Origin of the sequence: Sphingopyxis macrogoltabida (assembly GCF_001307295.1) — a bacterium.
GTDB classification, from domain to species: Bacteria; Pseudomonadota; Alphaproteobacteria; order Sphingomonadales; family Sphingomonadaceae; genus Sphingopyxis; species Sphingopyxis macrogoltabida_B.
This window is the reverse complement of record NZ_CP012700.1, coordinates 1,588,301-1,814,022: the sequence shown is the minus strand read 5'-3', so window position 1 is coordinate 1,814,022 and position 225,722 is coordinate 1,588,301. Positions and strand designations below refer to the sequence as shown.

218 protein-coding genes and 1 tRNA gene (2 of these 219 running past the window's edge) are annotated in these 225,722 nt (G+C 65.1%); 93 read left to right on the top strand and 126 right to left on the bottom strand.

Features of this window, described 5'->3' with window-relative positions; genetic code table 11:
- Both AN936_RS08530 and AN936_RS08525 read left to right on the top strand, forming a co-directional pair.
- Positions 1-205, top strand: partial view of a hypothetical protein gene (locus AN936_RS08530; protein WP_054587790.1) — the 3' portion only. The gene continues 152 nt to the left of window position 1, outside the view; 205 of the gene's 357 nt are visible here — the last part of the coding sequence; its start codon lies beyond the left edge, outside the window; the stop codon is at positions 203-205.
- Positions 202-480 carry a hypothetical protein gene (locus AN936_RS08525; protein WP_054587789.1) on the top strand — a complete coding sequence of 93 codons (279 nt, stop codon included), beginning with the start codon at positions 202-204 and terminating at the stop codon, positions 478-480. The genes AN936_RS08530 and AN936_RS08525 overlap by 4 nt, the downstream gene beginning before the upstream one ends.
- Before the next feature lie 91 nt (positions 481-571).
- Here AN936_RS08525 and AN936_RS08520 read toward each other — a convergent pair whose 3' ends face one another.
- Complete coding sequence (locus tag AN936_RS08520; RefSeq protein WP_054587788.1) at positions 572-2,656, bottom strand: M13 family metallopeptidase; 2,085 nt, start codon at positions 2,654-2,656, stop codon at positions 572-574.
- Positions 2,657-2,802: 146 nt separating this feature from the next.
- Between AN936_RS08520 and AN936_RS08515 the strand changes: the two genes are divergently transcribed.
- From AN936_RS08515 to AN936_RS08495, 6 genes are read left to right on the top strand one after another with little or no spacing between them, the layout of a single operon-like run.
- Positions 2,803-4,401 carry a carboxyl transferase domain-containing protein gene (locus AN936_RS08515; RefSeq protein WP_054587787.1) on the top strand — a complete coding sequence of 533 codons (1,599 nt, stop codon included), beginning with the start codon at positions 2,803-2,805 and terminating at the stop codon, positions 4,399-4,401.
- Between the two features lie 2 nt (positions 4,402-4,403).
- The gene (locus tag AN936_RS24665) at positions 4,404-4,787 is read left to right on the top strand and encodes a hypothetical protein (RefSeq protein ID WP_149037631.1); all 384 of its coding nucleotides are present in this window, start codon (positions 4,404-4,406) and stop codon (positions 4,785-4,787) included.
- 10 nt (positions 4,788-4,797) lie between these two features.
- A complete protein-coding gene (locus AN936_RS08510) occupies positions 4,798-6,672 on the top strand; it encodes an acetyl/propionyl/methylcrotonyl-CoA carboxylase subunit alpha (RefSeq protein WP_054587786.1) in 1,875 nt (624 codons plus the stop codon).
- Positions 6,669-7,127, top strand: a complete 459-nt coding sequence (locus AN936_RS08505) for a GNAT family N-acetyltransferase (RefSeq protein ID WP_054587785.1) — start codon at positions 6,669-6,671, stop codon at positions 7,125-7,127. The genes AN936_RS08510 and AN936_RS08505 overlap by 4 nt, the downstream gene beginning before the upstream one ends.
- 4 nt (positions 7,128-7,131) lie before the next feature.
- The gene (locus AN936_RS08500) at positions 7,132-7,584 is read left to right on the top strand and encodes a MaoC family dehydratase (RefSeq protein WP_054587784.1); all 453 of its coding nucleotides are present in this window, start codon (positions 7,132-7,134) and stop codon (positions 7,582-7,584) included.
- On the top strand, positions 7,584-8,435 hold the full coding sequence (locus AN936_RS08495; protein ID WP_054587783.1) for an HpcH/HpaI aldolase/citrate lyase family protein: 852 nt from the start codon (positions 7,584-7,586) through the stop codon (positions 8,433-8,435). The genes AN936_RS08500 and AN936_RS08495 overlap by 1 nt, the downstream gene beginning before the upstream one ends.
- A gap of 12 nt (positions 8,436-8,447) precedes the next feature.
- Here the strand turns inward: AN936_RS08495 and AN936_RS08490 are convergent, their stop codons facing one another.
- From AN936_RS08490 to hisI, 5 genes are all read right to left on the bottom strand, one after another.
- Positions 8,448-9,944: a phospholipase D-like domain-containing protein gene (locus AN936_RS08490; protein WP_054587782.1), complete on the bottom strand. Its 1,497-nt coding sequence runs from the start codon at positions 9,942-9,944 to the stop codon at positions 8,448-8,450.
- 54 nt (positions 9,945-9,998) lie between these two features.
- Positions 9,999-11,801: an acyl-CoA dehydrogenase C-terminal domain-containing protein gene (locus AN936_RS08485; RefSeq protein ID WP_054587781.1), complete on the bottom strand. Its 1,803-nt coding sequence runs from the start codon at positions 11,799-11,801 to the stop codon at positions 9,999-10,001.
- 63 nt (positions 11,802-11,864) lie between these two features.
- Entirely contained in the window at positions 11,865-12,296 is a 432-nt protein-coding gene (locus AN936_RS08480) for a MerR family transcriptional regulator (protein WP_054587780.1), read from the bottom strand.
- A 66-nt stretch (positions 12,297-12,362) separates the two neighbouring features.
- Entirely contained in the window at positions 12,363-12,902 is a 540-nt protein-coding gene (locus AN936_RS08475; protein ID WP_054587779.1) for a hypothetical protein, read from the bottom strand.
- Positions 12,889-13,269, bottom strand: a complete 381-nt coding sequence (hisI, locus tag AN936_RS08470) for a phosphoribosyl-AMP cyclohydrolase (protein ID WP_054587778.1) — start codon at positions 13,267-13,269, stop codon at positions 12,889-12,891. The genes AN936_RS08475 and hisI overlap by 14 nt, the downstream gene beginning before the upstream one ends.
- A 143-nt stretch (positions 13,270-13,412) precedes the next feature.
- On the opposite strand from hisI, the gene purF reads away from it, so the two are divergent.
- Genes purF through AN936_RS08455 form a run of 3 tightly spaced genes read left to right on the top strand, consistent with a single transcriptional unit; the run spans position 13,413 to position 16,052 of the window.
- Complete coding sequence (gene purF / locus AN936_RS08465; protein WP_054587777.1) at positions 13,413-14,870, top strand: amidophosphoribosyltransferase; 1,458 nt, start codon at positions 13,413-13,415, stop codon at positions 14,868-14,870.
- 10 nt (positions 14,871-14,880) lie between these two features.
- Positions 14,881-15,609: an SDR family NAD(P)-dependent oxidoreductase gene (locus tag AN936_RS08460; RefSeq protein WP_054590166.1), complete on the top strand. Its 729-nt coding sequence runs from the start codon at positions 14,881-14,883 to the stop codon at positions 15,607-15,609.
- A 56-nt stretch (positions 15,610-15,665) separates the two neighbouring features.
- Positions 15,666-16,052 carry a hypothetical protein gene (locus AN936_RS08455; RefSeq protein ID WP_054587776.1) on the top strand — a complete coding sequence of 129 codons (387 nt, stop codon included), beginning with the start codon at positions 15,666-15,668 and terminating at the stop codon, positions 16,050-16,052.
- A 24-nt stretch (positions 16,053-16,076) separates the two neighbouring features.
- Here AN936_RS08455 and AN936_RS08450 read toward each other — a convergent pair whose 3' ends face one another.
- From AN936_RS08450 to AN936_RS08430, 5 genes are all read right to left on the bottom strand, one after another.
- Complete coding sequence (locus AN936_RS08450; protein ID WP_054587775.1) at positions 16,077-17,252, bottom strand: serine hydrolase domain-containing protein; 1,176 nt, start codon at positions 17,250-17,252, stop codon at positions 16,077-16,079.
- 19 nt (positions 17,253-17,271) lie between these two features.
- A complete protein-coding gene (locus tag AN936_RS08445) occupies positions 17,272-18,552 on the bottom strand; it encodes an SAM-dependent methyltransferase (RefSeq protein ID WP_054587774.1) in 1,281 nt (426 codons plus the stop codon).
- A gap of 90 nt (positions 18,553-18,642) precedes the next feature.
- Positions 18,643-19,593 carry a metal-dependent hydrolase gene (locus AN936_RS08440; protein WP_054587773.1) on the bottom strand — a complete coding sequence of 317 codons (951 nt, stop codon included), beginning with the start codon at positions 19,591-19,593 and terminating at the stop codon, positions 18,643-18,645.
- Between the two features lie 39 nt (positions 19,594-19,632).
- Positions 19,633-20,670: a 2-oxoacid:ferredoxin oxidoreductase subunit beta gene (locus tag AN936_RS08435; RefSeq protein WP_054587772.1), complete on the bottom strand. Its 1,038-nt coding sequence runs from the start codon at positions 20,668-20,670 to the stop codon at positions 19,633-19,635.
- On the bottom strand, positions 20,670-22,529 hold the full coding sequence (locus AN936_RS08430) for a 2-oxoacid:acceptor oxidoreductase subunit alpha (protein ID WP_054587771.1): 1,860 nt from the start codon (positions 22,527-22,529) through the stop codon (positions 20,670-20,672). Before AN936_RS08430 ends, AN936_RS08435 begins: the two co-directional genes overlap by 1 nt.
- A 199-nt stretch (positions 22,530-22,728) precedes the next feature.
- Here AN936_RS08430 and AN936_RS08425 point away from each other — a divergent pair, with 199 nt between their 5' ends.
- Together AN936_RS08425 and AN936_RS08420 are read left to right on the top strand one after the other, a co-directional pair.
- Positions 22,729-23,676 (top strand): alpha/beta hydrolase, encoded by a 948-nt coding sequence (locus tag AN936_RS08425; RefSeq protein WP_054587770.1) that lies wholly within the window; start codon positions 22,729-22,731, stop codon positions 23,674-23,676.
- Positions 23,673-24,149 (top strand): RNA pyrophosphohydrolase, encoded by a 477-nt coding sequence (locus AN936_RS08420; protein WP_054587769.1) that lies wholly within the window; start codon positions 23,673-23,675, stop codon positions 24,147-24,149. Before AN936_RS08425 ends, AN936_RS08420 begins: the two co-directional genes overlap by 4 nt.
- Here the strand turns inward: AN936_RS08420 and AN936_RS08415 are convergent.
- Positions 24,110-24,799, bottom strand: coding sequence for a uracil-DNA glycosylase (locus AN936_RS08415; protein WP_054587768.1), 690 nt, complete (start codon positions 24,797-24,799; stop codon positions 24,110-24,112). The genes AN936_RS08420 and AN936_RS08415 overlap by 40 nt on opposite strands.
- Positions 24,800-24,822: 23 nt before the next feature.
- On the opposite strand from AN936_RS08415, the gene folK reads away from it, so the two are divergent.
- From folK to AN936_RS25045, 3 genes are all read left to right on the top strand, one after another.
- The gene (gene folK, locus AN936_RS08410) at positions 24,823-25,344 is read left to right on the top strand and encodes a 2-amino-4-hydroxy-6-hydroxymethyldihydropteridine diphosphokinase (protein WP_054587767.1); all 522 of its coding nucleotides are present in this window, start codon (positions 24,823-24,825) and stop codon (positions 25,342-25,344) included.
- A 43-nt stretch (positions 25,345-25,387) separates the two neighbouring features.
- Positions 25,388-25,463 (top strand) — tRNA-Lys (locus AN936_RS08405).
- Positions 25,464-25,523: 60 nt separating this feature from the next.
- Entirely contained in the window at positions 25,524-25,682 is a 159-nt protein-coding gene (locus AN936_RS25045; RefSeq protein ID WP_158500067.1) for a hypothetical protein, read from the top strand.
- Positions 25,683-25,978: 296 nt separating this feature from the next.
- Here the strand turns inward: AN936_RS25045 and istB are convergent, their stop codons facing one another.
- The 8 genes from istB to AN936_RS08370 form a co-directional block, all read right to left on the bottom strand.
- A complete protein-coding gene (istB, locus tag AN936_RS08400) occupies positions 25,979-26,707 on the bottom strand; it encodes an IS21-like element helper ATPase IstB (RefSeq protein WP_031304487.1) in 729 nt (242 codons plus the stop codon).
- Positions 26,694-28,208, bottom strand: coding sequence for an IS21 family transposase (gene istA, locus AN936_RS08395; protein WP_021238707.1), 1,515 nt, complete (start codon positions 28,206-28,208; stop codon positions 26,694-26,696). Before istA ends, istB begins: the two co-directional genes overlap by 14 nt.
- Before the next feature lie 112 nt (positions 28,209-28,320).
- A complete protein-coding gene (locus AN936_RS08390; RefSeq protein WP_054587766.1) occupies positions 28,321-28,794 on the bottom strand; it encodes a VapE domain-containing protein in 474 nt (157 codons plus the stop codon).
- On the bottom strand, positions 28,791-29,018 hold the full coding sequence (locus tag AN936_RS08385) for a hypothetical protein (RefSeq protein WP_054587765.1): 228 nt from the start codon (positions 29,016-29,018) through the stop codon (positions 28,791-28,793). The genes AN936_RS08390 and AN936_RS08385 overlap by 4 nt, the downstream gene beginning before the upstream one ends.
- Complete coding sequence (locus tag AN936_RS25745; RefSeq protein WP_257719799.1) at positions 29,011-29,142, bottom strand: hypothetical protein; 132 nt, start codon at positions 29,140-29,142, stop codon at positions 29,011-29,013. Before AN936_RS25745 ends, AN936_RS08385 begins: the two co-directional genes overlap by 8 nt.
- A 184-nt stretch (positions 29,143-29,326) precedes the next feature.
- Positions 29,327-29,524, bottom strand: a complete 198-nt coding sequence (locus AN936_RS08380) for a helix-turn-helix transcriptional regulator (RefSeq protein ID WP_054587764.1) — start codon at positions 29,522-29,524, stop codon at positions 29,327-29,329.
- Positions 29,525-29,708: 184 nt separating this feature from the next.
- Positions 29,709-30,158 (bottom strand): hypothetical protein, encoded by a 450-nt coding sequence (locus AN936_RS08375; protein WP_054587763.1) that lies wholly within the window; start codon positions 30,156-30,158, stop codon positions 29,709-29,711.
- On the bottom strand, positions 30,155-30,367 hold the full coding sequence (locus AN936_RS08370; RefSeq protein WP_054587762.1) for a helix-turn-helix domain-containing protein: 213 nt from the start codon (positions 30,365-30,367) through the stop codon (positions 30,155-30,157). The genes AN936_RS08375 and AN936_RS08370 overlap by 4 nt, the downstream gene beginning before the upstream one ends.
- 237 nt (positions 30,368-30,604) lie before the next feature.
- On the opposite strand from AN936_RS08370, the gene AN936_RS08365 reads away from it, so the two are divergent.
- The 4 genes from AN936_RS08365 to AN936_RS08350 all read left to right on the top strand — a co-directional run bounded on the left by AN936_RS08365 (position 30,605) and on the right by AN936_RS08350 (position 32,127).
- The gene (locus tag AN936_RS08365; protein ID WP_054587761.1) at positions 30,605-30,919 is read left to right on the top strand and encodes a hypothetical protein; all 315 of its coding nucleotides are present in this window, start codon (positions 30,605-30,607) and stop codon (positions 30,917-30,919) included.
- A complete protein-coding gene (locus tag AN936_RS24655; RefSeq protein ID WP_149037630.1) occupies positions 30,916-31,281 on the top strand; it encodes a hypothetical protein in 366 nt (121 codons plus the stop codon). The genes AN936_RS08365 and AN936_RS24655 overlap by 4 nt, the downstream gene beginning before the upstream one ends.
- A gap of 109 nt (positions 31,282-31,390) precedes the next feature.
- Positions 31,391-31,756, top strand: coding sequence for a hypothetical protein (locus tag AN936_RS08355; RefSeq protein ID WP_054587759.1), 366 nt, complete (start codon positions 31,391-31,393; stop codon positions 31,754-31,756).
- Positions 31,753-32,127, top strand: a complete 375-nt coding sequence (locus tag AN936_RS08350; RefSeq protein WP_054587758.1) for a hypothetical protein — start codon at positions 31,753-31,755, stop codon at positions 32,125-32,127. The genes AN936_RS08355 and AN936_RS08350 overlap by 4 nt, the downstream gene beginning before the upstream one ends.
- A 770-nt stretch (positions 32,128-32,897) precedes the next feature.
- Here AN936_RS08350 and AN936_RS25455 read toward each other — a convergent pair.
- Positions 32,898-33,038 (bottom strand): hypothetical protein, encoded by a 141-nt coding sequence (locus tag AN936_RS25455; RefSeq protein ID WP_234715860.1) that lies wholly within the window; start codon positions 33,036-33,038, stop codon positions 32,898-32,900.
- On the opposite strand from AN936_RS25455, the gene AN936_RS08345 reads away from it, so the two are divergent.
- On the top strand, positions 32,979-33,593 hold the full coding sequence (locus tag AN936_RS08345) for a PilZ domain-containing protein (protein ID WP_234715827.1): 615 nt from the start codon (positions 32,979-32,981) through the stop codon (positions 33,591-33,593). The genes AN936_RS25455 and AN936_RS08345 overlap by 60 nt on opposite strands.
- Positions 33,594-33,957: 364 nt before the next feature.
- Here AN936_RS08345 and AN936_RS08340 read toward each other — a convergent pair whose 3' ends face one another.
- The 4 genes from AN936_RS08340 to AN936_RS08325 form a co-directional block, all read right to left on the bottom strand.
- Positions 33,958-34,320 (bottom strand): hypothetical protein, encoded by a 363-nt coding sequence (locus tag AN936_RS08340; protein WP_149037629.1) that lies wholly within the window; start codon positions 34,318-34,320, stop codon positions 33,958-33,960.
- Between the two features lie 482 nt (positions 34,321-34,802).
- On the bottom strand, positions 34,803-36,086 hold the full coding sequence (locus AN936_RS08335) for a tyrosine-type recombinase/integrase (RefSeq protein WP_084758246.1): 1,284 nt from the start codon (positions 36,084-36,086) through the stop codon (positions 34,803-34,805).
- A gap of 232 nt (positions 36,087-36,318) precedes the next feature.
- Positions 36,319-36,600: a hypothetical protein gene (locus AN936_RS08330; protein WP_054587754.1), complete on the bottom strand. Its 282-nt coding sequence runs from the start codon at positions 36,598-36,600 to the stop codon at positions 36,319-36,321.
- A 106-nt stretch (positions 36,601-36,706) separates the two neighbouring features.
- Positions 36,707-37,723 (bottom strand): dipeptidase, encoded by a 1,017-nt coding sequence (locus AN936_RS08325; protein WP_054587753.1) that lies wholly within the window; start codon positions 37,721-37,723, stop codon positions 36,707-36,709.
- A 287-nt stretch (positions 37,724-38,010) separates the two neighbouring features.
- Between AN936_RS08325 and AN936_RS08320 the strand changes: the two genes are divergently transcribed.
- Positions 38,011-39,288, top strand: a complete 1,278-nt coding sequence (locus AN936_RS08320; RefSeq protein ID WP_054587752.1) for a spinster family MFS transporter — start codon at positions 38,011-38,013, stop codon at positions 39,286-39,288.
- Positions 39,289-39,303: 15 nt separating this feature from the next.
- Here AN936_RS08320 and AN936_RS08315 read toward each other — a convergent pair whose 3' ends face one another.
- Positions 39,304-40,845 carry an acyl-CoA synthetase gene (locus AN936_RS08315; RefSeq protein WP_054587751.1) on the bottom strand — a complete coding sequence of 514 codons (1,542 nt, stop codon included), beginning with the start codon at positions 40,843-40,845 and terminating at the stop codon, positions 39,304-39,306.
- 124 nt (positions 40,846-40,969) lie between these two features.
- Here AN936_RS08315 and AN936_RS08310 point away from each other — a divergent pair, with 124 nt between their 5' ends.
- The 7 genes from AN936_RS08310 to AN936_RS08280 all read left to right on the top strand — a co-directional run bounded on the left by AN936_RS08310 (position 40,970) and on the right by AN936_RS08280 (position 47,518).
- Positions 40,970-41,278 (top strand): hypothetical protein, encoded by a 309-nt coding sequence (locus tag AN936_RS08310; RefSeq protein ID WP_054587750.1) that lies wholly within the window; start codon positions 40,970-40,972, stop codon positions 41,276-41,278.
- A gap of 6 nt (positions 41,279-41,284) precedes the next feature.
- The gene (locus tag AN936_RS08305; protein WP_054587749.1) at positions 41,285-42,790 is read left to right on the top strand and encodes a class I adenylate-forming enzyme family protein; all 1,506 of its coding nucleotides are present in this window, start codon (positions 41,285-41,287) and stop codon (positions 42,788-42,790) included.
- Between the two features lie 9 nt (positions 42,791-42,799).
- Positions 42,800-43,792 carry an enoyl-CoA hydratase/isomerase family protein gene (locus AN936_RS08300; protein ID WP_054587748.1) on the top strand — a complete coding sequence of 331 codons (993 nt, stop codon included), beginning with the start codon at positions 42,800-42,802 and terminating at the stop codon, positions 43,790-43,792.
- Positions 43,789-44,754: a CoA transferase gene (locus tag AN936_RS08295; protein WP_054587747.1), complete on the top strand. Its 966-nt coding sequence runs from the start codon at positions 43,789-43,791 to the stop codon at positions 44,752-44,754. Before AN936_RS08300 ends, AN936_RS08295 begins: the two co-directional genes overlap by 4 nt.
- Positions 44,751-45,632: an amidohydrolase family protein gene (locus AN936_RS08290; protein WP_054587746.1), complete on the top strand. Its 882-nt coding sequence runs from the start codon at positions 44,751-44,753 to the stop codon at positions 45,630-45,632. Before AN936_RS08295 ends, AN936_RS08290 begins: the two co-directional genes overlap by 4 nt.
- Positions 45,633-45,648: 16 nt before the next feature.
- Entirely contained in the window at positions 45,649-46,863 is a 1,215-nt protein-coding gene (locus AN936_RS08285) for an IS256-like element ISSpma2 family transposase (RefSeq protein WP_006954973.1), read from the top strand.
- A 79-nt stretch (positions 46,864-46,942) separates the two neighbouring features.
- Complete coding sequence (locus AN936_RS08280; RefSeq protein WP_054587745.1) at positions 46,943-47,518, top strand: amidohydrolase family protein; 576 nt, start codon at positions 46,943-46,945, stop codon at positions 47,516-47,518.
- Here AN936_RS08280 and AN936_RS08275 read toward each other — a convergent pair.
- Together AN936_RS08275 and AN936_RS08270 are read right to left on the bottom strand one after the other, a co-directional pair.
- Entirely contained in the window at positions 47,515-48,699 is a 1,185-nt protein-coding gene (locus AN936_RS08275) for a thiolase family protein (RefSeq protein ID WP_054587744.1), read from the bottom strand. The two genes, AN936_RS08280 and AN936_RS08275, sit on opposite strands and share 4 nt — an antisense overlap.
- The gene (locus tag AN936_RS08270; RefSeq protein WP_054587743.1) at positions 48,696-49,100 is read right to left on the bottom strand and encodes a Zn-ribbon domain-containing OB-fold protein; all 405 of its coding nucleotides are present in this window, start codon (positions 49,098-49,100) and stop codon (positions 48,696-48,698) included. The genes AN936_RS08275 and AN936_RS08270 overlap by 4 nt, the downstream gene beginning before the upstream one ends.
- A gap of 104 nt (positions 49,101-49,204) precedes the next feature.
- On the opposite strand from AN936_RS08270, the gene AN936_RS08265 reads away from it, so the two are divergent.
- Genes AN936_RS08265 through AN936_RS08245 form a run of 5 tightly spaced genes read left to right on the top strand, consistent with a single transcriptional unit; the run spans position 49,205 to position 55,668 of the window.
- Entirely contained in the window at positions 49,205-50,518 is a 1,314-nt protein-coding gene (locus AN936_RS08265; RefSeq protein WP_054587742.1) for an amidohydrolase family protein, read from the top strand.
- Between the two features lie 14 nt (positions 50,519-50,532).
- Positions 50,533-51,813, top strand: a complete 1,281-nt coding sequence (locus AN936_RS08260; RefSeq protein ID WP_054587741.1) for a cytochrome P450 — start codon at positions 50,533-50,535, stop codon at positions 51,811-51,813.
- 10 nt (positions 51,814-51,823) lie between these two features.
- Positions 51,824-53,299 carry an aldehyde dehydrogenase family protein gene (locus AN936_RS08255; protein ID WP_054587740.1) on the top strand — a complete coding sequence of 492 codons (1,476 nt, stop codon included), beginning with the start codon at positions 51,824-51,826 and terminating at the stop codon, positions 53,297-53,299.
- A gap of 12 nt (positions 53,300-53,311) precedes the next feature.
- Entirely contained in the window at positions 53,312-54,544 is a 1,233-nt protein-coding gene (locus AN936_RS08250) for a CaiB/BaiF CoA transferase family protein (RefSeq protein ID WP_201782975.1), read from the top strand.
- Between the two features lie 14 nt (positions 54,545-54,558).
- Entirely contained in the window at positions 54,559-55,668 is a 1,110-nt protein-coding gene (locus tag AN936_RS08245) for a Gfo/Idh/MocA family protein (protein WP_054587738.1), read from the top strand.
- Here the strand turns inward: AN936_RS08245 and AN936_RS08240 are convergent.
- From AN936_RS08240 to AN936_RS08225, 4 genes are read right to left on the bottom strand one after another with little or no spacing between them, the layout of a single operon-like run.
- On the bottom strand, positions 55,665-56,834 hold the full coding sequence (locus tag AN936_RS08240) for a thiolase family protein (protein WP_054587737.1): 1,170 nt from the start codon (positions 56,832-56,834) through the stop codon (positions 55,665-55,667). The genes AN936_RS08245 and AN936_RS08240 overlap by 4 nt on opposite strands.
- Entirely contained in the window at positions 56,831-57,226 is a 396-nt protein-coding gene (locus AN936_RS08235) for a Zn-ribbon domain-containing OB-fold protein (RefSeq protein WP_054587736.1), read from the bottom strand. The genes AN936_RS08240 and AN936_RS08235 overlap by 4 nt, the downstream gene beginning before the upstream one ends.
- Complete coding sequence (locus AN936_RS08230; protein ID WP_054587735.1) at positions 57,223-58,623, bottom strand: MFS transporter; 1,401 nt, start codon at positions 58,621-58,623, stop codon at positions 57,223-57,225. Before AN936_RS08230 ends, AN936_RS08235 begins: the two co-directional genes overlap by 4 nt.
- Before the next feature lies 1 nt (position 58,624).
- Positions 58,625-59,407, bottom strand: a complete 783-nt coding sequence (locus AN936_RS08225) for an SDR family oxidoreductase (RefSeq protein ID WP_054587734.1) — start codon at positions 59,405-59,407, stop codon at positions 58,625-58,627.
- A gap of 107 nt (positions 59,408-59,514) precedes the next feature.
- Here AN936_RS08225 and AN936_RS08220 point away from each other — a divergent pair, with 107 nt between their 5' ends.
- Entirely contained in the window at positions 59,515-60,174 is a 660-nt protein-coding gene (locus tag AN936_RS08220; protein ID WP_054587733.1) for a TetR/AcrR family transcriptional regulator, read from the top strand.
- Between the two features lie 183 nt (positions 60,175-60,357).
- Here the strand turns inward: AN936_RS08220 and AN936_RS08215 are convergent, their stop codons facing one another.
- From AN936_RS08215 to AN936_RS08185, 7 genes are all read right to left on the bottom strand, one after another.
- Positions 60,358-61,185 (bottom strand): coniferyl-alcohol dehydrogenase, encoded by an 828-nt coding sequence (locus AN936_RS08215; RefSeq protein WP_054587732.1) that lies wholly within the window; start codon positions 61,183-61,185, stop codon positions 60,358-60,360.
- Between the two features lie 20 nt (positions 61,186-61,205).
- Positions 61,206-62,579 carry a phosphotransferase family protein gene (locus tag AN936_RS08210; protein ID WP_054587731.1) on the bottom strand — a complete coding sequence of 458 codons (1,374 nt, stop codon included), beginning with the start codon at positions 62,577-62,579 and terminating at the stop codon, positions 61,206-61,208.
- Positions 62,576-64,771 carry a CaiB/BaiF CoA-transferase family protein gene (locus AN936_RS08205; RefSeq protein WP_054587730.1) on the bottom strand — a complete coding sequence of 732 codons (2,196 nt, stop codon included), beginning with the start codon at positions 64,769-64,771 and terminating at the stop codon, positions 62,576-62,578. Before AN936_RS08205 ends, AN936_RS08210 begins: the two co-directional genes overlap by 4 nt.
- 4 nt (positions 64,772-64,775) lie before the next feature.
- On the bottom strand, positions 64,776-65,201 hold the full coding sequence (locus AN936_RS08200; RefSeq protein WP_054587729.1) for a Zn-ribbon domain-containing OB-fold protein: 426 nt from the start codon (positions 65,199-65,201) through the stop codon (positions 64,776-64,778).
- Between the two features lie 5 nt (positions 65,202-65,206).
- Positions 65,207-66,424, bottom strand: coding sequence for a thiolase C-terminal domain-containing protein (locus tag AN936_RS08195; RefSeq protein ID WP_054587728.1), 1,218 nt, complete (start codon positions 66,422-66,424; stop codon positions 65,207-65,209).
- 68 nt (positions 66,425-66,492) lie between these two features.
- Complete coding sequence (locus tag AN936_RS08190; protein WP_054587727.1) at positions 66,493-67,719, bottom strand: alpha/beta fold hydrolase; 1,227 nt, start codon at positions 67,717-67,719, stop codon at positions 66,493-66,495.
- Entirely contained in the window at positions 67,716-68,438 is a 723-nt protein-coding gene (locus AN936_RS08185; RefSeq protein WP_054587726.1) for a FadR/GntR family transcriptional regulator, read from the bottom strand. Before AN936_RS08185 ends, AN936_RS08190 begins: the two co-directional genes overlap by 4 nt.
- A 120-nt stretch (positions 68,439-68,558) precedes the next feature.
- Between AN936_RS08185 and AN936_RS08180 the strand changes: the two genes are divergently transcribed.
- Entirely contained in the window at positions 68,559-69,674 is a 1,116-nt protein-coding gene (locus tag AN936_RS08180; RefSeq protein WP_054587725.1) for an amidohydrolase family protein, read from the top strand.
- A 37-nt stretch (positions 69,675-69,711) separates the two neighbouring features.
- On the opposite strand, the gene AN936_RS08175 is transcribed toward AN936_RS08180, so the two are convergent.
- From AN936_RS08175 to AN936_RS08135, 9 genes are all read right to left on the bottom strand, one after another.
- Positions 69,712-70,950, bottom strand: a complete 1,239-nt coding sequence (locus AN936_RS08175; protein WP_054587724.1) for an MFS transporter — start codon at positions 70,948-70,950, stop codon at positions 69,712-69,714.
- 92 nt (positions 70,951-71,042) lie between these two features.
- Positions 71,043-73,448, bottom strand: a complete 2,406-nt coding sequence (locus AN936_RS08170) for a TonB-dependent receptor (RefSeq protein ID WP_158500066.1) — start codon at positions 73,446-73,448, stop codon at positions 71,043-71,045.
- Between the two features lie 119 nt (positions 73,449-73,567).
- Positions 73,568-74,587 carry a DUF2889 domain-containing protein gene (locus tag AN936_RS08165; protein WP_054587722.1) on the bottom strand — a complete coding sequence of 340 codons (1,020 nt, stop codon included), beginning with the start codon at positions 74,585-74,587 and terminating at the stop codon, positions 73,568-73,570.
- 19 nt (positions 74,588-74,606) lie between these two features.
- A complete protein-coding gene (locus AN936_RS08160; RefSeq protein WP_054587721.1) occupies positions 74,607-75,401 on the bottom strand; it encodes an SDR family oxidoreductase in 795 nt (264 codons plus the stop codon).
- Positions 75,402-75,424: 23 nt separating this feature from the next.
- Entirely contained in the window at positions 75,425-76,219 is a 795-nt protein-coding gene (locus tag AN936_RS08155) for an SDR family oxidoreductase (protein WP_054587720.1), read from the bottom strand.
- Position 76,220: 1 nt separating this feature from the next.
- Complete coding sequence (locus AN936_RS08150) at positions 76,221-77,039, bottom strand: SDR family NAD(P)-dependent oxidoreductase (RefSeq protein ID WP_054587719.1); 819 nt, start codon at positions 77,037-77,039, stop codon at positions 76,221-76,223.
- The gene (locus AN936_RS08145; RefSeq protein WP_201782974.1) at positions 77,039-78,538 is read right to left on the bottom strand and encodes a class I adenylate-forming enzyme family protein; all 1,500 of its coding nucleotides are present in this window, start codon (positions 78,536-78,538) and stop codon (positions 77,039-77,041) included. Before AN936_RS08145 ends, AN936_RS08150 begins: the two co-directional genes overlap by 1 nt.
- Positions 78,538-79,302: an SDR family NAD(P)-dependent oxidoreductase gene (locus AN936_RS08140; RefSeq protein WP_054587718.1), complete on the bottom strand. Its 765-nt coding sequence runs from the start codon at positions 79,300-79,302 to the stop codon at positions 78,538-78,540. The genes AN936_RS08145 and AN936_RS08140 overlap by 1 nt, the downstream gene beginning before the upstream one ends.
- Positions 79,299-80,063, bottom strand: coding sequence for an SDR family NAD(P)-dependent oxidoreductase (locus AN936_RS08135; protein WP_054587717.1), 765 nt, complete (start codon positions 80,061-80,063; stop codon positions 79,299-79,301). Before AN936_RS08135 ends, AN936_RS08140 begins: the two co-directional genes overlap by 4 nt.
- A gap of 84 nt (positions 80,064-80,147) precedes the next feature.
- Between AN936_RS08135 and AN936_RS08130 the strand changes: the two genes are divergently transcribed.
- The 5 genes from AN936_RS08130 to AN936_RS08110 are packed head-to-tail and all read left to right on the top strand — an operon-like array spanning position 80,148 to position 84,689.
- Entirely contained in the window at positions 80,148-80,927 is a 780-nt protein-coding gene (locus tag AN936_RS08130) for an enoyl-CoA hydratase/isomerase family protein (protein WP_054587716.1), read from the top strand.
- A gap of 1 nt (position 80,928) precedes the next feature.
- Positions 80,929-81,840, top strand: a complete 912-nt coding sequence (locus tag AN936_RS08125) for an SDR family oxidoreductase (protein ID WP_054587715.1) — start codon at positions 80,929-80,931, stop codon at positions 81,838-81,840.
- On the top strand, positions 81,837-82,592 hold the full coding sequence (locus AN936_RS08120; RefSeq protein ID WP_054587714.1) for an enoyl-CoA hydratase/isomerase family protein: 756 nt from the start codon (positions 81,837-81,839) through the stop codon (positions 82,590-82,592). The genes AN936_RS08125 and AN936_RS08120 overlap by 4 nt, the downstream gene beginning before the upstream one ends.
- Positions 82,592-83,743: an acyl-CoA dehydrogenase family protein gene (locus AN936_RS08115; RefSeq protein ID WP_054587713.1), complete on the top strand. Its 1,152-nt coding sequence runs from the start codon at positions 82,592-82,594 to the stop codon at positions 83,741-83,743. The genes AN936_RS08120 and AN936_RS08115 overlap by 1 nt, the downstream gene beginning before the upstream one ends.
- 58 nt (positions 83,744-83,801) lie before the next feature.
- Complete coding sequence (locus tag AN936_RS08110; protein WP_054587712.1) at positions 83,802-84,689, top strand: acyl-CoA dehydrogenase family protein; 888 nt, start codon at positions 83,802-83,804, stop codon at positions 84,687-84,689.
- A 6-nt stretch (positions 84,690-84,695) separates the two neighbouring features.
- Here the strand turns inward: AN936_RS08110 and AN936_RS08105 are convergent, their stop codons facing one another.
- Complete coding sequence (locus AN936_RS08105) at positions 84,696-85,259, bottom strand: TetR/AcrR family transcriptional regulator (protein ID WP_054587711.1); 564 nt, start codon at positions 85,257-85,259, stop codon at positions 84,696-84,698.
- A 63-nt stretch (positions 85,260-85,322) separates the two neighbouring features.
- Here AN936_RS08105 and AN936_RS08100 point away from each other — a divergent pair, with 63 nt between their 5' ends.
- From AN936_RS08100 to AN936_RS08090, 3 genes are read left to right on the top strand one after another with little or no spacing between them, the layout of a single operon-like run.
- A complete protein-coding gene (locus AN936_RS08100) occupies positions 85,323-86,516 on the top strand; it encodes a cytochrome P450 (protein WP_054587710.1) in 1,194 nt (397 codons plus the stop codon).
- Between the two features lie 24 nt (positions 86,517-86,540).
- Positions 86,541-88,022, top strand: coding sequence for an aldehyde dehydrogenase family protein (locus tag AN936_RS08095; protein ID WP_054587709.1), 1,482 nt, complete (start codon positions 86,541-86,543; stop codon positions 88,020-88,022).
- Between the two features lie 2 nt (positions 88,023-88,024).
- Positions 88,025-88,813, top strand: coding sequence for an SDR family oxidoreductase (locus AN936_RS08090; RefSeq protein ID WP_054587708.1), 789 nt, complete (start codon positions 88,025-88,027; stop codon positions 88,811-88,813).
- Between the two features lie 103 nt (positions 88,814-88,916).
- Here AN936_RS08090 and AN936_RS08085 read toward each other — a convergent pair whose 3' ends face one another.
- The 5 genes from AN936_RS08085 to AN936_RS08065 all read right to left on the bottom strand — a co-directional run bounded on the left by AN936_RS08085 (position 88,917) and on the right by AN936_RS08065 (position 93,527).
- Positions 88,917-90,419, bottom strand: coding sequence for an AMP-binding protein (locus tag AN936_RS08085; protein WP_054587707.1), 1,503 nt, complete (start codon positions 90,417-90,419; stop codon positions 88,917-88,919).
- Entirely contained in the window at positions 90,416-91,186 is a 771-nt protein-coding gene (locus tag AN936_RS08080) for a FadR/GntR family transcriptional regulator (RefSeq protein ID WP_054587706.1), read from the bottom strand. The genes AN936_RS08085 and AN936_RS08080 overlap by 4 nt, the downstream gene beginning before the upstream one ends.
- Before the next feature lie 106 nt (positions 91,187-91,292).
- A complete protein-coding gene (locus AN936_RS08075) occupies positions 91,293-92,153 on the bottom strand; it encodes an SDR family NAD(P)-dependent oxidoreductase (RefSeq protein ID WP_054587705.1) in 861 nt (286 codons plus the stop codon).
- Complete coding sequence (locus AN936_RS08070; RefSeq protein ID WP_054587704.1) at positions 92,146-92,649, bottom strand: SDR family oxidoreductase; 504 nt, start codon at positions 92,647-92,649, stop codon at positions 92,146-92,148. Before AN936_RS08070 ends, AN936_RS08075 begins: the two co-directional genes overlap by 8 nt.
- On the bottom strand, positions 92,646-93,527 hold the full coding sequence (locus AN936_RS08065; RefSeq protein ID WP_084758237.1) for an SDR family oxidoreductase: 882 nt from the start codon (positions 93,525-93,527) through the stop codon (positions 92,646-92,648). The genes AN936_RS08070 and AN936_RS08065 overlap by 4 nt, the downstream gene beginning before the upstream one ends.
- A gap of 81 nt (positions 93,528-93,608) precedes the next feature.
- On the opposite strand from AN936_RS08065, the gene AN936_RS08060 reads away from it, so the two are divergent.
- The 7 genes from AN936_RS08060 (at position 93,609) to AN936_RS08030 (ending at position 99,545) form a co-directional block, all read left to right on the top strand.
- Complete coding sequence (locus AN936_RS08060; RefSeq protein ID WP_054587703.1) at positions 93,609-94,469, top strand: SMP-30/gluconolactonase/LRE family protein; 861 nt, start codon at positions 93,609-93,611, stop codon at positions 94,467-94,469.
- Complete coding sequence (locus AN936_RS08055; RefSeq protein WP_054587702.1) at positions 94,462-94,884, top strand: nuclear transport factor 2 family protein; 423 nt, start codon at positions 94,462-94,464, stop codon at positions 94,882-94,884. The genes AN936_RS08060 and AN936_RS08055 overlap by 8 nt, the downstream gene beginning before the upstream one ends.
- Positions 94,885-94,925: 41 nt before the next feature.
- A complete protein-coding gene (locus tag AN936_RS08050; RefSeq protein ID WP_054587701.1) occupies positions 94,926-95,384 on the top strand; it encodes a MarR family winged helix-turn-helix transcriptional regulator in 459 nt (152 codons plus the stop codon).
- Entirely contained in the window at positions 95,381-96,448 is a 1,068-nt protein-coding gene (locus AN936_RS08045; protein WP_054587700.1) for a phosphotransferase family protein, read from the top strand. Before AN936_RS08050 ends, AN936_RS08045 begins: the two co-directional genes overlap by 4 nt.
- A 100-nt stretch (positions 96,449-96,548) precedes the next feature.
- On the top strand, positions 96,549-97,823 hold the full coding sequence (locus AN936_RS08040) for an acyl-CoA dehydrogenase family protein (RefSeq protein WP_054587699.1): 1,275 nt from the start codon (positions 96,549-96,551) through the stop codon (positions 97,821-97,823).
- Between the two features lie 14 nt (positions 97,824-97,837).
- A complete protein-coding gene (locus tag AN936_RS08035; protein WP_054587698.1) occupies positions 97,838-98,797 on the top strand; it encodes an alpha/beta hydrolase in 960 nt (319 codons plus the stop codon).
- Position 98,798: 1 nt separating this feature from the next.
- Positions 98,799-99,545, top strand: a complete 747-nt coding sequence (locus AN936_RS08030) for an SDR family NAD(P)-dependent oxidoreductase (protein WP_054587697.1) — start codon at positions 98,799-98,801, stop codon at positions 99,543-99,545.
- Positions 99,546-99,549: 4 nt separating this feature from the next.
- Here the strand turns inward: AN936_RS08030 and AN936_RS08025 are convergent, their stop codons facing one another.
- Positions 99,550-100,530, bottom strand: a complete 981-nt coding sequence (locus AN936_RS08025) for an NAD(P)H-dependent flavin oxidoreductase (RefSeq protein ID WP_054587696.1) — start codon at positions 100,528-100,530, stop codon at positions 99,550-99,552.
- 110 nt (positions 100,531-100,640) lie between these two features.
- Between AN936_RS08025 and AN936_RS08020 the strand changes: the two genes are divergently transcribed.
- Positions 100,641-101,603 carry an NADPH:quinone oxidoreductase family protein gene (locus tag AN936_RS08020; protein ID WP_234715776.1) on the top strand — a complete coding sequence of 321 codons (963 nt, stop codon included), beginning with the start codon at positions 100,641-100,643 and terminating at the stop codon, positions 101,601-101,603.
- On the opposite strand, the gene AN936_RS08015 is transcribed toward AN936_RS08020, so the two are convergent.
- Genes AN936_RS08015 through AN936_RS07995 form a run of 5 tightly spaced genes read right to left on the bottom strand, consistent with a single transcriptional unit; the run spans position 101,600 to position 107,154 of the window.
- On the bottom strand, positions 101,600-102,490 hold the full coding sequence (locus tag AN936_RS08015) for an NAD(P)H-dependent flavin oxidoreductase (protein ID WP_149037625.1): 891 nt from the start codon (positions 102,488-102,490) through the stop codon (positions 101,600-101,602). The genes AN936_RS08020 and AN936_RS08015 overlap by 4 nt on opposite strands.
- Positions 102,491-102,534: 44 nt before the next feature.
- On the bottom strand, positions 102,535-103,593 hold the full coding sequence (locus tag AN936_RS08010) for a DUF7065 domain-containing protein (RefSeq protein ID WP_054587693.1): 1,059 nt from the start codon (positions 103,591-103,593) through the stop codon (positions 102,535-102,537).
- Positions 103,590-104,954 carry a wax ester/triacylglycerol synthase domain-containing protein gene (locus tag AN936_RS08005; protein ID WP_054587692.1) on the bottom strand — a complete coding sequence of 455 codons (1,365 nt, stop codon included), beginning with the start codon at positions 104,952-104,954 and terminating at the stop codon, positions 103,590-103,592. Before AN936_RS08005 ends, AN936_RS08010 begins: the two co-directional genes overlap by 4 nt.
- 3 nt (positions 104,955-104,957) lie before the next feature.
- Positions 104,958-105,941, bottom strand: a complete 984-nt coding sequence (locus AN936_RS08000; RefSeq protein ID WP_054587691.1) for an acyl-CoA dehydrogenase family protein — start codon at positions 105,939-105,941, stop codon at positions 104,958-104,960.
- Position 105,942: 1 nt separating this feature from the next.
- Complete coding sequence (locus AN936_RS07995) at positions 105,943-107,154, bottom strand: acyl-CoA dehydrogenase family protein (RefSeq protein WP_054587690.1); 1,212 nt, start codon at positions 107,152-107,154, stop codon at positions 105,943-105,945.
- A gap of 95 nt (positions 107,155-107,249) precedes the next feature.
- On the opposite strand from AN936_RS07995, the gene AN936_RS07990 reads away from it, so the two are divergent.
- The gene (locus tag AN936_RS07990; RefSeq protein ID WP_054587689.1) at positions 107,250-108,047 is read left to right on the top strand and encodes a thioesterase family protein; all 798 of its coding nucleotides are present in this window, start codon (positions 107,250-107,252) and stop codon (positions 108,045-108,047) included.
- Here the strand turns inward: AN936_RS07990 and AN936_RS07985 are convergent.
- The 3 genes from AN936_RS07985 to AN936_RS07975 are packed head-to-tail and all read right to left on the bottom strand — an operon-like array spanning position 108,044 to position 110,961.
- Positions 108,044-108,841: an enoyl-CoA hydratase/isomerase family protein gene (locus AN936_RS07985; protein ID WP_054587688.1), complete on the bottom strand. Its 798-nt coding sequence runs from the start codon at positions 108,839-108,841 to the stop codon at positions 108,044-108,046. The genes AN936_RS07990 and AN936_RS07985 overlap by 4 nt on opposite strands.
- Positions 108,834-109,628 (bottom strand): enoyl-CoA hydratase-related protein, encoded by a 795-nt coding sequence (locus AN936_RS07980; protein ID WP_054587687.1) that lies wholly within the window; start codon positions 109,626-109,628, stop codon positions 108,834-108,836. Before AN936_RS07980 ends, AN936_RS07985 begins: the two co-directional genes overlap by 8 nt.
- 46 nt (positions 109,629-109,674) lie before the next feature.
- Positions 109,675-110,961, bottom strand: a complete 1,287-nt coding sequence (locus tag AN936_RS07975; protein WP_054587686.1) for an FAS1-like dehydratase domain-containing protein — start codon at positions 110,959-110,961, stop codon at positions 109,675-109,677.
- 76 nt (positions 110,962-111,037) lie between these two features.
- On the opposite strand from AN936_RS07975, the gene AN936_RS07970 reads away from it, so the two are divergent.
- A complete protein-coding gene (locus AN936_RS07970; protein WP_054587685.1) occupies positions 111,038-112,528 on the top strand; it encodes a class I adenylate-forming enzyme family protein in 1,491 nt (496 codons plus the stop codon).
- Between the two features lie 94 nt (positions 112,529-112,622).
- On the opposite strand, the gene AN936_RS07965 is transcribed toward AN936_RS07970, so the two are convergent.
- Positions 112,623-113,846, bottom strand: coding sequence for an acyl-CoA dehydrogenase family protein (locus AN936_RS07965; RefSeq protein ID WP_054587684.1), 1,224 nt, complete (start codon positions 113,844-113,846; stop codon positions 112,623-112,625).
- 1 nt (position 113,847) lies between these two features.
- Complete coding sequence (locus AN936_RS07960) at positions 113,848-114,939, bottom strand: acyl-CoA dehydrogenase family protein (RefSeq protein ID WP_054587683.1); 1,092 nt, start codon at positions 114,937-114,939, stop codon at positions 113,848-113,850.
- A 91-nt stretch (positions 114,940-115,030) separates the two neighbouring features.
- On the opposite strand from AN936_RS07960, the gene AN936_RS07955 reads away from it, so the two are divergent.
- From AN936_RS07955 to AN936_RS07935, 5 genes are all read left to right on the top strand, one after another.
- A complete protein-coding gene (locus AN936_RS07955) occupies positions 115,031-115,831 on the top strand; it encodes an enoyl-CoA hydratase/isomerase family protein (protein ID WP_054587682.1) in 801 nt (266 codons plus the stop codon).
- Positions 115,832-115,914: 83 nt separating this feature from the next.
- On the top strand, positions 115,915-117,009 hold the full coding sequence (locus AN936_RS07950; protein WP_054587681.1) for an acyl-CoA dehydrogenase family protein: 1,095 nt from the start codon (positions 115,915-115,917) through the stop codon (positions 117,007-117,009).
- Entirely contained in the window at positions 117,006-118,211 is a 1,206-nt protein-coding gene (locus AN936_RS07945; RefSeq protein ID WP_054587680.1) for an acyl-CoA dehydrogenase family protein, read from the top strand. Before AN936_RS07950 ends, AN936_RS07945 begins: the two co-directional genes overlap by 4 nt.
- A gap of 12 nt (positions 118,212-118,223) precedes the next feature.
- A complete protein-coding gene (locus AN936_RS07940) occupies positions 118,224-119,006 on the top strand; it encodes an SDR family oxidoreductase (protein ID WP_054587679.1) in 783 nt (260 codons plus the stop codon).
- A 35-nt stretch (positions 119,007-119,041) separates the two neighbouring features.
- Complete coding sequence (locus tag AN936_RS07935; RefSeq protein ID WP_054587678.1) at positions 119,042-120,292, top strand: acetyl-CoA C-acetyltransferase; 1,251 nt, start codon at positions 119,042-119,044, stop codon at positions 120,290-120,292.
- A gap of 128 nt (positions 120,293-120,420) precedes the next feature.
- On the opposite strand, the gene AN936_RS07930 is transcribed toward AN936_RS07935, so the two are convergent.
- Positions 120,421-121,791 carry an alkaline phosphatase PhoX gene (locus AN936_RS07930; RefSeq protein WP_054587677.1) on the bottom strand — a complete coding sequence of 457 codons (1,371 nt, stop codon included), beginning with the start codon at positions 121,789-121,791 and terminating at the stop codon, positions 120,421-120,423.
- A gap of 228 nt (positions 121,792-122,019) precedes the next feature.
- Between AN936_RS07930 and AN936_RS07925 the strand changes: the two genes are divergently transcribed.
- Positions 122,020-123,150 carry a CaiB/BaiF CoA transferase family protein gene (locus AN936_RS07925; RefSeq protein WP_054587676.1) on the top strand — a complete coding sequence of 377 codons (1,131 nt, stop codon included), beginning with the start codon at positions 122,020-122,022 and terminating at the stop codon, positions 123,148-123,150.
- Between the two features lie 4 nt (positions 123,151-123,154).
- Here AN936_RS07925 and AN936_RS07920 read toward each other — a convergent pair whose 3' ends face one another.
- Together AN936_RS07920 and AN936_RS07915 are read right to left on the bottom strand one after the other, a co-directional pair.
- The gene (locus tag AN936_RS07920) at positions 123,155-123,874 is read right to left on the bottom strand and encodes an acyl-CoA dehydrogenase family protein (protein ID WP_054587675.1); all 720 of its coding nucleotides are present in this window, start codon (positions 123,872-123,874) and stop codon (positions 123,155-123,157) included.
- Entirely contained in the window at positions 123,871-125,010 is a 1,140-nt protein-coding gene (locus AN936_RS07915; RefSeq protein ID WP_054587674.1) for an acyl-CoA dehydrogenase family protein, read from the bottom strand. The genes AN936_RS07920 and AN936_RS07915 overlap by 4 nt, the downstream gene beginning before the upstream one ends.
- Before the next feature lie 50 nt (positions 125,011-125,060).
- Here AN936_RS07915 and AN936_RS07910 point away from each other — a divergent pair, with 50 nt between their 5' ends.
- Positions 125,061-125,864: a crotonase/enoyl-CoA hydratase family protein gene (locus tag AN936_RS07910; RefSeq protein ID WP_054587673.1), complete on the top strand. Its 804-nt coding sequence runs from the start codon at positions 125,061-125,063 to the stop codon at positions 125,862-125,864.
- Positions 125,861-126,649: a tyrosine-protein phosphatase gene (locus AN936_RS07905; protein WP_082395496.1), complete on the top strand. Its 789-nt coding sequence runs from the start codon at positions 125,861-125,863 to the stop codon at positions 126,647-126,649. Before AN936_RS07910 ends, AN936_RS07905 begins: the two co-directional genes overlap by 4 nt.
- A 10-nt stretch (positions 126,650-126,659) precedes the next feature.
- Here the strand turns inward: AN936_RS07905 and AN936_RS07900 are convergent, their stop codons facing one another.
- The 5 genes from AN936_RS07900 to lpdA form a co-directional block, all read right to left on the bottom strand.
- The gene (locus AN936_RS07900; RefSeq protein ID WP_054587671.1) at positions 126,660-127,994 is read right to left on the bottom strand and encodes a metal-dependent hydrolase family protein; all 1,335 of its coding nucleotides are present in this window, start codon (positions 127,992-127,994) and stop codon (positions 126,660-126,662) included.
- A gap of 78 nt (positions 127,995-128,072) precedes the next feature.
- On the bottom strand, positions 128,073-128,489 hold the full coding sequence (locus AN936_RS07895; protein ID WP_054587670.1) for a hypothetical protein: 417 nt from the start codon (positions 128,487-128,489) through the stop codon (positions 128,073-128,075).
- Positions 128,490-128,533: 44 nt separating this feature from the next.
- Positions 128,534-129,187 (bottom strand): phosphatase PAP2 family protein, encoded by a 654-nt coding sequence (locus tag AN936_RS07890; RefSeq protein WP_054587669.1) that lies wholly within the window; start codon positions 129,185-129,187, stop codon positions 128,534-128,536.
- Complete coding sequence (locus AN936_RS07885; protein ID WP_054587668.1) at positions 129,184-129,816, bottom strand: hypothetical protein; 633 nt, start codon at positions 129,814-129,816, stop codon at positions 129,184-129,186. The genes AN936_RS07890 and AN936_RS07885 overlap by 4 nt, the downstream gene beginning before the upstream one ends.
- Positions 129,817-129,837: 21 nt before the next feature.
- Positions 129,838-131,232: a dihydrolipoyl dehydrogenase gene (lpdA, locus tag AN936_RS07880; protein WP_054587667.1), complete on the bottom strand. Its 1,395-nt coding sequence runs from the start codon at positions 131,230-131,232 to the stop codon at positions 129,838-129,840.
- A gap of 169 nt (positions 131,233-131,401) precedes the next feature.
- On the opposite strand from lpdA, the gene AN936_RS07875 reads away from it, so the two are divergent.
- Entirely contained in the window at positions 131,402-132,253 is an 852-nt protein-coding gene (locus tag AN936_RS07875) for a class I SAM-dependent methyltransferase (RefSeq protein WP_054587666.1), read from the top strand.
- Between the two features lie 9 nt (positions 132,254-132,262).
- On the opposite strand, the gene AN936_RS07870 is transcribed toward AN936_RS07875, so the two are convergent.
- The gene (locus AN936_RS07870; RefSeq protein WP_054587665.1) at positions 132,263-133,594 is read right to left on the bottom strand and encodes a pyruvate dehydrogenase complex dihydrolipoamide acetyltransferase; all 1,332 of its coding nucleotides are present in this window, start codon (positions 133,592-133,594) and stop codon (positions 132,263-132,265) included.
- A gap of 170 nt (positions 133,595-133,764) precedes the next feature.
- Here AN936_RS07870 and AN936_RS07865 point away from each other — a divergent pair, with 170 nt between their 5' ends.
- Entirely contained in the window at positions 133,765-134,220 is a 456-nt protein-coding gene (locus AN936_RS07865; protein ID WP_054587664.1) for a universal stress protein, read from the top strand.
- 4 nt (positions 134,221-134,224) lie between these two features.
- On the opposite strand, the gene AN936_RS07860 is transcribed toward AN936_RS07865, so the two are convergent.
- Entirely contained in the window at positions 134,225-134,617 is a 393-nt protein-coding gene (locus AN936_RS07860; protein WP_054587663.1) for a hypothetical protein, read from the bottom strand.
- Between the two features lie 120 nt (positions 134,618-134,737).
- On the opposite strand from AN936_RS07860, the gene AN936_RS07855 reads away from it, so the two are divergent.
- Complete coding sequence (locus AN936_RS07855) at positions 134,738-135,520, top strand: helix-turn-helix domain-containing protein (RefSeq protein ID WP_054587662.1); 783 nt, start codon at positions 134,738-134,740, stop codon at positions 135,518-135,520.
- A gap of 27 nt (positions 135,521-135,547) precedes the next feature.
- On the opposite strand, the gene AN936_RS07850 is transcribed toward AN936_RS07855, so the two are convergent.
- The 4 genes from AN936_RS07850 to phaR all read right to left on the bottom strand — a co-directional run bounded on the left by AN936_RS07850 (position 135,548) and on the right by phaR (position 140,897).
- The gene (locus AN936_RS07850; protein WP_054587661.1) at positions 135,548-137,845 is read right to left on the bottom strand and encodes a ribonuclease R family protein; all 2,298 of its coding nucleotides are present in this window, start codon (positions 137,843-137,845) and stop codon (positions 135,548-135,550) included.
- A 49-nt stretch (positions 137,846-137,894) separates the two neighbouring features.
- Entirely contained in the window at positions 137,895-138,623 is a 729-nt protein-coding gene (locus AN936_RS07845; RefSeq protein ID WP_054590163.1) for a hypothetical protein, read from the bottom strand.
- A 160-nt stretch (positions 138,624-138,783) separates the two neighbouring features.
- Complete coding sequence (locus tag AN936_RS07840) at positions 138,784-140,310, bottom strand: aminoacyl--tRNA ligase-related protein (protein ID WP_054587660.1); 1,527 nt, start codon at positions 140,308-140,310, stop codon at positions 138,784-138,786.
- A 47-nt stretch (positions 140,311-140,357) separates the two neighbouring features.
- Positions 140,358-140,897 (bottom strand): polyhydroxyalkanoate synthesis repressor PhaR, encoded by a 540-nt coding sequence (gene phaR, locus AN936_RS07835; RefSeq protein WP_054587659.1) that lies wholly within the window; start codon positions 140,895-140,897, stop codon positions 140,358-140,360.
- Between the two features lie 99 nt (positions 140,898-140,996).
- On the opposite strand from phaR, the gene AN936_RS07830 reads away from it, so the two are divergent.
- Both AN936_RS07830 and AN936_RS07825 read left to right on the top strand, forming a co-directional pair.
- Positions 140,997-141,188, top strand: a complete 192-nt coding sequence (locus AN936_RS07830; RefSeq protein WP_054587658.1) for a hypothetical protein — start codon at positions 140,997-140,999, stop codon at positions 141,186-141,188.
- Between the two features lie 207 nt (positions 141,189-141,395).
- A complete protein-coding gene (locus tag AN936_RS07825) occupies positions 141,396-144,557 on the top strand; it encodes a TonB-dependent receptor plug domain-containing protein (protein WP_054587657.1) in 3,162 nt (1,053 codons plus the stop codon).
- Between the two features lie 60 nt (positions 144,558-144,617).
- On the opposite strand, the gene alr is transcribed toward AN936_RS07825, so the two are convergent.
- Both alr and AN936_RS07815 read right to left on the bottom strand, forming a co-directional pair.
- Positions 144,618-145,667, bottom strand: coding sequence for an alanine racemase (alr, locus tag AN936_RS07820; RefSeq protein WP_054587656.1), 1,050 nt, complete (start codon positions 145,665-145,667; stop codon positions 144,618-144,620).
- 57 nt (positions 145,668-145,724) lie between these two features.
- Positions 145,725-147,356, bottom strand: coding sequence for an MFS transporter (locus AN936_RS07815; RefSeq protein ID WP_054587655.1), 1,632 nt, complete (start codon positions 147,354-147,356; stop codon positions 145,725-145,727).
- 116 nt (positions 147,357-147,472) lie between these two features.
- On the opposite strand from AN936_RS07815, the gene AN936_RS07810 reads away from it, so the two are divergent.
- On the top strand, positions 147,473-148,240 hold the full coding sequence (locus AN936_RS07810; protein WP_054587654.1) for a cyclase family protein: 768 nt from the start codon (positions 147,473-147,475) through the stop codon (positions 148,238-148,240).
- Between the two features lie 3 nt (positions 148,241-148,243).
- Here AN936_RS07810 and AN936_RS07805 read toward each other — a convergent pair whose 3' ends face one another.
- Positions 148,244-148,651: an MAPEG family protein gene (locus AN936_RS07805; RefSeq protein WP_054587653.1), complete on the bottom strand. Its 408-nt coding sequence runs from the start codon at positions 148,649-148,651 to the stop codon at positions 148,244-148,246.
- A 122-nt stretch (positions 148,652-148,773) separates the two neighbouring features.
- Here AN936_RS07805 and AN936_RS07800 point away from each other — a divergent pair, with 122 nt between their 5' ends.
- The gene (locus tag AN936_RS07800; protein ID WP_054587652.1) at positions 148,774-150,156 is read left to right on the top strand and encodes a peptide MFS transporter; all 1,383 of its coding nucleotides are present in this window, start codon (positions 148,774-148,776) and stop codon (positions 150,154-150,156) included.
- Here the strand turns inward: AN936_RS07800 and AN936_RS07795 are convergent, their stop codons facing one another.
- The 11 genes from AN936_RS07795 to AN936_RS07745 form a co-directional block, all read right to left on the bottom strand.
- On the bottom strand, positions 150,157-150,528 hold the full coding sequence (locus tag AN936_RS07795) for a tRNA-binding protein (RefSeq protein WP_054587651.1): 372 nt from the start codon (positions 150,526-150,528) through the stop codon (positions 150,157-150,159).
- Positions 150,529-150,652: 124 nt separating this feature from the next.
- The gene (locus tag AN936_RS07790; protein WP_054587650.1) at positions 150,653-152,659 is read right to left on the bottom strand and encodes an acetyl-CoA carboxylase biotin carboxylase subunit; all 2,007 of its coding nucleotides are present in this window, start codon (positions 152,657-152,659) and stop codon (positions 150,653-150,655) included.
- Between the two features lie 5 nt (positions 152,660-152,664).
- A complete protein-coding gene (locus AN936_RS07785) occupies positions 152,665-153,057 on the bottom strand; it encodes a lysozyme inhibitor LprI family protein (protein ID WP_234715775.1) in 393 nt (130 codons plus the stop codon).
- Positions 153,054-154,091, bottom strand: a complete 1,038-nt coding sequence (bioB, locus tag AN936_RS07780; protein ID WP_054587649.1) for a biotin synthase BioB — start codon at positions 154,089-154,091, stop codon at positions 153,054-153,056. Before bioB ends, AN936_RS07785 begins: the two co-directional genes overlap by 4 nt.
- A 22-nt stretch (positions 154,092-154,113) precedes the next feature.
- Positions 154,114-154,554 carry a hypothetical protein gene (locus AN936_RS07775; protein WP_054587648.1) on the bottom strand — a complete coding sequence of 147 codons (441 nt, stop codon included), beginning with the start codon at positions 154,552-154,554 and terminating at the stop codon, positions 154,114-154,116.
- Entirely contained in the window at positions 154,551-155,831 is a 1,281-nt protein-coding gene (locus AN936_RS07770; RefSeq protein ID WP_054587647.1) for an O-acetylhomoserine aminocarboxypropyltransferase, read from the bottom strand. Before AN936_RS07770 ends, AN936_RS07775 begins: the two co-directional genes overlap by 4 nt.
- 21 nt (positions 155,832-155,852) lie before the next feature.
- Complete coding sequence (locus AN936_RS07765) at positions 155,853-156,347, bottom strand: hypothetical protein (protein ID WP_149037624.1); 495 nt, start codon at positions 156,345-156,347, stop codon at positions 155,853-155,855.
- Entirely contained in the window at positions 156,344-158,497 is a 2,154-nt protein-coding gene (scpA, locus tag AN936_RS07760; protein WP_054587645.1) for a methylmalonyl-CoA mutase, read from the bottom strand. Before scpA ends, AN936_RS07765 begins: the two co-directional genes overlap by 4 nt.
- A gap of 110 nt (positions 158,498-158,607) precedes the next feature.
- Positions 158,608-159,045 carry a methylmalonyl-CoA epimerase gene (gene mce, locus AN936_RS07755; protein WP_054587644.1) on the bottom strand — a complete coding sequence of 146 codons (438 nt, stop codon included), beginning with the start codon at positions 159,043-159,045 and terminating at the stop codon, positions 158,608-158,610.
- Between the two features lie 10 nt (positions 159,046-159,055).
- Entirely contained in the window at positions 159,056-159,805 is a 750-nt protein-coding gene (locus AN936_RS07750; protein ID WP_054587643.1) for a hypothetical protein, read from the bottom strand.
- Between the two features lie 94 nt (positions 159,806-159,899).
- A complete protein-coding gene (locus tag AN936_RS07745) occupies positions 159,900-161,432 on the bottom strand; it encodes an acyl-CoA carboxylase subunit beta (protein WP_054587642.1) in 1,533 nt (510 codons plus the stop codon).
- A 109-nt stretch (positions 161,433-161,541) separates the two neighbouring features.
- Between AN936_RS07745 and AN936_RS07740 the strand changes: the two genes are divergently transcribed.
- A complete protein-coding gene (locus tag AN936_RS07740; RefSeq protein ID WP_054587641.1) occupies positions 161,542-162,951 on the top strand; it encodes a helix-turn-helix domain-containing protein in 1,410 nt (469 codons plus the stop codon).
- On the opposite strand, the gene AN936_RS07735 is transcribed toward AN936_RS07740, so the two are convergent.
- The 3 genes from AN936_RS07735 to pgi form a co-directional block, all read right to left on the bottom strand.
- Positions 162,948-163,964, bottom strand: coding sequence for an NAD-dependent epimerase/dehydratase family protein (locus tag AN936_RS07735; RefSeq protein ID WP_054587640.1), 1,017 nt, complete (start codon positions 163,962-163,964; stop codon positions 162,948-162,950). The two genes, AN936_RS07740 and AN936_RS07735, sit on opposite strands and share 4 nt — an antisense overlap.
- 109 nt (positions 163,965-164,073) lie before the next feature.
- Entirely contained in the window at positions 164,074-165,420 is a 1,347-nt protein-coding gene (gene gor / locus AN936_RS07730; protein WP_054587639.1) for a glutathione-disulfide reductase, read from the bottom strand.
- Positions 165,421-165,528: 108 nt separating this feature from the next.
- On the bottom strand, positions 165,529-167,034 hold the full coding sequence (pgi, locus tag AN936_RS07725; RefSeq protein WP_054587638.1) for a glucose-6-phosphate isomerase: 1,506 nt from the start codon (positions 167,032-167,034) through the stop codon (positions 165,529-165,531).
- Positions 167,035-167,230: 196 nt separating this feature from the next.
- Here pgi and lepB point away from each other — a divergent pair, with 196 nt between their 5' ends.
- The 4 genes from lepB to AN936_RS07705 are packed head-to-tail and all read left to right on the top strand — an operon-like array spanning position 167,231 to position 170,100.
- Positions 167,231-168,049: a signal peptidase I gene (lepB, locus tag AN936_RS07720; protein ID WP_054590161.1), complete on the top strand. Its 819-nt coding sequence runs from the start codon at positions 167,231-167,233 to the stop codon at positions 168,047-168,049.
- The gene (rnc, locus tag AN936_RS07715) at positions 168,046-168,726 is read left to right on the top strand and encodes a ribonuclease III (RefSeq protein ID WP_054587637.1); all 681 of its coding nucleotides are present in this window, start codon (positions 168,046-168,048) and stop codon (positions 168,724-168,726) included. Before lepB ends, rnc begins: the two co-directional genes overlap by 4 nt.
- Complete coding sequence (era, locus tag AN936_RS07710) at positions 168,723-169,616, top strand: GTPase Era (protein ID WP_054587636.1); 894 nt, start codon at positions 168,723-168,725, stop codon at positions 169,614-169,616. Before rnc ends, era begins: the two co-directional genes overlap by 4 nt.
- A 22-nt stretch (positions 169,617-169,638) precedes the next feature.
- The gene (locus AN936_RS07705) at positions 169,639-170,100 is read left to right on the top strand and encodes a hypothetical protein (protein ID WP_054587635.1); all 462 of its coding nucleotides are present in this window, start codon (positions 169,639-169,641) and stop codon (positions 170,098-170,100) included.
- Position 170,101: 1 nt separating this feature from the next.
- On the opposite strand, the gene AN936_RS07700 is transcribed toward AN936_RS07705, so the two are convergent.
- The 6 genes from AN936_RS07700 to plsY all read right to left on the bottom strand — a co-directional run bounded on the left by AN936_RS07700 (position 170,102) and on the right by plsY (position 178,525).
- The gene (locus tag AN936_RS07700) at positions 170,102-171,223 is read right to left on the bottom strand and encodes a lipase family protein (protein ID WP_054587634.1); all 1,122 of its coding nucleotides are present in this window, start codon (positions 171,221-171,223) and stop codon (positions 170,102-170,104) included.
- Between the two features lie 65 nt (positions 171,224-171,288).
- Positions 171,289-173,841 carry a type I DNA topoisomerase gene (gene topA, locus AN936_RS07695; RefSeq protein ID WP_054587633.1) on the bottom strand — a complete coding sequence of 851 codons (2,553 nt, stop codon included), beginning with the start codon at positions 173,839-173,841 and terminating at the stop codon, positions 171,289-171,291.
- Between the two features lie 147 nt (positions 173,842-173,988).
- Positions 173,989-174,981, bottom strand: coding sequence for a hypothetical protein (locus tag AN936_RS07690; protein WP_054587632.1), 993 nt, complete (start codon positions 174,979-174,981; stop codon positions 173,989-173,991).
- Positions 174,982-175,088: 107 nt separating this feature from the next.
- Positions 175,089-176,705, bottom strand: coding sequence for a VWA domain-containing protein (locus AN936_RS07685; protein ID WP_234715774.1), 1,617 nt, complete (start codon positions 176,703-176,705; stop codon positions 175,089-175,091).
- A 114-nt stretch (positions 176,706-176,819) separates the two neighbouring features.
- On the bottom strand, positions 176,820-177,920 hold the full coding sequence (gene dprA / locus AN936_RS07680; RefSeq protein ID WP_054587631.1) for a DNA-processing protein DprA: 1,101 nt from the start codon (positions 177,918-177,920) through the stop codon (positions 176,820-176,822).
- Positions 177,917-178,525 (bottom strand): glycerol-3-phosphate 1-O-acyltransferase PlsY, encoded by a 609-nt coding sequence (plsY, locus tag AN936_RS07675; RefSeq protein ID WP_054587630.1) that lies wholly within the window; start codon positions 178,523-178,525, stop codon positions 177,917-177,919. The genes dprA and plsY overlap by 4 nt, the downstream gene beginning before the upstream one ends.
- Before the next feature lie 136 nt (positions 178,526-178,661).
- Here plsY and murI point away from each other — a divergent pair, with 136 nt between their 5' ends.
- Positions 178,662-179,468 (top strand): glutamate racemase, encoded by an 807-nt coding sequence (gene murI / locus AN936_RS07670; protein ID WP_054587629.1) that lies wholly within the window; start codon positions 178,662-178,664, stop codon positions 179,466-179,468.
- Here murI and AN936_RS07665 read toward each other — a convergent pair.
- Entirely contained in the window at positions 179,465-179,989 is a 525-nt protein-coding gene (locus tag AN936_RS07665; protein ID WP_149037623.1) for a hypothetical protein, read from the bottom strand. The two genes, murI and AN936_RS07665, sit on opposite strands and share 4 nt — an antisense overlap.
- 200 nt (positions 179,990-180,189) lie before the next feature.
- Here AN936_RS07665 and hemA point away from each other — a divergent pair, with 200 nt between their 5' ends.
- Together hemA and AN936_RS07655 are read left to right on the top strand one after the other, a co-directional pair.
- On the top strand, positions 180,190-181,404 hold the full coding sequence (gene hemA / locus AN936_RS07660) for a 5-aminolevulinate synthase (RefSeq protein WP_054587627.1): 1,215 nt from the start codon (positions 180,190-180,192) through the stop codon (positions 181,402-181,404).
- A complete protein-coding gene (locus tag AN936_RS07655) occupies positions 181,401-182,090 on the top strand; it encodes a nitroreductase (protein WP_054587626.1) in 690 nt (229 codons plus the stop codon). The genes hemA and AN936_RS07655 overlap by 4 nt, the downstream gene beginning before the upstream one ends.
- On the opposite strand, the gene AN936_RS07650 is transcribed toward AN936_RS07655, so the two are convergent.
- The 5 genes from AN936_RS07650 to AN936_RS07630 form a co-directional block, all read right to left on the bottom strand.
- Positions 182,087-182,680, bottom strand: coding sequence for a GNAT family N-acetyltransferase (locus tag AN936_RS07650; protein ID WP_054587625.1), 594 nt, complete (start codon positions 182,678-182,680; stop codon positions 182,087-182,089). The two genes, AN936_RS07655 and AN936_RS07650, sit on opposite strands and share 4 nt — an antisense overlap.
- 36 nt (positions 182,681-182,716) lie before the next feature.
- Positions 182,717-183,364, bottom strand: coding sequence for a class I SAM-dependent methyltransferase (locus AN936_RS07645; protein ID WP_054587624.1), 648 nt, complete (start codon positions 183,362-183,364; stop codon positions 182,717-182,719).
- Positions 183,365-183,366: 2 nt separating this feature from the next.
- Positions 183,367-184,587: a DUF3419 family protein gene (locus tag AN936_RS07640; protein ID WP_054587623.1), complete on the bottom strand. Its 1,221-nt coding sequence runs from the start codon at positions 184,585-184,587 to the stop codon at positions 183,367-183,369.
- A gap of 125 nt (positions 184,588-184,712) precedes the next feature.
- The gene (locus AN936_RS07635; protein ID WP_054587622.1) at positions 184,713-185,168 is read right to left on the bottom strand and encodes a hypothetical protein; all 456 of its coding nucleotides are present in this window, start codon (positions 185,166-185,168) and stop codon (positions 184,713-184,715) included.
- A 49-nt stretch (positions 185,169-185,217) separates the two neighbouring features.
- Positions 185,218-186,207 carry a threonine ammonia-lyase gene (locus AN936_RS07630; RefSeq protein ID WP_054587621.1) on the bottom strand — a complete coding sequence of 330 codons (990 nt, stop codon included), beginning with the start codon at positions 186,205-186,207 and terminating at the stop codon, positions 185,218-185,220.
- Between the two features lie 65 nt (positions 186,208-186,272).
- On the opposite strand from AN936_RS07630, the gene AN936_RS07625 reads away from it, so the two are divergent.
- The 6 genes from AN936_RS07625 to AN936_RS07600 all read left to right on the top strand — a co-directional run bounded on the left by AN936_RS07625 (position 186,273) and on the right by AN936_RS07600 (position 191,642).
- Positions 186,273-187,481, top strand: a complete 1,209-nt coding sequence (locus tag AN936_RS07625) for a saccharopine dehydrogenase family protein (protein WP_054587620.1) — start codon at positions 186,273-186,275, stop codon at positions 187,479-187,481.
- A 2-nt stretch (positions 187,482-187,483) separates the two neighbouring features.
- Positions 187,484-188,575 (top strand): alpha/beta fold hydrolase, encoded by a 1,092-nt coding sequence (locus tag AN936_RS07620; RefSeq protein WP_054587619.1) that lies wholly within the window; start codon positions 187,484-187,486, stop codon positions 188,573-188,575.
- On the top strand, positions 188,572-188,922 hold the full coding sequence (locus tag AN936_RS07615) for a DMT family protein (RefSeq protein WP_054587618.1): 351 nt from the start codon (positions 188,572-188,574) through the stop codon (positions 188,920-188,922). Before AN936_RS07620 ends, AN936_RS07615 begins: the two co-directional genes overlap by 4 nt.
- 40 nt (positions 188,923-188,962) lie before the next feature.
- Positions 188,963-189,964, top strand: a complete 1,002-nt coding sequence (locus AN936_RS07610; protein ID WP_054587617.1) for a N(4)-(beta-N-acetylglucosaminyl)-L-asparaginase — start codon at positions 188,963-188,965, stop codon at positions 189,962-189,964.
- Positions 189,965-190,045: 81 nt separating this feature from the next.
- On the top strand, positions 190,046-191,233 hold the full coding sequence (locus AN936_RS07605) for a carboxynorspermidine decarboxylase (protein WP_054587616.1): 1,188 nt from the start codon (positions 190,046-190,048) through the stop codon (positions 191,231-191,233).
- A 76-nt stretch (positions 191,234-191,309) separates the two neighbouring features.
- Positions 191,310-191,642, top strand: coding sequence for a hypothetical protein (locus AN936_RS07600; protein ID WP_149037622.1), 333 nt, complete (start codon positions 191,310-191,312; stop codon positions 191,640-191,642).
- Here AN936_RS07600 and AN936_RS07595 read toward each other — a convergent pair.
- The gene (locus AN936_RS07595; RefSeq protein WP_054587614.1) at positions 191,635-193,296 is read right to left on the bottom strand and encodes an FAD-dependent oxidoreductase; all 1,662 of its coding nucleotides are present in this window, start codon (positions 193,294-193,296) and stop codon (positions 191,635-191,637) included. The genes AN936_RS07600 and AN936_RS07595 overlap by 8 nt on opposite strands.
- A 267-nt stretch (positions 193,297-193,563) precedes the next feature.
- Between AN936_RS07595 and AN936_RS07590 the strand changes: the two genes are divergently transcribed.
- From AN936_RS07590 to AN936_RS07570, 5 genes are all read left to right on the top strand, one after another.
- Positions 193,564-194,757 (top strand): type III PLP-dependent enzyme, encoded by a 1,194-nt coding sequence (locus AN936_RS07590; RefSeq protein WP_054587613.1) that lies wholly within the window; start codon positions 193,564-193,566, stop codon positions 194,755-194,757.
- A gap of 302 nt (positions 194,758-195,059) precedes the next feature.
- Entirely contained in the window at positions 195,060-196,385 is a 1,326-nt protein-coding gene (locus tag AN936_RS07585; RefSeq protein ID WP_054587612.1) for an MFS transporter, read from the top strand.
- 70 nt (positions 196,386-196,455) lie between these two features.
- The gene (locus AN936_RS07580) at positions 196,456-197,616 is read left to right on the top strand and encodes a CaiB/BaiF CoA transferase family protein (protein ID WP_054587611.1); all 1,161 of its coding nucleotides are present in this window, start codon (positions 196,456-196,458) and stop codon (positions 197,614-197,616) included.
- 66 nt (positions 197,617-197,682) lie between these two features.
- Positions 197,683-198,114: an MAPEG family protein gene (locus AN936_RS07575; protein ID WP_054587610.1), complete on the top strand. Its 432-nt coding sequence runs from the start codon at positions 197,683-197,685 to the stop codon at positions 198,112-198,114.
- 11 nt (positions 198,115-198,125) lie between these two features.
- Positions 198,126-198,560, top strand: a complete 435-nt coding sequence (locus AN936_RS07570; RefSeq protein WP_054587609.1) for an MAPEG family protein — start codon at positions 198,126-198,128, stop codon at positions 198,558-198,560.
- Here the strand turns inward: AN936_RS07570 and AN936_RS07565 are convergent.
- Genes AN936_RS07565 through AN936_RS07530 form a run of 8 tightly spaced genes read right to left on the bottom strand, consistent with a single transcriptional unit; the run spans position 198,557 to position 208,362 of the window.
- Positions 198,557-199,762 (bottom strand): class I SAM-dependent RNA methyltransferase, encoded by a 1,206-nt coding sequence (locus AN936_RS07565; protein WP_054587608.1) that lies wholly within the window; start codon positions 199,760-199,762, stop codon positions 198,557-198,559. The two genes, AN936_RS07570 and AN936_RS07565, sit on opposite strands and share 4 nt — an antisense overlap.
- Positions 199,759-201,111 (bottom strand): bifunctional ADP-dependent NAD(P)H-hydrate dehydratase/NAD(P)H-hydrate epimerase, encoded by a 1,353-nt coding sequence (locus AN936_RS07560; protein ID WP_054587607.1) that lies wholly within the window; start codon positions 201,109-201,111, stop codon positions 199,759-199,761. Before AN936_RS07560 ends, AN936_RS07565 begins: the two co-directional genes overlap by 4 nt.
- A 30-nt stretch (positions 201,112-201,141) precedes the next feature.
- Entirely contained in the window at positions 201,142-201,531 is a 390-nt protein-coding gene (locus tag AN936_RS07555) for a hypothetical protein (RefSeq protein WP_054587606.1), read from the bottom strand.
- The gene (ilvD, locus tag AN936_RS07550) at positions 201,528-203,390 is read right to left on the bottom strand and encodes a dihydroxy-acid dehydratase (RefSeq protein ID WP_054587605.1); all 1,863 of its coding nucleotides are present in this window, start codon (positions 203,388-203,390) and stop codon (positions 201,528-201,530) included. Before ilvD ends, AN936_RS07555 begins: the two co-directional genes overlap by 4 nt.
- Before the next feature lie 59 nt (positions 203,391-203,449).
- Positions 203,450-204,181, bottom strand: a complete 732-nt coding sequence (locus AN936_RS07545) for an N-formylglutamate amidohydrolase (protein WP_054587604.1) — start codon at positions 204,179-204,181, stop codon at positions 203,450-203,452.
- Positions 204,178-205,026, bottom strand: a complete 849-nt coding sequence (locus AN936_RS07540) for a 4-(cytidine 5'-diphospho)-2-C-methyl-D-erythritol kinase (protein ID WP_054587603.1) — start codon at positions 205,024-205,026, stop codon at positions 204,178-204,180. Before AN936_RS07540 ends, AN936_RS07545 begins: the two co-directional genes overlap by 4 nt.
- Positions 205,023-206,687 carry a hypothetical protein gene (locus AN936_RS07535; RefSeq protein WP_234715773.1) on the bottom strand — a complete coding sequence of 555 codons (1,665 nt, stop codon included), beginning with the start codon at positions 206,685-206,687 and terminating at the stop codon, positions 205,023-205,025. Before AN936_RS07535 ends, AN936_RS07540 begins: the two co-directional genes overlap by 4 nt.
- 19 nt (positions 206,688-206,706) lie before the next feature.
- Positions 206,707-208,362 carry an electron transfer flavoprotein-ubiquinone oxidoreductase gene (locus tag AN936_RS07530; protein WP_054590158.1) on the bottom strand — a complete coding sequence of 552 codons (1,656 nt, stop codon included), beginning with the start codon at positions 208,360-208,362 and terminating at the stop codon, positions 206,707-206,709.
- Between the two features lie 119 nt (positions 208,363-208,481).
- On the opposite strand from AN936_RS07530, the gene AN936_RS07525 reads away from it, so the two are divergent.
- From AN936_RS07525 to AN936_RS07510, 4 genes are read left to right on the top strand one after another with little or no spacing between them, the layout of a single operon-like run.
- On the top strand, positions 208,482-209,267 hold the full coding sequence (locus AN936_RS07525) for a uracil-DNA glycosylase family protein (RefSeq protein WP_054587602.1): 786 nt from the start codon (positions 208,482-208,484) through the stop codon (positions 209,265-209,267).
- 3 nt (positions 209,268-209,270) lie between these two features.
- Positions 209,271-211,040 carry a lytic transglycosylase domain-containing protein gene (locus AN936_RS07520; RefSeq protein ID WP_054587601.1) on the top strand — a complete coding sequence of 590 codons (1,770 nt, stop codon included), beginning with the start codon at positions 209,271-209,273 and terminating at the stop codon, positions 211,038-211,040.
- Positions 211,030-211,554 carry a molybdenum cofactor biosynthesis protein B gene (gene moaB / locus AN936_RS07515; RefSeq protein ID WP_054590157.1) on the top strand — a complete coding sequence of 175 codons (525 nt, stop codon included), beginning with the start codon at positions 211,030-211,032 and terminating at the stop codon, positions 211,552-211,554. The genes AN936_RS07520 and moaB overlap by 11 nt, the downstream gene beginning before the upstream one ends.
- 46 nt (positions 211,555-211,600) lie before the next feature.
- Entirely contained in the window at positions 211,601-212,695 is a 1,095-nt protein-coding gene (locus AN936_RS07510) for a PA0069 family radical SAM protein (protein WP_054587600.1), read from the top strand.
- On the opposite strand, the gene AN936_RS07505 is transcribed toward AN936_RS07510, so the two are convergent.
- On the bottom strand, positions 212,692-214,296 hold the full coding sequence (locus tag AN936_RS07505; RefSeq protein ID WP_054587599.1) for a long-chain fatty acid--CoA ligase: 1,605 nt from the start codon (positions 214,294-214,296) through the stop codon (positions 212,692-212,694). The genes AN936_RS07510 and AN936_RS07505 overlap by 4 nt on opposite strands.
- A gap of 119 nt (positions 214,297-214,415) precedes the next feature.
- Positions 214,416-217,904 (bottom strand): DNA polymerase III subunit alpha, encoded by a 3,489-nt coding sequence (dnaE, locus tag AN936_RS07500; RefSeq protein WP_054587598.1) that lies wholly within the window; start codon positions 217,902-217,904, stop codon positions 214,416-214,418.
- Between the two features lie 117 nt (positions 217,905-218,021).
- Between dnaE and AN936_RS07495 the strand changes: the two genes are divergently transcribed.
- Positions 218,022-219,722 carry a sulfatase-like hydrolase/transferase gene (locus tag AN936_RS07495; protein WP_054587597.1) on the top strand — a complete coding sequence of 567 codons (1,701 nt, stop codon included), beginning with the start codon at positions 218,022-218,024 and terminating at the stop codon, positions 219,720-219,722.
- A gap of 3 nt (positions 219,723-219,725) precedes the next feature.
- Here the strand turns inward: AN936_RS07495 and AN936_RS07490 are convergent, their stop codons facing one another.
- From AN936_RS07490 to tpiA, 7 genes are all read right to left on the bottom strand, one after another.
- Positions 219,726-220,202, bottom strand: a complete 477-nt coding sequence (locus tag AN936_RS07490) for a glutathione peroxidase (RefSeq protein WP_054587596.1) — start codon at positions 220,200-220,202, stop codon at positions 219,726-219,728.
- A 26-nt stretch (positions 220,203-220,228) separates the two neighbouring features.
- Positions 220,229-220,906 (bottom strand): ABC transporter ATP-binding protein, encoded by a 678-nt coding sequence (locus AN936_RS07485; RefSeq protein ID WP_054587595.1) that lies wholly within the window; start codon positions 220,904-220,906, stop codon positions 220,229-220,231.
- A complete protein-coding gene (locus AN936_RS07480; protein WP_054587594.1) occupies positions 220,899-222,149 on the bottom strand; it encodes a lipoprotein-releasing ABC transporter permease subunit in 1,251 nt (416 codons plus the stop codon). The genes AN936_RS07485 and AN936_RS07480 overlap by 8 nt, the downstream gene beginning before the upstream one ends.
- Positions 222,150-222,653: 504 nt before the next feature.
- Positions 222,654-223,337 (bottom strand): Crp/Fnr family transcriptional regulator, encoded by a 684-nt coding sequence (locus AN936_RS07475; protein ID WP_054587593.1) that lies wholly within the window; start codon positions 223,335-223,337, stop codon positions 222,654-222,656.
- 26 nt (positions 223,338-223,363) lie between these two features.
- Positions 223,364-224,995 (bottom strand): CTP synthase, encoded by a 1,632-nt coding sequence (locus AN936_RS07470; RefSeq protein ID WP_054587592.1) that lies wholly within the window; start codon positions 224,993-224,995, stop codon positions 223,364-223,366.
- A gap of 118 nt (positions 224,996-225,113) precedes the next feature.
- A complete protein-coding gene (secG, locus tag AN936_RS07465; protein ID WP_054590156.1) occupies positions 225,114-225,548 on the bottom strand; it encodes a preprotein translocase subunit SecG in 435 nt (144 codons plus the stop codon).
- A gap of 96 nt (positions 225,549-225,644) precedes the next feature.
- Positions 225,645-225,722, bottom strand: the end of a protein-coding gene (gene tpiA / locus AN936_RS07460) for a triose-phosphate isomerase (protein ID WP_054587591.1). Its footprint extends 672 nt past the window's final position; only the last 78 of its 750 coding nucleotides appear in the window; its start codon lies off the right edge, out of view — the gene reads right to left on this strand; the stop codon is at positions 225,645-225,647.

The window sequence follows — 225,722 nt, the reverse complement described above, 5'->3', positions numbered from 1 at the left end:
GCATGCGACGTCCGTCCTGATGCTGATTTCGGCGGCCGCCGTGGCCTGGCCGGGCACGTCGCCGAGCCTGCTGACCGTGGTCGGTGCGGCCTGGCTGGCGACGGGGTTGGTCAATGCCGCCTATACACGCGGCCGCCATATCGCTTGGCCGGCTCTCAGCGGGGCGGGCATCTTCGCGCTGATCGGGGCGTTGGCTAATCCATGAACCAGACACTGCTCGACGCCCTCCAATATTATGGCGCTGCCGCTGCTACGCTCGCGGCGCTCCTCGTCTCGCTCAATTTGGGGGAGCGCTGGACCGGCGGCGCCTTCGTGATCTTCGTGACGAGCAGCCTTGCGCTGATCGCGTGGGGTTTCCTGCAGCCCGACAGTGAGGGCATAGGGTGGCAGAATGTCGCGCTGCTCGGCATCAACCTCGTCGGCGTCTACAGCCACCTGATCCGCAAGAAACCAGCTGGAAAGCAGGCTTCCGATGATTAACGTCATTGCGAGCAAAGCGAAGCAATCCAGAGCCGTTTACGCACGCTCTGGATTGCAGCGCGGCTTCGCCGCTCGCAATGACGGGATGAGCTTACCCCCAGACGCGGACGCGCTTGTCGGGCGCGAGGTAGAGCTTGTCGCCTTCGCGAACGTCGAACGCCTTGTACCACGCATCGAGGTTCCGCACCGTCAGCGCGCGATACATGCCGGGCGCATGACCGTCGGTCGCCACCCGCTGGCGCAGCGCCTCGTCGCGCATCTTGGTCGCCCAGGTCTGTGCAAAAGCAATGAAGAAACGCTGGTCGCCGGTGAAGCCGTCGATCACCGGCGCCTCCTTGCCCTTCAGCGAGGCATGATAGGCGTCGTAGGCGGCCTGAAGTCCGGCAACGTCGGCGATATTTTCGCCGAGCGTCAGCTTGCCGTTGAGCGCGAGGTCGGGGAACGGTTTGTACCCGTCATACTGCGCCGCGAGCGCCGCGCCCGCGGCGTTGAACTTCGCAAGGTCCGCCGCGGTCCACCAGTTGCGCAGCGCCCCGGTCGAATCGAACGCCGCGCCATTGTTGTCGAAGCTGTGGCTTATCTCGTGGCCGATGACCGCACCGATCGCGCCATAATTATACGCCGGGTCGGCGGAGGCGTTGAAGAAGGGCGGTTGCAGGATCGCGGCGGGGAAGTTCAGCGCGTTCTGGACCGGCAGGTTCACGGCGTTGACCGTCTGCGGGACCATCCACCATTCACCCTTGTCCATCGGCTTGCCGACCTTCGCGAGCTGGTGTGCATATTCGGCTTTCTGCCCCGCGACCTCGTTCGCATAGGCGTCGGCAGCGCTGACCGTGTAGCTGCCGTAATCGCGCCAGCTTTCGGGATAGCCCACCCCGACCGCGATCGTTTCGACCTTCTTGATCGCCTCCTTCTTGGTTTCGGGTGCCATCCAGTCGATCGTCTCGACGCGCTTGGCAAAGGCGGACTTGATGTTCGTCACCATGTCGCCGACTTCGGCCTTGGCGGAGGCCGGGAAATATTTGTCGGCATAGGCTTTGCCGACCGCATCGCCCAGATAGGTGTCGAGCGCCGCGAGCGCGCGCTTGTCGCGGCTGCGCTGTTGCGGCGTGCCCGACAGCGTCGTGCCGTAAAAGGCGAAATGCGCATTGTCGATCGCGCTCGGCAGCACGTCGGCGTGGCTGTTGATCTGATGGAACGCCAGCCAGTCCTTCCACGCATCGAGCGGCTGCGACGCCACCAGCGCCGACAGGTTGGTGATCGCCGCGGCGTGATAGGCGCCGAACTTGCCCGCGCCGTCGAGCTTCGCGGCGGCGAAGAAGGCCGGCCAGTCGATGCCCGGCGCCTTCTTCGCAAAATCGTCCTTGGTCCACACGCCGGCGGATTTGGTGAAATCCTCGCTCTGTTCGCGCGTGACATGCGCCTTGGCGATCTTGACTTCGAGGTCGTAGATGCGCTTGGCCTTTGCCTCCGCATCGACCTGACCCGCTGCGGTCAGCAGCTTGGCGATATAGGCCTGATAGGCGGTGCGGATGCCCGCCATCTTGGGATCGGACGACAGATAATATTCGCGTTCGGGCAGGCCGAGACCGCCCTGCAGCATATAGGGAATGGTGTCGCCGGGCGTCGCGAGCCCCTGCGTCACGAAAATGCCGAACAGGTTTTCGGTGAAGAAATTGGTCGCGTTGAGCGGATCGACGTCGGCGCGAACCTGTTCGCCGAGTATCTTCGACAGGGTAGCCTTGTCGGCGATCGCATCGAAGCGCGCGAGGTCCGCAGCGACGGGCTTCATCCCCGCAGCGTCGATCGCTTTCGTATCGGTGTAGGCCTTGTAGAAGGCGGCGATGCGCCCTTCGTCGGTGTCGGCGCCGGCGTTGCCCTTGACGATCGCATCGATGAGTTCGCGGGCCCGCTTTTCGGTTTCGAGCTGCGCGACGAGGAACGCTCCGATCGACGAACGGTCGGCGGGGATTTCGGTTGTCGTCTGCCAGTTGCCGTTCGCATAGGCGTAGAAATCGTCGCCGGGTTTGGTGGCGGTGTCCATCGCGGCCTTGTTGATGCCGATCCCGGTGCCGATGGTATAGCTCGCTTCCTGCTTGTCGCCCTTCGAACAGGCGACGGGGCCCGCGACGATCGCGGCGGTGGACAGGAGGATGGCCAAGACGGTCTTTTTCATAACGAAAACCTTGCTTTCATGGGGACAGGCGAAGGGTCTAGGTCTGCGGCAACCCGGTTTCGATACCAACCAATTTCGGCCTGCGGTCCTTTGCAATCGACGAGTGGCGGATTAGTCCGGCGGGCAGTGACAGGAGAATTTTCGACGTGAGCGCACCAGTACTCGGAACCATGGTCGATCGTGACAGCGAGACCTATCGCGCCAACGACGCGCACAACCGCGCGCTGCGCGACGAGTTGGGGGCGCGCGTCGGCGCAGCGGCGCTCGGCGGCAATGAAAAGGCGCGCGAGCGGCACACGAGCCGCGGCAAGCTGCTCCCCCGCCAGCGCGTCGAGCGGGTGCTCGACCAAGGATCGCCCTTCCTCGAAATCGGCCAGCTCGCGGCGGGCGACATGTATGAGGGCGAGGTTCCGGGCGCCGGCATGATCGCGGGCATCGGCCGCGTGTCGGGCCGCCAGTGCATGATCGTCTGCAACGATGCGACGGTGAAGGGCGGCACCTATTACCCGATGACGGTCAAGAAGCACCTCCGCGCGCAGGAGATCGCCGAGGCGAACCGCCTGCCGTGCATCTATCTGGTCGACTCGGGCGGCGCCAACCTGCCGCATCAGGATCAGGTTTTCCCCGACCGCGACCATTTCGGGCGTATCTTTTTCAATCAGGCGAACATGTCGGCGAAGCGCATCCCGCAGATCGCCTGCGTGATGGGAAGCTGCACCGCCGGCGGCGCCTATGTTCCCGCCATGAGCGACGAGACGGTGATCGTCCGCAATCAGGGCACGATCTTCCTCGCCGGGCCGCCGCTGGTGAAGGCGGCGACGGGCGAGGAAATCAGCGCCGAGGATTTGGGCGGCGGCGACCTGCACGCCAAGAAGTCAGGGGTCGTCGACCATCTTGCCGAGAATGACGAACATGCGCTGACCATCGTCCGCGACATCGTCAGCCACCTCGGCGAGGAAAGCGGGTTCGAGGTCGCGATCAAGGAACCACGGCCGCCGAAATACGACGCGGAAGAACTCTACGGCATCGTGCCGAGCGACGTGCGTGCGCCCTACGACGTCCACGAGGTGATTGCGCGCATCGTCGACGGCAGCGAATTTCACGAGTTTAAGGCGAATTACGGGTCGAGCCTCGTGTGCGGTTTCGCGCATATCTGGGGCATCCCGGTCGCGATCCTCGCCAATAACGGCGTGCTGTTCAGCGAGAGCGCGGTCAAGGGCGCGCATTTCATCGAACTGGCGCAGCAGCGGCGCATTCCCCTGCTCTTCCTCCAGAATATCAGCGGCTTCATGGTCGGCGGCAAATATGAGGCCGAGGGGATCGCCAAGCATGGCGCGAAGCTGGTGACCGCGGTAGCAACCGCGACGGTGCCCAAGATCACCGTGCTGATCGGCGGCAGCTTCGGCGCCGGCAATTACGGCATGTGCGGCCGCGCCTATAGCCCGCGCTTCCTCTTTAGTTGGCCGAATGCGCGGATCAGCGTGATGGGCGGCGAACAGGCGGCAAGCGTGCTCGCGACGGTGCACCGCGACGCCGACAAATGGACGCCCGAAGAGGCCGAAGCCTTCAAGGCGCCGATCCGCCAGAAATATGAAGACGAAGGCAATCCCTATCACGCCACCGCGCGCCTGTGGGACGATGGCATCATCGACCCGGCGCAGACGCGCGACGTGCTCGGCCTCGCCTTCGCCGCAACGCTGAACGCCCCGGTCGAAGACCGCGGGTTCGGCGTGTTCAGGATGTGATAATGGGACCGTTTGGCATTCCCCCAATCGAGACACTTTGGCCATTAGAAGAGCTGACGAAACACGTTCAGCCCTCTCTGGAAAGAATGGCTTCGTTTGATGCGGTTATATGCGGCACCCCTCCGGCGTTGCAACAGATTGCCCACTATGCTTCGATTTGGGGCGTAAGTGATGATGTATTCAGAGCTGGCGTGATAGCAGGGGCAACCGAGCCAGCGCGATGGAACCTTAAATGGGTGGTACATCAATTCGAAGAGGCCTTGGAGGCTTGGCTAGCTGGGCCTGAGGCTGAAAGCGAAAATTTTTCCGATGCTTACGTAGCCTTCACTAGCTTGGTGATGGCGTCCGACGAGATTTCCCCCGGCGATAGAGCCACAGCGCATTGAAAGAAATTCAATGATCAAATCCCTCCTCATCGCCAATCGCGGCGAAATCGCCTGCCGTATCATCCGCACCGCGCGGGCGATGGGCGTCCGTACCGTTGCCGTCTATTCGGACGCCGATGCCAATGCGCTGCATGTCCGCATGGCGGATGAGGCCGTGCACATCGGGCCTTCGCCAGCACGCGAAAGCTATTTGATCGGCGAAAAGATCATCGCCGCGGCGAAGGCGACCGGGGCCGAAGCGATCCATCCGGGTTACGGCTTCCTCTCCGAAAATGCCGAGTTTGCGCAGGCGGTGCTAGACGCCGGGCTCGTCTGGGTCGGGCCCAAGCCATCGTCGATCACCGCGATGGGCCTCAAGGACGCCGCGAAAAAGCTGATGGCCGATGCCGGGGTGCCGGTGACGCCGGGCTATATGGGCGAGAATCAGGATCCGGCCTTCCTGGCGGAACAAGCTGCCAGCATCGGCTATCCCGTGCTCATCAAGGCGGTCGCCGGCGGCGGCGGCAAGGGGATGCGCAAGGTCGACGCGGCGGCCGACTTCGCCGATGCGCTCGCCTCGTGCCAGCGCGAGGCGGCGGCCTCATTCGGCAACGACCATGTGCTGATCGAGAAATATATCCTGAGCCCGCGCCATATCGAGGTGCAGATCTTCGGCGATACGCACGGCAACATCGTCCACCTGTTCGAACGCGACTGCTCGTTGCAACGGCGCCACCAGAAGGTGATCGAGGAAGCCCCCGCCCCCGGCATGGACGAGGAAACGCGCGAGGCGCTGTGCGCCGCCGCGGTCCGCGCGGGCCAAGCAGTCGATTATGTCGGCGCCGGGACGATCGAGTTCATCGCCGACGGCAGCGAGGGCCTGCGCGCCGACCGCATCTGGTTCATGGAGATGAACACGCGCCTGCAGGTCGAACATCCGGTGACCGAGGCGATCACCGGCGTCGACCTGGTCGAATGGCAGCTCCGCGTTGCCAGCGGCGAGCCGCTGCCGCTGCGGCAGGAGGATCTGACCATCAACGGTTGGGCGATGGAGGCGCGCCTCTATGCCGAGGACCCCGCAACGGGCTTCCTTCCGAGCACCGGCAAGCTCGACGTGCTGCTGCTGCCGATGTCGTCGCGCGTCGACACGGGGATCGAGGAAGGCAGCGAGGTTTCGCCCTTCTATGACCCGATGATCGCCAAGGTGATCGTCCACGCCGGGCAGCGCGAGGAGGCGATCGACGACCTGCGTTACGAGCTGTCGAAGCTGGGCGTGTGGCCGGTCAAGACCAACGCCGGCTTCCTGCACCGCCTGCTCGGCGATACGGATTTCGAGCGCGGCGACGTCGACACCGGGCTGATCGAACGCCGCGGGGAGGCGCTGATGGCCAATCCCCTGCCTCCGGCGACCGAATTGACGGCGGCCGCGGCGCAGCTCGAAGACGAGCCCGCCGTACCGCACGCGCTGGCAGGCTTTCGCCTCAACCGCGCACCGGACACCCGCCGCGCACTACGGGTCAACGGCCAGCGTGTCGAATATGAGGCGGACGCCCGCGCCGACGGTTATTTCGCCAGCCATTTCGAACCCTTCGATGGCGGTGCGGCGCTGCTGATGGTGCACGAAGGCACGACGATGATCGTCGCCCCCGACCGCACCGATGGCGCGGCGGGCGGCGCGGCGGGCGACGGCGACATCCTATCACCGATGCCGGGCAAGGTCATCGCGGTCGAGGTCGCGGCGGGCGACACCGTCGCGAAGGGCCAGAAGCTGCTGACCCTCGAAGCGATGAAGATGGAGCATAGCCTGACCGCGCCCTTCGACGGCGTCGTTGCCGAACTCAATGCCGAAGCGGGCGCGCAGGTGCAGGTCGAGGCCTTGCTCGTCCGGATCGAGGCGGCCGAGTGAGCGCGTTGATCCTGCGCGACGCGACCGCGGAGGATCTGCCCGCCATCCTTGCGATGCTTGCGGAGGACACCATCCCGCCGCAGCGCGAGGCGGCGCCGGACGACCCGCGCTATCGCGCGGCGTTCGAGGCGATCGATGCCGACCCCAACCAGCGGCTGATAGCCGCGGAATTGGGCGGCCGCGTTGTCGGGACGATGCAATTGAGCTTCCTCCCCGGGCTTTCCTTTTGCGGCAGCTGGCGCGGCCTGATCGAGGCGGTGCGCATCGCCGCCGATCTGCGCGGACAAAGGCTTGGCGAGCAGATGATCCTGTGGGCGGTAGACCAATGCCGCGCGCGCGATTGCAAGTTGGTTCAGCTCACATCGTCGGCGAGCCGCACCGCAGCGCACCGCTTTTACGCCCGGCTCGGTTTTGTCCAGAGCCATGTCGGCATGAAACTTCATTTGAGGGATTGAGAATATGGCAGGCAGGTTTTTCGACGAATGGCAGGTGGGCGATACGCTGGAGCATGATATCCGGCGCACGGTGACCGAGACAGACAATCTGCTGTTCACGACGATGACCCACAATCCGCAGCCGCTGCACCTCGACATCGAGGCGGCGAAGGCGTCGGAATTCGGGCAGATTCTCGTCAACGGCACCTTCACCTTCAGCCTGATGGTCGGGCTGTCGGTCGGCGACACGACGCTGGGAACACTCGTCGCGAATCTCGGCTACGACAAGCTCGTGATGCCCAAACCCGTGTTCATCGGCGACACGCTTTATGCAACGAGCGAGGTCGTCGGTCTCAACGAGTCCAAATCGCGGCCGAATGCGGGTATCGTCACCTTCCTGCACCGCGCGATCAACCAGCGCGGCGAAACCGTGTGTCAGTGCGAACGCTCCGCGCTGCTGAAAAAGAAGGAAAATTGATGCGCCTGCGCTCGCTCCTGTTCGTCCCCGGCGACCGTCCCGAACGCTTTGCCAAGGCGGCGGCGTCGGGCGCCGACGCGATCATCCTCGACCTCGAGGATTCGGTATCGCCTGCGAACAAGGACGCGGCGCGCGCCGCGATCGCCGATTATCTGGCGGGCGAACGCGAAGTCATCACGCTCGTCCGCGTCAATCCGCTCGACGGCCATATGACCGCCGCCGATGTCGCCGCGATCGTCGGCGCGCGCCCCGACGCGATCGTGCTGCCCAAGGCCGAGGGCGCGCCGGCCATCCAGCAACTCGACACGATCCTGCGCAGCGAGTCGGCACGCGATGCCTCGCTGCCCGCGATCCTGCCGATCGCCACCGAAACCCCGGCGGCGATCTTTACGCTCGGCAGCTATCGTGAAGTCAAGGAACGGCTGCTCGGATTGACCTGGGGCGCCGAGGACCTGCCCGCCGCAATCGGCGCGACGACGAGCCGCCACGACGACGGCAGCTATACCGCGCCCTATGAGGTCGCCCGCTCGCTGACCCTGTTCGCGGCGCACGGCGCGGGCGTTGCGGCGATCGACACGGTATTTCCCGCGATCAAGGACGAGGCAGGACTTGCCGCCTATGCCGCGCGCGCGCGGCGCGACGGCTTTACCGGGATGATGGCGATCCACCCGTCACAGGTGGGGCCGATCAATGCCGCCTTCACCCCGTCGAACGACGAAGTATCGCGCGCGCAGGGGATCGTCGATGCCTTTGCAGCCAATCCCGGCGTCGGGGTATTGCAGGTCGACGGCAAGATGGTCGATGCGCCGCACCTCAAGCAGGCGCAGCATATCCTGTCGCTGGCGGATTGATCGGCGGCGGGATCAGGCAGAGCGCCCGAAAGGCCGATGCCGCTTCATCCAGTCGCGACCGCGATGCCAGCTCTTTCGGAGCCCGCGTTCGGTGAGGCTCTCGAACATCGCATCGGGGCTGTCGGGGTCTAGCAGTTCGTTCTCGGCGATATAATCGTCCAGCGGACCGGGCTTGGTCAGGTCGAGCAGTTCGAGCGACCGCCCCTCGCCGCGCAGCCCCTCGATCGTCTCGATAAGCGACCCCGTTCCTTCGAAACGTCGCCCGACATCGACGGGATCGACCCCCAGATGTTCGGCGATCAGGGATTCGCGCAACCGCCGGATCGTCGGCTCGACCCCGGTGTTCGCCGACAGCGCCGCGTCGATCGTCACGTCGCATTCGCTGTCGAGTCCCATCGAGCGGTTGTTCATATTCGCCGATCCGACGCGGATCATCCGGTCGTCGACGATCGCGGTCTTGGCGTGAACATAGATCGCCTCGCCGCCTTCCGTTCGCGGGAAATAGACCTTCAGCCGTTCGCCATGTTTCGCCTTCGCAATTTCGCGGACCAGTTTCACCCGCGCCGCGTCCATCGCCATTTGTTCGAGCCAGCCGTCGGCGGTCTCGGGCATCACCATGACGAATTCGGGCGGATCGTCCTCGTTCAGCCGTTCGGCAATTGCGGCGGCGATTTTTCCGCACGTAAAATACTGGTTCTCGAAATAGATGAAGCGCTTCGCGGCGGCGATCATGTCGAGATAAAGCTGCTCGATCTCGCGGATTTCCTCGCAATCCTCATATTCGGCACGGGTGCGCGAAATGGCGACCTCGACGCCGTGGAAATCGGTCTCGAGGTCGTCGGGCCAATTCTCGCCGTCGCCGGCGATATCGCGGAGCGGCTTTTTCGTCGCCCGCTGCCAGCGCTCGTTGCCGAGATCGGCGAGCGCGTTGCCGACCGCGCCCGCGAGGATCATCGTCGAATCGTGCCAAGGCATATAGGGTTTGCCGCCCGGGTCGGTGCGGTGCGGGTCGCCATCCTTGTGCTCGCGCGTGTCCCAGCGGCGCGAACCGACATCGATCCCGCCGCAGACCGCGAGGTGATCGTCGAACACCGCCACCTTCTGGTGATGGCTGCAACCGACGGGATGCGCACTGTCGAGACGGAAACTGATCGAACGCGTCAGTTTCCAGCGCGCCACCATCGACAGGATGCGCGGCATAGCAAATTGCTTCAAACCGCCGAAATTCCACCGCAAGATATCGATGTCGCGCTCCGGCTTTTCATGCGCCAGACGGAGCAGATAGTCGCCAAGCGGTTCGCCCTGTCCCTGTTCATCGGGTTTCAGCGCGATGCGGGGATCGAAATCCCAGCCGATGAGCAGGATGCGTTCCTTCGCCCCCGCCATCAGCCGTTCGAGCAGCGCATAATAGTCGGCGGCATCGACGATCATCCGCGCCTTGTCGGCGCGTTCGATCCGCCAGCAGTTGCGGCCTTCGACAACGATCGGGGAAAGCGCGCCCTCGCTCATGCCCGCTGAGACGCGCCGCAGCGATTTTGGTTGCAGCGGGGCGTCACTGTGGCGTCAGGCGGCCAGGAACTGGTCGGGGGTCAACGCCATCATCGCTTCGCTGCCTGCCTCGATCTTGCGGCGCAGCGACCCCGCGTCGGGCAGGAAGCGTTCGCCGAAATAGCGCGCGGTGACCAGCTTGGCTTCGAGGAATGGCTTGTTGCCGCGCCCTTCGTCGAGCGCCTTCTGCGCCGCTTCGGCCATCATCAGCCACATCGATCCGAGCGCGACGATGCCGAGGATGTGCATATAATGATGCGCGCCGGCACCGACATTGTTGGGGTTCGCCATGCCGTTCTGCATGAACCACATCGTCGCGGCCTTGAGCTCGCCATTCGCCTTTTCGAGCCGCACCGCGAGATCGGCGAACGCGGGCTTTTCCTTCGCGGCGGCGCATTCGCCGTCGACGATGGCGAAAAAGGCCTGGATCGCGCGGCCGCCGTTCTGGGCAAGCTTGCGGCCGACAAGGTCCATCGCCTGCACGCCGTTCGCGCCTTCATAAATCATCGTGATGCGGGCATCGCGGACATATTGGCTCATGCCCTGTTCCTCGATGTAGCCGTGGCCGCCGAAGACCTGCTGCGCATTGGTCGCGACCTCATAGCCCTTGTCGGTGCCATAGCCCTTGATCACCGGGGTGAGCAGGCTGACCAGATCGTCGGCGTGCTGGCGCTCTTCCTCGCTCGCCGCGACATGCGACAGGTCGACCTGCAGCGCGCCCCACAGGCATAGCGCGCGCAAGCCCTCGACGGTCGCCTTGCCGTCCATCAGCATGCGGCGCACGTCGGGGTGGACGAACAGCGGATCGGCTTTTTCCTGCGGGTCCTGCGGCCCGGTGAGCGCCCGGCCCTGCCGGCGATCCTGCGCATAATGCACGGCGTTCTGCAGCGCGACATCGGCCTGTCCCAGCCCTTGGATACCGACGCCGAGGCGCGCGGCGTTCATCATGATGAACATCGCGGCGAGGCCCTTGTTCTCCTCGCCCACCATCCAGCCTTTTGCGCCGTCGTAATTCATGACGCAGGTCGAATTGGCGTGGATACCCATCTTGTGCTCGATCGACCCGCACGAAAGCGTGTTGCGGTCGCCGAGCGAGCCGTCTTCGTTGACGAGGAATTTGGGGACGATGAACAGCGAGATACCCTTGACGCTGTCGGGCGCGTCGGGTGTCTTCGCAAGGACGAGGTGGATGATGTTGTCGGCGAGGTCATGCTCGCCCGACGAAATGAAGATCTTGGTCCCGGTCACCGCATAACTGCCGTCGCCGTTCGGCACGGCGCGCGTGCGGATAAGGCCGAGGTCGGTGCCGCAATGCGGTTCGGTCAGGTTCATCGTGCCGGTCCATTCGCCCGACACCATCTTGGGGACATAGGTCGCCTTCTGCCCCTCCGATCCCTTGACGAGGATCGCCGCGGTCGCGCCCTGCGAGAGGCCGGGATACATGGCAAAGGCCTGGTTCGCGGCGTTGCGATATTCCTCGACCGGGAAACCGATGACGTGCGGCAGCCCCTGCCCGCCGAACTCCTCAGGTGCGGTCAGCAGGCCCCAACCGGCGTCGCAATAGGCCTTGTACGCTTCCTTGAAGCCCTTCGGCGTGGTCACCGACCCGTCGTCGTGGCGCGTGCAGCCTTCGAGGTCGCCCGACTGGTTGATCGGAAACAGCACTTCCTCGCAGAATTTCCCTGCTTCGGTCAGCACCGCCTCGACCATGTCGGGCGTCGCATTGGCGAAACCCGGCAGGTTGGCATGGCGCTCGATCCCGAGCACATCGTTGATGAGGAAAAGCGTATCTTGGACGGGAGCGCGATAAGCGGGCATGCGAAATCTTTCTGCAAAACAGCTTTGTTGGTGTCAGCTCACCCGGGGAGGGATCGGTCTGGTTCAGCCCGCCGTTTCGCGGGCATCGACCTTTTGCACCGTTTCGATGAAACGTGACAGCTCATCTACAGCGCTGTCAATATCCTCGCGCTGGCGACGCAGCAACGCGATGCGTTCCTGGCATTTCTCGATCGTCACCTGACGCTGCAGCTTGCGCCCGTCGCCGACGTCGTAGAGGTCGATCATCTCGCGAATGTCGGCGAGGCTGAAACCGGTCCGCTTGGCGCGCAAGATCCACGCGAGCCGGGCCCGGTCGCGCTTCGAATAGATGCGCGACAGCCCCTTGCGCGACGGGCTGATCAGCCCCTCGTCCTCATAGAAGCGGAGCGCCCGGGCCGTTACGCCGAATTCGGACGACAGATCGGTGATGCTGAATTGTTCGCGCCCGAGGTGATCGGGCGTATCGATATGGGCGTGGCCGTATTCGTCGGTCATGCCGGCGAGACTAGTTTCCGTTGACGTGAACGTCAAGGCTGGCAGATTTCGGGAAAACAGCGCGGCTCAGCCACCGCAGGGCCGGATCATATTGCCCTGCCTGTCGCGGATCTGCAAGCGTTTCGCATCCGCTTCCGACCAGCTCGCGCGCGGCAGGCGGAGGCCCGAAAGCGAGGCGCGCTCGGGGCACAGGCTGTCGCATTGCGACGGCAGGTTTCCCGGCAGCCGGAGTTCGTCCTCTTCCTCGTGAACCAGCGCTTCGCAACCATCGGCGGCAGGGAAGCGCATGCGCCAGCTATCATGCTCGCGAACCATCTGTCCCGATGCGGTACAGGCTAGGCCCGGTCCGAAGGACGCGGTGACGACGAACCGCCAACGCCCCGACCCGTCGGGAACGACGCACATCGCGTCGCGGCCAAGATCGTGCGTGCGCTCGAACACCCCGGTGGGCGCCTGCGATTCCGGACGAACGATGCCGCGTTCGCGCGCCGCGATTTCGAGCGGATTGTCGACGTCGACCCGCTGTTTGCCCTCGTCCGGCGGCGGGCGTCCGCATCCCGCGACGAGCAACCCCGCAACGAGGATCAGCGCGTCAGCCGTGCGCATCGTCGTCGAGGAAAGTCAGGTGTCCATCGGCCTCGACGCGGCGATAGAAGCACGAACGGCGCCCGGTGTGGCACGCGGGGCCGGCAGGGTCGACGCTCAACAACAGCGCGTCCTGATCGCAATCGACGCGCATCTCGACCAGCGTCAGCCCGTTGCCCGACGTCTCGCCCTTGCGCCACAATTGTCCGCGCGAGCGCGACCAGAAATGAGCCTGCCCCGTCGCCTGCGTGCGCTCGATCGCCTCGGCATTCATGTGCGCGACCATCAACAGCGTGCCGGTTGCCGCGTCGGTGACGATTGCCGTCACCAGGCCGGAGGCGTCGAAACGGGGCAGAAACTGGTCGGTGGCGTCGCGCTGGCTGTCCATATTGCGCGCTTTAGAGCAGGAGAGAAGGCCATGTCACCCCATCGTTGAAACGCCATGTGACAGAGCGGTGAATATGGGGGGCGACATTTGCGCCAAGCGTCCCTATATGCGCCCCAGTCACGGCCCCCTGCACCTGGATCGACATGCTGACGACCCATCCTTTCGATGACGACAAACTCCGCGAGGAGTGCGGCGTCTTTGGCATATATGGCGCCGAGAGCGCCGCCGCGGTTGTCGCGCTGGGGCTCCATGCCCTGCAGCACCGCGGACAGGAAGCCGCGGGTATTACCGCCTTCGACGGCAAGGAATTCCACACCCATCGCGCGATGGGCCATGTCGCGGGCAATTTCGACCGCGACGACATCATGCGCCAGCTCGCAGGGGCCTCGTCGATCGGCCATGTCCGCTATGCGACGACAGGCGAAACCTCGCTGCGCAACGTCCAGCCGCTGTTCGCTGACCTGTCGACGGGCGGCTTCGCCGTCTCGCACAACGGCAATATTTCCAACGCGACCGCGCTGAAGCGCATCCTCGTCCGCCGCGGTTCGATCTTTCAGTCGACCAGCGATACCGAGGTGATCATCCACCTCGTCGCGACCTCGAATTATCGCACGCTGCTCGATCGCTTCATCGATGCGCTGAAACAGGTCGAGGGCGCCTATTCGCTGATCTGCCTGACCGCCGAGGGCATGATCGGCTGCCGCGACCCCCTCGGCATCCGCCCGCTCGTCATCGGCAAGCTCGGCGACGCGCATATTCTCGCGTCTGAAACGGTCGCGCTCGACGTCGTCGGCGCCGAATTTGTCCGCTCGGTCGAACCGGGCGAACTCGTGATCATCCGCGACGGCGAACTGACCTCGCATCGCCCGTTCGCCGAACGCGCGGCGCGCCCGTGCATCTTCGAATATGTCTATTTCTCGCGCCCCGATTCGATTGTCGACGGCACGAGCGTCTATTCGGTGCGCAAGGCAATCGGCGCCGAACTGGCGCGAGAAGATCCGGTCGACGCCGACCTGGTCATTCCGGTGCCCGACTCGGGTACGCCCGCGGCGCTCGGCTACGCACAGGAATCGGGCATCCCTTTCGAGCTCGGCATTATCCGCTCGCACTATGTCGGGCGCACCTTCATCCAGCCGGGCGACAAGGTCCGGCACCTGGGCGTCAAGCTGAAGCACAACGCCAACCGCGCGTTGATCGCGGGCAAGCGCATCGTCCTCATCGACGATTCGATCGTCCGCGGCACAACCAGCCTGAAGATCGTCCAGATGATGCGCGATGCCGGCGCTGCCGAGGTGCATATGCGCATCGCGAGCCCGCCGACGCAGCATAGCTGCTTCTACGGCGTCGATACCCCCGAACGGGCAAAGCTGCTCGCCGCGCAGATGACCGTCGGCCAGATGGCGAACTTCATCAATGCCGACAGCCTGTCGTTCCTGACGATCGACGGCCTCTATCGCGCGCTGGGCGAAGCGAAGCGCAGCGACGACAGCCCGCAATATTGCGACGCCTGCTTCACCGGCGACTATCCAACGACGTTGACCGATTTCGACGAGCATGCGCTGGAAGATCAATTTTCGCTACTTGCCGAACGGGTTGTCTGAAACAATGGCCATGAAGACTGAAGAACTGGCGGGGCAGGTCGCGCTTGTCACCGGCGCGAGCCGAGGCATCGGCGAAGCCATCGCGGAATCGCTGGCCGCACGCGGCGCGCATGTCGTGATCACCGCCCGCACGGTCGGCGGGCTCGAAGAGCTGGAAGACCGCATCCATAGCGCCGGCGGCAGCGCGACGATCGCGCCGCTCGACCTGACCGACGGTGACAGTATCGCGCGCCTTGCGGCCGCGATGGCCGAGCGCTGGCAGCAACTCGACATGCTGATCCTCAACGCCGCCATGCTCGGCACGCTGACCCCGGTGGCCGCCATCGACGGCAAGGAATTCAACAGGCTGCTGACGCTGAATCTCATTGCGCAGCAGGCGCTGATTGCCAATTTCGACCCGCTGCTGCGCCGCTCTGCCAATGGCCGCCTGCTGGCCTTGTCCAGCAGCGTCGCGCGCGAACCGCGCGCCTATTGGGGCGCCTATGCTGCATCGAAGGCCGCGCTGGAAACTTTGGTCACGAGTTATGGCGCCGAAATGCGCAATATCTCGACCATACGCACCGCGATCCTCGACCCCGGCGGCACGCGCACCCAGATGCGCGCTCGCGCCTATCCCGGCGAAGATCCGCAAAGCATCAAGGACCCGGATGCGGTCGGCGAATTTGTCGCGAATCTGATGGCCCAAGGCTTCGACAGCACCGCATTCCATGCGCTGCCGAAGGTGATGGCGGACGCTTAACGCGAAATTTGCTTTCCCGCGCTATTGGCCGCATCAATAAGCTTTGGGGGATCGCAATGACCAAAAATGTTTTTCGCTCCATAATCGCGGCCGTAATTGGCATCGTGGTCGCGTTCGGCCTGATCTGGCTGGCGCAATATGCCGGGAGCGAAATTTCCCCAGACGCCTATGATCCCGACACCGGCGAGGTGCTGATCCCCGTCGGTTCGACGATCGCGCTGCTCGTCGGCTGGTTCGTCGGCACCTTCGCCGGCGGCTGGATCGCGATGCGTGCATCGGCGGGAAGCGGTGCCGGCTGGGTCGTTGCCGGCGCCGTGATCGGTGCCGCGCTCTATCGCGCGGCGACGCTCGACGATGCCTGGTGGATCATGGCGCTCGGTGCTCTCGTCCCGCTGGCGGCCGTGTGGCTCGCGCAGCGAGTGGCCGGTGCCGCCGCCGACTAGGACAGAGAGCGACCGGAACGCGGCCTATTTGGCAGATTCCTTGTCGATCGCCGCCTGCACCGACTTATAGAAAGCCTCGCGCGCGGCTCCGACACCCTCGGGGTCGGTCGCGGTGGGCCAGTTGCCGTTCGATGCGATCACCAGCTTGCGTTTCGGGTCGATGAAAATCCCCTGCCCGAAGATGCCCTGCGCGGCGAAGCTGCCGTCGTCGTTGGTCCACCATTGATAGCCATAGCCGCGGCCGGGCAGGTCGATCGAAGCCTGTTTGGTCGTTGCCGAAGCGAGCCAGCCGTCGGGCAGCACCTGCTTGCCGCCCGCGACACCCCCGTTCAGGATGAACTGGCCGAAGCGGGCATAATCCTTGAGGCTCGCCGACATGCAACAGCCGCTGATTTCGTGTCCCGTCGCGCCGAGCATCCACACCGCGTCCTGCTCCATGCCGAACGGTTTCCAGATCTTCTCGGACAGATAGGCCGACAGCGTCTTGCCCGTCGCGCTCGATACCAGCACGCCGATCAAATTGGTCTCGCCGGTCTTGTATACCCATTTCGACCCGGCGGGCGCTTCGCGCGGCAAGGTCTTCATATAGCTGACAGTTATGTCCTCTCCCGCGACCGGCTTTTGCAGGTTGAACAGCGCGACATCGGATTTTGGATCGGTGTAATCCTCGTTCCACTTCACGCCCGACGTCATCGTCAGCAGCTGCTGCACCGAGACATCGTCATAGGCCGAACCCTTGAGCGCCGGGATATAGGTCGTCACCTTGTCGTCGAGGCTCTTGATATAACCGTCCTTGACCGCCGCACCGACAAGGGTCGAGGTAAAGCTTTTCGCGACCGAAAAACTCGTCCAGCGCCCCCCGGCGCCATAGCCGAGCGCATATTTCTCGAGCCGGATTTTCCCGTCCTGCACGATGATCAGCCCGGCATTGCGCTGTTTTGCCATATAGGCATCGACGTCGGCCCCAAGATCGAGCGGCTTGCCTTCCGGCAGCGGATAGACGGGGCCGCCGGCCTTGACGGTGTTCACGACAACCTTCGGCACCGTTTCCATCGTGCGGAAAGCAGCGTCGCGTTGATCCTGGGTCCAGAACAGCACATTCAGATCCTTTGGCAGTTGGTCGGTCGTGTCGGAGGTTGCGGGCGCGCTGCACCCCGCCGCCGCAGTGCACACCAGCACCGCCGCCAAAAATCTTCGCATGTCGATTCCTCCCCTGTTTTCAGGCCTTCTTTTCGAGCGTGACTTGCGCGACGTCGATTCCGCCGCCGCGGAAGCCGCCCTCGCAATATTGCAGATAATAGCGCCAGAGCCGCACGAAACGGCCGTCGAAGCCGGCAGGGAGCTGCCCTGCCTCGACCGCCGCGTCGAAGCGTTTGCGCCACTGGCAAAGCGTCTCGGCATAATCGCTGCCAAAGCGCCGTACGTCGCCCCAGGCCAGCCCGCGGGCTTCGGCCAGCGCACGAAAACGGCTTTCCGAAATCAGGCAGCCGCCCGGGAAGATATAGGCCTGAATGAAGTCGCTGCTCGCCGTATATCGCTCGAACAGCGCATCGTTGATCAGGATATACTGAATGGCCGCCTTGCCGCCGGGACGCAGCAGCCGTGCGATCGCATCGAGGTAGGCCGGCCAATAGGCCTCGCCCACCGCCTCGACCATCTCGACACTGGCAATGGCGTCATACGGCCCCCTTGCGTCGCGATAATCGCAAATCTCGACCCGCGAGCGTTGCGAGAGGTCGATCGCATGCAGCCGTGCGTCGGCGATTTCGGCCTGCGATGGCGACAGGGTGATACCGGTGTAGAGCACGTCGTGCCGCTCGACCGCGCGTTCGCCGAGTGCCCCCCAACCGCAGCCGATCTCGAGCAGCCGGCTTCCCGACCGCAGGTCGAGCTGGTCGAGGATTGCATCGACTTTTGCGATCTGCGCCTCTTCCAGCGTCTGATCGGGTTTCAGAAATAACGCGCTGGAATAGTTCATCCCCGTGTCGAGCCACAAACGATAGAAATCATTGCCCAAATCATAATGGGCATGAATGTTCCGCCGCGCCCCGCGACGGTCGTTGCGACGGAGGGCATGGACAATCTTGTTGAGCCAGCGCCACGGCCCGTGCGCGCGACCGACGTCGCCGAGGGCTTCGCCGTTGCGCATGAACAGGTCGAACAGCGGCACCGGGTCGGGTGAAGACCATTCGCCGCGTTCCCACGCGCGGTACCAGCCGACCGAACCCGACAGCGCGAGGCGGACAAGCGACGCCCAGTGATGGAGATGGACCACCGCAGCGGGCCCTTTCCCCCGCCCGCCGAGCAGCCGGACGCTCCCGTCGGGCAAATGGCCTTCGATGGTTCCATAATCGAGGCCGCTGTCGATGCGGTCGAGCATGCGGTGAAACAGTCCCGCCGGCGCCCCGGCGATCAGCCGCGCCGTCAATCCGCCCGAGCGATAAGCCCGATCCGCCCGCAGCAACTCCTTGCCGCGTCTGGGACTGACATGCGTGTTCATAACGCCATCCTGCCGCAAACTTTCCGGCGTGACAATCCGCTGTTGCGCGCCGCCATGACGTCACAGGCCAGGAATGTCCGGTTGACCGGGTCAGGGACGGCTCGCGGTGTCCGGCGCCGTGACGCGAACGGTAAACCGGTCGCGCGCCAGCGGCTGCATATAGCGCTGGTCGCGAAGCAGGATTGCGTCGCCGTCGGCCTCGGCAACCGGCATGCGCGCCCAGAACAGGAAGGCACGTGCCGCGGGATCGGCCTTCACCCAGGTAGCGAGGCGCGGATCGCTCAACCCCGTCGGCGTACCGCTGATGTCGACATGGCCGCCGACGCCGGGAATGAAGCTTGCGCTGCCATAACGATCGGCGGTGCGCCAGAAGATGTCACGTTTCCAGAAGGTCAGCGGCGGCGGACTCGCGACGACGAGCGCATCGCCCTTCCCGCTCGCGCGCAACGCATCGGCCGCCATGTTTTCGGCAGCCCCCGTGATCAGGCCGTTGGCAAAGATATAGATGGCAACGGCGGCAAGACCGATCCCCGCCGGCCGCTGCCAGTTCGCCGCGCCGCGCCGTTCGCGGCGCAACGAAAGCCAGACCGACACGCCCAGCGCCGCCCATATCCACAGGTCGATAATGAACAGCGTATCGCCATAAAACCAGCGATGACTGAACGGCTCGAGCAGGCGGATGCCGTAATTGTTGAGCCAGTCGAGCGCCGGATGGCTGAAGCAGCCGATATAGGCGAGCGCGAGCAGCCAGCCCTTGTGAACGGGCAGCCGCGTTGCCGGCCGCTTGCCGCGCCTTTCCTGCCAGCGGTCGAACGCGATCATCAGCCCCCACAGCAGGAGAGGCAGCAGGAGCAATGCGATCGGCCCGTGCGTGACGCCGCGCCGCATCGCGAGCGATTCGATGCCATATACGGCGCAGGCGGCGTCGATATCGGGCAGGTTCGCCGCGATGATCAGCGTCGGCATCGCAAGGCCAGTCTTCTTCTTGAGACCGGCCTGCGCCAGGACGGCGCCGACGAGGCTGTGGGTCAGATTATCCATGACGGCCTATAGAGCCGACCCGGCGACCGGCAGCAAGGCTCAGAGTGCCGGGCCGCCCTCGGCCACCGTCCACGTCTGCCCTTTCTTGAGCAGGCTTTGCAGGTCGGCCTTCTTGCCCTCGGCCGCCGCCTTGTTCTGGCGGACGACATCGGCCTCGAAGGTCGGGCGCGGGTCGTCGTAGAGGACGCCCAATGCCATCGGAAACTCGCCGAACCGCATTTCGACGAGCATGTGCGCGACGCTGCGGTTGGTGACGTCGTGGACGATCACGCCCGCGGCCTTCCAGTCGCCGTCGACGACATCGACGGTCTTGAGGTGCAGCGCTTCGCTGTCGAGCGCGATGCCCTTGGTGCCCTTGGCATAGAGCATCGGTTCGCCATCCTTGAGCCAGAGCTGGCGGTCCTCGGCGCCCTTCGGCGCCGCGAAATCCTCGAACACGTCTTTATTATAGACGATACAGTTCTGGAAAATCTCGATAAACGCCGCGCCCTTGTGCGCATGCGCGGCCTTCAGGACGTTCGGCAGTTCCTTCGATACGTCGAAGCCGCGAGCGACGAAGCGCGCGCCGGCCCCAAGCGCAAAGGCGGCGGGCTGAGCCGGGCGGTCGACCGAACCGTAAGGCGTCGACGGGCTCGTCGTGCCGACCCGGCTGGTCGGCGAATATTGCCCCTTGGTCAGCCCGTAAATCTCGTTGTTGAACAGCATGATCTGGCAATCGAGATTGCGCCGGATCAGGTGCATCGTGTGGTTGCCGCCGATCGACAGCCCGTCGCCGTCGCCGGTGACGATCCAGATGTCGAGGTCCGGATTGGCGAGCTTCAACCCCGTCGCGAAGGCCGGCGCGCGGCCGTGGATCGTATGGAAGCCATAGGTTTCCATATAATAGGGAAAGCGCGACGAGCAGCCGATGCCGCTGATGAACACGGTATTTTCGGGCGCCGTGCCGATTTCGGGCATCGTGCGCTGCACGGCCTTCAGGATCGCATAGTCGCCGCAGCCGGGGCACCAGCGGACTTCCTGATCGGTTTCCCAATCCTTGAGCGTTGTCGGGCGCGCGATGGTGGTCATCTCGTTCATTAGAGGGCTCCCTCGATCGCGGCTTCGACTTCGGCGATGGTGAATGGCTGGCCCGACACCTTGTTCACCGGCCTGGCGTCGACCAGATACTGGTCGCGCAGCACCGTCTTGAGCTGGCCAGTGTTCATTTCGGGCACGATCACCTTTTCATAGCTTTTGAGCAGCTCGCCGAGATTGGCGGGCAGCGGCCAGATGTGGCGGAGATGGATGTGGCTGACGTCCTTGCCCTCGGCGCGCTTGCGACGCACAGCCTGATGGATCGGGCCGAAGGTCGAGCCCCAGCCGACCACCGCCAGCTTGCCGCCTTCGGCACCCAGTTCGACGACCTGATCGGGAACCTTGATGCCGTCGATCTTCGCCTTGCGGATATCGGTCATCGCCTGATGGTTACCCGGCGCATAGTTGATGTGGCCGGTGCCCACTTCCTTCTCGATCCCGCCGATGCGGTGGAGCAGGCCGGGCGTGCCGGGCTTGACCCACGGCCGCTTGAGCTTCTCGTCGCGGCCATAGGGTTTGAAGCCCCCTTCGGGGACGTCGGTCAGGAACTCGACCGGGAAATCCTCATACGCCGTCAGGTCGGGCACCGCCCACGGTTCGGCGGCGTTGGCGATATAGCCGTCGGTCAGCAGCATCACCGGGGTCATATATTGCACCGCGATGCGGCACGCCTCGATCGCGCATTCGAACGCATCGCCGGGCGAGCGCGCGGCGATCACCGGCATCGGCGCGTCGCCGTTGCGGCCATAGACCGCCTGATAAAGGTCCGACTGCTCGGTTTTCGTAGGCAGGCCGGTCGACGGACCGCCACGCTGTGAATTGACGATGACCAGCGGCAATTCGGTCATGATCGCGAGGCCCATCGCCTCGCCCTTCAGCGCGATTCCCGGGCCCGACGACGAGGTCACGCCAAGCGAGCCGCCGTAGCTGGCGCCGATCGCCGAACAGATGGCTGCGATTTCGTCTTCGGCCTGGAAGGTCGTGACGTCATATTCCTTGAGCCGCGACAGATGATGCAGGATCGCCGACGCCGGAGTGATCGGATAGCCGCCAAAGAACATCGGCAGTTTGGCAAGCTGGGCGCCCGCGACGAGACCGAGCGCGATCCCTTCCGCGCCCGTCAGCGTGCGATAGAGCCCCGGCGCGACGGGTGCCGGATCGACATGATGCTGCTTGAGCGGGCCTGCGAGCTCCGCGGTTTCGCCATAGGCATGGCCGGCATTCAGCGCCGCGACGTTGGCCGCCGCAACGTTGGGATCTTTCGCGAACTTGCCGTTCAGCCAATCGATCAGCGGCTGGCGGTCGCGGTCGAACATCCAGAGCGCGAGCCCCAGCGTCCACATGTTCTTGCAGCGCAGCGCTTCCTTGTTGCCGAGCCCGAAGGGCTTGACCGCATCCATCGTGAGCTGGCTGATGTTGAGCTTCAGCAGTTGCCATTTCGCGAGGCTGCCATCCTCGAGCGGGTTCGCGTCATATTTGGCCTTGGCGAGATTGCGGTCGTTGAACTCGCCTTCGTCGGCGATGATCAGGCCGCCCTGCTTGAGCGCGGGAACATTGGTCTTGAGCGCCGCGGGGTTCATCGCGACAAGGACGTCGGGCGCGTCGCCTGCGGTGTCGATCGCCGACGAGCCGAAATTGATCTGGAACGCCGACACGCCAAACAGCGTGCCCTGCGGCGCGCGAATCTCTGCCGGGAAGTCCGGGAAGGTCGCAAAGTCGTTGCCTGCGAGCGCGGACGACAGCGTAAACTGGCCGCCGGTCAGCTGCATCCCGTCGCCGGAGTCGCCGGCAAACCGCACCACCACTGCATCCGAAAGGGGGGACTGCCTTTTGTCGGCCCGGTCCTCTACCGCTGTCGCCATTCTTGTTCCGCCTCAAAAAAATGCTGCAAAGCTATAGCTGGCCTAGGCCTGTCCGCGGCAAGCCGCAATTCAGAAAAAATTGTGCGCCGCAAAGCGGGAGGCGGGAGTCGGTTTCGATTTGCCATTGATTATGGGAAGGCGATGCCGAATAGCTGAGCGAAACCAGAGCAGCGTTGCAGAACCCGGGAGAGGATAGAGAATGACCGACAGCACGACCCATTACACCCGCCCCGACGTCGCGGCATTTCTGGCCTTCCTGAATGCGCAAGAAGGGCCGAAGATGGAGGAAATGCCTCCCGCGGGCGCGCGCGAGATGATGCGGGCGATGGGCCAGCTCGCCGACGTACCGCGCGGCGAGATCGCCAAGGTCGAGGACCGCATGATCCCGGGCCCGGACGGCGACATTCCCATCCGCCTCTACGACAATCGCCCCGATCGCGAAGCCGGTCCGGTGATGGTTTTCTATCATGGCGGCGGCTGGGTGATCGGCGACCTCGAAACGCACGATCCCTATTGCGCCGAAGCCGCGCGCATCCTCGACATGCCGGTCATCGCGGTCGATTATCGCCTCGCCCCCGAACACCCCTTCCCCGCTGCCCCGATCGATTGCGAGGCCGCAACGCGCTGGGTCGCCGACAATATTGCCTGCACCGGTCTAGTCCTGTCGGGCGACAGCGCAGGCGGCAACCTAACCATCGTAACGGCATTGGCGCTGCGCGACGAACCGGCAGCGAAGCCGGTGATCGCGATCCATCCCATCTATCCCGCGGTTACGACGCACAACGACTGGCAAAGCTATCGCGATTTCGGCGAGGGCCACTTGCTGACCGAGGGCAGCATGACCTGGTTCGGCAATCATTATGCCGCCGATCCCGCCGACCGCCGCGCCGCGCCGATCGACTTTCCCGCCGACGGCCTGCCGCCGACGCTGCTGATCACCGCCAGCCTCGACCCGCTGCGCGATCAGGGCCGCGCCTATGCCGCCAAGCTGATCGAAGCGGGCGTGCCGACCACCTACCGCGAGGCGAAAGGTACGATCCACGGCTATATCTGCCTTGCGCAGGGCATCCCGAGCGCCAAGGACGACATTCGCGGCGCATTGACGGTCTTGAAGGCGATCGTCGCCGAGGCTACCGGAGCGGCATGATCGACCACAACGCCCTGCCCTATCGTCCCTGCGCCGGAGTCATGCTCGCGAACCGCGACGGGCGCATCTTTGTCGGGCAACGCCTCGATACGACCAGCGAGGCCTGGCAGATGCCGCAGGGCGGGATCGACGACGGCGAGAGTCCCGAAGAAGCGGCGATCCGCGAACTCGGCGAGGAAACCGGCGTGCACGGCGGGCTGGTCGAGATCATCGCGCGCAGCCGCGAGGAATATTTTTACGACCTGCCCGACCATCTGATCGGCAAGATGTGGGGCGGAAAATATCGCGGCCAGCGCCAGCACTGGTTCCTCATGCGCTTCATGGGCGCGGACAGCGACGTCGATATTCACACGAAACATCAGGAATTCCGTGCCTGGAAATGGGCCGAACTGAATGAGATCGAAAAACTGATCGTGCCGTTCAAGCGCGTGCTTTATCGCGGGCTGGTCGAGGAGTTCGGCCCGCTCGTCTGATCGCGCAGCGCCAGCGCGGTCCGGAATACATCGGCGAACATGCCCGGCGTAAGGCGGCCGGTATTCGTGTTGTAGCGCGAACAATGATAGCTATCGACCAGATGCCGCCCGTCGGGCAGCGCATGCACGGCGCCATGCGCAAAGGGAAATGCGGCAGGCCTCCCGCCGACCGCCCGCAATGCGGCATCATGGGCAATCCGGCCCAGCGCGACGATCACCCGCACATTCGGCAATGCTGCAAGCTGGGTTTCGAAAAAGGGCCGGCAATTGGCGATTTCGGCCGGGGTCGGCTTGTTCTGCGGCGGCAGGCATTTGACGCTGTTGACGATGATCGCGCCGTCGAGCGTCATGCCGTCGTCTATCCGGCTGTCATAGCGCCCCCTGCTGAGGCCGAATAAGGCGAGCGTGGCGAACAGAAGGTCGCCTGCATAGTCCCCGGTGAACGGCCGCCCGGTGCGATTGGCGCCGTGCTTGCCGGGCGCCAGCCCTGCGAGCGCCAACCATGCACCGGGGTCGCCGAACGCATAAACGGGCGCGTTCCACCAATCGGGATGCTCGGCCCGGCATTCGCGGCGCAGTTCCACCAGCCGCGGACAGCGCGGGCAATCGCGCGGCGGCTCGGTGCCCGGCAAGGGACTATCAATCGTCACCGGGCTGCGATAGGCGCTGGCGCATGCGCGATGCAACGCCCCTGCAACTCTACGCGATCGGTCTCGGCTCGAATCGCCGCCACGCCCGCTTCGGCGATCCGCGCCACGTCCTCATGGCGGCGCTGGCCGCGCTCGAGAGCGACGATATCGAGCCGGTCGACGCCAGCCCGATCATCGCGAGCGCACCGCTCGGACCATCGCGCCGCCGCTACGCCAATGCCGTCGCCCTGGTCGCATCGCCGCTCGACCCGCCCGAAATGCTCGAGCGACTGAAGGCGATCGAAGCCGGATTCGGACGGCGGACGGGACAGCGCTGGAGCGCGCGAACGCTCGATCTCGACATATTGCTCTGGTCGGGCGGCGCGTGGAGCGACACCGTGCTGACGGTCCCGCATCCGGAAATGACCCGGCGCGGCTTTGTCCTGAACCCGCTGATGACGATCGCCCCCGAATGGCGCCATCCGGTTGCCGGGCGCAGCGTCAGGCAGCTTGCGGCGCGATTGAACCGGGCGAAGCCGGTTGACCCGAACGCATCAGCGCACTAGGGCGACGGCTCACTTCGCGTCGGGCCTGTCCCGCACCGCGATGGGGCCCTTAGCTCAGTCGGTAGAGCAACTGACTTTTAATCAGTAGGTCGCTGGTTCGAACCCAGCAGGGCTCACCATCTCGTATCAAGGACTTAGGCAGAATTGCCGCACATCATCCGACCGCTCGTGTCCGGCAGGTGTCCGGATTCTCAACGAGAAGTTTAGAGCGCGATCACCGAGCAGCTTGGTCCAACAAGGTAGAAGTCGTCGCCTGTCTCGACGACATCCTGATCACCGGGTTGGAAGGCACGCCGGAAGCCGATCAGCCGGGCGGTGCCGCCCTCAATCCGCACTGACTCGATGCCTCTTTCGACGATCGCCGAGCTTGGGAACACTTTTCGGTGTACCCGTTCGACGCTTACGAGCAATTGGCTATCATTAACACAATCTAAGCCTGATTTGTCTCCGACCGAATGTCAAACGGCGTTCAAAAGGGACCCCCGATCGGCGTCGAAGAGGGACCCCCTTTTCGGATAATATGATGCTGGTTTGTTGAAGATGGCCTTGCGCTGCGTGCGGCGGAGGGCGGGCGTAGCCCGACCGGAGGCGCGCGCAGCGCAAGATAGATTTTTGAAGGCGCCGAAGGTGGCTGTCAGCTGCGGTTTTTGAAGCGCCAGCTGTCGTTGCCCGTCTCGACGATATCGCAGTGGTGGGTGACGCGGTCGAGCAGCGCCGTGGTCATCTTGGGATCGCCGAACACGGTCGGCCATTCGCCGAAGGCGAGGTTCGTGGTGATGATGACGCTGGTCCGCTCATAAAGCTTGCTGATGAGGTGGAACAGCAACTGCCCTCCCGAGCGGGCGAACGGCAGATAACCGAGCTCGTCGAGCACGATCAGGTCGAGCCGCGACAGCTGCGCCGCCAGGGTCCCGCCTTTGCCGATCCGGGTCTCCTCTTCGAGGCGTGTCACCAGATCGACGGTGTTGAAGTAGCGGGCGCGAGCGCCCCTTCGCACGACATTGGCGGTGATCGCGATGGCGAGGTGGGTCTTGCCTGTCCCCGTGCCGCCGACCAGCACGATATTGCGGCGAGGCGGGAGGAAGGAGCCATCGTGAAGGGAGCGGATCATCTCCTCATTGATCGGTGTGCCCTCGAAGCTGAACCGCTCCAGGTCCTTCACCACGGGCAGCCTCGCAGCCGTCATCCGATAGCGGATGGAGGCTGCATCCCGGTGGGTCGCCTCAGCACGGAGCAGGTCGGTCAGTATCTCCATGGTGGTGCGCTTGCGCTGGAGGCCGGTGGTGACCGCCTCGTCGAACGCCGCCGCCATGCCCTTGAGTCCGAGGCCGCGCATCGTGTCGATCATATCATGCCGCTGCATCATAGCCTCGCAGCAGATCATAGCGGGCACAGTCGGCGAGCGGAGGATGCTGCAGCATCCGGTCTTCCGAAGTGACGATGCTGTGGGGTGTCGCCGGCTCGCGGCGCCGGGAGAGGATGTTGAGGATCAGCTCGTCGCTGGCCGTTCCGTTCGCCAACGCTTCGCGCACGGCAGCCTCTACCGGCTCCAGGCCATCGGTGAGCACCGCCGAGAGGACCCGCACGAACCTGCGATCGGCCTCGTCCCCGGTGCCGAGCCTTCGCCGTAATCGGTGCAGGGCGGGCGGCAGATCCCAGTCCTGGAACGGTGCGCCGTTACGCAGCGCGCCGGGCTTGTGCGCGAGGACCGGCAGATAATGCCAGGGATCGTATATCGTGCGGTTCCGACCGAAGTGGCGCTCATGCTCCCCGACGATCGCATCGCCGCAGCGTATGACGATGCGATCGGCATAGGAGCGCACCTGAACGGTCCGGCGTGCGGCCGTCGACATGACCGAGTAGCGGTTGCGATCGAAGCTGATGAGGCAGGTGCCGGTGACGGCATGCTCGCTCTCATGGAAGCCGTCGAACGGTGCCAGGATCGGCTGCAGGGCCGGTCGCTCCATATCCAGCGCCTCGGCGACGGTAATATCCCCGCGTTCGGGATGGGCATGATGCTCGGCCCAGCGCCGGCACTCGGCCTCCAGCCACCCGTTGAGCTCGGCCAGGCTGGCGAACCGGAGTCGCGGCTGGAAGAAGCGGCCTCGGATCGTCTGGACCTGCTGCTCGACCTGGCCCTTCTCCCATCCCGCCGCCGGCGAGCAGGCGGTCGGCTCGACCATGTAATGATCGGTCATGATCAGGAAGCGGCGGTTGAACACACGCTCCTTGCCGGTGAACACGGCCGTCACCGCCGTCTTCATATTATCGTAGATACCGCGTCGCGGCACACCGCCGAAGAACGCGAACGCCCGGGCATGGGCATCGAACAGCATCTCCTGGCCCTCGCGCGGATAGGCCCGGACATAGGGTGCGCGCGAGTCGCAGAGACGCATATGCGCCACCTTCACCCGCATCGGCTTGCCGGCGATCTCCACATCCTCGTGGCTCCAGTCGAACTGGTAGGCCTCACCCGGCTGGAAGGTCATCGGGATGAACGCCGGTGCGCCTTCGCCAGCATCCTTCCGCCGCGCAGCACGCCAGCGCGCCGCATAGCGGCGCACCGCATCATAGGATCCATCGAACCCCTCGCGCACCAGCAGGTCATGGATACGCGTCATCCGTAGCCGATCGCGGCGGCCGCGACCTTCGTTCTCCTCAAGCAGCGCATCGAGACGATCCTGATAAGGACCGATCCGCGGCAGCGGCTGGACTTTGCGCTGATAGTTGAACGCCGCCTCCGGCGACCGGATCGCTTTGCGGACGACCTTCCGCGACAAACGAAGGTCACGAGCGATCGCCTTGATCGCCTTACCCGCTGCATGCTCACGCCGAATCCGAACCACTGTCTCCACGATCAACATCCCGTTCTCGCCAACTGATCAAAACCAGTCGGCCGACTAAATCCCCGGGATGAAGGGGTCCTTTTTGCACGCCGATCACCCCACGAAGGGGGTGCCTATTGCACGCTGATCCTCAGACAAGCATGTTGTCCATTTTGCAACCGGGCTCATAAACACGCGCGACCGCGCCGATCATCCATTTTGACCCCACAGTGCGCTCGTATTCTCTCGAGGGCGTCCCAAACAGGCTTGGCAGCATGGCGTCGAGACGTGCCGTGCCGTCCCACTTCAATCCGTCAAGATAGTCGCGGATCGGGTGGTAGGTATTATTGAGCGCCAGACGTGCTACGGCCTTCCGGAGATCACCGTCGCGCGGCTGAAAATTCGCACCCTCGACGATCATCTGAATATCGACGAGCTGGGCGTCTTCGATCTGCACGCCGCGCCAATCGGCCACGCCCGTCAGTTCATTGAAGCGAATATTCGGACCAAGCTCCGGTAGCCAGCGCAGATGGACCATGAGATTGCTGAGGGTTCGCTTTGGCCCCTTCTCGCCCATGTCGAGGTGATGACGCCAAGCGCCGAGTTCGTGCACCGTCGCGCTCATGCCGCACCGCTCTTCCGGCATATGTCGACGATCGCCAAGCCTTCGGCGCGGGCCCAAGTGTCTGCCGTCTCGAAGGCGTCGGCATAGCTGTCATAGCTCCAACCTGCGACAAGCTTGCCGCAACTGTCGATGCGATTGACGAAATAGGATGACCAGCCGATGTCGAACGATATCCGAATGTGGTCTCGGCGGCGCTCAATCGGGAAACGAAGGATCTCACCCATCGGCCCGCTCCCGCTTGCCGCGTCCTTGCATCGCCTCGACAATATCAGGATTCACGACGGCCCAGCCGGTCGGCTTGACCTTGCCCCCGGCGGCGTCGATCGCCCGGACGCCGGCGTCTGCCATGACCGCGGGGCTAAAATGAGCCGCGCTCATGGGCGCCACCTCCGCCCGGCCTCGGGTGGGTTGGGATAGGCTGCCTTTCTTGCGCCCTTGGGCAGGTTGAGGTATTGAGGTTTCCGATTAGGAGCCGCCACAGCCCAGATCGACGCCCCGGTTCGCCCGGGGCGTTTTTGTTCAGGCGGGCGCATCATGCAGCAGCCTGACTGGTCGACAGGCGCTGATCACTGCGAGCCCACTCTTCGAGCTGATTGCGATCATAGCGAACGTGCTTCCCGCCCAGCTTGAAATAGGGCGGGCCATTGCCGGCAATGCGGTAGGCGTTCAGGGTGTGAGTGCTCAGGCCAACATGCGCAGCAGCCTCTTTCACCGTCAGAAAATCTTGCATTGGGGTGTCTCCGTTTATTTCGACGGAGAACCAGATATTACGATTTATGACGTGATGCGAACATATAGGGGTCCGATAAGGGCGCCCGAAAAGCCAAGCCTATTCCTATGCTCGCGACGGACAGGCCCGATCATCGGTGCACCATATCTAAGTCCGAGCATCAATGCTCATTGCTCGGACTAAGCTATTTGCGAACGCCGTGCGCGCGAGTAAATTTCAGGAAGGCTTTGCGGTTCGACCAAGCCTTCTGGACGGTGGATCGAGCTATCCCGAACTTGTCCGCGCAATGCCGCACCGCAGATTCATGCCCGCCCCTGTCGAACGCGCCAGCGGCCTCCATCTCCAATGCGATGGCCAGTTCCGAAACGAATGCTTTGTGCCGCGCCGCCCTGCCTTGGCCCGCCTTCAGATCGGGGTGACGCACAAACTTAAGGCGATGATCCGTCTCGCGCGCTTCGCCATTTATCGCCCGGATCAAGCCTCGCACGACATTAACGTCGAGTGGGATCGGGTCGGCCAAGGTTTTGCTCTCGGTCAGCAGTTCTCCAAGCAGGTCGGCGAGAGGCTCGAGCACGCCTTCTTGCATTCCCTGAATGGCGAGAAGCTCCGCTTCGGTGAGTCTGCCGTCTTTCATTTCGCGGCCGCCTCATCGGGCACCGCGACTGCAATCTTGCCCGCCTTCCGCGTGAAGTCGGCACCGGCAGCATTTAGGGCCGCGTGGATCGCCTCGATCGATGCCGCGGCGACCGCCAGTCCGGATTCGAAGCGCGCGATGGTGATGCGAGATATCCCGCATTTTTCGGAGAGATGATCGGCGCTCCAACTTAAGCCCGCGCGCGCCATCTTGCATTGTGCCGGTGTCATGCCCTTACGAATAGTATCAGTTATCGCTTGACGCAAGCATTAACCGTATTTACAAACGATATCACCAAGGCCAGAAGCCAAGGCGCGTCGAGGCAGGACGGCAATCCCAACCCCGACGCTGATCGAAACCTTCACGGGAAGGAAACGACTATGACTGTCGATAGCACCGGTGCGCCTGCGAGTGCCACAGCATTTACCACGAAGCCGACTCCCAGCATGACCCGGTTCGCAATGTGCCGCGCGGCTTTCCTAGCGGCAAAGGCGGCATTTCATCGCCACCGCGACGAGTGCAGGCCCGAACGCGCAGATGATCATGAAGGCAACAGAGCCTATGAAGCATCCTACCAGCCGCTCGTCGACGCATGGAACGGCGCTGGCATGGCCGCCGTGCGTTGCCCCGTCTCTTCGGCACATGACCTGGCCGAAAAGCTCAAAATTTTTCGCGAGGAGGATATGTTCAACAACGAGGCGGCTGCCGAGCTGGTTGGCATTCTCATCGCAGACGCCGCGCGGATCGGGGGTGCAGCGTGACGACCGCTCTTCTGGACATGTTCACTGCAACGCCCCAGCTCAGCGCGGCTGATCGGCGTGACGCCCGCAAAGTGGGCCTGCGAATGGCGTCGAGCCGGTCGTCGTCACCTGCGCAAAGAGCGCTAACAGCGACCGCGGCAGAGCGTGCCTTTGCGAACCGTAGCCACGATCATATGGGCGTCGCGATCTTCATGCGCGGATCCACGCGAGAAGAGATAAAGGAACTTCACGCGGCGATGCGAGCCGGCACCAATGGGCAGCTAGACCGACCGCTGGCCTATGTCGCCACCACTTTGAGAAAGTTGAATTGGAACGAGCGTCGGGAAGCGTGGCGGCTGTTCGGTCAGGGGCTAATCCTATGACCCCGCCCCGCAACCCCGCCCGGGCGTGGGAAGTCGCCATCGCTTTCACGTGCATTGCACTGGTCGCGTTCGGCTTCGCATTGGCCGACCTCGCCGAACGGGTGCTGAAATGAGCGCCGCAGCTATCCGCCAGTGCGGCACCGTCTGCGGGTTGGAGTTTTTCAACCCGCGGCATCGCGCAACGGTCCAGCAGGGCGATCTCCGGATCGATGAAACCGACGACGACGACCGCTCGCCCTATACACGCGAGCAAGCTGAATTCGCGAAGCGAAGCCATGCTCATATGTCGCTGGCGATCTTCATGAAGCCGTTGTCTGTGTCAAAGCTGGTGCCGATAGCCGTCACGCTAAGCATGGGTCGGGAATGCGATCACCTTCCCTATCCGCGCGACTTCGTGGCTCGAACCCTGCGAGATCTCAGCGATGACGAGCAGGCAGAGGCTTGGGACCTTTTCGGCAAAGGGGTCGAGCCGTGAGCGCGCTGCGGCCCATCATGGCCAAAGGGTTGGCGTCGAGCCTTCCCCTCGACCTCGCACTAGAAATCATTCCGTCGCTGCCCCGCCCGGTTCTCGAGCGCATGGTGGCGAGGATGATAGACAGGCTTGATGAGCTGGACGGTGATCCAGATATCGAGCCCAACGGGGACGAGCAGGATCACAGCGGCGGCGAAGATGATTGCGATCCGTCGTGCGACCGGATTCGAGGCCTCGGTGCTGGCTGCCCTCTCGGCGATCCTGACGAGATCGAAAGAGACGGTGGGCAACCTATCTACGACGGAGAAGATCAGTCCGTGATCATATTGCCCGGCCCGAAAGGCTACGTGCCTACCCGATGGCAAGTGACCTGATTAACGGGCCGGTCAAAATCGGGGCGTCGGGTTTCGGCTCCCCGCCCTCACCCGGCGGGGTTACGACTCGACTCCCGCCCGAATAGGCCTAGGGTCTCTCCACAAAGGCTTTCCTGCGACCCGGAAAGCCGATGGGGCTTCCTTTGGTCAAGAGCACAGAGGATGGAAGAGGCCCTGTCGGACAGCAGGGCCTTTTCTGCGTCCGGCACCTAAACTTGATTTCGCTAACGCTGCGGCAACTATGCCGATCGCGCCGCGTTAACCGACCGCGCCTGTCCTCCTGTCTTCTGATGGGCGCTGGGCTAAACTAATCCCCGCCGGGCAAACGTCTCTCCGGCGGGGATTTTTGCAGCAACCGAACGCGACATCACGCGTTCCCCCACCGCTCCTCCAAAGCACCGAGCCGGATCGCTGTTAGCCGTCTTCTCAACGATCCGCTCCCGATCCCGCCAGGCCTCGTGTCTGGCGGGGTTTTTGGTGTGGGGGCGCCCGCTGCATTTGCTGAGGCCGAAGACCTGGCAATTGTCAGTAAGGTTGACGCATTTACGATAACTCGATAAAATTATTGCTTCTTCTGTCCTTCTAATTTCCCGAGGGCGGAGGGGTCAGCATGAAAATGCCGGAAGGTCCTGTGTCCACTGCAGGGCCTTCTTGATTCCCACCTTGTTTACTTTTCAGTAACCAAGATCATCATAAATTCTGTGTCAGGACCTCCGGATCGAGAGCGTGCGGGCTGTCGATCTTTCTCAAACCGGGTTTGCGCCCGGCTTTCACAGCGGGCCAAAGGCGTCGTACGCCGCGCCCGGAGAGGAGGCGAGATGCTGCGATGCAGCCACCCTTGCGCCGACGAGCTGGGCGCGCCCCATCCCCAAAAACCAGCTACCACGGAGCGGCGTTCGTCTGAACGTCATCTCACGATCTGTCGCATCGCCAGAGTCCGGGGTCCGAATGACATTGGCCTTTGGCGGATACGTAATATCTCGGACGATGGGATAATGTTTGCTGCCGAGGCAGCGACATCGGTAGGCGACGAGCTGGAGATCTGGTTGTCCGACAGCATATCGCTCAGAGGCGAGGTCGTTTGGATCAAGAACGGCCTCTGCGGCGTGGCTTTCTACGACAAGATTGACGCAGCAGGCACCTTGCAAGCGCTGGCGTCAGAGCAGGTTGCCGAACGGCATCGAGCACTTCGCCTCCCAATCGAGGCCGACGCGATCATAACGCTTCGTGATAATTCATATCCGATAGACCTTGTCGACATATCCCATCGAGGCGCCGGCTTCCGCTTTGCCGTTATGCTCGAACCCGGGACCGAATTGAACCTGCTCCTGCCAGGCGGAGAATTGACGCGGCGCGCGGTCGTTCGCTGGTCAGAAGGCAACCGGGGCGGACTTTGGTTCGTTCAGCCTCTTGGATCATCCGATCTTGAGAGCATGGCGCGCTTCCGGGAGAATATGACCCAGTGACACAGCGTGGCGAGGCGACGATGAGACTACGTCGAACTTCGTCTCCGGATAAGCGAGAACAATTTGTGCCAGAACGTCGGAGCACTCTTCTGAACGGCTGGTACGGCCTTATCCAAATCGGTGACGGCTGGAGGCCGCTTACGATCCCAGAAAACTGGCGGTCGCTGATGGTGTCCGAGGGCCGCAAAGCGGGGGCCACGCATGTCGGCTACTGGGATGGTCGCGACTGGATCCATATCGAGGCCGTGGACTAGGTGTGACTCATTACTGCGGGGCATTATTCCGCAGGCGTCCGTTCTCGTTCCGGGGAATATCCGTGCGCAAGTCCGTCCCGGCGCTGGTCGCCGCACAAGCTCAGCACGGATCAGTCCGACAGCGCTGCGTCGATCATAGCCGCGAAGCAGGCTTCGATGATCTCGATCTCGCTGGCACCGCCTCGTTGCAGGCGCCGGAACGTCGACAAGGCTTCGGGAGCCAGTTCCGGACCGCTCGCTCGCAACGTCTCAATGGCGGCCCGAGCCTGCTTTCCATACCAATCGGCGCGGCGGCCAAAGAGCATTTCTCCCCTCTCCGAGCCGTCGATTTCGATATCGTCACAAGCGCCGACGGCGCGCGCCGCGCGCTCGATCGGAGTGCAGGGCTCAACCGCGCTGATCATTGCCTCGATCCGAATGCGGATATCGTTATCGGGAATGCTGACGCCCAGCACGCTATCCATAGTCGGCATTGGTATCCCCTTATATCGAACGAGCGCTGTCCGGGCGATGCAACGAATGCTCGCCGCGCCAGTTCCAACCGATCTTTAAAAAAGGATTGTTGCGCTTTGCGAACCATCCGATTCCGTCGGACAGTTGCGTCGACTGGTCGCCAATCGTCGTGAGGCGCAGCCTCAGGGTATGGCGTTGCTACTCATTAGAGGGTCGCGCTCGCCAGCCAAGTCCCTTAGCGATTTATCGCAACGAGGTTGACGAAGTGCGACAAGGCGCGCAGCCGACGATCAGAGGCGGGGGCTTCTGATTCGAGTGCGACCCACCATGACCGACGACGAACCCGAAACCTACGACTGGCAAGAGGTCGCGGTTTCCTTCCCCCGCTTAGGCCGACTGATGACCCGTGATGGTGCCCGTCTACGCATTCTGTGGCCGGGCTATTATTTAGCTCGCCGATCGCGGACGATGGGGAAGACGATCTATCGGAGGCGATAGGAAGCTAGGCCGTCTCTGCCTCTACGGCCTTCGGCGCGATCAATCCCGCGACATGCCCCGCCCACGCATCCAGCGCCTCGCGCTTCTCGTCGAGGAAATCATAGAGCCCATAAACGCGATCCATTGGATCTAGACTCGATATGTGGTTGAGCACGCGCTGCGATATTTCCGACGAGATTTTGAGCGCCTGCATCCCGGTCTTGGCCGTACGGCGAAGGTCGTGAAGGCGCCAACCCTCGATCGCGACGCCCTCACCCTTGGCAGCGTCCGCGACAGCGCTGTCGAGACGCGCCTTGGCCTTCGAAACCCCGCTAGCCGGCGTCTTGTTGTTAGTCGTGAAGATGAGCCCCGACCTCGGCCACTTCTCCTGTGGCGATAAACCTGGCTTAGGGACGAGCGCGGTAATCTCCTGCATCACCATGCCCGTCAGAGGCACGGCATGCGGTTCCTTATTCTTGGTGCGATCGCCGGGGATGGTCCACACGGCCTTTGCCTTGTCCAACTCCTCCCAGCGCATCCCAAAAACCTCGCTGCGCCTCTGCCCGGTCAGTAGCAGGATCCGAAACGCAGGACCGAACGGATAATCGACTTTGCGGGTCGCGCGCCAAACGATCGGCAATTCGGCATCATCAAGCACGCGGCGGCGGCTGGCAGGCTTCGCGGGCGCGCGGAGGTGGGCAAAGGGGGTGTCGTCTACCAATTCGCCTTCAAAGGCCCATTTCCAGAGAATGCGACCATAGGAGAAGACGCTGGACCGCATGGCAACCTTTGCAGGCGCGATGGCGTCGATCGCAGCCTTGAAATCGCCGCGGCCGATCTTGTCGATGCGCTTGCCTTCGAATTGGCCCTTGAGATGCCGGACGACGGTCGCCGCGATGCGCTGGCTCGAATCTCGTCGCGGCTTCCCCTTGGCATCGACCTTGTAGCTTTTCAGCCATGCATCCGCGACGCGCGAAAAGTCGCGATCAAGATTGGCCCGCCGCTCCTGCTCCTTCGCTTCATCGCGCGCTGCGTCATGGTCGAACGGGTCAACGCCGGTATCGACGAGGCGTCGCAGCTCGGATGCGCGTTCTCGGGCCTGATCGGGGGTCCATGGACCGTGTCTGCCAATGGTGTAGCGCCGATCGGTCTTTGCGCCGGCCATCCGATACTGCAGGACGTAGGCCTTTGCCCCGCCGGGACTGACCCGCAGGCCGAACCCGGCAATGGCGCCCTTCCCTTCATCCCAGAGAAACCAAGCCGCCGAGCGGAGTTCGGCCGCATCCACCGTGCGCTTCGTTATTGCCATTGCTCACCCTTGAGTAAGTGTCTCGGTAAGTATGCGAGCGACAACCAGAAATGACAAGATACGAAAATCTATGATGACGAATGACGAAAATCTGCCGATTTTACGAACCTCAACCGCACAATATCATCATCTGCGACGCAATATGATACGGCTTCGTTGACTTTTAATCAGTAGGTCGCTGGTTCGAACCCAGCAGGGCTCACCACCACCAATCCTTGCCGATTGCCTCAGATCAGTGGAATGAAACGGTGCCGCTCCGTGCGATCAGCACATAGGCGGCGGTACCGGCCAGCGAAAGATACAGGAAGTTCAGCAGGATATAACCCGCGGCTTCGCGGCGCCAGCGCCGCCGCGATCGGTTGAGGCTGGTCAACCGCTCGGCCTGTCCGCCTTTCAGGAACAGAAAGGCGGCGGCTCCCGCGGCAAGGAAGAAAAGCAGCCAGATCGGAAGACCGAGATCGTCGGTCACGGCGCCGATGATGGCCGAAAGCAATAGCGAAACGATCATGAGCATATGCCACTCCCTCGCCCCGGTCGCGCTTTCTACCCCTGTCGTGCTGATTTGCAACGGATTCTCTATCGGCGGGAGAATGCCCTTCCGGCCGACAGAGAAATCGAATTCATTTCCAGACGGCCGCCGCGACACGCAGGAAATTCTCGCCCATGATGCCGCGAAGATCTTCGGCGCTATACCCTTTCGCCAGCAGCTTCTCGAGGATCAGCGGGACCGTTGCCGGGCTGAGGAAGGCCCAGGGCAGCTCGGGCATACCGATCTTCTTGGCGACGTTGCCCTTATAGAAATTATAAAGCGCCTCGCAGTGTCCGGGGGTCATATAATCGAGCCCGAGCGCGATGTGCTGCGGCCCGACCAGATCCGCCATATAATCGATGATGGCGATGATCGTGTCGACCTTTACGCCGCCGGGCTCGCCGATGAATTGCCCCACGCCGTTCACGCCGATCACGCCCCCGGTCGCGGCGCAGGCCTTGATCTGATCGTCGCGGATGTTGCGCGGGTGATCGTAGAGCGCACGCGGATTGGAATGCGAAAAGATGCACGCCTGGGTCGATGCCTCCATCGCGTCCATCGTCGTCCGGTACCCCGAATGCGAACAATCGACGAGCATGCCGACGCGGTTCATTTCGGCGACGAGGTCGCGGCCGAAGGCCGACAGGCCGCCGTCATTCTTCTGCGCTTCGATACAGCCCGTGCCGACATTGTTCTGGAAGTTATACGCCATCAGCATCCAGCGGACGCCGAGTTTGTAATAGGCGCCGACATTGGCCAGGTCGCGGCCGACGGCCTCGCTGCCCTGAAAGTGGAAGCCGACACCGATCTTGCCCGTGCGCTTCGCCTCGCGGATATCGTCGACGCTATCGACTACGATGAAGTCGTCGGGATGAAGGCTGAGCGAATGCCGCATTTTCGCGAGCGTGGCATAGACCTGCGACGGGGCGGCTTCATTGTCCTGCGCCAGCGTCAGCGACGTATAGGAGTATCCCGTCTGGCGACGCGCCAACAGCTCTTCTTCCACATCGGTCGGCGGTGAAGGAAACAACATGTCGCACAGGATAGCGTCGGCGAGCGCCGGAATGTCCGCCAGCGAAGCCGTAGTTGTTTGATCCGCCGTCGCCATATTCACTCCTCTCGCAGTATAAATTCCACCATGTTGTCGTTCGGGCAGGTCCGACCCCTCCGCGACGATTGTGGTGTCCGGGCAGTCTTTGTGCTGCATTCAGGATAAGCGGGCCGCCTCCTGTGTCCAGAATCAGAATATTTGCGCCATTGGGCGAGGATTACTGAGTTGTCCCCGCACGCCAAACGCCTCTCTATTGGAGGATAGCGAAGAGAACCGGCAAACCTTGCCCTTAGCAATGCAGGGCGTTCGATCGCCAACCGGTTCATCGGGGAGGACAGGCGATCATGACGGGCGCGACGACCGAATTTCAGCCGTGGGCCCGATTTACCGAGAGGCAGCGCTGGCTCTTCCTCATCGTCCTGTTTCTCATCGCCGTCGCAAGCTATGCCGACCGGCAGCTCCTGCCCGTCGTGCTCGAGCATATCCGGCTGGAATATGGCTTGTACGACCGCATGCTCGGTGCGCTTGGCGGGGCGCCGTTTGCCCTCTGCTATGCCCTGTCCTGCATCCCCTTCGCGCGCGCGGCCGATCATGGCAATCGCAAGCTCTGGCTGATCGTCGCCTTCATGCTCTGGACCGTCATGACGGTTCTCTGCGGTTTCGCCACCTCGCTCGTCTTCCTGTTCGTTGCCCGGATGGGCGTCGGCATCGGCGAAGGAGGGGCGGTGCCGGTCAGTCATGCGCTGGTCGCCGATTATTTTCCGCCGGACGCCCGGGCCAAGGCCTTTGCCGTACTATCCTCTGCGGTCACCTTCGGCGGCACGGTGGCGCTCGTTGCCGGCGGCTGGCTGGCCCACAGCCACGGCTGGCGCATGGCGTTCATCGTGATGGGGGCGGCCTCGCTGCCGATCGCCGTGCTCGCCGCGCTCATCCTGCGCGAACCGCCGCGCCTCCGCGACGAAAGCCTGTCGGGACCGCGCCCCGCCTTCCGGCAGGAAGCTTCGGCACTGATGAAAAAGCCCTCCTTCCGGTTCATCATCACCGGCTTCACCATCTATTCGCTCTTCGCCTATGGGCCGATCATCTTCATTCCGGCCTATCTGATGCGGGTCATGCAGCTCGACGTCGCGGTGGCGGGAACGACCTACGGCATCAGTAGCGGAATCGGGACAATCGTCGGCTCGATCGTCGGCGGCATCGTCTGCGACCGGCTCACCCGGCGCGATCCGCGATGGCTCGTCTGGTGGCCGGCGGGCAGCTACGTCATCGCCATGCCCGTCGCCTGGCTGGCGTTCGGTTCGCAGTCGCTCGCCGGATTTCTCTTTTGGGCCGGAGTGTTGATGGCGCTTCTCTTTGCCGCTCTTCCGGCGGTCTTCGCATCTGTGCAGCATATTTGCGGCCCGACGCGTCGCGCGACCGCTTCGGCGATCGTCATGGCGTCGATCAACGCCATCGGGCTGACGCTGGGACCGCTCGCGACCGGCTGGATCAGCGATCTCCTCGCGCCGGACTTCGGCATCCAGAGCCTCCGCTATGCGCTGATGATCATGGCTGCCGTACTCGCGCCGGCCGCGATCCTGTTCGCGATGGCGAGCCGGCAGTTCCTTGCCGATAGCGAATGAAAGCGCGTTGGCCGATCACGCCTTCGGCCAGTATCGCGCCCGGATTTCCTGCTTGTAGAGCTTGCCCGTCTCATGCCGGGGCAGTGCCGGGTCGAAGTCGACCGAACGCGGGCATTTGAGGTGGCTGAGATGCGCCCGGCAATATTCGATGAGCCGCGATGCCAGTTCGGGACCGGCGTCGTCCCATGATTTCGGTTGCACCACCGCCTTCACCGCTTCGCCCATCTCGGGGTGCGGCACGCCGATCACGGCGGCATCCGCGACCTCTGGATGCAGGATCAGCAGATTTTCGGCTTCCTGCGGATAAATGTTTACCCCGCCCGAGATGATCATGAAGCTCTTGCGGTCGGTCAGATAGAGATAGCCGTCGTCGTCAAGGTGGCCGATGTCGCCGAGCGTGCTCCAGCCGGGATGCACGGGATGGCGCGCATCGCGCGTCTTAGCGGGGTCGTTCAGATACTGGAAGTCCCAGCCGCCTTCGAAGTATACGAGGCCATCGACGCCCGGGGGCACCTCTTCCCCCTCCTCGTCGCAGATATGCAGCGTTCCCCAATCGGCGCGGCCGACCGAACCCGGACGAGCGAGCCACTCCTGCGGCGTGATGAAGGTCGATCCGTTCCCCTCCGATCCGCCGTAATATTCATAGATGATCGGGCCGAGCCATTCGATCATCCGCCGCTTGATCTCGACCGGACATGGCGCCGCAGCATGGACGATCTTCAGGAGCGAGGAGAGATCGTAACGTGTCCGCACATCGTCGGGGAGCGCGAGCAGCCGCACGAACATCGTCGGCACCATCTGCATGAAGGTCACACGGTGACGCTCGATCAGGCGCAGCACCGCCTCGGCATCGAAACGCTCCATCACCACCAGCGTCGCGCCGAGCCGGTGCGCCGCCATGCCATAGACCAGCGGGGCGGTGTGATAGAGCGGCGCCGGCGACAGCAGCACGCTCGCTTCGCCGACGCCGTAGCGCCCCGAAATCCGCTCGGCGAGCATATGCGGCGCATCGGCGGCTTCGCCGCTGAGCGGCAGGCGAATCCCCTTCGGCCGTCCGGTCGTTCCCGACGAATAGACAAGGTGATAGCCGGCGGTCTCGTCAGCAATCCTTTCGGCCGGTTGCTCCGCCAGAGCGGCGTGCCATGACGGAATCCCCTTCAGATCGTCGCCGATGTCGAAAATCGCCTCGACGCCCTGCGCAAGCGACGCGCGATCCCGGACAAGCACGGCGGCGGCAGGGACATCGGCGTGGGCGACGAGCAGCCGCGCACCGCTGTCGGTCAGGATATAAGCCGCCTCTTCGGCGGTCAGTTGCGTCGAGATCGGGCAGATATACAGGCCCGCGCGTTGTGCGGCCCAATAGATGTGGTAATATTCGAGACAGTTTTTGAGCCAGATCGCGATCGTGTCGCCCGCGCCGATGCCGAGCGAACGGAAGAGCCGGGCGCCACGGTTCGCCACCTCCTCGAGCGCCGCATAGCTTGTCGCGTCGCCGCTCGCCGCCATGACGACCGCCGGACGGTCGGGTACGGTTCGCGCAAAATGCCGTGGATGCATCGCAATCCCTTCGCTGCTTTTGAGTTATATAACTACGTTTACTTTCTATGTCGATTGACATATTGGCGAACGAACGCCGAGACGGTGGCAAAGCCCAAGGGCAACGGGAAAGGATGGAGAGACAATGGACCTCAAACCGGGTTCGCGCTGGAAAAGCGCGGTATGCGACGCGCAACTGGTCGTCGTGCGCCCGCCGAAAGCTGCCGGCGAGCTGCAGTGTGGCGGCGCAGCGGTGCTGCCGATCGACGATGCAGTCGCCCCGACCGGCGACATCAGCCCCGACTTTTCCGAGGGCGTGGCGATCGGCAAGCGCTATGTCGACGAGGATAGCGGGCTCGAGGTTCTCGGCGCCAAGGCGGGGCAAGGCTCGCTTGCGTTCAATGGCACGCCGATGACGGTCAAGGGCGCCAAGCCGCTTCCCGCTTCGGACTGACCCGCCATGCGCACGCCGCTCCTGCTCGATATTGCCGCCGATGCCTGCCCCGACCGCCTCGCGCTCGGCGGGCTCGGGAAAACGCTCGACTTCGACGCCTATCGCGCCCGCGCCAGCCGGGTTGCAGAATGGCTCGCGGCCAAAGGCCTGGCCAATACCGCTTTCCTCGGCATGAACGGCGATGCCCTCCCCGTGCTGCTTTTCGGGAGCGGTATGGCCGGGACGCCCTTCGTTCCGCTCAACTACCGCCTCGCCGACGCCGACCTGAACCGGCTCGTCGCGCGGAGTGCGCCCGCCGTGCTGATCGCCGATGACGCGATGCTGCCGCGCATCGCCCCCGTCGACGGCATCGAACTCGTCGGGCGCAGCGCGTTCGAAGCCGAATTCATGACCGGCGCCGCGCCCGAACCGGTCGATCTGCCCGAAGCCGAAAACGATATAGCGGTGCTGCTGTTCACCAGCGGCACGACCGGCGATCCGAAAGCGGCGGTGCTGCGCCACGCCAACCTGACCTCCTATGTCATGTCGACGGTCGAATTCCTCGGCGCCGGCGAGGAAGAGGCGACGCTGGTGAGCGTGCCATCCTATCATATCGCCGGAATCTCGGCGATCCTGACCGCCGCCTATGGCGGACGGCGCATCGTCTATCTGCCCGCCTTCACGGCCGAGGACTGGGTTCGCATCGCTGCGACCGAGCGGATCACCCACGCCATGGTCGTGCCGACGATGCTTGACCGGATTCTCGACGTGATGGCCGAGACCGGCGAGACGTTGCCGTCGCTGCGGGCGCTCTCCTATGGCGGCGGCAAGATGCCCGAGCCGGTGATTGCCCGCGCCCTGGCCCGGCTGCCGCACGTCGATTTCGTCAACGCCTATGGCCTTACCGAAACCAGCTCGACGATCGCGCTGCTGGGCGCAGAGGATCACCGCATCGCCTTTGCCTCCGACGACCCCGCAATCCGCCGCCGCATCGCCTCGGTCGGCCAGCCGCTCCCGAGCATCGAGCTCGAGATCCGCCGCGATGACGGGGCGCCGTGCGGTATCGGCGAGCATGGCGAAATCCATGTTCGCGGCGAACAGGTTTCGGGCGAATATCTGCACAAAAAGGTGATCGCCGACGACGGCTGGTTCGCAACCAACGACGCCGGCTGGCTCGACGAAGGCGGCTATCTGTTCGTCGAGGGGCGGCTGGACGACGTGATCGTGCGTGGCGGCGAGAATATCTCGCCCGGCGAGATCGAGGACCTGCTGCGCAGCTTCGACGATATCGCCGACTGCGCCGTCCTCGGGATTCCGTGCGAGAAATGGGGCGAGAAGGTCGTCGCGGTGATCGTGTCGCGATCGGGTTCGCCCGACACGGACGCGATGGCGGCGATGATCAGGAGCCGGCTTCGCTCGACCAAGACGCCCGAACAATGGTTCTTCCGCCGCGAGCTGCCGTACAACGAGACCGGAAAGCTGCTCCGCCGCGTCCTCAAGGCCGAACTGGCGGAAGAGGTTTGCGCCGGATAGGAAGGCGCGATGACGATCGCCGACCATCTCGACGCCGACCGGCTCTCCGCCCCGGGCGGCGTACCGGTTCTGGTCGTAGACGCCGCGACATGGCGGCGCCCCGTCGCGCCGATCCAGGCGGCGGTCATCGGCCTCGACCGCGATGGCGCCCTGCCGCCAGTCGGCGCGGACGATTTCGACATGCTGGTGACGACGGCGGAGAATGCGCCGCGCCCGTGGGTATCGGTCGGCAGGCAGCGTTTCGATACGGCAGTAACACAGCTCGCCCACGCCGCGCACGCCAAGCCGCTGGCCGCCACCATTGCGGCGCAGGTGTTGCGGCTGACGACCAATCTGCCGCTTGCCGATGCATTGGCGGTCGAATCGCTTGCCTATTCGGCGCTGCTCGGCGGCGAAGAATTCCGGCGCTGGCGAGTTCGCTCCGCGCCCGACGCGCGCGCCCTGCCGCCGGTCGAGCCGGTAACCGCCGCACGGCAAGGCGACCGCCTCACACTGACTCTGAACCATCCCGCGAACCGCAACGCGATGACAGTAACAATGCGCGACGCGCTGTACGAAGCGCTTGCCAATGCGCTCGACGATCCGACGAGGCCCGCCGTGACCCTGCAGGGCGCGGGACGCTGTTTTTCGACCGGCGGCGCGCTGGCCGAATTCGGAACCGCGACCGATCTTGCGGAAGCGCACACGGTGCGGGTGCTGCATAGCTGCGCCCGCGCGCTCGACGCGCTGGGCGAGCGGGGAACGGTCCGGCTGCATGGCGCCTGTGTGGGATCGGGGATTGAGGTCGCCGCGGCCGCGCATCGCCGCGTCGCGGCACAGGATGCATGGTTCCAGCTTCCCGAACTGGCGATGGGGCTGATCCCCGGCGCGGGCGGTACCGCCACGGTTGCGCGCGCGATCGGGCGGCACCGCAGCTACTGGATGCTGCTGTCGGGGAAACGGATAGATGCGCGCATCGCCCGCGAATGGGGTCTGATCCACGCCATCGAGGACGCTACATGACCGCCCTGCTCGACGCGGTCGCCGCCGCCGGCGAGCGGCTGGTCGCGGCATCGGACGGCAGGGTCGCTTTCGACGCGCGGCAGGCCTTGTCACGCGGCGACGACCTCGCGTTGCAAGAGCCCGGCCTGTGGTCGCCGAACCGACATTGCCGGCTGGTCGCGTGCCAAGACGGCTGGCTGGCGGTGTCGCTGGCGCGCGACGACGACCGCGACCTCGTTCCCGCGTGGACCGGCGCATCTTTCGACACCGACCCGTGGGACGCCATCGTTGCCGCCGCAGCCGATCGCCCTGCCGGACAGATGGGGGCGGCCGCGCAAGCCCTCCATCTCCCCGTCGCGATTGTCGGCGAGGCAGCCCCCGTAACGCCGCCCGAATTGCCGGTCGGCGCAGCCCGCGACGGCATGGTCGTCGACCTCTCGGCGCTGTGGGCGGGCCCCTATTGCGCCGGACTGCTCGCCGAAGCCGGCCATGAAGTGGTGAAGATCGAAAGCCCGGGGCGGCCCGATCCGACATCGCACCATATGCCCGCGCTCGACGCGCGGCTCAACGGCGCCAAGCAGCGCGTGACGATGGAATTGGGCGATCCCGACCTGATCGCGACGATCGGGCGTGCCCGCGTGTTGATCACTGCGGCGCGGCCGCATGCGCTGGCGCGCCTCGGGCTGGATGAAGCCAGCTTGTTCGCGCGCAACCCCGGGCTCTTGTGGGTTGCGATCACCGCGCATGGCTGGCGCGGCGCGGCGGCGATGCGCGTCGGCTTCGGCGACGATTGCGCCGCGGCGGGCGGGTTGGTGCGCTGGCTGGGCGGAACGCCCAATTTCATCGGCGACGCCTTGGCCGATCCGCTGACGGGGCTCACCGCGGCAACCCTCGCGCTCGAAGCGTTGGCCGATGGACGAAGCGGTTTGCTCGACGTGCCGCTGGCGGGCACCGCGGCGCATTTTGCCGGAGCGATCGCATGAGCGCATCGTTCGATCTGCTTATCCGCAATGCCCGTGACGCCGACGGTCATCCGCTTTCGGTCGGCATACGCAACGGGCGGATTGCGGCGCTGGGAAGCGAAGTTGCCAGAGCGGGCGCGGAGATCGACGCACGCGGTCTGGTCATTGGCCCGGGATTTCACGATCATCATCTGCACTTGTTGGCGACTGCAGCGCGCATGGACTCGGTGGACCTTGCCGGCGCCCGCGACGCCGATACCATAATCGCACGCCTGCGGGCCGGAGCGGGGCCGCCGGGCGAATGGGTGCGCGCGATCGGCTATGACGAGCGGGCCGCAGGGCTGCCCGATCGCGTGCTGCTCGACGAATGGCTACCCGACCGGCCGCTGCGGCTACAGGACCGCACCGGCGGCTACTGGATCCTCAACAGCGCCGGTCTGGCAAGACTTGGCGAAGCGCCCTTCCCTGCCTGCGTCGAATGCGATGCGGGCGGGAGTCCGAATGGACGTATCCGGCGCGGCGATGCCTGGCTGCGCGAACGGATCGGGGGTTCGCCGCCTTCGCTGGCGGCATTGGGCGACCGGCTGGCGCAGTGGGGCGTGACCGGCGTAACCGACGCGGGCGCGGCCAATGGCGCCGAAGAAGCCGCGATTCTTGCCGGCGCGATGCCGCAGCGGCTGACGATCATGGGGACCGAGGCGCTGCCGGCGGGCGAGGGTTATACACTGGGCCCGGTCAAATTGCTGTTCGACGAAGACGTTAGCGTCCGCGCTCGTGGTGTAATTTCCGGTGTAGGCGATGGTGTATTCCGGGGTGGGGCATGCCCCACCCCGGAATGCGGCGTCGCTGGTGGCCACCGGGTTCATCGTTATGGTGGAGTTTGCACACTTCAACCGTGACGAAGAGGAGTTCCCGATGACCGAGGACAGATTACTGATCGAAGAGCTGGCTGCAAAGGGCGGCCAACCGGATTTTTTGCGCACCATCGCCGAGAACGTGCTGCAGCTGATCATGGAGGCCGACGTTGATGGCCTGATCGGCGCGGGTCGCCACGAACGCAGCAGCGAGCGCGCGACCTGGCGCAACGGCTATCGCGACCGTTCGCTGGATACCCGGGTAGGCACGCTGAACCTGAAAATCCCCAAGCTGCGTGCTGGGTCCTATTTTCCGGGCTTCCTTGAGCCCCGCAAGATGGTCGAGAAAGCGCTGGTTGCGGTGATCCAGGAAGCGTGGATCGGCGGGGTCAGCACCCGGCGGGTCGATGAACTCGTCCAGGCCATGGGCATGACCGGCATCTCCAAGTCCACCGTCTCCAAGCTTTGCAAGGACATTGACGAGCGCGTCCATGCCTTTCTGAAACGCCCGCTCACCGGCGAATGGCCGTATCTCTGGCTCGATGCCACCTATCTCAAGGTACGCGAAGGCGGGCGGATCATCAGCGTTGCCGCAATAATCGCCATGGCCGTCAACACCGAGGGCCGGCGCGAGATCGTCGGCCTGCATATCGGCCCCTCGGAAGCGGAGGTCTTCTGGTCCGACTTCCTGAAGGACCTTGTTCGGCGCGGTCTTACCGGCGTGAAGCTGGTCATCTCCGATGCTCACGAGGGCCTCAAGGGCGCGATCACCCGCGTCATGGGCGCCACCTGGCAGCGCTGCCGGGTGCACTTCATGCGCAATGCCCTGTCCTATGTGCCCAAGGGCCAGAACACTGTCGTCGCCGCCGCGATCCGCCAGGTCTTCCTGCAGCCCGATCAGAAAAGCGCAACGCAGGTCTGGCGACAGGTCGCCGACCAGTTGCGCACCCGTTGGCCCAAGCTCGGCGCCTGCATGGACGAGGCCGAAACCGACGTGCTCGCCTACACCGGCTTCCCCACCCAGCACCGCACGAAGTTACACTCAACCAATCCGCTCGAGCGGCTCAACAAGGAGGTCAAGCGCCGCGCCGACGTCGTCGGAATCTTCCCGAACGAAGACAGCATCATCCGCCTCGTCGGGGCTGTGCTGATGGAGCAGAACGACGAGTGGCAGCTCCAGCACCGATACATGCAGATCGAAGGCATGGCCGAACTCAACCAACCCATGATCGAGGAGGAAAATCAGCCCCTACACATCACCGCCAAAGCCGCCTGACGATGGCCCACGGCCACAGCCGAAATTACACCACCTTGACGGACGCGACCACGAAGACGACCTGCCGCCGGTCGCGACGGTGGTATCGCGGATCGCTTCGGCACGCGCGCTGGGCCGCGCGGTCGCGGCACATTGCGTGACGTTGGGCGAACTGCTCTTCTATCTCGAAGCGCTCGCGATGGCGGGCGGCGCGCGTCCCGGCGACCGGATCGAGCATGGCGGGATGATCGCCGCAAGCCTGATTGCCGACATTGCCGCGGCGGGCCTTATCGCCGTCACCCAGCCCAATTTCATTCACGACCGCGGCGACCGCTATCTCGAACAGCTGGGCTACCATGAACTCGGCGATCTCTATCGGTTACGGTCCTTGCAGCGCGGCGGAATCGTGGTGCGCGCGGGATCCGATGCGCCTTATGGCGATGCCAATCCGTGGATCGCGCTGCGCGCTGCCACCGACCGTTTGACCCGCGGCGGCAGCATCATCGGCGCGGACGAAGCCATCGACCGGGCGGCAGCGCTGGCGCTCTATCAGGCCGGGCCACTCGCGGTCGGCGCCGCCGCCGATCTCATCCTTTACGATTGGCCGGATGACCCCGCCGCGTTGGGATGCGTGGGCCTGACCCTGATCGGCGGCAAGATCGTCTGGCAAGCCTAATCACGGACGAGCAGCATGGTTCCGGCGAGCGGGCCGCCCGAGGTCGAGGTGGCGCAAACCTGCGGGTCGCCCTGCACTTGCCGCGCCCCTGCCCGGCCCCAAAGCTGGGTGCAGGCTTCATGGACCGCGCCATAGGCATGGAGGCGGCCGCCCGACATCGCGCCGCCGCCGGTGTTGACCGGCAGCTCACCATCGAGCGCGATGCGGTGGCCGCCGTCGATAAAGTCCTTGGCGCCATAGCGTTCGCAGAAGCCGAAATTTTCGAGCCAGTTGATCGTGTGGAAGCTGAAGCCGTCGTAAAGCTGCGCGATATCGACGTCGGCGGGCTTGAGGTCGGTGCGCGACCACATCATCTCGGCGACCTTGGGCTGCGCCTGCGTGTCGAGTTCGGCGAGCTGGGTCCAGCTGTTGCGGTAGCGCATCGAAGAGCCGATCGCATCGATGCGGATCGGCGGGTTCTTGAGGGTCCGCGCGACATCCATGCGCGAGACGATGATCGCCGCGGCCCCGTCGATCGGGACGTCGCAATCGTAGAGGCGCAGCGGGGTCGCGATGACCGGCGACGCCAGATAGTCGTCGATGGTGATCGGCACCTTGTAGATGGCTTTCGGGTTGAGCGCGGCGTTGCGGCGCTGGTTCACCGCAATCTGCCCAACTTGATCCGGACGGATGCCGCTCTTGTGGACATAGAGGTTGAAGAAGAGCGCCTGCTGGAGCGCGGCGGCATAGGTGTAATAGGGGGCATACCAGGCGAAGGGACCCGCCTGCCTTTGCCCCTCGCGGAGCAAGCTGTTGGCATAGGCGGTCTTGCGCGCGGTCGCTTCGTACATGGTGCGGAAGATGAGGACGTTGCGGCAGAGGCCCGCCGCAATCGCGCCGATCGCATTGAACACCGCGCCATATTGGCCGGGCGCTTCGCCGCCGCCGCCGTACCAGCCGAGCTCGAGCCGCAGCGCGTCCTGCAAGGCGGCGCAGCCGACGGGCGAGAAGCCCGATCCGTCGGCGCGCTCGCCGGGCCAGGTAGCGATGCCGTCGATGTCGGCGCGGGAGAGGCCGGCGTCGGCGATGGCTTCGAGTGCAGCGTCGACGGTGAGGGCCAGCGCCGACTTGTCGGCGCCGCGTGATACTTCGGACATGCCGACGCCGGTGATCGCAGTGTCCTTCTCGGCGAAGCGCATCATGCGGTCACCGGACGAAAGAGCGGGACCCACAGGTCTTCGACCGGTTCGAAGACGACCTCGACCTTCATGTTGAAATCCACCTTGTCGATGTCGCATTCGACAATGTTGCAGGGGATGCGCACATCGTCCTGCTCCGCGATCGCGACGAGTGCGAGTATGTATGGATCGGCGAGATCGGGCAACCATGCCTTATGATTGACGGTGAAGGTCACCACCCTGCCCCGCCCCGACACCGCCTGCGGCGCGACGTCGCGGCTTTCGCAGTGCGGGCAGAAAGGCACTGGCGGATGGACGAAATATTCGCAGGATGCACAGCGGTGGATCGCCAGCTTCCCCTCGCGGCCCCATGTCCAGTAGGCTTCATTGTCGCGGTCGATCGCGGGCAATGTTCGGGCGACCATATCTCTCTCCCACTTATTTAACTATGTCATAAACCAAGAGTTGACACATCGTCAATTTTTGCGATGATGAACCCAACAACAAACCATTTGAGAGGAGAGTCGCCATGCAGATGGACGACATGGTGATCATCAGCGTCGACGATCATGCGGTCGAGCCGCCCGAGGCCTTCATCCGCCACTATCCCGAGGGCAAGAAGGACCGCGCGCCGCGCATCGTGCAGGACAATGGCAAGGATATCTGGTCGTGGAACGGCCAGCGCTTCCCGACCATCGGGCTCAACGCCGTCGTCGGACGCCCGCGCAGTGAATATGGCATGGAACCGAGCGCCTTCGAACAGCTTCGTCCCGGTACCTATGACCCCAAGCTGCGTGTCGACGACATGAATGCCAACGGCGTCCTCGCCTCGCTGAACTTCCCGACGATGCCGAGCTTTGCCGGCGGCACCTTCGTCACCATGGCGCAGAAGGATCCCGAGGAGGCGCTGCTCGCCTGCCGCGCGTGGAACGACTGGCATGTGCAGGAATGGTGCGCCGCCGCCCCCGGCCGCTTCATCCCGATGTGCCTCATTCCGATGTGGAACATGGACGACACGCTCGCCGAACTGAAGCGGATGAGCGACCTCGGCGTCCATGCGGTCAGCTTTTCCGATAACCCGTCGAACATCGGCCTGCCGAGCATCCATAACGAATATTGGGAGCCCTTCTGGAAGGCGTGCTCCGACTACAAGATGGTGATCAACTGCCATATCGGCACCGGCGCGCGGGCGATGCATCCGTCGCCCGAGAGCCCGATCGACGCGTGGATCACCGCGATGCCGATCTCGATCGCCAATTCGGCCGCCGACTGGACCTTCGCGAAATTCTGGCAGCGCTACCCCGACCTGCGCATGGCGCTCAGCGAAGGCGGCATCGGCTGGATCCCCTATTTCCTCGAGCGCGCCGATTTCACGCACGAGCATCATCACGAATGGACCTTCACCGACTTTAATGGCGAGCGGCCTTCGGACCTGTTCAAGCGACACATCATCTGCTGCTTCATCGACGACCAGTTCGGGGTGAAGAACCTCGATTATATGAACACCGACATGGTCGCCTATGAATGCGATTATCCGCATTCGGACACGGTGTGGCCCAATGTCCCCGAATATCTGTGGGCATCGGTCAACGGGCTCGACAAGACCATCATCGACAAGATCACCCACCTCAATGTGATGCGCGAATATAGCTTCGACGCTTTCGCGCTCAACGGCGGACGCGAGAATTGCACTGTCGGGCACCTGCGCGAACTGGGCAAGGATGTCGATGTCAGCCCGCGACACAATCTCGGCGGGCTCAAGACCGACAGCATGGACGCGATCGGCAAGGCGCGCCGGCCGATTACCTCGGGCGACATCGAACGCATGTTCGCCTCGGCCTGAGCGGAGGACGACCGATGACCGAGACGACGCTTTCCCGCTGTCCGATCGCGCATGCCCCGGCGGACGCCCCGCCGGTGCCCGCGCATGTGCCGCCCGAGCGGGTGCTCGACACGCGCTTTGCGCAGGGCCAGATCGCCTTCGACCTGCCCGATCCCTATCTGCCGTCGGACGTGATGCGCGACCCCGACGTGCCGCGTATCCTCTATTACCCCTGGCCGACGAGCGGACGACAGCATGGCGCGTGGACAGTGTCGCATTATGAAGACATCCGCCGCGTCTATGAGGACAACGACATCTTCTCGACCGAAGGCGCGGCGCAGTTCCAGGCGCTCGCGGGCGAGACATTCCCGTCGATCCCGCTCGGCATCGATCCGCCCGACCATGGCCGCTACCGCAAGTTCCTGAACCCCTGGTTCACGCCGGTCGCGATGAACGACATGGAGCCCAAGATCCGCGCGATCGTCACCGAGATGATCGATGCGGTGGTGAAGGACGGCGAGGTCGACATCGCCTATGACTTCGGGCGCATCTATCCGGTCCGCGTCTTCCTGAACCTGATGGGCTTTCCCTTCAGCATGTTCGACCAGTTCCTCGAATGGGAATATGCGATCCTGCACAACCCCGACATCGGCGCCAAGGCCGAGGCGGTGAAGGGCATCCTCGCATACCTCCGCGGTTTCATCGCCGAAAAGCAGGCGAACCCCGACGAGACGCTGGGCAGCTATATCGCCAATGGCCAGATGGACGGCCAGCCGCTGACCCCCGACGAGACGATCGGCATGACCTGGTTCCTGTGGCTCGGCGGGCTCGACACCGTCGCCTCGACGATCAGCCAGATGTTCCGCCGCATGGCGCTCGACACCGAACTCCAAGCGCGCATCCGCGCCAATCCGGAGATCATCAACAGCGCGGTCGAGGAATTTTTGCGCGTCCAGCCGCTTGTCAACAGCGGGCGGCGGATCAAAAAGGACTTCACCTGGCACGGCGTCGAGCTGAAGGAAGGCGACTGGATCGCCTGCATCAACAGTTCGGGCAATTTCGACGAAAAGCAGTTCGCCTGCCCGCGCGATTTCGACCCCGAACGCAAGAACAACCGCCATTTCACGCTGATCGGCGGGGTGCATATCTGCCTCGGCGCGCATCTGGCGCGGCGCGAGTTGCGCGTGCTGCTCGCCGAATGGCTGTCGCGCGTGCCGCCCTTCCGCCTGAAGCCGGGGGCCGATACCACGGTGATCCCGGGATTGCTGTCGATCCGCAACCTGCCGATCGTCTGGGACGCAAAAGCCGTTTCATAAGGACAACAACATGGCTTTCTTGAAATATGACGACGCCATCTACGTCGGCGGCGAATGGCAGAAGACCGACCAGCGCGAGGCGGTGATCAATCCCGCCGACGAGAGCCTGCTGATCGAGGCCCCCGTCGGCAGCGCGGCGCAGGTCGACGCGGCGATCGGCGCGGCGCGGACGGCGTTCGACCAGGGCGATTGGGCCACTATGCCGGTCGCCGAGCGGCAGGCGGTGCTGACGCGCTTCCTCAATGCGCTCGACGCGCGCAAGGGCGAAATCGTCGACATGATCGTGGCCGAAGCGGGCGCGACGCGGATGCTCGCGGAATTCCTGCAATATGGCATCCCGATGAAGCATGCGCGGCGGACGATCGAGGTCGCCTCGCGCCCCGCCGTCTCGTCGCTGCCCGTGGAGCTGACCCCCAACGCGCTCGGCCGCACGACGCTGGGCACCGGGGTCGTCAGCCGCGAACCGGTCGGCGTCGTCGCGGCGATCTCGCCCTACAACTTCCCCTTCTTCCTCAATATCGGCAAGGTCATTCCGGCGCTCGCGGTCGGCTGCACCGTGGTGCTCAAACCCTCGCCCTATACGCCGATGCAGGCGCTGATCCTCGGCGAGATTGCCGACGAGGTCGGGCTGCCCAAGGGGGTGCTGAGCATCGTCACCGGCGATGTCGAGACGGGCAAGCTGCTGACCACCGACCCGCGCGTCGACCTCGTCCACTTCACCGGATCGGACAAGGTCGGATCGATGATCCAGGCGCAGGCGGCGCCGACGCTGAAGCGCATCGTGATGGAACTCGGCGGCAAGTCGGCGCTGATCGTCCGCGCCGACGCCGATATCGCCAAAGCCGCGGCGGCGGGGATCATGGGGTTCACGACGCATGGCGGGCAAGGCTGCGCGCTCACCACGCGCCATCTGGTCCACAACAGCGTCCGGCCGCAGTTCGTCGAGGCGATGAAGGCGATGCTCGGCCATCTCAAGATCGGCAATCCGGCTGACCCCAGCGTCAATTATGGCCCGCTGATCCGCGAAGTCGCGCGCAAACGCACCGAGGATTATGTCGCGATCGCTCAGGACGAGGGCGCAACGCTCGTCGCGGGCGGCAAGCGGCCCGACGGGCTCGACAAGGGCTATTATTACGAGCCGACCCTGTTCGACAATGTGAAGAACGACAGCCGGATCGCGCAGGAAGAGGTCTTCGGGCCGATCGGCGCCGTGATCGGCTTCGACAATGATGCCGAGGCGATCGCCATGGCGAACGATAGCGATTTCGGGCTGTCGGGCGCGATCTACTCGGCCGATGCCGGCGAAGCCTATCGCATGGCGCTGAAAATCCGCACCGGCGGCGTGTCGATCAACGGCGGCGCGGGGACGATGCAGTCCGACGCGCCCTTCGGCGGCATCAAGCGCTCGGGCTATGGCCGCGAATATGGCGAGGATGGCCTCAACGAATTCACCTATCAAAAGGTGATCAGCTTTCACGCCGAATAGGGAGCTAAGGCGATGACAAAGGTCATGGAGGGCATCCGCGTCCTCGAGGTCGCGCAATTCACCTTCGTCCCCGCGGCGGGCGGGGTGATGACCGACTGGGGCGCCGATGTGATCAAGATCGAGCATCCGGTGCGCGGCGACGCCCAGCGCGGCATCCAGATGCTGCAACGGCTCGCGGTCAACCCGCAGCGCTCGTCGCTGATGCAGCATCCGAACCGTGGGAAACGCAGCGTCGGGATCGACATCTCGACCGAGGAGGGCCGCGAGCTGCTCTATGAGATCGCGAAGACCGCCGACGTCTTCCTGACCAACTATCTCCCCTCGGCGCGACAGAAGCTCAAGATCGACATCGAGCATATCCGCGCGGCGAATCCCGACATCATCTATGTCCGCGGCAGCGCCTTCGGCGACAAGGGCCCCGAGCGCGACAAGGGCGGGTTCGACAGCACCGCTTACTGGGCGCGCGGCGGGTCGGCGGTGTTGGTGACGCCGAAGGCGCTCGATGGGCCGCTGACGCAGCCGGGGCCGGCCTATGGCGACACGATCGGCGGCATGAACATTGCGGGCGGGATCGCCGCAGCCTTGTTTCACCGCGAGCGCACCGGCGAGGCGACAGAGGTCGACGTCTCGCTCCTGTCGTCGGGTATCTGGGCCACCGCCTGTTCGGTCGACGTCGCGATGGAACTGGACAAGGATCCGTTCGAGAATCTGATGCCCGGCGGCGGGCAGTCGGTCGGGACCAACCCCTTCATGGGCGTCTTCAAGACGTCGGACGGCAAGTTCATCAACCTGACCGTGCTGTCGCCGGGCCCCTATATCGACGATGTGTTCGGGCACCTCGGCATCCCCGAGGCGGCGCAGGATGAGCGCTTCTCGACCGCCGAGGCGATCATGGCCAATGCGGCGGAGGCTTATCCGCTGGTCAAGGCCGCGATTGCGGCGAAGTCTTTCGATTACTGGACCCAGCATCTCAAGACGATGAAGGGGCAATGGGCGGCCTATCAGTCGGTGCATGACGTTGCGAGCGACGAGCAGGTGCTGGCGAACGACCTGATTTTCGAGGTCGAAAGCGCCGACGGCGGCGCGCCGATCCGGCTGGTCGCCAACCCGGTGCAGTTCAACCACGCGGGCGTCGAGAACACCCGCGCGCCCGAGGCGTCGGAGCATACCGAGCTGTTCCTGATGGAATTGGGGCTCGATTGGGACCGCATCGAGGATCTGAAGAACCGCAAGGCCATCGCCTGAGCGCGGAGGCCGCCATGTCCCCTCCCCTTCGCGTCGGTATCATCAGTGCCGCCTGGGGCGCCAAGGCACATTTGCCCGCCTGGCGCAGCCTCGACGGGGTCGAGGTGACCGCGATCTGTACCTCGCGGCCCGAGACGGCGGCGAAGGCGGCCGATGATTTCAAGGTCGCGCGCGCCTTTCACGATTTCCGCGCGATGGCGGCCGATCCCGAGATCGACATCGTCGATTGCGGCACGCGGCCACCACTGCGCTTCGCCATGGTGATGGCGGCGCTCGGCGCGGGCAAACATGTCTATAACGGCATCCCCTTCGCCAAGGATCTGGCCGACGCTCAGGCAATGACCGATGCGTGGCGGAAGGCCGGGACGGTCGCGGTGGTCGACGCCTTCATGCAGGCGGTACCCGCGATGGTGCAGATGAAGGCGATGATCGAGGCGGGGTGGATCGGCGAAGTGTTCGGCGCCGACGTCGCATTCGAGGTGCCCTTGTTCAGCGCGGCGCAGACCAATGTGCCGGACTATATCTGGTTCGCCGATCCCGCCAACGGCGCGAGCGCGGGGCGCAATCTCGGCAGCCACATGCTGCACCTGCTGGTGCATTTTTTCGGACCGGTGGCTTCGGTGACCGCCGACCAGTCGTTGGCGCTGAAGGCATGGCCGCTGGAGGGCCGGACCATCCGTCCTGCGGTGCCCGACCGGGCGTCGCTGCTGCTGCGCCACGCCTCGGGTCTGCCGACGCGGCTGGAGGCGAACTGGTGCAAGATCGGCGGCGACGGGTTTCGCTTTTCGGTCTGGGGATCGAGGGGGCGGCTCGAAGCACGCGCGCCGGTGTTCCCGATGGCGCATGACACGCGGCTGTTCGGGACGCGCGATGCGGCGCTGGCGGGCCCTGCGATGGGCGAGATTGCGATCGAGCCCGAATATCTGGCGTTGCCGGGATGCCATTCGGACGCGGATCGGCCCGAGACGGGATTGCTGGCGCTGGCGTCGATCTTTGCCAAGATGCGCGATGCCATCGGCGGCACAGGAGCGGCGGCGCCCGACTTCGCACAGGCGCTGCATGTGCAGGAGGTCGTCGAGGCGGCGGCAACCGCATCGAACGAACGCCGCTGGATCGATCTCTAGTCCCGCCGCAGCAGCATCGATCCGGCGATAAAACCGCCGCCCATGCCGCACGCGCCGACCTTCGCCCCCTCGACCTGACGCCCACCAGCTTGCCCCCAGAGCTGGGTGCACACTTCGTGCAACAGGCCGAAGCCATGGAGGCGGCCGCCCGATAATTGCCCGCCGCCGGTGTTCACCGGGAAGCGTCCGCCGGGGCCGATATTGCCCTCCGCAATGAAGTCCTTTGCCTCGCCATGGCCGCAAAAGCCCATGGCTTCGAGCCAGAAGGGCACGAAGATGCTGAAGCCGTCGTAGAGGCCGAGGACATCGACATCGGCGGGCTCGAGGTCCGTACGCGCCCACATGTCGGCGGCGCTGTCATGCGCCCCCATCGTGGTAAGGTCGGGGCGTTGATCCCATGTTTCCTGCGAGCCGAGCGCGGCGCCCATCGCCTCGATCGTCAGCGGCGCCTTGGCGCAATCCTTCGCGGCGTCGGCGGCCGAGACGATCACCACGCACGCCCCGTCGATCGGCACGTCGCAGTCGAATAGCCCGAGCGGCGACGAGATCATGCGCGCGCCGAGATAATCATCCATCGTCAGCGGGGTGCGCATCACCGCCGAGGGGTTCGCTTGCGCAAAGACGCGCTGGCCGGTCGCGACGAGGCCGAGATGCTCGCGCGTCATGCCATACTCGTGGAAATAGCGCTGCGCCATCCAGCCCGCCCAATTCGACGCCGACATGGCATTGGCGGGGACGAGGTAGGAGTACCAGCCGCCGAGCCGCGCGCGGCCCGCGCCCGGGATGCTGGCGCGCTGCGTCGCGGTCTGCGACGAACTTTCGGTGAGCGCGCGGAAGCAGAGGACATGCCGCGCCTGCCCCGTCGCGACCGCCATCGCCGCCACTTGTATCGGCGCCATCTGCGACGGGCCATCGGGTACTGCGCTGTGCCAGCGCGTCTTGAGCCCGAGCGCATTGCGGACCTCTCCGGTGCCGAGCGGCGACATGCCCGGCGAATTGTCGGCCTTGCCCGGATAGGTCGAAATGCCGTCGATATCGTCCCTGGTCAGCCCCGCGCATTCGAGCGCGCGCCGTGCGGCTTCGGCGAGATGCGCCATCGCCGGACGATTGGTCTTGCGGCCGATGTCGGACATGCCGACGCCGGTGATGGCGGCGTTCAGGGTCATTGCGCGGGCTCCCACTGCGGGAACCAGACATCGTCGAGGTTGAGGAAACCGACTTTCATCTTCTGGCCGATAGTGACGCTTTCCGGGTCGGCGTTCACCACTTCGGCGGTGACGCGCGCGCCGGGGGCTCCGTCGAGATCGACAACCGCGAGCGCGAAAGGCACCGCCATGCCGGGCGCCCATGGCTGGTGGTTGACGGTATAGGTGTAGACCGTGCCGGTGCCGGGAACCGCGCGGCTTTCGACCTTTTCGCTCCAGCATTTCGGGCAGACGAGCTGTGGCGGATGGATCGCGTGGCTGCAATCGCTGCAGAAGGCGATCATCAGCTTGCCTTCGGCTCCGCCGGTCCAGAAGGCGGTATTTTCGGGGGTAAGTTCGGGAAGCGGTCTCATGATGGTTCCTGCGATGAATGTTGTCGCGGCAGCGCCAAAGCGGTCAGCACTGCAGCGGTGCAGAGTGCGGCGATGACGGCGACGGTGATGTCGTAGGCGAAGGGCGACGGGTAGACCTCGCTGCCGCGGCGGACGATGTCGGCGGCGAGCAAGGTCGTCACCATCTGCGCGCCGATGCCCATGAAGAGCTGGCGGATGACGGTGAGCAGGCCGGAGATTTCGCTGATCCGCTCGGGCGGCGAGGCCTGGGCGATGATCGTCGGGGCGACCGAGAAGAGCATCGTCGTGCCGAAGCTGATGATAATGAGCTGCGCCACGACCTTGGCGAAGCTGTCGACGTCCATCGCGAACCACAGCAACCAGCCAATCACAGTGAACACTCCGCCCGCGATCAGCGCAAAGCGCCCCCCGCCGCGCGCCGCGAGCCAGCCCCCGAGCGGGCCGGCGAAGACCGAGCTGAGGTTCGAGGGCAGCTTGGCGATGCCCGCAAGCGTCGCGGTGAAGCCGAGCCCGGCGAGCGTCCAGACCGGCGCCTGCATCATGAGCGAGAAGAATACGGTAATCTGGAGCGCGCTCATCGCGACGAGCGCGGTCACGGCGCTGCCGATCGCGATGGTGCGGTCGGAGAAGCTGCGCACCGCTATCAGCGGGTTCGGGCTCGCAAGGCTGGCGCGCCACCACCAGAGGGTGAGCAGCACGCCGATGGCCAACGTGGCGAGCGGGAGCGGGCTGGCCCAGCCCCAGTCCTTGCCCATGGTGAAATAGACGAGGACGAGCGCGACCCCGGGAGCGAAAGCGAGACCCGAGAGCCAGTCGACGGGCTCGGACGCGGGGTGGCGCGGCGAGCGCGGCAGCAGCCCGCCGATCGCGACCGCCGAGACGGCGCAGAGGCCCGCACTGGCGAAGAAGACGCCGTGCCAGCTGAAATTGTCGACGATCATACCCCCGACGACGAGCCCCGCCGCGGTGCCGATCGACGCGCCCGAGATCATCAGCCCGATCGCCATCGGCGCGCGCTCCTTCCCCGCATTTTCGTGCACGAGCCCGATGCAGAGCGGCAGGATCGCACCGGTGACACCCTGCATCAACCGGCCCGCGAGCAGCACCGGAAAATTAGTCGACAGCGCGCTGATCAGCGATCCGACCGCGCCGATGATCAGCACGACGACGAGCACCTGCCGCCGCCCGAACAGGTCGCCGAGGCGGCCGACGATCGCAGCGATCGCGGCGCCGACGATGAGGTAGCCGGTGATCAGCCAGCCGACCATCGCGGGGTTGCCGAAATCCTCGATCAGCTTCTTGAGCGCGGCGAGGATCATCGCGGTCTCGAACGAGCCGGTGACCTCGGCGATCCAGAGCGCGCCGATGATCAGGGGAAGGTTGCGGCGGCCGGTCACACTAGCTCGCGACGGCCTTCGCCCCCTCGGGCACCCCGACCTGCGCGGCGCGGACCTCGATCAAATCGACGCCGATGTCGGCGGGCAGGCCGATCACCGAAAGCAAGGCCTGCGCCATCGATTCGGGGGTTGCCCCCTCGCCCGTCATCGACGCATGGCCGGTCTCGACGATCTTCTTGTAGAAGGCGGCCACGGTTTCCTGCGACCAGCTCTTGCCGCCCGAGCCGCCCTTGACCGAGCCCGAACGCAATATGGTGACGCGGATGTCGTCGCTGCGCAGTTCGTCGCGGAGGCCGTTGCAGAGCGTTTCGACCGCAGCCTTCGTCGCGGCGTAGAGCGCGAGCATCGGGAAGGGCATGTTCACCGACTCGCTGCTGATCGCGACGATCTGGCCCTTGGTGGCGCGCAGGTGCGGGATTGCGGCGCGAACGAGCCAGGAGACGCCGAGGATGTTGATGTCGATATGGCTCCGGATGATCTCGTCGCTGCCATTTTCGAAGGCGAAGGGGTGAAAGATGGCGGCGTTGGCGACGACCACGTCGATGCGGCCGAAATGCGCCGCGGTCTGTGCGACGGCGGCGTTCACCGCCTCCGACGACGCAACGTCGCAAGCGATCGGCAGCACGGCATCCCCGAATTGGGCGGCGAGCGTGTCGAACTCGTCCGACGGGCGCGCGAGGCACGCGACCTTCACGCCCGCGGCGACGAGTGCGGCGACGAAATGCCGCCCCATGCCTTTCGATGCGCCGGTTACGACGGCGACCTTACCGGCTAGCCTCTCCATCCGATTTCCCCTGATTTTCGTGTTTCGGGCTTCATTTTTGACGATACGTCAATTTTTTGCCATATCGCAACCCCGCTGTTAGGATGGCGGCAAGATTTCGGGGCAGGATGACCTATTTGACGCAGACACAGGCTATCACGGCGGAGACGCCACCCGAACGCAAGCTCGGCGCGAAGGGGCAAAGGACGCGGCAGCAATTGATCGACGCGACGGTCGATCTGCTCGAGACGCACGGGCTGCGCGACGTGTCGGTGGTCGATGTCGCGCGCGCGGCGCAGACCTCGCCCGCGACCTTCTATGTCTATTTCAAGGGTGTGCCCGAGGTCGTGCTCGCGGCACTCGAACATGCGAGCCAGACCTCGCCCGAACTCGAGGCGATCGTCGCACGCGACTGGCTGGCGCCGGGGGCCGAGGAGGCCGCAGCGGCGTTCGTCGAGGAATATACCGGCATCTGGAATCGCAACCGGACGATCTTCGTCGTGCGTAACCTGGCAGCGGAGGAAGGCGACACGCGCTTCTACGAAGCGCGGATGACGCAGGCGCGGCCCATGATGGACGCGATCAGCCGGCAGGTCGAGCGCGCGCAAGCCGCGGGTCGCACCCCCGCGCACCTGTCGCCGCGGTCGTGCGCCGGCACCGTGCTGATGATCCTCGAGCGCTTGTCGGCGATCGGGCCGATGAGCAGCCACAGCGATGGCGTTGGCTATGCCGACCTGAAGGCCGCTGCGGCGCACAGTATCGCGATGATGCTGGGCGCGCGGGGGTAGGCCCGGCGTAACCAGTTCCCCCGAACCGCACTCTTCAATCTTCGTCATGCTGAACTTGTTTCAGCATCCATGGCCCGCGCTCGCGTTCGACGCGGCGTCGACGCAAACGGCAGGCCATGGACCCTGAAACAAGTTCAGGGTGACGAGAAAAGAGAGGCCGGATTGCGGGTTCACGGTGACCACTTATCCCGCCGCCGCCTCGGCGATCATCTTCTGGATGTCGAGCACGCCCGTCGCGAGGCCGCCCGCGAGGCCGGCGTCGACGGGCAGGCACACGCCGCTGATGAAGCTCGCGGCATCGCTGTTGAGCAGGATCAGCGGCAGCGCCTGTTCCTCGGCGGTCGAATAGCGGCCCTTGGCCTTGGCGAAGGCGCCGAGCACCGCGTCGCCCGCAACCTTGCGGAATTCGCCGAGCATCGGGGTGTCTATCGGGCTGGGCATGGTGCAGTTGATGCGGATGTCGCGGCCGATCAGGTCGGGCGCGCGGACCTGCGTCCAGGTGTTGATCGCTTCCTTGGCGAGGCTGTAGGGGTCGCCGACTTCCTCCGCGCGGTCGAGATACCATTGGCGCGCTTTGGCGAAATCCTCGATCGCGATGAATTCGCGGAGCAGCGGCTGGCGCGTCAGCCATTTCATGCCGCCGAGCGACGAGACCGAGACGATCGCGGCGCCGGGGTTGAGGTGAGGGATCCAACCTTCGGTCCAGGCGCGGATGCCGAGGAAATTGACCGTCACGACATCCTCGCCGGGGAAGGTCTGTGGCAGACCCGAGACGTTGAACACGGCGTCGATCTTGCCGCCGATCTTGGCGATGCCGGCGGCGATGGCGTCGGGGTTCTTGAGATCGACCTCGGTGAAGCTCGCGAGATCGACCGGCGAGGGCTTGATGTCGGCGCCATGCACTTCGGCGCCGAGATCAACGAGGGCGCGGGCGCAGGCCTCGCCAGTGCCCGAGAAGCAGCCCATGACGACGACGCGCTTCCCCTTGTATCCCAATATGTCCTTCGACATGGTCCTCAACCTTTCCTGATTTATTTGAGCGGTGCGAATTTGGTATCGGCGAGGCCGCCCATCGCGTCGGCCATCAGCGCTGCCTCGCGCGTCTCATGCGCGTTGCAGAGGATGATCGCGGCAGCGGTGGCGATGCGGTCGCCCGCGACGGCATCGCGGAAGGCAGTCCAGGCGGTCCGATAGTCGGCGAACTCCAGCGCAAGCGCGGCTTCGATCTCGGCCTTTTCGGCAGCGTGAAAGCCGGGTTCGAAACGCTCGATCGCGCGCCACCATTTGATGAGGCGGGCCATACCCTTGGCCTTCACCGCCGCCTGCTGATCGGCGAGGCGCGGGACGATGGTGTCGCGGATGTCGTCGAGGGCGATGGAGAAGCTCTTGTCGTGCGCGCCCGGGGGCGCATCGGGCAAAGCAACGGGCGGCAAGGCAATGCCTGCCGCGTCGGCGAGCGCGTGCGAAAGCACGCGGCGATGGATCGTCGAATAGACGAGGTTCATGCCGAGATTGGGCGGCGGCGGCGCGTCGGGATCGTCGTAGCGCGAACGCCGCGCGAAGCCGGTCTGGAAAAGCAGGCGCCAGTAGATGAGGCGCGGCAGGTCGACCTTGTGCCCGCCGGCGTCCTCATAGGCGGCAAAGGCCTGCGGCAGCTGCACGAAGCCCTGGAACAGCATGCGGATCGCGAGCATCGCAAGGTCGGCCATTGGGTCGCCATAATGGACGAGCTCCCAGTCGAGCAGCGCGGTGACCTTGTCGCCATCATAGAGGAAATTACCGGGGCCGGCATCGCCATGGACGATAACCGGCGCAGGCATGTTCGCGGGGATATTGGCTTCGAGCCAGTTGAGCGAGAGGTGGATCAGCGGGTCCCAGCCCTTACCGCTGTTGCCCGCGCGCAGCTCGGCAATGCGGTGGCGGATGAAGGTTTCGGCGGGCTCGACCGGACCCATGCCCTCGACGGGGTTTGCGGCGACGTCAATGCGGTGGAGCGCGGCGAGCTGGGCCATGAAGTCGGCGGCGAGCATATCGCGCTGCGCCGTATCCGTGAGGCTGCCGAAGCGGTCCTTGCCCGCGACCATGCCGCAGACGAGCGCGCGCTGGGCGGGGACCGAGGCGTAATAGGGCGCGACGCGGACCCCGGCGGGCGCGAGCGGGCCCGAGAGCGCGCGGAGGACGGCGGCCTCGCGCAGGAAAGCGGCGTCGTCGCCTGCCCCCGCCTTGTGCACATCGTAATTCATATAGGCGCTGGCGGTGCGGCCGTCGGGCCATAGGAGGTCGAGCTCGGCACCCTCGCGCGACGCACCGCCGCCGCCGCGCGGACGGACTGCGATGATGCGCGCGCCGCTGGCGCTTTCGACGGCCGACGCAAGGCCAGTGGGCAAGAGGTCGTGCGGGTTCATCCGACGATCTTTGCCTCGCGGAAGGCGGCGATCTCTGCGTCCGAATAGCCGATTTCGCGCAGGATTTCGTCGCTATGCTCGCCGACGGCGGGGCAACATCGTTTGAACACGACCGGGGTGTCGCCGAAATTCCAGAAGGCGCCGGGCTGTTCGACGATGCCGTAGAGCGGCTGCGACAATACCGAGATCAGGTTCAGTTCGCGGTTGCGCGGATCGTCGAAGAAGCGGTGCATCGCATTTTCGAAGTTGACCGCGTCGGCGGGGACGCCCGCGGCTTCGAGGTCGGCGAGCAGGTCGGCGGTATCGCGTGCCTTGGCCCCGGCTTCGAAATCCTCGCCGAGCAGCTTGGCCAGCGCAGCCTGTTGCTCGGGCTTGTGCGCGGCGACAGCCACCCACGCGCCGTCGGCGCATCTGTAGATGCGGTGGTACGGCGAAAAGCCCGTCTGGTCGCTCGTCAGGTGATAAGTGTCGGTTAATTGTCCATCGGCGCCGATAAGCCGCTCGCCCTGCGTGAAGGCGGCCATGCCGAGCAGCGAGGTCTGGGTGGTGTAGCCGCGCCCCGTGGTGCGCTTCGCATAAAGCGACGCCATCAGTTCGACGAGGCAGCTTTGCGCGGTCGAGACATCCATCGTGCCGGGGCGGTTGAAGACGGGGCGATTGCCCTCGCCCGCATTTTCGAACTCCCAGCCGGCGATCGCGTTGAAGATCGAGTCATAGCCGGGCCAGTTGCCGCGCGCGCCGCGCTGGCCATAGGCACTCGAATAGTTGAACGCGATATCGGGATTGTATTTGCGGATGCCTTCTTCGCTAAGGCCCAGCTTCGCGGCGCCCTTGAAGCGCATATTGTGATGGACGAGTTCGGCCCATTTGAGGAGCCGTTCGAGGATCGGCTGCGCCTCGGGCCGCGTCAGGTCGAGCGCGAGGCTGCGCTTGCTGCGCGCGGCGGCCTGATAATAGCGGTGCATGAAGCGGATGCGGTCGCCGGTCAGCGCTTCGACCTTGATGACGTTGGCGCCCATGTCGCCCATCATCGATGGCCCCATCGGCCCGGCGAGGAACATGCCAAGGTCGAGGACGCGCACGCCTTCGAGCACTTCTGCGGGAGCGGTGCCGGGCGAGGGCGCCGCTTTGACCGGCCATGCCGCGTCACTGCCTTCGCCGAGGCGCGGCGCCGGGCGACCCTGCGGCAGGTCGGCGTCGCTGTGGAAGGGCGTGTTCGGCTGGCGCGTTTTGCCGAGGTCGGGGTCGTCGACCTCGATGACGTAGCGGTTGGCAACGGCATCCTCGTGGCGCAGCACTTCGCCCATCGGGAAGGCAGGCTCGGCGGCGATGTCGGCGGCGCGCAGGTCGGCGAGCCAGTTTTCGAGCGGGCGGAGCTTGAAGGCTTCGGCCTGCCCGGCCTCGGTTTCGAGATCGACCTCGGTCTCGGCCATGACGTCCCACATGGTCGGCATGGTCGCATAATCGAACTGGCGGGTCGGATCCATGATCTGGAGCCAGTCGCCGCCCGCGCATTGGAACAATTGCTGCGCGATCGGGCGGGGCCCAAGCGGGTAGGTCACCCGGTTCGGCATTGGCCCTTCGCTGTTGCGCGCCCAGACGAGCGGGAGCGTCGCGAGAAAGCCCTGGAAAATGGAAGTATGCGCGGCGCCGCCCTTCCCGGTCTGGAGCCGCATGACGAGGCGTGCGAGCAGGCCGGCGGCGGCGAGATGCGCGGCGGACCAGCCGCCCTGCCGGTAACGATAGGCGATCGGCCCGGCGCGGTGGCCGTCATTCTCGTACATTGCGCCGACGCGCGCGGCGACGAGCAGTTCGTCGTCGCTGCGCTCGACATCGGGATGGTTCGCGGGCGAGCCGGTGATCGCGGTGACGACGAGATGCGGGTGGCGCGCGGCGAGGCCGGCATCGTCGAGGCCGAGCGCCCTAGCGCGTAACGGGGTGAATTGGTGGAGCAAAGCGTCGGCGCCAGCGAGGCGTTTGTCGAGCGCAGCCAGCCCTTCCGGCGTGTCGAGGTCGAGGGCGAGGCTCTTCTTGCCGCGGTTCCAGTTGGCGAAGGGCGCGGTGCCGCGCGCCGGGTCGCCGCCGGGACGCTCGACCTTCAGAACCTCGGCGCCGAGTTCGGACAGCATCAGCCCGGCGACCTGCACCGCCATGCCCTGTCCGATCTCGACGATGCGAAGCTCGCCCAACATAGCGTCAGGCCTTGAAATTGGGGAGGACCCAGCCGTCCTGGATCGGAGTCCAGTCGACGCTGACCTTCATCCCGATATGGACGTCCTCGGCATCGCAACCCGAGACATTGGCGTTGAGACGCGTGCCCGGGGCGCCGTCGAGGTCGACGACGACGGGGACATAGACATAATCCTCGCCATTTTTCGGATTCTTGTTGCAGATCGCGTAGCTGAAGATCGTCGCGGTGCCGGGCAGCGTCGGCCAATTCTTGGCGCGGCTGCCGCATTCGGGGCAGATCGCGGTCGGCGGCATGCGGAAATGACCGCAGTCGCCGCATTGGCACGCGGTGAGCCTGCCCTCCTTCGCCGCCTGCCAGAAAGGCTCGGTATCGGGATTGGTGGTGATGCGGATCTGGTCGCCGGGGAGCGCGCGGGCGGGGCCATAGGTCATAAGGATCAGTCCTTGCGCAGGATAAGGCTGGAGACGGGGAGCGACGCCGGGCCGCCCGAGACGAGCGCGAATTCGGCGTCCTTGACCTGGTTGATCGCGGTGCCGCGCACCTGTTCGACGCCCTCGACGATGTGCGTCATGCCGATGATATAGGCTTCGTTGAGGTTGCCGCCATGGGTGTTCACCGGCACGCCGCCATTGACGCCCTTGCCGGTTGCGGGATCGTAGCGGAGCTTGCCGGAGAGGACATAATCATTGCCCTCGCCCTTCTCGCAAAAGCCATAATCCTCAAGCTGCATCAGCACCATCGGGCTGAAATGATCGTAGATCAGCGCGACGTCCATGTCCTTCGCGGTCAGCCCCGATTGCGCCCAGACGCGGTCGGCGGTGAACTTGTGGCCTGAGCTGGCGAAATGCGGGTCGGGCATGCCCATCCACGCGAAGGCGCGGCCCCATTCGCGCTGGCCGCCATGCGCGGCGGCGTGGACGACCGCGGGTTTGTGCCGGCAGTCCTTCGCGCGGTCCATTGTCGTCGTGATCACCGCGACCGCACCGTCGGTTTCGAGGCAGAAGTCGAGACGGCGGAGCGGGTCGGCGAGCATCATCGAGGCGTCATATTGGTCCTTGGTCAGCGGTTCCTTGCGCACCGCTTTCGGCCGGTTGTGCGTGTTGGCGCGGGTCGCCATCACGACCTCGCCGAACGCGTCCTGCGTCGTGCCGTAAAGATGCATGTGGCGGCGGGCGAGCACCGACATCAGATGACCGGGGCCGACGAGGCCCGATGGCTGGAGGAAGCTGTTTTCGGGATTGGGCGCGGCGGCGCCGAAGACGACGCCGAGGCGATGCTGCGGCAATTGCTGCAGCGCCATCAGAGTGACGGTGTAGGTGCAATCCTCGTTCATCAGCCCTGCGGTCGCGAGGCCGATCGCGCCGGGGCAGCCGCCGCCGCCGCTGGTCAGCGTCGCCGACCAGCTGATATGCGGCATGCCGAGGGTTTCCATCAGGCTGGCGGTGTCGAACTTGTCGAGATAGCCCGCGCCCGCGGTCGAATAATAGGAGAAGCCGTCGATCTGCTTGTGGCTGATCCCCGCGTCGGCGCAGGCGTTCATGATCGCCTCGGCCGCCATGTCGTTGATCGTGCGTGGCCAGCTTTTGCCCCGGACATAATAGTCGGTCGCCCCGATCCCCACGATCGCGCATTTGTCCTGATTGACCCAGGCCATCCGCCTCTCCTCCGATTCTAGGTATATAACTAGGTTGGATATGATGCTGGCGGCTGCTTGTCCAGTCGTCAAGCGAAATGGAGTTTGCGATATTTGCCGCGGAAATAGAGCAAGGGGTCGCGACGCGGCTCAAAGATCGCCTTGAGCACCCGCCCGACGAGGATAAAATGGTCGCCCCCGTCGTGCACCGCGTCGCGCGCGCATTCGAAGCTGGAGAGCGATCCGGTGAGTACCGGGGTGCCATATTCGCCGACTTCCCAAGGGGTGACGCCGAAGCGATCCTCGCCCTTCCCCGCGAAGCGGTTCGAGGTCGGCTGCTGGCCGATCTGGAGGACGTTGACCGCAAAGCGTTCGGCATCGCGCAAATAGGGCGCACTGCCGGCGGTGTTGGCGATACAGACGAGCAGCATCGGCGGATCGAGCGATACCGAGGTGAAGCTGTTCGCGGTGAGCCCGATCGGACTGCCGTCGGGGCACATCGCCGTCACCACGGTCACACCGGTAGCAAAGCAGCCTAGTGCATCGCGGAAGGTGCGCGCATCGCTGCCGGCGCGATATTCGGGCGAACCGCGCGGCGCGCGGCGCTCGAGGAAATCGATCAGATAGCCACCCAGCGCATCGGCGCGGTCGTCGGTGACGACGAGCGCGCTATTCTCGACCTCAACCAGTTCGCCATCGGGCAGTTGGCCTACGAAGGCAGCGGCATCTTCCTTCGAGACGAGTTCGCTGATCGCACCGCGGACATAGAGCGTGGGCAGCGCGATCTTCGCGGCGACCCCGTCGAGCCGGTCTGCCATGGCCGAGGTGTCGAGCGTGTCGAACAGCCGGACGTCCCATTGCGCCTGTCCCGGCGCAAGCGTGGCCGCTTCGCGCAGGCGTTCGCCGACCCGCTGCGCGAGCGCCGGATCGACGTGGACCGGCGAGTCGACGAGCACGAGGCCCGAAGCCAGCAAAGCCGCATCGCGTTCGAGCGCGGCGCTCGCGATCCAGCCGCCGAGCGTCGACGCGACGACGACGGGACGCGTACCCATTTGCGCGAGCACGGCACGCAAATCCTCGACCAGCGCCTCGAAATCATAGCGCCCGTCGTCTGGCCATTCGCTGCCGCCATGACCGCGCAGGTCGAGGCTGATAACGCGCCGCCCTGCCTGTTCGAGCGCATCCGCGACGCCCGCCCACACGGCGCGCGTCTGCCCGGCGCCGTGGAGCAGCAGGACCGCGGGATCGTTTTCGGAGCCGATCACTTCGGCCTCGAGCCGGACGCCCGCGAAACCCCGATATTCGACGATGCTCATTGCCGATCCTTCTTCGCCGCATCGCCCAGATGCAGCCATGCGTCAAACTGGTCCGATCGCCGCCGCATCATCAGCCGGGCGATGTCGGGATCGCCGTCGATGATCGCGTTGCACAGGCTGCGCTGCATGTCGCGCGTGCGACGGCGCCGGTCCGGATCGGCGTAGAGGTCCCCGCCCTTTTCGTCGAGGCCAAAGCTGTAACCGATTTCGAGGATCAGCTCGACGACCGGATTGCCGCTCATCTGCGAAATCAGCCGCGCCATTTCGACCTCGGCGGCGATCAGGTCGCGGGGGGTATCGCGCGCATCGATCGTCGCGGCAAAGGCTTGCAAAGCTTCGACATCGGCGGCGGTGCGGTAACGCGCAGCGGCAACGGCGGCCTCTTCGGAGACTGGCCGTGTGACCTGAATGACATGGCCGAGATGGGCGCCCTTCATGCGCAGAAATCGCGCGAGCGACTGGATCGCGTCGCGTGCGTCGGGGCGTTCGGCATAATAGCCCCCCTGCGCACCGCGCCGAATGCTGATCAGGCGGTCGCGCTCTACGAGCTTCGCAGCCTGGCGCAACGTCGGGCGGCTGACGCCGAAGCGTACGAGCAACTCGTCCTCCGCACCGAGGTGCGTGCCAGGGACGGCCGCGAGGCTAAGCTGCGAGAGCTGGCGCGCGGTGCGGCTGGCGAGGGTTTCGGCCGGGCCGCGCGGTTCAAGATGGACTGCCATAACAGATACCTGTTTATGCGCGATATTGCGAATTGTCTATCCTATGTGGCGCTTGACTTATATAACTAGGTATCTTTTAATCGAGCAAATGCGAAAAGCGAGTCGTGAGGAGATTTCCCGATGAAACCCTTTGTGTTCAGCGCCGACAGCCACATCATGGAGCCAGCGGACATCTTCCTCGACGGCCTGCCCGCGTCGCTGAAGGATCATGCGATCCACGCCCGGATGGAAGGCGAGTATCTGGTCACCGGGACGAAGGACAAGATCATCTATCGCCTGCGCGTCGGGCAACATCGCGAAAAGCAACTCGGCGATGCCCAGCGCAAGGGCATTCGCGAGATACCCGGACGGCTCGAGGACATGGAGCTCGAGGGCATCGATGCGGAAATCTGCTTTCCGTCGCTCGGCCTGTGGCTCTACTGCCTCGACAATCCCGACGCCGAAGCGGCCTCGGCGCGGCTCTACAACGACTGGAACGACAGTTTTCTCGGCGGCCACCCGAACCGCTTCGTCCGTTGCGGCATGCTACCCGTGCTCGATTTCTCGAACACGCTCGCCGAACTCGACTATCTGGCCTCGAAAGGCTTCACCGCCGCGATGCTGCCGGCAACGACACCGCCCACGCTGCCCAAATATAACAGCGACGCATGGGATCCGGTCTTCGCCAAGGCGGCGGCACTGGGCATCGTGTTCGTGATGCACACGGGCACCGGCCTCGAAAGCGTGATCGTCGAGCGCGGCCCCGGCGCCGGGATCATCAACTACACCAACCAGATGAACGATGCGCAGCATAGCGTCATGTATCTCGTGTCGGGCGGCGTCCTCGACCGCAGTCCGGGCGCCAAGGTCGCCTTCATCGAAAGCGGTGCGAGTTGGCTGGTCGCGCTGGCCGAGCGCATGGACGAGGTGTCGGTCGCGCACGCCAACTTCGTTCTCCCGAAACTCGGCCGCGCGCCGAGCCGGATCATCGACGACCAGGTCTGGGCGAGCTTCCAGCACGACCGCGCGTGCATCGCTTCGGCGGCGGCAGGGCTGCCGGGGGCGAAGAATGTGATGTGGGGTTCGGACTATCCGCACGCCGAAGGGACCTTCCCCGTCAGCCGCCGGATCATCGACGAGTTGTTCGAAGGGATGGCCGTCAGCGACGAGGTGCGGCGGAATATATTGGGGCTGAATGCCGCGCGGCTGTTCGGTGTGACACCGGAGGTGGTGACGAGCGCGAAGGCCGCGGCCTGATCAACGGCCCCTCCCCTTCGAAGGGAGAGGCAGCCCTCTATTCCTCGATCGGCCGGGCCGTCCGCCCCGCCATGATCGCGGCGATGCCGCCGACCAGCAGGCAGCACGACAGGATCGCCAGCGACGGCTGCAGCGAAAGCTCGCCATAGCTCGGCGTGAAGGCCTTGCTGAGGTAGCCCGCGACTGTCCCACCCAGCCCGACACCGGCGAGGCCGATGAACATGTTGATCGTCGCCGACATCATCGCGCGCATCTGCACCGGCACCTGCGCGAAGCAGAGCGAGATGATCGGCCCGAGGTGCAGCGTCATCATGAATTTGACGACGACGAAACAGGCGAGCGCGACATAAGCGTTACTGGTCAGCGCGAACCCGACGCCGAAAGGAAAGGAAACCAGCAACCCGAGGCCGGCGAACCAGCCGTTGAAACCTGGCTTCGCGTGGCCGTAACGGTCGCTTACCCATCCGGCGACAAGATTGCCGATGACGAGCCCCGCCGCCATTGCACCGCCGAGCCAGAAACCGGTTTCGGTCTTGTCCATGCCATGCACGCGCTGAAAGAAGGACGCCCCCCACAGGATGAAGGCAAAGCCGGTGAGCGGAACCATGCAGAGCAACAGGCCAACCCAGCGCAGCGACGGGTTCGATGCCATCGTGCGCAGCACCTCGCCGAGGCTCGTTTGCTGTACCGGGGCGGGTTCGGCAACACCGCGCCGGCGCGGCTCGGCGGCGAGCAGATAGACAAGCAGGCCCACCGCGATCCCGGGCAGGCCGACGATCAGGAACACCGTGCGCCAGTCATACCATTGCGAGAGCCAGCCCGCGAGCGCGAGCCCGCCCGACAGGCCGACAGCGTTGGCGGCGAGCATGATAGAGATGATCGTCGTGCGGCGTTCCTTGGGGAAAATATCGGTGAGCAGCGACATCCCGGCCGGGCCGGCGCCCGCCTCGGCCGCGGCGAGACCTATGCGCGCCAGCAACATCTGAACGAAGCTGTGCGCGAAGGCCGAAACCGCGGTCGCGGCGCTCCAGATCGAAACGCAGACGGCGATCACCAGCCGCCGGTCGCCGCGGTCGGCGTAACGCGCGATCGGAAAAGCAGCGAGCGCGTAAAATGCAGCGAATGCGATGCCGGTAAGCAAGCCGAGCTGGCCGTCATCAAGGCCGAGTTCGACCTTGATGTCGTCCTGAAACAGCGTGAAAACTTGCCGGTCGACATAGCTCAGGATCGCGACGACTACGAGCAGGCCGAGCGTAAGGCCGCGGCGGCTAGACATTTCTGAAGGCATGGCTCTCCTTTCGCGAAAAAAAGAGGGAGGTCCGGCAACGCCGTCCCTCCCCCATTGCTCCAGAGGAGCGCCCTGTGGTCCTAGAATTTGACGCTGGCGGTCACGCCGTAGCTGCGCGGTTCGTTGTACGAGGTGCCGACATAGATGTTGCTGAGCAGCAGCGTATATTGCTGTTCCTGATCATTGGTCAGGTTCTTGCCCCATAGCGCGACCTCGAAATTCTTTTCGGGGCCGAAGCTGAGCGCGACGCGGGCATTGAGCAGGCCGAGCGATCCCGACTGGGCAACGGCGGCAAGCTGATCGGCCTGTGCCTGTGTCAGCCCGAGGCCACCGGGCGCGGTCGAAGTGAACATGTTCACCGGAATGTCGATCTGCGGCATCTTGCCCTGCCAGGCATAGACGATGTTGGCGTCGAGCCCGACCCCGCCAAGATCCTGTTTCAGGTTGGCGCCGACAGTGAACTGCTTCTTGACAATACCGATGAGCAGATAATCGCTTTTGTCGACCGTCACGATGGTCTGCGCCGGCGGGATGCCGGCAAGCGCCTTGCCTTCGTAACGCGTGTATTTGGGATCGGTGAGCGCGCCCGACCCAAAGATGGTGAAGCCGTCCACAACCTCGAATGACGCATCCGCTTCGACGCCCCAGGTTTCGGTGTCGGCGTTCTCGATCACCGTCTGGCTGACGCCATTCGGCGCGAGGACAGGGCTCCGCTGCGCATCGCGCACCTTGTTATGATATCCCGCGATGTTGAAGCGCGCCCGGCCGCCCAGGAAGGTCGTCTTGATACCGATTTCCTGCTCGTTGACGATTTCGGGATCCGACGGGATCGAATCCGCGAGCGTAACCGTGCGAAGCTGTAGCGCGCCCGAACGATAGCCCTTGCTGTGCTTGGCATAGATCAGGATATCGTCGGTCACGTCATAGTCGGCACCGATCGTATACGACAGGTTGGTGAAGGTCTTGTGCCGTTCGCGATCGCAGGGGATCGCGACCGTTGCCGGCGTACAGCGGACGAACTGGTCGGTGTTGTCGACGACGTCGCCCGACTGCGTGATCACACGCTTGTCGTCGATCGAATAGCGCAGGCCGCCGGTAACGTTGAACCGGTCGGTCAGCGCATAGTTGAGCTGGCCGTACATGCCGAAGCTGTCGTTATCGAGCGTGCCCGAGAAGTTCGACCAGCTCGTCCTTCCGACGAATTCCGCCGGCACAGTCGGTCCTGCGGCAAACTTGCCGTTGAACAGGTTCGAGCGCGACTGGTCGAAACCGGTTTCACGAAAATAGGTGATGCCAGTTGCGAAGTTGAGCCGATCGTCGAACGCCGTCCCGGTGGCCTGAAGCTCGGTCGAATATTGCTTCAGATCCTGCGTTCCCTCGGTGAAATGCCCGGCAAAGCTCGATCCGTCGAGGTCGATGATATTCTCGCTCTGGACGCCGCGATAGCCGTTAATCCAGCGGACCTGACCAAAGCTGGTGTCGAGGATGAATTTGGCGGTGTAGGTCTGCGTCTGCGTCTTGTTGAACGGCCCGCGCGGGTCGGCGCCGATTACCGCCGACGGAGGCGTGAGCGCGGCAAGATTCGGATTGCCGCCGAATTCTTCGCGCTCGGCCGCAGCGATACCGTCGACGATTGGCTTTGCCGGACCGAAAGCCGCGGGCGCGTTAAAGAACAAGTTCTGTCGGACGGGCCCGTCGATATAGGTGTCGTACCATTCGCCCGACAGCAGGATTTCGAACGTGTCGGTCGGCTTCCAGCCGAGCTTAACGCGGCCGTTCCACGTCTCGCGGCCTTCATATTTCGCGCCGGTATTGATGTCGGTCTTGTACCCGTCGCGCTTCTGGTAATAGAGCGCGCCGCGGATCGCGAGACTATCCGACAGGCCGAGGTTGAGCACCGCCTGACCGGTGCGCTCGTCGAAGCGGCCATAGGTCGCGCTCATCTTGCCCGAGATTTCGTCATAGCGCGGATTGGCGGTCTGGATCAGCACCGCACCCGCCGAGGTGTTGCGGCCGAAGAGTGTTCCCTGCGGACCTTTGAGCACCTGGACGCTTTCGACATCGACGAGTTCGACGTTGAGGCCATAGGCGCGCGCGATATACATTTCGTCGAGATAGGTACCGACCGATGGCTCGAGCGTCGCGATATTGTCGTTCTGGACCTGCCCGCGCATCGCGAGCGAGAAGGCGGTGGGATTGTTGCCCGCACCGCGGATGTTGAACCCGGGGGTGAAGCTCGCGATGTCTTCGACCTTCGAAATGCCCTGTTCGGTCAGCGTCTCGCCGCTGAATGCGGTGATCGCGATCGGCGTTTCCTGGATGTTCGCGTCCTGCTTGGTCACGCCGATGACGACGATCGCGTCATCGTCATATTGGGTCTCTTCGGGCGCCGCCTGGGCAAAGGCGGGGACAGCCGAAAGCGCAATCGCGCCAAGCGAGACCGCCGCAAGCAATCGGGCCGAATCGCGATTCTGCTTGAAAATCATGGTCAACATCCTCCCCACGAGGCTTCCTGGCGTCCTCGCTTGGCCAGTTATATAACTAAGTCTAACAAGACAGACAAGTGGATTACGCCTTCCGCTGCGGAAAGGGCGAAAAAATCGCGCTACTCCGCTTCTTTCGGCAACAAACTTGCCAAGACGGGGACGTCGGCCAGCGCACGCAGGACGTCATTGAGGTGGGTGCAGCCGACCGTGCCGACCAGCGTGTCGAGAACCGCCTGCCGGAACTCGCCGACGTGCTGCCCGACCATCCGCGTCGCCTTCATCGAGGCGCCGGGGCATTCGCGGAACGGCAGGATCAGCGGCAGCGCCTGGAGCGAAAGCAAGGTGCCGTTGCGTTCGGCGACCTCTGCATAAACGCGATATTCGTGGATCGCGGTACGCGTCCCCTGCGGGTTCGGGCCGCTGTCCTGAAAGGCGGCATCGACCTTCAGCACCCCTTCGCCGCGCCACACGTCGATTCGCCGTGCCCGGCGGGCGAGCGGGCGTCCCTGTTGCACCGGCATGTCGTGCCAGCCGATAGGGTCGTCGGGATTCGCCAGCGGGCCGACCTCGGTCGCCGACTGGTCGCTGTGATCGACGTCGCCGTCCGCGGTCAGCGAACTGCCGCCTTCGGTGAAGCCGGTACAAATGTTGACCATCCGCCCCTTGCTGCTCGCGCCCGATCTGGCGCGGTTGCTCGCCATCCGCTGATGCCAGTCGTCGCTCCAGCGCGACCAGATCCACCCGGCGACAAGACTGGCACCGGCATAATCGTCGAGCACCTGGAACAGCGGCGTGCCGCGCAGGTCGCCCAGCACGTCGGCCAGTGCCGTCCGGCTCGCGCCGCCCGCGCGCACCCCGACCATCTCGTCGACCCGTGGATGGTCGGCGGAGATATCGATCGCCAGTATCTCGCGCAGCGGCGACGCCTTGATGGTGAAACCGCCGCTCGCAACCTCGATCGCACCACCATCGAACGGGGTCAGCAAGTCGCGTCCCCGCCCGGTCATGATCCATGGTTCGCCGAAGCCGTCGGGCCAGTCCGAATCGATCGACGTGGTCCGCCGGATCGACCCCGGACGGCGCAGCGGCGCGGGACCCGCCGACTGGCGGGCAAACGGAAACTGCTGGGGTGCGTTCAAATCTCTGTCCTGTTCCGGTCTATTTGGGCGGCATGCGGATCGCGCCGTCGAGACGCAGATTCTGCCCGTTGAAATAGCTGTTGCGCGCAAGTTCAAGGACAAGCGACCCGAATTCCTCGGGCTTGCCGAGGCGCTTCGGAAACGGCACCGACGCCGCCAGCCCCTCGAAGATCGCGGGCGCCTTGTCCTTCACCGCCAACATCGGCGGCGTCGCGAAAATACCCGGCATGATCGAATTGACGCGGATGCCGATGTCCATCAGATCGCGCGCCATCGGCAGGACAAGACCGTTCACTCCGGCCTTCAAAGAGCCGTAACCGACCTGCCCGATCTGCGCATCCTGCGCCGCGGCCGACGCGGTGAGCACGATCGAACCACGTTCGCCATCCTCGTTCAGCGGATCGGCATTGGCCATACCAAGCGCGGCGAGCGATGCGAGGCGATAACTGGCGATGAGGATGCCCTGCGCCGAGAAGGCATAATCATCGGTCGAATAACGGACATAACCACCGGTGGTCTTGTCGTAGCGGACCGTTTTCCCGCCCTTCGATATCTGCGCGCAATGGACGAGGACACGCTCCTGCCCGTGCGCCGCGCGCGACGCTTCATAGCCCGCGAGCACACTGTCCTCGCTGGTAATGTCGACCTTGCAGAAGACGCCGCCGATCGCATCGGCGACCGCCTTCCCGCCCTCTTCGTTGACGTCGAAGATCGCAACCTTCACCCCTGCACCGGCGAGCGCTTCGGCGCTGGCGCGGCCGAGGCCCGAGGCGCCGCCGGTCACCACCGCTGCGATATTGCTGTCGAGTTTCATGCCTTACTTCCTTTGATTGCTAATTATTGCAGAACTTCCAGATTGCCGCCATCCACGACGAGCACCTGCCCGGTGATGAAGCCGGCGCGGTCGGAGCAGAGGAAGGCCGCTGCGGCAGCCATATCCTCGGGCGTCCCCATACGCGGGATCGGATAGGCGCTCGTCCGTACAGCGATATGCTCGTCATAGGACTGGCCATGCTCGGCGGCGATCTTGGTGAACACCTCCTTGAACTGCGGCGTTGCGATTGCCCCGGTGCCGAGCGTGTTGACGGTGATCCCCATCGGGCCGAGCTCGGCCGAGAGCGTCTTCGACAGCGCGAGCGCGCCGACGCGATAGGTGTTCTGCGCTGCGCGCGCGAGCTTGCGGTGCGGCGCCTTTACCGAATTGGTGCCGATAGTGAGGATGCGGCCCCAGCCCTGCCTTTGCATATGCGGGATGACCGCCTGAACCGCCCAGCGAAAGGCCATAACATTGTTATTGTTCGCGGCGGCGAACGTGTCGTCGTCGACGTCGAGAAAGCTGCCCTTGGGGCCGGAGTCGACGTTGAAGATGAGAATATCGGGCGGGGCGAACGCGTCGGTCGCGGCCTGCACTGCCCGGGCGATCCCGTCCTTGCGGGTGCAGTCGGCGGAGATGCCGATGACCGCACCGCCCGCTGCCTGCACTTCGGCGACGGCAGCATCGATGGTCGCCTGCGTCCGCGCCGCGATAACGGTACTGCACCCTTCGCGCGCAAATTCACGCACGCAGCCGAGGCCGATGCCCTTCGAACCGCCGAAGACCAGCGCGACCTTGCCCTTGATCCCGAGGTCCATGTCAGGGCGCCTTTCCGCGCTGAAGCTTGAGCCGGTCCTGCAGGATGTCGTTGCGCCCCGGCGACGCTGCGACGGTCGAGCCGCCGTCCATCTTGATCGTCGTGCCGGTGATATAGTCCGAGCGCGCCGACGCGAGGAACAGCGCGGCATGCGCGATGTCGGCGGGCGTGCCCGCGCGGCCGACAGGAACGGTCGCACCATAAGCGGCGAGGCCTTCGTCGCCGAGCACCGCCTTGGCGCGATCGCTGGCGACGAGGCCGGGGTTGATCGCGTTGACGGTGATTCCCTCGCCGACGACATCGCCCGCGGCGGCGCGGATGAAAGCGTCGAGCGCGGCCTTCGCCATGCCATAGGCGGTCATGTTGGGGACGACGTTGAAGGTGCCGTTGATCGAACCGATCGCGATGAAACGGCCGCCATCGGTCGCTTTCGACAGATGTGGCCGCGCGGCGTCGAGCAGCCACCAGGCCGCCTTGGCGATGCTCGCGAAGCCCGCCTCGAGCCGGTCGTCGTCGACATGACCGAGCCCGCCGTGCGGGATGTCAGCGGCGGCGTGGACGACGATATCGACGCCACGGAAGGCCTGCACGGTTGCCTCGACGAGCGCGCGGCAGTCGGCGTGTTTCGCTATGTCGGCCGCGAAACATTCGGCGATGCCACCGGCCTTCTCGATCCCCGCCTTCACATCTTCCGCGTAGGAGATGGTGCGCGCGCCGAGCATCACTTCGGCGCCTGCGGCGGCGAAGGCCTCGGCGATGCCGCGCCCGACTCCTTTGCCGCCGCCGGTGACGATCACCGATTTTCCAGCGAAGCTTTCCATCAGCTCTCTCCTGCAAATAGCGCGCGCAGCCCCGGCGCCGAGGGCTTCATCGACGGGGTGCGCGGGAAGTCGGGAACGATGCGGATATGAACCGGGACCTGATAGGCGATCAGCCGGTCTTTGAGCCATACTTTGAGGTCGTCGGCCGCGGGCGTGGGGGCGCCGTCCTTGAGGATGATCGCGGCGGCGGGGACGGCGCCGAGGCGCTCGTCGGGCACGCCGACGACTGCGGACTCGCGGATCGCCGGATGGTCGTTCAGCGCGGTGACGACATCGTCGGGGTGAATCTTGAAGCCGCCGCGGATGATCGCATTATCGGCGCGGCCCCTGATGAAGAGGAAGCGGTCGGCGTCGAGGACGGCGCGGTCGGTAGTGCGCAGCCATTCAAGGTCGTTGCCGAGCTGCTGACCCTTGATCTCGAGCAGGCCCCCTGTGCCGTGCGGCAGGATCGCTCCGGTTTCGGCATCGACGATGCGCGCCTCGATATCGGCGTGGACGCGGCCGACCGCGCCGCGCTTTTCGGGCCAGAGCTTTCGGAAATCGTCGATCGTCCAGCCGGCGATCGCGCCGGCGAATTCGGTTGCGCCATAATTGCTGCAGATCGGAATGCCGTACTTCGCCATGAAGGCGTCGACGAGGTCGGGCGAGAGCGGCGCGGTGCCGGTGATCAGCGACTTGAGGCTGGATAAGTCTGCGGGATCGACGTCGGCATCGAGCAGCATGCGCACCGCCGACGGGACCGCCGAGGCAACTGCGGGGCGGTTGCGGCGCACCGCAGACACCCAGGCGTCGACGCTGAATTTTTCGAGCAGCGCGATCCGCCGCCCCGCCGCGAGCGCGCCGATGCAGCCGTAGATGCCGCCGATATGGGTGAGCGGGTTGACCACCATCGTGCAGCCCGAATTGAGCCGCGGCGGATCGTCGAAGCTGCGCCCGCGCTCATATTTGGTGAAGCCGCGAAAGCTGGCGTCGAAGGCGTCGCGGCTGAGCGGTACGCGCTTGGGCGTGCCGGTGGTGCCGCTGGTGAGCATCTCGATCGCGACGCCGGGCGAGGTCTGGATTTGCGTGCGGACCTCGCCCTGCACGACGCGCACGCCGTCCAGAAAAGGGTCGATTTCGATCACCGCCGAACCGGCACGGGCGAGCGCTTCGGCGAGGCCCGGGCGCGCGAGGTCCGTGGCGTCGGCGATGATCGCGGGCAGGCCGAGTTGTTCGACGTCGGCGAAGAGCTTCGCGTCGGGCAGGATCGGGTTGAGCGTCACGATGCAGCGGTCAGTCGAAAGCACCGCAACGATGGCGGCGACATGGCCGGGGCGGTTGCGCAGCATGACGCCGACACGCGCGTCCTCGGGCAGACCCATCGCATCGAGCGCCGCCTCGATCGCGCGGACGGTGTCGGCGATCTGGCGCCAGCTATAGTCGGTACCGCCGAAATCGATCTGCGTCCGGTCGGGATCGAGCGCCATGATCGCGCGCAATTTTTCGGTCATCAGCGCCATCAGAGCGCGAGGCCTCCGCTCGCCTCGATCACCTGCCCGGTGACCCAGCGCGCATCGTCGCCGAGCAGCATCATCACCGCGCCTGCGATATCCTCGGGCTCGCCGAGGCGGCCCATTGGGGTGTGTTTCGCGGTCGCTTCGTCCCAGCCCGGCTGTTCGCGAAGCGCGGCGATGAATTCGGTCGCGACCGCGCCGGGGGCGATGCAGTTGCAGGTGATCTGCCGCTTGGCGACCGCGAGCGCGGTCGAGAAGGTCAGGCTCTGGATCGCACGCTTGGTCATCGCATAGCTGGCAGCGAAGGGTTGGCCGACCTTGCCCGACATCGACCCGATGTTGACGATCCGCCCACCGTCGCGCAGCCGCGGCAGCGCGGCTTGCGTCACGAAATGCGGGCCCTTCACATTGACCGTGAAAAGTTCGTCGAACAGCGCCTCGCCCGCGCCCTTGAGCGTGCCGTCGCGTCCGCCGCGGCCAACCCCGGCGTTGTTGATCAATATGTCGAGATTGGGCGCGCCGCCGAAGGCCGCGTCGCAAGCAGCGAATAGCGCCTCGATCCCCACAAGCGACGAGACGTCGGCCTGCACCGCGAAGGCCCTGCCGCCCGCCGCTTCGATCTCGGCGACCAGCGCCTCGGCGGCGTCCTTGCTGCCCGCATAGTTCACCGCGGCATGCGCCCCCGCCTGCCCCAGCCGCCGCACGATCGCGGCGCCGATACCGCGCGAGCCGCCGGTGACGAGCGCGGTCTTGCCAACAAGGTCGCTCACAGGAACAGCCCTCCGCTCGCTTCGACGATCTGGCCGGTGACCCAATGCGCCTCGTCGCGGCAGAGCATCATCACCGCGCCCGCGATATCCTGTGGCACGCCGAGGCGCTTCATCGGGGTGAGCTTCGACGTCGCCTCGGCCCAGCCGGGCTTTTCGGAGAGCGTCTTGTTGAATTCGGTATCGACTGCGCCGGGGGCGACGAGGTTGCAGGTGATGCCGCGCGGGCCGACGACGACCGCGGTCGACATCGTCAGGCTCTGCAGTGCGCGCTTGGTCGCGGCATAGGCGGCGAAGGGCGGCAGCGCCGAGCGCCCGCCGAGCGAGCCGATGTTGAGAATGCGTCCACCATCGCGGAGACGATCGAGGCAGAGCTGGGTGATGAAATGCGGCGCCTTCTGATTCACCGCGATCATCCGGTCGAACAGCGCCTCGTCGCACTTCCGGAGGCTGCCCGCGTCGCCCTCGCCGCCGACCCCGGCGTTGTTGACGAGGATGTCGAGATTGGGGGTGCCGCCGAACGCCGCATCGCACGCGGCGAGCATGGACTCGATGCCCGCCATGGTGCCGACGTCGGCCTGCACCGCAAAGGCTTGGCCGCCATCGGCGACGATCTCGGCGACGAGCGCGTCGGCGGCATCCTTGCTGCCCGCATAATTGACCGCGACATGCGCGCCCGCCTGCCCGAGTCGGCGGGCGATCGCGGCGCCGATGCCACGCGACGCGCCGGTGACGAGCGCGGTCTTGCCGCTGAGCTCCGCCATTTTCTCTCTCCCCTAGCGTTTCGACATAATTGACTTAGTTATACAAGTCGTGCAAGCCCTGCCGAAAAGAAAATGGGAGCGGAGATGGCCGACCTGATCCTGAGCGAGCGCGAAGGCGCATTGCGCATCCTGACGCTGAACCGGCCCGACCGGCACAATGCGATGGACGATGCGATGTCGTCGCTGTTCCAGAAATTGCTCGGCGAAGCGCTGGAGGAAACCGAGACCAGCACGATCCTGATCCGCGCCAACGGCAAAAGCTTCTGTTCGGGGCGCGACACCAATGTGCTCGGCCACCGCGCGCGCGACGAAAGCGATTTCCACTTCATCCGCCGGCACCAGGAAGGGCGGCTGGAGATGCAGGAATCGACCAAGCCGATCATCGCGGCGCTGAAGGGCGGCGCGATCGGCGGCGGGTGCGAACTGGCGCTCGCGGCGGATATCCGCGTCAGCGACACCACACTGAAGCTGGCGCTGCCCGAGATATTATACGGCGTGCTGCCCGACACCGGCGGCACGCAGATGATGACCGCGCTGATCGGGCCGTCGCGCACCAAATATATGGTGATGTCGGGGCAGAAGATCGACGCCGCGACCGCGCTCGAATGGGGGGCGGTCGACTTCGTCGTCGCGCCCGAGGAGCTCGACGCGAGGGCGCTGGAGATCGCGCGCGATATCGCGGCGCGGCCGCCGATCAACCTCGCGCTGGCGAAGGAGATGATCAATCTGATGCACGGCCCGACGATCCGCACGGGCACGCGTGCCGAGCTCTACGCGCAGAGCTATCTGTTCAAGACCGCCGACTATCAGGAAGCCCGCGCCGCGATCCGCGAGAAGCGCGCGCCGAGCTACAAGGGGAAATAGGATGGCGCTCCCTCCCCCTCCCCCCGTCGGCGCCAAGGCGCTGCCCGATGGCACTTACGAAGGACAAGTCGTCGCGGTCACCGGCGGCGGCACCGGGCTTGGCAAGGGCATGGCGGTCGAGTTTGCGCGATTGGGCGCGAAGGTCGCGGTGCTGAGCCGCAAGCCCGACCATCTCGCGGCGGGCATCGCCGCGATCGAGGCGGTCGGCGCCGAAGCAATTGCGGTTGCCTGCGACGTGCGCGATCCCGATGCGATCGCGCGCGCCTTCGACGAGATCGAAGCGAAGCTCGGCCCGGTCGATGTGCTGATCAACAATGCCGCGGGCAATTTCCCGGCGCCCGCCGAAGAGATGACCCCGAACGGCTTTCGCACCGTCGTCGATATCGTGCTCAACGGCACCTATAATTGCAGCCGCGAATTTGCGGTGCGGCGGCTGGCGGCGGGGTTGCCGGGCGCGATCCTCAACATCGGCGCGACCTACAGCTGGACCGGCGGTCCCGGCACCTCGCATTCGGCGGCGGCGAAGGCGGGGGTGACCAACCTCACCCAGAGCCTCGCGGTCGAATGGGCGCCCGACGGCATCCGGGTCAATTGCATCGCGCCGGGGCGTTTCCCGCACGACGATCTGCCCGCGCACATGACGCGCCACCGCGAAGGCGAGCGCGGCGACAATACGATCCCCGGGATGCGCGTCGGCGAAGTACGCGAACTGGGCTGGGCGGCGACCTTCCTGTGCTCGCCCTATGCGACCTACATCAGCGGGCACACGCTCGTGGTCGACGCCGCCAACTGGCTGCGCCGCAGTCTCGTAATGCCCGAGTTCGTGCCGATCCGCGAGCAGTTCGGAAAGCGCGCGATGGAAAGCGGCAGCGCGCGCGATGCCATCGCGAAGACGCGCGGGGACGGCGCATGAGCGAGCCGCTGGTCCTGCGCGAGGATGTCGGCGGCGTCTGCACGCTGACGCTCAACCGGCCCGACAAGCGCAATGCGATAAACCGCGAACTGTTCCGCGAATTTCGCGCGCATATCCGCGATATCGAGGAGGGCGTCCGCGATGCCGGGCTGGTGGTGATCACCGGCGCGGGCGAGCATTTCTGCGCAGGCCACGACCTCAAATCGCCGCCGCACGCCGATGCGCTCGGCTGGTTGCGGCAGGAGATGCTGATCGTCGAACGGCTCACAAAGCTGCGTCAGCCGGTGATCGCGAAGGTTCGCGGCACTTGCTACACCGGCGGGCTCGAACTCGCGCTCGCCGCCGACTTCATCGTCTGCGGCACGAGCGCACGCTTCGCCGACACGCATGGCAAAAGGGGGCTGGTGCCCGGATGGGGGCTGTCGCAGCGGCTGCCGCGCCGCGTCGGACAGGCGAAGGCGCTGGAGATGATGCTGACGTGCCAGCCCTATGCGGGTGAGGATGCGATCGCGATGGGGCTGGCGAATTATTGCGTGCCCGACGAAAACCTCGACGCCAAGGTCGCCGAACTCGCCGCGCTGATCCTCGGCAACAGCCGCCACAGCAATGCCGAGAACAAGCGGCTGATCTACGACACCGACGGCATGGGGATCGCCGCTGGCCTGAACCACGAGCTGATGCGCAACGCCGGGTTCGATCCCGAGATGCGCAAGAAGGGCGAGCCGATCGCCACAGCGAAAAGGGCCGGCTGATGGACATCGGATCTTCGCCCGAGGAAATGCGCTTTCGCGAAGAGTGCCGTGAGTGGCTGCACGCCAATGTACCGGCCGAAAAGCGCCCGCTCGATGCGGCCGATGCGATCGACTTCGACAAGGCGTGGCAGCGGCGGCTGTTCGACGCCGGCTGGGCGGGGATCAACTGGCCGACCGACTATGGCGGGCGCGGGCTGTCGATCGTGCAGCAGGTCATCTGGCTCGAGGAATATGCCAAGGCGCATGCGCCATGGATCGGCGCGAATTTCGTCGGGATCAACCATGGTGGCCCGACCCTGATTCTCAATGCGAGCGAGGAACAGAAGGCGTATCATCTGCCGCGCATCCTGAAGGGCGAGGCGATCTGGTGTCAGGGCTTTTCGGAACCCGGCGCCGGATCGGATCTCGCGGGCATCAAGACGCGCGGGCGGATCGAGGGCGACGAACTGGTCGTCAACGGGTCGAAGATCTGGACGAGCTTCGCCCATGTCGCCGACTGGCAGGAACTGGTGCTGCGGACCGAGGAAGGGTCGCTGCGGCACAAGGGGTTGAGCTGGGTGATCTGCGACATTCATGCGCCGGGCATCACCGTGCGGCCGATCAGGAAGATGTCAGGGCTCACCGAATTCGCCGAGGTCTTCTACGACGATGTGCGCATTCCGCTGGCCAATGTCGTCGGCGGGCTCGGCAACGGGTGGAAGGTCGCGATGTCGACGCTGAGCTTCGAGCGCGGCACCGGCTTCATCGCCGACCAGGTCAAGCAGAGCCAGGAGATCGAGGAACTGATCGCGAAAGCCCGCGCAAACGGCATGATCAAGGACGACCGCATTGCCGACCAGCTCGCACAGATGCGCGCCGAGGTCGCGGCGGTGCGCGCGATGACCTATCGCAACATCTCGGAGGTCGTACGCACCGGCCAGCCGGGACCCGAGGCGTCGGTGATCCGGCTCTTCACCTCCGAACTCGGCCAGCGGCTCGAACGCATGGCGGTGCTGCTGATGGGCGAAGACATCATCGACTTCGCCTATGGCAGCGACGATGCGGTTGGCGATTACCTCCGCGGATTTGCCGCGACGATCGCGGGCGGCACGGCGCAGATCCAGCGTGACATCATCGGCGAGCGGCTGCTCGGCCTGCCCAAGTCGCGATGAACGCGCAGCGGGCATCGCGCCCCGGCGCAGGCCGGTGCCCAGAAACGAAGGACTCCGCATGGACCTGACGCCGAACGACGAACAGATCGCGCTGCAGACCGCAACCGCCGACTGGTGCAGCGATCATATGCCGCTCGTAGGCGCCCGCTCGCGGTCGGCGGGGCTATGGCAGCAACTCGACACCATGGGCTGGACCGGCATGACCGCTCCGGAAATGGGACTCGATCATGCGACCGAGACGCTGCTGTTCGCCGAACTGGGGCGGTTCCTTGCACCGGTCGCGCTGCTGTCGACCGCAGTCGCCGCACGCTGGACCGGTGCTGCCGGCAAGGCGGCACTCGCCTTACCCGCGCAAGAACATGTTCGGATACTGGATGGGGTGGAAGCCTCGCGCGCGCTCGGCGCATTCGGCGACGGCCTCGCCTGTTTCCCGCTCGCAGGCCAGCTATCGTCAACATCTTCGCTCGACCAGTCCACCCCGCTGGCGCGGATCGTCTGTCCTGCAGAGATCGAGCCCGTCGACGATCCGCGCGCGCTGCTCCACCTCCAACTCCTCACCGCCGCTTATGCCGTCGGCTGCGCCGATGCCGCGCGCGATATGGCGGCGGATTATGCGAAGCTCCGCCAGCAGTTCGATCGGCCGATCGGCTGGTTCCAGGCGCTCAAGCATCTCTGTTCGGACATGGCCGTGCGTGCAGCGGTCGCACGATCGCAGCTCTATTACGCCGCCTGTGCGCTCGACGCCGATGACATCGATGCTGCATTCCATATTGCCGCAGCAAAACGGCTCGCCGATCAGGCCGCCCTCGACAACGGCCGCGCGAATATCCAGGTCCACGGCGGGATCGGCATGACCGACGAGGCGCATCCGCATTTGTGCCTGAAGCGCGCGCATTTGCTGCAGTTCATTGTCCCCGCCGAAACGGCGGCGCTGCTCGCGGCCTGAGCGATGTCAGTCGTCGACGATGGCCTGGAATTCCCTTTCCAGCCAGCGGCGCAGCCCCGGTTCGACGCGCCCTGCGAACTCGGCGAGCGGAAGCTGGTCGCGATAGGCGAAGAAACCGAGCGAGACCATCATGAAGCGCGCCGCCTTCACGTCGGCATCCTTGCCGCCGAACCAGTGCTTGAGCGGTTCGAACACACGTTCGCGCAGCAGCCGCTGCGCCACCGCGCGCGCTTCGCTGTCCGACGCGGCGCTGAACATCATCGGCAGCGGACTGACGCGGTCGTCGTCGTCGGCAAAGCGCTCCATGATCGCCTTGCCAAAGCTGTCCTTGGGCAGGTCGGTCATCATCCGCGTGTTGAGCGCCGCGTCGAGCGCCGCCTCGAAAAGCTTGAGCTTGCCGCCGAAATAGCGGCTGACCAGCGACGGGTTGACGCCGGCAAGCGCGGTGATGTCGCGGACGCCGGCTTCGGCGAACCCCTTTTCGGCGAATATTTGCTGCGCAGCATCAAGGATTGCCTGCCGCGTCCGGTCGGCGTCGCGCGCGGGTGTATCGGTAATCGTCGCGGCCATGCTCACTCCCCGTTGACTCAATATGTAAACAGTCGTTTACATATACGCAAGAGGAGAGGATAGATGACCGAGTCGTCAGTGCAACCGGTGCGTACACCGGTGCATGAGTTCGATTATATCGCCGACCCCGGCGTGCTCGCCGATTGCCACGCGCGCTATTGGGAGCTCAAGGAAACCGCGCCGCCGGTGTTCTGGACCAATGCCCATGGCGGCCATTGGGTGTGCAACACGGGTTCGTCGGTGCAGCATGTCGTGCGACATCCCGAGATCTTCTCGAGCCGTTACCTGTCGATCCCGCCCAATCCCGACCAGCCGAAGATGATTCCGGAGATGCTCGATCCGCCCGAGCACCGGCCATACCGGCAGATGCTCCGCCCCTTCTTCGAATCGAAAGCCATCGAACCGCTCGAAGACCGGGTGACCGCCTGGACCGACCAGTTGCTCGACGGCGTGACCGGCAAGGGCGAATGCGAATTCGTCGAGGCGATCGGATCGCGCCTTCCCGTCGCGGTGTTCATGGAATTGTTCGGCTTTCCGATGGAGAAGTTCGACGAGTTCCGCCACCTCGTCACCGGCTTTTTTCATTCGCAGGCGAGCAACGAGGTCCGCAACAATCTGGCGCAGCAAATCGTCGGCCATCTCGCCGAACTGATCCAGCAGCGCATGGCCGAGCCGCGCGACGACATGATCTCGAAAATCATCGTCAGCGAAGTCGATGGGCGCAAACTCGGTTTCGAGGAGCTGATGTCGATCGGCTTCCTGATGTTCCTCGCCGGGCTCGACACGGTGACCAATGCGATGAGCTTCGGCATGCGCCATCTCGCGCACGACGATACCCTTCGCCAGCGCGCGATCGACGACCCGTCGGTGATCCCCAATCTCGTCGAGGAATTGCTGCGGCGCTACGCCTTCGTCGCGACCCCGCGCTATGTCGTCGAAGACACCGAACTCGAAGGCGTAAAGCTCTTCGCCGGCGACTGCATCCTCGCCCCGCTGCCGCTCGTCGGCTGGGACGAGGGGCTGACCGAGGACCCCAAAACAGTGTCGGTCGAGCGTCAATTCTATCGGCACGCCGCGTTCGGATCGGGCATCCACACCTGCCTTGGCCTGCATCTGGCGCGGATGGAGCTGATCGTCTTCTATCGCGCCTGGTTCGGCCGCATCGGCCATTTCCGGCAAGTCACCAAGGGCGACGAGACCTGCCGCGGCGGCAGCGTGATGGCGCTCGAACATCTGCATCTGGCGTGGGACGCCTGACAATTTTCATCGGGAGACAAGATTATGGCCAGCGCACCGGCAGTACATCTCCATCTGGGACATGAACAGCGCACGAGCGGCAGCGGCGGGACACACCCGCACCTGCATCCGGTTAAACAGGTCGTGCAGGCGGACATTCCGCTTGCCGGCGCAAAGGAAGTCGAGGAAGCGGTCGCGAGGGCGGCGGGGGTGCAGGAGGACTGGCGCCGGACCCCACCCGAAACGCGGCGCGACATTTTGAACCGGCTCGCCGACCTGCTCGAGGCGAACAAGCGCACCCTCGCCGAAATGGCGGCGCTCGATGGCGGCACGACGCTGATGGTCGGCGAGCGCGGCGTCGATACCGCGGTCGGCTGGACGCGCTATTATGCCGGCTGGTGCGACAAGATGTCGGGCGAGCTGATCTCGACCTTCGATACGCGCGGCGAACTCAGCTACACGGTACCCGAGCCGATCGGCATCGTCGGCATCATCATTACCTGGAACGGCCCGCTGATCTCGCTCGGCATGAAGGTCGCGGCGGCGCTCGCGGCGGGCAATTGCGTGATCTGCAAACCCGCCGAAATCACGCCGTTCGCGCCCGAGATGTTCGCCCAATTGTGCAAGCAGGCCGGGGTTCCCGACGGCGTGCTGTCGATCCTGCCCGGCACCGCCGAGGCGGGCGAGGCGATCGTCCGGCACAAGAAAATCCGCAAGATCAGCTTCACCGGCGGGCCGATAACCGCCCGCAAGATTCTCGCCGCCTGCGCCGAGGAGATCAAGCCGTCGGTGATGGAACTCGGCGGCAAGTCGGCGAGCCTCGTCTTTCCCGACTGTGATTTGCAGGCGGCGGCCGAACGCGCGGTGTTCTGGACCGTCGGCTGCCTGTCGGGACAGGGCTGCGCCCTCCCCACCCGCCAGCTTGTCCATGCCGACGTCTATGACGATTTCGTCGCGCGGCTCAAAGCCATCATCGGGCAGTTCAAGGTCGGCGATCCGATGGACCCGAGCGTCGCGGTCGGGCCGGTGATCAACAAGGCCGCGGTCGACCGTATTCTCGGCATGTTCGAGCGTGCGAAGGTCGACGGTGCAGCAAAGTTCGAGCTCGGCGGCGGACGCTGCGGCGGCGAACTGGCCGACGGCAATTTCATCGAGCCGACGCTGATCGTCGATGCCGACCCCGATCACGAGATCAGTCAGGTCGAGATTTTCGGCCCCGCGGTCGTCGTGATGAAATTCCACACCGAGGATGAGGCGGTCGCGATCGCCAACAACAGCGAATATGGCCTCGCCGCCTATATCCAGTCGAACGATCTGCAGCGCGTCCACCGCCTGTCCGAGCGGCTGAGCGCGGGCGGCGTCTATAACAATGGCGGTTTCCAGATCAATCCGCACACGCCCTTCGGCGGTATCGGCATCTCGGGCTTCGGCAAGGAGGGAGGCAAGGCCGGGATCGACGAATTCCTTCACTACAAGACCGTCACCATCGGCGTCGGCGCCCCGATCTTCCCGAAGCAGGAAGCGTGATCATGGCCGATTTCACCAACGACCGGTTCCGGCTCGACGGCAAGGTGGCGATCGTCACCGGCGCCGGCGGGCGCGGTAACAGCATCGGGCGCGCCTATGCTATGGGCCTCGCCAATGCGGGGGCGAGCGTCGTCGTCGCCGACCTGAACGCGGAAGGCGCCGAACGCGTCGCGGGCGAGATCAATGAAGCCGGTGGCAAGGCGATCGCAGTACAGGTCGATATCGCCGACGAAGCATCGGTCGCGGCGATGATGGAAGCCACCAGCGCGACCTTCGGCGGGCTCGATATTCTCGTCAACAACGCTGCGCTGATGGTCGAAGCTGTCGGCACCCCCGCGATCCAGACGAGCATCGCCGATTTCGACAAGCTAATGCGCGTCAACCTGACCGGCGCGCTGATCTGCTCGAAAGCAGCGGTACCGCTGTTCCAGGCGCGCGGCGGCGGCAAGATCGTCAACCAGCTCTCTGCGGGCGGTTTCCCCGCGCAAACGACCTACGGGATCAGCAAGGTCGCGCTGCTCGGGCTGACGACGACACTCGCGACCGAGCTCGGACGGATGAACGTCAACGTCAATGCCATCGCGCCGGGAATGACGATGTCCGACGCGGGCAAGGCATTGACCCCCGACGAAAGCCCGTTCGTGCAGGCAGCAATGGCGCGGGTCGTGAAGCAGCCGCGGGGCGAACCGCAGGACCTGGTCGGCGCGCTGCTGCTGCTCTGCTCGCCCGCCGGCGATTGGATCACTGGTCAGGCGCTCAACATCGACGGCGGCTTCATCATGCGCAACTGACATACCCGTCATTGCGAGGAGCGAAGCGACGCGGCAATCTCCAGCTATCGGCCTGTAAGACGGCAGGCTGGAGATTGCTTCGCTTCGCTCGCAATGACGGAGGTTATGTCCGACGCAGCTCGTGCTTCAGCACCTTGCCCGACGCATTGCGCGGCAGCTCGGGCAGGATGCTGAGCCGCTCGGGGGTCTTCTGTTTCGCGATGCCCGCAGCGAAGAAATATTCGCGCAGTTCGTCGAGCGATAGCGTGGCACCGGTCGCGAGCACGACGCAAGCGCGCACCACCTCCCCCATCCGCTCGTCGGGCGCCGCCACCGCGGCGGCATCGGCGATTTTCGGATGCGCGAGGAGCAGCGCCTCGACCTCTTTCGACGAGATATTCTCGCCGCCGCGGATGATGATATCCTTCTTGCGGTCGGTGATCAGCAGATAGCCGTTCTCGTCGACACGGCCGATATCGCCGGTGCGGTACCACCCGCCGGGCAGAAACGCGCCCTCGCCCAGCGACGGATCGAAATAGCCCATGAACAGCTCGGGGCCGCGCGTGCAGATCTCACCGTCCCGGCCCGGCGCGACGTCGTTACCGTCGTCGTCGACGAAGCGGAGTTCCGAGCCCGGAATCACCCGGCCTTCGGTGTGAAGCTGCTTGTCGAGCGGATCGTCGACGACCCCCGAGGTGACGGTGGGATGTTCGCTCGATCCGTAACAATGATAGACCGCGAGTCCCTGCTCCTGACAGCGCGCGATCAGCGACGGCGGCACCGGCGCCGCGCCGACGAGATATTGGCGGAGCGAGGTCAGGTCGTGGCCATGCGCATCGGCGGCGGCCATCATCCCCGACAGGTGGAAGGGCGTTCCCGAAGACGATGTAACCTTGTGCCGGTCGATCAGTTCGGCGGCGAGGCCCGCGTCCCACTGGTCCATCAGCACCAGCGGCGTTCCCTGACACAGGAAGCGGTACATCGACAACGCACCCGCAACATGGCCCGGCGGCCAGGGCGAGATGACGGCATCGTCGTCGGTCTCCCCGCGCATTTCGCGCATCGACGCCAGTTCGGCAAGGAAGGTGCGCGCCGAATGCATGACACCCTTAGGATCGGCGGTCGTCCCCGAGGTATAGACCAGCAGCGCAAGTTCGCCGTCGGCAACCCGCGCCGGTTCGGCGATCACACACGGCGCCTCGAGCGCCGCAAAATCGGGACCGGTGACGATATGGCGATCGAGCGCCGACAGCTCGCCGCAATCCGCAACGACCTGCCGATAATCGACATTGCGAAAGCGGTCGGGCGTGAACAGCCAGCGCGCGCCCGACTGCCGCAGGATGAAACCGAGTTCCTTCGCGCCATAGATGGTGACGACCGGCAGCATTACCGCCCCCGCCTGCGCCGCCGCGACCGCAACGACGAGCCATTCGCGCCAGTTCGGGACCATGCACGCGACGATATCGCCGGGCGCGATCCCTGCTGCGGTCATACGGGTTCCCATATGGCGCCCCGCCTGCACGACCTCGCCGAGCGTGGAAGCCGCGGGCCGGATATCGGACGCCACGGTCAACGGCGCGTCCGGCGTCCGCGCCGCCGCGGCGATCATCGCCTCGATAAAGTTCATCCGTGGAGCGAGTCGACGATCCGTTCGGCCTCGCCGCGCGCGCCCCAGGTCTCGTTCGCATTGCGCAGGTGCAGGCGCCAATGCGCGACCGCGCCCTCTACGTCGCCGTCCTCGATCATCGTCACCAGCTTCTCGAAGGATTTGTGACCGGCGCGAAGGCTCTTGTACTTGTCTTCGGTCGTCCGCGGATGGCGGCGCTGATAGTCGTTCTGGTGGTGGCGGCCGAGGTCGAGCAACATGCGATTCATAAAGCTCAGTGTCTTGTTGCCGGTCGCCTCGACGAGTGTCTGGTGGAAGATCGAGACATTATCGACGAACTCGGCATAGCTCTCGGTCTTGAGCATCTCTTCCAGGTCGGCGAGCACCTGCTTCAGCCGCGCGAAATCCGGCGTCTGTCCCTTGGCCGTCGCCAGCCAGCGCACGACGGTCGGCTCGATCGCAAGCCGCGCCGCGTAAAGGTCGGCGATCGTCGTGCCCTGCGCTTCGAGCACATAGCCCGCGTAACGCGACACCAGTTCGGTCGACGGGCGATGGACGCGGGCGCCGCTGCGCGATCCGCGCACGACGCTGATCAGATTTTCGGCCTCGAGAATGCGGAAGGCCTCGCGCAGCGTCGGCCGCGAAATGCCGAGCGTCGCCATCAGCGTGCCCTCGGGCGGGAGGGAATCCCCTTCGTTGAGTTCGCCGCGGACGATCTGGGCCCGAATCTGGTCGGCGACCAGTTCGGATGTCTTCGGTACCCGGATGCGTGCGTTGCCGTTTTCCATCTGCAAAATCCTGCCCCTGCCCCGGGTTGTTGAAATCGGGGTCTACCCTAGCGCGGTCTGTAGGGGTTTTGCCACACCCCCGCAATGTTGGCGCGATTTCTTTAAGTTAATGACCAAAGGACAGTCCTTCATTCAACGTCCATTTGCCGTTTCTGCCGCGCACCCAGCCCGACGACGCCCAAGTCCCCCCATCGACGGGAAGCAGCGTGCCGGTGATATAGGCCGCCATCGGACTAGCCAGAAACAGCGCCGCATCGCCGCATTCAAGATCGATTCCTTCGCGCCCGAGCGGGATCAGCCGGTTCATCGCATCGGCCTCGGCGTCGCTACGTATCTTCCACGTCGCAGGATCGACCGGTCCGGCGCGATTGCCCTGATTTCCGGGAGTGATCGTGTGATCGGGTGCGATGCAGTTGACGCGGATCGCGTGCGCCGACAGTTCGACCGCCATCGATTTGGTGAAGCTGAGCATCCCCGCCTTGCATGCGGCATAGACGGCAAAGTTTGGCGCCGCGCGGCTGGCCTCGATGCTCGCGACATTGACGATCGCGCCGCCGTGCCCGCCCGCGACCATGTGCTTCGCCGCCGCCTGCGTCGCGATCAGCATCGACATCAGGTTGATGTCGACATGTTTTCGCATGCTGCGCTCGCTCTGTTCGAGGAAGGGCCGCGCCGACACGCCGCCGGCGTTGTTGATCAGGATGTCGAGGCGGCCCCGCTCGCGCGCCGTCCGGTCGATCGCGGTCCGCAGCGCGTCGCTGTCCATCACGTCGCCGGGGATGGCGATGGCGTGCACCCCATGCTCCCGGACCCGCGCCGCGGCTTCCTCGGCGCGTTCCGGAAAGATATCGAAGATCGCGATATCGGCGCCGGCTTCGGCAAGCCGCAACGCGATGGCGCGCCCGATCCCGCCGCCGCCGCCGGTGACAAAGGCCGTCCGCCCATCGAGCCGCATCCGGTCAGTCATCGAGGCCGATCCCCATCACCGCGCCGGTGACATAGGCGGCATAATCGCTCACCAGATAGGTGACGAGATTGCCGAGCGTCGGACCGTCTTCGCGCGTCAAGATGCTGTTCACGCGAATCCCGTCGCGTGCCCATTCGACCCCGAGCGTCTTGGTGAGGTTGCCGAGCGCGCCCGCCGCTGCGGCCTGATCGGCACCCAGCGCTTGTTCGGGCGCGCCGACGAACAGTACGGCGCCGCCTTCACCGCGAACGCGACAGGCGGCGGCGAAATCCTTCGCGCCGAGAAAGCGGCGGTCGAGCCCCGCGTCGAGACTCGCGCGCCATTCTGCATGGCTGAGATCGTGCGCTGCTTTCGTCGCCGTGGGCGGCGCGATGTGAATCCAGATATCGCAATCGCCATCGGCAACCAGCGTCGCTCCGGCTCCTTCCAGCGCCTGCACAATCGCTGCATTGCGACCCTCGACACGCGCGCGTTTGCCCGCCAGCCAGCCGCTCATTGCCATCCCCACGGGCCATCGGCGCGTTCACGCGGCGGAACGAAGTCGGGCATGATCAGCGACCGGCGCAGGCTTTCGCCGCCGTCCTGCACGATCACCTGTCCCGTCATCCCGCCGAACAGCGGCGTGCAGGTCATGGCCGACAGCCAGCCGAACTCCCAGATGCTCCCGGTGCGACCCGCGGGGGTCATGTTCTGCAGCGGCTCGACGCCTTCCTCGCGGCGACCCGAAACCGACCCTTCGTGCGGAAAGAAACCGGCGGCAATGGCATTGACGCGAATGCCGTACGGTGCCCAGTCGGCGGCAAGCTTCCGTGTCATCGTTGCCTGCGCGGTCTTCGCGGCCGCGCTGTGCGCGTCGCCGGGAAAGCCGGTCCAGATATATTGCGCGCTGTTGTTGACGATAGCCCCGCCCTGCCCGGCTGCGATGCGGCGCCGTGCGAATTCGGTCGAGCACAGAAAGGTCCCGTCGATCGCGATGCGGGTGACCGCATTCCACGCGTTGGGCGAGATATCCTCGGCAAGGACGGGAAAGTTGGCGCCGGCATTGTTGGCCAGCAGCGAAACCGGTCCGAGCGCATCTTCGGCCTCGTCAAAGGCGGCCGCCACCGCGTCGGGCAAGCGGACGTCGCAGCTTATTGCATGGCTGCGGACGCCGAGCGCGTCGAGTTGCGCAGCGCCGTCCTGCGCGCGGTCGAGGCTGCGACCCATCACCGCGACGTTGGCTCCGCCTTGCGCGAACGCCTTGGCCATCGCCAGCCCCATGCCCGAACCGCCACCGGTGACGAGGACGGTCTGCCCCGCAAAAATGTCGCCCGGATAGGGCGGCATGTCGAACGGCGGCGGGGTCGCCACGATATGATGTGCTGGAACCGGCAAGTGTCTCTCCCTCCGCACAGGGTTGCGCGTTCGCCCGGCGCGTGTCAAGACATACATAACTAGGTTATATAGGAGAGAATGATGGAGATCGTCGCCGAAGGGCTCGCCTTTCCCGAGGGGCCGGTGGTGATGGCTGATGGGTCGGTGATGGTCGTTGAACTTGCCGCAGGGCGGATCACGCGCTGCTGGAATGGGCGGACCGAGACGGTCTGCGACATCGGCGGCGGCCCCAATGGCGCCGCGATCGGACCCGATGGCGCGCTCTATGTGTGCAACAACGGCGGGCTCGACCTCGTCAGATTCCAGAATGCGCGCGGATCGGGCCACGAGGGGCGCATCGAGCGCGTCGATCTGGCAACCGGCAAATTTGAACGCCTCTACGATAGATGCGGCGGTATCGCGCTCGAAGCCCCGAACGATATCGTCTTCGACGCCGACGGACGGATGTGGTTCACCGACCTCGGCAAGACGCACGATGGCATCCGCACCGCGAGCGGGCTGTTCAGCGCTTTGTCCGATGGCTCGGCGATCACCGCGATCAACCGCCATGCGGTGTCGTACAACGGCGTGGGCCTCTCGCCCGGCGGCGAGCATGTCTATGTCGCCGACACGCATCAGGCTCGTTTGTGGCGTTACGATCGCAAGGTCGAGGAACAGCGGCCCGAATGGGTCGCAACCGCGCCCGGACCGGTCGGCTTCGACAGCCTCGCGGTAACTGCTGCGGGTCATATCTGCGTCGCGACCCTCTATGAAGGCGGCATCACCACGATCGCCCCTGACGGCACCTTGCGGAAATATGAGATCCCGGGCGAACGCTATGTCACCAACCTCGCCTTTGGCGGCGAGGATATGAGCGATGCATGGATTACGCTTTCGACCAGCGGGCGGCTCGTCAGGCTGCGCTGGGACGAACCCGGACTGGAGCTTCATTACAATGGCTGACCTTGCCACCGACCGCGATGCGATCCGTGACCTGCTCGCGCGTTATACCTATAATGGCGACCGCGGGCGGCTCGACGCGATGACCGCCTGCTTCGCCGCGGACGGCGTGCTCGAATACCTCGGCAAGGCGCCGCAAGGCCCCGCCGAGATCGAGGCGTCGCTGTCTTCGGGAACGCGCGACCCGCGGCTGACCTTCATCCGGCATCATATCACCAACCCGCTGATCGCGGTCGATGGCGATGCCGCGACGGCGCGCAGCTATTTCACCGTGCACAGCAATTTCGGTCCCGATCACAGCGGCACCTACGACGACCGGCTGGCACGGACAGCGGAGGGCTGGCGCTTCGCGCATCGGCGGGTCCGGATCGATTGGCAGGCCGAAGGATCGTTATTCGCGAAGATGGCGAGCCGCTGAAGATTATTGACACTTAAGTGTCAATTTGACATCGAAGTTCCATGTCACAGCGCTTCACCGATTTCGAACGATTCGCCGACGAGGTGTCGCGGCTGCGCGGGCGGATGCGCGCGCTCTATGCCGACACGCGCGCCGCGAGCGGCCTGCCGGAGATGGAACTGACGGTGCTGACCGCGGTGGTGAATGCCGCTGCGCCCCCGACGGTCGCGCAGATCGGACGCAGTCTCGGGCACCCGCGACAGGTCGTGCAGCGTGCCGCGAATCGCCTGGCCGAACTCGGCCTCGTCGCGTTCGGCAACAACCCCGACCACAAGCGCGCCTCGCTGATCGTCGCGACCGATGCGGGGCACGCGTTGAAAGCCGCCGACCATGACCGCGCCAGTGCGGTAACCCGGGCGGTCGTCGGCCGTGTCGGCAGCGAAGCCTTCGCCGATGCCGCGGCGCGGATACACGCGATCCGCACCGACATCGAAGCCTATCTGAGGGAGCGCGATGGATGAGCGGCGAGGTGAAAGGGCTCGCCGATCCCGCACGGCTGACCGAATGGCTCGACGCCAATATCCCCGCGCTCGGTGACGGGCCGCTGAAGGTCGAAAAGATTCACGGCGGTACGTCGAACGTCATCTTGTCGCTCGATCGCGGTGCGCAGACGCTGATCCTGCGCCGTCCGCCCGCGGTGCCGCCGCCGGGGAGCGAGAAAAGCGTGCTGCGCGAAGCGCGTGTGCTGACCGCATTGAACGGCACCGATGTTCCCCACCCGATCTGCCACGGTAGCTGCGCCGACCCGCAAGTTATCGGCGCCCCCTTCTATGTCATGGACCTTGTCACCGGCTGGCCCGCCGATCTGACCAACGGCAAGATCCACGATCGCCCGCCCTTCGACAAACCGCCGTACGCGCGCGAAGTGCCCTTCGCGATGGTCGACGGGCTGATTGCGCTCGCCAATGTCGATTATAAAGCGGTGGGGCTGGAGGATTTCGGCCGCCCCGACAATTTCCTCGAACGGCAGGTCGATCGCTGGGAAGGCCAGATCAAAAGCTACAAACAGCTTTACGATTTCGAATGGCGCGAACTGCGCGGCTATGCGCTCGCCCGCGACTGGCTGCGCGCGAACCGACCCGGCGATTTCCGTCCGGGCATCATCCATGGCGATGTCGGGACGCCCAACGCGCTCTTCGCGTTCGATCCGCCGTGCCGGCTGACCGCACTGATCGACTGGGAACTGTCGACGATCGCCGATCCGCTGCTCGACCTCGCCTGGTTCTGCAACGGCATTCGCGACGACCGCTTCCCCGGCCATGTCCCCGAAAAGGCGCTCTACAACGTCATGGACTGGCCGACGCGGCAGGAGCTGATGGCGCATTATGCCGCGGGCACCGGCCGCAGCATGGCAAGCTTCGACTATTATCTGATCCTCGCGATGTTCAAGGGCGGGTGCATCCTCGAATATAAGGTCGCGCAGGCGGCTAAGGGTATCCTGAGCGCCGAGACCGGGCGCTTCTTCGACCGCCTGGTACGCGGCAATTTCGCCGAAGCCGAGAAATTGATCCGGTTGATCGGGTGATCGACACCCCTTCGTCACCCCGGCGAAGGCCGGGGTCTCGACGTTGCGGGACAAAGACAGGGAGAGATCCCGGCCTCCGCCGAGATGACGAGGAGCAGACATGATCGATTTCCGCATCGAACCCGAATTGCAGGCGAAGCTCGACTGGATGGCGAAATTCGTCCGCGAGGAATGCGAGCCGATGGACCTGCTCTTCCCCGGCCATGGCGCGCCTTACGATGTCGCGAACAAGGAATCGCGCGCCTACATGGCACCGCTGCAAGAGCGAGTGAAGGCGCAGGGACTGTGGGGCTGCCACCTCGACAAGGAACTCGGCGGGCCGGGCTACGGCCAGCTCACCCTCGCCCTGATGAACGAGATTTTGGGGCGCAGCTATTGGGCGCCGACCGTGTTCGGTACCGCCGCGCCCGACACCGGCAACAGCGAGATCCTCGCGATGTTCGGCACCGACGCGCAGAAGGAAAAATATCTCCAGCCACTGATGGACGGCACCATTGTCTCCTGCTTTTCGATGACCGAGCCGCAGGCGGGCGCCGACCCCAAGGAATTCACCTGCCGCGCATGGCAGGAAGGCGATGAATGGGTGATCGAGGGCGAGAAATGGTTCTCGTCGAACGCGCGCTTCGCCGCCTTCCTGATCGTGATGGTGGTGACCAATCCCGAGAACCCGCCGCATGGCCGAATGTCGATGCTAATCGTCCCCACCGACACCCCGGGGGTCGAGTTCATCCGTCACTCGCAGACGATGGGCGACAGCAAGGGCGAAGACGACGGCACGCACGCTTATATCCGCTACAACAAGGTGCGCGTGCCGCTCGATGCGATGCTGGGCGGGCCCGGCGAGGGGTTCAAGGTCGCGCAGGCGCGGCTCGGCGGCGGGCGCGTCCATCACGCGATGCGTACCGTCGGCAAATGCCAGCGCGCGATCGACATGATGCTCGAACGCGCCGTGTCGCGCCGGACGCAGGGCAAGCAACTCAGCGAGCATCAGTTCGTGCAGGGCGCGATCGCCGATTCGATCATCGAGCTCGAACAATTCCGCCTGCTCGTGCTCAAGACCGCGTGGATCATCGACAACGAACCGCATGGCGCGGCACGCACGCATATCGCGATGTGCAAGGTGCAGATGGCAAAGGTCTATCACGACATCGTCCAGCGGGCGATCCAGCTCCACGGCAGCCTCGGCATGACGCTCGAGCTGCCGCTCGCCGACATGTGGATGGGATTGCCCGCAATGGCACTGGCCGACGGCCCGACCGAAGTGCACAAGGTGCAGGTCGCCAAGGCGTATCTCAGGAACGCCACCCCCGCTTCGGGGCTGTTCCCGAGCGAGCATATCCCGACCCGGCTGGCGGCGATCCGGGCGCGGGGCTGAAAGGAGAGTTTCGCATGACCACCCGTCCGCTCGTCGACAAGCAGATCGCGCCGTTGCTCGACATGTTCCCGCCGGTCGATCTGGCGTCGGCGCCGATCGCCGAGCTGCGCGAGCAGGCGGGCCGCGCCTATGCTATCATGCCGCCGCCCGCGATCCTGCCCGAGGAGATCGTCATTCCGTCGGTACATGGCGGGCCCGATATCACCGTCTATCTCTACCGTCCGACCGAGACCAGGCCGGGCGGCGGCGCTATCCTGCATATCCACGGCGGCGGCATGGTCATGGGGTCGGCGAAGCAGATCCAGACCAGCCCCGCGATGCTGGCCGTCTCGGCGGGCGTGCCTGTCGCGTCGGTCGAGTACCGGCTGGCACCTGAACATCCCTTCCCCGCGCCGCAGGAGGATTGTCATTCGGCGCTGGTGTGGCTCGCGGGCCAAGCCGGTGCGCTCGGCTTCGATGCGGGCCGGATCGTCGTCGCGGGCGAAAGCGCGGGGGGCGGGCTCGCTGCAGCGCTCGCGATCATGGCGCGCGACCTCGGCGGTCCGGCGATCGCGGGGCAGCTCCTGACCTATCCGATGCTCGACCATCGCACCGGGAGCGACGCCTGCCCCTATGCCAATCCGACGACCGGCGAATTCATCTGGACGCGCGCGAGCAATCGCTTCGGCTGGCGCGCGCTGCAGGGAGACTATGCCGCCGCCGACGATCGCAAGGGCTGGTTTTCGCCGAGCCTGACCGACAACCTCGCGAACCTGCCGCCCGCCTATATCGTGACCGGCAGCCTCGACCTCTTCTTCGACGAAAATCTCGATTATGCGCGGCGGCTGACTGCGGCGGGCGTGCCCGTCGAGCTGCACAGCTATGCCGGCGCGATCCATGCCTTCAACGCCGTACCCGGCGCCGCCGTCGCGGATCGGTGCAACGCCGGCCTGATGGCTGCCGCCGCAGCGATGACGGCCCCTTCAGGAGAATGAGATGACCCCCGATCCGCTGTTCGATTTCACCGGCAAGGTCGCGCTCGTCACCGGCGGATCGCGCGGGCTCGGCTATCGCATGGTGAAAGCGCTCGCCGAACGCGGCGCCGATGTCGTCGTCGCCAGCCGCAAGATCGAGAATTGCGAGACGGTGGCGGAAGAATGCCGCGCATTGGGACGCAAGGCGCTGGCGCATGGCGTCCATTGCGGACGTTGGGACGAGATCGATGCGTTGATCGACGCGAGCTACGCCGCGTTCGGGCGCATCGACATATTGATCAACAACGCCGGCATGTCGCCCGCCTGCCCCAGCCACGAGATGCCCGAGACGCTGTTCGATTCGGTGCTCAACCTGAACTTCAAGGGGCCGTTCCGCCTCGCGAGCCAGGTTGCGCACCGGATGAGCGAAGGCGACGGCGGCTGTATCATCAATATCAGTTCGACCGGCGCGCTGACGGCGTTGCCGATGGTCATTCCCTATGGTTCGGCAAAGGCGGCGCTCAATGCGATGTCGGTGTCGCTGAGCCGCGAATATGCGCCGAAGGTGCGCGTCAACACGATCAGCCCCGGCCCGTTCCTGACCGACATCGCCGATGCCTGGGACGCGAAGAAGCGCGAGACGCAGCCCGTGGCGCTCGGCCGCCCGGGGCGGCCCGAGGAGATTGTGACCGCCGCGCTGATGCTCGCCAGCCCCGCGTCGTCCTATACGACCGGGGCGCTGGTGCGCGTCGACGGCGGTCAGCAATAGCGCGTCAGGTGCGAAAACCCGCCAGCCGCTGGTCGAGGATCGCTTCGGCTTCCGAAATGATCCGGTCGATCAGTTCCTGACAGGTCGGGATATCGTGGATCAGCCCCTGGATCATCCCCGCCCAGAAGACGCCCTTGTTCAAGTCGCCGGTCTGAAGCAATTCGCGGCCCGCGGTGCCCGCAACAAGTTCCTGCACGTCGCTGAACTTCGCGTCGGGCTCGGCGAGGCGACGGACGACTTCTTCGCTGACCGCGCTGCGGCCGACGCGCGCGGTGTTCTTGAAGTTGCGGAAGATCAGGAAGCTGCCGCGCTCGTCATTGTCGATATAGGCCTGCTTCACATTGTCATGGATGGGCGCTTCCTTCGTCGCGCAGAAACGTGTGCCCATGTTGATGCCCTCGGCGCCGAGGCTGAGCGCCGCAACCAGACCGCGCCCGTCGCCGAAGCCGCCCGACGCGAGCATCGGAATCTTGACCTTGTCGGCCGCCGCGGGGATCAGGATCAGCCCGGGGATATCGTCCTCGCCCGGATGCCCGGCGCATTCGAAACCGTCGATCGAAATGATGTCGCAGCCCGCTTTCTCGGCGGAGAGCGCGTGGCGCACCGCGGTACATTTGTGGAGAATGGTGACCCCGTGCGGCTTCACCCGCGCCCAGATTTCGCGCACCGCGGGGGTACCGGCGGTCTCCATGATCTTGACGCCGCTTTCAACAACGGCGTCGGCATAGGCATTGTAATCGGGCGAATTGATCGTCGGAAAAACGGTCAGGTTCACGCCGAACGGCTTGTCGGTCAGCGACCGGCATTTCTCGATTTCGTCGCGGAGCGCCTGCGGGCTGGGCTGGGTCAGCGCGGTGATGATGCCAAGGCCGCCGGCGTTCGACACCGCGCTCGCCATTTGCGCCGTACCCACACTTTGCATACCGCCCTGGACGATCGGATGTTCGATCCCAAGCATTTCGGTGATCCGCGTCTTGAAAGCCATCAGCCTAGCCCCTTCCGTTCTTATATAACCTAGTTATACTTCTAAAATCATCCTGACAAGAGGTGTCCCCTATGCCCAACGCGTCGCCAAACGCAATGCCCCGCGCCGTCATGGCCGACGAGCTCGGTCCGCCCGACAACTACCGCCTTGTCGATCATGATCCCGGTCCGCCCTCGCCCACACAAGTTAGCATTTCTATCAAGGCCGCAGGGATCAGCTTCGTCGATGTGCTAACCGCGTCAGGCGGTTACCAGGTCAAGCCGCCGGTGCCCTTCATTCCCGGCAGCGAATGTGCAGGCGTCATCATCGCAGTCGGCGCCGAGGTCGAGGGGCTGCAGGTCGGCGACAGGGCCGTCGCCAGCGGCTGGGGCGGGATGTTCGCCAATGTCACGAACCTGCCAGCGCGCACGGTGCGCAAAATGCCCGAAGCACTGTCGTTCGAGGAAGCCGCGGTATTCCCGGTCAGCTATGCGACCGCCTGGCACGCGCTGGCCGATCGCGGGCAATTGAAGGCGGGCGAGACCTTGCTCGTCCTCGGCGCGGGCGGCGCTACCGGCTACGCGGCGGTGCAGATCGGCAAGCATCTCGGCGCCCGGGTGATCGGGTCGGCATCGAGCGACGGCAAGCGCATGCTGGCGACGGCCGGTGGCGCCGATGCGGTCATCGATGCACGCGGCGACGACTGGCGCGAGCAGGTGAAGGCCGCGAACGACGGCAAGGGCGTCGACGTCGTGTTCGACCCGGTCGGCGGCGAAGCAACCGATCCGGCCTTTCGCTCGCTCGCGTGGAACGGGCGCCATCTGGTGATCGGCTTCCCCGCCGGGATTGCGGCACTGCGGACCAACCTGCCGTTGCTCAAAGGTGCCAGCCTGATCGGCGTCGATGTCCGCCAGTTCGGCATCTTCGAGCCCGAAAAGAGCGAAGCCAATCGCGACACCGTGTTCGCGCTCGCCGCCGAAGGAAAGCTGAAGCCTGCCGTCGCGCGCAGCTACGCTCTCGAGGATTTTCGCGCCGCGATGGAGGATGCGGCGACCGGCAAGAGCGCCGGACGGATCGTGCTGGTGATGGACTAGGACCAGTCCGCCGCAATTGTCGCGAGGCGTGTACGCCAGTCGGTGGTCGCGGGCAGCGCCTCGAACTCGCACTTCAACCGCGCGACCAGCTCGGCGACGGGCTCCACCGCATCGATCAGCCCGGCGCTTTGCCCCGCACTCCAGATGTCGCGCCAGGGCATCACGCCTTTGGGCATCGGCGAGCGGACGTTTGGTAAAGCCTTTACGTCGAGCCCGACCGCCTCGATCGACTGCCGCATCCAGTGCGCCGGGACGCCGTTCATCGCCGCCGATGCGACGATGTCGTCAGCGCTCACGGCGGGAATCATGGTCCGATGCCCCTCGACCACCCCGCTTTCGGGGGTCGCGATAAAGCGCGTGCCCATACAGGCGATGTCGCCGCCGAGTGCCAGCGACGCCGCAATGCCATGCGCATCGGCAATGCCGCCCGCGACGATCAGCAGCCCGCCGAACATTCGCCGCACCGCCGGAACAAATGCCATCGGGGTCAGGAACCCCGTATGCCCGCCCGCCCCCGCGCAGGTCAGCATCAGCCCATCGGCGCCGGCGGCGATCGCCTTTTCGGCGTGCTTCATCGTCGTCACGTCGTGAACGACACGCCCGCCCCAGCCATGGACGCGCTCGACCAGCGCGGACGGGTCGCCGAGACTGGAGAGGACGAGCGGCACTCGATAGCGTTCGAGCAGGCCGAGCCGGTCGGCCGCCGCGGGATCGGTACCCCATCGCGCAGGCATGTTGACGATCGGCGGCGCACCGTCGATCCCGGCGAGCGCTTTCAGATAATGTTCGAACTGTTCGGACGGGGTGATCGTGCCGCCCTGCCAGCCCCCGACCACGCCCGCGCGGCAGCAGGCGACAGCCAAGGGAACCGATGAGGCAAAACTCATCGGCGCGCACATCAGCGGCAGCGACAGTGCGGAAAATATTGCCGTCAAACGGTAGCTTTCAGCGCATCGAGCATCCGCAGATAATGCTGCGGATTCCATACATCCTGATCCTCGCCCCAGCCGATGCCGCCGTCAATGTCCCAGCGCATCAACTGGTTCACGCCATATCCGGCCTCGCTCATTGTCGAGACGGTGAAGCCCTCGCTCTTCATCTCGCGGCCATGCTCGTCGACGAGCTCGACCTGCATATGCATGCTCCAGCCGGTCTTGGGGCTGCGAAAGACGCGCATCCGCGACCGGGCAGTGTCGAGGCTGCCGAACTGCCCGTCGCGGCGGATCCAGCCGGCATTCATCGGCGACCAGCCGTCGGCGTCGCCGTCCTGCACGCGCGCAAAGCCGAGGAAGCCGGTACCGTCGCGACGATGGCCGAAGATGTACTGGATGCGCCCGCGGCCACGCTCGCGCTCGATCTCGCGCCAGCGTGCGCCACCGGGGTATTTCACGCGCTCCATGTCACTGGCATAGACTTTGGGGCTCGCAGCATAGGGCCCGCCGCGCGGCCCCCACGTCCGGTCGCGCACCCCGATGCCGTCGATGCGAATCTTCTCGCCGCGCAGGGTCATCCAGCCCTCGACATGGCCGAGCTGGTCGTAATGCGGCGTCGCCATGAACGGCGGCTTGCCCGGCGGAAAGCGATGCGGTTCGTGCAGGCCGGTGTGGGTGAAATCGAGCGCAAAGCCGCGGGCCGGGTCCTCATATTGCAGATGATATTTCATCCCCGGCTCGAGCATCCTGAGGCTATAGCCGCCGCCATTCTTGTCGCCGGGGAAGGTGATGTCGGTCAGGTCGGGGGCGTCGGGCATCGGCGCTTCCTCGACCTTGCGGTAATAGGCCATGCGCGCCTGATCATATCCCTCGTCGTCCCAAGCGAAGATGCGCCAGGTGATCGCCTTGCGATTGGGATAATAGGGCGCGTGGATCCAGCAGCCGATCTTGCGTTCGGGGATGTTGAACGACCACCAGTTGGTCTCGGTCTCATAGGGATCATCGGAGAGTTGGTGGTAGCGGTCGTCTTCGGGCTTGAAGGCAAGGTCTTCGGTCATGCGACGATCTCCAGTTCGTCCAGTGCAGCGGTGAACAGCGCCGCGATGCGGCCGACATCGGCGATCTTTTCGGCATCGGCGATTACGCCCATGTCGAGATTGTCGCCGCTGCGCCGCGAAGTGATGTTGAGGAAGCGGCCCGAACCGATGATCGGGACCGGATAATTGTGGCGCTGGCGGAAACCGGCATAGCTACGCGCCTCGGCCGGGCCGGGAACGTTCGACAGCGTCAGATTGCCGGGAAGCAGGCGCTTGCCGCCCGCCAGACGCTCAGCGAACGCAGCACGCCGATCGCGCGCGCCATAAGGCTTTTCGGCAGCGTCGAGCAGCGCCTCGTCGTGCGCTGTCCGCTGCATCTCCTTCGCCATGGACGCCTGGATCGCGCGCAGCCGCGCGACCGGATCGACGAGATGCGTCGCGAGATGAGGATGCAGCGCTACGATTCGGTTGCCGAAAGACCCATGCTCGTCGCGGCGGTACGAACGCGCCGAATTGATCACGAGCGGCGTATCGGGAAGATCGCCCATTTCGCCGAGATAATTGCGCAGCGCGGTGCTCGCGAGCGTCAGGAAGATATCGTTGACCGTCGCATCCAGCGCCTTCCCCGCCGCTTTCACGCGCGCCACCGGCAGGCTGATCGTCGCATAGCGGCGCTTGTCCGAGGTCGGACCCGACATCGCAAGCTGCGGCGTCGGTTCGCGGTCGTCCTTGAACGCGTCGAGTTCGGCGAGGGCCTGCTTGCGCCGTGCCGATTGCGCCGCGCGCAGCGCCTCTTCGTCCGCGAAGCGCGCATCGGCCTTGCAACGCCATTTCTCCGGTTCGGGCAGCCTTGCATCGGCGAAGCGCGCGGTCGCCGGCGGTGCGGCGTCGCTCAGCAGGCCGAGCACCGTCTGAAAGCCGATGCCGTCGGCGACGCTGTGATGCATCTTGAGGTAGATCGCGCTGCCGCCCTCGGCGAGCCGTTCGAACAGGTGCGCCGCGAACGGCGGGCCCGACAGGTCGAGGCGGCGCATGTTGAGCCGCGCGACCGCATCGTAAAGCTCGGCCTCGCTCCACGCGCCGTCGTGCGGCTCGACCGCGACCAGCGTTTCGAGATCGGCGCGTGCGATGTCGGCCCAGACGTCGCTGTCATAACCGTCGGGCGCCTCGTGCAGCCGCACGAGCAAGGGGGTGGCGGGGAGCCGGTCGGCGAACTGGCGGCGGATCGCCGCGGCGAAATCGTCCTGCCCATCGGCCGGGACGTCGAGCAGAATTAGCGCGCCGACGTGCATAGGCGAGGCGTCGGTTTCCGACAGGATCATGAAATGATCGTCGGGGCGCAGCCGCCGCACACCCGGCGCAAGGGTCAGCGGATCGTTCACCGTCTACCAGCCCGCGAGGGTCGCAGCCCGCGCACGATGTTCGGCGGGGCTGCCGAGCCAGGCGCGGTCGGCCATCGCGCGGCGGAACCAGTAGTTGAGGCCATATTCCCACGTATAGCCGATGCCGCCATGCGCCGCGACCGCCGCGCGCGTCGCGCGGACATAGACGTCGCAGAGATGCGCCTTCGCCATCGCCGCGGCGCGCGGCGCGTCGGGAAGCTGCGCATCCCATGCATAGGCCGCGTACCAGACGAGCGCGCGCGCCGGTTCGACGTCGAGCGCCATATGCGCGAGTTGGTGTTTGAGGCCCTGGAAACGCCCGATCGGCTGGCCGAACTGCTCGCGTTCCTTGGCATAGGCGACACTCATGTCGGTGACCTTCTGCGCGCCGCCGAGCGCGTCGGCGGCGACCAGGACGAGCGCGGCGTCGGCGAGACGCCCGGTCATCTGATCGGTGGCAGCGAAAAGCGCTTCGCCTGTGCCATCGGCGATGGAGACTTTCGACATCGGACGAGTCCGGTCGGCCGCTTTCACAGCTTCGATGGTGACATCGGCGGCTGCAACCAGACGGACGCCCTTTGCGCGATCGACGATCAAGAACAGGTCGGCAGCGCGAGCGGATGGGGCGTAATCGCTGCCGCCATGGATCAACGTCGCGATCGTCTTGCCGCTTATGAGCGCCTCGGCATCGCCCCGCCCGCTCGCGGCCACCGCCGCGACGGCCAGCAATTGCCCGATCAGCGGGCCTGCCGCTGCCGCCTCACCCGCGACTTCGCAGACGAGCGCCGCGTCGAGCAGCCCCATGCCGCTGTCCGGCGCCAGCATCCCGCCAAGCCCGAGGGCCATCAGCGCGTACCAGCTTGTGCGGTCGAAATCGGCGTCGCCATCGGCAAAGGCATGGACACGCTCCATCGGCCAGCTGTCGGCCAGCGTACCGCGCACCGCGTCCTGAATGGCTGCCTGCTCTTCGGTCAGGTGGAAATGCACGTCAGCGCTCCCCGCTCATCGCGAGGTCGCGCGGCAGCCCGAGGCCGCGTTCGCCAATGATGTTGCGCTGGATGTTCGACGCACCGCCGGCAATCGAATTGCCGAGGCTGCCCATGATCTGGTCGAGCCATTTTTCGGGCCCGCGCGGCCCGCGATTGCCACGCCCGCCCGCGCCCGCGGGCTCGAGGAAGCCATGTTCGCCGATCAGTTCCTGCGCCAGCAACGCCATCTCGTGCCCGATCTCGGTGAGCAGCAGCTTCATCATCAGCGCCACCGGGCCGGGGTCCTCGCCCGCCGCGGCGCAACTGAAGATGCGATAGCTCGAATAGCGGTGCGACAGGACCGAACCCTCGATCTGGGCGAGCTTGTCGCGCACGATCGGGTCGTCGATGCGGCCGACCTCCTTGGCGAGATCGACCAGCTTGGCGAACTGCTTGCCCAGCCCGTCGGCGCCGCCGATGCTCGCACGTTCGTGCTTCAGGGTCGTGCGGCTGACATACCAGCCCTGCCCGCGCTCGCCGACCTGCCAGCTCACCGGCGTCTCGGCATTGTCGAAAAAGAATTCGCAGAAGGTATGATCGCCCTCCTCTCCCGTCATCTGACGGATCGGGCGGCGCGTGACGCCCGGCTGGTCGAGGTCGATCAACAGATAGGTGATGCCGTCATGCTTGGGCGCGTCGGGCTCGGTGCGCACGAGCATGAACATGTGCGTCGATTGCATTCCCTGCGAGGTCCAGATCTTCTGGCCGTTGATGATCCATTTGCTGCCGTCGGCGGATAATTCGCCCTTGGTCCGCACGCTCGCGAGGTCGCTACCCGATCCGGGCTCCGAATAGCCCTGCCCCCAAATATAATCGCCCTCAACGGTCTTGCGGATGAAGAGCTCCTTCTGCTCTTCCGTCCCTTTTTCGAGCAGCGTCGGCACGGTCATGTTCATGCCGTTGCCGCCGACCTCCATGGGGGCCCGTGCACGCTGGAACTCTTCGCGGATCACCTGTGCGCGAATGACATCGACCGGTTGCTCGGAACCTCCGTACCGTTTGGGGATCGCGCGATGGAGATAGCCCTGTTCGGTCGCGAGCGCGCGAAAGTTACGGACAAACTGCTTGAGGTCGCCGCCGCGCAGGTCGGACGGCGGCGGCCAGTGGAGCGACAGGAAGGCACGCACCTCGGCGCGGAAGGTCTCCGCCGCCTCGCCATAGCTCAGGTCCATCGCTCGCTCTCCATCGTCGTGTCGAATCCTATGCCCGAGTTATATAACTACGTCAAATATGTTGTGCGGTAGGGCGGGCGTGGTAGAGGCGATCGATGAGCATCGACCCCGACACCATTCCGCACTATTTCACCGCCGAAGGCGAAGCCTTTCTCCCTTCGGGTCTTGCCCGCAATCCCTGGTTCGCCAATGCGGTCGCGGGCGGGCCGATCGCGGCGCTGATCGGCCACATCGTCGAAAGCGCCGGTTTCGATCCCGATTTCGAAATCTGCCGCCTGACGATCGATATCCTCGGCATCGTCCCGCGTGCGCCGCTGGTGCCGCGTATCGTGCCGGTGCGGCAGGGACGGCAGGCGCAACTGCATCGCATCGAACTGCTCGCCGCCGAACGGCCGGTGGCACAGGCGCATGTGCTGCTCGCGCGCCACCTCGACACCCCGGCTTTCCCTGCGCCGCAGCCGCACCCGGCGCCCGATGATGTGGCCGAGGACAATTTCCTCGTTGGCGCGAGCATGGCCGGGGCGATCCGGACGCGCCCGATCATGGGCCGGGTGCGCGAGCCGGGGCGCGGTGTGTCGTGGATGCGGATGGACGGCGAAGTCGTGGCGGGCGTGCCCGCCTCGCCCTTCGCGAAGGCGTGTCTCTTCGCCGATTTCGGCAACGGCGTGGGCAGCGCGACCTTCGCGCACGAGTGGAGCTACGCCAATCTCGATATCTCGATCCAGTTCTTCCGCATGCCGCGCGGCGACTGGTTCCTGCTCGATGCCTTCACCGAAGGCGCGGGCAACGGCCATGCGCTCGCACAGACGGTCTTCGCCGATGCCGAGGGCGTCTATGCCAAGGGAACGCAGACGATCTTCGTCGCCGCGGGGCAGAAACTCGAAAAGACCTAGCGCCCCTGAAATTGCGGCGCGCGCTTCTCGGTCACCGCCGCCAGCCCTTCGCGATGATCCTCGCTGCCGAGCAGCAAGGCCTGATTGGGCAGGTTCGCCTGCCATTCGGCCTCCATGCTGCTTTCGAGCGCGCGCTGGATCGACTGTTTGACTGTCGCATAGGCGAGCGGCGCCGAGGCCGCGAGTTCGCGCGCCAGGTCCATACCGCGCGCGTCGAGGTCGTCGCGGGCGACGACTTCGCCGACCAGGCCGATGTGCAGCGCTTCCTCGGCGCGTACCTGCTTGCCGCGCAGGCACATCTCCATCGCGCGGCCGAGCCCGACGATGCGCGGCAGCAGGAAGGTCCCGCCGAGCGGCGGCATGATGCCGAGCTTGATCCAGCTTTCCTGAAACATCGCATTGTCGGCGGCGATACGGAAATCGCAAGCGAGCGCCAGTTCGCAGCCGACCGTCACCGCCGCGCCTTGTACGAGTGCGAGCGTCGGCTTGGGGCAACGATAGATGGCGCGCGCGGCGCCCTGAAAATTGGCGTAGACGGTGCCCTTGATCTCGCTCGCCGACATGCCTGTCAGCTTTTGCAGAAAGGCAAAATCGGCACCGACCGAGAAATGCTTGCCCTCGGCGGCAAAGACGATCGCGCGGATATCGGGGTCACCGGACAAGGCCGCGAAGGCGTCACGAATCTCGCCGAGCATTTCGGGCGACGACGCATTGCCGATGTCGGCGCGCGCGACGACGACCGCCGCGATGCCGCCGTCATGGCGATCGATGCGGATATGCTCCAAATCAGCCATCGGGGTTTTCGGCCTTCTTCTTCTCGCGCCAGATCATCGCGGTGGCGCTGGTCGACAGCCCCATATTGAGCGCCTCGGCATCGAGCGCGGCCTCGAAGGCCCAATCCTCGGCATTGTTGAGGTTCGTCTTCATATAGCGATAGCCCATGCGCGGCCCGTCGGCGAGGCGGCGCGCCGCCGTCATCGTTTCGTCGCGCAGTGCTTCGTCGTCGAACAGGCGGGTGTAGAGGCCCTTGGCGAAGGCTTCCTCCCCCGACAGCTTCTCACCCAGCAGGAAAAGTTCGCGCGCGACCCCGGTTCCGACGATCTTGGTCCAGAACCAGGTCGATCCGAAATCGCCCCCCGCGCCGATGCGGTCGAAGGCGGTCAAGAAACTCGCGCTCCTGCCTGCGAAACGCAGGTCGCACGCTCCCGCGATGCCGATCCCCGCGCCCGCGACCGGCCCGTTGACCATCGCGATCGTCGGCTTGGGCATTTCGTGGAGCAGGCGGGAGGTCTCCATGAAAGTGCGCAGCCGCACGAAGCCCTGTTCGGTGCGGCTGCCGACCTCGGCATTGGTGGGCACGACCGCCTTGTCGGCGCCCCCTTCCTTGAGGTCGCCGCCGGCACAAAAGCCGCGCCCGGCCCCGGTCACCACAACGCAGCCCACCGACGCATCGCGCGCTGCATCGGCGCAGGCGTCGGCGAGCGGCGCCATGATCGAGCTGGTCAGCGCGTTGAGCCGGTCGGGCCGGTTGAGGGTGATGGTACGGACCCCCGCATCATTGTCGATCAGCACTTCGGACATCGCTGGGCCTCCCCTGCCCCGATCTTCATGGCGAACGGCAAGTGAATCAATCCCCGCCGAGCTCGCGATGACGCGCCAGCATGCGCACCGCCTTGTCGGCGAGCTCGTCGGGCACCTGCGGATAGAGCGGCAGCGGGCGATCCTTGCTCGGCAGCGCGATCGTCGCGGTTGCACGCACCGTTTCCTCGTCGCGCTGGTTGGTGAATTTCACCGCAACGTCGACGAGGCTCTGCCCGCCTTCCTGCCGCTTTGCGAGCACCTCGCCGGTGACGCGCTGGACGTCGCCCATATAATTGAACTTGCGGATTTCGTCGTGGATGTGGGTGATCACCGCGTCGTCGCCCGCCCAGTCGCTGAGATATTGCCACAGGTAATTCTCGCGCATCACCCCATAGTCATAGGCCATCGGGTTGCCGATCGCCTGCGCCCACACCGGGTCCCAGTGCAGCCGCTGCGCGACGTCGGGGATGCCATGCTCGTTCTTCACATAGAAGGCGGGGATGCGCTGGCGATTCTTGTGCGCGAGGCGGTTGGCGGTCGGCGCATAGGGCACGAAGCCGTAACCGCCCGCATGGAAGCAGATAACGTCGGTGACGGTCAGCGGGCCCTTGGCCTGCAACCCCACCGAATCGCCCTTCTCCACGCTTTCAAACCAGCGCTTCTCCGCGCCTTGGACCTGTTCCTTGGCGTAAATATCCTCGATCGCCTGCATTTCCTCGTCGGTATAGCTTGCGGGTTCGATCGCCGAATATTTGCCTTTCTTCGCCGCCGTCTTGCGCTCGGTCAGGACGCGCAGGATGCGATAGACTGCGACGACCTCGCCGCGCTGGTTCATCTTGACGTCGCGGCGGACGGTGATCACCGAGCGGCCCGCAAATTCGGACTGCTTGACCTCGCAGCTCTCGTCGCCGTTGAAGCTGTAGATGGTGTCGCCCGGATAGATGGGGCGATAAAAGTCCCATTGCGAACCCGACACGAAGACATGGATGCCGCGGAACAGGCTCTTTTTCAGCGCCTTGATCTCGTCGGGCACCGGGTCGCCCTTCATCGGCTTGTTGATGATGCCCGCCATCATGCCCGGTGCGATCACGCTGCCCCAACGCGTCTTCTTCGCGTAGGCGGGGTCGGTGTAGAGCGGCTTGTCGTCGCCCATGCCGTGCGCGAAGTTGCGGATATTATCTTCGGTCGCGGTGGTGATATATTCGCGGGTCTTCGCTGCCTGATCGAAGCCCAGCAATTTGCGCTGCCGCTCGATATCCTCGTCGGTAATCTCGTAGGCGACGGCTTTCTGCCACTCATCGCTTTGCTTGATGTCGCTTTTCGCCTCGGCCATCGCATATCTCCCTTGTCACGAGTTATATAACTAGGTAATACATGCTTCATATCGAAGCAAGGGGATAGTGTCGCCAATGGAAGTTCGCCGCATCAGCGATGCATTGAAGGTGCGCGCGTCGCACCAGGCCGATGAGATCGCACACGACGACGTCAGGCGGCAGATCAGCTTTGCCGAATGGGACCGTGAGGCCGATGAAATCGGCGGCGGACTGGCTGCAGCGGGGCTCGTTCCCGGCGACCGCGTCTTCCTGCCGATCAGCAACGCGCACGCGGTCGAAATGGCGATCGCGGTGTTTGCGGTGTTTCGCGCCGGCGGCATCGCCTGCCCGATCAGCACCCGGCTCAACCCGAAGGAAGTCGCCGATTACGCCGCGCTGTGCGGACCGCGTTTCTGCCTGACCGACGCCCCCGATCTGGTGAAGGGTCTCGATCTCGCCGGCTGCTGGCACGTCGACGATATGCCGCGTAACTTCGCCGCGCTGCCCGATCAGGCGAGCCTCGATCCGGCAGCCGATGCCGAAATCCTCGGCACGTCGGGGACAACGGGTAAGATCAAAGGCGTCGTGATCTCGCATCCCGACCTGATGACGGGCGTCACCGGGTATAATCAGGACCGCTCGCGCTCGACGCTGAACGCCCTGCCGCTCACCGGATCGGGCGGCAATATCGGGATCGTCATGCTGCCCGCGCGCGGCGGCGCCACTGCGATCACCCAACCGAAATTCGACCCCAAGGGCTTCCTCGAACTCGCGAAGGAAAAGCGGCCCGACCTCGTCTATCTGGTGCCGTCGATGCTGCGGCTGGTGCTCGACCACCCCGATGTCGCGACCTACGACATGGCCGGGGTCAAATATCTGATGACCGGCACCGCACCGCTGCCGCACGATTCGGTAAAGCGGGCGGCCGAGCTCTGGCCGCACCTGCGTATCCGCAACAGCTATGGCATGTCCGAAGGCGGCGTCGGCATCGGGACGCGCAGTCAGGAACAGGTGCTGAAGCCCGGCTGCGTCGGCAAGATGCCCGCGCATATGCAGATTCGCGACGACGCAGGGAATGTCGTCACCGAACCGGGTGTTGTCGGCGAAATCTATGGCTGGCAGAAACATCAGCGTCGCTACTGGAACGACCCCGAGGCGACCGAGGCGGGTTTCAAGGGCGGCTGGACCAAGACCGGCGACCTCGGCTTCGTCGACGAAGACGGCGACCTGATCATGGCTGGCCGGTCGAAGGAACTGATCATCCGCGGCGGCTACAATATCACCCCGCTCGAGATCGAGACGGTGCTCCACCTCCATCCCGCGGTCCAGCAGGCCGCGGTGGTCGGCGTGCCGCACGAGGTGCTGGGTGAGGATATCGCGGCCGCGGTGACGCTCCGCCCCGGCTGCGGCGAGGCAACGGCGGACGAGATCATCGACTTCTGCAAGGCGCATCTCGGCGACAACAAGGTGCCGCGAACGCTGGTCGTGATGGACGTCATGCCGCTCAATCCGAACGGCAAGATCCTGAAAAAGGATCTGGTCGCGCCGTTGACCAAGGCAGCGGAAGAGCGGCGGCGGGCGGCTTAGCTTACGAATAGCGCGTCATTGCGAGCGCAGCGAAGCAATCCAGAGCGGTTTACGCCTATGCTGGATTGCTTCGCTCCGCTCGCAATGACGAAATTTATCCGTTCAGCTTCTCGAACGGCACGTCCTTGTCCATGCGCACTTCGCCGGGCATCCCCAGCACGCGTTCGGCAATCTGGTTGCGCAGTACCTCGTCGGCGCCGCCCGCGATGCGCATCACGGTCGAATAGATATAGTCGTACTGGACGTCGCCGGTCGCGGTATCGCCCGCTTCGGGCGCGATCCCCGCGAGGCCGCGCAGTTCGAGCGCGAGGCCGTTGGTCTTCTGATAGCGCGAAGCATAGGCAAGCTTGACCATCCCGGCGAGCGCGCCGGGGTTCTCGCCCTTCGACACCATCGTCCTGAGGCGCGCCTGAAAAAAGCGTTCGCCCTGCTCCTCGGCCAGCGCCTCTGCGAACTGCTGGCGGATCGACCGGTCGTCAAGCATCGTTCCGCCATGCCCATCGGGGGTGGCGGCCGCGAAATCGAGCAAAGGTTCCACGCCGCTGCGGTGCGCGCCCGAGCCGAGCCGCTCGCCCATCAGCACCGTCATGCAGCACGCCCAGCCCTCGCCCTCGGCGCCGAGGCGGTTGGCATCGGGAATGCGGACGTCGGTCAGGAAGGTCTCGTTGAACTCGCTGGCGCCCGAAATCTGGCGGATAGGCCGCGTCTCGATCCCCGGCGTTTTCATGTCGACGACGAAGAAGGTCAGCCCCTTGTGCTTGGGCACCGTCGGGTCGGTGCGCACGACGAGGATGCCCCAGTCGGTCAGGTGCGCCCAGCTCGACCAGACCTTCTGCCCGTTGACGATCCAGTCGCCCGAGCCATCGTCGGCCCGCACCGCCTTGGTGCGCAACCCGGCAAGGTCGGAACCTGCGGCAGGTTCTGAAAAGAGCTGGCACCAGGTGATGTCGCCCTTCAGCGTCGCTTCGATAAAGCGCGCCCGCTGTTCGTCATTGCCATGTTTTGCGATCACCGGGAGCGCCATGCCGGTTCCGATCGACGTGAACGGTCCTTTCGGCAGATGATATTTGCCCTCTTCCTCCGCGAATATCACCGCTTCGATTCCAGATAGGCCGCGCCCGCCGAGCGCCTTCGGAAAGGTCAGCCCCGACCAGCCGCCGGCGTAAAGCTCGCGCATCCACGCGCGACCGCGGTCGGCCTCTTCGGTATCGGGCATCTTTGCGCCGACGGGAAGTTCGTGCACAGGGGCATGGGCGGCAAGCCAGGCGCGGGCTTCGGCGCGGAAGGCGGCTTCTTCGGGGCTGTCGTTGAAATCCATGTTACGCCGCCTTTACCTGACTGCCCGGTTGCGCGTTCAGCAGCCGGTCAGCCCAAAAGCCACGGTTGCCGAGATACACGGCGAGCATCCGCTCGCGCCGGTAATAGAAATGGCAATTCGCCTCGAAGGTATAGCCGATGCCGCCATGTACCTGCAGATTCTCGCGCGCCGCCATTTCGAGGCATTTGATGCCCGACAGTCGCGCCGCCGCCGCGGCGGCAGGCAGATCGTCGGCCGAGGATTCGGCCGCCCAACCGCCATAATAGGCATTGGAGCGGGCGAGTTCGGTCGCCACCGCGACATCGGCGAGCTTGTGCTTGATCGCCTGAAACCCCCCGAGCGGGCGCCCGAATATCTGGCGTTCCATCGCATAGTCGCGCGCCATGTGCAGGCACGCCTCGGCGGCCCCGACCGCTTCGAACGCCGCTTGCACCGCCGCCTGATCGATGAGGCGATCGAGCTTGCCGACGCCAGGCATCGGCTCGGCCACCGCCCCGTCGAAATCGATCCGGAAGTGCGGGCGAAGCTGGTCGAAACTGTCGAGCTTGGTGCGCTTCACGCCTGGCTGATCGAGTTCGACCAGCACAAAACCGCCGCCTGCGACGAGCACGATGGCGATGTCCGCAATTCCCGCGTCGGCGACCGGCGACTTGCTGCCGGTCAGCTTGCCGCCCTTCAGCCCCGCGCCCGTCGCGAACACCGGCCCAGGCCCTTCGGCATAGGCGAAGGTTGCGATCGCGTCGCCGCTGGCCAGCTTCGGCAGCCACGCAGCCTTCTGCGCTTCGCTGCCCGCCAGCCGGATTGCCTCGGCCGCCAGCACGATCGAGCTCATGAACGGCACTGCCGCGTTGGCGGCGCCAAGCGCTTCCATGATCACGCCGAGATCGAGCGCGCCGAGGCCGAGCCCGCCATACTCCTCGGGGATCGCGGCGCCGAGGAAGCCCATGTCGGCGAGCGCGCGCCACAGCGGCTCGTCCCATTCGGCGCCCGAATCGATCAGCGTGCGCAGCCGGTCGAAAGGTGTCATATCGGCAAACAGCGCGCGCGCTTGCTCGCCGAGCATTTTCTGTTCATCGCTGAGGTCGAAATTCATCGCAGGACTTGCCCCGTTGTTGCGACCTGTGTCATAGCGAGTTGTATAACTAGGTCAACCATGACAAATGCCGGGAGAGGAATCGCTGGCCATGCAATATGAAACCATCCTCGTCGACGTCGCCGACCATATCGCGACGATCACGATCAACCGGCCCGGGGCGATGAACAGCTTCACCAAGCGGATGATGGACGAATTCGAGCATCTGTGGAAGTGGGTCGGCAGCAACGACGACATCCATTGCTGCGTGCTGCGTGCGGCGCCCGGCAAGGCGTGGTGCACCGGCGTCGACGTCAAGGAATCGCAGAAGGAAGGCGGCACGGTCGTCGACCTCGCCAACATCTGGCATTGCGAGGATCCCGGCAATTATCTCGGCCCCAAGTCGATGAAATGCTGGAAGCCGGTGATCGCCGCGGTGCACGGCATGGCCGCAGGCGGCGCCTTTTACTGGCTCAACGAGAGCGACATCATCATCTGTTCCGAAGATGCAACCTTCTTCGACCCGCATGTCACTTACGGGATGACGAGCGCGCTCGAACCGATCGGCATGACCTATCACATGCCGCTCCACGATGTGCTGCGCATGGTGCTGCTCGGCAACGACGAACGCATCGGCGCGGGGACCGCGCTGCGCATCGGTCTCGTCAGCGAGATTACAAAGCTCGAGGATCTGTGGCCGCGGGCGCAGGAACTCGCCGCAACGATCGCAGCAAAGCCCCCCGCCGCGACGGCGGGATCGGTCAAGGCGATCTGGGAATCGCTCGACCTGCCGCGGAGCGTCGCGCTGCAGCAAGGCCTCAAATATTGCCAGATCGGCAATCCGGTCGGGGTGCCGCAGGTCAACCGCGCCGCGCTGATGGCCGACAAGGCCAAGAAATTCACGCTTCGCTAGCCGTAGCGTCAACTACTGCTTGACGTTTACGTCAACGTCCGGTTGGATGATCTCAACACATAAGGGTGAGGACTCGAACGCGCATGTCGATTCTATACGACGAAGGGCAACAGGCGATCGCGACCGAGTCGCGTCGCGTGCTCGAAGCCCGGGTGAGCAAGGAAGAGCTGCTTCCTCTGCTCGAAACCAGCGGCCGCTATCATGAAGGCTATTGGACGACGGCCAAGGAGCAGGGCTGGACGGCACTGGCGCTTCCCGAAGCCTATAGCGGGCTCGATCTCGGCCTCGTCGAACTCGGGCTGATCGCGCATCAGGCAGGGCGCTCGCTCAGCGGCGCGCCCTTCCTGACGTCGAACTTCGGCGCCGCCAAGGCGATCGAACTCTACGGGACCGAAGACCAGAAGGCGAAATGGCTGCCCGGGCTCGCGAGCGGCGAGACGATCGGCGCCGTCGCCTTCGCCAGCGGCGCCAACGCCCTCCCCGCGCGGCCGGCGCTGACGCTGACCGGCGAGCGGCTCGACGGGGTGATGACCGGCGTTTCGGCCGGCCTCGCCGCCGACATCGCAGTGGTCTTTGCCAATGGCCCCGGCATGCCGGTGCTCGCGGTCGCCGAGCTTGCGGACGTCAAGCGCACCGCGATCGCCAGCTTCGACAACAGCCGCCTTTATGCTGACCTCGAATTCGCGGACACGCCAGCCGAAACGCTGGTGACCGGCGGCGCGGCACGCGAGGCGGCTCTCCATATTCTCGCCTTGCAGGCGGTGATCACCGCGCACGAGCAGGCGGGCGGCGCCGAAGCGATGATGGAAATTGCGCGCGATTACGCCGTCACCCGCCGCGCCTTCGGTCAACCGATCGGCGCCTTCCAGTCGATCAAGCATCGCATCGCCGAGATTTACGGCCTCGTTGAGCTGGCGCGCGCCAACTGCATTCACGCAGCGTCGCGCGAGGGTCAGTCCGATTTCATTACCGCGGCTGCTGCAGCGCGCATCTCGGCGACCGAAGCCTATGACACCGCCTCGCGCGACTGCGTGCAGATCCATGGCGGCATCGGCGTGACGTGGGAGCTCGGCCTCCACCTTCACACCCGCCGCGCGCGCAGCCTCGCGATCGAGCAGGGAAATTTGCTGTTCTGGGAAGACGTTCTCGTCGACCGCCTGACGGGAGAAGCCGCATGAGCGATCTCGAAGCCTATCGCGCCAAGGCCGCCGCCTGGCTCGAATCGATGGTGCCGACCTATGGCAAGGCGGCACGCAAGGGCCTGTCCGAGGCCGACGACCTCGCGCTCGCCCGCAAATATCAGAAGGCGAAGTTCGACGCGGGCTATGCCGGAATCAATTGGCCGACCGAGTTCGGCGGCCAAGGCAAGGGCCACCTCGAAAAGGTCACCTTCGACACCGAGGAAATGAAGCATGGTTTCCCCAGCTTCTACTTCGGCATCTCGCTCGGCATGCCGATCCCCGTCCTGATGCAGTTCGGCGAGGACAAGGCGTGGGTCAAGGAGCGGGTGCTGAAGGCGCTGCAAGGCGAAGAGATCTGGTGCCAGCTCTTCTCCGAACCCGCCGGCGGCTCGGACCTTGCCGGTCTCCGCACCAAGGCCGAGCCCGACGGCAACGGCTGGAAGATCAACGGCCAGAAGGTGTGGACGAGCTGGGCGCATTACAGCGACTATGGGGTCATCGTCGTGCGCACCGACCCCAATGTCCCTAAGCACAAAGGGCTCACTTACTTCTGGGTCGACATGAAGGCGCCGGGGGTCACGGTGCGCCCGATCAAGCTCGTCGGCGGGGACAGCCACGTCAACGAAGTCTTCTTCGACGATGTCAAGATTGGCGACGATCATCGCATGTCGCCGGTCGGCGGCGGTTTCGCGGTCGCGATCGCGACACTGATGATCGAACGCTATGTCGCGACCGACAGCGCGGGCTTCGGTCCGCACCTCGACCTGTTCGTCGAACTGGCGAAAGACACCGAACTCAATGGCAAACCGGCGATCGAGGATGGCCGCATCCGCCAGCAGATCGCGCGTAATTATGCGATGCGCAGCGGACTCCAGTCGATCACCGCGCGCGCGATGGCGATGATGCAGGCCGGCATGACGCCCGGCCCCGAAGGCTCGCTCAACAAGCTCGTCGCGGTGCGCTCGCGCCAGAAACTCTCCGAACTCGCGATCGACCTGCAGGGATCGGACGGCTTCACCTATGACGATCATGCCTCGCAGAAGGAGGACTGGACGTCGAGCTGGATCAACGCGCCGACGGGCCGCATCGCGGGTGGGTCGGACGAGACCTTGCTCAACACGATCGCTGAAAAGATCCTCGGCCTGCCGCAGGATCATCGCCCCGACAAGGGGGTCCCCTTCAACCAGATTCCGGCCTGAGGAGGTCCGTCCATGAAGATCGATAACAGCACCGCAGCCGTCGTCACTGGCGGCGCTTCGGGCCTCGGTCGCGCCACGGCCGAAACGCTCGCCGCGGCCGGGGTCAAGGTCGCCATCTTCGACATCAACGATGCCCTCGGCAAAGAGGTCGCGGCGTCGATCGGTGGCCTGTTCGTCCATGTCGACATCACCGACGAACAGTCGGTTCTTGAGGGCTATGCGACCGCACGCTCGGCGCACGGGCAGGAGCGTATCTGCGTCCACTGTGCGATGACCTCGCGCCGCGGCAAGACGCTGGCGTTCGACAAGGCGACCGGCACCTTCCGCCGCACCCCGACCGAGGATTATGCCTATGGCGTCGCGGGCATCCTGACCGCGAGCTACCGCATCGCCTCGATCGCGGCCGAGGGCATGGCGACCCTGCCCGAACTCGAAGACGGCGAGCGCGGCGCGATCGTCCTCACTGCCTCGGTGGCGGCGCAGGATGCGCAGATCGGTCAGGTCATTTACGGCTCGGCGAAGGCGGGCGTGAACGGCCTCGTGCTGCCGATGGCGCGCGACCTGATGGATCTCGGCATCCGCGTCAATGCGATCATGCCCGGCGTGTTCAGCACGCCGCTGGTCGCGGGCCTGCCCGAACCGGTGCTCGCCAGCCTTGGCGCCTCGGTGCCCTTCCCCAAGCGGCTCGGCAAGGCCGAGGAATATGCCAGCCTCGCGATGGAGATGGTCCGCAACAGCTATTTCAACGGCCAGGCCGTGCGCCTCGACGGCGCAATCCGCATGGCCCCGCGTTAACTTAAAAACTCCCCTCGAAGAAGGAACCCTGTGAAATGACCGAAGCCTATATCATCGACGCCGTCCGCACCCCGCGCGGGATCGGCAAGCCCGGCAAGGGCGCCTTGTCGCACCTCCACCCGCAGCACCTCGCCGCGACGGTGCTGAAGGCGATCAAGGATCGCAACAACCTCGACACCGCGACCGTCGACGACATCGTCTGGTCGACCTCGACGCAGAAGGGCAAGCAGGGCGGCGACCTCGGCCGCATGGCCGCGCTGGCGGCGGGCTATGACACCAAGGCATCGGGCACCACGCTCGACCGTTTCTGCGGCGGCGGCATCAGCAGCGTCAACTTCGCCGCCGCGTCGGTGATGTCGGGCATGGAAGATTGCGTCATCGCCGGCGGCACCGAAATGATGAGCTACACGGCGCAGATCGGCGCCGAGGAAGCCAATGCCGGCATCAAGCCGCTCGGCATGGGCTCGGGCAACGCGGCGCTCGACGAAATCCATCCGCAGTCGCATCAGGGCGTCTGCGGCGACGCAATCGCCGCCAAGGAAGGCATCACCCGCGAAGCCGTCGATGCGCTCGCGCTCGTCAGCCAGCAGCGCGCCGACCGCGCGATCAAGGAAGGCCGCTTCGCCAAGTCGGTTGTGCCGGTCTATAACGAAGACGGCAGCGTCGCATTGGACCGCGAGGAATTCCCGCGCCCCGAAACCACCGCCGAAGGGCTTGCAGGCCTCAAGGCCAGCTTCGATGCGCTGGCAGACTTCGACCTTGGCGACGGCGTCACCTTCCGCAAGCAGATCACCCGCCGTTACCCCGATCTCGAGTTCAAGGGCGTCCACCATGCGGGCAACTCGTCGGGTGTCGTCGATGGCGCCGCCGCGCTGCTCCTGACCTCGAAAGAATATGCCGACAAGCATGGGCTAAAGCCCCGCGCCCGCATCGTCGCCTATGCCAATCAGGGCGACGACCCGACGCTGATGCTCAACGCCCCCGTTCCGGCAGCGAAGAAGGTCCTCGAAAAGGCGGGCCTGACCAAAGACGACATCGACGTCTGGGAAATCAATGAAGCCTTCGCCGTGGTCGCCGAAAAGTTCATCCGCGACCTCGACCTCGACCGCGAGAAGGTCAACATCAACGGCGGCGCGATGGCGCTCGGCCACCCGATCGGCGCCACCGGCTCGATCCTGATCGGCACCGCGCTCGACGAACTTGAGCGCTCGGGCGGCCGCTACGGCCTCGTCACCATGTGCGCCGCGGGCGGCATGGCACCGGCGATCATCATCGAGCGCATCTGAGGAACAGAACGACCCTTTCCTCTCCCCTCCCGCCTGCGGGAGGGGTCGGGGGAGGGTCTGTTTTATGGGCACCTGTCCTTTCGGACATGCCCTCCCCTAACCCTCCCGCCAGCGGGAGGGGGACTGGCCTAAAACGGCCCGCGCACCGCGATCGTCCGCGCGGGGTTGTAAAGGTTCAGGAACATCGTCTTGCCATCGGGCGCGAAGCAGACGCCCGACCCCTTGGTCGCCGCGCTGACCCGCGCGAAGGGATAGACTTTCCCCTCGGGCGTTACCCCGCGCAGATAATTGTCGGGCCGGCTGCCGCGCCGGTCCTCGCAGACCATCAGGTCGCCGTTCGGCGCGACGCTCAGATTGTCGCCAAAGCTGAAATGCGCAGGGTCCGTCGTTTCGACGAACAACTGCAGTTGCCCCGGCTGCGCCGCCTCGGCCGCCGTGCCTTCGGCGGGCGACGGGCGATAGCGCATGATCTGCCCGCGCCGCGCCGGTCCGCCCGACGTGCAAGTGAAATAGATCTCGCCATCGCCGCCATGGATGCCCTCGCCGCGCGCAAACACCGTCGCGCCGGCTTTGGCACCGCGCTTGCGCAGGTCGTCCTTGGGACTTTCGACATCGTCGAGGTCGATCCAGCGCGTATCGTGCCAGCCGCCGGTCGCCAGTATGCGCCGCGTCCAGTTGCGCGTGTCCGCAAGCGCCGGATCCGCCAAAGCCAGCGCCTGCAACCGCCCGCCCTTGGCAAGCTGACCCGGCACCGCAGGCACGAAGCGATAGAATAGGCTGTCCTGCCGATCCTCGGTCATATAGACCGCGCCGCTCCGCGGATCGACGACCGCCGCCTCGTGATTGAAGCGCCCCATCGCCTTGATCGGTTCGGCACTGACCAGCCCGCCGGGCGCCACGGGAATCTCGAACACCCAGCCATGGTCTTCCTTGTGGAGCCCGCCGCCGCGCGAGACATCTTCCTCGCAGCTCAGCCACGTGCCCCACGGCGTGATCCCGCCAGCGCAATTGTAGATGGTGCCGACGAGCGACAGATATTGCTCCTCGACAGCAAGGCTGGCGGGATCGAGGACGATCGTCGACACGCCGCCCGGCAAAGCTTCGCCGCCGCCGCTGCGATAGCAGTCGAATGCCGCCGCATCGCCGGCGGTGCCCACCGGGCAGGCGCCGTGCTTGAGCTCGTCGGCGCCGAGCTCATGATTGCGCATCAGGCACAGCCGCCCGTCGGACAGCGCCGTGCAGCCCATGCCGTCGGCGCTGTTCGGTACCTGTCGCCCGTCGCTCATCGTCTGGCCGAACTGCGATACGATCTTGTACGAAAAGCCCCGCGGCAGGTCGAGGATGCCCGCCGGATCGGGAACCGGCGCGCCGAAGCGGTTGGCGTCGACGAGGACCGCGGCGGAGACAAAGCGGCTGTGAAGCGCCAGCCCGGCGAAAGCGGTGGCCATCACCCCCTTGGCGAAGCCGCGGCGGTCGAGTGCGATGGATGCCCGTTCCATGACGGCGCGATACGCTCATGACGTGACAGGCAGATTGCGGAAGTCTGACATTTTGACAACAATTTGAAGTTCGCGGGCACATTAGTGCAACATTCGGCGCCGCGGCATTTCCGGGGGCCGGCGCCCTATCCCGCCGGCAAAGAAATCCTATCTCGCGCGGGGCGCTTGACCCTTGCGCTGCCCGTTTCGCGTCGGCATGGCCAAGGGGACATATTGGGAGAAAAAGACATGGCAGGTCCGCTTCAGGGTATCCGTATCATCGAATTCGCCGGCATCGGCCCCGGCCCGTTCTGCGGCATGATGCTCGCCGATCATGGCGCCGAAGTCATCCGCATCGACCGCCCCGGCGGCTTCATGGACCCCCGCGATCCGCTGTCGCGCAATCGCACCTCTATCGCGCTCGATATGAAGAACCCAGAGGGCGTCCAGATCGCGCGCGACCTCTGCAAAAGCGCCGATGGCATCATCGAGGGCTATCGCCCCGGCGTGATGGAACGCCTCGGCCTCGGCCCCGATGTGTTGCTCGGCGACAATCCGAAGCTCGTCTACGGCCGTATGACCGGCTGGGGTCAGTTCGGCCCCTATGCGCAGGCCGCGGGTCATGACATCAACTATATCTCGCTGTCGGGCGTCCTCCACACCGTCGGGCTCGCGGGGCAAAAGCCCGTGCCGCCGGTCAACTATGTCGGCGACTTTGGCGGTGGCGGAATGATGCTGGCGTTCGGCATGTCGAGCGCGCTGCTGCACGCCGCAAAGACCGGCCAGGGTCAGGTCATCGACTGCGCGATGACCGACGGTTCGGCGCTGCTCGCGGGGATGAGCTGGTGGTTCCACGGCGCCGGCATGATCAAGGACGAGGCCGGCGTGAACCGCCTCGACGGCGGCGCGCCCTATTACGACACCTATACGTGCAGCGACGGCAAGTTCATCTCGATCGGCTCGATCGAGCCGCAATTCTATGCCCTGCTCCGCGCCAAGACCGGGCTCGACGCCGACCCCGATTTCGATGTGCAGGACGATCAGGAGAATTGGCCTGCGAAAAAGGCAAAGGTCGCCGCGCTGTTCGCGACGAAGACGCGCGATGAATGGTGCGAACTGATGGAAATGACCGACGTCTGCTTCGCGCCGGTGCTGTCGCTCAGCGAAGCGCCGCACCATCCGCACAATGTTGAGCGCAAGACCTTCGTCGAGGTTGCGGGCGTCCCGCATCCCGCGCCGGCACCGCGCTATTCGGCGACGGTCAACGACACACCGCGGCAGGCGCCGGCGGTCGGCGGCGACGGCGATGCGGTGCTCGCGGGGCTCGGCTATGATGCGGACAAGATCGCGGCGCTCCGCGGCGCCGGCGCGGTACGCTGACGGCTCAATCGGCGCGCTCGGTCATCGCTTCCCAGAGGCCGCGCCCGCCGAAACCGGCGACCTGACGCCCCAGTCGCTGCGCCCAATGCGCGTCGTTGCCATGCTCGCCGCGCCAGCGCATCAGCGGGATGGTCACGCGGTGCAGGTCATATTCGCGCGTAAAACCGATCGCGCCGTGCACCTGATGCGCGACGGCGGTCACCACACCCACCGCACGATTGGCGCGCAGCTTGGCGGCGGCAATCTCGAAACCGGCGGCCTCGGCATCGAAGTCCACGGCATCGAGCCGCTTTGCCATCGCGGCGGCGGCGGCATCGACCGCACGCACCTCGCACGCCATCGCGGCAAGCGATTGCTGCACTGCCTGAAACTTGCCGAGCGGGCGGCCGAATTGCTGCCGTGTGTTGACATGCTCGATCGACAGGTCAAGCGCCTGCCCCATCGCACCGGCCATCAGGCTGACCGTCGCAGCGGCGTGCAGCGCAGGATCAACGTCGCCCAATCCTGACAGGATCAGCGTCGCGACGGGCAGGTCGGGCACTGCAACGCCCGCGATCCGCAACACAGCGTTCAGATCGCCCCAGTCGCCGCCGAACCCGCCATCGGCCTCGGGCACCAGCAACAGGGCAAAGCCCGCCTCCTCGACGGGCGCGATCCCCGCGCTGGCGGCTTCGGCGAACACGGCGCTTGCCGTGTCGCACAGCATGTCGCGGGCGCCGCTCATCGCAGGCCCAATCCGCGTGCGATGATCCCGCGGATCACCTCGCGCGTCCCGCCGCGGAGCGAGAAACTCGGCGACGCGATGAGCAGCGCGCGCAGCAGCCGCGCCAGATCGGCGTCATCGTCCCACCCGCAATCAATCACCGCCTGCACTCGGCGCGGCATATCCTGTTCGAACGCATTGCCGAGTTCCTTGACCACCGAAGCTTCGACCATCGGGTCCTCACCCGCCGCGAGCTTCGCCGCGGTCGACATGGAAAGCTGGCGCAGCGTCCACATCTCGGCGGTCAGTTCGCCGATCAGCGCCGCAACCGCCGGGTCGGGGTCGCACCCCGCCGCGTCGATCAGCGCCGCCAGCAGCGCATGGCTCGACAGATAGCGCTCGGGCCCCGATCGTTCGAGGCCGAGTTCGGCGGTGACCTGCTTCCATCCTTCCCCGCGCGTCCCGATCAACGCGCCGTGCGGAACGAGCACATCATCGAAGAAGATTTCGTTGAAGTCGTGATTCCCCGCCATGTCGATAATCGGGCGGATGGTGATCCCGGGCGTGTCGAGATCGACAAGCAACTGGCTCAACCCGGCGTTGCGTTCGCTGCCCTCCTCGGTGCGGACGAGCGCGAGGATGACGTGCGATAGATGCGCGCCCGTCGTCCAGATTTTCTGCCCTTTGATCCGCCAGCCCTCGGCGGTTTCGCGCGCGCTTGTCCGTACCGCGGCAAGGTCGGACCCGGCGCCGGGTTCGGACAGGCCGATACAGGCGTAAAGCTCGCCCTTCGCGATTCCCGGCAGATAGCGTTGCCGCTGTTCTTCGCTGCCATAGCGCAGGATCAGCGGCCCGGTCTGCCGGTCGGCGATCCAGTGCGCGCCGACCGGGGCGCCCGCCGCGAGCAGTTCCTCGATCACCACATAGCGTTCGAGCGGGTGGCGGTCGCCGCCGCCGTAGCGCGCCGGCAGCGTCATTCCGATGTACCCCGCCGCCCCCAAGGCGCGGCTGAAACCGGCGTCGAAGCTGGCCCAGCAATTGGCGCGTTCGACGATATCGCCCTGCGGCTGGTGGTCGGTGAGCCACGCCCGCAAATCGGCGCGTAGTGCCAATATGTCGCCGGGCGGATCGAAGGGATAGAGCGCAAAGCCTTGCATGTCCCGCTGGCCATGCAATAGCTTTCCCGAACTGCAAAGGGATTTTAGATATGGGCGAGTTTCTGAGTGTCGAACGGCGGGGCAAGATCGCGATCCTGACGATGATCAAGCCCGAGAGCATGAATGCGATCGGCACGCACGAGGATTGCCAGGACATCATCGATACGCTCCGCACCCTCGGCGACGACCGCGGCGTCAGCGCGGTCATCCTCACCGGCAGCGGCAAGGCGTTCAGCGCCGGCGGGAACCTGAAAGGGATGCAGGACCGCACCGGCATCGGCGTTCTCGACCAGCCCGATTCGACGCGAAGCAACTACCGCAAGGGCGTGCAGGCGGTGATCCGCGCGCTGATGGACTGCGAAATCCCGATGATCGCCGCGGTCAACGGCCACGCCATCGGCCTCGGCTGCGACCTCGCCTGCACCTGCGACATCCGCATTGCCGCCGAGAGCGCGAAATTTGCGTGCAGCTTCATCAAGGTCGGCATCGTCCCCGGCGACGGCGGCGCATGGCTGCTCCAGAAGGTCCTCGGCTATCCGCGTGCTGCCGAACTGTTCCTCACCGGCGACCGCTTTGACGCCGCGCAGGCAAAGGAATATGGTCTGGTGACGGATGTCGTTCCCGACGAGGAGTTGCTGGACCGCGCCATCGCCATCGCCGAGCGCATCGTGTGCAACCCGCCGCGCGCGCTCCGGCTCACCAAGCGGCTGCTTCGCGAAGCGCAGCACAGCCGGATGAGCGACATCCTCGAGATCAGCGCCGCCTATCAGGCGATCGTGCACGAAACCGCCGACAATCGCGAGGCGATCAACGCCTTTGTCGAAAAGCGGCCGCCGGTTTTTACGGGAGAATGACCATGCTTGCCGAACGCGTCCTGCCGCTTTCGGGTATCCACAATTTCCGCGACTATGGCGGCTATGCCGTCGAGGGCGGCGGCCGGCTACGGGGCGGCATATTGTGGCGCTCGGCGCATCACGTGGAAGCGACGCCCGAGGATCTTGCGGCGGTCGACGCGCTGGGGCTGGAGACGATCGTCGACCTGCGCGGCGACGATGAGCGCGAGGTCCACCCGTGCCGGCGCAGCGAGAATTTCTCGGCGCGCGTGCTGTTCGCGGGCGGACAGACCGCAGGCCTCGCGCCGCACTTGCAGGCGGCGGGCGGCGCCATCGACAATGAGACGGCGAGGGCGCGGATGATCGATACCTACGCCGGCATGCCCTACCGCCCGGCCCTCGTCGCAACGCTGCGGCTCTATCTTGCCGCTTTGTCGGAATATGATGCCCCCAGCCTCGTCCACTGCGTCGCGGGCAAGGACCGCACGGGTCTCGCCGTTGCGGTCGTCCACCGGCTGCTCGGCGTCCATGAGGACGATCTGATGCAGGACTATCTGCTCACCAACAGCGCCGGAAAGATCGACGAGCGAATTGCGCAGGGCGCATCGCAGATCCGGGCACGCTACGGCGGCGAGATCCATGACGATGCGATCCGCACGCTGATGTCGGTCAATCCCGCCTTCCTCGACGCGGCGCTAGCGACGATCCGCCGCGACCATGGCGATGTTGCGACCTATGCCGAGGCGGTGCTCAACCTCACCCCCGAAATGCACGAGGCGATGGTCGACAAGCTGGTGATCTATTGAAAGCGGGCCCCTACCCGCCCTTCACCAGCACCCCGCCCTTGACCACCGCATCGACGCTTTCGAGCTCGCGCACATTGGCCAGCGGATCGCCGTCGACCGCGACGATGTCGGCATAGCGGCCAACCGCGATCGCACCGACGTCGCTCTCGCGCCCCAGCGCCTGCGCCGCGTTGCGCGTCGCCGCCTGAATCGCTTCGAGCGGGGTCATTCCATATTCGGTCATGACGCGGAACTGCTTGCCGACCTCGCCGTGCGGCATCACCCCGGCGTCCGAACCGAACACCATCCGCACCCCGGCGCGGTGCGCCTTGCGGAAATTGTCGCGCTGGATCTGCGCAATCTCGCGATCCTTGCGGAGATTATCCTCGAGCACGCCATTCTTCGCACCCTCGGCCTGCGTATATTCGGTGTTGTAGATATCCATCGAGAACCACACCGGCCGCTTGCGTGCGAGCGCCATGCGGATGCCCTCGTCATCGACCAGGCTGACGTGCTCGATCGTGTCGATCCCCGCTGCGATCGCGGCACGAATGCCCGCCGCGCCATGCGCGTGCGCCGCGACGCGCAGCCCCCACTGATGCGCCTCGTCGGCGATGGCGGCGAGTTCCTTTTCGGACACCTGCAACTGGCCGGGCTCGGTGTTGCGCGAGAAGACGCCGCCGGTCGCGCAGACCTTGATCACCTCGGCGCCAAATTTACGCTGGCGACGCACCTGATAGCGCAGTTCGTCGGGCGTATCGCCGATCCCCTCTTCCTTGCCATCCTTCTTTTCGAGGCTGGGCGGCAGAAAGGTGCTGTCGCAATGCCCGCCGGTCGCGCCGAGCGCATAGCCTGCGGGAACGATCCGCGGACCCGTCGCATAGCCGGCGTCGATTGCCTGCTTGAGCCCGATGTCGTTGCGATTGTCCGACCCGACGTTGCGCACCGTGGTGAAGCCCGCGCCGAGCATGTCGTTCGCATTCTTGACCGCGGTCATGCCCCAGAAGCTGTCGGTGAATTCGAGCCCGCGATAGCCGCCGATGTCGGCGGGACCGTCGAGATGGACATGCATGTCGATCAACCCCGGCAGCAGCGTCCGGTTGCCAAGATCGACATGCTTGATGTTCGCGCCCCACCTCACCGTCCGCGCGTCGGCGATGCCGGTGATGCGCCCGTCCGCGCCGACGAAGATGGCGGGATAGTCGACGGTCTTGCCGGTCAGCACGTCGATATAGCGCGCGGCGGTGATGACCGTCTGCCCCTCGGCCTCCTGCGCCCCGGCAGAGACCGCCGACACCGCGAAAAGCGCGACGCCGCCAAAAGCGATTCTCCGCAGAAAACTGCCGAACTTCACACGCGATTGCATATTTGCCCCCAACCCGTTTTCGTTATCCGGGAAACTGGATGGCAAAACGGGATTGAATAGGACAGCCTAAAAATCGGGTCAGACGATCTTTCGTCCGAAACCGCCGGGACGCGGTGTCACCGAAGCCGGATCGGACGGCAACGGCTCCACCACCGGGTCCGCTCCGCCTGGCGCTTCGCGCCCGCGCATATAGTTGGCAAAGGCGGCATCGGCGTCGAACTCGATCGTTTCGGGCGACGACACCTCGCCGGGTTTCAGGTTGCCGGCACCGGGCACGCGATTGAGGCCCGATCCGGCCCGGATCAGCTTGACGATCAGCGGCAGGGCGAACAGGATCCCGACGATCGACAGGCCGATCACCGTCGGGCCGAGGCCGATCCAGGCGATGCCTTCGGCCGTGCCGCCGCCAACGCCGATGAAATGACGCAGCATATATCCGATATAGACGAGCGGCAGCAGGCCGCCGATCACCCCGACAATTTTCCCAAGCGACATGTTCTTGCCCCCGTTTCCCACGGGCGAATATTAGCAGCGAGAGCTTACAAATTCTTTAGTGGCGGAGACGCATTGCGCGCACCGGCCCACCACGCCCCCAGCAACGCAAAGGCCGCGCCGAGCAGCGTTCCGCCGACGATGTCGCTCGCCCAATGGACGCCGAGCGTCATGCGCGAAAAGCCGTTGAGGACGACCATGGTCGCGGCAAGCGCCCACGCCAGCGGCCGCCAGCGCGGCGGCGTCAGCCAGGCGAGGAGCAGGTAGACGACTGCCGCATTCGTCGCATGGCCGCTGGGATAGGAGGCGCTCGACACATGGTCCAGATGCTCGATGAGGTCGGGCCGGGCGCGGCCGAAGGCGATCTTCAGCAGGCTGGAGGCAAGGTTCGACAGCAGCGACGCCCCGGCGAGCGCCGTCGCACAGCGCGGCCCGCACCAGCGCCAGACAAGCCCGCAGAGCAGGATGACGATGATCCAGCGCGGCGTTCCGCCGCCGATGAAGCTGATCCATTGCATCGCGGTGATCAGCCAGTGCGGCGACGTGTCGACCGATAGCGCCAGCGCTCCTCCGATGCGACGGTCGAGGCCGTCGGCAAAGCCTGCCATCACGACGCCGCTGAGCACGGCGAAGAGCAGCAGGATGATCAACAGCGCGCGGGCAGGAAAAGGCGAAGCAGGCCGATCCGATAAAAACGTCATGCCAAGCCTTCTGGCAAAGCTTCGCCGCCGCTGCAATCAGTCGCGATGGTGGTGCGCGCCGCCGACTGGCGCCATGCCTCCAGATGCGCGGCAAAACGGCACAGTTGTTCGGTGCCGCCGTCGAAATCATTGTCGACCAGCCGCAGCTCGCCTGCCGCGCCTTGCGTGCGATAGCGGAGGTAGAGACCGTGGCGGAGCCGGGCGCCCAGCCGGGCCGCGCGGTCGCCCTCACCCGGCAGACGGTCGGCGCGGTCGAACAGCGACTCCGCGACATCGGTAATGGGCAATATCGCCGGCGCGGTGGCATGGCTTCCGTGGAAGTGAAGTTGCCCGTCGACGATCCTCACCGCGACCTGCCGTGCTATCGCTCGCGCGCCATGGCGTCCGGCATAAAAGAGGCAGACACAGCCAGCGACGACAAGGAAGGGCATCTTGACCGGCGCCAGCGGATCGCGGTGCGGCGCCGGTGCGGGCAGATCGATATCGGGCAAGGCAACCCGTTGCGGCGGCGCGTCCGCCTCACGATGGAGCAGCACCGCGAAGAAGAAAGCCAGCGCCGCGAATCCCGCGAAGAACAATGTCTTGAAGACATTGCCCCAGCGCGAGAAATGCAGGATCGACGGGTTCAACTTCTATCCGCCAGCACGGCCTCAGATATGCAGTGGCCGCCCGAATGCGGCGAGCACGCCCTCGTGCATCGTTTCGCTCAATGTCGGATGCGGGAAGACGGTGCCGATGAAATCATCCTCGACCAGCTCGGCGGTCTTGCCGATCGTATAGCCCTGGATGAGTTCGGTAACCTCGGCGCCGATCATGTGTGCGCCGAGCAGTTCGCCGGTTTTCGCGTCGAACACGGTCTTGGTGAAACCTTCCGCCTCGCCGAGCGCAATCGCCTTGCCGTTGCCGATGAAGGGGAAGGTTCCGGCCTTGACCTCATACCCCAGTTCCTTGGCCTTCGCCTCGGTCAGGCCGACGCTGGCGATCTGCGGGCGGCAATAGGTACAGCCCGGAATGTTGCGGACGTCCATTGCGTGCGGATGATTACCCACGATCGCCTCGACCGCGATGATCGATTCGTGCATCGCCTTGTGCGCGAGCCACGGCGGCGCGGTGACGTCGCCGATCGCCCACAGGCCGGGGACATTGGTGCGGCACATCGCGTCGGTGTCGATATGGCCCTTGGTCGTTTTCACGCCCAATGCTTCGAGCCCGATATTCTCGGTGTTCGGGACGATGCCGATGGCGACGATCGCATGGCTGAACTCGGCGCTTTCGACCTTGCCGTCCTTGCCCTTGATCTTCGCCGAGACGCCGTTCGCGGTCGCCTTCAGCTCCTCGACCCCAGCGCCGGTGTGGATCGTCATGCCCTGCTTCTTGAGTGCCTTTTCGAGGAAGGCCGACACATCGGCATCCTCGACGGGCACGAGCCGATCGAGCATTTCGACGACCGTAACCTCGGCGCCCATATCCTTGTAGAAGCTCGCGAATTCGATCCCGATCGCACCCGATCCGATGACAAGCAGCTTCTTCGGCATTTCGGGCGGCACGAGCGCGTGGCGATAGGTCCAGATGCGCTTGCCGTCGGCGGGCGCGAACGGCAGGTCGCGCGCGCGGGCGCCGGTCGCGACGATGATGTTCTTCGCGGTCAGCGTCTCGCTGCCCTTCTCGCCCGTCACTTCGAGCGTGCCCGGCGCCGTCAGCTTGCCGGTGCCCATATGGACGGTGATCTTGTGCTTCTTCATCAGGTGCGTGACGCCCTGATTAAGCTGCTTCGCAACCCCGCGCGACCGTTTCACGACCGCGTCGATATCGGCGCTGATCTCGGCCGCCTTCAGCCCGTAATCGCCGGCATGCTGCATATAGTGATAGATTTCGGCCGAGCGCAGCAGCGCCTTGGTCGGGATGCAGCCCCAGTTGAGGCAGATGCCGCCGAGCAGCTCGCGCTCGACGATCGCGGTCTTCAGCCCCAATTGCGCGGCGCGGATCGCGGCGACATAGCCGCCGGGGCCCGAACCGAGAACGATGAGGTCGTAACTATTGGCCATTCGGGCATCCCTTTTTGCCTGATCGGTGAAAGCTGGACATCCTTTAGACCGCCGAGCGGCAAGGACGCCACCGCAAATCGGAGAGCCGGACCGACCGCTACGGCAAGCTCTTGTTTCAGGCCGGTTAAGGATGGCTTCACGCGTTTCGCTTAGAGCCGCGTTCAGGACCATGCAACCGATCCATAGCTATTCCCCCACGCGCCGTTCCGCCACCGATGCGCCCGCCGTCGTCGACAAGGCGATGGATGCGCAGTTTCGCGCGCAGGCCGAACAGATGGGCCTCGATCCCGACGACCGCTGGGTCGGCGGCTATGTCGGCGTCGAATGGCAAGGCGTGCGGCACCTGATCGAAGCCTATGCGGGAGACGTCGACGGCGCCGCGCTGCTTGAGTTCGGGTGCAATTATGCGGCCAGTTCGATCGTCGCCGCGACGCTCGGGGCAAGCGTCACCGCCATCGATGTCGACGCCGGCGCCGTCTCCCTCGCGCGGCTAAACTGCGCGCGCTATGGCGTCGCCGACCGCATCGACCTGCGCCACTTTCCCGACACGCGCCACCTGCCCTTCGCCGACGCCAGCTTCGACATCATCCTGTGCATCAGCGTGCTCGAATATGTCGCACCCGATCATCTGCCGGCGGTGCTGGCCGAGATCGACCGAGTGCTGAAACCCGGCGGCCTCATCATCGTGTCGGGCACCGCCAGCCGGCTGGCCCCGCGCGAGGTGCATTCGGGGCGCTGGCTGGTCAATTACTGGCCGCGCGCTATCGACCGCTGGCTCCTACGCCGCGAACCGATGCAGCGCGGCGTCAACCCGCTACCGATCCTCCGCGCGTTCCGCCGCTATACCAACATCGATCTGGAAGACCGCGGGCAAAGCTGGTGCCGCGCCCGCACCGCGATGGGCCAGTCGCCCGCGAAGCTGCGCCTCGCCCGCGCACTCGCCAGCCTGACCTGCCCGTTCGGCCTGTCGATCGGCATGGGCGGATCGAGCTTCAGCGCGACGTGGCGCAAGCCGATTTGATTGCCCGCGTCAGGCGACCAGCCCCAGCGGGCTTTCCACCAGTTCCTTGAAGGTCTTCATGAGCAGCGCGCCGTCGGCGCCGTCGATGGCGCGGTGGTCGAAACTGCCCGTCGCGGTCATCACGGTTGCGACCGACAGGGCATCGTCGACGATGTACGGCCGCTTCTCGCCCGCGCCGATCGCCATGATCATCGCCTGCGGCGGGTTGATCACCGCGGTGAACTGCTTGATCCCCATCATCCCCATGTTGGAGATGCTGGCGGTGCCGCCCTGATATTCGGCGGGCTGCAGCTTGCCTTCCTTCGCCTTCGCGGCGAGGTCGGACATTTCGGTCGAGATTTTCGACATCGACTTGCCGCCCGCGTCGACGATGATCGGGGTGATCAGGCCGCCCGGGATGCTGACTGCGACCGAGATGTCGGCGCGCTTGTAGTGGCGCATCACGTCGCCGCCGAAGCTGACGTTGCAAGCGGGCACGCGTTCGAGCGCGATCGCGAGCGCCTTGATCAGCATGTCGTTGACGCTGAGCTTGACGCCGCGGCTTTCGAGGCTGGCGTTGAGCTCGCCGCGCAGCTTGAGCAGCGCATCGAGGCGGATGTCGACGGTCAGATAGATGTGCGGCGATTGTTGCATCGATTCGGTCAGGCGGCGCGCGATCGTCTTGCGCATGCCGCTGAGCTTTTCGTCCTCGTGCGGGATGCCGAAATCGGGGATCGGGCCCGCGGCAGCGGGTGCGGCCGCCGCTGCCGGAGCCACAGGAGCCGGCGCGGCGGCGGGTGCAACGGCACATGCAGGAGCGCCCTCAAGATCGGCCTTGACGATGCGGCCGCCGGGGCCGGTGCCGGTCAACGCCTTGAGGTCGATGCCCTGCTCGGCGGCAAGGCGCTTCGCGAGCGGGCTCGCCTTGATGCGGTCGCCACCTTTCGTCGTCCCAGCGGAAGCTGGGACCGCTGGCGTCGGCGCGCTCACGGGAGCGGCCCCAGCTTCCGCTGGGGCGACGTCTTTGGCCGGCGCAGGCTTCTCGGCCTTCGGTTCGGCGGGAGCCGGTGCGGCCGCCGCTGCCGGTGCAGGAGCAGCCTTGGCGGCACCCGCATCTTCACCCTCGCCCGCGATCACGGCGATCACCGTTCCGACTTTCACATTGTCGGTGCCCTCGGCGACGAGGATCTGGCTGATCACGCCTTCGTCGACCGCTTCGAACTCCATCGTCGCCTTGTCGGTTTCGATCTCGGCGAGCAGGTCGCCCGATTTGACCTCATCCCCTTCCTTCACCAGCCATTTGGCAAGGGTCCCCTCCTCCATGGTCGGCGAAAGGGCGGGCATTTTGAGTTCGATCGGCATCGTCGCTTTTGTCCTCGATCTTCAGGCGTGAGTCTTGCAGGGCATGCCTGCCGCTACGGATTGTTCCTCGCCATAAGCATTGCGCCGGTCAAGGTCCAGCGGCCGAACTTGCCTTTCATACGAATGTGAAGCAATCTCGCGCTGCAAAAGCATAACGAGGGGTCGGGGCGATGCGGACGTATCTGGTGGTGATCGACGACAGCCCCGAAGCGACGCTGGCACTGCGCTTTGCGGCCCGGCGCGCGGCGCGGACGGGCGGCGGCGTGATGGTGCTCGCCATCGTCGCCCCGCAGGACTTCGTGGCTTTCGGCGGCGTCCAGGCGACAATCGAGGCCGAAGCGCGCGAACATGCCGAGGAACTGGTCGCGGCGGCGGCCGACGCGGTGGTGCAGGAAGCGAATGTCACGCCGCAGATCATGGTCAAATCGGGCAAGCCCGCCGAGGTGGTGCGCGAGGTGATCGGCGCGAACGAGGAGATTGCGGCACTGGTGCTTGCGACGGCGTCGTCAGGCGCGCCGGGACCCTTGGTCGCGCATTTCACCGGACAGGATGCGGGCACGCTCCCCTGTCCGGTGATGCTGGTCCCGGGCGGCATCGACATCAGCCGCCTCGATGCGCTGAGCTAGCGGCTCAGGCGGTTGCAAGCCGCGGCAGCGCGGCGGCGCCCTTCGCCTCGAAAATCGCAAGATCGAGGACGACGATCGCCTGGACGGCGACGACAGCAATGCCGAGCCACGTCATCTGGCCGCCAAAGATTGCAAGCACGGCAAAGCTTGCCGCGACCCAGCCGAGGTTGCCCACCGCAATCAGGTTGGCAAGTCCTTTGCTCGGCGCTTTCTGATAGGCGACGAACAGCATCAGCAGCGCCGAAGGCAGGCCGATCCAGCCAGCAACGGTCACCACATCGGAGGGGAGGCCGAGCAGTGCGGCGACGGTCGCGGTCGCAAACACACAGAGGATGAACAACGCCGTGCAGGTGATAGCGTCGATGATCAGGGTGTTCTTGAGATTGAAGATGGACATGATGCTTCTCCTTTCAAATGCCCGTCTCATGTGATCCCGAAAATGCGGCCAGTCGATTACGCCGGAGGTAATGGAAAACAGGAAGGCTGAGGTATAGCTCTCCGGACAAAGGAGACGTTCATGCAAGTCGCGACGCTGGGCGAACAATTGCGCGAATGGCGCACCCGCCGCCGGATGAGTCAGATGGACCTCGCGCTCGATACCGAGATTTCGACCCGCCACCTGAGCTTTATCGAAACGGGTCGGTCGAAGCCGAGCGCGCAGATGCTCGCGCGCATCGCCGATTGCCTCGAGGTGCCGCACCGCGCGCGCAACGCGTTGCTGCTCGCGGCGGGATATGCCCCCGACTATCAAGAACGCGCGCTCGACAGCGCCGAAATGGCGGGGATGCGCGCGATCGTCGAGCATGTGCTGAAGGGGCACGAGCCCTATCCGGCGCTCGCGGTCGACCGGCACTGGAATATGGTCGCTGCGAATGCCGCGGTCGGGGTCCTGATCGGGCAGGTTTCGCCCAACCTCCTCGCGCCACCGGTCAATGTGCTGCGCCTCGCGCTGCATCCCGAAGGCCTCGCACCGCAGATCGCCAATTATGCGATGTGGCGCGCGCATATCCTGCATCGGCTCGACCTCCAGATCGAAGCGAGTGCCGATCCGGCGTTGGCATCGCTGCGCGACGAGATCGCGGGCTATGCGGTCGAGGCCAACGACAATGCCGCCGGGCCGGTGAGCAGCATCGCGGTGCCGCTGGCGCTGGAAACCCCTGCCGGACGCATCTCGTTCGTCTCGACAGTCACGATCTTCGGCACTCCGGTCGACATCACCCTGTCGGAACTAGCGATCGAAGCCTTTTTTCCGGCCGACGCGGAAAGTGCGGCGTTGTTGCGGGAACTGGCGGGGGACTGACACGTCGCTCCCGCGGAGGTAACGGGTTCAGCGCTTCCGCCCCTTGTGCTTGATATTCGCCGGACGCCCGCGTTTGCCGACCATATGCTTGCCGGCCTTCTTCACCCCGTCGCGGCGCGGCGGTCGATTGCGAAAACCGCCCTCGGGCGCATTGGGCAGTTCGAAGCGCAGCGCGCCGCTGATCGGGTTGGCATCAAGCAACCGCAGATCGAGCCGCTGGCCGACCGTATAGCTCACCCGCCCATGCTCGCTGTCGAGCGTCCGAGCCGCCTCGTCATAGAAAAAGCGCTCGCTGCCGAGCGTCGACACCGGCACCAGCCCGTCGCCGCCGAGCCCGTCGACCGTTGCAAAAAAGCCGAACGGCTGGACGCCGGTGATCCGCGCCGCGACGATCTCGCCGGTCTTGGTTGCCAGATAGGCGGCAACATAACGGTCGACAGTCTCGCGCTCGGCCTCCATCGCGCGGCGTTCGAGCGCGCTGATCGCTTCGCCGATGTGCGACAAGCCCTTGGCGTCCGCCTCGCCAAGGCCGGTGCGCGCGGGCAGGTCCTTCGGCCTGCCGGGCACTTCGAGGCGATAGCTATCGACGAGTGCGCGATGGACGACCAGGTCGGCGTAACGGCGGATCGGTGAGGTGAAATGCGCATAGCTGCCGAGCGCGAGGCCGAAATGGCCGGCGTTGGCGGGGCCATAATAGGCCTGCGTCTGGCTGCGCAAAATCGCCTGCATGATTTCGGGCAGCCGATCGTCTTCGGAAAAGCCGTCGATCAGGCGGTTGAACACTGCCGGGGTGATGACCTGCCCGAGCGCGAAGCTCCGTTCGAAGGTTTCGAGATAGTCCTTCAGGCTGACGAGCTTCTCGCGGCTCGGCGGCTCGTGGATGCGGTACATCACTGGTGACTTCTTCGCTTCGAGCGCCTTTGCCGCCGCGACATTGGCCGCGATCATGTAATCCTCGATCAGCCGGTGCGCGTCGAGGCGATCGCGAACCCGGATTTCCGCGATGCCGCCCTGTTCGTCTAGGATCACCTGACGCTCGGGCAATTCGAGGTCGAGCGGGTCGCGCGCCGCGCGCGCTTTTGCGAGCAGCGTCCAGCTTGCCCAGAGGTTGCGGAGCGCCGGCAGGACGTCGGCATCCCACCCCTCGCGGGGCTCGTCGGCGTCATAGGCCGCCTGCGCATGTTCATAGGCAATGTTGGCGCGCAACCGGACCAGCGCGCGTGTGAAACGCCACGACGTCACCTTGCCATGCTTGTCGATCACGAGATGGCACGCCATCGCGGCGCGATCCTGCCCGGCTTTCAGCGAGCAGACGCCCGCCGACAATGTCTCGGGCAGCATCGGGACGACTTGGTCTGGAAAATAGACGCTGTTGCCGCGTCGCCGCGCTTCGCGATCGAGCGCGCCGTCGGGCCGGACATAATAGCTGACGTCGGCAATCGCGACGATCGCGCGAAAACCGCCTTTGTTGCCCGGATCTTCGTCGGGAACCGCCCAGACGGCATCGTCATGGTCGCGCGCATCGATGGGATCGATGGCGACGATCGGCAGATCGCGCAGATCCTCGCGCCCGTCCGGAGTGAGCGGCAGCTTTGCCGCCTTTTCAGCCTCGGCGAGGGTTTCGGGACCGAAGACATGCGGTATCTCGTGCCGTGCGATCGCGATCATGCTGAGCGACCTTGGCGCAAAGGGATCGCCGATGCGGTCGATGACCTTCGCTTTGATCGCCGGCCCACGCCCGGTCAGTTCGGCGCGGACGAGATCGCCGATATCGGCATCGCCCTTGTCCGCGACGGCAAAGTCGTAACGCGCGCGCTTGTCGGCGGGGCGCAGCCAGATCATCGGCTTGCCGCCCGGCCCCATATCCTCGACGAGCACCCCGATCACCATCTCGGCGCTCGCCTGGAGCCGTTTCATCGGATGCGCGACATGGCCGCTGCCGCGTTCCTCGGTGCGGGCGAGGATACGGTCGCCGACCCCGAGTGCGCCTTTCCGTCCCTGCTCCATCACGCGGAGGCGCGGCGCCGGGCCCGCGGCCTCCCAGCGGTCGGGAACCGCCCAAACGGTGCTGCCCTCGATCGCCGCAACGCGCAGCACGGTGACGCGCGGCAGGCCGCCATGCTTGTGAAAGGCACGCCCGGGCGCCAGATCGACGAGCCCCTCGTCGGTCATGTCCTTGAGCAAAGCCTTCAGCGCGACCTTGTCGGCGCCGTGGAGACCGAAATGCTTGGCGATCTCGCGCTTGCCGACCGCGCCGGGGCTGTCGGCGATGAAGCGCATGATCTGGTCCCGTGTCGGGAGTCCGGCCTGGATTTTGCGTGGCATGATCCGCTGATAGGGGGCAACGCACGGCGCGTCACCCCCATCTTGCGGATCAATAGTTGGGCTGGATGTCGATCACGCGGCCGGCGGAATCGGCGGTACAGATGGAACGGTAATGGCCGGTCGCGATCGTGAAGACATAGTTGCCCGACCGGTCGCTACGCTGGCTGACCGCGACGCTGCTGCCGCCGGGCGCGTTCTGGAAGGCATCGCCGCGCGCCTCGCAGGCCGCGCGCGCCGCCATTGGGCCGCCGCGGGCATAGGGGCGGTTCGCGGCGCGACGGTTCGACGCCTCGGCCTCGCCCGCCATAAACCCGTCGTGATAACCCTCGCTGTCGTTCCTGTCGTACTGGCCGCCGTAAAGGCCGTCGTTATAGCCGCGCGAATATTCGCTGTCGTGATCGCCGCTGCTGTCGCCATGCTTCTTCTTGTGGCTGGCGAGCGCTGCGATCAACCCGACTGCGGCAATCGCGCCGACGGCCGCAGCGGCGTTGCCGCCGCCCTTGCCGCAGTCACCGGCGTCCGCCTTGTCGACGCTTGCATAGCGCCCTTGGGCGACGACAACCCGGACGCACGTATCGCTACTTCCGTTCCACCAATACTGGCCGCCGTTCTTGAAGGTTTCCATCTTGTAGCCGCGATTCTGCATCTCGCTTTCTGCGCCGGGCGCGCGCGCGCCGACGAGATCGGAAAGGCTGCCGGGTGTCTTGGCATAGACCGGCACCATCCCCGCGCCGATCATCGAGATCGCGGTCAATGTCGCAATCGTCCGTCGCATCATCTTCATTCCCCTGCTTGAGCGCGCGACGCACGACCCCGCCGCAACGCGGTACACGGAGGCCCGATCAGCCGAGTCCCTCGGCCGATTCCATAGCAGACTAATGACATGCAAAGAATGAGGTTCGCGGTTTAACCGACGCTAACCACGCTACCGGAGGAACTCAGTAGGTACGCCCAATCAGCACCCGCTCCACCGCCGGTTCACCGGTGAAGAAGCAAGCCCCGTCGGCGGGCACCGCGTCGAGCGGCGTGTTGCGCATCGTCAGCTTCAGTGCCTTCAACTGCTCGACGATCCCGTCGAGCACCGCGCCGGTCGGCCGCGACCATTGCACCTCGACCCAGCCGACGAATTTGTCGTCGCCGGCGAAATGCGCTTTCAGGTCGGTCACGTCGCGGCGGATGTTGGCGTGCAGCCGTTCCTTCGCTTCGGCATAGAGATTGTCCTGAATCTCGCCGAGCGTCGCGACGGCAGCCGCGACGAACTCGCCGCGCGGAACGAACGCGCTGTTGAGCTTGCCATCGTCCTTATAGAGGCGGTCGCGGCGGATCACCGCGACATTGCCGCCGGCGACGTCGCGCGGGCCGATTTCGAGGATGATCGGTGCGCCCTTCTTGACCCAGCCCCAGCGCTTGGTCTGCGCCTTGTTGGCATTGGCGTCGAGCAGCACGCGCACCGGCTCGCGGAAGGCGTCGAGCGCCTTCAGTTCCTTTTCGAGCGACGCGCAATAATCGAGGATCGCCGCATCCTCGTCATTGTCACGCAGCATCGGCACGATGACGATCTGGTGCGGCGCGATCCGCGGCGGACAGCGCAGGCCGTCGTCGTCGCCATGCGTCATGATCACCGCGCCGATCGTCCGCGTCGAGAAGCCCCAGCTCACGGTGTGGCAAAGGCTGTGACCGCCGTCCTTGTCCTGGAAACGGATGTTCGCTGCTTCGGCGAAACCGGTGCCGAGATAGTGCGAGGTGCCGGCCTGCAGCGCCTTGCCATCCTGCATCATCGCTTCGATCGAATAGGTCGCCGCGGCGCCAGGGAAGCGCTCGTTCTCGGGCTTCTCGCCGGCGATCACCGGCAGCGCGAGCGCCTCTTCGGCGACGGTGCGGTACAGTTCGAGCGCACGCATCGTCTCGGCAAGCGCATCTTCCTTGCTGTCGTGCGCGCTATGCCCCTCCTGCCACAGGAACTCGGCGGTGCGCAGGAACATGCGGGTGCGCATTTCCCAGCGCACGACATTCGCCCACTGGTTGACGCGCAGCGGCAGGTCGCGCCACGACTGAACCCAGCGGCTCATTGCGCCGCCGATGACGGTCTCCGACGTCGGGCGGACGATCAGCGGCTCTTCGAGCTTTGCTTCGGGGTCGGGGATCAGCTTGCCCTTCCCGTCTCCGATCAGCCGGTGATGCGTGACGACCGCCATTTCCTTAGCGAAGCCGTCGACATGGTCGGCCTCCTTCTCGAAAAAGGACAGCGGGATGAACAGCGGGAAATAGCAGTTCTGGACGCCCATGTCCTTGATGCCCGCGTCCATGATCGTCTGGATGCGTTCCCAGATGCCATAGCCCCACGGCTTGATCACCATGCAGCCGCGCACCCCCGATTCCTCGGCGAGGTCGGCTTCGGCAATGACGTCCTGATACCAGGCCGCGAAGTCGGCCTGCCGGGTTACGCTGAGCGCATGCTTGATCATGATTTTCCGGTTTTCTGTCGTTGGGGGAGCGGGAACGAAGCCCGCCGCTATTTCTTTTTCGCGAGTTCGGCCTTGAGCTCGGCAACTTCGGCCTTCAACGCGGCGATTTCGGCATCCTTGGCCTTGCCGCCGGCCGCGCCCGGCATGAAGGCCCCCGCCGCCTGCTGGAACATTTCCATGTTGCGCCGGGTGAGTTCGGCGAGCGGGTTGGAACCCAGCGCGCCCGCGAATGCCGAGCGGACGTCCTGCTGGTTCTTGCGGAACGCCGCCATCGATGCTTCGAGATATTGCGGCACCATCGACTGCATCTTGTCGCCGTAGAGGCCGATCAGGTGACGCAGGAAATTGACCGGCAACAGCGTCTCGCCGCGGGTTTCTTCGTCCATGATAATCTGGGTCAGGACGTTGTGCGTAATATCGTCGCCGCTTTTCGCATCGACGACGCGAAACTCGCGGCCGTCGCGAACCATCGTGCCGAGATCCTCGAGCGTGATGTAACAGCTACGCTCGGTATCATAGAGGCGCCGGTTGGCGTATTTCTTGATCGTGACGACGTCGCCCTCTTCTGCCGATTTCGACCTCGCCATGCTGATCCGCGCTCCTGATGTTCCGACGGCTCCGAATGCCCTGTATCGGAGGCATCGGCCGGAACCTTGATTGTGCAAAGCGCGCAATAGCACCAATATATGATGCATCGCAACATGCGGCGCAACGCGGTGGTGCGGAAATGGGACGCCGAGTCGCCCGATTTCGCGACGAAGCATCGGATCGCCGAGCGAAAAATCGCCGAGGATTTATATCAATCACCCATTTTGGCAATTTCGTTTCAACGGAAACGTATTTCGGGACATTTTCATATCAGACACGGCATGGAATGATCCATTCATATCATTGTAAAGAAAGCTAATTGCCTAAAGAATAGCCGCCGGACCATGGCCGGTGTTGCCGAAAAGGCACAGCAACCCGGCCTCGATAGCGACGCCGCTCAAATTCGCGATCAAAGACTTGTGCCGCAGAAATTTTAGGTCTTTCTAAACCCCATGCCGTTCATCTGGTTTTTTGAACGGGCAACCGGGGAGTCATCAATGTTCAAAGCGCACCTGCTTCGGGGTGCCGCTGCTTTTGCAGTGGCCGTTTCCGTCAGCCAACCAGTTTTCGCACAAGACACGGTCGACAGCATCGCCTGCGCCGACGCCAACAATGACGGCGTCTGCGATTCCGATGCGACCAGCGGCGACGCGATCGTCGTCACCGGCTCGCGCATCCGCAAGAGCGAATTCAACAGCCCCGACCCGATCCAGGTGATCAGCCCCGACATCGGCCAGAAGCAGGGTCAGAACCAGCTCGCCGACCTGCTCCAGTCGTCGCCGATCGCGGCCGGCTCGATCCAGATCACCTCGTCGATCTCGAACGGCTTCGTCACCAACGGCGGCGCCGATGCCCAGACCATCTCGCTGCGCGGCCTTGGCGCCGAACGCACGCTGGTGCTGCTGAACGGCCGCCGCGCCGGTCCCGCCGGCGTCCGCGGTGCGGTCGCCTCCTTCGACCTTAACGTGCTGCCGCTCTCGATCGTCCGCCAGGTCGAAGTGCTGAAGACCGGCGCTTCGTCGATCTACGGTTCGGACGCCGTCGCCGGCGTCGTCAACATCCTGACCAAGGACAACGCCGACGGCTTCCAGATCGGCGGTTTCTCGTCGATCCCGCAGCACGGCGGCGGTGAAATCTACGACTTCAACGTGACCTGGGGCAAGCGGTTCGACCGCGGCCACATCATGGCAACGGTCGATTATTTCCAGCAGCAGAACCTGCGCCGTCGCGATCGCGGCTTCCTCAATTGCTCGGAAGATTATCTTCCGCGTCAGGGCGGCGGCCGCGCCGACATCACGGACTTCCGTACCGGCCGACCGGCGTGCAACGGCACGCTCGGCAATCTGATCCTGACCAACCTCGACTTCACCGGGGATCCGATTTTCGACGATGATACCGGCGACCTCATCGGGTTCGAACCGGGTCTGCTGGCGCCCAACGGCGAGCAACTGTTTATTGGCCAATATGGCTCGAATCTGGGCCAGGTCGGCATTTCGTACAATAATTTCGGCAATCTCGGCGTTTCGGGGCCCGCAAACTTTTTCGGCCTGAACTTCGATGGTCCCTCGACCGGCGCGCTGAACCAGTATGAGCCGCTCGAGCAGATTTCGGATGTCTATTCGAAAGTATCGCGCATCACAGGCTATCTCGACGCGTCCTACGAGCTGACCGACAATGTCGAAGTTTACACCGAGCTGCTGTTTAACAACCGCAAGTCATACAATAATTCGTTCCAGCAGCTGAACGTGATCCAGTTCACGGGCGACTCGTTCTTGCCGCTCCTGTTCTGCGATCCTTCGGTCGACAATTGCGATCCATTCGACGCCGGCGATCCGTTCAACTCCGAATTCACGGGCGCTTTCCTGCTTCGTCCGCTCGTCCTCGCCAAGTCCGATTTCAGCACCGATGTCGATTATTACCGCGGCGTCCTGGGCTTCCGCGGCGACTTCGGTGGCTTCCTTTCGGGCTGGAACTGGGACGTATACAGCCAGTACAGCAAGTCGGATGCCAGCTACACACAGGATGTGATCTTCCAGGACTCGCTGGATTCGCAAAGCTTCCGCACCCGGTCGTGCGTCGGCCAGCAGACGCGCGTTCGTGGTGTTGATTGTATCGACATCGACTTCACCGATCCGCGCGTATTGCGTGGCGATTTCACGCCCGAAGAGCGCGCCTTCCTGTTCGGCAAGGAAACGGGCACCACGATCTTCAAGCAGTGGTCGGCCGAAGCAACGCTGTCGGGTAACTTGTTCACTCTGCCGGCCGGCAATGTCGGCGCGGCATTCGGTGCGCAAATCCGTCGTGACCAGATCACCGACACGCCGGGCGAAACTACGCTCGCGGGCAACGCCGCGCTGCGCACCTCGTCCGGCATCACGTCGGGCAAGACGGTGACGAAGGAACTGTTCGGCGAACTCCAGATTCCCCTGATCCACGATACGCCGTTGATCCAGCGCCTGACGCTGTCGGGTGCCGCTCGCTATACCAGTGTTGATGCGACGCGCCGCGACGGCGCTCAGGACAGCTTCAGCGACACCACCTGGAAAGCCGGCCTCGACTGGGAAGTCACCGACTGGCTGCGTTTCCGCGGTACATGGGGTACATCGTTCCGTGCTCCCGCGCTGTTCGAACTGTTCCTCGAAAACCAGACCGGTTTCCAGGCACAGCAGGATATCGATCCCTGCATCAATACCGCCACCAAACTGGCGCGCGGCGCGATTACCCAACGGATGTTCGACAATTGCGCTGCCGACGGTTTCGGTCCCGCATTTGCCGGCGCGACCGGATCGGCGACCGTCCTTGGCGGCGGCGGGCTCGGCACGCTCCGTCCGGAAACATCGACCGCGAAGACGGCCAGCATTATCCTGACCCCCGACCTTTCGGGCGCCTTGTGGGGCGGCCTCAAGACGAGCCTCGCCGTCGATTATTTCGACATCCGGGTGAGCAACGAGATCACCACGCTCGGTGCGGGTAACATCCTTCGCGGTTGCTACAATTCGGAATTCTTTCCCGACGATCCGCTTTGCGACCTGTTCACCCGCATCCCGGCCGGCCAGGCCGACGCAAACAACGTCGACACGGTGATCGATACCTATGTCAACGTTGCACGCCAGCGGAACCGCGGTTTCGACGTCACGCTGAATATCGCCCAGGATCTGGGCAATCTCGGCAGCCTTGAATTCCGGGCGCAAATGACCTGGCAGATCGAAGACAAGACGGCGCTGTTCGCAGGCACTGTCGTCGAGGATAACGGCGAAGCCGGCGATCCGAAGTGGGTCGGTGACTTCAACCTTGCCTGGAACAAGGGACCGTGGACGATTTTCTATGGCCTCGACGTCATCGGCGGGACTTCGAACCTCGGCGATCTGCTCGATCAGCGCGGGACCGATTGCCCGAATTCGCCACTCTTCTATCCCGGCGGGCCGGTTTGCCCCGACGTGCGCCTGTCGCCGACCTTCTATCACTCGATGTCGGTCACGCGCGAAGTAGCGGACAAGTTCGAGATCACGCTGGGCGTGGCCAACCTGTTCGACACCGCACCGCCGCGTGCATCGATTCCCTTCTCGGGCATCACCGCTATCGGGCAGGCGCCGGCGTTCGGCTCCCAGTATGATTATATGGGTCGCCGGGTGTTCGTGAACCTTCGCGGCAACTTCTAAGGCTACACCTTGAAATGAAGAGGGCGGCGGAGCGATCCGCCGCCTTTTTCTATGCCGTGGCTACGCCGTCCACTCGCGCGCCCAGCGCTTCCCGAGGCCGGTGAGCAACTCATACTGCGACAGCCCGCTGCGCTCTGCCGTCTCGGCGAGCGCATAGTCGAGCGTCAGCCAGTCACCCTCGTCGATCGCGCCGGCATCGCTGGCATCGAACGCGACAAGGTCCATCGAGACGCGCCCGGCGAGCGGCAAGCGCTGCGTCTGCCAGCTCGCCGCGCCGCTTCCGGCGTGGCAGCGCAGATAGCCGTCGGCATAACCCAAGTTGGCGACCGCGACCCGGCCATCCTTCGCCGCGGTCCAGGTCGCGCCATAGCCGACCGTCTCGCCGGCGCGGACGCTGCGCACCTGCAGGACGCGCGCTTCGGGAAAGACGACCTGCCGGATATGCCCGGCCGCCTCCGGACGCGGAGTGCCGCCGTAGAGGGCAAGTCCCGGGCGGGTGAGGTCGAAAGCATAATCGGCGCCAAGGCAAACGCCCGCGCTGTTCGCAAGGCTGTAGCGCCGGGCCGGAATGCGGTTTTTCAACTCGCGAAACGCCGCAAGCTGCTGCCCATTCTGCGCGCTATCCTCGTCGGCCGAGGCGAGATGGCTGAGCAAGGTTTCGATCGCGAGCCCGTCGAGCGCGCCGCCGAGCGCCTCCTCGACGCGCAGCCCGAGGCGGTTCATGCCCGTGTCGACCATGACGTCGCACGGCCGTCCCTCGCCCGCCGCACGCCAGCGCGCGACCTGCTCGAGGCTACCGAGCACCGGACGCGCCGGAAGCGTTTTCGCCGCGATCATGTCGGCCTCGCCGACCCCGTGCAGCACCGACAGCGAGACGCCCTCCACGAGCGGCATCAGCGCCGCCGCCTCCGCCCAGCTCGCCACAAAAAAATCGCGGCATCCCGCAGCGACGAGATGGTGCATCACTTCGCGCGCACCGAGCCCATAACCGTCGGCCTTGAGCGCCGCGCCGCACGCCGCCGCGCCGCCCTGCGCCGCAAGCCAGCGCCAGTTGGCGACAAGCGCCTCACGGTCGAGACGGAGGCGGAGCGGCGACGGAATGGCAATCATCCCAGTGCCACTAGACGGCTTTGACGGCAGCGCCAATGGGGCTGTTGGAGGCGCCGATCAGGCCGGCGGCGCCTTCCTGTCCCACTGCCCCTCGACCGGGTCCTTGAGCATGAACGCCGTGACGAGGAATGCCACCAGCACCACGCCCCATGTGTACCACAGCCCGGCATAGGCGTTACCGGTCTTGGCGATGATGAAGCTGGCGATCAGCGGCAGGAAACCACCGAAATAGCCGGTACCCAGATGATAGGGGATCGACAGCGACGAATAGCGCACGTGCGGCGGGAACATCTCCGAGAGCAGCGCCGCGACGGGCCCGTAGGTAAAGCCCGACAACGCGCTGAGCCCGAGCAGCGCCGCGAGGATCACCGCAATGCCGAGCGGCCCCGGTATCTTTTTCTCGAAATCATAACCCATCGCCTCGAGCGCGGGTTTGAGCACCGCCGGATCTTCGCCCGCGACTTCGCGCGCCCCGATCGTCACCTTGACGCTGTCGAACGCGCTACCGCTCGCGACCACCGTATAGGGTACGCCGAGCTTGGTCAGCTCGCCAAGCGTCTTGCCGCACGCGGTTTCCTGTTTCGATGCGAAGGGGTCGAAGCTGCACTTCGACCCGGTCACCATGACCGGCGCCTTTTCGGCCGCCGCGGTGAGCGCGGGGTTGGCGACGCTGCCCATCAGCCAGAACAGCGGGAACAGCAGCACCAGCGTGACGCCATAGCCCCAGACGATCGGCTTCTTGCGCCCGATGCGGTCGGACAGCCGCCCCGCCCAGAGGAAGAAACCCATGCCGAGCGCGGCGGCGATACCGACGATGATCTCGGCCGCGGTATCGTCGATCTTCATCGGCCCCTTCAGGAACGACAGGCCCGAAAACATCGCGGTGTACCAGATCACCGTCAGCCCCGCCGCGATGCCGAACAGCGCGATAAAGATGCGGCGCGGGTTGCCCGGATAGGTGAAGCTTTCCTTGAGCGGATTCTTCGCCAGCTCGCCTTCCTGCTTCATCGCCTGAAACACCGGGCTTTCCGAAAGCTTGAGCCGCATCCACAGCGAAATGGCAAGGAGCAGGATCGAAAGCAGGAAGGGCACCCGCCAGCCCCAGCTTTCCCACACCGCATCGGGCATCAGCGCCTTGCACCCGAGCACGACGATCAGGCTCAGCACAAAGCCGCCGACGACACTCGCCTGGATGAAGCTGGTATAGAAACCGCGCTTTTCGGGCGGCGAATGTTCGGCGACATAGACGGCCGCGCCGCCATATTCGCCGCCGAGCGCCAGCCCCTGCAACACCCGCAGCAGGATGACGATGATCGGCGCAACGATGCCGATCGTCGCCGCCGACGGGATCAGCCCGACCCCGGCGGTCGCGACGCCCATCAGCGTGACGGTGACGAGGAAGGTATATTTGCGTCCCAGCCGATCGCCGAGAAAACCGAACAGCACCGCACCGAGCGGCCGGAAGCCGAAGCCGACAGCAAAGCCAGCCCAGACGAGCAGCACTTCGAGCGTCGCATTGTCGCTGGGGAAAAAGGCCTTGCCGATGATCGCCGCCAGCGTGCCGTAGATGAAGAAATCATACCATTCGAAGATCGTGCCCGCCGACGAGGCAGCGATGACCATGCGGATGTCCTTCGCGGTCGGCTGGTAAACCGCGCCATGATCGGCGACGGCGGCTGCGTCGGTCATAAATTCTCCCCTGCCCCCATCCCAACCGGATGCGGGCTTTGCGCCATCTCTAGCCGCCGCGCATCGCCGCGCAAGCCTTCTTGGCGTAGCGTCATTCCGGTGGCAGACTGCACCCCATGCAGTTTATCGACCTCTCGATCCCGATCACCAACCATGTCGTCTCCGACCCGCCGGTGATGCGCCCGCAGATCACTTACATGACCCACGAAAACACGTGGGGGCAGATCGCGATGTTCTTTCCGGGTCTGACGAAGGCCGACCTGCCCGACGGCGAAGGCTGGGCGGTCGAAAGCCTGACGCTCAGCACCCATAACGGCACCCACATGGATGCGCCCTGGCATTTCCATTCGACCACCGACAGCGGCGCGAGCGCCGCGCCGAGCATCGACGAGGCGCCGCTCGATCTGTTCTTTCGTCCCGGCGTGAAGCTCGATTTCTCCGACCGTCCGGCGGGCCACGTCGTCAGCGGCGCCGAGGTGGAAACCGAACTCGCGCGGATCGGGCACGACCTCCAGCCGCTCGATATCGTGCTCGTCCAGTCGGGCGCGATCTACGGCACCGACAATTTCACCGATCAGGGTTGCGGCATGGGCGCCGAAGCGACGCTCTATCTCACCGAACGCGGCGTCAAGGTTGTCGGCACCGACGCATGGAGCTGGGACGCGCCGTTCAGCCACACCGCGCGCCGCTGGGCCGAGACGCGCGATCCATCGATCATCTGGGAAGGCCACAAGGCCGGGCGGATCAAACCCTATTACCAGATCGAAAAGCTGACGAACCTCGCCGCCCTGCCGCCGAGCGGCTGGACGCTCAGTTGCTTCCCGGTGAAGATCGAACGCGCGAGTGCGGGCTGGATCAGGGCGGTGGCGCTGATCGAAGCCTGATCGCTAGGGGTTCACGGTCGCCAGCAGCCAGAGCGTCCAACCGCCGAGCGCCAGCAATGTAATCCACGTTGCCGCCACACCGATCTGGCGCGTCACCGGCGGCTTGCCGGGCTCGACCGGTGCGTGAAGTCCGACGATATGCGCGATGCGGCCGATCACGAACAGCGCCCCGAATGCCATCAACGCCATATGGTTCGCGCGCGCGCTTTCGAGGAGCCCCAGCAGGATGACGACGATCGGGGCGTGCTCGGCAAGATTGCCGTGCGCGCGGCTGGCACTGATCAGCCGCGCGTCGCCATGGTCGCCGAACGCCGCGCCGAGCCGCAGGCGCTGACGCACGGTCATCACCGCAGTCAGCAGGAGCAGCAGCGCGCAAACGGCCGCAACGAACGCGGTTACGGGTGATGTCATGATCCGGTCTCCCCCTCTGTTTTGCCCACCATAGCGCAGGATTGCCGTTCGTCGAACGCCGCTGGCAAGTTGCAATCGAAACCTTAAGCGTCCGCCAGAGAATATCTATCGGAGCAACCCCCATGACCATCGCCGAGGCGACCCCCGATTTCGAGGCGGACCAGGGCGACCGCGCCTTTCTCGGCCATCCGAAAGGGCTCGGCTATCTCGCCTTCGTCGAGGGCTGCGAGCGCTTTTCCTATTATTCGATGCAGACGCTGCTCGTGCTCTACATGGTCAAATATCTCCTGCTCCCCGAAAATTCCGCCAGCGTAATCGGGCTCGACTGGGTGAAGAATTTCTACGGGCTCGACGGCCAGCCGCTCGCCTCGCGGCTGTTCGGCGACTATACGTCGCTCGTCTATCTGACCCCGATCGTCGGCGGGCTGATCGCCGACCGCTGGCTCGGGCGCCGTACGACCTTGATCCTCGGCGGGCTGGTCATGGCGCTCGGCCATTTCCTGATGGCGTTCGAGGGCAGCTTCCTCTTCGCGCTCGTCGCGCTGATCGTCGGGGTCGGGCTGTTCAAGGGCAATATCGCGAGCCAGGTCGGCGAACTTTACGGTCCGAACGACCTCCGCCGCGCGATGGCGTTCCAGATCTTCTACATCGCGATCAACGTCAGCGTCATCGCGGCGCCGCTCGTCGCCGGCACACTCGGCGAGAAAGTGAGCTGGCACTGGGGGTTCGGCACCGCGGGCGTCGTGATGGTCATCGGCCTTATCCTCTACATCATGGCCAAGCCGTGGCTTCCCGCCGACAATCTGCCGTCGAAGGCGAAGGCCGAGGGCGCCTCGGCCGCCGAACCGATGTCACGGCAGGACTGGCTGCGCGTCGCCGCGGTCCTGCTGCTCGTCCCCGTGCTTGCGACCGCGCTGCTCACCAATCAGGAGATTTTCAACGCCTATCTGGTCTGGGCCGACCAGCATTTCCAGCTCACCTTCTTCGGCCAGACGCTGCCGACGAGCTGGATGATCACCATCGATGCCACGGCGAGTTTCAGCATGCTCGTCGCGGTCGCGGCCTTCTATGTCTGGTACGGAAGGCGCTATCGCGAACCCGACGAGCTCGGCAAGATGATCATCGGCAGCCTGTTCTCGATCGCCGGCGGCCTCTGCCTCGTCATGGCCGCGGCGACGCAGGGCGACGGCAAGATCGGCCTGTTCTGGCCGCTGATGTTCCACCTGCTGAACAGCATCGGCTTCGCGCATATCATGCCGGTCAGCCTCGCGCTGTTCACCAAGCTCGCACCGCGCGCGCTCAACGCGACGATCATCGGCATCTATTATCTCGCCTTTTTCGGCGCGAACTATGCGGTCGGGACAGTCGGCGGCTGGTATTCGTCGATGCCGACCACCGCCTTCTGGCTGTTCCACGTCGCGACCGCCGTCGTCGGCCTGATCGCCTTCATCTTGTTCAAGCTGTTCCTCGCGAAGCGCCTGATGGGCCACCCCGCCGCGACCTGATCAGAAGAGGCGCGACCCGTCGGGCACCGCCCGGTCGGGCGCAAATAGGATGACCGCGCCTTCTTCGTCGGCAAAGCCAAGCGTCAGCACTTCGGACATATATTTGCCGATCTGGCGCGGCGGAAAGTTGACGACGGCGGCGACCTGCCGCCCCCGCAGTTCGTCGAGGCTGTAGCGGTCGACGATCTGCGCGCTGCTCTTCTTCACCCCGATCGCGGGGCCGAAATCGATCTTCAGCTTGAATGCGGGCTTGCGTGCCTCGGGAAAAGGCTCGGCCGCAACGATCGTGCCGACGCGGATATCGACGCGGAGGAAAACGTCGAAGGCGATCGGGTCGGCCGCGGGGGCGTCGTTGTCGTGGTTCAGATGCATCTACCGGGCTCCGTCATTGCGACCCCAGCGAAAGCCGGGGGAAGCAATCTCCAGCGATCGGGCATCTGCTCCCGGCAACCGGAGATTGCTTCGCGCTACGCTTCTCGCAAGGACGAGAAGCTCGTTATTCCATCTCCAATATCACCGCGTCGACCGCCAGGCTGTCGCCCTGCGCGGCGTTGACCGTCTTCACCGTCCCCGATTTTTCGGCGCGGAGAATATTCTCCATCTTCATCGCCTCGACCGTCGCGAGCGGCTGGCCCGCCTCGACGGCATCGCCCTCACCAACATGCAGCGCGACGAGCAGGCCCGGCATCGGGCAGATGAGGAATTTGGAGAGATCGGGCGGGATCTTCTCGATCATGTGCGACGCCAGCGGCGCGACGTGCCAGGGCAGGACGCGCACATCGTGGATGCGCCCGCGCGTCGTCATGCGCCAGCCGGTGCGCGTCTTCGCGACCTTCACCGCCAGCTCGCTATCGCCGATTTCGGCCACGACCAGCTTGTCGCCGGGGGTGTACTCGAGCGCGATGTCGACCTTCTCGCCATCGACCTTGATATGCTTGTGGCCAAGCTTGACCTTGTGCGCAGCGCCGCCGACGGTGACCTGCCATTTCGCGGGCGGGTCGAGCCGGTCGCCGAGCTGGCCGTCGGTGCGGCGGGCGCGGTCGGCCTCGGCGCTGGCCATGAAGCCGGCGATCGCAGCGAGGGTGCGGACGATATCCTCGTCGGTGTCGGCACCGTGGAAACCCTCGGGATATTCCTCGGCGATGAACCCCGTCGTCAGCTCGCCCGAACGGAAGCGCGGGTGCTGCATGATCGCCGAGACGAAATCGATATTATGGCCCAGCCCTTCGAGTTCGAACCGGTCGAGCGCCGCGATCTGCAAGTCGGCCGCCTCGTCGCGCGTCTTGCCCCAGGTGACCAGCTTGGCGATCATAGGATCGTAGAAGATCGACACCTCGCCGCCCTCCTCGACCCCGGCATCGACGCGCACCCCTTCGACGCCGCGCTCGTCGCCCTTCCACGCCGGAACCGGCGTGCGATAGCGCACGAGGCGCCCGGTCGACGGCAGGAAGCCGCGATACGGGTCTTCGGCATAAACGCGGTTCTCGATCGCCCAACCGTCGATCTTCACATCGTCCTGCGTCAGCTCAAGCTTCTCGCCCGCCGCGACGCGGATCATCTGCTCGACCAGATCGATGCCGGTGATCGCTTCGGTCACCGGATGCTCGACCTGAAGGCGCGTGTTCATTTCGAGGAAGTAGAAGCTCTCGCCCGTCGGGTCGGCGCCCGACACGATGAGTTCGACGGTACCCGCGCTGTAATAGCCGACCGCCTTGGCGAGCGCGACGCACTGCTCGCCCATCGCCTTGCGCATTTCTGGCGAGACGAACGGCGACGGCGCTTCCTCGACGACCTTTTGATGGCGCCGCTGGATGCTGCATTCACGCTCGTTGAGGTAGAGGGTGTTGCCATGCTGGTCGCCGAGAATCTGGATCTCGATGTGGCGCGGGTTGAGGATGAATTTCTCGATGAAGACGCGGTCGTCGCCGAAGCTGTTGAGCCCCTCGCGCTTCGTTGCCTCGAAGCCCTCGCGAACGTCTTTCTCGTCATAAGCAAGCCGCATGCCCTTGCCGCCGCCGCCGGCCGAGGCCTTCATCATCACCGGATAACCGATCTCGTTCGAAATCTCGACGGCATGCTCGGTGTCGCGGATCTCGCCGACGAAGCCGGGGACGACGTTGACCCCCGCTTCCTTCGCGAGCTTCTTCGACTCGATCTTGTCGCCCATCGCAGCGATCGCATTCACCGGCGGGCCGATGAAGGCGATGTTTTCCTTCGCCAGCGCTTCGGCGAAGCTCGTGCGCTCCGACAGGAAGCCATAGCCCGGGTGCACCGCCTCGGCGCCGGTCGCCTTGCACGCGGCGATGATCTTGTCGGCGATCAGATAGGATTCGGAAGCAGGCGACGCACCAATATGCACCGCCTCGTCGGCCATCTGCACGAACGGCGCGCGCGCGTCGGCGTCCGAATAGACGGCGACGGTCGCGATGCCCATGCGGCGCGCGGTCTTGATGACGCGGCAAGCGATTTCGCCGCGGTTGGCGATCAGGATTTTCTTGAACATGGGGATCAATATTCCTCGATGAGGGACTTCAGTTGCGCGATGCGCGCTTCGGTGAGTTGGGTCTGGCAGCCGCTGATGACCATCGGTTCGGCCGAGCCGCCGCGCATCGCATAGCCTTCGCTGGCGCAATGCTGGTCGCGGTACGTCAGCCAGGCGCGCTGCGCGGCGAGCAGCGTATCGAAAAAGCCCGGGCGATTGTCAGTGCTGCGGTCGAGTTCGCGATCGCGCTCCTTCATCCGCGCGGCAGTGACCTTCCACTGCGCATTCATCGCCGCGTCGGCGCGCTCATAGTCCTTGTAGGCGCAGGCGTTGAGCTCGAATTGCGCCATCGCATTGTCGCAATCGATTTCGGGCTCCTGCGCCGCCGCGGCCATCGCCAGAAGCGTCGCGAAGATCACTCCGCCGCCTCCGGCATGCAGCCCTGGCGCATCGGTTCCTCGCTGACCATCGGCTTCAGGCCGAGCTTGGCGAAGAGCGCGGCGTCCTTGCTGTCGCCGGCGTTCGCGGTGGTCAGCAGCTTGTCGCCGGTGAAGATGCTGTTCGCGCCCGCCATGAAGCAGAGCGCCTGCGTCGCGTCCGACATGCTTTCGCGGCCCGCCGACAGGCGGATCATGCTCATCGGCATGGTGATGCGTGCCACCGCGACGGTGCGCACGAACTCGATGTCGTCGATCGCCGCGAGCGGGGTGTCGGCAAGCATGTCGCCGAGCACGGTGCCCTTCACCGGGACCAGCGCGTTGATCGGCACGCTGCCCGGATGCTCGGGCAGCGTTGCCAGCGCGTGGATGAAGCCGACGCGGTCGGCACGGTTTTCGCCCATGCCGAGGATACCGCCGCTGCACACGTTGATGCCCGCGCTGCGCACTTCCTCCAGCGTGTCGAGGCGTTCCTGGAAGGTCCGCGTCGTGATGACATTGCCGTAATTTTCGGGGCTCGTGTCGATATTATGGTTGTAATAGTCGAGCCCCGCGACCGCGAGCGTCTGCGCCTGCTCCTTGCTGAGCATGCCCAGCGTCATGCAGGTTTCCATGCCCATCTGGCGCACGCCCTCGATCATCTCGACGATCGCGGGCATGTCGCGGTCCTTGGGGTTGCGCCACGCCGCGCCCATGCAGAAACGCTGCGAGCCCGAATCCTTCGCCTGCGCCGCCGCCTGCAGCACCGCGCGGACATCCATCAGCTTGGTCGCCTTGAGCCCGCTGTCGGCGTGCTTCGACTGCGAACAATAGCCGCAATCCTCGACGCAGCCGCCGGTCTTGATGCTGAGCAGCGTGCAGAGCTGGACCTCGCCGCGCGCATGATGGCGGCGGTGGACGCCCTGCGCCTCCCACATCAGCTCGTCGAACGGCAGGTCGAACAATTCGGCGATTTCCGCACGCGTCCAGTCGGTGCGCGACAGGCCGTCTTGTTCGGTGGAATGGGACAGGGTCATGAGGGACAACCTTCTTCTGGAGCTAGTTGCAGAAGCGCTGGCGCGCTGCGGCGTAAAATTCGATCGGCGGCGTTTCGCCCGACATCGGTTCGTAATTGCCGTCGGCCCATGCCTTGCGATCGGCATAAGAGATGGTGACCTGCCGGCGTTCAGCCGCATCGCCATAGGCGCCGACGTCATAGAGGGTGAAGTCGATATCGGCTTCGGCATCGGCGCAGTTGATCCGCATGATGCCCTTGTTCACATATTTCTCGGCCGTCTCGAAATAGACGTCGCGCCACACCCCGTCGGAGGCTTCGAGCCGCCCGAACCAGTTGGTGAAATAATATTCGATGTCCTGCTTGTAGAGATGCTCGACCGTCACGCCGGGGCGATATTCGCTCGGCTGGCCGGCATCCTTCGCCGCAGCGGGCGCGGCGGCCGCGAGCAGCGCCAGCGCGGCGAGAAGCGAACGCACGCTCACGCCGCGCCCTCCAGCGCCTGCGCCAGGTCGGCGATGATGTCGTCGATATGCTCGATCCCCACCGACACCCGCACGACGTCGAGTCCCGCGCCGGCCTCGACCAGCTCGGTTTCGGAAAGCTGGCTGTGCGTCGTCGAGGCGGGATGGATGATCAGCGAGCGCGTATCGCCAAGGTTGGCGAGATGGCTGAACAGCTTGACCGAGGACACGAGTTTGACCCCTGCCTCATACCCGCCCTTGAGCCCGAAGGTGAAAACGGACCCGCCGCGGCCACCGAGATATTTGTGCGCCAGTTCATGATAGGGACTGTCGCGCAGCCCGGCATAGGATACCCAGCTCACCGCCGGATGGCCCTGTAGCCATTTCGCGAGCGCGACGGCGTTGCTGCAATGCCGCTCCATGCGCAGCGCCAGCGTTTCCATGCCGGTGAGCGCGAGAAAGGCATTCATCGGCGCCAGCGCGGGACCGAGATCGCGCAGCCCGAGCGTCCGCGTCGCAAGGATGAAGGCGAGGTTGCCGAACGCCTCGGTGAACTTCAATCCGTGATACGACGCATTGGGTTCGCTCAGCGACGGATATTTGCCGCCCTTCGCCCAGTCGAACGACCCCGCGTCGACGATCACCCCGCCGATCGCATTACCATGGCCGTTGAGGAATTTGGTCGTCGAATGGACGACGATGTCGGCGCCATGCTCGATCGGGCGGCAGAGGATCGGCGTCGCCATCGTGTTGTCGACAATCAGCGGCACCCCGGCATCGTGCGCGACCCGGGCGATCGCCTCGATATCCTGGACCACCCCGCCGGGGTTGGCGAGGCTTTCGATGAACACCGCGCGCGTCTTGTCGTTGATCGCCGCGGCGACATTGCCCGCATCGTCGGCGTCGACGAACTGCGTCGTCCACGCCATCTTGCGAAAGCTCTGGCCGAGCTGGTTGAGCGACCCGCCATAGAGCTTCTTCGCCGCGACGATCTCGCAGCCCGGTTCCATCAGCGTGTGGAAGGCCAGGAATTGCGCGGCATGCCCCGACGCCACCGCCAGCGCCGCCTGCCCGCCTTCGAGCGCCGCGATCTTGCCTTCGAGCGCGCCGTTCGTCGGGTTCATGATCCGGGTGTAGATGTTCCCGAATTCCTGCAGGTTGAACAGCCGCGATGCGTGCTCGACATCGTCGAACACATAGGACGCCGTCTGATAGATCGGCGTGATCCGCGCTTTCGTCGTCGGGTCGGGCTGGGTTCCGGCATGAACCGCGGCCGTTTCGGGCTTCATGTCAGTCATTCCTTCCCCCTGCCCGTCCGCTCAGGCACCGACACGATAGGTAAGCGCAAGTTGCTGCGCCGGGATCGTCGGGCCGAAATAATAGGAGACGCTATGGGTCTTGCCGTTGACCTGCCATTCCCAGCGCATCCCGCCGTCATAGACGACGCGGACCGGCGGCAGGCCGAGCGCCCTGTCCAGTCCCTTTTCGATCGCCGTCGCGACCGTCTCGCGGTCGCTTTCGCCGGTGCTGAGCGCCGCGTCGAAATCGCACTGCATCGGCGCCGAGCGGGTCACGACTGTCCGGTCGGAACGCCAGCGCTCATCGTCGGCGCGCTCATAGCCGAAATCGCTCTTGGCGACGGCATATTCGAAGCGCTTGGCGCTGGGAAAGATCGACAGGCACAGATCGTCGAACTCGGCGACCGCCCGGTCGAGGCCGGTCACCGCCAGCCCTCCCGAATCTTCGGTCGTCGCGCCCGCGGGCGAAACGCCCGCAACAGCAAGGGTCAATGCAGAGAGAAACCGCTTTTTCATGTCAAAGCCTCCTCCATCACCGGGGGCATATTGTGCCCCAGCAAACGCAGCACGTCGGCCGCGCACTCTACCACATTGCTGCCGGGACCATAAATCCCCTGCACGCCCGCATCGCGCAGATACTGATAATCCTGCGGCGGGATCACTCCGCCTGCGATCACCTTGATGTCGCTGCGCCCCGCTTCCTTCAATTTGCCGATCAGTTCAGGGATCAGCGTCTTGTGTCCGGCAGCCAAGCTCGACGCGCCGACGACGTCGACGCCGCTGTCGAGCGCCAGCACGACGGTTTCCTCAGGCGTCTGGAACAGCGGCCCCGACACGACGTCGAAACCCATGTCGCCGAACGCCGAAGCGATGACGTTCGCGCCGCGGTCGTGGCCGTCCTGTCCCATCTTGGCGACGAGCAGTTTCGGTTTGCGCCCCATCCGACGTTCGACCGCCGCGACGCCGTCGAGCACCTGCTGCCAGCGGTCGTCACCCTCATAGGGCGCCGCATAGACGCCCTTTACCGGCGTCGGCTGGGTGCCGTAACGGTCGAAGCTTTCCTCCATCGCCGACGAGATTTCGCCGAGCGTCGCGCGGGCGCGGGCGGCTTCCACCGCGTGCGCCAGCAAATTATTCTCGATCGACTGCTCGCCCGCCGCGGCGTCGCGCAGCGCCTTCAGCGCCGCCTGACACGCCGCCTCGTCGCGGCCCGCCTTGGTCTTGTTGATCCGCGCGATCTGCGCCTCGCGGACCTTGGTGTTGTCGACCTCGAGGGTTTCGAGCAGATCCTCGTTGGCGAGGCGATATTTGTTCACGCCCACAATGACATCGTCGCCGCGGTCCACCCGCGCCTGCCGCGCGGCGGCGGCGGTCTCGATCATCGCCTTCGGCCAGCCGGCGGCGACGGCCTTCGCCATGCCGCCTTCCTTCTCGACGCGCTCGATGATCTCCCACGCCTTGTCGACCAGTTCCTGCGTCAGCGCCTCGACATAGTAAGAGCCGCCGAGCGGATCGACGACCTTGGTCATCCCGGTCTCTTCCTGAATGACGATCTGGGTGTTGCGCGCAATGCGGGCCGAGAAGTCGGTCGGCAGCGCGATCGCCTCGTCGAGCGCATTGGTGTGCAGCGACTGCGTGCCGCCGAGCATCGCCGCCATCGCCTCGATCGTCGTGCGCATGACATTGTTGTACGGGTCCTGCTCGGTCAGCGAGACGCCCGACGTCTGGCAGTGGGTGCGCAGCATCTTCGACCGCTCGTCCTTGGCCCCGAGGTTGGTCATCACGCGGTGCCACAGCACCCGCGCGGCGCGCAGCTTGGCAATCTCCATGAAGAAATTCATGCCGATCGCGAAGAAGAAGGACAGGCGCCCGGCGAACTTGTCGATGTCGAGCCCCGATGCGACACCGTAGCGGACATATTCCGCCCCATCCGCAATCGTGAAGGCAAGCTCCTGCACCTGCGTCGCGCCGGCTTCCTGCATGTGATAGCCGGAGATGGAGATGCTGTTGAACTTCGGCATCTCACGCGACGTGTAGCCGAAAATGTCCGAGATGATCCGCATCGAGGGTTCAGGCGGGTAGATGTATGTGTTGCGGACCATGAACTCCTTCAGAATGTCGTTCTGGATGGTCCCGTCGAGCAATTTACGTTCGACCCCCTGCTCCTCGCCCGCGACGATGAAGAAAGCGAGGATCGGGATCACCGCGCCGTTCATCGTCATGCTGACCGACATCTGGTCGAGCGGAATGCCGTCGAACAGGATCTTCATATCCTCGACGCTGTCGATCGCGACCCCCGCCTTGCCGACATCACCGACGACGCGCGGATGGTCGCTGTCATAGCCGCGGTGCGTCGCGAGATCGAAGGCGACCGACAGCCCCTTCTGCCCCGCGGCGAGGTTGCGGCGATAGAAAGCGTTCGATTCCTCGGCGGTCGAAAAGCCCGCATATTGCCGGATCGTCCACGGCCGCCCCGCATACATCGACGCGCGCACCCCGCGCGTGAAGGGCGCGAAGCCGGGCAGCCCCGGATCGGTCGTCACGTCCTCGGCCGTATAGAGCGGCTTGACGTCGATCCCCTCGGGCGTCGCCCAGGTCAGGTCCTTGCCCTTCACTTCCTTGTCGGCGGCGGCCGCCCATTGGTCGAGGGTCGGTTTGTCGGTCATATGCGTATCTCTACTCTCTTTTCGTCATGCCGGACTTGATCCGGCATCCATCTCTCCGGCGCCGGAGGAATGGACCCCGGATCAAGTCCGGGGTGACGATGAAATGAAACTCAATGATCGCCCTTCGGCGTTTCCATAATCTCGGTCAGCACCCCGCCCATATCCTTGGGGTGGAGGAAGAAAATCAGCGTCCCATGCGCCCCGATGCGCGGTTCGCCCAGCACCCGCTTGCCCATCGCCTCGAACTCGGCCTTCGCGGCGTGGATGTCGGGCACTTCGTAACACATATGATGCTGTCCTCCCGCAGGGTTCTTTTGCAGGAAACCGGCGATCGACGCATTGCCCGGCAATGGTTCGATCAGCTCGATCTGTGTGCCGTTAAGGCCGCTGTCGGTCGGCGTATCGACGAAGCACACCTTCACGCCCTGCTCGGGCAGGTCGAACGGCTCATGAATCTGGGTCGCCCCCATCACATCGCGGTAAAAGACGATGCTGTCGGCAATCGACGGCGTCGCAACGCCGATATGGTTGAGGCGACCCAGTTTCATTCCATTCTCCTCAGCAACCCGGAACCTGGTCCTTGCCGACCAGTTCGTATTTGCCGTTCTTGAGCACATATTCCTGCTTGAAAGACCGCGTGCCGGTGTAGGCGACGGTAAAGCTCTTGTCGGGCACCGCAGCGGCGATCTTGCCCTCATATTCCTGTTCGGTCTGGCCAAGACCAGCACCCGAACTCATTCCGTCGGTAAAGCTGCCGCGGTCGACCGGGCCGTCGGGGGCCAATTCGGTCACCGCCGCCGATCCGATCGCGCAGCCCTGCCAAACGCCGCCGCCCGCGGTGATCAGATAGGGATTGCGGCCGAGCAGGCTCGAAAAGGCCCAACTCGTCGCGCCGTTGCCGACGGTCCCCGTCGCGCCGAGACCGATCCACTCGCCCTGCTTCACCCAACCGTCGGGGCTCGATTTCAGATAGTGGATCGCGTTCAGACCGCCTTCGCTGTGTCCTGCCTCGTCGAGCGACCCGACGCTGAGCAGCACCCCGGTGTTGTCTTCGAGCAGATGGATGGCGACCGGACGGAAATGATAGCTCCGCTCGTCGATCGTCCGCGCTGCCTCGGGCTCGGCGCCCTTGGGCAGACCGAAGGCGGTACGGAACGCCAGATCGATCGTCGCATCTTCCTCGTCGCCGAGCGTAATCGGGAAAGCCTCGGGCTTTTCGCCGACTGGCGTGTCGGGATCGAAAGCCGACGCCGCGGGCGACACAAGCCCCGACAGGGCGATAACAGCGGCAAGAACGGATTTACGCATCTCGAAACCTCATTTGATAGTCGAACATCGCGGCCGCGCTTTCGGGCCGCGATCCCTAACTATTTCATCTGCGAGGAAATTTTAGTGCTCGCTGTCACAACGGGATATTGTCGTGCTTCTTCCACGGATTTTCGAGGCTCTTGTTCCGCAGCTTGCGAAGGCCCAGCGCGATCCGCTTGCGCGTGTTGTGCGGGTGGATGACCTCGTCGATATAACCGCGTGAGGCGGCAACGAACGGGTTGGCAAAACGGTCCTCATATTCCTTCGTGCGCTCGGCAATCTTTTCGGGGTCGCCGATGTCGCTGCGAAAGATGATTTCGACCGCCCCCTTTGCGCCCATCACCGCGATCTCGGCGGTCGGCCACGCATAGTTGAGGTCACCGCGCAGATGCTTCGACGCCATCACGTCGTATGCGCCGCCATAGGCCTTGCGCGTGATCACTGTGATCTTGGGCACCGTCGCTTCGGCATAGGCGAACAGCAGCTTCGCGCCATGCTTGATGATGCCGTTATATTCCTGCGCCGTGCCGGGTAGGAAGCCCGGGACGTCGACGAAGGTGATGATCGGGATTTCGAACGCGTCGCAGAAGCGGACGAAACGCGCCGCCTTCTTCGACGAATTGATGTCGAGCACGCCCGCCAGCACCATCGGCTGATTTGCGACGATGCCGATCGTGCGGCCTTCGATGCGCCCGAAGCCGCAGATGATGTTCGCGGCGTGCGCCGGCTGCACCTCGAAGAAATCGCCCTCATCGACCGTTTTGCGGATCAGCTCATGCATGTCGTAGGGCTGGTTCGCGTTCGGCGGGATCAGCGTATCGAGGCTGGGCTCGGCGCGGTCGTAGGGATCGCTCGTCGGACGCACCGGAACCCCGCTGCGGTTGTTCTCGGGCAGATAATCGAAGAAATCGCGCGCCGCGAGCAGCGCATCGATGTCGTTCTCGAACGCATTGTCGGCGACCGAGCTCTTCGTCGTGTGGGTGATCGCGCCGCCAAGCTGTTCCTGCGTCACCACTTCGTTGGTCACCGTTTTGACAACATCGGGCCCGGTAACGAACATATAGCTCGAATCCTTCACCATGAAGATGAAGTCGGTCATCGCCGGGCTGTAAACCGCACCCCCCGCGCACGGCCCCATGATCAGGCTGATCTGCGGCACGACCCCGCTGGCGAGGACGTTGCGCTGGAACACCTCGGCATAGCCGCCGAGCGAAGCAACCCCCTCCTGAATGCGCGCGCCGCCGCTGTCGTTCAGGCCGATGACCGGGGCACCGACCTTCATCGCATTGTCCATCACCTTCATGATCTTCTCGGCGTGCCGCTCCGACAGCGAGCCGCCGAAGACGGTGAAGTCCTGGCTGAAGACATAGACGAGGCGACCGTTGATCGTGCCGCTGCCCGTGACGACGCCGTCGCCCGGCACCTTCTGGTCCTGCATCCCGAAATCGGTGCAATTATGCTCGACATAGGTATCGAGCTCCTCGAACGACCCTTCGTCGAGCAGCACGTCGAGCCGCTCGCGCGCGGTCAGCTTGCCCTTGCTGTGCTGCGCGTCGATGCGCTTCTGCCCGCCCCCCAGAGCGGCGGCGGCGCGGCGGCGTTCCATTTCGGCGATGTTGGCGGACATGCTTCTCTCCGGATAATGTCGAGCGCGCCATCTGCCCGCGGACGCGACGCGATGCAAATGCGAATTTGCAAAGTTGCAAAGTCAGACTTTGCAAAGTATCTTCGCCCCGATGGTACCGACCCGTCTCTACGCTGGGCGACAACTTCGCCAACTTCGGGAATCGCGCGCCCTCCGCCAATCGGACTTCGCCGCGCAGCTCGACATCTCGGCCTCCTATCTCAGCCAGATCGAACATGACGACCGCCCGCTGACCCCGGCGCTCCTCGACCGCCTGCAGAAACTCTTCCCGCTCGAATGGGAGGAGGTCGCCGCCGATGCGGGCGATCGCCGTCAAGGCGCACTCCGCGAAGCGGCGGCAGATCCGCTGTTCGCCGCCGCACCTTTGCCGCCCGAACAGATCGAGCGCGCGGCGCTCCAGCAGCCGCAACTCGCCGACCAGTTCGTCGCGCTCCACGCCGCCTATCGCCGCGCCGGGCAGCGATTGCAGATCATCGACGAGGCGCTGACCGGCGGCACGGCGGAGGGTAGCCGCCTGCCGTGGGAGGAAGTGCGCGACTGGTTTCACGATTCGGGCAATTATGTCGACAGCATCGACCGCGCTGCCGAAGCCCTCGCCGCGAGCCTCAGCGGCTCGCCGCCCTCGCCCCCCGTCGAGACGATCGAACGGCGCATGCGCAATGCGCTCGGTATCTCGATCGTCTATCGCCAGAGCCAGACACTGCGCGACTTCGATGCGACAATGCGCCACCTCGTCATCGATCCGTCGCTGCCGACCGAAAGCCGGCGTTTCCAGCTCGCGCACCAACTTGCCGCGCTCGCCCTCGCCGACGAAATCGCTGCGGTGGTCGAAGCTTCGCCGCTACGAACACCGGCGGCCCGGCAATTGCTCCACGTCGGGCTCGCCAACTATGCTGCGGGCGCGGTGCTCATGCCCTATGGTCCGTTTCGCGCCAGCGCCCGCGCCGTGCGGCACGACATCGACCGCCTGCGGCTCGAATATGGGGTCAGCTTCGAACAGGCCTGCCACCGCCTCTCGACCCTCCAACGCCCCGGCGCGCGCGGCATCCCGATGTTCTTCTGCCGCGTCGACATGGCGGGCAACATCACCAAGCGGCACAGCGCGACGCGGCTGCAGTTCGCGCGCTTCGGCGGCGCCTGCCCGCTGTGGATCGTCCACGAAGCGGCGGCGATCCCCGACCGCATCCTCTTCCAGCTCGCCGAGACCCCCGACGGGCTGCGTTATGTTTCGATGGCGAAGGGGCTGGTCAAACCCTCGGGCAGCTATGCGCGCAGCCCGCGCCGCTACGCCGTCGCACTGGGGTGCGAAGCACAATATGCCGGCGATTTCGTCTATGCTGACGGCGTCGATGTCACCGCCCCACAAGCGGCCGCGCGGATCGGCCTGTCGTGTCGCATCTGCCCGCGCGAGGACTGCGACCAGCGCGCCTTTCCGCCCAGCGACCGGCCGATTCTCGTCGATCCCGACCGGCGCGACGTCGTGCCGTACCGGATCGGCTAAACCTTCACGATCCCGCGCTCGATCAGACTGTTTACCGTCGCGAGCAGCGCCTCTTCGGGCGTTCGCATCGTCCAGCCGAGCGTCTCCATCGCATGGCTGCTGTCGCCGCCACGCACATTGCCGAGTTCGGCAACCACCTGCTTGAGCTCGGGCCGAACAATCGCGAGCAGCTTGAGCAGCCAGTCGGGCATCTTCCGCGTCGGCACCTTGCGCGCCCGCTCGCCGAGATTGGCCTTCAGGATATGCGCGACGTCGATAAACTTCAGGAATGGCCCCGAGCAGACGAACCGTTCGTCCTTGATCCCCTCGGCGGTCAGCGCCCGATAGTGGAGGTCGGCGACGTCGCGCACGTCGATGATGCCGAAACCAACGTCGGGGCACATCGGCACCTTCCCCTCCAGGAGCTGCTTCACCACCTCGATCGAGGTCGACAAATCGTCCGACAGCAGCGGCCCGAACACCGCCGCAGGATTGACCGAGGCGAACTCCATATCGCCGCCCTCGGCCGCTACCCAGTCGCGCGCCGCGCGCTCGGCAACGGTCTTCGATCGCGGATAGGGCATGACATCGGGATTATCGAGGTTGGTCCAGTCGGCCTCGTCATACAGGTCACGGCCTTTGCCATGGCCATAGGCGATTGCCGCCATCGATGAGGTCAGGATGAAGCGTTTCACCCCTGCCGCCCGCGCAAAGCGGAGCGCACGCAGCGCACCTTCACGCGCGGGAACGACAAGTTCGTCGGCATGCTTGGGTACGCCGAGCGGAAAGGGCGAGGCAACGTGCGCGACATGGGTGCAACCGGCGATAGCCTCGGCCCAGCCCGCGTCATGTTCAAGATCGGCGGCGAAAAATGCGAGCTTGCCGTTATCGACGTCGAGCCAGCCGCGAACCTCGGGCTCGCGTTTCAGGCTGCGGACGGTGGCATGGACGGTCCAGCCATTCGCGATCAGCTGCCGGATCAGGAAGCCCGCGATATAGCCGCTGCCCCCGGTGACCAATGCCGTGCCCGCCATCCGCGCCTCCCCTGATTTTCAGGTGCGAACATAGCATTGCGTGATCCCCGGCGAAAGCCGGGGTCCATGGATGCCTGCTGGGCCCCGGCTTTCGCCGGGGATCATGGCGCTATTTCAGCAGCACCAGTTCCTCGGCCATGCTCGGATGCAGCGCGACGGTGGCGTCGAAATCGGCCTTGGTCAGCCCCGCCTTCACCGCGATCGCGGCCGCCTGCAATATTTCGGGGGCATCGGGTCCGATCATGTGGAGGCCGACGACCTGGTCGGTCGCGGCGTTGACGATCATCTTGTAAAGCGCGCGTTCGTTACGACCGGCGAGGACATTCTTCATCGCGCGAAAATCGCTCGTGTAAGTGCGGATGCTGCCTAGCTTGTTGCGCGCCTCGGCCTCGGTCATCCCGACCGCCCCGATCGGCGGGTGGCTGAACACCGCGCTCGGAACGTTTGTGTAATCGACGACGGTCGGTTTGCCGCCGAACACCGAGTCCGCGAACGCCTGCCCTTCGCGGATCGCGACAGGGGTAAGCTGGATGCGGTTGGTCACGTCGCCGACAGCATAGATGCTCGGTACCGACGACTGGTTGGTCTCGTCGACCTTGATCGCACCATGCGCGTCGAGTTCGACGCCGACATCCTCAAGGCCCAGCCCCTTGGTGTTCGGGGTCCGCCCGGTCGCGATCAGCACCGCGTCGGCGGTTATCGCATCGCAATTTTCGAGATGGACGGTCAGCGTGCCGTCGTCGTTCTTTTCGATCGACTGGAACGGCGCGTTGAACTTGAAGTCGATGCCCTTGGTCATCGAAATCTGGAGCAGCCGATCGCGGATCTGTTCGTCGTAGCCGCGCAATATGGTGTCACCGCGGTTGACGATCGTCACCTTGCTGCCGAATTCGTTAAAGATGCCGGCGAACTCGTTGGCGATATAACCGCCGCCGGCGATCACGACGCGTTTCGGCAGCTTGTCGAGATGGAAGACCTCGTTCGAGGTGATCGCATGCTCGCTGCCCGGAAATTCAGGAACGAAGGGCCAGCCGCCGGTCGCGATCAGGATGCGTTCGGCGCTGATTTCCTGCCCGTCGGCAAGGCGGACCTTCTGCGGCCCGATCAACGTCGCGCGCGTTTTGAAGACGGTGACCTTGTGGCTGTCGAGCGTCTGGCCATAGAGGCCTTCGAGCCGGTCCACCTCGGCCAGCACATTGTCGCGCAGCACGTCCCAGTTGAACTTGCAGTCGGCGACCTCCCACCCGAATTTCCGAGCGTCGTGAATATCCTCGGCAAAATGGGCGCCATAGACGAGCAGTTTCTTGGGAACGCAGCCGCGAATGACGCAGGTCCCGCCGACCCGATGCTCCTCGGCGACCGCGACCCGCGCGCCGTGCGAAGCCGCGATGCGCGAGGCGCGCACCCCGCCGGACCCCGCACCGATGACGAACAGGTCGTAGTCGAACTCGCTCATGGATGAACCCCGCGCTTGTGATGGATTGCAATCGGCAACGGGCGCCTATATGGTTATGCCGCGACGACTTGCCAATCGAATTTTGCGGTTACTGTGATGAACTTCTACTCATTCGCCGAGCGCCGCGTGCATCAGCGCCTGCGTCGCGGGATCGAATTCAATAGTTCCCTCGGTCAAACCCTTGGCCATTTCCTTCCCCAGTTCGACCCCGAACTGGTCGAAGGGGTTGATGCCGAGCAGCACGGCATTGGCAAAGACCCGGTGCTCGTAAAAGGCGATCAGCGCGCCGAGGCTGCGCGGGCTGACCTGATCGAGCAGGATCGTCGTCGACGGGCGGTTGCCCGGATAATTGCGCGCGCCGTCCTCGCTAGCGCGGCCCGTCATCAACGCCGCGCCCTGCGCGATGCAATTGGCGACAAGCGTTTCGTGATGCGCATCGTCGAGCAGATGATCGGGCTCGCGCGCGACGACGAACTCGACCGGGGTCAGATGCGTGCCCTGATGGAGGAGCTGGAACACCGCGTGCTGCGCATCGGTGCCGACGCCGCCCCAAGTGATCGGCGCGCTGTGGCGCCCGAGCGGCGCGCCGTCCAGCGTCACCGACTTGCCGTTCGATTCCATTTCGAGCTGCTGGAGATAATCGGGCAACAGCCGCAGCCGCTCGTCATAGGCAAAGACCGCGCGCGTCTGGCAACCGAGGCGGTTGGCGTAGAGCTGGTCGGCGAACGCCGCGAGCAGGCAGATGTTATCCGCCCCGTCGGCGAGCCGGAAATGCCGGTCCATCTCGGCCGCCCCCTCGAGCAGGTCGGCAAAGGCGTCCCACCCCAAGGCCAGCGCGGCGGGAAAACCGATCGACGACCAGAGCGAATAGCGGCCGCCCACGGTTTCGCTGAACGGCAGGATACGCGTTTCGTCGACTCCCCACTCGATCGCCCGATCGGGCATCGCGGTCAGCGCGATCACCCGGCCGAGCGGATCGTCGACGCCACCTTCCTCCAGCCACTGCAACGCCGACGCGGCGTTGAGCAGCGTTTCGGTCGTGGTGAAGGTCTTCGAAGCGACGGCGACGAGCGTATGTTCGGGGCTGAATCGCGCAAAGGCTTCGGAAAGGGCGGCGCCGTCGACGTTCGAGACGACCGCGACGTCATAGCGCGAACTGTGCCGCCCGAGTGCGTCGACGAGCAGGTCGGGGCCAAGCGCCGAGCCGCCGATGCCGATATGGAGCAGGTGGCGGATTTCGCCGAACGCGCCCGCTTCGATCGCGTCGATCATCATCCGCATCCGCTGGTGCAGCGCCTGCGCGACATGGACCGACTCGGGTGCCCCGTCGCCACGCTCGGCGCTATGTTCGGCCGCCCGGTTTTCGGTCGGATTGGCGATGCCGCCCGAGAAGAGCGTCTTGCGACGACCGCCGAAATCCTGCGCCGCGGCAAGGTTCGACAGGATATCGATCGCGCCGTCATCGAGGTGGGTCTTGGCAAAATCGAAGCGGATATCGGCGACGCTGCGGACGAGAGCCTGCAACCGCGTGTCGGGATCGGCGGCGACCAGCTCGGTCAACGGCTTCGGCTGCCAGTCGGCAAGGGCCTGCCAGGCCTGCTGGGCGGTCGTCATGGACTTGGGTTCCTTCGAGAGGCGAGATCGGCCTTTTCATAGGCCCGCCGCCATCGGTGCGCCAGCGCCATCCGCCGATATTCGCTTGACGTGGGAACCTATTCATCGCCAATGCGCGGACATGACCGAAGCCAGCTTTACTGCCGATAACGCGCCTGCCGACCAGCCGGCGCCGGCCTCCCCCACCCCGACCCCGGTGTCGGCGAAGGAAGAGGCGGTCGATACCGTCCGCTTCCTTGCCCTGCTGGCGATCGCAGTGCTGATTTTCCGCAGCTTTTTCCTGTCGCCCTTCAACATTCCTTCGGAATCGATGCAGCCGCGGCTGCTGATCGGCGACTATCTGCTCGTCAACAAAATGGCCTATGGCTATTCGAAGTACAGCCTGCCGTTCAGCGTCCCGCTGATCCCCGGCCGGATTTTCGCGCGTACGCCCGAACGCGGCGATGTCGTCGTTTTCAAGGCGCCGCCGGTCGCCGACAATGATTATATCAAGCGCGTCATCGGCCTGCCCGGCGACAGCGTGCAGGTTCGCGACGGCATCGTCTGGCTCAACGGCGCGCCGCTGAAGCGCGACGCGATGCCCGATCTCGTGATCCCGGTGACGCCGAACATGATCGAAGCATCGCGCGCGACGGGCACCCTGCCCTGCTATTCGCCCGAATTCGAGGAAGTGAGCGCAAACGGCCTGCGCCAGTGCCGCTACAAGCAGTTCCGCGAAACGCTGCCGAGCGGCAAAAGCTATGCGATCCTCGACATCACGACCATTCCCGAGGACAATACGCCGCTCGTCGTCGTGCCCGAAGGGCATTTGTTCCTGATGGGCGACAACCGCGACCGCAGCGCCGACAGCCGCTTCCCGGCGATCGAGAATCAGGGCATCGGCCTCGTCCCCGAAAAGAACCTCGTCGGCCATGCGCTGGTCGGGATGTTCTCGACCGACGGGTCGGCAAGCTGGTTCAATCCAATCAGCTGGTTCACTGCCGCGCGCTGGAGCCGCATCGGGGACGGTTTTTGAGCGATACCCTCGACACCGGGGCGCTCGCCGACATCATCGGCTGCGCCCCGGGCGACCTGTCCTTGTACGATCAGGCCCTGACGCATGGCAGTACGGGCCGCGCCGACTATCAACGGCTCGAGTTTCTCGGCGACCGCGTCCTCGGGCTCGTCATCGCGTCGGAGCTCTATACGCGTTTTCCCGCCGCGACCGAGGGCGAACTTTCGTCGCGGTTGCATGCGCTCGCGTCGGGCGAAACCTGCGCCGCGATCGCGCGCCGGCTCGACCTCACCGCACTCGTCCGCTTCGGGGCGCAGGCACGCAGCGATGGTGGCCGCTACAGCGACAATATCGCTGCCGACGCGATCGAGGCGCTGATCGGCGCGCTCTATCTCGACCAGGGAGCCGACGCCGCGCGCGCCTTCATCCTTGCCCACTGGGGCGGGATGATCGAGGGCCAGCAAGCGGCGCCCAAGCATCCGAAGGCGGCGCTGCAGGAATGGGCGCTGGCGCGCAAACGCCGCCCGCCCGAATATGAGATTGTCGCGCGCGAAGGCCCCGACCATGCCCCGCGCTTTCGCGTCGCGGTGAGCGTCGGCAAGCTCGCGCGGGCCGAAGCCGAAGGCGCGAGCAAACAGGCGGCGGAAAAGGCCGCGGCGGCGGCGCTGCTCGCCGAACTCGAAGGACAGGAAAAATGACCCAGCGTTGCGGTTTCGTCGCCGTCGTCGGCGCGCCCAATGCGGGCAAATCGACCCTCGTCAACGCGCTAGTCGGCCAGAAGGTCGCGATCGTGAGCCCCAAGGCGCAGACGACGCGGACGCGGCTGATGGGCGTTGCGATGGATGGCGACGCGCAGATCGTGCTGATCGACACGCCCGGCATCTTCGCGCCCACCCGCCGCCTCGACCGCGCGATGGTCGCCGCCGCCTGGGGCAGCATCGAGGAAGCCGAAGCGATCCTCGTCATGGTCGATGCCGCTGCCAAGCTGACCGGCCGCGTCGAGCGCGTGCTGGAGGGCATCGCGAACCGGCCCGAGAAAAAATATCTGATCCTCAACAAGGTCGACCTGACCAAGAAGGACAAGCTGCTCACCATTGCGACCGAGCTCAACGCGCGGCTCGCGTTCGACGAGACCTTCTTCATCGCAGCGAGCAGCGGCGACGGAGTGCCCGAACTCAAGGCGCATCTCGCCACGCTGATGCCCGAGGGGCCGTGGCATTTCCCCGAGGACGAGGTCAGCGACGCGCCCGAGCGCATGCTGGCCGCCGAAATCACGCGCGAGCAGCTCTACCGCCAGCTCCACGAGGAATTGCCCTACCAATCGACGGTCGAGACCGAGCTGTTCAAGTCGCGGCCCGACGGCAGCGCCGAAATTCACCAGCAAATCTACGTCGCGCGCGACAACCAGCGCGCGATCGTCCTCGGCAAGGGCGGCAGCCGGATCAAGGAAATCGGCGCCCGCGCCCGCGCCGAACTGACCGAACTCATGGGCCGCAAGGTCCACCTGTTCCTGCACGTCAAGGTCAAGGAAAACTGGGACGAAGACCGCAGCGTCTATCGCGACATGGGACTCGACTGGGTGGATTGAGGAACGATCCCAGAGGAAAATTATGCGCCGTCGTGATACGCTCTACGCCAACAGGCCCAAATCGATCTACATCTTCGAATGGCTTATTTGGGCCCTTCCACTTACGCTTTTTGTGGACGTGTTGCTTGCCTTCACGGCACTGGCAATGATCGATCCTGCGATCATGTACATAATGAATGGAGCTTTAAGAACGGTCGTTCCAGTAGTAGGCGGTCTACTGTCGTTCGCGATCACATTTCTCTTTTCAGAGTATATTGCCCATCGCGCGAGCGATATCGCAAAGCGCTTATACACGTTCGTCGCGGGGAGTGGCGCCCTAGCGTCTTATATTATGATTTGGCGTATCAGACCTCCTCACATGCCGGATAGCATTGCAATCGCAGGATTCGTCGCCGCAAGTGTGACCGTCATTTCAATCCTCACCCTGTTCCGCAGAGACGCTTCAACTTGGCTTAAAAGGGGCGATGCGGAAACTTTCCGATAGCCTAGATCCGCCGGCAATCGTTCGGCGGCGCATTGCCGTCGAAGCGCGAGGTGATCCAGCCGATCGTTTCCTGTGCACTGTCCTTCGCGCTCGCGCCATGATCGCCGATCATGTCGATCCAGCGCGTGGGCGTGCCGCGCTTGCAGGCCGCCTTTGCGAACTTTTGCGTCACCGCAGACGAAACGATGGTATCCTTGCTGCTCTGCGCAATCAAAAGCGGCCCCGGGACGCGCGCCGGATCGACACTGTTGGCGCGCGCAAAGGAGGCGAAGGGTTCGATCTTGCCGATGTCCTTGTTCCGCGTCGCGCGCGCGATCGTGAGGATGCCGAGGATCGTACCGAGCTTCGGCTTCTTGTTGAGGCTGACGCAATTGTTTTCGGCCAGCCTATGGATGATACCCTGATTGGTGCGGTTTGCGACGCCGTCGAGCGGGAAGCTATAGAGCGTCGCCCAGCTATGCAGCGCGAAGGACAGCAGCAACGCACGCGCATTCTTGTCGCTCGCTTCGCGCAGATTGGCAGCCAGATCGGTCGGCGGTGCTGCGGCCGCGGTGGCGACGAGCGTCAGGTCGGGGGCATAGGAACGCGCCGCGGTCGCGGTCCACAACGCGGCATGCCCGCCCTGCGACTCCCCCCAGACAGCGAAGTTGCTGCCCGCAGCGGCGCCCGGGATCTCGCGCGCCGCGCGAACTGCGTCTAGGACGGCGTTTGCTGTGTCGGTACCGACGAGGAAAGGATGCATCGTCGGGCTGGCGAGCCCGATATAATCGGGCGCGACGACGACATAGCCGTTGCGGACGGCATCCATTCCGGCACTGTAGTCGAAGAAATTGGGGCTGAGCGACGGGGCGCATTTCTCGGCAACACCCCACGCACCGTGAGTCCAGGCAATCACGCGGCGCGGGCGCGGTGGAATCGCCTCCATCGGCGCAGCGACAATGCCGGTGACCGCGAAACGCGCGCCGCTACCATTGGTTGTCCAATATTGCACCCGCCAAGCCTGCACGCCGGCGGGCGCCTCGGCCATCGGCTGGGCCGAGATCAGATAGCGTGACGGCTGTGCAGCCGCCGGCAGCGCACACAGCGCGAAGACGGCAAGCAAGCCAGCAAACAGACGGCGCATCGAAATACCTCCCGATGCGCCACCTTATCACGCGGTTGCTGTGTCGCAAACGCCGCCGATTAACGCTATTCGGCGGCCGCCTTCTTGGCCGGAGCCTTCTTTGCAGCAGGCTTCTTCGCAGCCGCCTTTTTCTTCGGCGCGGCCTTTTTCTTGCCCTTTGCCGGCCCTTTGGCCGCGCGCGCATCGATCAGCGCGATCGCCTCTTCGAGCGTCAGCGTCGCGGGATCGGCCGTCTTGGGCAAAGTCGCGTTGGTCGTGCCGTCGGTGACATAGGGGCCGAAGCGCCCTTCCATCAGCTTCATCTCGCCGCCGCTCGTCGGGTGCGGTCCGAAAGTGTTGAGCGGTTCGGCCTTGGTCCGCCCGCGCCCGCCGCCGCTCGCCGCCTCGGCGATCCGGACGACCGCAGCGTTCATGCCGATGTCGAAGATTTCGGCCGTACCGGTCAGCTTCGCATATTTACCGTCGTGGAGCAGATAGGGGCCATAGCGCCCGAGCCCCGCCATGATCGGCTTGCCGCTTTCGGGATGAACCCCGACCTCGCGCGGCAGGCTGAGCAGTCGCAGTGCATAGTCGAGGTCAAAATCTTCGGCCGGTATGTCCTTGGGGATCGACGAGCGCTTTGCCTCCTTGCCGTCGCCGAGCTGGATATAGGGTCCGAAACGCCCGCTGCGCTTCGTCACTTCCAGCCCGCTGTCGGGATCGGTCCCCATCGTCTCCGGACCCGTGTCGCCCGCGTCGCTGCCTCCCGGCTGCGCGAATTTGCGCGTGAACTTGCAGTCGGGATAGTTGCTGCACGCGATGAACGGCCCAAACTTGCCGCCGCGCAGCGCGAGCCGCCCGGTGCCGCAATTGGGGCAGAGGCGCGGGTCGGTGCCGTCGCCCTTGTCGGGGAAGAGATAGGGACCGAGGAATTCGTCGAGCGCCGCGGTGATCTCCGACGGCTTCTGCTCCATCACTTCGCCGGTACGCGGCTTGAAATCGCGCCAGAAGCGGTCGAGCACCGCCTGCCACTGCGCGCGGCCGCCGGACACGTCGTCGAGCTCTTCCTCGAGCCCGGCGGTATAGTCATATTCGACATAGCGTTCGAAGAAGCGTTCGAGGAAGGCAGTCAGCAGCCGCCCGCTTTCTTCGGGAATGAAGCGGTTTTTCTCGACCGTCACATAGCCGCGGTCCTTCAGCACTTGGACAATCGAGGCATAGGTCGACGGGCGCCCGATGCCGAGCTCCTCCATCTTCTTGACAAGGCTCGCCTCCGAATAGCGCGGCGGCGGCTGTGTCTCGTGGCTTTCGACCTCGACGCCGGTCTTGGCCGGCGCGTCGCCCTTGCTCATCGCGGGCAGCAGGCGCGCATCCTCGTCGTCACCGCTGTCATCGCGGCCTTCGTCATAGAGAGCAAGAAAGCCGGGGAATTTCACTACCTGCCCCGTCGCGCGCAGCATCGTCTTGCCGGTGCCGTCGCTGAGATCGATGCTGGTGCGTTCGAGCCGCGCCGACGCCATCTGGCTCGCCAGCGCACGCTTCCAGATCAGCTCATAGAGGCGTGCATGGTCGCCGCTGCCGGCCTTGTCCTTCGAAAAGTCGGTCGGGCGGATCGCTTCGTGCGCTTCCTGCGCATTTTTCGCCTTGGTCTGATACTGGCGCGGCTGGTCGGGGACATAGCCGCCGTCATAGCGGTCGGCAATCGCCTTGCGCGCCGCGCTGATCGCGCTGCCGTCCATCTGGACGCCGTCGGTCCGCATATAGGTGATCGCGCCGTCCTCGTAGAGCGCCTGTGCGATCCGCATCGTGTGGCTCGCCGAGAAGCCGAGCTTGCGCGCTGCCTCCTGCTGCAGCGTCGAGGTGGTGAAGGGCGGCGGCGGGTTGCGCGTCAGCGGCTTGGTCTCGACCGCATCGACGGTGAAATGGCCATCCTTCACATCGGCTTCGGCGGCACGGGCGTCGGCCTCGGTGCCGATCGTCAGTCGCTCGATCTTATCGCCGCGCCAGCGTGCGAGCCGCGCCCGGAACGGCGTGCCGCCCATTTCGAACAGGCCGGTGACCGACCAATATTGCTGCGCGACGAACGCCTCGATCTCGCGCTCGCGCTCGACGACCATGCGCAGCGTGACCGACTGGACGCGGCCCGCCGATTTCGCGCCGGGCAGCTTGCGCCACAACACCGGCGACAGAGTGAAGCCGACGAGATAATCGAGCGCGCGGCGGGCGCGATAGGCGTCGATCAGATCGTCATCGAGCGCGCGCGGGTGCGCCATCGCGTCGGTCACCGCCTGCTTGGTGATCGCGTTGAAGGTCACGCGGTCGACCGCCTGCGGCAGCGCCTTCTTGGCGCGCAGCAACTCCTGGACATGCCAGCTGATTGCCTCGCCCTCGCGATCAGGGTCGGTCGCGAGGATCAGGCGGTCGGCGCCCTTCGCGGCGTCCTGGATTTCCTTCAGCCGCTTCGCCTTGTCGGGATAAAGCTGCCACTGCATCGCAAAGCCGTCGTCGGGATCGACCGAGCCGTCCTTCGGCGGCAGGTCGCGAACATGGCCGTAACTCGCCAGCACCTTGAAATCGCGACCAAGATATTTCTCGATCGTCTTCGCCTTGGCGGGCGATTCCACAATCACCAATTGCATGAAAAACTCTATCCCCGAAAACGCTTACGTACGTACGCGCGAGGGTGGCGGGGCGCGGCATGTTCCGTCAAGGGGATTTAACTGAAACAAATTCGGTCATGGCGATCTCCGTCATCCCGGCCTGTGACGGGACGACGGATACCGGATTTACCGCAACGCCACCAACCGCCCCAGCAGCATCGCGCTGGCGAGGTTCGCCGCTTTCGCCGCGCCCTCTTCATAATTGCCGGGCTTGGCGGTGAAAGCGAACTTGCGCGTCTTGCCGAAGCGGAGACCGCCGAAGCCCATCACCGCGGCAACCCCGCCCGCGACGTTCGCGCCCGACTGCAGCGCCTTGTCGGTTCCGCTAGACGCGTCGCTCTTCTCGACGAACTCGCCCTCGACCGCCACCGGCGCCTTGACGGTGATCACCGACTGTTTGCCGCTCGGCGCGATCAGCGTCATGCGCGAATAGTCGGCGCTGACCGACAGCGCGCTGTTGACCTGGAGGCCGCCGAAGCTGAACGCGCCGGGACGCTTTTGCTGGGAAAAGTCGATGAGATAGACGACGTCGATCACCCCGACCCCGGTTTCGCGGGCATAATTGTTCAGCGCCATGTTCGCCTGCCCGGCCGACATGTTGATCCCCATGCTGCTCATGCCCGATCCCATGAAGTCGCCCGGGATCATCAGCAGCGACGGCAGCGCCGACGGTTTGAAATAGGTCGCCTTGCCCTTGCTGCCCTTTTCGAGCGCGATGTTAATGTCGAGCGGGACTTCCTGCGACTTGGTCTTGGCGAGCGCCGTGTGGCCGAACAGGTCGGCGGCGGGCTGGACGGTGTAGCCGCCCGCGGTCAACTGGGCGACGAAGTCCGCATAGGCCGCATCGGTGATCGCCTGCATCATTTCGGGCGTCACGCCAACGAGTTCGCTCTTCGCCTTGGTCGTGCCCCCGAACGCGCCCATCAGACCGCCCGATGCCGCAGTGCGGTCGATCGATTCGAAGATAAAGCCGACGTTGAAGGCGCCGACGGTGACGTTGGTCACCCCCTTCGCGTTCGCGGGGCCCGATATCTTGACGGGCTCCACCTGTTCTGCGGCGACGTGGATGGGCTGGGCGAGCAACGCCAGCGCGGCGGCAGCCGACAGCAGCTTTTTCATGGATTCTGGTCCTCCGTCCCCCGCGGCCGGAATCAAACCGGCGGCAAGGGTTCCCCGAAGCGACCCACGGCCCCCGCATCGTTCAGATGCGGGGGCAAGTCAATAAGCTACTGGTTCTGCCATTTGAAATCGGCGGGCAGGATGCATTTGCCGGCATCGTAATTGCCGACGCTGCGGATGATTTCCTGATCGGCGGGCTCGATCCGGCGGCCGCTGATCTGGCTGTCGATCACCCGCCGGACGAGCGCGTCGAGCCGGGTGACGAGGTAACAGTCGATCGCCGGCGGCGCGTGCGGGTTGCCGACGCCGCTGTCGTCGGTCAGGAACAGGTACCGCGACTGCGTGGCTGCCGCCATCGCGCGCATCGCATATTCGGCCTTGTCGGCAACGCCGGAGGCGGCCACCGGGGTGATATGGATGCGCCTGGCACGCGCCGCCTCGGCCGCCGCCCATGTCCGGCCGAACTTGTCGTCGTGCGGCGGCGCATCGGCGACGAGCAGCAGCGACTTCACCGCATCAGGACGCCACGACTGGCCGACCGCGCGGATCAGTGCCTGATCCATCGCTTCGGGATAATCGCCCCCGCCGCTCGCATATTGCTGCGCAAGCTGTCCCTGCACGCGGCCGATGTCGCTGTCGAAGGCGATCGTCCGCGTGACATATTCGTCGCCGAGATCGCGATAGAAGACAAAGCCGATCCGGATGTCGAGATCGCGGTGCTTCGCGGTGATGGCGCCGATGATCGAGCGCAATTCGGCCTGCAGGTAACTGATTTCGTCGCCCATGCTCCCCGTGGTGTCGACGACGAGCATCAGGTCGAGCTTGCTGACCTTGGCCGCCGCCTGATTCGCGGTCAGCCCGACGGTCTGGCCACCTGGCGCGTCGGCGACGAGCACCGGCCGCGCGTCGGCAATGGTCCGGCCGGCCTTGCGTGCGGTGACCGTGATCCGTTCGCTCAGCCGGTCGAGGCCGGGGAAAAAGACCGCGCTGCCGTCGGCCTGCGTCGCCATGGTGATGCTGTTGCCGTCCGAACAGGTCACGACGACGTCGGCGAAGGGGATCGGCTGGCCGCTGCGGTCGTTCACCTTCACCGTGACGACACGCATCGTGTCGACGCGGGGCAGCACGCGAATTTCCTGTCCAAGGCTAGTCCGGTTCACATAGGCGGCATAAAGTTCGGGGTTGAGCAGGTCGTCATGCTCGCCCGCGGTCAATATGCCCGATTGCGGCTGCGGTTGCGGGCGTGGCCGCGGTGGGTATGGCGGCAATATCGTCGGGCTGGTCCGGGCATAATCGCTCGACGAACCCGCGGAAGGCGCGGCGGGAGGCGGCGGGCTTTCGACCGGCGCCGACATGTCAGCCGCGCCGCGCTCGGCGCTCGACCCGGTAACCACGACCGCCTCGGCACTTTCGTCCGAGCGCGCCTCGGGTGCATAAACCGGGGACGGCGGCGGCGGAGGTGGCGGCGGCGGAGGCGGCGGGGGTGGCGACGCCATCGGCATTGCCTCGTCACGCGAAACGCGGCCGCCTTTGGTTTTGTAACCCGCGTTCGATTGCTGCTGCGGCCGGGCTTCGGGGTCGAGACGCGGCAAGGGATCGGCGGTACGGCAAAAGCCCTGCTGACTGGCCGCGGGCTGCGCTTGGGCGACGGCAACCGGCAGGGGTGCGGGCGCAGACGCAAGAACGGCCAACATCGTGACGCCGGTCAGATATCGGCTACGCATCATCAATCTCCCCTCATGTGATACAATATCATGAGCCTGTCGCTCGGTCGCTGAACCGTGGCTGAACCGGGACGAATCGTTATATTGCCGAGGGTTAGGACGCTGTGCCGGCCGTCACACCAGCGAAACCCGCGCGCCCGCATGCCGCTCAATCCGACCGGCCAGCTCGAGCTCGAGGAGAACGAGCTGGACCGTTGTCGCGGCCTGACCCGATTGCCGGACCAACTCGTCGATCGCAACGGGCGTCGGTCCGAGCAGCGCGGCAACATCGCGCCGGTCGCCCTCGCCCGCGTCGATCGCGGCAGCCGAAAGGGCGCCGGCGGCTAGGGCAAAAGGCCGGACCGGTTCGCGGACCATGCGCGTATCGATCGGCCCGACCGCCTCGATCACGTCGTCGACATTCTGGATCAGCGTCGCGCCTTCGCGGATCAGCAGGTTGCAACCCTGCGCGCGGGGGTCGAGCGGCGAACCCGGCACCGCCATCACCTCGCGCCCGTAATCGCCGGCGCGGCGCGCGGTGATCAGCGATCCCGAACGGGGCGCCGCTTCGATCACCACCGTGCCATGCGCCATGCCGGCGATGATCCGGTTGCGCGACGGGAAATGGCGCGCGAGCGGTTCGGTCCCCGGCGGCTGTTCGGCGACGAGCAGCTGATCGCTCGCGATCTTTTCCTGCAACGCGGCATTCTCGGGCGGGAAAGCGATGTCGATCCCGCTGGCGATGACGCCCGCCGTCGATCCGCCGAGAGCGCCGATATGCGCCGCAGTGTCGACCCCGCGCGCAAGGCCGCTGACGACCGTGACATCCCGCGCAGCGAGATCTGCCGCAAGCTGACGCGCGAAGCGGCACGCCGCTGCCGAGGCATTGCGCGCGCCGACGATCGCGACACAAGGGCGGCGCAGCATCGCGGCATCGCCGCGCACGATGACGACCGGCGGCGCGCCCTCGACCTCGCACAGCAACGGCGAATAATCGTCTTCGTCACTGAAGATATGACGCGCGCCAAGCGCCGCGACCCGATCGATTTCACGCAGCACGGCGTCGGCGGGCGCGATACGGGGCCTCCCCGCACCACCCCGCAGCGCGAGATCGGGAAGCGCATCGAGCGCCGCCTCGCCCGAACCGAAACGCTGCATGAGCTGGTGCCAGCTTACCGGTCCGACATGCGGCGTGCGGATCAACCGCAGCCGCGCCAGCCGTTCGGCTGGCGTCACGCGGCGTTGTCCTGCTTCTTCGACCCGACCCGCGGCTCGGTCCCCGCGCGCAGCCGGACAATATTTTCGCGATGCCGCCACAACACGATCACCGCGAGACCGGCGAGACCGAGGGCATAGGCGGGATAGCCGAACGCCAGCGCCGCGACGGGTGCCGACACCGCGCCCACCATGCCGCCGAGCGACGAGATACGAAGCAGCAGCACGGTGCCGAGCCAGACGGCGGCAAAGACCAGCCCGATCGGCCAGCCGAGCGCAAAGGACAGGCCGAGCAAGGTCGCGACCCCCTTGCCGCCGCGAAACTTCAGCCACACCGGATAGCAATGGCCGATCATCGCCGCCGCCCCGGCGAGCATCGCGCCCGGTTCGGCCAGCTCGGGCACGAAATGCCGCGCCAGCAGCACCGCGACCGCGCCCTTGGCGCCATCGAGGATCAGCGTCGCCGCCGCCAGCCCCTTGCGCCCGGTCCGCAGCACATTGGTCGCGCCGATATTGCCCGATCCGATCTGTCTGAGGTCGCCCGCGCCGAACAGCCGGGTCAGGATGACGCCAAAGGGGATCGAACCGAGCAAATAGCCAAGCGCGATCAGCAAAAATATCGTCATGACACTCCCCGCTCCATCGGCGCCACTGTGGCGATGTTGAGCGGTTCAATCAACGGGTTCGAGTGCGTCATTTTCCATAATGGACAAACTCGCCAGCGGATTGAGCACAGCCCGGCCACCTGCTACGCCCCTGCCCATGTCATCCCCGTCCCGCGACGCGCCCATCCTCTTCTTCGACAGCGGCCTCGGCGGGCTAACCGTGCTGGGGCCGACGCGTGCGCTGCTGCCGACCGCGCCGATCGTCTACGCCGCCGACTATGCCGGGCTTCCCTATGGCCAGAAAAGCGAGGCCGAACTGGCGGCGCGCGTACCCGCGCTGCTCGGCCGGCTTGTCGAACGCTACCAGCCGCGGCTCGCGGTGATCGCGTGCAACACCGCGTCGACGATCGCGCTTGCTCACGTGCGCGCCGCGCTCGACCTGCCGATCGTCGGCACCGTGCCCGCGATCAAGCCCGCCGCCGAACTGACGCAAAGCGGCGTCATCGGCGTGCTCGGCACCGAAGCGACCGTCCGCCAGCCCTATGTCGACGATCTGAGCGCGAAATTTGCGGGCGGAAAAACGGTGCTGCGCCATGGCAGTCCCGGGCTCGTCACCGGCGCCGAGGCAAAATTGCGCGGCAATCCGGTCGACCCCGCCACTATCGCCCGCGCGATCGCGGGACTGCGCGACCAGCCGGGCGGCGACGCGATGGACGTGATCGTGCTTGCCTGTACCCATTTCCCGTTGCTCGAAAAGGAGCTGCAGGCAGCCGCCGGCCCCGGCGTCCGGCTGATCGACGGCGCCGCCGGTATCGCGCGCCGGATCGCCTATCTGACCGAAGGGCAGGACTGGCCGGCGACGGTAACGCCGGGCCTCGCCGTCTTCACGCGCAGCGACGACCGGCCGCCGCCGCCATTGGCCGTGCTGGCGCCCTATGGCATCGGCAGGATCGAGACGATCTAGCCGTCGTCGCCCTGCGCGCAGGACGCCATCCAGGCGCGGTCCTCGGCCTCCGGCCCTTCGCCATCGCGACCCGAGGTTTTGGGCATCGCGGCGCGCGCCGCTGCAGGCGTGCAATGCGCCGCTTCACCCTTTTTTCCGGCTTGCAGACGCCCCTCGCACAGCGACAATTGCCTGTCCGATGCACCCCAGCCGACCTTGGCAGCTTCGGCGGGCGCCTGTCCTGCACAATAGGTGTCGGTTTCCGAGCCGGGATCGCCGCAGATGCGATCGATCTCGACCACATTGCCCCGCGCGGTGCCGACGAAGCGCTGGACGTAATAGCGGTTGGTCGCAAAGTCGCTCTGCACTCCGCAGACACGCGTCCCCTGCTGCGCAAGTGCCTTGTAGGCGCAGATCGAGGAACCCTGCCAGCTTTCGCAGCTCATCCACAGCCCCTCGAACGGCGGCTTCGCGGGCTTCGACGCCGAAGCCCCGCTTGCCGACACCGCCACCGACAGGATCAAGACCTTCACTATCCGCATATCCGCGACCTCCTTCGACACGCCTTCTTCAGTCCCGGCCATAGCCGTATCGCGGCGGACCCGCGGTGCGCCCGATCACTCTGATCGATCGGGTGAATTGCGAATCGTTCGCACTGGATTTCCGCCTGATTCGACGTTATTGGCCCGCCTGTTAATAGCCGTCGGCGGGGGACGGCAACCAGCTGACAAGCGGGGCTGTAGTGAACTATAACGATATTTTCGCCCGGGCGATCGACCGACTGCACGAAGAGGGGCGCTACCGCGTCTTCATCGACATCCTGCGCAACAAGGGCGCCTTTCCGAACGCCCGCTGTTTTGCCGGCCACAACGGTCCGAAGCCGATCACCGTCTGGTGCTCGAACGACTATCTCGCGATGGGCCAGCACCCGAAGGTCGTCGCCGCGATGGAAGAGGCGCTGCACGATGTCGGCGCCGGTTCGGGCGGCACCCGCAACATCGGCGGCAACACCCATTATCATATCGATCTCGAGGCTGAACTCGCCGATTTGCACGGCAAGGAAGGCGCGCTGCTCTTCACCTCGGGCTATATCTCGAACGAAGCAACGCTCGGCACGCTCGGCAAGCTGCTGCCGAACTGCATCATTTATTCGGACGAGCTCAACCACGCCTCGATGATCGCGGGCATTCGCAACTCTGGCTGCGAAAAGCGCGTGTGGCGCCACAACGACCTTGCCCATCTCGAAGAATTGATGGCGCAGGACGATCCGGAAGCCGCGAAGCTGATCGCATTCGAAAGCGTCTATTCGATGGACGGCGATGTCGCCCCGATCCACGCGATCTGCGACCTTGCCGAAAAATATAACGCGCTGACCTATTGCGACGAAGTCCATGCCGTCGGCATGTACGGCCCGCGCGGCGGCGGCATCACCGACCGCGACGAGGCGGCGCACCGCGTCACGATCATCGAAGGCACGCTGGGCAAGGCATTCGGCGTGATGGGCGGCTATATCGCCGCCGACAAAAATATCATCGACGTCATCCGCTCCTATGCGCCGGGCTTCATTTTCACGACCAGCCTGTCGCCGGTGCTCGTCGCAGGCGTGCTCGCCAGCGTCCGCCATCTCAAGGCATCGAGCGTCGAGCGCGAGGCGCAGCAGGAAGCCGCCGCTTACCTCAAGCAATGCTTCCGCGACGCCGGCCTGCCGGTGATGGATTCGACGACGCATATCGTGCCGCTGATGGTCGGCGATCCGGTGCGCGCGAAGAAGATCAGCGACATCCTGCTCGCCGAATATGGCGTCTATGTGCAGCCGATCAATTTCCCGACCGTGCCGCGCGGCACCGAACGCCTGCGCTTCACGCCCGGCCCGGCGCACGACGAGGCGATGATGCGCGGACTGACGCAAGCGCTCGTCGAAATCTGGGACCGGCTGGAACTGCGCAAGGCGGCGTGACCGACACGCCGGGCTTTGACGAGGTCGTAAAGGGACGCCGCTCGATCCGCGGCTTCCTCGACAAACCGGTTCCGAAAGCGCTCATCGCCGAGGTGATCGAGGTCGCGATGCGCGCGCCCTCCTCGTTCAACAATCAGTGCTGGAATTTCGCGGTCGTCACCGGCGCTCCGCTCGACGCGATCCGCAAGGGCAACACCGACGGCATTCTGGCCGGCATCCCCGACAGCCGCGAATTTCGCCGCTTCGACGGCATCGCCGACGACCACCGCGCCCGCCAGATCGAGATCGCCAAGCAATTGTTCGGTGCGATGGGTATCGCGCGCGAAGACAAGGATGCGCGGCAGGACTGGGTCTTGCGCGGCTTTCGCCAGTTCGACGCGCCGGTCAGCATCGTCGTCACCTACGACCGTGTGCTGCTGGGCAGCGACATCGCGCCGTTCGATTGCGGCGCGGTGACCAACGCGCTCGTCAACGCCGCCTGGTCGCGCGGGCTCGGCTGCGTCATCAACAGCCAAGGCATCATGCAAAGCCCGGTCGTGCGCGAACATGCCGGCATCGCCGACGATCAGGTCATCATGATCTGCGTCGCGATGGGCTGGCCTGCGGAGGATTTCCCGGCGAACGCCGTCGTATCGAACCGCAAGCGCGTCGACGAGGCAGTCCGGTTCGTCGGCTTCGACGATTAGGTTGCCGACCGCATCATTCCCCAGAAATGCGGTCCGCCGCCCGGTACGTCCCATTCGACCTGCGTAACAAAGCCCAGCCGCTCATACAGCGGCACATTTTCTGCCGTCGCAGTTTCGAGCCAGCAAGACAGTCGCTCACGATCCGCCGCTGCCGTCTGCGCACGGATGATCCGCCCGCCATGGCCCTTGCCCTGATGCTCGGGGCGCACGCCGACATAGTGAAGATACCAGAAACGTCCCGTCGGGCGGTGGGCGTCGATGCCGCCCTGCACTTTCAGGCCGCGCGGCAGCGCGGAGCCAAAGGTCGCGACAAGCGGGATGACGGTGCGCAAAAACTCGATCATCCCGCCATGCGCCTGCCCGGGCGCACGCCATAGCGCCGCGGCTTCGTCGCCCGCCGAACGGAGCACGGTGCCCGCACGAAAGTCGGCGGGAACAAGCACATGGAAAAGCCCGCGAAGCGCGCGTGCACGATGCTCGGGATCAGGCAGGATCCACGACAGCGCAGGATCGGTCTGGAAAGCGAGCGCCAGCGTCACCTCGACACCGTCAAGCTGCGCTGCCGTTGCCCGTTCGATTGCCTCGCCCATCCGCCGCTCCCCCGTTTACGGAAGCATAGCAGCAAATCAGCCGCGCGCGAGACCGCCGCGGATCGCATAGCCTCGCGCCATGCTGCGGCAATGACCGGCCATCCCGGTCTCGCGGGCGAGCCCCGCGATGACGCGCCCGAGATCAGCGCGCGGAACGACGTGAAAATGGGCGAGCCACCCGAAGAATGCGCGCTTCCACAATGTCGGCAACCGGTCCTGCTGGCCGAAATCGATAATCTCTATTCGCCCGCCCGGTGCGAGATACCGTGCCGCATGCGCAAGCGCCGTGGCCCAGTCGGGAATCATCGACAGCGCGTAGCTGATGACGATGCGATCGAAGGTCTCACGCCCGAACAGGCCGGCGGGGTCGAAATCGCACGCATCACCTTCCGCGAGTATGGCGCGCCCGTCCAGCCCTGCCTTCGCAATCGCGCCGCGCGCCGTGTCGAGCATCGCGGCCGAGATATCGATGCCAAACAACCGCGCCTCGGGCCAGGCGCGGCCTGCAAGCACGAGATTGCGGCCGGTGCCGCATCCGATTTCGAGCACCGCGCCGCCCTGCGGCGGGGCGAGGCCCGCGATCATCTCGTCGCGACCGACGAGGAAATATTTTCGCGTGAAATCATAGAAGTGCCGCTGGTAGCGATAGATGCTGTCCATCAATTTGCTATGCGCGTCGCTCATCGTCATGCGGCCTTCAGAACATAGAGATGCACGCCGCCATAGATGGCCGAACGATCGCGGCGGGTATAGTCCCGTGACGCCTGGTCGCGATATTCCCAACGGTCGAGCAGCGCCTCTGGCAAGCGCCCCGGCAGCAAGCTCGGTTCGGCGGCCGTGCGGAACAGCACACGAGCGCCGGGCCGTGCGGTGCGGCTAACCTCAGTCCACAATGCGGTCAGCTGCACGTCGCTCATCCAGTCCTGCGCGTCGAGAAACACATAACGGTCGAAACTCGCTGCGTCGGCGGCGGCGAGCATGTCGGTCATATTCGCATGCAGCATCGTCACCCGCGCAGCGCGATCCCTGACCACGGCATGGTTTTCCGCCTGCAAATAGGGCGGCAGCGGTGCCTTGGCGCCCCTGCCGTAACGCCGCCCAAACGCCTGCCAGGCGAAATAATTCTCTTCGAGCGGAAAGTCGCAGGCGAGCTTTTCCAGTCGGGCGCGCAACACGTCCGCCATCGGCTTGCCGTCCGCAAGCGCGTCATATTGGGCCGGCGGAATACCGAGTCCGAAGAGCGACGAGCGCTGGTCGGTGATCCAGCGAATGAACCTGCGGTCGAAAAAAGGCGCGAATTTCGCATCGAAGATCGCGCGTTGCTCCTCAAGCGTCCTAGCTTCAAGAAACTGGCGCGGATCGACGCGGTGCAGGCGTGCGACAAGATGCGCGAGACCGATGAATCCGCCGAGCAGCCCGCGTTTGTGAAGTCCGTGCGCAAAACCGCTGATCCGGCGGCGGCCGCGAAGATCGCGACCTTCCCAGTAACGCCGTGTCGTATCGTCGAGATGGCTACGAACGAAAGCGTGATAGTCGCCGATATTCGCTCCATTGTCGGCCTCGGCGAAAAAGCGGCGGAAACTGTCGTAGTTCGGCAACCGCTGGATCGCCACGCGTTTCAGATGATTTAGCGCGACATGCGCGGTGTTAAGATCGACCGCAATGATTTCCGCGGGATCGGCGACCAGATAAGAAAAGACGTTGCACCCGCCGCTCGCGATCGTCGCGATCCGGTTGCCCGGCTCAATCGCCAGCGCTTCCATGTCGACGACCGGGTCCTCCCAGATCTGCGCATAGACGAGGCACCTGAAAGCGAGGGCAAAGGCACGGTCCAGAAGGCGTTGCTTGTGCTCGACATCGTCGCGGACAACGGCGGCGGCGATCTTGCGATTGGGTTGGCTGGCCATGGGCTTCGGTCTCCCGGGACAAGGTGGATCCGGGGCCGCGCATGCCAGCGATTGATGCGTTTTGTGCGTCGTTTCGGTGACAAACCGGCGACAGGATCAAAAAAATCCTGCCGCCGGTCATATCGTCAGTCGCGGCAGTATCCCTCGCCGTCCTTGACGATCAGGCATTCCTTCTTGCCGGCCAGATATTTGAGACCCGTTTCGTCGCCGTTGCCGCGGCGCAGGCTCAACTCCTCGCTGCCGCGCTTAAACTTGATGCCATGCTCGCTGTCGTTGCCGTCATAGGTCCCCTTGGTGTCGAGATCCGACTGCATCTCCAGCTTGTACTTGCCCGGCTCGCCCGGGGTAATAGTGACGAACATGCCTTCGACCCCGGTCCATTTGCCTGCCCAGCTCGCGAAGCGATGCGGTGCGGTCGCCGGGTCGGCGGCGGGATCGGTGGCGTCAGCCATCCCCTCGGGCGGCGTGGTCTCGACCGGGACCTCGGTGGTGGTGGTATCGGCCGGCGCGGGCGCCTCGGCCTTTTCGCAGCCGCTCAGCAGCACGAGCGCCGCCGCGCCGATCAGAAAGCTCTTTTGCATCTTGCTTCTCCTTCCCCGTCCAAACGCACGCATCGGGATAAGTATCCGCCTATCCCGCCAATATCTCCGCATAATGCTTGGGGTCCACATTGCCGCCCGACAGGGTGACCAACGTCGCATCGCCTAACTCGACCTTGCCTGCGAGCACCGCGGCGAGCGCCGCCGCGCCGCCGGGTTCGACGACAAGGTGCAATTTCTCGAACGCGACGCGCATCGCATGACGCACTTCCTCGCGCGTCACGACGACGCCGCGGACGCCGCGCGCCTGCAACACCGCGAAATTGATCGGCCAGGTCTGCGGCGTCTGGAGCGCGTCGCACTCTGTAGGATATGCCAGGTCCTCGACCGACAATATCTCGCCGGCTTCGAGACTGCGCTTCACATCATCCCAGCCTTCGGGCTCGACCGCGACGAGTTCGGTTTCGGGTAAGGCGAGAGCCAGCCCCGCCGAGAGCCCGCCGCCGCCGCAGCAGGCGATCACCTTGTCGGGGCCATCGATCCCGCGTTCCTGCATCTGCGCGCGCGCTTCGACCCCTGCCGTCCCCTGCCCCTCGATGATCCACGGATCGCCATAGGCGTGGACGAGCGTGCCGCCGCGCTCTTCGAGCAGTTTCGCCGCCACGGCGTCGCGCGATTCGGTCACGCGGTCGTAGAGCACGACCTCCGCCCCCAGCGCTCGCGTCGCGGCCAGCTTCATCTGCGGCGCATTGCTCGGCATGACGATCGTCGCCGCGATGCCGAGCCGCTTCGCTGCCCAGGCAACGCCCTGCGCATGGTTACCGCTCGAAACGCCGACCACACCCGCTGCCGCCTGTTCGGGCGTCAGGTCGGTCAGCCGGTACCAGGCACCGCGAATCTTGAACGCCCCGACGGGCTGCAGGCACTCGGCCTTGCACCAGATGGTTTTGCCATCGATCTCGATCGGCAGGAGCGGGGTTTGCGGGAGGAGTGCAGCGACTTTCGCCGCCGCGCGTTCGACACCTGCGAGCGACGGCGCGCGTGCCGGGTCGAGCAAGGGATCGGGGCTTTGCTGTGTCATGGCTTCGTCCTATAGGGCCGGGCATACAAGACAAGCCGCATAGGTAGGCGCAGGAGATTTTTCACATGAGCAAGATTCTGGTGATCGGCGCAGGCGGCGTCGGATCGGTCGCGGTGCACAAGATGGCGATGAACCCCGACATCTTTCCCGACATCACGCTCGCCAGCCGTCGCAAGTTCAAATGCGACGCGATCGCCGAGTCGGTCAAGGAACGCACCGGCGTCACGATCAAGACCGCCGAGGTCGATGCCGACCATATCGACGCGACCGCCGCCCTCATCCGCTCGATCGGCGCGACGCATGTCGTGAACCTTGCGCTCCCCTATCAGGACCTCACGATCATGGAGGCGTGCCTGTCGACCGGTGCGCACTATCTCGACACCGCAAACTACGAACCGCGGGACGAGGCGAAGTTCGAATATCACTGGCAGTGGGCGTATCACGACCGCTTCAAGGACGCCGGGCTGATGGCGCTGCTCGGATCGGGTTTCGACCCGGGAGTCACCAGCGTCTTCACCACCTGGCTCAAGAAGCATCATTTCGAGCGTATCGACACGCTCGACATCCTCGATTGCAACGGCGGCGATCACGGCCAGCATTTCGCGACCAACTTCAATCCCGAAATCAACATCCGCGAAGTAACCGCAGTCGCGCGCCACTGGGAAAATGGCGACTGGGTCGAAACCCCGCCGATGTCGGTGAAGCAGCAGTTCGATTTCGAGGCTGTCGGCCCGAAGAACATGTACCTCATGTATCATGAGGAAATTGAAAGCCTGAAGACGCACCTGCCCGAAATCCGGCGCATTCGTTTCTGGATGACTTTCGGCGACGCCTATATCCAGCACCTCACCGTGTTGCAGAATGTCGGCATGACGCGGATCGACCCGGTCATCTACGAAGGCCGCGAGATCATCCCGCTGCAATTCCTGAAAGCGGTGCTTCCCGAACCGTCGAGCCTCGGCGAGACCACGAAAGGCAAGACCAACATCGGTGTCATCGCCACCGGCCTTGCCAAGGACGGCAAGGAAAAGACGCTCTACCTCTATAACATCTGCGACCATGAGGACGCGTTTGCCGAAACGGGCAACCAAGCGGTCAGCTACACCACTGGCGTTCCCGCGATGATCGGCGCGGCAATGATGGTCACCGGCACATGGTCGGGCGACGGCGTGTTCAACATGGAACAGATGGATCCCGATCCCTTCATGGACATGCTGAACAAGCACGGCCTGCCGTGGCAGGTGAAGGAACTCGACGCGCCGCTGGCCTTCTGACGATGCGCAAACTGCTGGGAGCCATCGCCGCCGTGATCGCATCGGTCACGGCGCCCGCTGTCGCGCAAACGGAAGACGCATACGCTCCCGCGCGCGCGATCGTCGCCGACATCGGCAAGATCGTGACCCCGAACGGGGTGCAGGAAACGTTCGAGGTCACGCTCGGCGGCGCGCGGCAGGTCGTCAACGTGCGCGGCGCCGATCGCGACAATCCGCTGCTCATCTTTGTCCACGGCGGTCCGGGCGCGGTCGAGATGCCCTTCGCCTGGGCGTTCCAGCGACCTTGGGAAGATGTCTTCACCGTTGTGCAATATGATCAGCGCGGCGCCGGACGCTCCTATTCGCTCAACGATCCCGCCACGCTGGCTCCGACGATGACGCCCGAGCGTTACCGCGACGACGCCATCGAGCTGATCGAGCTTCTCAAAAAGCGCTATAACAAGCGCAAGGTCGTGCTGATGGGACATAGCTGGGGCTCGATCGTCGGCCTGTCGGTCGCCATGAAGCGCCCCGACCTCCTCTACGCCTATGTCGGCGTCGGCCAAGGCATCGATTTTCGCGAAGGCGAAAGGGCCGGCATGGCGTGGACACGTGCCAAGGCGCTGGCCGCAGGGAACAAAGAAGCGGTGCAGGCCATCGACGCCCTCGCCCCCTATCCGCAAGGCGAGTTCACCATCGCCAAGGCCGACGGCTGGCGCAAATATGCAATCCCCTACGGCTCGCTCATCTACAACAAGCCCGACCTCAAATATTATTTCCAGACCCCGCGCCTGTCGCCCGAATATGGCCCGGCAGACATACAGGCTTGGGGCAAGGGCAGCGAATTTTCGGTGACGACGCTGTGGCCGCGGCTCGCCGACGTCAGCTTCAAACCGGTGCGCAAGATCGACGTGCCGCTGGTCTTCCTGCTCGGCCGCCACGATTATACCGTGCCGTCGCCGGTCGCGGCCGAGTGGTTCGGCAAGGTGCAGGCGCCGTCGAAGACGCTCGTCTGGCTCGAACATTCGGCGCATATGCCGATGGTCGAGGAACCCGGAATCTTCTTCGCCGCGCTGCTCCGCGACGTCCTACCGCTCGCAAAGGACAAGCCATGACGCCCTATCTTGCGCCCATCGGACTGCTCGTCATCTCCAACATCTTCATGACCTTTGCCTGGTACGGCCATCTCGGCGACGTTTCGCGTCCGATGTGGCTGGCGATCCTGATCGCGTGGGGCATCGCCTTTTTCGAATATTGCCTCGCGGTGCCCGCGAACCGGATCGGTCATAGCGTCTATTCGACCGCCGAGCTGAAAACGATGCAGGAAGTGATCACCCTGCTGGTGTTCGCGGGTTTCGCCGTCTTCTGGCTCGGCGAGAAACTGACGGTCAACCATCTCGTCGGTTTTCTGCTAATCGCCGGCGGCGCCTTCTTCATCTTCAAGGGACCGATTGCCGCCTGATCCTCAGGGCGCTAGCCTCGCGTCAGCAGGAGGATGGGCGATGACGGACAAGCGGATGATCTCGCGGCGTGCATTCGGCACCGCCGCGGCCGGACTGGCGGCGCTGGGGAGCAGCGGGGCGACGGCAAAACCGGCAAAGCCGGAAGCCATCGCGACCGGCAAGCCCTTCATCATGACGACGTGGGATTTCGGGCCGGGGGCGAACGCTGTGGGATGGCCTATGCTGGTTTCGGGCGCCTCGGCGCTCGACGTCGTCGAGGCGGCGATTAACCATGTCGAGCTGCTCGGCGACTATTGGGTCGGCGCGGGCGGCGTCCCCAACGAGGTCGGCGAAACGACGCTCGATGCGATGATCATGTGGGGACCGACGCACGACGCCGGCGCGGTCGGCTGCCTCAAGCGGGTCAAGCGCGCCATTTCCGTGGCGCGCAAGGTGATGGAAGAAACCCAGCACAGCCTGATCGTCGGCGACGACGCAACGCGCTTCGCCGCGCGCATGGGCTTCGCCGAGACGTCGCTGACCAGCGTCGTGTCGCAGCAGGCGTGGGACAAATGGGCGGCCAAGGGCGAGAAGACCAACGCCTTCGCTCCCGAGCCGATCGGCAAGAATCCGAAGCTCGCCGGTCACGACACGGTCGGCTCTATTGCGCTCGATGCCGCAGGCAATCTTTGCGTGGGCTGCTCGACCAACGGGCGCGAGTTCAAGATCCCGGGGCGCGTCGGCGATTCGCCGATCATCGGCGCCGGGGCCTATTGCGATCAGGCAGTCGGCGCGGCGGTCGCGACGGGAAATGGCGACGTGATGATGCGGTTTCTCCCGACCTATCACGCCGTCGAACTGATGCGCGGCGGAATGGAACCGCAGGCGGCAGCCGAAGCCGCGATCCGGCGGATCGAGGACGCGGGTTATGAAATAGATGGCGGCATCGCGGTGATGCGCCGCGACGGCGCGCATGGCGGCGCCAAGACCGGCTGGAAAGACGAACCGTTCAGCTATTCGGTCCAGACCGCAGCAGGGAATGTGAAAGTCCCCGTCGCTTGAAAACGGCGCCCCGTCTCCACATTTAGCGACCGCGGAACCGACCCGCTTTCATCGCGAGCCAAAAAACTCTAGAGGCGCCCCATGGAAACCAGAGCCGGCGATCCCGGGGCGTTTGCCCGCTTCGACCTTACCCGCGTCCCCTCGCCCGCTTTCGTCGTCGACGCGGCGAAGATACGCGCGAACCTGTCGGTGCTGCGCCACATCGGCGACGCCTCCGGCGCCCGCGTGCTCGCAGCGCTCAAGGCCTTTTCGATGTGGTCGCTCGGCCCGACCGTCGCGACATATCTCGACGGCGTCTGCGCGTCGGGGCTCTACGAAGCGAAGCTCGGTCGCGAGGAATATGGCGGCGCACAGGGCGACAAGGAGGTCGCGACCTATTGCGCCGGTTACAAGGAATCCGATCTTCCCGAAATCGCGCGGCTGTCGGATCATCTGATCTTCAATTCGCCCGGCCAGATCGCCCGCTTCCGTCCGCTGCTCGACGATCTTCGCGCGGCGGGCGAACGCTTCGACGTCGGGCTGCGTATCAATCCGATGCACAGCGAGGGCGAAGTCGCCAAATATGATCCCGCCGCGCCGTGCAGCCGCCTTGGCTTCCCCGTCACCCAATTGCTCCCCGAACATCTGGAGGGCGTCGACGGCATCCATATGCACAGCCTGTGCGAACAGGATTTCCCGCCGCTCCAGCGGACGTGGAACGCTGTCCAGCCGATGCTGCGTCCCTTCTTCGGGCGGCTCAAATGGATCAATTTCGGCGGCGGGCACCACGTCACCCGCGCCGATTACCAGACCGACGACCTCATCGCTTTCCTGAAGCAGGTGCGCGCCGCGACCGATTGCGACGTGATGATCGAACCCGGCGAAGCGATCGCGCTCGACGCCGGCATCCTCGTCGGCGAAGTGCTCGACCTGTTCGACAACGGCATGCCCATCGGCATCACCGATATTTCGGCAACCTGCCACATGCCCGATGTGATCGAAGCGCCCTATCGCCCCGCGATGCTGGACGAAGGCAGCGAGGGGATGCCGACACGCCTCGGCGGCCCCTCGTGCCTCGCCGGCGACGTGATCGGCGACTACCGCCTGCCCGGCGGCGCCCGCGTCGGCCAACGCTTCGCCTTCCTCGACCAAGCGCATTATTCGATGGTCAAGACGAACAGCTTCAACGGCGTGCCGTTGCCGTCGATCTGGCTATGGGATAGCGAGACCGACGAACTGAAGCTGGTCCGCGAATTCGGTTACGAGGATTTCAAGACGCGGCTGGGGTGAGGCCATGCAAGACCCGTTGGATATGACCGGACTGTGGACCGGACAGTATTGGTATCCTGAGCCTTGGGAGCCTCCGATGGGTTTTGTCGCGATAATAAACGACAATGCGGGTCTATTGGCCGGATCGACCTCCGAAGCCTCCGAATTTTGGGTTGGCATCGATGAGCGTGCCGATATTCGCGGGGTGCGAGCCGGCACGGCGGTGAGCTTTCACAAATACTATAACGGTGACGGCGCCTATGGCCATGCGGTGACCTATGACGGCACGCTCAGTACCGATGGCCAACAAGTCGAGGGCCGCTGGTCCATCGACGACTATTCGGGCACCTTCATTATGGCTCGCAGCCTTCAGTCGTTTCACGAAGAGGAACGGGAAGAGAGCGTCGAGGTTCGAACTCCCGTCAACTGACCGCGTCGTTCCGCACTTCCGCCAGCGCCTGATGGATGTCGCTGACCACCACCGACCCCTCGCCTACCGACGACGCGACGCGCTTGACCGATCCCTTGCGGACGTCTCCGATAGCGTAGATGCGCGGCCAGCTCGTTTCGTAGCGGCTCGGCATGCGGTCGAGCGACCAGCCTGCCTTGACCAATTCCATCGGCGCGATGTCGGCGCCGGTCTTCACGAACCCGCGCTCGTCGCAGACCATTTCGCGCGGCAGCCAGCCGGTGTTCGGGCTGGCGCCGAGGAAGAGGAACAGGAAGCGGCAGTCGCAATGGCCCTCGGCGCCGGTCTCGCGGCAACGATAGGTCAGCCCGGCCAACCCCTCCTCGCCGTGCAGCGCGGTGACATCGGTCGACGGGATGATCTCGATATTCGGATGCTCCTCCAGCCGCTTGACCAGATATTCGGACATGGTGTCGCGCAGGCTCGACCGGCGAAAGATGACATGCACCTTCTTCGCGACGCTCGCGAGATAGATGGCGCCCTGCCCCGCCGAATTGCCCGCCCCGACGACGGTGACCTCGGCGTTGCCGCAAAGCTGCGCTTCCATCGGCGTCGCGCCATAATAGATGCCGCGGCCTTCATAAGCCTCGATGCCCTCGATCGGCAGCCGCTGATATTGCGCCCCGCTGGCAACGACGACCGCGCGGCTGCGCAGCTTGCGCCCGTCGGCGAGATGGAGGCAATAGGCCTCGCCGTCGCGCCCGATCGACGCCGCGCGCACCGGCGCCACCAGCCGCGCCCCGAATTTCTGCGCCTGCACCGTCGCACGCCGCGCCAGCTCGTTGCCCGAAATGCCGGTTGGGAAGCCGAGGTAATTTTCGATCTTCGATGACGTCCCGGCCTGCCCGCCCGGCGCCAGCGCGTCGAGCGCGATCACCGTCAGCCCTTCCGACGCCGCATAGACAGCCGCGGCGAGCCCGCCCGGACCGCTGCCGACGACGAGCACGTCGGCGGTCGCCCCGTCGGGGAGCAGGTCGAGGCCGAGGCCCGCCGCGAGCTGTTCGGGCGTCGGCTGGACCAGCACGTCGGCGGCGCCGAGAATGACCGCGGGCAGCTCGGCTTCGGTCAGCCCGCGTTCGGCCATCAGATGCGCCGCGACCGGCCCGTCGGCCGGATCGAACCAGCGATGCGCGACGCCATGCTTCATCAGCAGGTCGCGCAGCGCATAGACGCTGCGGTCCATCGCCGCGCCGATGACGATCGTCACCGCGAAGCCGCGCGTGTTGCTGAACTCGCGGCGCGCCGACAGGACGCGAACGAAGATGTCCGAATAATGGGAATTGCCCGCAATCAGGCGCTGAAAATCGGCGTGCGCGATCCGCAGGATATCGCCGTCGGCGCCCATTTCGACGCGCGACAGATGGCGCTGCCCGGTCAGCACCGACAGGTCGCCGGCGAACTGGCCGCGCTCCATCCAGCCGACGCGCTTGCGACCTTCGTCGGTCGAAGCGAAGATGTCGGTATGGCCCGACAGGGTGACGATACAGTCGGGCGCCATCGCGCCTTCCTCGACGAGCAGGTCGCCCGCCTTGTGCGATTCGATGGTTCCGAACGCCTTCAATTCCTCGAGTTCGCTATCCGTGAAGGTGTGATTCACATCGGCGGGAGCGACCATGGCTTCATTTCCTTCTCTCGTCATCCCGGCCTTCGCCGGGATGACGAATGCTTAGCGGCCCCGCCGAACTTTGTCTTGCATTTGCGCGGTCTGGCGCATGTCAGCCCCGGTTCGGCCCCACTGTTACCGGCTTATTACAAAATTGCGCCAAAGGGTCTTTACAGGGGGGACCCCCCTGCATATAGCGCCCTCCGCTGCCCCAGGGGGACTTCCAATAACCGCAAGGCAGCCTTGGATGTTTAACGTATTTTTTGGGGGTCCCTTGAGTTGCACCAGCATCATAGCGCCCACGGGCTGATTCAGGCACTTTCGCCGGTCGAACCTGTTACGCTTGTCCGCCCGCACGCCGCGGCGCGCGCAGCGCGTTTCTTCATCGAGCGATTTCCCGGCACGACCATGTATGCGGTCAAGGCGAATCCGTCGCCCGACCTCTTGCGCGTGCTGTGGGATTCGGGCGTCACCCATTATGACGTCGCCTCGATCGCCGAGGTGCGCCTCGTCGCGCGCACCCTGCCCAAGGCGACGCTCTGTTTCATGCATCCGGTGAAGGCCGAGGAAGCGATTTCCGAAGCCTATTGGAAGCATGGCGTGCGCACCTTCTCGCTCGACACGATGGAAGAGCTGGAGAAGATCGTCCGCGCCACCGAAGGCGCGCAGGATCTCAACCTGCTGGTCCGTCTCCGGGTATCGTCGGATCATTCGAAGCTCAGCCTCGCCGCCAAGTTCGGCGCCGAAGCCGACGAGGTCGCCGAACTGCTGATGGCGACGCGCCAGGCCAGCGACGCGCTCGGCATCTGCTTCCATGTCGGCAGCCAGGCGATGACCCCGCATGCTTATGCCCAGGCGATGGAGCGCGTCCGCGCCGCGATCGTCGCGGCGTCGGTGACCGTCGACATTATCGATGTCGGGGGCGGCTTCCCGTCATCCTATCCGGGCATGGAGCCGCCCCCGCTCGACGCCTATTTCGAGACGATCCACCGCAGCTTCGAAAGCCTGCCGATCAGCTATTCGGCCGAACTTTGGTGCGAACCGGGCCGCGCGCTGTCGGCCGAGTATAGCTCGCTGATCGTTCGCGTCGAAAAGCGCCGCGGCGACGAGCTGTACATCAACGACGGTGCCTATGGCGCGCTGTTCGATGCCGCGCACGTCGGCTGGCGCTTTCCGGTCAGCCTGCTTCGCGACGGCAAGAGCGATGCGGAAATGACGGCGTTCAGCTTTTATGGCCCGACGTGCGACGACCTCGACCATATGGCCGGGCCTTTCTTTCTGCCCGACGATATCAAGGCTGGCGATTTCATCGAGATCGGCATGCTGGGCGCCTATGGCTGCGCAATGCGGACGAAGTTCAACGGTTTCGGGGCCGAGGAAATCCACGTCGTCAGCGACGAACCGATGGTGAGCCTCTACACCGGCGAAGCCGAACCCGAACGCCGCAGCGCGACGGTGACCAAGCTGTTCTGAACAGGGCGGTAGGTTAAAGACGATAGGGGCCGGTGCCGCAACGCGCCGGCCCCTTTTTAATTAATGGCGGGTAGGGTCCGGAAGCGGACCTCTCATCTTCGTCATCCCGGACTTGATCCGGGATCCATGACTTCCGCCGCGATGGATCCCGGATCAAGTCCGGGATGACGACTGTGGATGAAGCAACGTCCGCTGCTATTCAGAATCCTGCCCCCCGTCACCCGGCTTTCCCTCATTGATCGATCATGCTAGCCCCTCGGCCGGGCGGCACCGAAAATGCGCCAGAGATATAGCCGTAATCCATGCAGCCCTTCCACCATCTCCTCGCCAATAACCTCGTCGCCAACATCACCAACTTCACGGTGTGGTTTGCGCTGACCTTCTGGATTTTCCTCGAGAGCCAGTCGGTCTTCGCGACGGGGATGATCGCGGGCATCTATCTGGTGTTCACCTCGGCGCTCGGCATCTGGTTCGGCAGCCTCGTCGACCATCATCGCAAGCGCAACATGATGCTGGTTTCGAGCCTCGCATCGCTGGCGATCTATGCCTTCGCGCTCGCCTCCTATGCGCTCGATCCCGATATTCGCGCCGTCAGGCAGGACAGCGCAACACTATGGCTGTTCATCCTGCTGACGATGTTCGGCGTCATCGTCGGCAATATCCGGATGATCGCGCTCCCGACGCTCGTCACCCTGCTCGTGCCCGAAGACCGGCGCGACCGGGCGAACGGGCTGGTCGGCGTGGTCAGCGGCATCGGTTTCCTGACCACCTCGGCGATCAGCGGCTTCCTCGTCGCGTGGGGCGGCATCGCCGCAACTTTGGTGTTTGCCGTCGGCCTGTCGCTGCTCGCCGCGCTCCATCTGCTGTTCGTCCATATCGACGAGCCGCGCGATACCGGCGCGCATGACGCACCGCGGCAGGTCGACCTTGCCGGGACGTTTCGCCTTGTCCTCGGCATTTCGGGCCTGTTCGCGCCGATCCTCTTCACCGCGCTCAACAACCTGCTCGGCGGCGTGTTCATGGCGCTGATGGACGCCTATGGCTTGTCGCTGATGGCGGTCGAGCAATGGGGCCTGTTGTGGGCGGTCATGTCGTGCGCCTTCATCGTCAGCGGAGCGCTGATTTCACGGACGGGGCTTGGCGCCAATCCGGTGCGGACGCTGCTTTTGGTCTGCCTGGTCGAATGGGTCGTCGCCGCCGTCTTCACCATCCAGTCGTCGATCCCGCTGCTCGCGATCGGCTGCTTCGTGTGGCTCTTCCTCGGCCCCTACGCCGAGGCCGCCGAACAGACGGTGCTCCAAAAGGTCGTCCCTTACGAACGTCAGGGCCGCGTCTTCGGCTTTGCCCAGTCGGTCGAGCAGGCCGCGTCGCCGCTGACCGCCTTTCTCATCGCGCCGCTGACCCAGTTCGTCTTCGTGCCGCTGATGACCGACGGCGCCGGGGCCGATGCGATCGGCGACTGGTACGGCCGCGGCCCCGAACGCGGGATCGCCGCGGTGTTCACGATCACCGGCCTGCTCGGTGTCGTCGCAACGATCGCCGCGTTCCGGTCGAAATCCTATCGCCGGATTTCGGCCGCCTATGCCGCGGGCACCGGCGAGACCCGGCTGGCAGCAGCCGAGGCTTAGCCCACTAAGCGATTTTTCTTGCGCCGGCGCCCGGCTTTGCGAAAGTCGGCGGCGAAGGAGCGAACGCTGAATGACCATGCTAGAAGGCATCCGTATCATCGACCTGACGACGGTGATTTTCGGCCCCTATGCGACCCAGATGCTCGCCGATCTCGGCGCCGAGGTGATCAAGGTCGAAACCCCGGGCATCGGCGACGTGTCGCGCTATCTGGGCAGCGGCATTCCCGACCCGACGATGGGGTCGGTTCATCTGACCGTCAATCGCGGCAAAAGGTCGATCGCGCTCGATCTCAAACGGCCGGAGGACGCCGGAGTCCTGCGCGACCTGATCGCGACCGCCGACGTCTTCATCCACAATGTCCGCGGCAAGGCCATCGCAAGGCTCGGATTCGACTATGCGGCGTGCAAGGCACTCAAGCCCGACATCATCTATGTCCACGGCACCGGTTTCGGGCAGGACGGCCCCTATTCCGACCTGCAGGCCTATGACGATGTGATCCAGGCCGCGACCGGGACGACCAGCCTGCTGCCGCGCGTCGACGGCGATCCGCGGCCGCGCTACCTGCCGTCGCTGATCGCCGACAAGGTCGCCGGCCAGTTCGGCGCGCAGGCGATCCTCGCCGCGCTCGTCCACCGGCTCAGGACCGGCGAAGGTCAGGCGGTCGAGGTACCGATGTTCGAATGCTTCGCTGCCTTCATGCTCACCGAGCACCTCCGCGACGCGGCGCTCGATCCGCCGATCGGCCCCGCCGGATACCCGCGCCAGCTCGATCCGACCCGCCAGCCCTTCCCGACCGCCGACGGCCATATCGCGGTCGTCCCCTACACCCCGGCTTCGACCGCGCGATTGATGGGGCTGCTTGGCAGCGACGCGCTCCTCACCTCGCCGGAATTCGAGGCAGCCAAAATGTGCGGCCAGCATATGGCGCTCGTCTACGATGAAATTGCGCGGAAAACGCCAGCCCGGACGACCGCCGAATGGCTCGAAATCTTTGCGGCAAACGACATTCCCGCCATCGCCGTGCGCGACCTCGAGGATATCAAGGACGATCCGCACCTTAAGGCGACCGGCTTTTTTCGCCGCCGCGTCCACCCCGATGTCGGCGCGTTTCACGAGATGCGGCCGCCGGTCAGATATGGCGCCGCCGCGCCCCGCGAACCTAGCTTCGCGCCGCGCATCGACGGTGATGGTCCCGCGATCCGCGCCGAAGTCGCCGGCAAGCGGCCGTGACGTTCTGCGATTGCATCTCGCCGGGCAAGGCCTAGCATTGCAGGACAACAACAGGGGGAGATGCCTATGTCCGCAAACCTGCTCGCACCGGGAGCCGTCCTGATTCTGTGGACGCTCGTCATGTTTCTGTGGCTCGCGGCGACCCGCTTCCCGGCGATGAAAAAAGCGGGGATCGACCTGAAAAAAACGCCGCCGGGCGGGCGCGGCGCCGACCTCGAAAAGATATTGCCGGCAGAGACCAACTGGAAATCGCATAATTATACGCATCTGCTCGAACAGCCGACGATCTTCTATGCGGTCATCCTGATCCTGCATGCCGTGGGCGGCTATCCAGCCTATGTCGTCTGGATTGCCTGGACCTATGTCGTGCTGCGCATCGTCCACAGCCTGTGGCAGGCGACGGTCAACCGCATTCCGGTGCGCTTCACGCTGTTCCTGCTGTCGACGCTGTGCCTGCTCGCACTGTCGCTGCTCGCGGTTATCGCCACTTTGGGTTGAGGGGGAGAAATATGGATAACAACGCAATATTGGGACCGGTCGCGACGCTCGCGCTCTGGTCGATGATCATGTGGGTGTGGATGTACGCGACGCGCATCCCCGCGATGCAGCGCGCCAAGATCGACGCTGCCAAGCTCGTCGGCGGCACCGGCAAGGGGCTCGACGACCTGCTGCCCGCCGAAGTGCAGTGGAAGGCGCACAACTACAACCATCTGATGGAACAGCCGACCGTCTTCTATGCCGTCGCGCTGGCGCTCGCGATCGGCGGCATGGGCGGCGGGCTCAACGCGCAGCTTGCCTGGGCCTATGTCGCGCTACGCATCGTCCACAGCCTCGTCCAGGCGACCGTCAACCGCGTCATGTGGCGCTTTGGCATCTTCGCGTTGGCGAGCCTCGCGCTGATCGCGCTGTGCGTGCACGCCTTTATCGGGTTCGTGCTGCACTAACCATGGCGTGAGAAACGTGCGGCCAGTTCCACATGGGTCGACCAGCGGAACTGGCCGACGGGTTGCACCCAGTCGAGGCTATAGCCGCCCGCGACCAGCAGCTTCGCATCGCGCGCGAAGCTGGCGGGATTGCAGCTTACATAAGCGATGAGGGGCGCCTGTGATGCCGCAAGCTGCTTGACCTGTTCCTCGGCCCCCGCGCGCGGCGGGTCGAGGATCACGGCCCCGAACCGGTTCAGTTCGGCCGGCACCAGTGGACGCCGAAACAGGTCGCGATGTTCGGTGGCGACCAGCGCCCGGGCGCGATTTGCGGCCCCCGTCAGCGCCGCGATCGCATCGCGCGCGCCCTCTGCAGCATAGACTTTGCGCCCGGCCTGCACCGACAAGGCGAAGGTGCCGACCCCCGCGAACAGGTCGGCGACCGCCCCGGCGTCGCCGATCGCGCGCCGGACCGCGTCAATCAGCGCTACTTGTCCTGCCGTGGTCGCCTGCAAAAAGGCGAACGGCGGTACCTCGACCGATATGTCGCCGAAGCGCACTGTCGGCGGTTCGGGCTGCCACAGCGTTTCGAGCCCGTCGCCCTGATCGATCGCCAGCCGGGCAAGGCCATGCGCGCCAGCGAAATCCTGGATCGCCATCGCCGCGTCGAGCCCTTCGGCCTTCACCCCCTCGAGGATCAGTTCGACCCCTTGGTCGAGCATCTGGAGCTTGACCTTTACCGGGCGCCTTTGCGGCGCGATGACCGCCAGCAGTTCGCGCACCGGCGCGACCAGCGCGAACAATTCGGGCAACAGCAGCGGACACATCCGCATGTCGACGATCTGGTTGCTCTGCGCCGCGTTGAAACCGAGCGCGACCTGCTTGCCCGTCCGCAGCGCAGTGAGCGTCGCGCGGCGGCGGCTCTGCGGCGGCGACAAGTGCGCCGGCAATACCTCGCCGCCCGCGACATCCTGTCCGGCCAGCGCGCCCGCAACGCGATCGCGCACGAATTCGGCGAGCGCGGGTTCGGCAACATGCTGGAGCTGGCAGCCGCCGCACTTCCCGAAATGCCGGCACGGGGGATCGGCGCGGTTCGGGCCGGGGATGATGATGCCGTCGTCGCGCACGCGGTCGCCGGGCACGCCGCCCATCACATGGCGCCCGTCGCCCGTCACGCCATCGCCGCGCGCGGCGATGCGCTCGATCAAGTTTGCTTCCGTCATGCTCTTACCAAATCGTCCGCTACAAGGCCGGGGCCGATAGCCTGCCCGCGCGCGATATGCCACCCCACCGCAGCGACCGCGGCGTCGAAGGGATCGCCGCCGCGCGCCAGCATCGCACCGCACGCCCCCGCGAGGACATCGCCCGTGCCAGCGGTCGCGAGCCACGGGCTGCCCGGCCATGCGGCAACAATGCGGCCGTCGGGCGCGGCGATGATCGTGTCGGCGCCCTTGTAGACAACCACCGCCTGCGTCCGCACCGCGGCGGCCTTCGCACGATCGATCTTGCTGCCGTATAGCTGTGGGAAGGTGCGCGCGAACTCGCCTTCGTGCGGCGTCAGGATTGCCTTGCACGGCGTTTCGGAGAGGCGCGGCAGTGCTGCCGCGATCGCCGCGGCGTCGAGGACAAGCGGCTTGCCCGAATCGAGCGCCGCCTCGACGTCGAACAGCAGGTCGTCGCCTGCCGGAAAGCCCGGCCCGATGACGACCGCGCCGACGCGCGGATCGTCGAGCCGTTCGCCGAACTTCTCTTCGCCCTCGACGACGATTGCGGCGAACGGCGCCCGCTCGCTGCCATCGAGGACGACATAGCCTGCTCCCGCCCGCAGCGCCGCCGCCGCGGTCAGTTCGGCAGCGCCCGGCATCGGTCCCGCAAAAACCAGCACCATCCCGCGGCTGAACTTGTGAGCGTCCGGATCGGGCTGCGCCGACTCGCTCGCCGGCATGGTGTGCATCGCCCTGCTCGCCCATATCCCGATCGGCGCGAGCAGGATATGACCGCACGCCGCCGCCGTCGGCAGCAGCACATGTGCTGGCTTCAGCGCTCCCAACGCCAGCGTCACATCAGCGGGCAGCGGTGGCACCCAACCCGCAGCACCATCGCCATCGGCGCCGCTCGGCACGTCGACGGCGAGGATGCGGCTCGCAGCAAAGCCGCGCAACGTCGCCGCCAGATCGTCGGCCAGCGGCCGCGACAGCCCGACGCCGAACAGCGCATCGACGATCAGCGGCGTCGGCCTCGTCTTTCCATCGAGCACCTCGACCGGCCCGGTCCAGCGCGCACGCGCCGCCGTCGCCAGCTTGGTCGTTGGGTCGGCCAGCGCCGCGACGCGCACCGTCGCCCCACGCCCGGCAAGTAGCCGCGCCGCGACATAGCCGTCGCCGCCGTTGTTGCCGGGGCCGCACAGAATCAGGATCGGCGAACCGGCTGCCATCCGCCAAGCCGTATCGGCGACGGCTGCCCCGGCGCTCTCCATCAATTCAGCGAGCGATGTACCCTGAATTGCGCACGCGGCCTCGGCCTCGCGCATCGCAGCGGTGGTCAGGATCGGGGCGCCCAAGGGTATCGCCATGCCGCAACCCTTTCATGCCGGAGCAAAAGCCTATTTCGAACCACCGGTATTGGCCGGCAGGCGATAGCGGTCGGTGCCGACCGCCACCTCGATCAACTTGTCGCCGACGATCGTGACCTTCGCCGGTTCGGACCCGTCGGCCGACACCAGTCCGCGCCCGTCGGTCGTGATCAGCAGGCGCCGATATCCGACATCGCCGCGCCCGACCACAAGTGCCGTCCCGTCGGCGCCGCTCATTTCCTCGACGGTGCAGGTACGGTCGAACAGCTTGGCGCCTTCGAGCGCGCATTCGATACGGCCATTTTCGGCCGCCTCGCGCGATCCGCGCGCTTCGGCCTCGGCGAGTTCGCCGTTGTCGGGCGCGCCGCTGCATCCGGCGAGCAGCAGGAGCGGCAGGAATGCGCCCCGGTTCGATATCATCCCTTGTTTCCCTTCAGCTGCGACAGGTCGCGCACCGCTCCCCTCGCGGCACTCGTCGTCATCGCAGCATAGGCCTGAAGTGCTACCGAAACCTTGCGCGGGCGCGGCTTGGCGGGCTGCCATGCGACATCGCCCTTCGCTTCCATCGCTGCCCGGCGCGAAGCGAGTTCGTCCTCCGGAACGGCGAGCGTGATCGTGCGCGCCGGAATATCGATTTCGATCCGGTCGCCGTTTTCGACAAGGCCGATCGTGCCGCCTTCGGCCGCTTCGGGCGAGACATGGCCGATCGACAGTCCCGACGTGCCGCCCGAAAAGCGCCCGTCGGTGATCAGCGCGCAGGCGGCGCCAAGCCCCTTCGACTTCAGATAGCTCGTCGGATAGAGCATTTCCTGCATTCCCGGCCCGCCCTTCGGTCCCTCGTAGCGGATGACGACGACGTCGCCCGATTCGACCTGTCCGGTCAGGATGCCCGCAACCGCGGCGTCCTGGCTTTCATAAACCTTGGCCGGGCCCGAAAATTTCAGGATCTTCTCGTCGACGCCCGCGGTCTTCACGATGCAGCCGTCGAGCGCGATATTGCCGCTGAGCACCGCGAGCCCGCCGTCCTTGCTGAACGCATGGTCGGCCGAACGGATCACGCCGGTTTCGCGATCGAGGTCGAGGTCGTCCCAGCGCCGGTCCTGGCTGAATGCCACCTGCGTCGGCACGCCTCCCGGCGCCGCCATGAAGAATTTCTGCACCTCGGGGTCGTTGGTCCGCGAAATATCCCATTTGTTGAGCGCGTCGCCCAACGTCGCGCTGTGCACCGTCGGAAGATGCGCATGGATCAGCCCCGCCCGTTCAAGCTGGCCGAGGATCGCCATGATCCCGCCGGCGCGATGGACATCCTCCATATGCACGTCGCTCTTCGCCGGCGCGACCTTCGACAGGCACGGCACGCGGCGCGACAGCCGGTCGATGTCGGTCATGGTGAAATCGACGCCCGCCTCGAACGCAGCGGCGAGCAGGTGCAGCACGGTGTTGGTCGACCCGCCCATCGCGATGTCGAGGCTCATCGCGTTTTCGAACGCCTCGAAGGTCGCGATACTGCGCGGCAGCACGCTGTCGTCGTCCTGCTCATAATAGCGGCGGCACATCTCGACCGCGATGCGGCCGGCGCGCAGGAACAATTGCTTGCGGTCGGCGTGCGTCGCGAGCGTCGAGCCATTGCCCGGCAGCGACAGCCCCAGCGCCTCGGTCAGGCAGTTCATCGAATTGGCGGTGAACATGCCCGAGCAGGAACCGCACGTCGGGCACGCCGCGCGCTCGATCTCGGTGACTTCCTCGTCGCTATATTTCTCGTCGGCCGCGACCACCATCGCATCGACCAGATCGAGCGCGACCTCCTTGCCCTTCAGCACCACCTTGCCCGCCTCCATCGGCCCGCCCGACACGAAGACGACGGGGATGTTGATGCGGAGCGCCGCCATCAGCATGCCCGGGGTGATCTTGTCGCAGTTGGAGATGCACACCATCGCGTCGGCGCAATGGGCGTTGACCATATATTCGACGCTGTCGGCGATCAGGTCGCGGCTCGGCAGGCTGTAGAGCATCCCGTCGTGCCCCATCGCGATGCCGTCGTCGACCGCGATCGTGTTGAATTCCTTGGCGACCCCGCCCGCCGCCTCGATCTCGCGCGCGACCATCTGGCCGAGGTCCTTCAGGTGGACGTGGCCGGGAACGAACTGGGTGAAGCTGTTGACGACGGCGATGATCGGCTTGCCGAAGTCGCTGTCCTTCATCCCTGTCGCACGCCATAACCCGCGCGCGCCGGCCATATTGCGGCCATGAGTGGTGGTGCGCGAACGATAAGAAGGCATTTCAAAGGCTCCGAGAAATATTATTTCACAAAATTGCGATCGGATGCGCGTCTACACGCCTATTCGCCGATATTCAATGTTACTTTCTTGCACATGCGCGCCAGCCGTTCGGCAAACAGCGCCTGTCCCGCCGCATCGCGGACAAGGTCCTGCCGCATCTCGATCCCGACATAGGGAATCCCATTGCCTTCGGCGTGGCGGTTCATCGTCGCGTTGAGCAATTTGCCCGAGTAAGGAAGCTGGTCTCCGACGTTCAGCCCTTCGGCTGCCAGCGCCGCGATCGCCGCCGCCGCGAGCCGGTCGTCCTCGTTATACAGCACCCCGACATGCCATGGCCGCGCCTGCTCGGGATGCGCCGCCAGCGCCGGGGTGAAGCTGTGCAACGACAGGATCATCGCCGGGCGGTGCGCCGCAATCGTCGCGGCGATATGATCGTGATAGGGCCGGAAAAACCGCGCCAGCCGCGCCTCGCGCCCTACATCGCCCAGCGCATTGCCCGGCACCGCGTGGCCGTCGCTGGCAATCGGCAGCACGCCGGGGGCGTCTTCCTCGCGGTTGCAGTCGACCACCAGCCGCGACACCCCGCCGAGGATCGCGGCATCGACCGCGCCACTTTCGACAAGCAGCGCCGCCACTTCGGCGACGCCGATGTCGATCGCGATATGCTCGCGCAGCAACGCGGGATCGATGCCGAGATCGATGTCGGCGGGCACAAAGGCCGAGGCATGGTCGGCGATCAGCAAGATGCCCCCTGCCCGCGCCGCGCCCAGTTGCCGCCACGCTTCGCTCATCGCAATGCTCCCGCCATCTGCCACCAGTCCGGCCGGCCTTGCGCCAGATGCGCCGCCGCGGCGTCGCGCTCGGCCGGCGCGTCGAACAGCGCGAAACAGGTCGCACCCGACCCCGACATCCGCGCCAGCCACGGGCGCAGGGCGCCGAGTTCGGTCAGCACGTCGACGATCGCCGAACACTGGGCGATCGCGGCACGCTGGAGGTCGTTGCGCCCGGCAAAGAGCTGCGCGCGGAGGTCTGCCCCGGTGAACAGCGGCCCGCGATCGATGCCGTCCCACGCCGCGAACACCGGCCCGGTCGCCACCGGTTGGCGCGGATTGACGAGCAGCGCCGGAGTGCCGGACAGCCGCAGTTCGGGAAGCGCGCTCAGCTCATCCCCTGTCCCGAGGCCGAGGCAGGTCGCGCTGGCAACGCAGGCGGCGATATCGGCGCCGAGCGGCGCAACCAGCCGCGCGAGCTGCGCGTCGCCAAGTTCGGGCAGGAAGTGTCGCCGGACCAGCCGCGCCATCGCTGCCGCATCCGCCGACCCGCCGCCGATCCCGGCGGCGACCGGCAGGCGCTTGGTCAGCGTGATGGCCAGCGGCGGCACGCGATCGGCGCCATAGCGCATGCGCAGCAGCGCCAGCACCCGGCGAACCAGATTGTCGTCGCCGGCGGTCAGTCCCTCGGCGAAATCCCCGTCGATGCTCAGGCTGTCGGCGTCGGCGAACTCCGCTTCGATTCCATCGCCATCGTCGACGAAAGCGAACAGCGTCTCGATATCGTGATAACCGTCGGCGCGGCGCCCGCGGACGTGCAACGCGAGGTTGATCTTCGCCCAGCCGGTTTCGCGAAAGGCGGTCATGGCGCGGTCGTCGCCTCGCTCAGCCCGTCGCGGAGCTTCGCCTCGATCCGCGTCGCCATGTCGGCCTCGGCGAGCAGCGCCGCGGCGCGCCAGCTATAGCGTGCCTGAAACCGGCGTCCGGCCTTCCAATACGCATCGCCGAGATGCTCGACGATCACCGGATTGTCGGGTTCGCCCGCTTGCGCCTTTTCGAGCAGCGGCACCGCTTCCTCGACGCGGCCGGTCAGGAAATAGGCCCAGCCGAGCGAGTCGGTGATGCTGGCATTCTGCGGTTCTTCGTTCCACGCCGCCTCGATGCGGGCGAGCGAGGTCTTGACGTCCTTGCGCCGCTCGAGCGCCGAATAGCCCGCGAAATTGAGTACCGTCGCATCGTTCGGCCGCAGCGCCACCGCCTTTTCGAGCAAGGGTTCGGCTTCGCCCCAAGCGTCGGCCTGCAGCAAGAGTTCGGCGCGTGCGATCAGCAACGTGCCGCGCAACGCGGCGCCGTCTTCCCCCGTACCGAGCGTTGCTTCGAGCCGCGCATAGGCGCGTTCGGCCGCCTTCGGATCGTCCGATCGCCGCGCGATATCGGCAAAACGGACGAGCAGACTGCGCACCGGCGGCTCCTGCGCGGCGGCCGCCTCCGCCAGCTTCGCTGCGCCCGCCGGATCGCCGGCGTCGGCCATCAGCTCGGCGCGGCGCATGTCGAGCACCGGCGGCATCGTCCTCCGACTGCCCGCGAGCAACGCCAGCGCGTCCTGCCGTTGATCGTTGCGATCGAGCGCCTCGACCAGCGCCGACCGCGCCATCCAGTCGTTCTCGTCGAGCCAAAAGGCTGTGCGCCCGAACAACAAGGACAGTTTCGGGCTGCTGTTCGGCGTGCGCGCAAAGGCGTCGGCGAGCAGCGCCATCCAATGAGCGATCCCGCCGCGCGGCGTCGATACCGGCTGGTCGGGCAAGAGCAGCATCGGATCCTCGCGGCCGCCCGATGCGAGCGCGATACGCCCACGCAGCCGGTCGCCCGCTTCGCCCTGCCCCGTCTTGTCGAGCGTCGCCGCGACGCGAAGGGCGACGAGCTGGCTCGTGCGGTCGGTCAATATGATCTCGTCGGTGATCGACACGGCTTCGGCCGTCCGTCCCGTCGCGAGCTTGACCAGTGCCGCTTCGAGCAGCAGCGCAGGTTCGGGCCGCGCCCGGACGCTCGCAGCGGCAAGGTGACGTTCGGGCTGCTTCGCCCGCGCGCCGACATCGATCCATGTGTCGAGCGTCGGCTGGATCAGGCGCGATATCGCGTCGCCGCCGGTCTTGTCGGCACGACCGTTCATATAAAGCTGCGCGCCCTTCCAGTCGGCGCGGCGGATCGCGTCGACCAACAGGACGAGTTGGGCGTCGAAACGGCGATCGCCGCCCTGCCAGAGCTGCGCTGCCGCCCCGCGTGCTACGGCGAGGTCGCCCGTCTCGATTGCCCGTTCGAGAATCCGCCCGCGCACCCCGGGAAGCGTCGGCGCGTGACTGGCGAGCGTTTCGAGCGCCGACAGGGCCGCGGCAGGGTCGCCGGCGTCCTCTGCCAGCCGCGCCCGCACCAGCGCATTCAGCGCCGCGCCATTGTCCTCGGCGCTCCACGCGGGCGATGCGAGCGCCAGCATCGGCAATGCAGCGCCCCAAACTGCAAGGAGGCGCACCGCGAGGAACCGGGCGGACTTACATGTTCGGATAATTGGGGCCTCCGCCGCCTTCGGGGGTGACCCAGTTGATATTCTGTGTCGGGTCCTTAATGTCGCAGGTCTTGCAATGGACGCAATTCTGCGCGTTGATCACGAATTTCGGATCGCCCTCAGCCTCGCCGACGATCTCGTACACCCCCGCCGGGCAATAACGCTGCGCGGGCTCGTCATAGAGCGGCAGATTATATTCGACCGGAATCGACGGGTCCTTGAGCTGGAGGTGGACCGGCTGGTCCTCCTCATGGTTGGTGTTCGACAGGAACACCGACGACAGGCGGTCGAAAGTCAGCACGCCGTCGGGCTTCGGATAATCGGGCTTCGGCATCATGTCGGCACGATAGAGCGTCGTGTTGTCGGGATGATGCTTCATCGTGAAGGGCATGCGAATCTTCAGCGTTTCGGCCCACATTGTGATGCCCGACAGGATCGTGCCCGCCAGATCGCCATATTTCTCGACCAGCGGCAGGACGTTGCGCACGACGCTGAGTTCCTTCTTCACCCAGCTTTCGTCATAGGCATCCTGATAGGCGGTCAGCGTGTCGCTGCCGCGGCCAGCGGTCACTGCCGCGAACGCCGCCTCGGCCGCCATCATGCCGGACTTCATCGCGGTGTGGGTGCCCTTGATGCGCGGCACGTTCAGGAAACCGGCGCTGTCGCCGATCAGCGCGCCGCCCGGAAAGGCGAGCTTCGGCACCGACTGGTAACCACCGTCACTGATCGCGCGGGCGCCGTAGGAGACGCGCTTGCCGCCCTTCAGGATCCTGGCGATCTCGGGGTGCGTCTTCCACTTCTGCATTTCCTGAAAGGGCGAGGTGTGCGGGTTGCGATAGTTGAGCCAGGTTACGAAGCCCAGCGCCACCTGTCCGTTCGCCTGATGATAGAGGAAGCCGCCGCCGTTACTATTATGGTCGAGCGGCCAGCCCTGCGTGTGGATGACGCGGCCCTCGGCATGATTTTCGGGCTTGATGTCCCACAATTCCTTGACGCCGAGGCCGTAAACCTGCGGCTCGCAGTCGGCGTCGAGCGCGAATTGCGGCTTCAGCATCTTGGTCAGGTGCCCGCGCACGCCCTCGCCGAAGAAGGTATATTTGGCATGGAGTTCCAGACCCGGCTGGTAATCGCCCTTATGGCTGCCGTCGCGTGCAACGCCCATGTCGCCGGTCGCGACGCCCTTCACCGAACCATCGTCATTGTAGAGGATTTCGGCAGCGGGGAAGCCCGCAAAAATCTCGACCCCCAGCCCTTCGGCCTGCTCGGCGAGCCAGCGGCAGAGATTGCCGAGGCTGCCGGTATAAGTACCCCTGTTGTGCATGAAACCGGGCGAGATGAATTCGGGCAGGCCGAATTTCTTCGTCTTGGTCAGCACCCAATGCTGGTTGTCGTTGACCGGCACCTCAGCGAGCGGGCAACCCTGTTCGCGCCAGTCGGGGATCAGTTCGTCGAGCGATTTCGGGTCGATCACCGCCCCCGACAGGATATGCGCCCCGACCTCGGACCCCTTTTCGAGGATACACACCGATAGTTCGCTACCCGCTTCGTTCGCGAGTTGCTTGAGGCGGATCGCCGCCGAAAGTCCCGCCGGACCCGCTCCGACGATGACCACGTCATAGGGCATCGATTCCCGTTCGCTCACCGCAATAACCTTTCTGCCGTCCCCGCGCCGATCATTCATCGTGTCCGGCGCTCATTCTGTCACGAATTGCGATGCCCGCCAATTGACGCGTCCGTCAACTCTCTGTTTGAAACAAATTCATGGGTGGGCAGAAATCGGCCTTGCTGGCGGAAAGCATTTGCGACTGGTGGTCGCTGGCTGGCGTCGATGCGCTCGTCGGCGAAGAGCCGGCGGGCTGGCTGGTCCTGCCGCCGGCGAATGATGCCGCTCCTCCGAAACTCAAGGCGCCCGCCGCCGAGCCCGAAGCGATGCCACTCCCGGCCGCGCTCCAGCGGCAGGAAGCGCCGATAACGCCCGCCGCCAAGGGTCCCGTCGTTTTTCCGGAAGACTGGGCCGCATTCCAGACCTGGCTTGCGGATGATCCCGACGTTCCGGGCAGCCAGTGGGATGCCCGCCGCGTCCTGCCCGCCGGAAATCCCGGCGCGCCGCTTATGCTGCTGACCGCCTGGCCCGAGGTGGACGACCAGCGCGATGGCACCCTGTTTGCGGGTCCCGCGGGAACGTTACTCGATGCGATGCTCCGCGCGATCGGCGCCAGCCGCGCCGACTGTTATGTCGCGAGCCTCGCCATCACCCGGCCGCCGGGCGGCCGCTGCGACGAGCGTGACATGGCCGACCTCGACCGGCTGCTCTGGCATCATCTGCGGCTTGCGGGCCCCGAACGGCTCCTGCTGATCGGCAGCGACATCGTGCGCATGGCCGCGAACATCGCGCTTGCCGATGCGCGCGGAAGGTTACTCGATGTTAACCAAGATGGCCGCAAGATGGAGACAGTGGCCGTCGCGCACCCCGCGATGCTGCTGGCCCGGCCCGCCCACAAGGCGGCGGCCTGGGATAGCCTCAAACTGTTCAACCGGGGACGTTGACAGATGACGATAAAGACAATTTTTCTCTCCTGCACTCTTGCGGCCTCCGCAATTTGCGCCGCGCCCGCCCTCGCCGCCGATGCGGGCGACCGCGACCTGACCGCGCAGCCGCAAACCGTGCCCGACATATTATCGTCGAAACAGAAACAGCTTTATACACAGATCGTCGCCGCGATCCGCGGCCAGCGTTGGGCCGAGGCCAAATCGCTCCTCGACAGCGCCGACCAGGACGCCAAGGGGGGCCCGCTCAACGATTTCCTGCGCGCCGAACTGCTCACCGCACCGAACAGCCCCCGCGCCGAGGTCGCCGATATCATGCCGATCCTCGCGCGCTCGCCGCAATTGCCGCAGGCCGAGCAGCTCGGTCGGCTCGCCGCCAAGCGTGGTGCGACCGACCTGCCGACGCTGCCGATGCAGACGCGCCTCTCATGGGCCGGCAGCGCGCCGCGCCGGCTGGGTGCCGACAGCGTCAGCGATCCGGTCGCTGCGCGCCTTGCCGCGACGATCCCCGACCGCATCAAGAATGACGATCCGGCAGGCGCCGAAGCGCTGCTGGGCGCCGTCGCCGACCAGTTGACGCCCGAAGCGCGCTCCGAATGGACGCAAAAGGTCGCCTGGTCCTATTATATCGAGAATGACGATCAGAATGCGCTGCGCCTGTCGCTCGCCTGCACCGCGGGTGGCGGCGCATGGGCGACGCAGGGCGCATGGGTGCAGGGTCTCGCCTCGTGGCGCCTTCACGATTACCGCACCGCGCTTGTGGCCTTCGACCGTGTCGCCAAGGAAGCGCCCGACAGCGAGACGCGGGCCGCGGCCTATTATTGGGCCGCCCGCGCCGCCATCGCCGCCGGCGAGCCCGCGTCGGTCCAGCCGCGCCTGCGCGCCGCCGCGGCGAACGAGGAAACGCTCTACGGCCTGCTTGCCGCCGAGACGCTGGGCGTTGAAACGACCAGCCAGCGCGAGAATGTCCGCGCCGACCGCAGCGCCTGGCGGGCGCTTGAGGATCTTCCCAACGTTCGCATCGCGATGGCGCTCGCCGAAATCGGCGAGGATAAATATGCCGGCGAGGCGCTGCGTCATCAGGCGCAGATCGGCAATCCCGAACAGCATGCCCAGTTGATCGGCATGGCGGGCGCACTCAGCCTCCCCGAAACGCAGCTCTATCTCGCGCACAATACGCCGCAGGGCCGCAAGCTCGCGGCGCAAACGCGCTACCCGCAGCCGAAATGGGAACCCAATGGCGGCTGGAAGGTCGATCCGGCGCTCGTTTTTGCGCACACGCTGCAGGAATCGCGGTTCCAGCGCACCGTGGTCAGCCCGGCTGGCGCCTTCGGCCTGATGCAGGTGCTGCCCGGCACCGCGCGCGACGTGGCGCGCTGGCGCGGCGACAGCGGCACCGGCGACCTCCGCATCCCGGCAGTCAACATGGATTTCGGGCAGAGCTATCTGCAATATCTCAGCCGCGACGGCGCGACCGGCGGCCTGCTGCCCAAGGTTATCGCCGCCTATAACGCCGGCCCGGCCCCCGTGGCGCGCTGGCAGACCGAGATCCGCGATCAGGGTGACCCCCTGCTCTACATGGAATCGATCCCTTATTGGGAGACGCGCGGCTATGTCGGCATCGTGCTGCGCAATTACTGGATGTACGAAGCGCAGCAGGGCAAGCCGTCGGTCAGCCGCGCCGCGCTCGCGCAGGGCAAATGGCCGCGCTTCCCCGACGGCAAGGACCGCGTCCGGCTAAGCTATGCCGGCGGCCTCGCCGATGCCAATTGACACGACCCTCGAGTTCCGGCCCGTCCGGATCGCCGTCCTGACGATTTCGGACAGCCGCAGCGAAGCCGACGACAAATCGGGCGACAAGCTCGTCGAATTGCTGACCGATGCCGGTCACATCCTCGCCGCGCGCGCGATCATCCGCGACGAGGGCGACCTGATCGTCTCGCGGCTGCATAACTGGATCGACGATGCCGAAGTCGATGTCGTGATTACCACTGGTGGCACCGGCGTCACCGGCCGCGATGTGACGCCCGAGGCGCTGCACCGCCTCGACGGCAAGGATATCCCTGGCTTTGGCGAGCTGTTCCGCTGGCTCAGCTATCAGAAGATCGGCACCTCGACGATCCAGTCGCGCGCCTGCGCGGTCGTCGCGCGCGGCACCTATATCTTCGCGCTGCCCGGTTCGACCGGCGCGGTGACCGACGCATGGGAAGGCATTTTGTCGACCCAGCTCGACAGCCGGCACAAGCCCTGCAACTTCGTCGAGCTAATGCCGCGGCTCACCGAATAGCGCATTTGTTCTTTCTTTGTTCTCATCGGCGCGATATTCTCGCCCGATGGAATCAACCAAACCCCTGCCCCCGATTGCCGGGCGCGGCGCGCCGACCAATTTGCGGCCGACGCGCACCGGATCGGCCGAGCGGGTTGCCGACGGCGACTGGCTCGACGCCGCCGAAGATATCGACGGTGCGCTGCTACCACTCCGCACGACGGTGACGGTCGAGCACCCGAAGACGATTATCGCGCGCAACAGTTCGCCCGACATCGGCTTCGACCGTTCGATCAATCCCTATCGCGGCTGCGAGCATGGCTGCATCTATTGCTTCGCGCGCCCGACGCACGCCTTTCACGACCTGTCGCCGGGGCTCGATTTCGAGAGTAGGCTGTTCGCCAAGCCCGACGCCGCAAAGCTGCTGCGCGCCGGGCTGGCAAAGCGCAATTACAAGGTCGCGCCGATCGCTATCGGCACCAACACCGACGGTTACCAGCCGATCGAACGCGAATGGGGCATCACGCGCCAGATCGTCGAGGTGCTCGCCGAAACCAGGCATCCGCTGCTGATCACCACCAAGTCCGACCGGCTGCTCCGCGACATCGACCTGCTCGCGCAGATGGCGGCCGACAATCTGGTCGGGGTCGCGATTTCGGTGACGACGCTCGATCCCAAGGTTGCGCGCACCCTCGAACCCCGCGCCCCGCATCCGCGCCGCCGCCTCGCCGCGATCCGGGCGCTGATCGACGCCGGGGTACCGACGCAGGTCAATATCTCGCCGATCATCCCCGCGATCACCGATCACGAGATCGAGGCGATCATGGGCGCTGCTGCCGAAGCGGGCGCAATCCGCGCCTCCTATATCCTGATGCGCCTTCCTCACGAGGTCGCGCCGCTGTTCCGCGCCTGGCTCGCGGCGCATTATCCCGACCGTGCCGACAAGGTGATGCACATGGTGCAGGATATCCGCGGCGGCCGCGACAACGACCCGAATTTCTTCACGCGCATGAAGGGTCAGGGCGTCTGGCCGCAACTGATCCGCCAGCGGATGAAGCGGGCGGCGCGCGAACATGGCATGGACAAAAGCTTCCCGCCGCTCCGCAGCGACCTGTTCCGACCGCCCGAACGCGACAGTCAGATGGAGCTGTTCCGGGCCTAGGCCGCAGCCAGCGACTTTAGCTTGTAATCCTTGTAATCGTCGCGGAGCTGCCGCTTGAGTATCTTTCCGGTCGCGGTGTGCGGCAGTTCGTCGACGAACACGACCTCGTCGGGCAGCCACCATTTGGCGACCTTGTCGGCCAGATATTCGACGATCGCCGCCTCGCTGACCTCCGCGCCGGGTTTGCGGACGATGAGCAGGATCGGCCGCTCGTCCCATTTCGGGTGATAGACGCCGACCGCGGCGGCTTCCTGCACGCCGGGCGCGCCGACCGCCGCATTTTCGAGCTCGATCGAGCTGATCCACTCGCCGCCTGACTTGATGACGTCCTTCGCGCGGTCGGTGATCTGCATGACGCCGTCGGGATGGATCACCGACACGTCGCCGGTATCGAACCAGCCATCGTCGTCGGCCGCATCCTCGTCGGCGCGGAAATAGCGCTGGATGATCCACGGCCCGCGGATCTGCAACCGCCCGCTCGACACGCCGTCGTGCGGCAGGACATTGTCTTCGTCATCGACGACGCGCAGCTCGACCCCGAACGGCGGACAGCCCTGACGGCAGACGACATCGACGCGTTCGTCGAAACTCATCGCGTCCCAGTTCCACGGCTTCTTGCCCATCGTCCCGATCGGCGAGGTTTCGGTCATGCCCCAGGCATGCGCGACATCGATGCCAGCGTTCATGAAGCGCTCGATCATCGCGCGTGGCGCGGCCGACCCGCCGATGATCACGCGCTGGAGTTTGCCATAGCCGATGCCGGTGGCATCCATATGCGCGAACATCGCGATCCACACCGTCGGCACGCCGGCGCTGTGCGTCACGCCTTCGTCGTGCATCAGGTCGCACAGCACCTGCGCATCGTTCGTCGCCGAAAACACCAGCTTCGCGCCGATCGTCGCAGCGGCGAACGGGATGCCCCAGCTATTGGCATGGAACATCGGCACGATCGGCAGGATCACGCTGCGGTTCGACAGGTCGAACACATCGGGCTGGATCTCGGTGATCGCATGGATGACGTTCGAGCGATGTTCGTAGATCACGCCCTTCGGATTGCCCGTCGTGCCGCTGGTATAGCAAAGCCCGACCGGATCTCGCTCGTCGAGCTGAACCCACGCGAAACGGCCGTCCTCGGCATCGATCAGGTCGCGATAGGACAGATAGCCATCGCGCGCGGGCGCGTCGAACAGGATGAAATGCTCGACCGTCGGTAGCTGGTCGCGCAAGCGTTCGACAATCGGCAGGAAGGCCGCGTCGAACAGCAGTACGCGGTCTTCGGCATGGTTGACGATATAGACGAGCTGCTCGTCGAACAGCCGCGGGTTCACCGTGTGCAGCACCCCGCCCATCCCAGCGGTACCGTACCAGCTCACGAGGTGGTGGCCGTGATTCATCGCGAGCGTCGCGATGCGGTCGCGCTTTTTCATCCCCAGCTTCACCATCGCGGCGGCGAAACGCCGTGCATCGGCACCGACTTCGCCCCAGGTCGATCGCGTCAGGCTGCCGTCGGCCCAGCGCGAAATAATCTCGCGTTCGCCATGCTCGCGCGCGGCATGATCGATCAGGCTGGTGACGAGCAGCGGCTGGCCTTGCATTCCCATCGTGGCACCTCTCCATTTATCTTTGGACAAGCGATAGGTCGGGAAAGGCCTTCGGCGCAAGCACCGGATAGTCACCGCGGTCATTCCCGCCGGGTATGGCCAGCGCCCGAAGACGTCGCCTAACGGACCCGGAACTCGCGCGGCGCGACCAGCGACAGCGCGGCGTCGGTGACGCCGCCGATCATGTCGAGCCGCGCCACGACATCGGGACCCAGCGCAAAACGCCGCCCCAGTTCGACGCGGATATCCTCGTCGGTCAGCGGATCGCGGGTCGAAAGGATCACCCGCCCGCGCGCATCGTCACGGTATTCGAGCAGCTTCGCGATCTCCGCAACCGCTTCGGCCAGCTCGACCCGGCACGTCAGTTGCAGCGCCGCCGTCGCGGCGATGTCCACTAGCGACTGCGCCCCACGCACCGTCACGCGCGGTGTTTCCTCGCCTTCGAGCAGATCGAGCTCGACCGACAGCATCGCGCAGCCGCCATCGGCTGCGAGCGCCTCAAGCGTCTTGCCCGCCGCCTCGTCGAAACAGCTCGACTGGAACTGGCCACTGCGGTCGGACAGCGTCAGATTGAGGAAACGGTTGCCGCGCTGCGACACACGCGGACGCGCGCTTTCGACCATCGCCGCCATCACCATCGGGATGCGCGTTCCCGGCGTCATTTCGACATTCTCGCAAATGTCGCCATAACTCCGCGCGCCGCGCGCCGCGATGATCGCCTCATATTGCTCGACCGGGTGCGCCGAGAAATAGAAACCGAAGGCTTCCTTCTCGCGCGTCATCCGCTCGGCCAGCGTCCACGGCTCGGCCGCCGGAAGCTGGAGGACCGGCATGATCGCGACATCGCCGCCGAACAGACCGCCCTGCCCCGTCGAACGCTCGTGCGCCGAATTGTTCGCGCAGGCGAGCAACGCTTCCGCGCCGGCATAGGCGCGCGGCCGTTCGGGCTCGACCGGGTCGAACGCGCCGCCGCCGGCGAGCGCCTCGATCTGGCGCCGGTTGAGCAGCTTGGGATCGATCCGCGCGGCGAAATCGTCGAGGCTTGCGAAATCGCCCTTCGCATGGCGTTCGGCAACGAGCGCTTCCATTGCCTTTTCGCCGACACCCTTGAGCGCGCCGAGCGCATAGCGCACCGCCAGCCCCTCTTCGCTGCGGCCCACCGAAAAGTCGGCCTCGCTGTCGTTGATCGACGGCGGCGCCACCTCGACCCCCAGTCGGCGCATATCGTCGATGAAGATCGACAGCTTGTCGGTCTGGTGGCTGTCGAACGACATCGACGCCGCGAAGAATTCGTGCGGATAATGCGCCTTCAGCCACGCCGTCTGATACGACAACAGCGCATAAGCGGCGGCATGGCTCTTGTTGAAGCCATAGCCCGCGAATTTGTCGATCAAATCGAACAGTTCGTTCGCCGCCTTGGCGTCGATATTATTATGCTCGCCGCAGCCCTTGACGAAGGTGTCGCGCTGCGCGTCCATCTCCGCCTGCACCTTCTTGCCCATCGCACGGCGGAGGAGGTCGGCACCGCCCAGGCTGTAGCCGGCGAGGATCTGCGCGGCCTGCATCACCTGTTCTTGATAGACGAAAATCCCATAGGTCTCGGCAAGGATTCCTTCGAGCAGCGGGTGCGGATAGGCGATCTTCTCGCGGCCGTTCTTGCGGGCGCCGAACAGCGGGATATTGTCCATCGGCCCGGGGCGGTACAGCGCGACGAGCGCGATGATGTCGCCGAAATTGGTCGGTTTGACCGCCGACAGCGTGCGCCGCATCCCTTCCGATTCAAGCTGGAACACGCCCACCGTCTCGCCGCGCTGGAGCAGTTCGTAGACCGCGCTGTCGTCCCACGCGAGCGCATCCAGATCGACGTCGATCCCGCGCAGCGCCAGCAGCCGCCGCGCCTCTTTCAGCACCGACAGCGTCTTGAGCCCGAGAAAGTCGAATTTCACGAGGCCCGCGCTCTCGACATATTTCATGTCGAACTGCGTCACCGGCATGTCCGATCGCGGGTCGCGATAGAGCGGCACGAGCTGGTCCAGCGGCCGGTCGCCGATCACCACCCCCGCGGCGTGGGTCGAGCTGTGCCGCGGCAGGCCTTCGAGCTGCTTGGCCATGTCGAACAGCCGCCGTACCCCGTCGTCCTGCTTATATTCGGTCATCAGCTCGGCGACCCCGTTCAACGCACGGTCGAGCGTCCACGGGTCGGTCGGATGGTTGGGTACGAGCTTCGCGAGCCGATCGACCTGCCCATAGCTCATCTGGAGGACGCGGCCGGTGTCCTTGAGCACCGCGCGCGCCTTCAGCTTACCGAAGGTGATGATCTGCGCAACGGTATCGCGGCCGTATTTCTCCTGCACATAGCGGATCACTTCGCCGCGCCGCGTTTCGCAGAAGTCGATATCGAAATCGGGCATCGACACGCGCTCGGGATTGAGGAAGCGTTCGAACAGCAGGCCCAATTTCAGCGGATCGAGGTCGGTGATCGTCAGCGCCCAGGCGACGACGCTGCCCGCGCCCGAGCCGCGTCCCGGCCCGACCGGAATATCGTGCGCCTTCGCCCATTTGATGAAGTCGGCGACGATCAGGAAGTAACCGGGGAACCCCATCTGGACGATGACCCCGACCTCGAAGTCGAGCCGCGCAATATAGGCGTTGCGCTCCTCTTCGGTTAGTTCGGGAATCAGCGCGAGCCGCGCGTCCAGCCCCGCACGCGCGTCGGCGGCGAGCTGCGCCGCTTCGCCCTCGCGGTCGCCGGCCAGACTCGGCAGGATCGGTGCACGCTTAGGCGCCATATAGGCGCAGCGCTGCGCGACGACGAGCGTGTTGTGCATCGCCTCGGGCAGATCCGAGAACGCATCCTCCATCGCCTCGGCGGGTTTCAGCCATGCCTCGGGGCTGCTGGTCCGCCGATCCTCGCTTTCGACATAGGCCGACTGCGCGATGCACAGCATCGCATCGTGCGCGGGGTGGAATTGCGGTTCGACGAAGCTCGCAGGATTGGTCGCGACGATCGGCAGCGCGCGCGCATAGGCCATATCGACCAGCGCCTGCTCCGCCGCCTTTTCGGTGTCGTCGCCGCGCCGCGACAATTCGATATAGAGCCGTCCGCCGAACAAGGCCTCGAGCTGTTCGACATAATCGTCCGCCGCAGTCGCCTGCTCGCCCGCCAGCAGCCGCGCCAGCGCCCCTTCGCCGCCGCCGGTGAGGCAGATGAGCCCGTCGGTCTTGCCCGCCAGCGCCGACAGCGTGACGTGCGGGTCCTGTTCGATCGGCCGGTCGAGATGCGCCGACGAGACGAGCGCACAGAGATTGCCGTACCCCGTTTCGTCCTGCGCATAGAGCGCGAGCCAGTCGATCAGCGGCGCGCCGTTCGCCAGCCGCTGCCCCGGCCGCGCAACGCTGAGCATTGCGCCGACGATCGGCTGCACGCCCGCCGCCTTGCACGCTTCGCCGAACGCCATCGAGCCATAGAGCCCGTTGCGGTCGCAGATAGCGATGGCGGGAAAGCCACGGTCGCGCGCCGCCTTGGCGATCGCCTTGGGGTCGATCGCCCCCTCCAGCATGGTGAAACTGGAAAAGACGCGAAGCGGAACAAAGGGGCTATAGGCCATCGAAACAGGCTAGGCGGACGCAATGATTCGGGAAAGGGGCGATTGCCCGTTTGGCGCGCAGACGGAATCTCAATATCTCTGTGGCAATCGCCGCCCTTGACCAGAAAACGGAGCGATATGCGGGCGACGACAGCAAGCCATGCGCACGGCGCAGCCAAGACGATTCTGCTGCTGCTCGCGCTGGCATTTGGCATCGGCGAGATCGCGGCGCGCGTCGCGATGCTCGGAGCGTCGTCATCCTTGCTCTTCTACGCCGCGCTTTATGGCCTTCTCGCGGCGTGCCTGTGGGGCGCGGCGTTTATCCGGCCGGCTCCGCTGCGCTGGGCCTGGGCGACGCTGTTGGCGCTCGCCGCGCTGCTCGTCGACGGTTTCCAGGCCGCCGCGGCTGAGGCGATGAGTTACGACGCCTTCGTCACCATGCTCCATTCGGCGGGCTTCGCCGACGATGCGCTGATGCAACATGGTGCCTCAATCGCCCGGGCGGCAGCGGGCGCATTGCTCGTCCTGCTCGCTATCGGGCTCGAGCCCGGACCGCGGCTGTGGATTCCCCGCACGGTGGCGCTGGCGGCGCCCTTCGCCGGACTGGCGACCCTGACCACCCTGCTGTTTTTCCGCGGCGGCGAAGGCGCGCGGGGCCTGCCCGGCGCGTGGGTCGGAACCTCCTATGCGGCGCTCTATGCGATCGAGATGGTGACCGAACCGGTCCCGCCGCGCCAGCCGGTGCGCCTTGTGCCGAAACCTTCAGCCGCGCGGGGTGACGTCGTGCTGATCGTCGATGAAAGCATCGCGGCGCGCTATCTCGACATCAACGACCCCGCCGGGGTCCGCTCGGGCCTGAAATCGCCGCCCGGCAACGTTGCCGTCGGCAATTTCGGGATCGCCGCGTCGATCACCAATTGCAGCTACGGCAGCAACCTCACCCTTCGCTACGGCGGCACGCGTGACGGATATCAGCGGCAGAATGCCGCGCTGCCTTCGATCTTCGCCTATGCAGGGCGCGCGGGCTTCGCGACGACCTATATCGACGCACAGCGCACCGGCGGCGCCTATCAGAACGGCATGGACGACGCCGAGCGGCGCGACATCGACCATTTCGTCCAGTTCGACGACACGCCGGTCGTCGATCGCGACATGGCGGCCGCGGACGCGCTGATTGCGCTGCTGGGCAACGGCCGCCGCGACTTCATCCTCGTCAACAAGATGGGCGCGCATTTTCCGGTGGCGGACAAATATCCCGAGACCGCCGGCGCCTTCCAGCCGGCGTTGCCGCGCGGCGAAACCGCCAACGTCACCGAAATGCGGCTCCCCGAAAATCTGTTCAGCGGCGCCGAGGCGTGGCGGCTCTATCGCAACAGCTATCGCAGCACCGTCGCCTGGACGGTCGGCGCCTTCTTCGACCGGCTGTTCGCGGGCGCCCGCCTCGACGGCGCGCTGATCGTCTACACCGCCGACCATGGCCAGAACCTCCACGAACGTGGCGATCCCGGTACGACGACGCATTGCAGTCCGTTTCCGGAAGCCGAAGAGGGCGCCGTGCCGCTCGTCGTCATCGGCGATGACGATCGCTGGGCCGCCGCTGCCAAGACCAACTTCGACGCGTCGAGCCATTACCGAATCTTTCCGACCCTGCTCGGCGCCATGGGCTATGATCGTGACGCGGTCCGGCGTCTCTACGGCGAAGCGCTCGATTCGGCGCGCGCCGACCCCGCCACCTTCAATAGCCTGTTCAACGCCCGGCTGGGACGCAAGCCGATATGGGTCGAGGTAAGGCGCAGCGCCGTGGCGCGCCCGCCCGCGACCGATTTCGACGCACGCTAACGATCAGCCGAGCAGTTCCTCGATTTCCTTGCGAAGCTGCTCGGGCTTCGTCGTCGGGGCGTGGCGCGAGACGGTCTTGCCATCGCGATCGACGAGGAATTTGGTGAAATTCCATTTGATGCCGCTGCCGAGCAGGCCGGTCTTTTCCTTCTTCAGATGCTTGAAGATCGGATCGGCATCGTCGCCGTTGACATCGATCTTCGCCATCACCGGAAAGGTCACGTCATAGGTCAGCGAACAGAAATTCGCGATCTCGGCCGCATCGCCGGGCTCTTGCGCACCGAACTGGTTGCACGGAAAGGCCAGGATCTCAAACCCGCGATCCTTGTAATCGCGGTACAATTCTTCCAGCCCCTCATATTGCGGGGTGAAGCCGCATTTCGAGGCGGTGTTGACGATCAGCAGCACCTTGCCCTTGTAATCGGCCAGCGACTGCGCGCCGCCGCCCGGAAGCTTCGCCGAAAGATCGTAGAGTGCCATATTCCGTCCCCTGCCGTCGGCGCAGACTAAACCTCTATTCGCCCTTCGTGCAAGCGCAGCACGCGGTCCATCTTTGCCGCCAATCGTTCGTTGTGTGTCGCGACCAGCGCCGCCGAACCATGATCGCGCACCAGCTTGACGAACTGGTCGAACACGCGGTCGGCGGTCGCCTCGTCCAAATTGCCGGTCGGCTCGTCGGCGAGCACGAGCAGCGGCCGGTTGGCGAGCGCGCGCGCCACCGCCACGCGTTGCTGTTCGCCTCCCGACAACTTGCTCGGTTTGTGATGCAGCCGCTCGCCGAGCCCCAACCGGCCGAGGAGGTCGGCGGCGCGTTCCTCAGCGTCGGCCTGCTTTGACCCACGAATCAGTTGCGGCAGCACGACATTCTCGATCGCGTTGAAATCGGGGAGCAAATGGTGGAATTGATAGACGAAGCCGATCTTCTCGCGCCGCGTCTTCGTGCGCTCGCCCTGCCCCAACCGCGTGACATCCTCGCCATCGATACGGATCGTGCCGTCGAAACCGCCCTCGAGCAGCCCGACGGCTTGCAGCATCGTCGACTTGCCCGACCCCGACGGGCCGAGCAATGCGACGATCTCGCCGCGCTTCAGATGCGCATCGACGCCGCGCAACACTTCGATCGTGACATCGCCCTGGGTGAAGCTCCGCTTCAAAGCCGCGAGTTCGAGAACGACGTCACTCATAGCGCAGCACCTGTACGGGATCGGTATTCGCCGCCTTGTACGCCGGATAGAGCGTCGCGAGGAAGCTGAAGAGGATCGTCATCACCGCGATCAGGGTGATTTCGAACGGGTCGGGCTTCGACGGCAGCTCGGTCAGGAAGCGGATCGACGGGTCCCACAGCTGCTGCCCGGTCAGAAACTCGACCCCGCGCAGCACGCCCTGCCGGAAAAACAGCGTGGCGAACCCCAGCGCCATGCCGACGAGCGTACCCGAAACGCCGATCGCAAGCCCGATGGCGATGAATATCCGCATCACCGCGTCGCGCGGCGCCCCCATCGTGCGCAGGATCGCCATGTCGCGCGTCTTCGCCCGCACCAGCATGATCAGCGAGGAGATGATGTTGAACGACGCGACGAGGATGATCAGCGACAGGATCACGAACATTGCGACGCGTTCGACCGACAGCGCCTCGAACAGGCTGGCGTTCATCGACCGCCAGTCGGAGATGATCGCCTGCGCCGCCACCTTTTCGGCGAGCGGCTGCAGGATCGTGCCGACCTTGTCGGGATCGGTCACTTTGACCTCGATCATCCCGATCTGGTCGCCGGTCAGCAGCAGGAGCTGCGCATCCTCCATCGGCATGACGACATAGGCCTTGTCGAAATCATAGACGCCGATCTCGAACACCGCCGACACGCGGTAGCTGATCTCGCGCGGCACCGTACCGAAGGGCGTCGAGCGGCCGGCGGGATTGATGATCGTCAGGTTCGACCCGACCGTCGCGCCAAGATTGCGCGCCAGTTCGCTGCCGATCGCGATATTGCCCGAATTGGGGGTCAGCGAATTGAGGCTGCCCTGCAATACTTTGCCGCCCAACGTCTCGTTCTTGCGGATGTCGGGAACCGTCATGCCGCGAACCAGCACGCCCTCGACCCGCCCGCTGAAGGTCGCGAGCAAGGGCTGCTCGATCAGCGGCGTCGCCGACACCACGCCGGGCGTCGCCTTCGCTTCCTTGAGCACGCCCTGCCAATCGTCGAGCCGGCCGCCGAAGCCCTGCACCACCGCATGGCCGTTGAGCCCGACGATCTTGTCGAACAGGTCGGCGCGCACGCCGTTCATCACGCTCATCACGATCACCAGCGCCGCGACACCCAGCATCACGGCGGTGAAGCTGAACGCCGCGGCGACGAAGATGAAGCCCTCGCCGCGTTGCGGAAGCAGGTAACGCTTGAAGATGGTGCGTTCGTACGGACGCAGGATCATGAGGCGGACGGCCTTTTCGGCGCGGGGCGCATTGCGGTCATGCCGCCCGCTTTAGGGAGCGCCGGTAGCGCTGGCAATGGCCGCCGGAAGCGAGGCATTGTTGCGAGAGATTCGCAAAATATGTTGCCCATCGGCCACAGGGCGGGGCAAAAACCGTCTGGGATCGTTCGCAAAGGGTGACAAGCCGCCCTCTACGCCCTAGCCCGATGACTTCTGGTTCAACGCGGCCCAAAGGCCCGGCTCCAGGGAGTGCAGGCCATTCGCCTGGTCTGCGCAAAGGGGGATGGCGATGTTCGTCACAGGCGCCCGGGTCTCGAAGGAGGCCCGGGCGTTGTGATTCCCAGATAGCGATCCATTACTTCGACATTGGGTGGTGAGCAGACATAGCTCCACCCATTTTCGTCATCCCGGACTTGATCCGGGATCCACTGCGGCGCCCAAGTCATGGGCCCCGGAGTCCGGGGTGACGATGAAGGAAATGTCCGAGTCCGGCCGGAAGCCGCCTTACCCCTCGCTCTCGCTGATATCCTCCAGCATGTCGGCGTCGAGCACGCGCACCCGGCCTTGTTCGAGCGAAATCACGCCCGATTCTTCCCAGCTCTTGAGCTGGCGGTTGATATGCTCGCGGCTCATCCCCGCAAAATTGCCGAGTTCGGTCTGGCTCAGTTCGACGCGCTGCGATGCCTCGGCATCCTTGCGAATCAGCCGCTTGAGATAGCGCGCCAGCCGCGGCCCCGACGCATAGGCGCGGTCGCTTTCGATCGTCTGGTCGGCGGTGCGCAGGCGGCGTGCGAGCTGCTGCATCAGCGACCAGGCGAATTCGGGATGGCTAGTTGCGAAATCGCGCATTGCGTTGCGGCCGAGCTGGAGCGCACTGCCGGCGCTCGTCGCAGTCACCGACGCGGTGCGCTCGCCCCCATCGAGGAGTGCGATCTCGCCGAGCACGGCGCCCGGTTCGGCATAAGCCAGCACGATCTCGCGCCCGTTCGCGGTCAGCATCGACACGCGCGCGCTGCCCTCGGTCAGGATCAGCAGGCTGTCGCCGCTATCGCCCTGACTGAGCAATTCCTTGCCCTTGACGAAATTGATCTGGACCGCACGGCCCGCGATATCGGCCCAGTCCTGAATCGACAGGCCGGAAAAAATACTCTCGGGGCCCTGCAATTCGGCGAGTTTCGCGTGATCCATGCCCTGACCCTTTTCTGCCGTCGGTCCTAGACCAGACGGCTCTGCTTGACCGCTGCTTCGATGAATCCCGCGAACAAGGGGTGCGGGTCGAAGGGTTTCGACTTGAGTTCCGGATGGAACTGCACCCCGATAAACCACGGATGGTCGGGCCGCTCAACGATTTCCGGCAACATGCCGTCGGGCGACATGCCCGAAAAAACGAGCCCGCCGGCTTCGAGCCGATCGCGATAGGCGCCGTTGACCTCGTAACGGTGGCGGTGGCGCTCGCTGATCTCGTTCGCACCATAGACGCTCGCGACATGGCTGTTCGGCGACAGCTTCGCTTCATAGGCACCGAGCCGCATCGTGCCGCCGAGGTCGGTGTTCGCGCCGCGCTTCTGCAGCCCTTCGGCGCTCATCCATTCGGTGATCAGGCCGACGATCGGTTCCTCGGTCGGACCGAATTCGGTGCTCGACGCCTTGTCGATCCCGCTCGTGTTCCGCGCGCCTTCGATGCACGCCATCTGCATGCCGAGGCAGATGCCGAAGAAGGGGACGTTGCGTTCGCGGGCGAAGCGGACGCTGGCGATCTTGCCCTCCGACCCGCGCTCGCCGAAGCCCCCGGGCACGAGAATACCGTGCAGCGGCTCGAGATTCGCCGCCAGATCCTCGTCGTGCTCGAACATTTCGGCGTCGAGCCAGCGGATGTTGACCTTGACCCGGTGCGCCATGCCGCCATGCACCAGCGCCTCGTTGAGCGACTTATACGCATCGGGCAGCGAGACATATTTGCCGACGACGCCGATCGTGACCTCGCCCTCGGGATGCTGCTTGCGGTCCATGATGTCGTACCAGCGCGACAGGTCGGGGTCGGGCGCGTCGTGGATGCCGAACGCGCGCAGGACTTCGCTGTCGAGCCCCTCGCCATGATATTGTACCGGCACCGAATAGATGCTGTCGGCGTCGAGCGCCGGGATCACCGCTTCCTTCCGCACGTTGCAGAATTGCGCGATCTTCGCGCGCTCGCCCTCGGGCAGCGGCTTTTCGCAGCGGCAGAGCAGGATATCGGGCTGGACGCCCAGCGACGCCAGTTCGCGCACGCTGTGCTGCGTCGGCTTGGTCTTCAGCTCGCCCGCCGCCGCGATGTACGGCACCAGCGTGACGTGGACCGACAGCGTGTTCTCGCGCCCCTCTTCGTTGCGAAGCTGGCGGATCGCCTCGATGAACGGCAGCGATTCGATGTCGCCGACGGTGCCGCCGATTTCGCAAAGCACGAAATCGAGGTCGTCGATGTCGGTGCGCGCGAACGCCTTGATCGCGTCGGTGACGTGCGGGACGACCTGCACCGTCGCACCCAGATAATCGCCGCGGCGTTCCTTGGTGATGATCTGCTGATAGATGCGGCCCGAGGTGACATTATCGCTCTGCCGCGCCGCGACGCCGGTAAAGCGCTCGTAATGACCAAGGTCGAGGTCGGTCTCGGCGCCGTCGTCGGTCACATAGACCTCGCCGTGCTGATAGGGCGACATCGTCCCCGGATCGACGTTCAGATAGGGATCGAATTTCCGGATGCGGACACGGTAACCCCGCGCCTGCAACAGAGCCGCAAGGCTAGCCGCCATCAAACCTTTGCCAAGGGAGGAGACCACGCCGCCGGTGATAAAAATGAACCGCGCCATGGGAGGAAAGACTTACTCAACAGGAGGGGGACGGCGCAAGCCGTCGAATCGCAAACGGCGGAAATAATTCCGCCGCGCGGGATTGGGGGTGGAGGCCGGAGCCCCCGCTGGATCGGCTTTACTTCTTCGCGGGCGCCTGCGGCTGCGCCGGGGCGTCCTTTGCCGCGGCGGCTGCGGCGGCCGCTGCCAGCGGATCGTCGCTCACCGGCGCCTGCGCCGGGGCTGCGGCGCCCTGTGCGGGCTGCTGCGCCGGGCCGGTCAGCGACGACGACGGTGCCGACTGCTGCTGCGCCGCTTTCGACAGCGACGTGTCGATCGTCGATCCGCCGCGGCCGACCGAAGCCATCGCGGCAAGGAGGATCGAGAGGCCGACGAACAGGCAGGCGAGGATCGTCGTCGCGCGGGTCAGGAAATCCGCCGCGCCGCGCGCCGATAGCAGCCCGGCGGGGCTGCCGCCGACGCCGAGGCCGCCACCTTCCGACTTCTGCATCAGGATGACGCCGATCATCGCCGCGGCGACGAGCGCCTGGACGACAAGCAGGAAGGTGAACAGGTTGGACATCATATTTTCCCGAACTCGCGCGGCCTCACTTGGTCCACGCCCGCGGCGCACATAGAGACGAAGGCGCGTCGCTTCAACCCACAAGGCTCAGCCAAGCGCCGCGGCGGCCTCGATAATCGGCACGAATTTGCCCGCGGTCAGACTCGCGCCGCCGACCAGCGCCCC

What these genes read in the sequence shown, in the direction of transcription:
- AN936_RS07685 (WP_234715774.1), bottom strand. Translation starts at nt 176,705, where the DNA reads ATGCGTAGCCGATATCTGACCGGCGTCACGATGTTGGCCGTTCTTGCG.
- era (WP_054587636.1), top strand. Translation starts at nt 168,723, where the DNA reads ATGACCCAGCGTTGCGGTTTCGTCGCCGTCGTCGGCGCGCCCAATGCG.
- AN936_RS07605 (WP_054587616.1), top strand. Translation starts at nt 190,046, where the DNA reads ATGGAAACCAGAGCCGGCGATCCCGGGGCGTTTGCCCGCTTCGACCTT.
- AN936_RS08425 (WP_054587770.1), top strand. Translation starts at nt 22,729, where the DNA reads ATGACCGACAGCACGACCCATTACACCCGCCCCGACGTCGCGGCATTT.
- AN936_RS08355 (WP_054587759.1), top strand. Translation starts at nt 31,391, where the DNA reads ATGAGCGCCGCAGCTATCCGCCAGTGCGGCACCGTCTGCGGGTTGGAG.
- AN936_RS07575 (WP_054587610.1), top strand. Translation starts at nt 197,683, where the DNA reads ATGTCCGCAAACCTGCTCGCACCGGGAGCCGTCCTGATTCTGTGGACG.
- AN936_RS08095 (WP_054587709.1), top strand. Translation starts at nt 86,541, where the DNA reads ATGGCCAGCGCACCGGCAGTACATCTCCATCTGGGACATGAACAGCGC.
- AN936_RS07925 (WP_054587676.1), top strand. Translation starts at nt 122,020, where the DNA reads ATGGCAGGTCCGCTTCAGGGTATCCGTATCATCGAATTCGCCGGCATC.
- AN936_RS07740 (WP_054587641.1), top strand. Translation starts at nt 161,542, where the DNA reads ATGGTACCGACCCGTCTCTACGCTGGGCGACAACTTCGCCAACTTCGG.
- AN936_RS07905 (WP_082395496.1), top strand. Translation starts at nt 125,861, where the DNA reads ATGACCATGCTTGCCGAACGCGTCCTGCCGCTTTCGGGTATCCACAAT.
- AN936_RS07870 (WP_054587665.1), bottom strand. Translation starts at nt 133,594, where the DNA reads ATGCCGATCGAACTCAAAATGCCCGCCCTTTCGCCGACCATGGAGGAG.
- AN936_RS08190 (WP_054587727.1), bottom strand. Translation starts at nt 67,719, where the DNA reads ATGAGCATCGTCGAATATCGGGGTTTCGCGGGCGTCCGGCTCGAGGCC.
- AN936_RS07750 (WP_054587643.1), bottom strand. Translation starts at nt 159,805, where the DNA reads ATGCGTAAATCCGTTCTTGCCGCTGTTATCGCCCTGTCGGGGCTTGTG.
- AN936_RS08480 (WP_054587780.1), bottom strand. Translation starts at nt 12,296, where the DNA reads ATGACCGACGAATACGGCCACGCCCATATCGATACGCCCGATCACCTC.
- AN936_RS07645 (WP_054587624.1), bottom strand. Translation starts at nt 183,364, where the DNA reads ATGAGCGACGCGCATAGCAAATTGATGGACAGCATCTATCGCTACCAG.
- AN936_RS08215 (WP_054587732.1), bottom strand. Translation starts at nt 61,185, where the DNA reads ATGTCGAAGGACATATTGGGATACAAGGGGAAGCGCGTCGTCGTCATG.
- AN936_RS07855 (WP_054587662.1), top strand. Translation starts at nt 134,738, where the DNA reads ATGCAAGTCGCGACGCTGGGCGAACAATTGCGCGAATGGCGCACCCGC.
- phaR (WP_054587659.1), bottom strand. Translation starts at nt 140,897, where the DNA reads ATGGCGAGGTCGAAATCGGCAGAAGAGGGCGACGTCGTCACGATCAAG.
- AN936_RS08100 (WP_054587710.1), top strand. Translation starts at nt 85,323, where the DNA reads ATGACCGAGTCGTCAGTGCAACCGGTGCGTACACCGGTGCATGAGTTC.
- AN936_RS08145 (WP_201782974.1), bottom strand. Translation starts at nt 78,538, where the DNA reads ATGGCGCTGATGACCGAAAAATTGCGCGCGATCATGGCGCTCGATCCC.
- AN936_RS07615 (WP_054587618.1), top strand. Translation starts at nt 188,572, where the DNA reads ATGACGCCCTATCTTGCGCCCATCGGACTGCTCGTCATCTCCAACATC.
- AN936_RS07610 (WP_054587617.1), top strand. Translation starts at nt 188,963, where the DNA reads ATGACGGACAAGCGGATGATCTCGCGGCGTGCATTCGGCACCGCCGCG.
- istA (WP_021238707.1), bottom strand. Translation starts at nt 28,208, where the DNA reads ATGTTGATCGTGGAGACAGTGGTTCGGATTCGGCGTGAGCATGCAGCG.
- AN936_RS07915 (WP_054587674.1), bottom strand. Translation starts at nt 125,010, where the DNA reads ATGCAAGGCTTTGCGCTCTATCCCTTCGATCCGCCCGGCGACATATTG.
- AN936_RS08500 (WP_054587784.1), top strand. Translation starts at nt 7,132, where the DNA reads ATGGCAGGCAGGTTTTTCGACGAATGGCAGGTGGGCGATACGCTGGAG.
- AN936_RS08435 (WP_054587772.1), bottom strand. Translation starts at nt 20,670, where the DNA reads ATGAACGAGATGACCACCATCGCGCGCCCGACAACGCTCAAGGATTGG.
- AN936_RS08150 (WP_054587719.1), bottom strand. Translation starts at nt 77,039, where the DNA reads ATGGAAAGCTTCGCTGGAAAATCGGTGATCGTCACCGGCGGCGGCAAA.
- AN936_RS07765 (WP_149037624.1), bottom strand. Translation starts at nt 156,347, where the DNA reads ATGAAAAAGCGGTTTCTCTCTGCATTGACCCTTGCTGTTGCGGGCGTT.
- pgi (WP_054587638.1), bottom strand. Translation starts at nt 167,034, where the DNA reads ATGACGACCGCCCAGCAGGCCTGGCAGGCCCTTGCCGACTGGCAGCCG.
- AN936_RS08120 (WP_054587714.1), top strand. Translation starts at nt 81,837, where the DNA reads ATGAGCGAGCCGCTGGTCCTGCGCGAGGATGTCGGCGGCGTCTGCACG.
- AN936_RS07935 (WP_054587678.1), top strand. Translation starts at nt 119,042, where the DNA reads ATGACCGAAGCCTATATCATCGACGCCGTCCGCACCCCGCGCGGGATC.
- AN936_RS08285 (WP_006954973.1), top strand. Translation starts at nt 45,649, where the DNA reads ATGACCGAGGACAGATTACTGATCGAAGAGCTGGCTGCAAAGGGCGGC.
- AN936_RS07805 (WP_054587653.1), bottom strand. Translation starts at nt 148,651, where the DNA reads ATGACATCACCCGTAACCGCGTTCGTTGCGGCCGTTTGCGCGCTGCTG.
- AN936_RS07555 (WP_054587606.1), bottom strand. Translation starts at nt 201,531, where the DNA reads ATGATATCGAACCGGGGCGCATTCCTGCCGCTCCTGCTGCTCGCCGGA.
- AN936_RS08375 (WP_054587763.1), bottom strand. Translation starts at nt 30,158, where the DNA reads ATGAAAGACGGCAGACTCACCGAAGCGGAGCTTCTCGCCATTCAGGGA.
- AN936_RS07895 (WP_054587670.1), bottom strand. Translation starts at nt 128,489, where the DNA reads ATGTCGCTTGGGAAAATTGTCGGGGTGATCGGCGGCCTGCTGCCGCTC.
- AN936_RS07920 (WP_054587675.1), bottom strand. Translation starts at nt 123,874, where the DNA reads ATGAGCGGCGCCCGCGACATGCTGTGCGACACGGCAAGCGCCGTGTTC.
- AN936_RS08085 (WP_054587707.1), bottom strand. Translation starts at nt 90,419, where the DNA reads ATGAACTTTATCGAGGCGATGATCGCCGCGGCGGCGCGGACGCCGGAC.
- AN936_RS08220 (WP_054587733.1), top strand. Translation starts at nt 59,515, where the DNA reads ATGACCTATTTGACGCAGACACAGGCTATCACGGCGGAGACGCCACCC.
- AN936_RS07945 (WP_054587680.1), top strand. Translation starts at nt 117,006, where the DNA reads ATGAGCGATCTCGAAGCCTATCGCGCCAAGGCCGCCGCCTGGCTCGAA.
- AN936_RS08070 (WP_054587704.1), bottom strand. Translation starts at nt 92,649, where the DNA reads ATGAGCGGCTGGCTGGCGGGCAAACGCGCGCGTGTCGAGGGTCGCAAT.
- AN936_RS07525 (WP_054587602.1), top strand. Translation starts at nt 208,482, where the DNA reads ATGGGTGGGCAGAAATCGGCCTTGCTGGCGGAAAGCATTTGCGACTGG.
- AN936_RS08115 (WP_054587713.1), top strand. Translation starts at nt 82,592, where the DNA reads ATGGACATCGGATCTTCGCCCGAGGAAATGCGCTTTCGCGAAGAGTGC.
- AN936_RS07955 (WP_054587682.1), top strand. Translation starts at nt 115,031, where the DNA reads ATGCAATATGAAACCATCCTCGTCGACGTCGCCGACCATATCGCGACG.
- AN936_RS07770 (WP_054587647.1), bottom strand. Translation starts at nt 155,831, where the DNA reads ATGACTGACATGAAGCCCGAAACGGCCGCGGTTCATGCCGGAACCCAG.
- AN936_RS08175 (WP_054587724.1), bottom strand. Translation starts at nt 70,950, where the DNA reads ATGTCTAGCCGCCGCGGCCTTACGCTCGGCCTGCTCGTAGTCGTCGCG.
- AN936_RS08205 (WP_054587730.1), bottom strand. Translation starts at nt 64,771, where the DNA reads ATGTTGGGCGAGCTTCGCATCGTCGAGATCGGACAGGGCATGGCGGTG.
- AN936_RS08055 (WP_054587702.1), top strand. Translation starts at nt 94,462, where the DNA reads ATGGCTGACCTTGCCACCGACCGCGATGCGATCCGTGACCTGCTCGCG.
- AN936_RS07635 (WP_054587622.1), bottom strand. Translation starts at nt 185,168, where the DNA reads ATGCAAAAGAGCTTTCTGATCGGCGCGGCGGCGCTCGTGCTGCTGAGC.
- AN936_RS08090 (WP_054587708.1), top strand. Translation starts at nt 88,025, where the DNA reads ATGGCCGATTTCACCAACGACCGGTTCCGGCTCGACGGCAAGGTGGCG.
- AN936_RS08495 (WP_054587783.1), top strand. Translation starts at nt 7,584, where the DNA reads ATGCGCCTGCGCTCGCTCCTGTTCGTCCCCGGCGACCGTCCCGAACGC.
- AN936_RS08255 (WP_054587740.1), top strand. Translation starts at nt 51,824, where the DNA reads ATGGCTTTCTTGAAATATGACGACGCCATCTACGTCGGCGGCGAATGG.
- AN936_RS07510 (WP_054587600.1), top strand. Translation starts at nt 211,601, where the DNA reads ATGGAATCAACCAAACCCCTGCCCCCGATTGCCGGGCGCGGCGCGCCG.
- bioB (WP_054587649.1), bottom strand. Translation starts at nt 154,091, where the DNA reads ATGACCCTGTCCCATTCCACCGAACAAGACGGCCTGTCGCGCACCGAC.
- AN936_RS08440 (WP_054587773.1), bottom strand. Translation starts at nt 19,593, where the DNA reads ATGGATAATCTGACCCACAGCCTCGTCGGCGCCGTCCTGGCGCAGGCC.
- AN936_RS08420 (WP_054587769.1), top strand. Translation starts at nt 23,673, where the DNA reads ATGATCGACCACAACGCCCTGCCCTATCGTCCCTGCGCCGGAGTCATG.
- AN936_RS24665 (WP_149037631.1), top strand. Translation starts at nt 4,404, where the DNA reads ATGGGACCGTTTGGCATTCCCCCAATCGAGACACTTTGGCCATTAGAA.
- AN936_RS07565 (WP_054587608.1), bottom strand. Translation starts at nt 199,762, where the DNA reads ATGACGGAAGCAAACTTGATCGAGCGCATCGCCGCGCGCGGCGATGGC.
- AN936_RS07930 (WP_054587677.1), bottom strand. Translation starts at nt 121,791, where the DNA reads ATGGAACGGGCATCCATCGCACTCGACCGCCGCGGCTTCGCCAAGGGG.
- AN936_RS08300 (WP_054587748.1), top strand. Translation starts at nt 42,800, where the DNA reads ATGACGATCGCCGACCATCTCGACGCCGACCGGCTCTCCGCCCCGGGC.
- AN936_RS08185 (WP_054587726.1), bottom strand. Translation starts at nt 68,438, where the DNA reads ATGGCAGTCCATCTTGAACCGCGCGGCCCGGCCGAAACCCTCGCCAGC.
- AN936_RS07890 (WP_054587669.1), bottom strand. Translation starts at nt 129,187, where the DNA reads ATGACGTTTTTATCGGATCGGCCTGCTTCGCCTTTTCCTGCCCGCGCG.
- AN936_RS08235 (WP_054587736.1), bottom strand. Translation starts at nt 57,226, where the DNA reads ATGAGACCGCTTCCCGAACTTACCCCCGAAAATACCGCCTTCTGGACC.
- AN936_RS07705 (WP_054587635.1), top strand. Translation starts at nt 169,639, where the DNA reads ATGCGCCGTCGTGATACGCTCTACGCCAACAGGCCCAAATCGATCTAC.
- AN936_RS08035 (WP_054587698.1), top strand. Translation starts at nt 97,838, where the DNA reads ATGACCACCCGTCCGCTCGTCGACAAGCAGATCGCGCCGTTGCTCGAC.
- folK (WP_054587767.1), top strand. Translation starts at nt 24,823, where the DNA reads ATGCGCGATGCAACGCCCCTGCAACTCTACGCGATCGGTCTCGGCTCG.
- AN936_RS08370 (WP_054587762.1), bottom strand. Translation starts at nt 30,367, where the DNA reads ATGGCGCGCGCGGGCTTAAGTTGGAGCGCCGATCATCTCTCCGAAAAA.
- purF (WP_054587777.1), top strand. Translation starts at nt 13,413, where the DNA reads ATGCTGACGACCCATCCTTTCGATGACGACAAACTCCGCGAGGAGTGC.
- AN936_RS07815 (WP_054587655.1), bottom strand. Translation starts at nt 147,356, where the DNA reads ATGACCGACGCAGCCGCCGTCGCCGATCATGGCGCGGTTTACCAGCCG.
- AN936_RS08325 (WP_054587753.1), bottom strand. Translation starts at nt 37,723, where the DNA reads ATGGCGACGGCGGATCAAACAACTACGGCTTCGCTGGCGGACATTCCG.
- AN936_RS07585 (WP_054587612.1), top strand. Translation starts at nt 195,060, where the DNA reads ATGCAGCCCTTCCACCATCTCCTCGCCAATAACCTCGTCGCCAACATC.
- AN936_RS08045 (WP_054587700.1), top strand. Translation starts at nt 95,381, where the DNA reads ATGAGCGGCGAGGTGAAAGGGCTCGCCGATCCCGCACGGCTGACCGAA.
- AN936_RS08135 (WP_054587717.1), bottom strand. Translation starts at nt 80,063, where the DNA reads ATGGCGGAGCTCAGCGGCAAGACCGCGCTCGTCACCGGCGCGTCGCGT.
- AN936_RS07840 (WP_054587660.1), bottom strand. Translation starts at nt 140,310, where the DNA reads ATGATCAAGCATGCGCTCAGCGTAACCCGGCAGGCCGACTTCGCGGCC.
- AN936_RS07665 (WP_149037623.1), bottom strand. Translation starts at nt 179,989, where the DNA reads ATGCGGATAGTGAAGGTCTTGATCCTGTCGGTGGCGGTGTCGGCAAGC.
- AN936_RS07985 (WP_054587688.1), bottom strand. Translation starts at nt 108,841, where the DNA reads ATGGCTGATTTGGAGCATATCCGCATCGATCGCCATGACGGCGGCATC.
- AN936_RS08455 (WP_054587776.1), top strand. Translation starts at nt 15,666, where the DNA reads ATGACCAAAAATGTTTTTCGCTCCATAATCGCGGCCGTAATTGGCATC.
- AN936_RS07625 (WP_054587620.1), top strand. Translation starts at nt 186,273, where the DNA reads ATGAGCAAGATTCTGGTGATCGGCGCAGGCGGCGTCGGATCGGTCGCG.
- AN936_RS08060 (WP_054587703.1), top strand. Translation starts at nt 93,609, where the DNA reads ATGGAGATCGTCGCCGAAGGGCTCGCCTTTCCCGAGGGGCCGGTGGTG.
- AN936_RS08450 (WP_054587775.1), bottom strand. Translation starts at nt 17,252, where the DNA reads ATGCGAAGATTTTTGGCGGCGGTGCTGGTGTGCACTGCGGCGGCGGGG.
- AN936_RS08475 (WP_054587779.1), bottom strand. Translation starts at nt 12,902, where the DNA reads ATGCGCACGGCTGACGCGCTGATCCTCGTTGCGGGGTTGCTCGTCGCG.
- AN936_RS07860 (WP_054587663.1), bottom strand. Translation starts at nt 134,617, where the DNA reads ATGTCCATCTTCAATCTCAAGAACACCCTGATCATCGACGCTATCACC.
- AN936_RS07875 (WP_054587666.1), top strand. Translation starts at nt 131,402, where the DNA reads ATGCAACCGATCCATAGCTATTCCCCCACGCGCCGTTCCGCCACCGAT.
- AN936_RS08510 (WP_054587786.1), top strand. Translation starts at nt 4,798, where the DNA reads ATGATCAAATCCCTCCTCATCGCCAATCGCGGCGAAATCGCCTGCCGT.
- AN936_RS08305 (WP_054587749.1), top strand. Translation starts at nt 41,285, where the DNA reads ATGCGCACGCCGCTCCTGCTCGATATTGCCGCCGATGCCTGCCCCGAC.
- topA (WP_054587633.1), bottom strand. Translation starts at nt 173,841, where the DNA reads ATGCAATTGGTGATTGTGGAATCGCCCGCCAAGGCGAAGACGATCGAG.
- AN936_RS08040 (WP_054587699.1), top strand. Translation starts at nt 96,549, where the DNA reads ATGATCGATTTCCGCATCGAACCCGAATTGCAGGCGAAGCTCGACTGG.
- AN936_RS08020 (WP_234715776.1), top strand. Translation starts at nt 100,641, where the DNA reads ATGGCCGACGAGCTCGGTCCGCCCGACAACTACCGCCTTGTCGATCAT.
- alr (WP_054587656.1), bottom strand. Translation starts at nt 145,667, where the DNA reads ATGATTGCCATTCCGTCGCCGCTCCGCCTCCGTCTCGACCGTGAGGCG.
- AN936_RS08025 (WP_054587696.1), bottom strand. Translation starts at nt 100,530, where the DNA reads ATGGCTTTCAAGACGCGGATCACCGAAATGCTTGGGATCGAACATCCG.
- AN936_RS07830 (WP_054587658.1), top strand. Translation starts at nt 140,997, where the DNA reads ATGATGCATCGCAACATGCGGCGCAACGCGGTGGTGCGGAAATGGGAC.
- AN936_RS08180 (WP_054587725.1), top strand. Translation starts at nt 68,559, where the DNA reads ATGAAACCCTTTGTGTTCAGCGCCGACAGCCACATCATGGAGCCAGCG.
- AN936_RS07910 (WP_054587673.1), top strand. Translation starts at nt 125,061, where the DNA reads ATGGGCGAGTTTCTGAGTGTCGAACGGCGGGGCAAGATCGCGATCCTG.
- AN936_RS08010 (WP_054587693.1), bottom strand. Translation starts at nt 103,593, where the DNA reads ATGACCGAAGACCTTGCCTTCAAGCCCGAAGACGACCGCTACCACCAA.
- AN936_RS07970 (WP_054587685.1), top strand. Translation starts at nt 111,038, where the DNA reads ATGGAAGTTCGCCGCATCAGCGATGCATTGAAGGTGCGCGCGTCGCAC.
- AN936_RS08265 (WP_054587742.1), top strand. Translation starts at nt 49,205, where the DNA reads ATGCAGATGGACGACATGGTGATCATCAGCGTCGACGATCATGCGGTC.
- AN936_RS08320 (WP_054587752.1), top strand. Translation starts at nt 38,011, where the DNA reads ATGACGGGCGCGACGACCGAATTTCAGCCGTGGGCCCGATTTACCGAG.
- AN936_RS07495 (WP_054587597.1), top strand. Translation starts at nt 218,022, where the DNA reads ATGCGGGCGACGACAGCAAGCCATGCGCACGGCGCAGCCAAGACGATT.
- AN936_RS08225 (WP_054587734.1), bottom strand. Translation starts at nt 59,407, where the DNA reads ATGGAGAGGCTAGCCGGTAAGGTCGCCGTCGTAACCGGCGCATCGAAA.
- AN936_RS08195 (WP_054587728.1), bottom strand. Translation starts at nt 66,424, where the DNA reads ATGGCCTGGGTCAATCAGGACAAATGCGCGATCGTGGGGATCGGGGCG.
- AN936_RS07975 (WP_054587686.1), bottom strand. Translation starts at nt 110,961, where the DNA reads ATGGCCGAGGCGAAAAGCGACATCAAGCAAAGCGATGAGTGGCAGAAA.
- AN936_RS08385 (WP_054587765.1), bottom strand. Translation starts at nt 29,018, where the DNA reads ATGGGTGAGATCCTTCGTTTCCCGATTGAGCGCCGCCGAGACCACATT.
- AN936_RS08310 (WP_054587750.1), top strand. Translation starts at nt 40,970, where the DNA reads ATGGACCTCAAACCGGGTTCGCGCTGGAAAAGCGCGGTATGCGACGCG.
- moaB (WP_054590157.1), top strand. Translation starts at nt 211,030, where the DNA reads ATGCCAATTGACACGACCCTCGAGTTCCGGCCCGTCCGGATCGCCGTC.
- AN936_RS08105 (WP_054587711.1), bottom strand. Translation starts at nt 85,259, where the DNA reads ATGGCCGCGACGATTACCGATACACCCGCGCGCGACGCCGACCGGACG.
- AN936_RS07850 (WP_054587661.1), bottom strand. Translation starts at nt 137,845, where the DNA reads ATGCCACGCAAAATCCAGGCCGGACTCCCGACACGGGACCAGATCATG.
- AN936_RS08460 (WP_054590166.1), top strand. Translation starts at nt 14,881, where the DNA reads ATGAAGACTGAAGAACTGGCGGGGCAGGTCGCGCTTGTCACCGGCGCG.
- AN936_RS07640 (WP_054587623.1), bottom strand. Translation starts at nt 184,587, where the DNA reads ATGGCCAGCCAACCCAATCGCAAGATCGCCGCCGCCGTTGTCCGCGAC.
- AN936_RS07800 (WP_054587652.1), top strand. Translation starts at nt 148,774, where the DNA reads ATGACCATCGCCGAGGCGACCCCCGATTTCGAGGCGGACCAGGGCGAC.
- AN936_RS08330 (WP_054587754.1), bottom strand. Translation starts at nt 36,600, where the DNA reads ATGCTCATGATCGTTTCGCTATTGCTTTCGGCCATCATCGGCGCCGTG.
- murI (WP_054587629.1), top strand. Translation starts at nt 178,662, where the DNA reads ATGTCATCCCCGTCCCGCGACGCGCCCATCCTCTTCTTCGACAGCGGC.
- AN936_RS08340 (WP_149037629.1), bottom strand. Translation starts at nt 34,320, where the DNA reads ATGCCGACTATGGATAGCGTGCTGGGCGTCAGCATTCCCGATAACGAT.
- AN936_RS07825 (WP_054587657.1), top strand. Translation starts at nt 141,396, where the DNA reads ATGTTCAAAGCGCACCTGCTTCGGGGTGCCGCTGCTTTTGCAGTGGCC.
- AN936_RS07845 (WP_054590163.1), bottom strand. Translation starts at nt 138,623, where the DNA reads ATGATGCGACGGACGATTGCGACATTGACCGCGATCTCGATGATCGGC.
- AN936_RS07960 (WP_054587683.1), bottom strand. Translation starts at nt 114,939, where the DNA reads ATGAATTTCGACCTCAGCGATGAACAGAAAATGCTCGGCGAGCAAGCG.
- AN936_RS07690 (WP_054587632.1), bottom strand. Translation starts at nt 174,981, where the DNA reads ATGAAAAAGCTGCTGTCGGCTGCCGCCGCGCTGGCGTTGCTCGCCCAG.
- AN936_RS07475 (WP_054587593.1), bottom strand. Translation starts at nt 223,337, where the DNA reads ATGGATCACGCGAAACTCGCCGAATTGCAGGGCCCCGAGAGTATTTTT.
- AN936_RS08485 (WP_054587781.1), bottom strand. Translation starts at nt 11,801, where the DNA reads ATGCCCGCTTATCGCGCTCCCGTCCAAGATACGCTTTTCCTCATCAAC.
- dnaE (WP_054587598.1), bottom strand. Translation starts at nt 217,904, where the DNA reads ATGGCCTATAGCCCCTTTGTTCCGCTTCGCGTCTTTTCCAGTTTCACC.
- AN936_RS07865 (WP_054587664.1), top strand. Translation starts at nt 133,765, where the DNA reads ATGCGGACGTATCTGGTGGTGATCGACGACAGCCCCGAAGCGACGCTG.
- AN936_RS07480 (WP_054587594.1), bottom strand. Translation starts at nt 222,149, where the DNA reads ATGATCCTGCGTCCGTACGAACGCACCATCTTCAAGCGTTACCTGCTT.
- AN936_RS07470 (WP_054587592.1), bottom strand. Translation starts at nt 224,995, where the DNA reads ATGGCGCGGTTCATTTTTATCACCGGCGGCGTGGTCTCCTCCCTTGGC.
- AN936_RS08295 (WP_054587747.1), top strand. Translation starts at nt 43,789, where the DNA reads ATGACCGCCCTGCTCGACGCGGTCGCCGCCGCCGGCGAGCGGCTGGTC.
- AN936_RS07990 (WP_054587689.1), top strand. Translation starts at nt 107,250, where the DNA reads ATGAGCATCGACCCCGACACCATTCCGCACTATTTCACCGCCGAAGGC.
- ilvD (WP_054587605.1), bottom strand. Translation starts at nt 203,390, where the DNA reads ATGCCTTCTTATCGTTCGCGCACCACCACTCATGGCCGCAATATGGCC.
- AN936_RS08075 (WP_054587705.1), bottom strand. Translation starts at nt 92,153, where the DNA reads ATGACTGACCGGATGCGGCTCGATGGGCGGACGGCCTTTGTCACCGGC.
- AN936_RS08210 (WP_054587731.1), bottom strand. Translation starts at nt 62,579, where the DNA reads ATGAACCCGCACGACCTCTTGCCCACTGGCCTTGCGTCGGCCGTCGAA.
- AN936_RS07790 (WP_054587650.1), bottom strand. Translation starts at nt 152,659, where the DNA reads ATGTTCAAGAAAATCCTGATCGCCAACCGCGGCGAAATCGCTTGCCGC.
- AN936_RS08490 (WP_054587782.1), bottom strand. Translation starts at nt 9,944, where the DNA reads ATGAGCGAGGGCGCGCTTTCCCCGATCGTTGTCGAAGGCCGCAACTGC.
- AN936_RS07570 (WP_054587609.1), top strand. Translation starts at nt 198,126, where the DNA reads ATGGATAACAACGCAATATTGGGACCGGTCGCGACGCTCGCGCTCTGG.
- istB (WP_031304487.1), bottom strand. Translation starts at nt 26,707, where the DNA reads ATGCAGCGGCATGATATGATCGACACGATGCGCGGCCTCGGACTCAAG.
- AN936_RS25745 (WP_257719799.1), bottom strand. Translation starts at nt 29,142, where the DNA reads ATGGCAGACGCCGGCGTCCGGGCGATCGACGCCGCCGGGGGCAAGGTC.
- gor (WP_054587639.1), bottom strand. Translation starts at nt 165,420, where the DNA reads ATGAGCGAGTTCGACTACGACCTGTTCGTCATCGGTGCGGGGTCCGGC.
- AN936_RS08200 (WP_054587729.1), bottom strand. Translation starts at nt 65,201, where the DNA reads ATGACCTATGGCCCCGCCCGCGCGCTCCCCGGCGACCAGATCCGCATC.
- AN936_RS07545 (WP_054587604.1), bottom strand. Translation starts at nt 204,181, where the DNA reads ATGAGCGAAGCGTGGCGGCAACTGGGCGCGGCGCGGGCAGGGGGCATC.
- AN936_RS08520 (WP_054587788.1), bottom strand. Translation starts at nt 2,656, where the DNA reads ATGAAAAAGACCGTCTTGGCCATCCTCCTGTCCACCGCCGCGATCGTC.
- AN936_RS08430 (WP_054587771.1), bottom strand. Translation starts at nt 22,529, where the DNA reads ATGGCGACAGCGGTAGAGGACCGGGCCGACAAAAGGCAGTCCCCCCTT.
- AN936_RS08260 (WP_054587741.1), top strand. Translation starts at nt 50,533, where the DNA reads ATGACCGAGACGACGCTTTCCCGCTGTCCGATCGCGCATGCCCCGGCG.
- AN936_RS07490 (WP_054587596.1), bottom strand. Translation starts at nt 220,202, where the DNA reads ATGGCACTCTACGATCTTTCGGCGAAGCTTCCGGGCGGCGGCGCGCAG.
- AN936_RS07600 (WP_149037622.1), top strand. Translation starts at nt 191,310, where the DNA reads ATGGGTTTTGTCGCGATAATAAACGACAATGCGGGTCTATTGGCCGGA.
- AN936_RS07520 (WP_054587601.1), top strand. Translation starts at nt 209,271, where the DNA reads ATGACGATAAAGACAATTTTTCTCTCCTGCACTCTTGCGGCCTCCGCA.
- AN936_RS08125 (WP_054587715.1), top strand. Translation starts at nt 80,929, where the DNA reads ATGGCGCTCCCTCCCCCTCCCCCCGTCGGCGCCAAGGCGCTGCCCGAT.
- AN936_RS08130 (WP_054587716.1), top strand. Translation starts at nt 80,148, where the DNA reads ATGGCCGACCTGATCCTGAGCGAGCGCGAAGGCGCATTGCGCATCCTG.
- AN936_RS07950 (WP_054587681.1), top strand. Translation starts at nt 115,915, where the DNA reads ATGTCGATTCTATACGACGAAGGGCAACAGGCGATCGCGACCGAGTCG.
- AN936_RS07735 (WP_054587640.1), bottom strand. Translation starts at nt 163,964, where the DNA reads ATGGCGGGCACGGCATTGGTCACCGGGGGCAGCGGCTATATCGCGGGC.
- AN936_RS08015 (WP_149037625.1), bottom strand. Translation starts at nt 102,490, where the DNA reads ATGAGTTTTGCCTCATCGGTTCCCTTGGCTGTCGCCTGCTGCCGCGCG.
- AN936_RS07810 (WP_054587654.1), top strand. Translation starts at nt 147,473, where the DNA reads ATGCAGTTTATCGACCTCTCGATCCCGATCACCAACCATGTCGTCTCC.
- AN936_RS08315 (WP_054587751.1), bottom strand. Translation starts at nt 40,845, where the DNA reads ATGCATCCACGGCATTTTGCGCGAACCGTACCCGACCGTCCGGCGGTC.
- AN936_RS07505 (WP_054587599.1), bottom strand. Translation starts at nt 214,296, where the DNA reads ATGGGAATGCAAGGCCAGCCGCTGCTCGTCACCAGCCTGATCGATCAT.
- AN936_RS08390 (WP_054587766.1), bottom strand. Translation starts at nt 28,794, where the DNA reads ATGAGCGCGACGGTGCACGAACTCGGCGCTTGGCGTCATCACCTCGAC.
- AN936_RS08380 (WP_054587764.1), bottom strand. Translation starts at nt 29,524, where the DNA reads ATGCAAGATTTTCTGACGGTGAAAGAGGCTGCTGCGCATGTTGGCCTG.
- AN936_RS07940 (WP_054587679.1), top strand. Translation starts at nt 118,224, where the DNA reads ATGAAGATCGATAACAGCACCGCAGCCGTCGTCACTGGCGGCGCTTCG.
- AN936_RS07745 (WP_054587642.1), bottom strand. Translation starts at nt 161,432, where the DNA reads ATGTCCGCCAACATCGCCGAAATGGAACGCCGCCGCGCCGCCGCCGCT.
- AN936_RS07560 (WP_054587607.1), bottom strand. Translation starts at nt 201,111, where the DNA reads ATGGCGATACCCTTGGGCGCCCCGATCCTGACCACCGCTGCGATGCGC.
- AN936_RS07595 (WP_054587614.1), bottom strand. Translation starts at nt 193,296, where the DNA reads ATGGTCGCTCCCGCCGATGTGAATCACACCTTCACGGATAGCGAACTC.
- AN936_RS08080 (WP_054587706.1), bottom strand. Translation starts at nt 91,186, where the DNA reads ATGGAAAACGGCAACGCACGCATCCGGGTACCGAAGACATCCGAACTG.
- AN936_RS08445 (WP_054587774.1), bottom strand. Translation starts at nt 18,552, where the DNA reads ATGAACACGCATGTCAGTCCCAGACGCGGCAAGGAGTTGCTGCGGGCG.
- AN936_RS25455 (WP_234715860.1), bottom strand. Translation starts at nt 33,038, where the DNA reads ATGACGTTCAGACGAACGCCGCTCCGTGGTAGCTGGTTTTTGGGGATG.
- AN936_RS08525 (WP_054587789.1), top strand. Translation starts at nt 202, where the DNA reads ATGAACCAGACACTGCTCGACGCCCTCCAATATTATGGCGCTGCCGCT.
- AN936_RS08170 (WP_158500066.1), bottom strand. Translation starts at nt 73,448, where the DNA reads ATGATTTTCAAGCAGAATCGCGATTCGGCCCGATTGCTTGCGGCGGTC.
- AN936_RS07580 (WP_054587611.1), top strand. Translation starts at nt 196,456, where the DNA reads ATGACCATGCTAGAAGGCATCCGTATCATCGACCTGACGACGGTGATT.
- AN936_RS07650 (WP_054587625.1), bottom strand. Translation starts at nt 182,680, where the DNA reads ATGGGCGAGGCAATCGAACGGGCAACGGCAGCGCAGCTTGACGGTGTC.
- AN936_RS07900 (WP_054587671.1), bottom strand. Translation starts at nt 127,994, where the DNA reads ATGCAATCGCGTGTGAAGTTCGGCAGTTTTCTGCGGAGAATCGCTTTT.
- AN936_RS08275 (WP_054587744.1), bottom strand. Translation starts at nt 48,699, where the DNA reads ATGATGCGCTTCGCCGAGAAGGACACTGCGATCACCGGCGTCGGCATG.
- AN936_RS07995 (WP_054587690.1), bottom strand. Translation starts at nt 107,154, where the DNA reads ATGGACCTGAGCTATGGCGAGGCGGCGGAGACCTTCCGCGCCGAGGTG.
- scpA (WP_054587645.1), bottom strand. Translation starts at nt 158,497, where the DNA reads ATGACCGACAAACCGACCCTCGACCAATGGGCGGCCGCCGCCGACAAG.
- AN936_RS08155 (WP_054587720.1), bottom strand. Translation starts at nt 76,219, where the DNA reads ATGGACCTCGGGATCAAGGGCAAGGTCGCGCTGGTCTTCGGCGGTTCG.
- AN936_RS07485 (WP_054587595.1), bottom strand. Translation starts at nt 220,906, where the DNA reads ATGAGTGACGTCGTTCTCGAACTCGCGGCTTTGAAGCGGAGCTTCACC.
- AN936_RS08030 (WP_054587697.1), top strand. Translation starts at nt 98,799, where the DNA reads ATGACCCCCGATCCGCTGTTCGATTTCACCGGCAAGGTCGCGCTCGTC.
- AN936_RS07795 (WP_054587651.1), bottom strand. Translation starts at nt 150,528, where the DNA reads ATGCATCTGAACCACGACAACGACGCCCCCGCGGCCGACCCGATCGCC.
- AN936_RS07620 (WP_054587619.1), top strand. Translation starts at nt 187,484, where the DNA reads ATGCGCAAACTGCTGGGAGCCATCGCCGCCGTGATCGCATCGGTCACG.
- AN936_RS07965 (WP_054587684.1), bottom strand. Translation starts at nt 113,846, where the DNA reads ATGGATTTCAACGACAGCCCCGAAGAAGCCGCCTTCCGCGCCGAAGCC.
- AN936_RS08335 (WP_084758246.1), bottom strand. Translation starts at nt 36,086, where the DNA reads ATGGCAATAACGAAGCGCACGGTGGATGCGGCCGAACTCCGCTCGGCG.
- AN936_RS08250 (WP_201782975.1), top strand. Translation starts at nt 53,312, where the DNA reads ATGACAAAGGTCATGGAGGGCATCCGCGTCCTCGAGGTCGCGCAATTC.
- AN936_RS07540 (WP_054587603.1), bottom strand. Translation starts at nt 205,026, where the DNA reads ATGACCGCCTTTCGCGAAACCGGCTGGGCGAAGATCAACCTCGCGTTG.
- lpdA (WP_054587667.1), bottom strand. Translation starts at nt 131,232, where the DNA reads ATGGCCAATAGTTACGACCTCATCGTTCTCGGTTCGGGCCCCGGCGGC.
- AN936_RS08365 (WP_054587761.1), top strand. Translation starts at nt 30,605, where the DNA reads ATGACCCGGTTCGCAATGTGCCGCGCGGCTTTCCTAGCGGCAAAGGCG.
- AN936_RS08110 (WP_054587712.1), top strand. Translation starts at nt 83,802, where the DNA reads ATGGACCTGACGCCGAACGACGAACAGATCGCGCTGCAGACCGCAACC.
- AN936_RS07980 (WP_054587687.1), bottom strand. Translation starts at nt 109,628, where the DNA reads ATGTCCGAAGTGCTGATCGACAATGATGCGGGGGTCCGTACCATCACC.
- mce (WP_054587644.1), bottom strand. Translation starts at nt 159,045, where the DNA reads ATGAAACTGGGTCGCCTCAACCATATCGGCGTTGCGACGCCGTCGATT.
- AN936_RS08050 (WP_054587701.1), top strand. Translation starts at nt 94,926, where the DNA reads ATGTCACAGCGCTTCACCGATTTCGAACGATTCGCCGACGAGGTGTCG.
- AN936_RS08240 (WP_054587737.1), bottom strand. Translation starts at nt 56,834, where the DNA reads ATGACCCTGAACGCCGCCATCACCGGCGTCGGCATGTCCGACATCGGC.
- AN936_RS08245 (WP_054587738.1), top strand. Translation starts at nt 54,559, where the DNA reads ATGTCCCCTCCCCTTCGCGTCGGTATCATCAGTGCCGCCTGGGGCGCC.
- AN936_RS08270 (WP_054587743.1), bottom strand. Translation starts at nt 49,100, where the DNA reads ATGGTCGCCCGAACATTGCCCGCGATCGACCGCGACAATGAAGCCTAC.
- hisI (WP_054587778.1), bottom strand. Translation starts at nt 13,269, where the DNA reads ATGGACAGCCAGCGCGACGCCACCGACCAGTTTCTGCCCCGTTTCGAC.
- AN936_RS07700 (WP_054587634.1), bottom strand. Translation starts at nt 171,223, where the DNA reads ATGCGCCGTCTGTTTGCTGGCTTGCTTGCCGTCTTCGCGCTGTGTGCG.
- AN936_RS08160 (WP_054587721.1), bottom strand. Translation starts at nt 75,401, where the DNA reads ATGAAACTCGACAGCAATATCGCAGCGGTGGTGACCGGCGGCGCCTCG.
- AN936_RS08290 (WP_054587746.1), top strand. Translation starts at nt 44,751, where the DNA reads ATGAGCGCATCGTTCGATCTGCTTATCCGCAATGCCCGTGACGCCGAC.
- plsY (WP_054587630.1), bottom strand. Translation starts at nt 178,525, where the DNA reads ATGACGATATTTTTGCTGATCGCGCTTGGCTATTTGCTCGGTTCGATC.
- AN936_RS07630 (WP_054587621.1), bottom strand. Translation starts at nt 186,207, where the DNA reads ATGACACAGCAAAGCCCCGATCCCTTGCTCGACCCGGCACGCGCGCCG.